Source organism: Granulicella pectinivorans (assembly GCF_900114625.1).
Classification (GTDB): Bacteria; Acidobacteriota; Terriglobia; order Terriglobales; family Acidobacteriaceae; genus Edaphobacter; species Edaphobacter pectinivorans.
In genome coordinates this window covers 285,823-516,508 of the sequence record NZ_FOZL01000002.1, presented here as the reverse complement: position 1 = coordinate 516,508, position 230,686 = coordinate 285,823, and the positions used below count along the sequence as shown (strand labels likewise).

Sequence of the window (230,686 nt, the reverse complement as noted above, 5' to 3'; positions counted from 1 at the left end):
GTTGACCTTGACGGTGTCGGCCTGGAAGGACGTGTCCTTGGCGACGTTGATGAGGAGGCCTCCGCCGATCTTGAAGTTGTTGGCGAAGTGACCCTCGACGCGGCTCAAGGCGTTGTCCTGCTCATCGACCCAGACCGTGCCGGAGAGCTCGTGGATCATGCCTTCGAGAGGGTTGTGGGTTTTGGCCTTGGGGTCGCCGATGTAGTCGACGGCGATGGTGGGACGGCCGCGGAGCATGACGCGTCGCTCGTTGGTGAAGGAGCCGAGTTCGAGAAAGCGGGCGTAGGAGACCTCTTCGCGCTTCCTGTCGGGCTCACCCTTTTCCTGTCTTTCGCGGGCTTTGGCGATGGCTTTGTCGATGCGCTCGTTCTCTTTCTTTGCTTCCTTCTCGTCGAGGGGCTTGCCGTCCTTTTTGAGGAGTCGCACGAGGCGGGTGCCGTTGATGTAGAAGACTTCGGACTCGGTGGTCTCTGTCTTTTTGGGATGGCCCTGGCCGTCCAACTCGGTTTGGGTGACGGTGGACGTATAGATGTAGTTCTTGATGAGGGCTTCCGAGGCCTTCTGGTGGGCCTCGACGGCCTGCATCATGGTGGCGATGTTGGGCAGGGGTTTGGGGGCGGGGTCTGGAGCCTGGCATGCCGCGAAAGCCGAATACCAGCACATAAGGCCGATTACCGAACGAATCTGAAATTTTCCCAAACGATGAAACCCCGCGTCCCGCTTGCACATACTGATAGAGTACGCGGCATTTGGCCTAATGTTCAGCGACTGTTGTGCGTGCGATCCACTATCATAGAAGGCACCTTAGTTGCCCCGCCGGTGTATGCGGGATGATTGGAACGAGAGCACATGGCCATCAAGGCAAAGAGCCCGAAACCCGCAGAAACCTCCAACGTAAACCCCGACCAGCGCGAGGCGATCTTCGACATCTTCCGTCGCTGGGGATTCCTTCAGACGACACTCGATCCTCTGGGACAGTTCCTTCCGGGTGAGCCGTTTCCGACGCCTGCGCCGGATGGCGAGATCTCGGCCGAGGCCCGCGGATACTACTGCGGAACGATCGCGGCGGAGTTCATGCACATTGCCAGTCCGGAGCGCCGCGCGTGGATTCAGGCGCGGATGGAGACGAAGCCGGAGAAGCCGGACCAGCGGCATGTGTTGACGCAGTTGATCAAGGCCGATGTGTTCGAGCAGGTGATCCAGTCGCGATACCTGGGGACGAAGCGGTTTTCTCTGGAAGGGCTGACGGCGCTGATTCCTTTTCTGGATGCAGTGTTTGCGGCGAGCTCGGAAGTTGGTGTGACGCACTCGATTCTGGCGATGAGCCATCGCGGGCGTTTGAACGTGATGACGAATACCGTGGGACGTGGGGCGGAGGAGATCTTCGCGAAGTTTGAGGATGTGGATCCGCGGTCGACGCTGGGTGGCGGCGACGTGAAGTATCACATGGGCGCGACGGGAACATATGTTTCGCCGACGGGCAAGGAGATCGACCTGCACCTGGTGTCGAACCCTTCGCACCTTGAGGCGGTGGATCCGGTGGCGATCGGCCGGGCTCGTGCTTACCAGACGCGACTTGGGCAGAGCGGTCGCGACCAGGTATTGCCGATTATCATGCATGGTGACGCGGCGTTTGCCGGACAGGGCATCTTTGCCGAGGCGCTGGTACTGGCGGCGTTGTCGGGCTTCAATGTGGGTGGATCGATCCATGTGATCGTGAACAACCTGCTTGGATTTACGGCTCTGCCGGAGGAGTCGAATGCGTCGCGGTTCTCGTCGGATATGGCGAAGCGGCTGCCGATTCCGATCTTCCATGTGAACGCGGAGGATGTGGATGCGGTGGTGCGGGTGGCGAAGCTGGCCGCGGAGTATCGGCATGAGTTCCATTCGGATGTGGTGATCGACCTGGTGGGGTATCGCCGGCATGGGCACTCGGAGGTGGATGATCCGACGGTGACGCAGCCGCGCCGCTATGCGGTGATCAAGGATCATCCGGTGCTGTCGCAGATCTATGCGAAGGCGGTCGGGATCGATCCGGCGGCTGAGATTGCGGCGGTGCAGAATGACTTTCTGGCGAAGCAAAAGGAAGCGACGACGTTTGAGCATAAGCCTGTGCTGGCTACGCTGCCAAAGTACTGGGATGCTTACCACGGCGGGTACTTTGCGGATGCGAAGGATGTGAAGACTGGTCTGCCCGCAGCGAAGATCGCTGAGCTGGTGAAGGCGACGACCAAGGCTCCGGAGGGCTTCAACATTCACCCGAAGGTGAAGAAGCTGTTCGAGCAGAGGATGAAGATGGCCGAGGGATCGCTGGCCTTCGACTATGGCATGGCCGAGCTGGTTGCGTATGCTTCGCTGCTGGAGACGGGCACGCCGGTGCGGTTGTCTGGACAGGACTCGCAGCGCGGAACGTTCAACCAGAGGCACTCGGCGCTGGTCGATACGGAGACCGAACAGCGGTATGTTCCGCTGGCGCATATGAGCGATGGGCAGGGTCGGTTCGAGGTGTATAACTCGATGCTGTCCGAGGCTGCGGTGCTGGGTTTTGAGTATGGGTTCTCGCGCGATTTCCCGGAGGCTCTGGTGCTCTGGGAGGCTCAGTTTGGCGACTTTGCCAATGGCGCGCAGATCATCATCGATCAGTTTATCGTGGCGAGTGAGGCGAAGTGGGGTCTGTTGTCGGGCCTGGTGATGTTGCTGCCGCATGGGTATGAGGGGCAGGGGCCGGAGCACTCGAGTGCGCGTCTGGAGCGGTTCCTGCAGTTGGCCGCGCATGACAATATCCAGATCTGCCAGCCTTCGACGGCGGCGCAGCACTTCCATATGCTGCGGCGTCAGGCGATGCGTTCGTTGCGGAAGCCGCTGATTGTGATGACGCCGAAGTCGATGCTGCGTCATCCGGATGCGAGCTCGCAGTTGAAGGACTTTGAAGCGGATCACTTCCTGACGGTGGTGCCGGATCACTCGGTGAAGGCACCGAAGCGGATTCTTCTGGCGAGCGGCAAGTTCGGGCACAATCTGCGCGTGGAGCGCGAAAAGCGCGCGATTACGGATGTGGCGATTGTATTTATCGACCAGCTTTATCCTTGGCCCAAGGATGAGTTGCAGGCCGCGCTCGATGAGCATCCGGAGGCGACCGAGATTGTGTGGGCGCAGGAAGAGCCGGGGAACATGGGTGCGCTGTTCTATGTCATGAATGAGCTCCGTGGAATGGTGAGGGATCGGGCGGTGCTTTCGATCAAGCGCTCTCCGAGTGCCAGCCCGGCCACCGGCTCGGCGAAGGCACATGATCTTGAGGAGAAGGTGCTTCTGGATCTGGCGTTTGGAAGCTTGAAGGCGTAAAGCAGTATCGAAGGGATGAAAGGCGGATCAGCGCGGGCGATGGCCTGGCTGATCCGCCTTTCATCTTTTTATCCCCTTTATTCTGTTTGGGCTCTGCATCGGAGAGGGTATGCAGAACATCGGAGATTAGATGGAAACGACGACGAAGCTGATTGCGATCGAAGAGCATTTTCTTACCGCGGATATCCGTGCTGCCTGGGCGGCGTCTTCGATTGGGCAGGAAGGCACCAGCGGGTTTGACCGGGGCGAGATGGAGACTCGGCTCGACGACCTGGGAGAACACCGGATCGCGCTGATGGACGAGAGTGGGGTGGATGTTCAGGTGCTGTCTGTGACCACACCGGGGCTGCACAATCTCGAACCAGAAGAGAGCGTGGATCTGGCGGTGCGGACCAACGATCTGCTGGCCGCAACCATTGCAAAGCATCCGACGCGGTTTCAGGGCTTTGCGGTGTTGCCAATGGCGTCGCCGGCCGATGCTGCGATGGAGCTGGAGCGCAGTGTGACTCGGCTTGGACTTTCCGGAACGATGCTCTGCGGACGCACGCGGGACAAGAACCTCGATCATCCGGATTTTCGACCGATGTTTGCAACTGCGGCGAGGCTTGGTGTGCCTGTTTTTATTCATCCGCAGATGCCGCAGCGCGCGGTGAGGGAGGCTCTCTACTCCGGCTTTGGCGACCTGGTGGATACAGCTTTTGCTACGTTTGGCCTGGGGTGGCACTACGAAGCGGGGATTCAGTTTGTGAGGCTTGTGCTATCCGGTATTTTCGATGAACATCCCGGGCTGCAGATCATTCTGGGTCACTGGGGCGAGGTTGTTCTGTTTTACCTGGAACGCCTGGTCGCGCTGTCGCGTGTCACGAAGCTGGGGAGGCCGCTCGCGGAGTATGTGCGGGAGAATCTCTACGTGACGCCGAGCGGGATGTGGAGCCAATCGTACCTGCAACGCACGCTTGAGAGTGTGGGGCACGATCGGATTCTGTTTTCTACGGACTACCCGTACCAGTATCGGCCGGGCGCGCCGGGACGGGCCTTCCTGGAAGGAGCCGCTCTCTCTCCGCAGCAGAGGGAGATGTTTGCGCATGGCAACTGGGAGAGGCTGACTGGAGCGGCGCTCACCGCATGAAAGTGGGATGTGTTGGGCTAGGTCATTTTGTAGCCGTGTTCTGTTAAGCTGCGGTGATGTCCGATTCGCACTCTCCCTCCCCTTTTAGCCTTCAGAATGCGGCCAATGCCGAGATGATCAAGAATGGCTTTCACCTTGGGTTTGCGCCGGAGGTGGAGGCGCAGGTTGCCACGTTGCGGGAGGGTGGGTTGCCCGATGAGACCGACCTGCGCGGGCTGCTGTGGTCTTCGATCGACAACGACACGTCGCGGGATCTGGACCAGATTGAGTGGGCGGAACGGACTGCAGATGGGATTCGGGTGCTGGTGGGGATTGCGGATGTGGCCTCTCGGGTGGAGAGGGGCACGCCAATCGATCTGCATGCGGCGGACCAGACTTTGACCGTGTATACGGCGGTGCATAACTTTCCCATGATTCCACTGGAGCTTTCCACCGACCTGACCAGCCTGAACGAGGGGCAGGAGCGGCTGGCGCATGTGCTGGAGTTTACGGTGACGCCGGATGGGCGTCGGGTGAAGTCGGGGATCTCGCTGGCACGGGTGGAGAACAAGGCGCAGCTTGCTTACAGCCGGGTGGGGCCGTGGCTGGAGGGCACGGCCGAGGCAGATGAGAAGGTCGCCGCGAGCGCCGCGTTGCAGGAGCAGTTGAAGCTGCAGGATGAGGCCGCGCGCGCGCTGCATGCGGCTCGGCTGGCGGCTGGCGCACTGGAGTTCAACCGGTCGGAGGCGGATCCGATTGTGATTGACGGGACGGTGCATGGGTTGCGGACGAGCACGCATAACCGGGCGATGGATCTGATTGAAGAGTTGATGATTGCAGCGAATGAGACGATGGCCACCACGCTGCGGGCGGCGGGGCGGTCGTGTATCCGGCGGGTGGTGCAGGTGCCGGCCCGGTGGGAGAGGATTGTGGAGGTCGTGCGGCGGGAGGGGACGGAGCTGCCTCCGGTGCCGGACTCGAAGGCGTTGAGTGAGTTTTTATGTGCAAAGAGGGAGGCAGATCCGGATCACTATCCGGATCTGGCGCTTTCGATTATCAAGCTGATGGGGCCAGGGCAGTATGTGCTGGCGAAGGGCGTGGTCGCGCCGGGGGATGCGGAGCAGGGGCATTTTGGGCTGGCGGCGCAGGACTACGCGCACTCGACGGCTCCGAACCGGCGGTTTCCGGATCTGGTGAACCAGAGGATTGTGAAGGCATGGCTGGAGGGTGCCGAGCCGCCGTATTCGGATGAGGAGCTCACGGCGATTGCGGGGCATTGCCTGGAGCGCGAGGGTGCGGCTCGCAAGGTGGAGCGGGCGATGATCAAACGGGTTGCGGCGGTGGCGTTAACCCCTTCGATTGGGAAGACGTTCCGCGGGGTGGTGACGGGGGCGAGTCCGAAGGGTACGTATGTGCGGGTCTTCGATCCTCCGGTGGAGGGACGCATTACGCAGGGGGATGCCGGTCTGGATGTGGGGGATACGGTTTCGGTGAAGTTGGTGCATACAGATCCAGCGCATGCGTTTATCGATTTTGCTCGGGCTTAGGGTATCCCCCACCCCCGCTTTTAGACCTAAAGTACGGCGGAATAAAGGGTTAAGCCTGGACTTGTTTCTTTGTCCTGTCGCAGATGCGCAGGAGGGAATTCAGAGCTTTGGGTGATGCTTCTATTATCGGCTTTTGGCGAGAACTCATCGCTCACGGCTATCCAGCTTTTTTTCAAGGGTTTAGGCGGTTTTTGGGCTTGATATCCAATTTTGCTGGTGTTTTTGAGCAGATTATTTTTGCAAGGGTGAGTGGGCCTATCTCCAGGCGGTGAGGAGGTGTGCGGCGGACCCTTTCAGGGTGAGGCCGTCGGTGCGTTCGGTGAAGAAGCGAGCGGCGATGGCTTTGGTGTCGAGGTCTTCGATGTAGGAGAAGACGGCTAGCTCGGCGCGGACCTCTCCGGGGGTGAAGAAGAGACGGAAGGGCTCTCCGGCCTGGGCGACGCGTGAGGCGAGGGAGTCGTGGGCGAGCTGCTCGAGGACCGGGAGGGCATGGCGGGGGAGGCTGTAGTCGAAGGTCACGCCGGAGCCCTCGGGCATGTTCGCGATGAGGCTGAGGGTGGTTCGGAAGGCTTCGAGGGTAAGGTAGGGGACGACGCCCAGCCAGGCGAAGAAGGCGGGCTGGGTGAAGTCGAAGCCGGCGTCGGCTAGCTGGGGGGGGAGGGACTGAGTCTCGAAGTCGACGGGGATGTGCCGGACGGAGAAGGGGATGGCGATTTGGGCGCGGGTGAGCATCTCGTGCTTCCAGGCCTGGGTACTGGGGTGGTCGACTTCGAAGACCTGGAGGCCCTCGTAACGGTTGCGGTAGGCGAAGGTGTCGAGGCCGGCTCCGAGGAGGCAGTACTGGCGGACTCCATGTGCGTAGGCCGTGGCGAGTTGCTCTTCGGCGTAGCGGCTGCGGGCTACGAGGAAGGCGCGGAGGGCGGCGGAGAAGGGGCGGCGCTCCTTGTCTGGGGTGCGGCGTAGCTCTTCGCGGTACTCGGGACCGAGGATGAGGACGGCGAGCGGGTCTTCGAAGATGAGGGGACGGTCGACGATCTGGTGGGCGGCTCTGCGGAGGGCCACACGGAGAGCTGTCCTGGAGGGTTGGGCTTCTTCCATGAGTTGAGTTTACGTGGCGGTGAGCAAAAAAAACCGAGACGGATTTCTCCGTCCCGGACGTTGAGGAACGTGGGTGGCTAGAAGAGGATCTTGGCTCCTAGCTGGATCTGGCGAGAGGTGGCTGCGGAGGTCACGACTCCGGCTGTGGGGCTGGCCACGGCGGCGGCGAGCTGGGCTGATGATGCGCCTTGCGTGGGGCCGGACGAGTAGATGACCGCGTTGGGTGTCAGCAGACTGGTGTGGTTGAGGATGTTGAAGAACTCGGCACGGAACTGGAGGCGGGTTCTCTCGGTGATCTGCGTGCTCTTCAACAAGGAGAGGTCCCAGTCGGCGAAACCGGGGCCGGTGAGGGTGTCGCGGCCAAGATTTCCGACGGTGCCGTAGGCAGGCGCCAGGAAGGCGGCGGGATTGAAGAACTGGGTGGCGCGCTGGGTGGTGGTGCCGCCCTTGATGATGGGGCCGGAGAAGTTAGGGTTGATGTCGGGGCGGACGGGATTACGGGTGTCTCCGGAGCCGGTGGGGTTGTAGCCAAGTTGCGGAGTGAAGGGAAAGCCGGTCTGGAGGTTGGCGATGGTGCTGAGGCTCCAGCCGGAGATGAGCTTTTCGGTGGGAGCGTTCAGGTTGGCGAGGAAGAGCTTGTTGTGGCCTACCGGGAGCTCATAGGAGCCGTTGAGGGTGAAGATGTGACGGACGTCGGTGGCGGCGGGGCCGTAGTCGAGCTCAGGGCGCTGCGGGACGGAGACGAAGGCGGGGGTGTTGGCGGAGACGCTGGTGTTCCATGCAGAGCCGTTGTCGAGATTCTTCGAGAAGGTGTAGTTGGTGCGGAGCTGGATGCCGTGAGAGAAGCTGCGGCGGAGGTCGAGCTCCAGGCCGTTGTAGTTCGAGATGCCGCCGGAGACCCAGGAGGTGGTGTTGGCCACGAGGGGGTTTGCCTTGACGATCGTCGGGTAGTAGATGGTTCCGTTGGAGAGGGTGGTGAAGGCTGGCTCGTTCTGGTCTTCGGAGAGGATCTGGTGGAAGCCGTGCGAGCCGATGAAGCCGACGGTGAGGGTGGTGTTGGGGGCGATCTGCTGCTCGACCTTGAGCGAGTAGGAGAGGACCGCAGGCGTGTCGATGTCGGGCTGGACGTTCGACGGAGAGATGAGGCCTGCAGCACCGCCGGTGGGGTTGGCGATGGCGACGTTGGCGTAGGAGAGCGTGGTGTTGAAGGGGGCGGCCTGGTCGAAGCGGTAGTCAAGGTTGTCGAGCAGCGAGCGGTGCAGGCCCACACCGGCCCGGATAGCCGTCTTGCCGGAGGCGAAGGGGCTATACGAGACGCCGACGCGGGGTTCGGGGAGGAACTTTGCGTGATTGTCGGTGAGGCCGGAGCTGCCGACGGTGGGGTTGGTGTTGATGATGCCGTTGGTGAAGCCATAGATGCCGGCGCGGCCCTGCGACTCGTTGAAGCCGTTGGTGGATTCAAAGCGGATGCCGGCGCGGACCTCGACCTTCTGGCCGAACTTGATGGTGTCTTCGAGGTAGGCGGCTCCCATGTAGGAGCGCCAGCCGAGTTCGGTGGGGTTGGGGACGATGGTGAAGGTTTTGACGGTGCCCTGCAGGAAGGTGGTGAGGGAGGCGAAGGAGGCCTGGCCGTACTGGTTCTGGGCGAGGTTGTCGTTGGACTGGAGGCGCTGGATCCAGCCACCGGCCTCGATCTGGTGGCGTCCGATGGTGTAGAAGATGTGGTCGTCGAAGGTGAAGAGGTTGCGGACGGTGCCGTTGTTGGAGCCGACGTTGCCGCCTGCTCCGGTGATCTGTGAGGAGCCGTTCGAGGCCGTGGAGCCTGCGATGACAATGGCTCCGACGGGCTTGCCGCTGACGAAGCCAGGAGTGACGACGGGCGTGCTGCCGAGGAAATAAAAATTGGCGCGGGAGAAGCCGACGCGGGCGGTGTTCAGGAGGCGCGGGGAGAAGACATGCTGCTCCTGAATGCTCAGGACTTGTTCCCGCAAGGTCTCGTCGATGAGCGAGAGGGGGTTCTGGGTGGGGGTATGGGCGACGGAGTCGTCGATGGTGTAAACGGCGAAGAGAAGATCGTTGGCGGTGAGATTGGCGTCGAAGCGGGTGGTGCCGAAGTCTTCGCGGATGTGCTGGGTGGGGCTGGAGAAGGCCTTGGCGATGCCGGTGTTGAAGCCGGTGGTTGGATCGGTGAGCTCGGGTCCGTTGGCGACCGGCCAAAGGTTCAACAGAGGCGCTACGCCAGGGGCGATGCCCACGTTCTGGAGGACACCGGTCTTGGCGTTGGGGAGGAAGCCCTGGCGGGCGGCGGCGTCGGGGACGAGGGTAACGTCGGTGATGCCGAGGTTCTGACGGTAGGACTCGTAGTTGGCGAAGAGGAAGAACTTGTTCTTCTTGATGGGGCCGCCGAGGGAGCCGCCGAAGTTGTTGCGCTGGAAGTTGGGGATGCGGGCCTGATCGAAGAAATTACGCGCGTCGAAGAAGGAGTTGCGAAGGAACTCATAGGCCGAGCCGTGGAGGGCATTGGTGCCGCCGGCGGTGACGATGGAGACTTGTGCGCCCTGGCGCTTGCCGTAAGAGGAGGAGTAGGTGTCGGAGACGACGTTGAATTCGCGGACGGCGTCGACGCCGAGGAGCTGGCCGCTGGTGCCGCCGGGGGTGACGTTGATGAGCGACGCTCCGGTGTACTCGATGCCGTTGAGGAGGTAGAGATTGTCCTGAGGACGGCGGCCAGAGATGGAAAACATATTGCCGACGGACGAGTTGGATGTGCCGATCGACCCGCTGCGCTGGGCGGTGTAGTTGACCGTGGCGGGGTTGAGGGTCATGAGCTGGTCGTAGCTGCGGCCGTTGAGGGGGAGCTCCTTGATCTGGCGCTCGTCAACGAGACCAGAGGTCTGCTCGGTGGAGGTGTTGACGACGGGGGCGGAGTCGGTGACGGTGATGGCGACGGAGGCTCCGGTGACGCCGAGGGAGAGGTCGATGGACTCGCTCTGGCCGACGGTGAGCTCGATGCCGGTGCGGTGCTGGGACTCAAAGCCTTTGGCGGTCGCGGTGACGGTGTAGACGCCGACGGGAATGGAGGGGGCGGCGTAGCGGCCGTCGGGGCCGGTGGTGAGGTGGCGCTCGTTCCCGGTCTCGTCGTTGTGGACGAGGACGGAGACGTTGGGGAGCGCGGCTCCGGTGCGGTCGGAGATGGTGCCGGAGATGGTGCCGCCGACGACCTGGGCGTGTCCGGCCAGGGTGAGGATGAGGGCGAAGAGCCCGGCGAGGATCCGGTAGACGATGGGCAGAGGCCGTCCGGGTCCGCGAAGATCGCGTGTGTGCAGGGTGGTGCGAGTTACGAGCGGGGTGGTGCGGGCGTACGTGGTCTCCACAGTCATCTCTCCAGGTGCAAAAAGGGCAGGGCCTCCCGGAGCGCTCATGGCGGCTCCCTGGGAAGGCGGCAAATCGGTCAATTTTTAGGGGGGGAGGTATTTTTAGCGACAACAGCGGTCATCCGGGGCGCCGGCAATGTTCTTGCGGCTACCTTCCCGGTTGGCGGAGGTGACGAGTTTCGTTCCGAAATAGGCGGCGTTTACAAGGTATGTAACGACAAGGGCTGAAAAATAGAGAGTCGTCATCGCGGCACTCCGTGGGAATAGCTCCAGTAGACAAGGCCGAGGGTGATCAGCGCGATAAAGATCTCGCCAAGGATGCCGACGACGAGAGGACGCCAGCCCTGCCCGACGAGGTCGCGGAGGTTGGTGCGCAGTCCAACTCCCGCAAAGGCTGGGAGGAAGGACCACTTGGAGAGGTTGGAAAGGCTGACGAGCTGGCCCTTGGAGAAGAAGCCTGCGGTCGCCAGAACGGAGATGGCGAGGAAACCCAGGATGAACTTTGGGAACTTCTGCCAGAGGAAGAGACCTTTGTGCTCGACGACCGCGGCCTGCCCGCGGCTGGACCAGTAAATGGCGTAGGCGAGCACAACGAAGCCGATGAAGGCGGAGCGTGCGGTCTTGGCGAGGACGGCGAAGCGGCCTGCTTCGTCGCCGTAGAGGGCTCCGGTGACGGTGGCTTCGGCGGTATTGTCGACTGCGAGGCCGGCCCACATGCCGTAGGCCTGCTGGCCCATGTGCAGCAGGTGGCCGATGGCAGGGAAGGTGAAGAGGGCGATCGCGCCGAGCGTCAAGATGGCCGCGATGGCGGTGGAGGTGTCCTCTTCCTCGGGATCGATGGCCCCTTGCGCGGCCATGATGGCGGTGACGCCGCAGATGCTGGAGCCGATGGCGAGCAGGCTCGTGAGCTTGGGGGGAAGCTTGAAGAGGCGTCCCAGCAGATGCATGACGGAGAGCGAGAGGGTCAGTTCGATCGCGACGAGATACAGGGAGAGCGAGCCGAGCTTCAGGACGTCCTGCATGAGGAACTTGGCGCCGACGAGGACGATGCCGAGCTTGAGCCAGAGCTCATAGGTGGCGACGCCGGGGCTGAAGAGCGGGCGGACGCCGATGGTGTTGGAGATAATGAGGCCGAGGACGATGGCCCAGAGGACGTACTCGATGTGGGGAACGGGCAGATGGTAGCGGGTGTGGAGGTAAGTCTGGAGGGATTCGAGCGCCTTGCCGAGTAAACCGATGCCGAAGAGCAACGCCATGCCGGGCAGTACGGCGAGGAGGCGCGGGCCTATCGGGGCTGGCGTCTCCTGCTGGCTGGTGTCGGCGATGGCGATGGTCGAGGTCATTAGAAGCCGATGTGCGGGATGATATTGAATCGGATGAGCGCGGCGAGCGTGAGGGCGATGGTGATGGCCAGCAGGTCGACGTTGAATTTGTTCTTGTGGCCGAGGTCCGAGTTCTGGCTTGCCATGGTGTTTCTCCGGGTGTTGGTCGGGGCAAAAGGAAAAGCCCACGTATCGCGCGGTTGGCGCTGATACGTGGGCTCCTGAAGGTCTTGGCTCTCTCTTGTTTAGATGGCCTGGATCAGGGATGTGGAACGGTGCGCCACGCAGCAGCAACTCTTGCCCATACAACAAGGGCAACAAGTACAAGCCGGCATGCGGTGCGATCCCATCTGTCAAGAGTAGAGGGAATATGGGGGTGGCGTCAAGGTTTGGTTGGGATTGCTCCCTGATCTGCACCCTTGGTAGGCCTTGGCCGCCGGGAGTCCTTGTCTCCGAGGAAGAGACGGGCTGGACGGGGAATGGGTGCTCCTCTCTTCTTACTGCGTTTTCGATGATGAAAGTCTGCGTTGATTGGTGAAATGAGGTTGTGTGCCAGTTTGTGGCTTTGAGCGGGTTATTTCAACGGGCGAAAAGAATTCGCAATATGCGAAAAGTTTCTTGACATTGCAGCCGGTCGCTTTATAGGATTCGCGCGTTCCGAAACAGGGTGCTCAGTCCGTCGCGACTTTCTTGATTGAAAAGCTTTTCATCCGACCTTTGTTCGAGCTGAATTCTGGAGGCTGTCCCGATGCAAACGATGAACTGTCAGAGCGTGCGTTTCGCTCTTCCGCAGTGGGCTGTTTTGCTTGTGCTGGCAGTTGCAGCCGCCCTGTTCTCCTGTTCTGCGGGTGCGCAGAGCTCTTCGTCCGCGGTGAACGGCGTCGTGAGCGATCCGAACCAGGCGGTGGTGGCGGGCGCGAAGGTGACGTTGAAGAACACGGAGACGAACGTCGAACGGGATACTGTCTCGAACGGGTCGGGCAACTACTTCTTCACGAACGTGCCTCCGGCGCGTTATACGGTTTCGTTTGTGATGCAGGGCTTTCAGACGCAGAGGATCGCAGCCTTCGATCTGGGCGTGGCGCAGGCGATCACGATCAACGCGTCGCTGAAGGTGGGCGCGGTGTCGGAGTCGGTCACCGTGGAGGCGACGGGCGCGCAGGTGGAGAGTTCGACCGCGCAGCTTGGTACGACGATCGGCCAGAGGCAGGTGAATGAACTGCCGCTGAACGGTCGCAACTTCACGCAGTTGCTGACGTTGACGCCGGGTGTGTCGTCGGTGAGTACGGGGCAGAACTCGAGTGCGAGCAACACGTCGAACGTGGCGGGTTCGACGGTAACGTTTCCTTCGATCAACGGCGCGGGTAACCGGTCGACGATCTTTCTGGTCGACGGCATGAACGACAATTCGGCCTGGTACAACACGTATGCGGTGCCCCCGATCATCGATACGATCGAAGAGTTCAAGATCAACTCGCACAACGATTCCCAGTATGGCGGCTCGCTTGGTGGTGTGGTGAACATGACCAGCAAGGCCGGCACAAACACGTACCACGGCAGTGCGTGGGAGTACATCCGCAACAACAGCTTCGACGCGCAGAGCTACTTCCCAAGCGTGCTGAAGCCGTCGTACCACTTCAATACCTATGGCGGGCAGGCGGGCGGCGCGGTGCGGATTCCCCACCTGTACGACGGACGGGACAAGACGTTCTTCGAGTTTGGCGCGGAGATTACGCACTACGCGAAGTCGGGCGCCACGAACATTCTGGAGCCGACGGCAGCGCAGCTTGGCGAGTCGACGTATGGCGGGCCGCAGACGCAACCGGCGCTGGACTTCAGCAGCTCGGCTTGCCCGGTGGGGAGCTACAGCACGGCGACGTGCCAGCTCTATGATCCGACCGCAGGCGGCAACGGGTATGCGGCCGGAAGCAATGGATATGGACCGTATCGTCCGGCGTATCTTGGCAACCAGATCCCGGTATCGCAGTTGAACAAGTACTCGATCGCTTATATCAATGCGATCTTCACGCAGGCTCCGATTGCGATTCCCGGAGTTGCAGCCACGGTGGCAAACCAGCAGATTACGGCGGCCACGCGGCAGAGGACATACAACTACACGGGCCGGATCGACCAGCACATAGGGAACAAGGATTTCATCTTCTTCCGTTATGGCGGGTTTCAGTCGTACAACCTTGCTCCGGCCGGTCTGCCGACGCTGTTTACGACGACCGAGCTGCCCTCGCAGCAGTGCGGCGTGAACTGGACGCACATCTTCAACGCGAGCACCACGATGCAGGTGCAGTACGCCAAGAGCCATGTGGAGAACTACGTGATTACGGCGTTCAACAATCCGAATATATGGCAGGTCTTCGGCTGCTCGGCGGATATGTGCAACTCCTATGTGCAGAAGGCGACCCTGATGTCGACGATCAGCATTACGGGCGGGGTCTCGGGCGGTGAGAACAATAGCCCGACGACGAACCTTTCGAGTATTCATGAGTGGTCGGGTAGTGTGACCAAGACAGTCGGCAGTCACCAGATTCAGGCCGGCGGTGGATGGGACCAGGTGAACTACACGGCTGTGTTACAGAATGCTTCGATCGGCTTTACCGGTGGCTCCACGTCCAACTTCAACAACAATACGCAGAACCCTACGCCGACGCTGGCTTCGCCGGGATGCCCGCAGGGCGTGCAGTGCTCGACAGTGAATTCGGTGGGCGCAACGTCGACGGCGACGAAGCAGGCGGGATCGGGGTTGGCGGACTTTCTGCTGGATTATCCGAACAACGAGAACAAGCGCAATGTGAACCTCACGGAGAGGCCGGGCGGTATCGCCAGCATCTACCTCCAGGATAGCTGGAAGATTGTGCAGAAGCTGACCTTCAACTATGGCCTGCGCTACGACCGTAGCGTAATTCCCGCGTTCGGCACGCAGGGGACGGTGGGGTTGAACGGAAGCATTGAGACGGGCGACTTCGACTTCAACACGGGCGACTATATTGTGCAGCAACTGCCTCCGCTATGCAGTGTGCGCGGTCATGCACCCTGCCTGCCGAGCGCGACGCTGCCGGCGCATGTGCGGGTCGCGAGTGGAGGCAAGATTCTGCATGGGACGAAGACGAACTTTGGGCCAAGGCTCGGGCTGGCGTATCGCGTGAACGATACGATGTCGATTCGTGCCGGTTTCGGGATGACGTACGACAACTGGGCTTCGATCATCCAGATGACGCAGAACTACCAGGGGTCGTGGCCGGATACAGGCACGCTGCAGATCAACAACACGAACACGCCCGGCACGATCTACACGTCGGCGCAGAACCCATTCGCGGCGAATGGCGGCAACCTTCCTTCGACAACTCCGTTCAGCTCTTCGAACGTGAACTACATGGTGGATCCGCAGTGGAAGAATCCCTACTCCGAGCAGTACAACCTTGGGATCGAACAGCAGTTCGGACGCAACACGGTGTTGTCGTTGAACTATGTTGGGTCTGAGTCGCATCGGCTGGATATTGGCGGGTATTACAACACGGGTACGCCGGCGGCGGGGTCCTCGTTCGCGACGAGGCAGACGCTGGGGACGACGGGGCAGCCGTTTCCCTACACGGTGCCTGAGAAGTCGTGGGACCACAGCGGCGCGAATGCCACGTACAACGCGTTGCAGGCTTCGCTGGCGCGACACTTCACGTCTGGGCTCGGCTTCATGGTGGCGTATACGTGGAGCAAGACGCTGAATGAAGGCGGCGATGGATTCTTTGGGGTGGAAGGCGGCGTGCCCGAGGACCCGTATAACGTGAAGACGAGCCGTGGTCCGGCGGGCTTCAACCTGCCTCACATTTTGACGGCCAATGTGGTGTATGAGCTTCCGTTCGGCACGGGCAAGATGGTCTCGACGGGGAACCGTACGGCGGACTATGTGATCGGACACTGGCAGGTGAACAGCATCTTCGTGGCACAGTCGGGACGCAACTTCAATGTGCTGTCGGCAGGCGATATCGCGAACACGGGCAACGCGTCGACATATGAGCGGGCGAACCTGGTGGGCAATCCGTATCAGGCGGGCCCGATCTCAGGGAATCCGACCTGCGTTCCTCCGGCGGGCAATACGCGCACGATCCAGCAGTGGTTCAATCCTTGCGCGTTTGCCACGCCCGCGAGCGGCACGCTTGGGAACTCACCGAGGAACTTCCTGCAGGCGGCGAACTACTTCAATGTCGATGCCTCTATCTTCCGCATCTTTCCGATCAAGGAGAGGCTGCAGGCGAAGCTGGATGTCGAGGCGTTCAACGTACTGAATCACCCGATTCTGGGTACACCGGGTTCGACGACCACGACGACCACGACCTACGGCATCATTACGGGAACGAATAACACGTCGCGTGTGCTGCAAGGGGCGGTGAGGATCCAGTTCTAGGACTGAAGAGAAAGATGTAATCAGGACTAAAAAGTAGAACAAACGACACTGCTCAGGCGGAATTCATGGTCTTGAGCAGTGTCGTTCTTATGCCGCAGCGATACTTTTGTTTTCGAGCGCACAAGGGATTGGCTCTGTTTCCTGGTGAGATTGCAGTCTGGCGTAGAGCTCGATGGTTTGGCGGCGGCAGTTGATGGCCAATGCAAAGCGGTCGTCACCGCGGACGCGGGTGGGGTCGAAGCGGATATTGACGCGGAGGCCGCGCAGGCCGAGGCAGCGGAAGAGGTGCGGAGCGAAGACCATGTCTCCCCAGAAGCAGACGTCGTTGGCTACGGTCGCGTCTGGGTTGGGGTCGTCGAGGACGTAGGAGAGCGCGGCGGCGTTCATGGGGACGTCATCGGCCAGAACGGAGTGGTAGAGGCCGCGACGGAAGGGCAGAACTTCAGAGCCGTCGGTCGTTGTGCCTTCGGGGAAGAAGAGAACGGGGAGGCCGCTGCGGTAGGCGTCGCGCATCGCTGCGTTGACCTGGGCGTGCGTCTGGGTTTGTCCGCCCTTCACGTCGGCTCGCTGGACATAGACGGTGCCGGCCTGTGCGGTGATCCAGCCGAGGAGAGGCCAGCCGCGGATCTCGGACTTGGCGACCATCACGCAAGGCGCTACAGCGGAATAGACGAGGATGTCGAGGTAGCTGAGGTGGTTGGAGACGACGGCCAATCCGTTTGGGGTGATGACGGGCAGAGGGCCTTCCACCGTGCAGGCGATGCCCATCGCGCGGACGATGCGCCTGCACCAGCGATGGACCCACACGGCTCCTGCCGGTCCCGGGCGCAGGCCGAAGAAGAGCTTTCTGACCTGGCCATCGATGCAGGTGGCCAGCAGCAAGGTGACGAAGAGCGTGCTTCGCAGAAGTGAGCGGACTAAAGTCATGTCTCGTTCAGGGCATGTCCAGGAAACGGGCGGCGACCCTTGGATGAAGTGTCTGAAGGTCCAGCAGGGTGAGGAAGTCGATGGTACGGAACTCACGATCGAGGGCGGGCTCGCTGCAGATCTTCGCGCCAATCGTGAGGTAAGCGCGCAGGAGTTTGGGTGGACGGATGTCCTCGGTGATGGTGTCGTCGTGCGGAAGCAGGAAGGATGTGGTCGGCACGGTCATGAGCGATGGCTCGACGGTGTAGTTGCGCAGACTGCGGTAGACGGCCTGTCCCTGGGCGGCATCGGTGGAGGAGAGGGAACAGCAGCCCATCATGTAGCGGCCTCCGTTGGCGAGGACGTAGCGGGCGATGGCGCGCCAGAGAAGATGAAGGACTTCGCTGGAGCGGTGGTCGCGGTGGATGCAGGCGCGGCCCAGTTCTACAATCTGCGAGCGCATCGATTCAAAGGGGGCGAAGTCGAATTCCTGCTCGCTGTAGTAACCGTGGTGCTGTTTGGCTATGTCGCCACGCTGGAGGCGATAGGTGCCAATGACAGCTCCGGTGGGACGATGGCAAACGATGAGGTGATCGCAGACGGCGTCGTAGCGATCGACGTCGAAGCCGTTGGCGTAGGCAGCGTCCAGGCCTTCGTTGAGCTCAAGGTTGAAGACGATGAAGCGGAGTCGGAAGGCGGCTTCGCGTTCTTGCTGGGTGGAGGCGAGTCTCACCCAATAGTCGCCGGCTGCTGCAGTCTGTTCTGTCTGGTGTGCGTGCGCTCCGGTTTCGAGCAGGACATCGACGGAGTGGGTGGCAGCGGGCATCGATTGACCTCGTGTTCGGATCGTTACGAGGTGAGTTTGGCGCGCGTCGTGTTACGTCAGTTTGCAGCGCGGTCAACATCGCGTTAAATCGTCCGGCTTTTCGTGTGGGAAGGTTTTGGGCGATGAATTGGAGGAAATTCAGGGGGTAGAAACGGTTCCAGACTGAGGCGGTCCTCTTGGTATAAAATTTTCGGGCGGACCAGACAGGCTCATCCGATGGCAGGAAGAGGCGGTTTTGTGCCCTGCAGATATGGTTCTGGCTCAATGAAAAGAGACGAATAATCGATATGAAGCTTTGGCTTGGAGTATGTCGTCTGGCTGTCGGTGCGTTGTTTGCGGTGGGGTCGCAGTCGTCCGTGTGGGCGCAGAACGTGGATAGCCAGACGCTGCTGCATCCACCGGTGGATAGCTGGCCTTCGTACCATGGCGACTACAGCGGCAAGCGTCATAGCGCGCTGACGCAGATTACGCCTGAGAACGTCGGCAACCTGAGCTTGGCCTGGGCGTTCCAGACAGGGCTCTCCCCGGCCATCAAGGCTTCGCCGATTTTAGCCGATGGCGTCATCTACATCACTGTGCCCGACAATCTTTGGGCGGTCGATGCGCTGACCGGACATACGCTGTGGCACTATACCTATCCGCCCAACACGGGCGATCATATCGGCCAGCGAGGCGTCGCGGTCTATAAGGGCAAGGTCTACTTCATGGGGCCGGATGCCCATATGGTCTGCCTGCGCGGCTCGGACGGCACGGTGTTGTGGAACATTCCCGTGGCGGATCATGCGCTAGGCTACTGGACGACCGAAGCGCCGCTGATCGTCGGCAACCATGTGCTGGCGGGCGTAGGCGGCGACATGGATAACCTGCCGATGTTTCTACAGGCGTTCGATCCTGAGACGGGTAAGTTGCAGTGGAAGTGGGATGTGAACCCGCCAAAGGGGTCGCCGGGGTACTCGACGGGCGGAACGACGTGGATGCCGGGTACCTACGATCCTGAACTGAACCTGATCTACTGGGGCACGGGCAATCCGACTCCTGTGCTGAACGGCAAGGCTCGTCCCGGCAACAATGAATGGACGGGCAGCATCGTGGCGTTGAACGCCGATACGGGCAAGCTGGTGTGGGGCTTCCAGCCTGCGCCGCACGACGATCATGACTGGGATGCGGTGGAGACGCCGGTGCTGGTCGATGGGCCGTTCAAAGGGCAGCAGCGCAAGATGTTGATGCAGTCCTCGCGCGATGGTTACTTCTTCGTGCTGGATCGCGTGACCGGCAAAAACCTGCTGACGGTTCCGTTTGGGCCGGTGAACTGGGCGAAGGGCCTGGATGAGAGGGGGCAGCCTCAGTTCGATCCGGATAAGGATCCGGCACGTGATGGACGCCTGATTGCTCCCGATGAAGCAGGCCTGACGAACTATCGTTCGCCAAGCTTCGATCCGAAGACGGGCTTGTTTATTGTGGATGCGCATCCGAGTTGGAGCCTCTACTTCCAGAAGCCGGCCGATGGTGACTATGGCTGGGCGGGCGCGGACTATGGTCTGTGGGGCAAGGGCGTGATCGAGGCGATCGACTACCAGACAGGCGAGATTCGCTGGAAGCACGAGCTTGGGCAGCCGTCGGGTGCGGGGGTGATGACGACCGAGTCCGGGTTGACATTTACGGGCGACGGGATGGGGAACTTCCTGGTGTTGCGGACCAAGGACGGCAAGACGCTGTGGCACGCAGGCATGGGCTCGGGCATGCAGAGCTCGCCGACGACGTACATGCTCAACGGCAGGCAGTATGTGTTGACGAGCGCCGGCGGCGTGCTGTTTGCGTGGGCCTTGCCGAACGCGGCGAAGTGAAACGGGCACTGTGGCTCGCGGCCCTGATGCTGGGTGCTGTGGGATGCAAGTCGCCGGGAAGCGACAGGCCGGTGGGTGCTGTGGTGGAGATCAAGGCTCCGCTCGGCCTGCCGGCTGTTCCGTATCCGGCTGACAATCCACCGACTGCGGAGACGATTGCCCTGGGCCGACAGCTCTTCTACGATCCGCGGCTTTCGAAGGACAATACGGTTGCGTGCTCGACATGTCATAACCCGAAGCTTGAGTTTACGGACGCGCGGCGTGTCTCACTGGGGGTAGGTGGTGTGACGGGTGTGAGGAATGCGCCGAGCTTGCTGAATGCGGCATACTCGCCGGTGCAGTTCTGGGATGGGCGGGCGCGCACGCTGGAGGAGCAGTCGGCCGATCCTCTGATCGGGCTCACCGAGATGAATCAGCCGCATGATGTCTCCGTCGCGAAGATCCGCAAGGATGCAGCGTATCGCGCGGCCTTCGTGAAAGCATTCGGTCCCGGCGATGTGACCATTACGAAGATTGAAAAGTCACTCGCGAGCTTCGAGAGAACCCTGCTGAGTGGGGACTCGGCGTTCGATCGCTATGAGTATGGAGGCGATAAAACGGCGCTTTCGCCTGCGGCAATTCATGGGCTTGCCCTGTTCACCGATCCAGCGAAGGGTAACTGCGTGATTTGTCACAGTATCGGTAACAAATATGCTTTGTTCACCGATGGCAAGTTCCATAACACCGGCGCGGGCGTGAATGGCGAGGGGCAGTTTACCGATGCGGGACGATTCAGCCAGACGAAGGAAGAGGCCGACACGGGGTCTTTCAAGACCCCGTCGCTGCGCAATGTTGCGTTGTCGGCTCCGTATATGCACGATGGCAGCTTGAAGACGCTGGAGGATGTGATCGACTTCTATGCGGGAGGCGGGAATTCAAGCCCGGAACTTGACTCTCTGATTCAGCCGCTGCATCTTTCGGCGCGGGATCGTGCGGATCTTGTTGAGTTCCTGAGGTCTTTGAATGGCAGCATGCCGGTGAATGCCGGACCTCCTGCGAAGGAGTAAAGTGGTAGCGATGCGAACACACACACTTCTCGCTCTTTCGCTCGTGTTGGTGATGGTGGGCGGCTGCACGCGCAAGGCACAGGAGCCTGCGAGTACCGCGAAGGTTGTGCCTGCTCCGAACTACTTCAAGGTGGATCCCGCGACTGCGGCGAGCGTGACGGGCACGATTCACTTCACGGGGAAGCGTCCCGCTGCCGGTGCTGCGATCGACATGAGCAACGAGCCGGCGTGTGTGGAGGCTTACCATGGCAAGGCGCATGATGAATCGCTGATGGTGGGGAGTAAGGGCCAGCTTGCCAACGCGTTTGTCTACGTCAAGAGCGGGCTTGAGGGGAAGGCGTTTGCGGTGCCATCCGCGCCGATCGTCATCGACCAGAGTGGATGCTGGTTTCATCCGCGTGTGATGGGCATCCAAGTCGGACAGGTGTTGCAGGTTGTGAACTCCGATCCGGTGACGCATAACATTCATCCGATGGCAGAGGTGAATCGCGAGTGGAACCATAGCCAGGGGGCGGGCGATCCTCCGCTGGCACGCAAGTTTGTGAAACCGGAGATCATGATTCCGGTGAAGTGCAACATCCATAGCTGGATGCATGCGTGGATTGGCGTGGTGGACAGTCCTTACTTTGCGGTATCGGACGAGGATGGATCGTTCACAATCAGCAACCTGCCGCCGGGTACCTATACGCTCGCGGTGTGGCAGGAGAAGCTTGGGACGCAGGAACAGACCGTCACCGTGGGAGCGCAGGCGAAGGCCACGGCCAACTTTACGTTCAAAGGGAGATAACGATGCGGAAGGTATTGCTTGGTGTTGGTCTGGCCGTGTTGGCCACTGGGTGCAAGCAGCCGAAGACGGAGACGGCGTCCGCACCTGTTGAGTCGAACGCGCCACGGATCTATGTGACGAACGAGGTTTCGGGAGATTTGACGGTGATCGACTCGGGAACCGACCAGGTGATTGCGACGGTGCCGCTGGGCAAGAGGCCAAGAGGGATTCATGCGAGTCCGGATGGCAAGACGATCTATGTGGCGTTGAGCGGATCGCCCATCGCCGGACCGGATGTCGATGAGAGCACGTTGCCTCCGCCGGACAAGAACGCCGATGGTATCGGCGTCTTCGACGTGGCGCAAAATAAGATGGTGCGCATCATCAAGGGTGGGTCGGACCCCGAGAACTTCGATGTGAGCAAGGATGGGACGCAACTCTACATCTCGAACGAAGATGCGGAGGAGGTGAGCGTCGTCGATACCGCAACGGGGGCCGTGGTGAACTCGGTGAAGGTGGGGGCGCAGCCGGAAGGCGTGAAGGTGATGCCGGACGGCAAGCTGGTGTGGGTGACGTCCGAGGAGACGGGCACGATTGCCGTGCTCGACCCGGTGGCCGGAAAGATTTTGAAGACCTTCAAGATTGGGCATCGGCCTCGTTCCGTGGCGTTCCTGCCGGATGGCTCAAAGGCGTATGTAAACGCGGAGAACGACGGTACGGTGGTCCTGGCGGATGCGAAAAAGAATACGGTGATCAAGCCGATTGAGATTGGTAAGCCGGGAGTGATTAAGCCTATGGCGGTGCTGTTGTCGCCCGACGCGACCAGGCTATATGTCAGCACGGGCCGTGGGCATAAGGTGTTCACGATCGATACTGCAACCAACACGGTTACAAATTCTGTCGAGGTAGGCGCACGTCCCTGGGGCATTGCGCTGTCGCCGGATGCGAGGACGCTTTACTCGGCGAACGGGCCTTCGAACGACATCTCGGTGGTTGACCTTGCGACGAATACGGTAACGAGAAAGATCAAGGCAGGATCGAGCCCATGGGGCGTTCTTGTCCTGCCGCGGTAAGCGATGCGAGAGATCATTCTTGAAGTATGTGTGGAAGGGGTTGCGGCGTGTCATGCTGCACGCGACGGTGGCGCGGCTCGGCTTGAGGTGTGTTCCGCGCTGGATGTTGGCGGGCTGACGCCTTCGGTGGATCTTGTGAACGAGGCGATCGCTCAGAGCGGTCTTCCGGTGCATGTGATGATACGGCCTCGGGCTGGGGGCTTTGTTTACTCCGAAACCGAGTTCACAACCATGCTGCACGAAGTGGATGAGGCAAAGCCGCTTGGGGTGGCAGGCGTGGTCTTCGGCGTGCTGCGGTCAGATCGTACGGTGGATGTGGAGCGCACGCGGAAGCTGGTGGATCGCGCGCGGCCCATGCAGGTGACCTTTCACCGCGCATTCGATGACGTGGTGAATCTGGACGAGGCCCTTGAAGATGTCATCGCGACAGGATGCGACCGGTTGCTGACCTCGGGGGGCGAGCCTGATGTGGTTGCCGGGGCTTCGGCTTTAGCGAGGCTTGTGGCGCGATCTGCGGGACGGATTGCGATTGCCGCTGGCGGAGGGCTTCGGTTGCGCGATGCGGCACATCTCGCGCGGGTAACCGGGGCTACGCACTTTCATGGGTCGATGACGGAAGGTCCGCAAGGGCGGGTCGATGCCGTGACTGTGCGGCGCATGTTGGAGCTGTTGCGCGGGGTCTAGGGCTGAGGCAGGAGCCAAACCTCGGCGACCTGGCGTCCACGACCGCTTCCTCCTGCGCCTGCGGGGCCCGTCCAGCGGAGGTGAAGGTGGCCGCCGGCGACTGCCGCGGAGGGGATTGGGAACTCGACGGTCTCGGGGTTCGAGGTCCGCTTCCGTGCCGGATGGATCTCGATGTCATTAGCCGTAAGACGCAGGGGCAAAGCATAGTCCTCGCCCGCATAGGTGATGCGGATACGGTAGGTGCGGTGCGGATCGAGGTCAGCATATTCGAGCTCGAGCGGCGTCTCATAGAGCGTCTCGGCGTAGTCGAGCCAGGACAGACGCCAGCCGTCGGCGAGGGTACGGTCCGCAATGCCGTCGATGGCTGTGCCATACATCGCTGGGTCATCCTGCCATGTGGTGCGATGGACGAGATGCGGCTCCGCAGTGGAGTCGCCGAGGTCGTCGTAGAGCGTGCCGGACGTGGGTGAGGTCCAGTGCGTGATTTCTTGCAAGGCAGCAAGCCGAGCGGGTTCATCGGGCTTGTGCAAGGCAGCGTCCATCGCGCGATGGAGCCAGACCGCCTCGGTCAGCGGAGTATCGACGCGGTCTAGGTTCGCACCGCGCTCCCAGTTGGAGGCACCGTAGAGCTTGACGCTGAGCTGCATACCCCAGTCATGAAAGAGTTCGCCGGCAAGCGTGAAGAGACGGTCGTGTTCAGACTGCTCCTGCGGATCCGGGGTACTTGCCAGAAGAAGGCGTTCGGCGTTGGCAACACGGTTGGCTGCGTCTCCCGTGTCACTGAGTGCGGCAAGAGCTCTGCGTTCGGTGCCACGTTCCCGAGCGAGCCTGCGTTGCAGATAGTCGTCATAGGTAGCGCGGTACAGCAGCGATTCCCACGGTCCGTTGTGCGTGGCTTGCAAGGGCGTTGCCTCGCGCTCAAGCTCGTCGAAGAGTGCGAAGGTCCTGTGAATCTGCCGGTTGCTCATGATCGGCCCGCGCCAGTTCTCTTCAAGCCCTTTGATCGCTTCGAGAGTGCGTTGTTCCTGTTCGCTTTCACGATGCAGGAACCATCGTGCGTACTCGCGGAGAATCCTGTCGATGGGCGTCTTGGGAGACCAGCCGAGCTGGTTCCAGAGCATCTTGTTCAGGTCGTCGTTCGCGCCTTCGGAATAGGTAACAAAACCTGTATCAAGTGAAGCGTAGTGCCGATAGATCGCAGCAAACGCAGAGGGACGCGGACAGATCGGCTCGCGTCCTTCCGTGAGCGCGAAGATTGGATCCCATTCCGGGATGGGGAACTGCGCGTGCATCGTATGGGCGATGTCGGGATAAAACTGCATAGGAAACTGCGCTGGAATTCTGCTGCGCTGCGTCTGGAAGGTATCGCGCGATTGCGGTCCGAAGAAGATGCCGGTGAGCCACGCAGGCTTCTGCGCCATGAGACGGTAGAAGGTCTCGTAGCGGCCTCGGTCGAAGCCTTGCGCGGAGAGCCACACGGTTGCGTTGGGATGATAGCGGCGCAGGATAGCGGCCTGCCTCTTCAGCATGGGGAAGAGAACTTCGGGTGGCGTGTGGCCCGGGTCTCCGCCGGGAACGTAGAGGGCATCAAGCCGTGGCATCGTACGGACGAGCGCCTCGAAGTCATGGAGTTCGGCCTCGACCTGGTCGGCCTTCGTGTAGTCGGTGCGCATCTCGGGATAGTAGAGATCGCAGTCGAGGCCGTATTTCTGAAGAATCCCGGAGATGCCGAGCACCGTATCCAAAGCGGGCGCCGGATAGAGGGGACTGGTGGGTGCATCGTCGGAGTTCGGTGCGATGACCTGGATGGTGTTGGCACCGAAGATGGCGAGATCGCGAATCCCCTGCTCGAACTGCGCTAGGGTCCATGCGTCATAGGTGTTGTTCTTGAAGCGGTAGCCGATCTGGTGTCCGCGCACGGCCTTGTCGGGAGCCTGAAAGGTGTTGAGTTTGGCGGGGATAATCGCGGTTCCGCTGGCGAAGCGCATCTGCCGCAAAACCCAGCCGGCACCGAACAGTTCGCCACGCGCATCGTTGCCGGCGACGATGGTGATCCGCGCTCCGCGATGGGGGAGACTGACGACGGAGAAGGCTTCGGGATGATCCGTTGGATGGAGTTCGCGCAGAGCATCCTGCCATGGCACGCGCAGATCGGGCGAGAGGATGCGCAGGACCTCTGTGCGTGGAGCGATGAGGAGGATATCGTCGTTGCCTTCGAGGGGAAGAGCGTTTTCGACCCTGGGCTTGCCGCCAGACGAGGTGCGCTTTGCCGACTCTTCCACCAGCATGGTGGTGAGAGCACGCTCCTGCACGGTCTGCGACGCGGGCACCACGATTTGAAAGGGACGCGCGAACGCGCTCGTGGATGCGAGAAAGAGCATGGAGCCGAATAGCATGCGCATTGACGTGGTTGCGGTGCTGGTCATCGTTAAGGCAGGATAGCGCGTCATCGCGTTCTTCGTGTGTTGCCTAGAGATGCAAGCGGAGTTTCATGCGGGTCAGCAGTGACGAAAGCGCAAGCATCACAAGCGTGAAGACGACCGACTTCCATACGCCCGGCATGCCCACGTTCCAATGCACGCTCAAATAGGCGATGCCGAAGAACCCGGTGAAGAACTCGAAGAAGTCCGGCAGCAGGTAGGTGAGGAGCGTGTTGGAGCCGGCGGACTTGACGAAGAACGCCCATCCGGTTTTGCCCTTAACGTCGCAGATCCAGTAGAGCAAGGTGAAGAGGAAGATGCCTGCGCCGACGCAGTAGAGGCTCCACGTAGGGGTGGCGCGGATCTTCGAGATCCCGAGCGGAATGAGGAGGTAGCCTGCGGTTAAGACGAGGGCGGCGAAGGAGAGTGCGGCTGTAACTTTGGCACCGAGGGCCGACCAGTGGTGCGGCTCAAGAAATAGATTCGAGGTGGCGACGCCTGCCATGGCAATGCAGGGCATGGCTCCGTTGCCGAAGGGATTGATGTAAAGCGGGAGATGATTGGTGAAGCCATACCAGTGCGCGATGGAGATGCAGTTCAGAACGAGCAATGCCACGAACCATGCGAAGGGGGCCCAGAGGATGCGGCGCGTCGGAACATAGAGGAGGCAGACGGCAAGGTACGTGAAGCCGATGAGGCCGAGGATCTCAGGGTAAGAAGGATCGATCCACTGGACCTGCCCATCCCTGCCGATGCGCCGGAAGATCGCATACATCGTGAGGAGTGCGGCCAAGCCCAGATAGCGAAGCGTATGGACCAGCACGGGATGCCGTGGAGTCCGGGGATAGACTGCCCAGAACAGCACCGCTCCGAAGAGCGCAAGGAGCGCCCACGCGCTCGGACGGATTGGCATCAGACTCGGTGCTGCCTTGTCTGCGTTGGCAAGCACGAGGCCGATCAGGATGAGAGCCGCGGAGCGCAGCACGATATGCAGCCAGAGTGCGGGGGCGGAGGCGTTCTTCTTCAGGCGTTGCTGGACGGCAAGAGGAAGCGACAGACCCATAATGAAGAGGAAGATGGGGAAGACCATGTCAACGTAGGTCATGGCGTTGACCTTGCCGGGCATGTGATACGTCCAGGCAGGGAGTCCTTTGACCTCGGCCAACTCGTTGACGAAGATCATTACCATCATCGTGAGTCCGCGAAAGATATCGATGGATGCGATGCGGGTGGTTGGCCGGGGTAGGGTAGTGCTCATCGTGAGCGGCTCCAGATCTTCGCGCGGGAATTGGATGAAGTGTAAACGGGACGAGGCAAAATGCAAACTCCATGCGCTCGGAGAGAATCGCTTGCATAAACGGAGCGGCTGGTAGATTCTTAACAAACGTTAGGAAGTGTTTGAACCAGAGCGTTTTGGACCGATCCACGAGGTGAAGGCTTGGCGAATTCGATCGACGTCGTAAAGCTGCCTGCCTCCAGGCTCTCTGTGGACCCTGGCTTTCTTTGGAAGGTCTCGTTGATCGCTGGTCTCGGCGGCATTCTCTATGGCTACGACATGGGCATTATCGCCGCTGCGATGATCTTTGTGCGAAACACCTTCGCGCTCAGCACCGGCATGGAAGAGGCCACGGTATCCGTCGTGCTGGTGGGAGCGATGGCCGGAGCAATTCTGGGTGGGGCCATCGCAGACCGCATTGGCCGGCGCGCGACGCTGGTGTGGGGCGGCATCATCTTCATCATTGGGTCGATCATGGCTCCTCTGGCCCCCGCAGTCTCGGTGCTGATTCTGGCGCGGGCGATCCTCGGCCTGGCGATTGGTTTTACCTCGGTGACGGCGCCGGTATACGTGTCGGAGCTCTCGCCGCCACACTCGCGCGGCATGATGATTGGACTCTATCAGTTGTGCCTGACCATCGGTATCGCGCTTGCGGACCTTACGGGCTATTGGCTTGCGGGGCAACAGGGGTGGAGAGCCATGTTCGCGCTTGGTCTTGTCCCCGCTGTCTTCTTCGTGGCGATGGTGTTCAGCGTTCCTGAGAGTCCGCGCTGGCTCTACGCGCAGGGGCGGCTGGACGACGCAAGGCGCGTGCTGCTGACCTATACAAACGAAGCGGGAGCGTCTGCGCTGCTCGAAGACATCCGCGTCAGTATGCTGGTGAAGATGGAGCGGCGATGGAGTGCCTTGTGGAGTCCCGCGGTGCGCAAGGCGCTCTTCATCGCTGTTGGCTTTACCGTGTTGCAGCAGGTCACGGGGATCAACACCATCATCTATTACGGGCCGAAGATCTTCGCGCTTGCGGGCTTCACGGCGAACAAGCATGCGATCTTCGCCACTCTGCTGGTTGCGATCATGAATGTCGTCGGCACCCTGATCGCGCTCGTACTCGTGGACCGTGTTGGACGGAAGCCTCTGCTCTATGTTGGCGTAGGTGGTATGACGGCATCGTTGGGGGTTCTTTCCTATGCGTTTCATCGTCAACCGGCAGCGCTGGGCTTGATCGCCACAGCATGCCTGATGGTTTACATCACCTTCTTCGCCTTCAGCATGGGACCCATCGCATGGATCCTGGTTGCTGAGGTATTCCCGTTACGGCTTCGCGGACGGGGTGTGGCTGCGGCTACGCTGGGTTCGGGATCGTCGAACTTCCTGGTCTCCATGACCTTCTTATCGCTCATCCACTTCGCGGGTAACGCCGTGACGTTTGGTATTTACGGCGTGTTCTGTGTGCTGACGCTCTTCTTCGTAGTCTTTGTAGTTCCGGAGACCAAAGGACGTGAGTTGGAAAGCATCAGCACGGAGCGCGGTCTTGTTACGGATTGAACGCATTGATTTTTTGCAAAGGTAACGACTTGATGCAGCAGCAACTCTCTCCTTCGTATGCAGTCGCGCAAAGTGGCTATGTGGTCGGTGTCGATCTTGGCGGAACGAACCTGCGTCTCGCTCTCGCGGACCGAGAGGGCCGCATCGTGGGCCAATGGTCTACTGGGACGGCTGGCATACGAGAACCTGCGGCAATCGTTACGTTGATCGTCGGCGGTGTCGAGGAGTTGCTCGCGCGGGGCGCGGTAGCGCGTAGCGAGTTGGTGGCGATCGCAGCGGGCGCTCCGGGCGTTACGGACGTTCACAACGGCATCGTCATCGTGACGTCCTATCTGATGGGGTGGCGCGATGTCCCTCTGCGAGCACTGCTCGAAGAGGCTCTTGGCGTACCCGCCGCGGTCGACAACGACGTGAATATCGCAGCGTTGGGGGAGAGCATTGACGGTTCGGCGAAGGGACATCCCGACTTCGTCTTCCTTGCGATCGGCAGCGGAGTCGGTGCGGGGATCGTGCTGCGTGGTAAGGTCTTTCATGGCATGGGCTGGTCTGCGGGTGAGATCGGATACATGCTGGTGCCGGGAACCTCGGAGGAGCCCGTGGGACACGGTAAGCCTGGCGCACTCGAATCGCTCGTCGGCGGTGAGGGCATCAAGGCAAGCTGGCAGGCAGCATGGTCGGCAGAGAAGACAGCATTGCCCCTGACGCTTACGGCGACGCAGGTCTTCGACCACGCCGTCGCAGGGGATGCACTCGCGAAGACGATTCTCGATCAGGCTGCACGCACGCTCGCATACGCGATCTACGACATGGCATTGATCCTCAACTGCGAGCTCTTCGTGTTGGGTGGTGGAGTGGGGATGAATCCCGTGTTGCTTGCAGCGACCGAGGCCGTGCTGGCGAAGCACGTAGCGCATGTGCGTCCCAAGGTCGCTTTGAGCGCTCTCGGAACGGATGCACAGGTGATCGGAGCAGTGCGGCTCGCGATCGAGACGGCAGTCAGAACGATCTGAAGGAAGGTTAGGAATGATGGAAGAACCACGCTGGATCAACGGAGTGAAGCCCTCCTCCGACGTACTTGCTTCGAATGGAACACAAATCCTCGAGATGGAATGCCGAGAGCAGCCCGGTCGCCTTCTTGCTCTGATTGACGCTTATGCGACCGATGAGGGCGTGCATCGCGAAATCGCTACACTCAGTCGGCTCGCCTCGAACGATGGTCCCGTGATGTTCGTCGGCATGGGCGGATCGTACTGCTCCGCCATCAGCGGTGCGGCTCTGCTGCAGGCGCACGGGAGGCCGTCGTTTGCGGTGGATGCGGGGGAGTGGCTGCATTACGGCAACAAGGTCTGGGAAGACGCGGCTCTCTCTCTTCTATTGACGACCTCGGGCGAGAGCGCTGAACTGGTGGAGCTTTTCAAACAGGGCACGGGCAACCCCATGGGACTGATTTGTAACAACGCCGTGAGCACATGCTGGAAGCTCGCGGAGCACAAGCTCCCCATCCTCGCCGGGCCTGAGTACGGCAATGCGACGAAGACGTATACGAATTCCACGGCAGCCGCCATCATCCTGGCCTCCGAGATGGTTGGCCATCGGTGGGAGGAGGACGCGAAACGCACGGCAGATCGTTTCGAGTCTGACCTTGAGCGTGTCTTCGCAATGCGTGGCGAGCTTGAGGCGTTTTGCCGCGGGGCCGCAAATACGGAGGTCATCGGACGTGGTGCGGCGTATGGCGGAGCGATCATGGGTGCGTTGACTCTTCGAGAGATGAGCGGCTTTCGCGCCGCGGCGCATACCGGAGCAGGATTCAAACATGGACCCAATCTCGATGTCGATGGAACGCATGTCGCCATCATCTTCGCGATGGGGCGCGTTGCGGAGCTTGGTGTGAAGCTTGCACAGGAGTGCAATCGCCGTGGAGGCAAGGTTGTACTCGTCTCGAACGAAGACCATGCCGCGACGAAAGCGCTTCTACCCATCAGGCTGCAGGCAGTGCCTGAGCCATGGGAGGGAATTACCTCTCTGCTCGTGCCGCAGGCGCTTACGCTTGCCATGATTGAGCGCAATGGCTGCCGGTTGCCCCCGCGTTTTGCCTATGGGGTCATGCAGCAGTAGCGCACTCAACCCTTGGCGGACGCTACAGCGCCCGCCAAGGGTTGTCGTGTCATGGTGCAGGTGAATCGAAGTGCGCTCCGATACCGCATGAGGTGAACTGTGGCTTTACGAATCGTTCCGTGGACGGCAAAATGCGTGGACCTGCATCGGAAGCACGAAGAATACTTCCTAAAGTTTCCTTAGTATCTGCCCAGGGGAAGCGTTAGGTCTCAAATCTTTCGCGCGACCTGTATTCCGCGCGGAGGAAATTCAAATTATGCTGGATCGAGATGAGAAACGAAGTCATTCCGGTTGGGCGTCCGTCGGTTCTGCGACATGCGAATGCGCTCAACATTCTGAAGTTGCTGCGTGAGGCCGAATCCTGTTCACGAGCGGACCTGGTGCGGGCTTCGGGGCTCAGCGCACCGACGGTAACGAATGTGGTGAAGGATTTGATCGCGGAAGACCTGATCGCGCCGTTGGGCGAAGGTGAATCGCGCGGCGGAAGACCACCGGACATGATGCGGTTCAAAGCCGAGCGCGGCTGCCTGCTGGCGGTCGATATTGCCGTCGGCAGTCTGCGTTTCCTGCTGACGGATCTGAACGGCAAGCTGCTCGAGATGCAGGAGGTATCGCTGCGCGGTGTGGAAACGACTCCCGATGCGATCTGCGAGCTGATTGGTGAGATCACGCGCCAGCTTCTCAAGCGGCGAAAGAAGACGCGCAAGCATCTGCTTGTGGTGGTGGCGGGGGTGCCTGCGATCACAAACGTCGCCGAAGGCGTGGTGCTCTCAATCAGTCCCTTTGACGGCTGGCGATCGGTGCCGCTCGGAGCGATGCTGGGGAAGGTCTTCGGATGCACGGTGGCGGTGCAGAACGACACGAACCTCGCGGCGCTCGGAGAGCGTTTCTGCGGAGGCGCGAAGGATACCGAGGACTTCGTCTTGATCAGCGTGGAGAAGGGTGTGGGAGCGGGCATCGTCATCAACGGCCGCATCCACTATGGATCGCAGTGGTCTGCCGGTGAGATTGGATACCTGCGTCTGCCCCATCTCTCGCGCCGCCGCACGACGCTGTACGAGTTCGGAGAACTGGAAGAGATGCTTTGCAGCGCAGGCATCGTAAAGAGCTGGCAGGAGGAAGGTGGGAAGCCCTCAACGGCGAAGTCGAAGAAGACGCTTACGGCGGCCGATGTGTTGGATATGGCGCTTGAAGGCGAGCCGCGCGCGATGAAGATCGTGCAGGATCGAGCGGGAATGCTGGCAGATGTGATTCTGAATCTTTCGCTGATCCTGAATCCGCGCCAGGTTCTGCTGAGCGGGACGGTTGGGTGCCATCCTGCGCTGTTGAGCGCAGTGAAGACACAGATGGAAGGAAGCGAGTTTGCGGTGCCCGAACTTGGCATCGGAACACTGGGTGAGACCGCGGTGCGATGGGGCGGAATCTCCGCGGCGCTCGATGTGTTGCCGTCCGTGCTCTTGCGGGCTCCGGGAAATAGTTAGAGCTACTGCGAGGCCCAGAGGATGGCGTTGTGGAAGATAGTGGTGAAGGCTGGATTGCTGAAGTGGTCGGACCTGTGGCCCATGAAGATGTAGAGATTGCGGGCTTTGACGTGCTCGTTGGTCCAGACGACGGGGTGGTCGCCGCCCATCTTGATGGGGGTGTCCGGGGTATAGGTTTTTTCGTCGACGGTGGCCAGGACGCGGACGTTGGGGCGGGGCGTGGTGTCGTAGGTGTACCACTCTTCGCGGTCGATCAGGAAGGTGGTTGGGACGCCTTTCATGACGGGGTGCGTTGGATCTTCCACGGTGACGGTGGCGGTGGCGAAGGTGGGGATGTAGCTCTTGAACCGGATGCTACCCATGAAACGATAGAACCACGGGTCCATTTCGTAGCCGTCGAACGTGCCGAGGAGGGTGGCGTGGTGGAAGCCGATCCAGCCTCCGCGGCCCTCCTCGATGTACCGATGGAAGGCGGCTGCGGCGGTGGGTGTCCACATGTAGGGCGGGTAGTTGAGCTGGAGGAAGAGCTTGTAGTGGGAGAGGTACTCGTCGTCGATGGGGGTGGTGTCTTCGATGTAGTCGATGGTGAAGTGATCGAGGACGGCCTCTTTGGCGAGCCACACGATGGCGGCGTCGACGAAGGGGCGGTGGATGCCTCCCTTTTCCGCGATGGCGAGGACGCGGAAGCTCCTGGGGGGAGCCTGCGCATGGAGCGTTGTGGGCGCGGTGAGGAGCAGGGCCGCCAGGAAGAACGTGAGAAGAGAACGCCGTGACGCCATGCCAGAACCTCGCCGCACCGGTTACCTTTGGGGATAGTAATGTTTCCTTATAAAGTAGCCCCATTGCCTGCGAAGCGCAATGGGGATGCCGATTATTCGGGGTGATGCGTGGGGGAGGGAAGCTTGCCGGTGACGCCCGGCTCGAGCTTTGTGTCGACACATCCGGCTGGGGCGTTGACGGGATTGCAGCGGGCTGGCACGCCGCCGGGCAGGCCGACGGTGTATCCGGTCCAGGGCGCGGGCTCGGAGACGGGGAAGTCGGTGGAGATCATCTGTGCGCCGCTCTGGAGAAGAGCGTCGCGGCGCGTGGTGTCGTTGGTGCGTCCGGCTACGGTGTTGAAGTCGGATCGGGTGCGGACGAGATAGCCCTTCCTGACGAGATCGTCGATGACCTCGGGCTTACCGTTGTCGCGCTCGACGAAGGCGGCTTCGGGCTGGCCGGGCTCTGCGTTGGTGAAGAGGAGGCGTCCATGCAGGCCTTCATGGCCTGCGAGATAGGGGGAAGCAGACTTCTTGTTGTAGAGCAGGAAGACGATCTTACCGCGCGATCTGGCGAGGGTGGGCCACTTGCCCGCGAGCACGGCGGCCTCGAGCGTGGGGTACTTGCCGCGCACGCTGTCTGGGGTGATGATCTCGTTCTTGTGGAAGACGGAGAGGATCTCGGCGTCGAGTGCGTTCCAGGTCTCGGCGGTCCACGGTTCGGCGGTGACGGCGGTGGGCATCTGGCTGATCTTGCCCTGCTTGTCTTCGACGAGGATGAAGAGCGGCACGTGCTTCGGATGGGCTTTCGACCAGGTGCGGATCTCGGTGAGGCAGGTGACGAAACGCGCGCAGCTACTGCGCTGATTGAGGTCGCCGAGGTGGATGACCTTGAATCCGGGCTTGTCGAACTCGTGGTTTGGATCGAAGTCGGGATCGGCGGGGAGCCCCTTTTCCTTCGTCAGTTCGACGATGGCGGGATGAGAGAAGCGGCCTCCCTTGGGGTCCTGCACAATGTCGAGTTCGAGTTGGCGGACGCCCGCGGAGAGCTGGTCGGGCAGCGATTGGTGATGGTAGTCGATACCGGAGAAGCCCTTTGGATACGTGGCTTTGAAGTAGATCTCTTCGCTGGGGGCGAAGCCGGTGTTGTAGCTGTTGTGCGTGCCGATGACCTGGATCTGGTTGAGATGCACGAGTTTGTCCTGATTCTGGGCGGCGCAGATGAGGGTGGGAAGGGCGAGCAGGGCTGCCGCAAATACCGATGTCCGGGTCATGGCTCAAGAGTATTGGTGGAATGCGGGGAGGGCGTAGGTCATATGCCTTGCGCGTGATTGGTTGGACCTCTTGCGTGTATTGGGACCTGGAATGCACCGTTTTTGGTGCGTTGGTGGATCTATGGACTTCCAAAGGGGTTATGGGAGCCAAGTGAAGAAAAGCCAATGTTTCACCACAAGCGTTTTGGTCGCTACAACGTGGGAAAATGTATGGATTTTGTGGCCACCTGGATGGTTTTTTGTGGGGTCTGGAATGAGGGGTGCTTCTGAGGCGTGGCAGAGGGAGGTGGCTTGGTGAGAGACAACGGCAAGGCAACAGCATATCCCCTTCGGGGATGACAACCAGAGGGGCAACGGCAATAACATACTTGACACAGGCGACGAATCGGCGTACATTTAGTTCATGGACGCGCCTAAGACACTTCAGCAAGCCATCGTTTACTTCTCGGATCGCGACCGCGCATTCCAGTTCGCCATTAACTTCCGTTGGCCTAATGGTGTAGTTTCGTGCCCCCGTTGCGGCTCCGAGCGTCACGCCTTCATCAAGACCCGGCGCATCTGGGAGTGCTACGGCTGCAAGAAGCAATTCAGCCTCAAGGTTGGTTCGATCTTTGAGGACTCGGCTATCACTCTGGACAAGTGGATGATGGTCGTGTGGATGCTCTGCAACTGCAAAAACGGTGTCAGCAGCTACGAGATTGCGCGGTCTATCGGCGTCACGCAGAAGTCGGCTTGGTTCATGCTTCACCGGGTTCGGAAGGCGATGGAAACCAACGCTTACGACGGACCTCTGGGCGGCGGTGGTGCGACGGTTGAAGTGGATGAGTCCTTTGTCGGCGGCGATCCGAAAAACTGGCACGAGAGCAAGCGGGCCAAGCATCACAAAGAAGTCCGCTCCGAGCGCGTACAGGAGTATCAGAACCGCTTCACGCATAAGACTTCCGTGATCGGAATGCTCGACCGTGACAGCCGCCAGGTCAGGGCGAAGGTTGTTCCCAACGTCAAGCGCGACACCCTGCAAAAGGAAATCCTCTCCACCATCACGCCGGGTTCCCGCGTCCACACCGATCAGGCGGTCGCCTATAACAGCCTGCAAAAGCAGTACATCCACGAAACCGTCAATCATGCAGTCGAGTATGTTCGCGGCAACGTTCACACCAACAGTCTCGAAAACTTCTGGTCGCTGATGAAGCGGAATCTGGCGGGAACCTACGTTGCTGTTGAGCCGTTCCATCTGGACCGTTACCTTTCTGAGCAAGTTTTCCGGTTCAATCACCGGATTGGTTGGAATGATCTGGGCCGCTTCCATCTCGCTATGAGCGGTGTTGCTGGCAAGCGGCTGACGTACAAGCAACTGACGGGCAAAGACGGTACTGGTAGTGCCACCTCACACTAAGAAGCGGCAAGGGCGAGGCAAGCGGAAACATTAGCCCTTGCTGGTTTTCTTCGGCTTACGCACTGGTTTGACTGGCTCTTTTTCGACCCCATCCTTCGGTACGCGAAAGAGCGCGGTCATCGTCTTTTCAAAGCGGTCTAGTGCTTCTGGACCCTCATGGTATTCAGGCTTCATAAACGGCATTACTCCCTACTTCACGATGTTCACCTGCAAAACGTGGACGGGCTCTTTCGATTTAGCGGTTATGACCAAATCCATCTGTGGCATGAATGCCGCAGGCATGTTGATCATGAATCCGTAACTATTAGGGACTAAAGCGCCGTTCATCCCTAGTGGACCACCCCAGCTTATTTGCTGCGCAGAACTGCCGACTAGTTTTGGATCATCTGGACCTCCTCCCTTTCCTAGGTCAATCGGACCTGAAAACGCGACTCCTACTATTGCACCAGGGACACTGATGTCAGTCCGGATATGTACCTTCATAACGTAAATTCCATCACTGTTTACGGTGGCCGGGTCCTCGGTGAATGTGAAGCGAGGAAGAGGCGGGCCAAATTGATTTTGCTGAACGCTCCCAAAGTTGGTCCCTTGAAAGCAATTGCTCCCGTAGCAAGTCTGACCTCCAGAGGGTGGTGGCGGAATCGCGATTGCAGGATTCTGTGTTGACGCAACTGCTACCTTGGCAGGCTCCGTAGGCGTCTCCGGTTTGAACCTACTTGCTAGAATGGCTCGCTTCGTCGGCGGCGGCGCGGGAGAAGAGATTTGAACTGGCACCTGAGACAGAGAAGGAATTGGGATCGCATTATGAGGCGTTACATCATGGCTAATATTTGCGGGCAGCGCGGGTGATTTTCGAAACTTATCAATCATCAGGGAGGTAATTCCGAACCCGATTGGTATAAGCACGAGAAACATCAGCACATACGAAACCGGATGCTCAAGAAATCTATGTTTGACCCAAGAAGTGGTTCGCTCTACCCTCCAAAACCAAATTATGAACAAGCACGCCGGAATCATCCATAACCCAACCACCACGTACCAAGGAAGCACGGAACTGTATTTATTTAGGGTCACGTCCACTGCAACCCCCGTGGACGTGGCAAGCGCAAGCCAAAGACGATCCCCGTTAGCCTGCATGACTTATTTGCTCCTGCTCTGTATAGGTAACTTCTTGACTCTAAAGGTATCCTCATGGGAGTACCTGCGTCAAGTAAGTTATTGCCGGGGCAACGGCAACCGCATCCGCAACAGGTCAGCACAGATGGCGTCGATGTTGCGATCAGTCGGCTGAGACTTCCTGGTGGAGGGGTTTGGTGACGGTGTTGAGGGCGGGTTCGGCCATGATGACCTGGTTGCGGCCGGCGTGCTTGGCGCGGTAGAGGGCCTGGTCGGCTACGCGGAGGAGGTACTCGCCATCGGTGCCGTCGGCGGGGTACATGGCTACGCCGATGGAGATGGTGATGTCGCCGGAGGAGGTGTCGGGACCCCAGTTGAGGTTGGCGATGGCGGCGCGGATCGTTTCGGCTCGCTCCAGCGCTCCGAGCGGGGTGACGTCGGGCAGGATGATGGAGAACTCTTCGCCGCCGTAACGGCAGGCGATGTCCTCGGCGCGGATGCTGGCCTGGAAGACAGCGGCGACCGCTTTGAGGACGGCGTCGCCGGCGGGGTGCCCGAAGCGGTCGTTGAAGCGCTTGAAGTGGTCGACGTCGAGCATCATGACGGCGAGCTGGTTCTGGCGGCGCTGGGCCAGGGCGAGTTCGCGTTCGAGGGCGATCTGCATGAAATGACGGTTGAAGAGGCCGGTGAGGGCGTCGCGGATGGACTGATTCTCAAGCTTGGTGCGGAGCTGGAGCGAGGCGATGGCCATGCCGGTGAGTTGGAGAAGCTGCCGGATGCCTTCGAGGCGCTGCTCGATGAGGACGACCGCGGCGGGCGTGGGGGCTTCGGTGTAGAGGAAGCCGATGGTCTCGCCCTGGGCGACCATGGGGATGCAGAGATAGACCTCGGGGGCGGCACCGGAGAAGTGGTCGCAGTGGATCTCGGAGAGGCCGGGGCGTCTCCAGCGGGGGCTGCCGGCGCGGAGTCCGCAGCAGGTCTGGGTGGCGAAGACCTCGGGGAGCCTGGCGGTGGCTACTTCCGTTCCCCAGGAGCCGACGGACTCGACGAGGTGGCGGGAGTTATTGATCATGCAGAGCGAGCCGGCGGTGCCGGGGATGAGATGGCCGAGGGAGGCGACGGCAGCGCGGTAGAGCTGGTCCACATCGACGCAGAGCTGGAGCTCGTTGCGGGCGTTGGTGAGGATGCGGGTCTCGTGGGCGCGGTCTTCGAGTGATTTGACGCTCTGGGCGAGCTCCAGGTTGACGGCTTCGGTCTGGCTGGTGACCTTGCGGCGGTCGAAGGCGTCGCGGAGGAGGAAGGTGAAGAGGATGATGAGGCCGACGAGGGAGAGGCCGACGAAGGCGACCTCCTCTGTGACGGATAGATAGGAGTTCTTTTCGGAGAGCTCGTTGCGCGTCTTGAGGAGACGGCGCTCCTGGTCCGACATGATGTTGACGGTCTGACGGCAGGAGAGCATCTGCTCGCGCGGAATGATGAGGTCCGTCTTGAGCTTATCGAGCTGGTGGGTGAGTTCGATGGAGCACTGTTCGAGCGCCTCGACGTTCGCGGTCTGATCCTTGTTATCGACGACGAGGGAACGGAGACGGACGACGGCTGTGGAGAGGGCGTTGGCGTTGGAACGCGCTGCGTTGAGCTGGTCGTCATCCTTGGTGAGGGTGAAGAGGCGGGAGGCGTTGCCGACGCGCTCGATCTGGATGTTCGCGCTTTGGAGCGCATTGAGCACGTCCTGCGTGTGCTGGACCCATGAGGAGGAGGTGATGAGGCTCTGGGTGGTGCGGTAGAGGAAGACGCCGGCCCCGGCGGTGAAGAGCAGAGAGGCAACGGCCGCGGCGATGATCAGCGCGATGGGTGAGCCGGGGCGGGTTGGTTTGCCTATCGTCATGGGAGAGAACACGCCGTCCTGCAGCCGGTAGGAACTCTGAGGCAAACGGGATAGCTCAGTCGGACGAAAGGGCTGGCAACCGATGTACATGCATCAGTTTGCTTCTCCCATCATGTCATGTAGACGCGATTTTTGTGCTAAGAGTTTTCGCCTTGGTTGGGGAATAACAGGTCAGGTGAGGGAGTGGAGGAACTCCTCGATGAGGTTGGCGGCCACCGCTGCGCGATATTTGGCGGTGCTGCGGATGTCGTCGATGGGGCGGGCCTCGGTGGCGAGGGCACGGCGGGCGGCGGCCATGGTGTCCGGTGTGATGGGCTGGCCCTTGAGGGCGGACTCGACGGCGGTGCAGCGGATGGGAGTTTCGCGGAGGCTGGCTGCGCCGATGCGGATGTCGGCGATGAGGCCGTCTTCGACCAAGGCGAGGGCGGCGAGCGCTACCTTCGAGATGGCCTGGGCGTTACGGGTGCCTACCTTGCGGATATAGGAACGGTAGGCGGACCAGCGGCGGGCGAGGGTGATGGAGTGGACGAGCTCGTCGGGGGCCAGGGCGGTCTTTTTATACGAGACGTGGAAGTCGGCGTAGGGCAGGGTGCGGGTGCCGCGCGCGCCGATGAGCGTGACGGTTGCGTCGTAGGCGAGGAGAGCGGGCGGGGAGTCTGCGGCGGGGCTGGCGTTGACGATGTTGCCGCCGAGGGTGCCGCGATTCTGGTTGGCGATGGAGCCAGTCCAACTGGCGGCCTGTGCGAGGAGAGGAAAGTCGGTGGCGATGGTGGCGTGGCGGCGAATGTCGGAGAAGGTGGTGCCGGAGCCGATGGTGATTGCGCTGTCCGCGGTTTCGATGAAACGGAGCTCGCGGAGGTGATTGATGGAGACGAGCTTTTTGGGGGCGAGACGGCCTGCTCCGAGGGCGACCATGAGCTCGGTGCCGCCGGCGATGGGGGTGTGGATGCCGGGCTCGTTCGCGAGGAGTGCAAGGACCGCGGCGACGGTGGGCGGTGCGATGACTTCGTAGTGAAGGACGTTGGAGCGCATTAGAGGGTGGCCGCCTTCTTGACGGATTCAAAGATGCGCATGTAGCCGGTGCAGCGGCAGAGGTTGCCGGCGAGGCCTTCCTGAATTTGTAACAAGGTCGGTTGCGGATACCTGGCGAGGAGGTGGTGGGTGGCGAGGATCATGCCGGGGGTGCAGATGCCGCACTGGGCTCCGCCCTCTTCGAGGAAGCACTGCTGTACGGGGGCGAGGCGGCCGTCGGTGGCTACGCCTTCGATGGTGCAGAGGGTGGCGCCTTCGGCCTGGATGGCGGGGACGAGGCAGGAGTTGACGAGCTCTCCGTTCATGAGGACGGAGCAGGAGCCACATTCGCCTTCGCCGCAGCCTTCCTTGGTGCCGGTGAGATGGAGGTCTTCGCGGAGGACGTCGAGGAGACGCTTGATGGGGGGCGTGTCGACGGTGGTGCGTTTGCCGTTGAGGGTGAAGGTGGTTTTCATGCGGGCACCTGCGCTGGCTCGACCCGGGTGTCGCGGTCGGTGAGGGGGGCGAAGTGTTCGGGGGCTCCGGTCATGGCGGTGAAGATGTCTTCGGGCAAGAGCGGGATGGTGCGGAAGGGGATTCCGGTGGCGGCTTCGATGGCGTTGAGGATGGCGGGGGCGGGGCCGTCCATGGGGAGCTCGCCGATGCCCTTGGCTCCGCCGGGGCCGTGGATGCTGGGCACCTCTTCGAAGTGGGCGTGGATGGGCGGGAGGTCGGCGCTGGTGGGCATGATGTAGTTGGTCATCTGATTGTTGGCCATGCGGCCGTTGACCCACTGGCACTTTTCGTAGAGGGCGTAGCCGATGCCCTGGGCGACACCGCCTTCGATCTGGCCGGCGGCGAGCTTGGGGTGGAGGACTTTGCCGACTTCCTGGAGGGCATGGAAGTCGGTACAGGTGGCGGAGTAGGTGCGGGTGTCCACGGCGACTTCGGCGACGTAGACGGCCCAGGCGTAGCCGGGATAGGCGTCGCCGGAGTAGGTCTCGTCGTCCCAGAAGATGTCTCCGGGGGCTTCGTAACGGACGCTGGCTTTACATGTGCCTAATTCGGTTACATATTTGGCGGCACCTTGTTGGAAGGCCTCGGGGGTGTAGTGCTCGGGGACGTAACCGGAGCCTACGAGCAGGCCGCAGAGCTGGATGGAGGCACGTTCGACGAGTTTGCCGACGATCATGGCGGTGCGGGAGGCGACCGTTGGGCCTGAGTTGGGGACCTTGTAGGTGTCGGGCTGGGCGATGAGGATGTCTTCGTAGGGGAGGTTGAGGGTCTCGGCGGCGACCTGGCAGAGGATGGTGTTGGTGCCCTGGCCGAACTCGGTGGAGGAGACGAGGATGTTGGGACGGCCTTCGGGGGTGATTTCGATCTCGACCTGCGAGTTGAGGCGGCGCTCGCCGGAGCCGGTGAAGCCGGTGCCGTGGAAGAACGTGGCGAAGCCCATGCCGCGCTTGATGGGGGAGGTGGGGTTGGTCTGGGCGAAGAGGGCGGTTTTGCGGTGGTAGTCGGACTCGCGGAGGGCGCGGGTGAGGAGCGCGTCCAGATCCATGGGGTCTTTGAGGAGCTGGCCGGTGGAGGTGCGGCCGCCGTGCTGGAGGAAGTTGCGTCGGCGGAGCTCTTCGGGGGTGAGGCCGACGGTTTTGGCGATCTTGTCCATGTGGCGCTCAACGCCGAAGATGCTTTGCGGCGCCCCGAAGCCGCGGAAGGCTCCGTGGGGAGCGATGTTGGTGGCCATGGCCTTGCCGCGGATGGTGAGGTGCGGCCAGTGGTATGGGCCTCCGGCATGGATGACGCCGCGGGAGAGTACGACGGGGGAGAGGGTAGCGTAAGCACCGCCGTCGATGGCAAAGTCGATCTCGCCGGCGAGGAGCTTGCCCTCTTTGGAGACGGCTACCTTGAGGCGGGTGCGGGAGGGGTGGCGCTTGGTGGTGGCGACCATGTCCTCGGCGCGGTCGTAGGTCATCTTGACGGGACAACCGGCCTTCATGGCGAGGAGGGCGGCGTGCGAACCGATGACGGAGGGAAAGTCCTCCTTGCCGCCGAAGGCTCCGCCGGTCTCGGTCTGGATGACCTGGCATTTGTCCTGCGGAAGGGCGAAGACATGCTCGAGGGCATGGACGAGGTAGAAGGGACACTGCATGGAGCCCTGGACCTTGACCTCGACGCAGGCTCCATCGACGACGACGGCTTCTCCGATGACGCCGTTGTTCTCGATGTAGAGCTGCTCCTGGGCACCGGTGTGGTATTCGCCTTCGACGATGTAGTCCGCGGTGGCCCAGACGTCATCGGGGATGGGGGTGCGGTTCTTCTGCATGAGGTAGGTCTTGAAGCAGTTGGGCGTGCCGCCGTGGCCGTGGCCCCGCCAGATGATGCGGGTGTCGTCGTTTGCTTCGACGGCGGCTTCGGACTCCTCGATGGTGTAGATGCCGGGGTACTGCTCGTATTCGATTTTGACGGCGGCTACGGCGGCGGGGAGGATCGTCTTATCCTTGTGGGCGATGAGGAGGATGGGCTCGTCGGGGTGGTTGACGAACTCGGTCGCGAGGCAGGGGTGGTCCTTGGTGAGGTGGATGATGGTGTTTTCGCCGGGGATGTCGGCGGCGGTGACGATGGTGAACTCGGACCAGTCGATGCTTGGGTCGAAGGCGATGGACAGGATGCGGCCGCGGGGGATGGTGGCGCGGACGGTTGCTCCGTAGATCATGCCCGGGAGGGTGATGTCGTCGACGTACTGGGCGAGGCCCAGGACCTTGGCCAGGCCCTCTTTGCGGAGGGGAGAGGTTCCGAGGATCGGTGAGTTTTTCGCCATTGGGTATGGACGAGGATAGAACAGTTTGGGCGGTGTGGGAAGGGAGATGTGAGGGTTGGTGGAACGTTTCATTTGGTGTCCGGAGAAGGGCTGGAACTGGAACAGGCAAAGATGATGGGGAAAAAGCGGAAAAGGCGGGAAAAAGAAGCCAAAGCCAAGGCGGGTTCCACTTGAGAATGAAGGATTCGATGGTTGCGTTTCGGGAGAGGGAACTTCTTGAGGATGGCTGCGTATTGTTGACTATCTACAATGCGTTGTGTAGATAGTCATGGTATGGGAAAGCCAAGTGATCTGGTACAGGGAACGCTCGACCTTTTGATTCTGAAGACGGTTTCGCTGGAGCCGAAGCATGGATGGGCGATTGCGAAACGGATTCAGCAGATCTCCGCCGAGGTACTGCAGGTGCAGCAGGGATCGCTGTATCCGGCGCTGCACCGGCTGGAGCAGCAGGCGTGGATCAAGGCGAAGTGGACGGAGACGGAGACGGGGCGGCAGGCGAAGTTCTATTCGTTGACGGCCGCGGGCAAGGCGCAGTTGGAGAAGGAACTCGCAAGCTGGGCACGGCTTTCGCATGCGATCAACCTGGTGGTGGAAGCGATGTAGCTGGAGGGGCGATGCGTCTTGTCGATCGGATGCGGATGGCGTGGAGGATGCTTTTTGGGCGTGTGTCCGAGGGCGGGCGTCTTGACGACGAGTTGCAGTTCCACCTGGAGCAGCAGGTTGCGGAGAATGTGGCGGCGGGGATGAGCGCGGAGGCGGCTCGTTATGCGGCATTGCGTTTGTTTGGAAATCCAGCGGTGATGCGGGATCAGACGAGATCGATGTGGAGGTGGAGTTCGATGGAAGCCATGGTGAGGGATGTTCGTTACTCGGTTCGCGCTCTGCTTCGTTCGCCCGGGTTTTCGCTGATTGCGATTGCGGTGATGGCTCTGGGGATTGGCGCGACGGTGTCGTTGTTCACGATTGTGAGCTCGGTGCTGTTGAAGCCGTTGCCGTTTCGCGATCCGGCCAAGCTGGTGATGGTGTATGAGCACTTTCTTCGCAGCCAGGGCGACGGGCGCAACTCCGTGGCACCGGCGGTGTATCGCGACTGGCATGCGCAGACGCATGGCTTTGAGGATATGGCTGCGATTCGAGACTATGGCTATAACCTGACGGGTGAGCACCAGGAGTTGCCGGAGGTGGTGGAGGCAGGGGCGGGGACGGCGAGCTTGTTTCCTTTGCTTGGAGTGAAGCCCGCGCTTGGCCGGACGTTTACCGAGGACGAGGACAACCCCACGGGCAATCACGTTGTGCTGCTGTCGTGGTCGCTTTATCAACGGCGCTTTGGTGGGGATCCTTCGATCGTAGGCAAGACGATTCGCCTGGATACGAATGCGTATACGGTGGTCGGCGTGCTGCCACAGGGGTTTGTCTTTCCGAATATGAAGGCGGAGCTCTGGACGCCGTGGGGCCAGACGTTCAAGCAGGACAGTTGGGCGCAGTATGACAATCATCAGAGCCTTGTGGTGGCGCGGATGAAGGATGGTGTGTCGCGCGAGGCTGCGATGCATGAGGTGGAGGCGCTGCAGCAGAGGATTCATGAGGCGCATGCGGGTCGTCCGGTGACCGAGGGCGCACTCTCCGTGCCCATGATCGAGGATGTGACGCGTGAGGTGAAGACGCCTCTGATGGTTTTGCTTGGCGCGGTGGGTTGTCTGTTGCTGATTGCGTGTTTGAATCTTTCGAATCTGCTGGTGGCGCGGAGTGCATCGCGACGGAAGGAGACGGCGATTCGTGGTGCTCTGGGTGGATCGAGGATGACGCTGATCCGGCAGCAGATGATGGAGTCGCTGATTCTGTGCGGGGTGGGCGGCGTGCTTGGGGTGGGTTTGTCGCTGGGTGCGACGAGGTGGCTGGCGGCGCACTGGAAGGCGCTGCCGCGAGCCGAAGCGGTGCATGTGGACGGAACGATTCTGGCGTTCGCGCTTGGGCTGGTGGTGGTGTCGGCGTTGCTGGCTGGTCTGGTGCCGGCGATCTCGTCGACGGGGAAGAGCGTGATGGCCGCCTTGCAGGACTCGTCCCGTTCGGTGGGCGGTGGAAACTCCCGGGCTACGCTGCGGAAGACGCTGCTGACGGCGGAGATCGCGTTGACGGTGGTGCTTTTGCTGGGTGCGGGCTTGTTGTTCAAGAGCTTTCTGCACCTGCGTGGGGCGGACCTTGGATGCACGACGGATCGCGTGTTGACGATGAAGTATGGCTTGCCGGAGAAGCAGTACGACACGCGGGAGAAGGTGGCCGGCTTTCATGAGGGGCTTCTGGAACGGGTGCAGCATCTGCCTGGGGTGAAGGCGGCTGCGCTGGTGAGCCGGGCTCCGGGCGATGGGTGGGAGGGTGACAACGTATTCACGATTGCGGAGAAGCCTGCCCCGACGTATAGCCTTCAGTACGACGCGCTGGTGCGAACGGTGGACCCGACGTACTTTTCGACGCTGCAGATTCCGTTGCTTAAGGGGCGGTTCTTTACGGCGCAGGAGAGGTTGACGCAGGACCACTTCGTGATCGTCAGCAAGCAGTTCGCGGAGGAGTACTTCAAGGGCGAGGATGCATTGGGCAAGCATCTGCGGGTGTCGCGCAGCAAGGAGATGGAGGACTTCGAGATTGTGGGGGTGGTGGGCGATACGCTGTGGTCGGTGGCGCAGCCGACGAAGGCCACGATGTATTTTCCGATGATGGGAGGCGGCTCCAACTCATCGAATGCGACGCTTGTGGTGAGGACGGATGGCGATCCGATGGGGGTGGCGCTGCCGATTCAGAAACAGATCGCGGCTCTCGATGCGGGGCTTCCGGTCTATGAGATTCTGACGCTGCAACAGATCGTCGAGAAGGGGACGGCGAGCCAGAGCTTCAGTGCTTCGCTGGTGCTTGCGTTTGCGGTGCTGTCGCTTGCGCTGGCGGCGATCGGCTTGTACGGTGTGCTGTCGTACCTGGTGACGCAGCGGGTTTCAGAGATTGGAATACGGATCGCGCTGGGTGCGCAGCGTGGATCGGTGCTGCGGCTGATCATGATGGACGGGCTTCGGCCTGTGCTGCTGGGGCTGCTGATTGGATTGGCGGGAGGGGCCGCGGCGGGTGCGTTGATCCGGTCGATGTTGGTGGGAACGAGTCCGTTCGATCCGGTGGTGTTCGGGGTGATGATCGTGGGTTTGCTGGGGGTGGCGCTGGTGGCTTCGGTGGCACCTGCGCTGAGGGCTTCGCGGATTGATCCGATGACGGCTTTGCGGATGGAGTGAGGCAGGGACCAGGGAACAGGGACCAAGGGCGAAGATCCTTGTTAGCGGCCCTGGGCGGCTAGCTTTTTCTCGATGAGGTCGGCGAGGTGGCCTACGGTGTGGAGGCCTTCGAGTTCGGCGGTCTGGAACTTGATCTTGAAGTGGGACTCCACGGCGACGATGAGGTTGATGTGGTTGAAGGAGTCCCACTCGGGAACGTCGTCGGCGGTGAGCGTCGGCGTGAGGACGATGGTGTCGTCGTCCAGGATGTCGTGGAAGAGGGGGGTCAACTTCTCGTAAATCTCGGTCTGCTGCATTTCTCCAGTATACGAATGGGCTAGAAGTGGCGGTAGGTGTCTGGGGTTGCGGGTCGGGCTACGGGCTCGATGGGGTCGCGATCAATGGTCTTTTCGATGGAGCGGCTGACGAGGTCGCGGGATCCGAGGCCGATGGCGAGGGAGAGCGTGAGGACGATGCCGCCGAAGAGAATGCCGAAGGCGAGCTCGATGACGGTGCCGCCGATCTGGAGGTGATCGAGGACCATGGCGGCGGTGAGGACCAGGACCAGCCACTTTACCCCCAAGGAGAGGAAGCGGGCGTACTGGAGTTTCTGGTTGACGGCTCCGATGAGGACGGAGCGGGCGAGGAAGCGGGCGATGAGGTTTCCGGCGACCAGCAGGAGGATGGCTCCGACGGAGCGGGTGAGGTAGGGGAGGAAGAAGTAGGGGGTTCCGGAGTCGGTGGTGATGAAGGCGGAGAGGGCGGAGACGCCGAGGATCATGCCGAGGAGGACGCATCCCCAGAAGACGGTGCGGGCGGCGAGCAGCGTTGGGGAGTGTCCGGGGGACCAGTCGGCGATGCCGGAGGACTGGTTGGCGGCGAGGCGATCGTCGAAGCGGGCCGAGATGAGGATCTTTTTGACGATGAAGCTAAGGATCCAGCCGATGACGGCCATGACGGCGATGGCGAGCAGGAGCGCGAGCAGCCCGGGGAGGACGCCGATCATGAGATTGATGACGCGCAGAAGCGAGTCGTGGAGGGCATCCGACATGTTGTCCCAGAGGGTGGGTGTCTGGACGGGATGGAAGATCTGCGGCTGCTGGGTGTATACGGGTTGGAGGGTGAGGTGCATGGGGGTCTCCTGAATCTTGTCGGTGCGGCTAAAAGGAAGAGCAGCGGCTTCTTGCGATGACGATTTCTATGGGTTGAATCGGTCGGGCCATCTCCAGCGGGAGACGAGGTAGGGTTTGTCGGCCTCGAAGGCGGCGGCTACGGTCTCGATGTGGCGCTCGGCGGCGGTGGCGTCGGTGGCCTGGAGGAGATGCGAGGCGACCCAGGCGAGATAGAGCGGGGTGAGGGCTCCGAGGAGGTGACCGCGGTTGAGGGTACGGAGGCGGTAGGCGAGGATGAAGTCGAAGATGGTGCGGGCCCAGAGGGCGTCGGGCATGCGGAAGGTGGAGGGCGACATGGCGGCGAGACGCTTGAGTCCGAGGAGCGAGTTGGGGGGGAGGACCAGAGACCAGATCTCGGCGAGGTTGGTGTAGCCGATGCGGAAGGTCTCGATCATGGAGGAGACGTCAGGGGCTTCGAGGGCCTCGTGGCCGGTGGAGATGGGAGCGAAGCGGGTCTGGGTGGTGCGGATGCGCTGCCAGAGGGCGGCCTTGGCGTCGACGTCGGCGAAGAGGGATCCGGCGACGCGGGCGAGGACGGAGTTGAGGTCGACGGCTCCGCTGGGCTGGGGGATGAGACGGTCGATGATGCCGGTTTCATGGATGGTGTAACCGGCGGAGGTGGCCTCGGCGACGGGCCAGAGGAGCGCCTCGGGCTGGTTGATGGCGGTGTAGCGCTGGGCGGCTGCGCCGAGCTTTTCAGCCATGCGAAGGGAGAGGCCGAGGTCGATGGCCATGGGGTAGCGGGGACGTGTGCCGAAGAGGGAGCGGGTGACCGGGTAGAGGATCGCGGAGTTGACGAGTCCTTCGCGAGGGCCGACGCGGTAGCTGGGCACGATGAGGTCTGACCCGGTGGCGATGGCTTCGGTGAGCTCGCGGAGGGTTGCGGGAGAGATCTTTCCGGAGTCGGCGCCGAGGAGCAGGACGGCGCCTGCGTTGTGCTCTTTGGCGATGCGGGCGGCGTTCTGGAAGTCGGAGGCGTTGAGGAGCCAGGTGTCGGTGGAGGGAAGCGTCGAGGGGACGAGACGGATGTTGGGGACTGCCGGGGAGGAGTCGGGCACGGCGTCGGGGGTGGCGACGAGGAGGGACTCTCCGGGGAGGGCTTCTGCGAGGTGCTGCAAGGTCTCTTGGAGGCCTTCGGGGTCGAGGGGCGAAAGGCTGACCAGCAGAGGGGCCTTCGTGGAGGTCTGCGTTGCGGCCGGAATGTCGGAGGTGGTCGGTAGTGTGGCCATCGGCACGGCTTTCTGTGGTGCGTTCTGAGATGCTGCGGCTCATTTGAAACCCACATCTCAGCATCGAGATGTGGGGCACCCGGAGTTGCGGCTACTTGGAGAGGGCGAGGATGCCGGCGAGCGGGATCCTGACCCAGGTGGGGCGGTTGTTCAGTTCGTAGAGGAGTTCATAGAGGGCCTTTTCGAGGAGGTAGGCCTCGAGCAGACGCTGGGCCTGGGCGGTGTCGGGGATGAGGGCCGGGTTCTGGGCGACGGTGGTGGACCAGGCCCGAAGGAAATCGATGGAGACTGCATTCTGCCACACGCGAGACCAGGGTTCGAGCGAACGGCCTCCGCGGCTGGCGTCGGTGTGACGCTGATTGTAGGCTTCGAGGCCGGTGGCGGCCGCGTAGGAGAAGGAGCGGAGCATGCCGGCGATGTCGCGGAGCGGGGACTGTTTTTTGCGGCGCTCGTCGAGCGAACGGGCGGGTTCGCCTTCGAAGTCGAGGATGACGACGTCGCCTTTGGACTTGAGGACCTGGCCGAGGTGGTAGTCGCCGTGGATGCGGGTGCGGAGACCGGCACGCTCCGGAGAGGCCTGCATGATGGCGTGTGCGCGGGCGAGGAGATCGATGCGGCGGCTGAGGACCAGGGCCGCGGAGTCTGCGGTGAGGTCGGCGAGCTGGGTGAAGCCGCGTTTGAGGGCTTCGAGGGAGTGGTTGATCTGCGTGCCGACGCGCTGGGCATCGGCCTCGAGGTCGCTGGCGGTGAAGGCTTCAGGCTGAAAGGCTGGGTTTTCGGTCTGGGTGGCGAGGGCGAGATGCATCTCGCCGGTGCGGCGACCCAACTGTGCGGCCATTTCGAGGGAGATGCCGACGTGATCGCGGAGTTCGCCGGAGAGGTCGATGGGGTTGGTGAGGGTGGGGACGAGACCTTCGCGGGGAACGGGAGTGCCGGCGACGGACTCGAAGAAGCGGCTAAGTTCGTCAAGGGTGATCTGCCAGCCGTCGCCTTCGTTTTCGACCAGTCCCTGGAGCATGGCGGTGGTGGTCGCCTGTTTGCCGTGGCGGAGGGATATCTCGCCGAGGAAGGGTGCGATGCGGGGGAAGTGGGCGACCTCGGTGAGGAAGCGGCCGATCTCGGTGTCGGGGTTCTCGCCGGTTTCGATGCGGCGGAAGAGCTTGAGGATGAGGGACTTGCCGTAGAGGATGGAGGTGTTGGACTGCTCGGCGGAGCCCACGCGGGAGACGTGAGTGTCGCCGGCGGGGTGGAAGGCGGAGCCGTGGGAGCCGGTGAGGCTTCCGGAGGCGTCGTCGCCGGGCTTGAGGGCTCCAAGGTCTTCGCTCTCGTTCGCCGCGATGAGGTGCAGAAGGGACTGACGGAAGTCCTCGCGGGCGGTCGCGTCGTGCAGGATGGCCTCGCCGGAGGGTGTGGGAAAGCCAACCAGGACGGAGGCCGGGGAGTGCATGCGGATCGCTTCGGCGTCGGCTCCAAAGCTGAGAGCGAGCGGGAGCTGATAGGTGTCGAAGCCGTCGGCGCGGGCCTTGTCCTCGCTGCCGTCGGTCTTATAGATGATCCGCAGGAAGAAGATGGCTGCACCGATGGGGTTGGCGGTGGTACTGAGAAGGCCTGGGTCTGCAGAGTTGCCGTGATGGCTGGGAATCTCGGTCCAGTCGATGATGTCGACGGTGTCGATGGTGCGGGTCTTTGCTCCGAACCAGCGCTGACGGGCTAGATAGGAGGGGAGATTCTTCTGGAGGAGGTCCATGCCCGAGCCGGCGATAAAGGCGGCCCAACCCTTGGTGAGGAGGTCGAAGCCGGCGGCTTCGCTTTGATCGTAGGCAAGGAGCGAAGGTGGAGGGATCGGTTCGGAGTCGACGATAGGGGCTGCCTGGATCTCGAGCCAGAGGAAGGAGTAGGGGGCCAGCGTGAGGGCGTAGGGGGTGGTGGTGATGACGGGGAAGGGAACGTAGCCGAGCATCTCGACGGGCTGCATGCCGGCGAAGCGGGCGAGGTCGAGGGAGACGGGCTGGGCGAAGCGCGAGAGATTGGCGCAGCAGAGGACGGTTTCGTTGTGGCCGTCTTCGTACTTGCAGTCGCGGATGTAGGCGAGGATCTTGCGGTTTTCGGGGTGGAGGAATTCGAGCGAGCCGCGGCCGAAGACCTGGAAGAGCTTGCGCAGGGCGATCATGTTGCGGGTCCAGTGCAGGAGCGAGGATTGATCGCTCTCCTGGGCCTCGACGTTGATGGCCTGGTAGCCCCAGATGGGGTCCATGATGACGGGGAAGTAAAGACGTGCGGGGACGGCGGTGGAGAATCCGGCGTTGCGGTCGGAGTTCCACTGCATGGGGGTGCGGACGCCGTTGCGGTCGCCGAGGTAGATGTTGTCGCCCATGCCGATCTCGTCGCCGTAGTACATGATGGGCGTTCCGGGGAAGCTGAGGAGGAGCGAGTTGAGGAGCTCGATACGGCGGCGGTTGTTGTCGACCAGAGGCGCGAGGCGGCGGCGGATGCCCACGTTGATGCGCATGCGGGCGTCGGCGGCGTAGGCGAGGTTCATGTAGTCGCGCTCGTCGTCGGTGACCATCTCGAGGGTGAGTTCGTCGTGATTGCGGAGGAAGAGGCCCCACTGGCAGTTGGCCGGGATGTCCGGGGTCTGGGCCATGATGTCGGTGATGGGGAGACGGTCCTCCTGGCGGAGTGCCATGTAGATGCGCGGCATCAGGGGGAAGTGGAAGGCCATCTGGCACTCGTCGCCATCGCCGAAGTAGGGGCGCACGTCGGCCGGCCACATGTTGGCTTCGGCGAGGATGAGGCGATTCTCGTACTCGGCGTCCATGACGGCGCGGATGGCCTTGATCATGACGTGCGTTTCGGGGACGTTCTCGCAGCTTGTGCCGTCGCGCTCGATGAGGTAGGGGATGGCATCGAGACGGAGGGCGTCGACGCCCATGTCGAGCCAGAAGCGCATGGCTTTGAGGACCTCTTCGAGGACGCGGGGGTTGTCGAAGTTGAGGTCGGGCTGGTGGGAGAAGAAGCGGTGCCAGTAGAACTGCTGGGCGACCTCGTCCCATGTCCAGTTGGACTTTTCGGTGTCGGTGAAGATGATGCGGACGCCCTGGTATTTTTCGACGGTGTCGGACCAGACGTACATGTTGCGCTCGGGCGATCCGGGGGGAGCGTGGCGGGCGGCCTGGAACCAGGGGTGCGTGTCGGAGGTGTGGTTGATGACGAGCTCGATCATTACCTGCATGTTGCGGGCGTGGGCGGCGTCGAGGAATCGCTGGAAGTCGGCGAGGGTGCCGTAGGACGGGTTGACGTCGACGTAGTTGGCGATGTCGTAGCCGTCATCGCGCAGAGGCGATGGAAAGAAGGGAAGGAGCCAGATGCAGGTGACGCCGAGGTCCTGCAGGTAGTCGAGTTTGGAGATCAGGCCTGGAAAGTCTCCGATGCCATCGCCGTTCGAGTCCATGAAGGCTCGCACGTGGATCTCGTAGATCACTGCGTCTTTGTACCAGAGTGGATCGGTCGTACTTCCGGCTTTCTTCAAACTGTCACCCCGAATGTGTTGGATGCAGCGAAGTGCGGTGGGGTCATCTGGGACTACGGGGTTTCGCCGCGGACGTAGAGAACCGGTTCGCCGGTATGGAGCAGGTGCGAGAGTTGTTGGGCGTCTTTGGCTGTGGGAGGGAGGACGGCGATGGGGGAGGCGAGGTAGAAGTCGATCTGGGACTCGGCTGGGATTGTGACGGCAGGGCTGGATGCGGCGGCGGCCAGGGTGCCGAGACCGGCTCCTATGGCAGCACCGGCTCCGGCGCTGGCCAGACGGCTGGCGGCTGTGGATGCTCCCTTGGCGGTCACGCCGACGACTTCGCCGGCGAGTGCGCCTACGACTGCTCCACCTTTGATTTTGGCTTCGGTCGGTTTGTTCTTGCTGGTGCCCGCCACCCTGAACTGGTAGCTGTAGACGGGGTAGTTGCGGTCGGCCAGATCGAGGGAGGTGAGCTTGAGTGTGAGGTCTGGCGTGCCGGTAAAGGTGCCGGCCTTCTTGTTCTGCACGATCATTCCGTGAAGGGTGGCACCGCGGGGAATGACGAGGACGTTGTCGACGACTACGTCTTTGCTGAGTGTAAAGAGGACGGCGGCACCTTCGCGGGCGGTGCTGGTGCTGAGGGGCGCGTTGGTGCGGACACGGAGCAGGGTGTCTTCGAGGACGGTGATTTCTACGCCGGGGCTGGCGCTGATGTGAGGGGCGATCGTGGGGAGGTCGATGTCCTCCGCGGAGGATGACGAAAATTGAGGCGGTGGCGGAGTTTCAACCTTGGCGGCTGCGATCGGGGTGGGGCTATCGGGGAGCTGGTCCTGCTGCTGGGCGATGGCTGGAGAGCAGGCGAAGACTGTGAACGCCACGGTGTGCAAGAGACGATTAGAATCCGACAGCCCCATAGTGCCTCCCACGTGAATACTTCTCTGCGATGTGTCCAAGGATAGGGTTGTTTCTCACAGAAGTATGCAGGAAGCGCTGGGAATATTGCACGACAGAATGTCTGAGTTCTTCAATACAAATGAGGCTGCAGATGCATCTGCAGCCTCATTCTTGAGGGCTATCCCAGGCGGGTGACCCTGAAGACGTGTGCGGGCAGGACCTCGGGGCGGAGGGCGACGTAGTTGCTGCGGTCGTGCCAGGTGTAGTGCGTGCCGGTGAGGAGATCCTCGACGTCGAAGTTCTGATTGTGGGGGATGTTCAGTTCACGGAGGTCGAGGTCGATCCAGCCGGACTGCTGCTGGGAGTAATCGAGATTGATTGCGACGAGGATGATGTTGTCGCCCGAGACCTTGCTGTAGCAGAGAATATTGGGGTTGTCCGCGTTGTGAAAGTGGAGGGAGTTGTTCGACTGGAGGGCTTTGTTTTCGCGGCGGATCTGGTTGACGCGGGTGATGAGCGGCGCGATGGAGTGAGGAGCGGTACGATCCCAGTGTTTCGCTTCGTACTTCTCGCTGTCGAGGTACTCCTCGCTGACGGGCTTGGCGGGCTTGTTTTCGCCGAGCTCGTAGGCGGGGCCGTAGATGCCGTAGTTCGCGCCCAGGGTCGCGGCCAGGATGAGGCGCTGCATGAAGGCGGGACGTCCGCCCTTCTGCAGGAACTCGTGGAGGATATCGGGCGTGTTCGGCCAGAGGTTCGGCTGGAAGAAGTCTGTGACAGGGGGCTTGGTGATCTCTTCGAAGTAGGCCTGGATCTCGGGCTTGGTGGTGCGCCAGGTGAAGTAAGTGTAGCTCTGGGTGAAGCCGCCCTTGGCGAGCGAGTACATGACGTGCGGGCGCGTGAAGGCCTCGGCGAGGAAGAGAACGTCGGGGTGGTCCTTGTGGACCTCGGCGATGCACCATTCCCAGAAGGGCAGGGCCTTGGTGTGGGGGTTATCGACGCGGAAGATCTTGACGTCGCGATCGACCCAGAACTTGAAGACGGCGTAGAGCTCCTGCCAGAGGCCGCGCCAATCGACGGATTCGAAGTCGAGGGGGTAGATGTCCTGGTATTTCTTGGGTGGATTTTCCGCGTACTGGATGGTGCCGTCGGGGCGGTGCTTGAACCAGGTGGGGTGCTCGGTGACCCAGGGGTGATCGGGCGAGGCCTGGAAGGCGATATCCATCGCGATTTCCATGCCGTGCTTGCGGGTCTCTTTGACGAGGTGATCGAAGGTCTTCAGGGTTCCGAGCTCGGGGTGAATGGACTTGTGTCCACCTTCGACGCCGGGAGCCTTGGCCGCGCCGATCGCCCAGGGGCTGCCGAGGTCGCCATCCTGTGCGACAACATTGTTGTTCGGGCCCTTGCGGTAGGCGGTGCCGATGGGGTGGACGGGCGGCATGTAGACGACGTCGAAGCCCATGGCGGCGATCTCGGGCAGGAGCTTTTCGACGTCTTCGAAGCGGCCTGTGCGGGTGGGGTCGGGCGAAGCGGAGCGGGGGAAGAGCTCGTACCAGGTGGAGTAGCGGGCGCGCTCGCGGTCTACCCAGAGGGGCAGGTCGCGCTCGAACTTGGTGGCGAGGGAGGTGTCGGGGTAGCGGGCGGCGAGTTCGAGGATCTCGGGGGTGATGGGGTTTTCGTAGAAGACGGCTCCCTGGTCGGCCATCCAGCGAAGGGAGGCGACGATCTCGGTGAGCTGGCGGTGATCGGGGCCCTTGGCGCGGGCGGCGATCTCTTCAAGAAGGAGGGCGCCGGTGCGCAGGGCGAGCGGGATGTCCTGAACGGTGCCGACGGTCTCGATGGAGTGTGGGTCAGGCTGGGCGGCGAGGCGCTTCTGGAGGTCGGAGGACCAGGTGTCGAAGTGGTCGATCCATCCCTGGACGGTGAACTGCCAGGAGCCGAGCTGGTCGACGAGGAAGTCGCCGGACCAGACGTCGTTGCCGCGGTCGACCATGGTCACGAAGCGCCAGCGGCGTTCGGATTCATGGCGATACATGAGGCGGGCGGCGACGTGATCATGGCCGTCGCCGAAGACGGCTGCGGTGACGGTGACGGTGTCGCCGAGGATGCGGCAGGCGGGGTAACGGCCGGAATCGACCTGGGGTGACAACTGCTCAACGACGACTCGCTTACGACCCTCAACAGGCTTCATATCTTCACTCAACGGCGCTGGTTCGCTTGATGTTTTGAAAATTCCCGGACAAGGATACGGCGTTGGCGGCATCCAAGGTAGACAGTGCAGAGAGCCCAACGGTACATGGCAATCCTAAAAGAGATGCGCAGTATCGGGTGGCGGTTGTCGGAAGATTCCTTCGGGGATGGGTTGTGCCGGCGGAATTTTACGGGTCTGCAAAGAAGGGTAGAGGGTGATGTGTGGCTGAGACGTTAGAAACAAAGGGCACGGCGCTGCATGGGGCGAAGATCGAAGAATACTCCATCCTGGCGGATGGCGAAACTGCGGCACTGGTATCCCGAGAGGGGTCGATCGACTGGCTATGCTGGCCGAACTTCGCGTCGGGGGCCTGTTTTGCGGCTTTGCTGGGCACGGTGGAGCATGGTTTCTGGAAGATTGCGCCGCGGGTTGAGGTGATCGCGAACACGCGGCAGTACAGGCCGGGGACGATGATTCTGGAGACGATCTTCGCGACTTCCGGAGGGAAGGCTGTGCTGACCGACTGTATGCCGCCTGGGGCCAGGAGCATTGTGCGGACGGTGAAGTGCTTGAGCGGCCGGATCGACATGAAGAGCGATCTGTCGATCCGTTTCGACTACGGAAGGACGATTCCTTGGGTGACGTGTGAGCGGGCCACCGAGGAGTGGGGCGAGGGGTCGACCGACACGCTGCATGCGGTCGCGGGTTCGGAGGCGATCGTGTTCCGGTCGGGGTCGAAGGACAAGGCGCTGCCGAACCACGGGGAAAATATGTCGACCGTCTCGGATTTTTCACTGAGCGAGGGACAGACGGCGTGGTTCACGCTGCAGCATGGGGTGGTGTTTGCGGATCGGCCGGCACCGCTGGATGTGGGGGCGGAGCTGGCCAGAACGGAAAGTTTCTGGAAGGACTGGATTGGAAAGAGCAGGTACAAGGGCAAGTATGCGGATGTGGTGGAGAGGTCTCTGCTGACCTTGAAGGCGTTGACGTATGTGGAGTCGGGGGGCATTGTGGCGGCGGCTACGGCTTCGCTGCCGGAGAAGATTGGCGGGAGCCGGAACTGGGATTACCGGTACTGCTGGCTGCGGGATGCGTCGTTTACGCTTCTGGTGCTGCTGCATGCAGGGTTCGAGCAGGAGGCGGTTGACTGGAGGATGTGGCTGCTGCGGGCGGTTGCGGGATCGCCGGAGCAGGTGCAGACGATCTACGGGATTCGCGGGGAGAGGCAACTGCTGGAGTGGAAGGCTGCGTGGCTTCCGGGGTATGAGCACTCGCAGCCGGTGAACATTGGCAATGCGGCGGTGGAGCAGTTTCAACTGGATGTGTTCGGGGAGTTGGCCTCGGCGCTGTACCGGATGCCGGACGCGGCGGACGATCTCCGGATTTCGGCTGCGGCGATGCAGGCGAATCTCGCGAACCATGTCTGCGACGTATGGCGGGAGCCGGATGACGGGATCTGGGAGACGAGGGGCGGACGGCAGCATTTTACGTACTCGAAGGTGTCGGCATGGCTGGCGCTGGAGAGGACGGTACGGCTGTCGGACGAGGGGCGGGATGGTTACTTTGCGCCGCAGGATGTGGCCCGCTGGAGGACGGTGCGGGACGCGATTCATGCCGATGTCTGTGAGCATGGCTTCAACAAGGAGATAAACGCCTTTACGCAGGCGTATGGATCGACGGACCTGGATGCGTCGTGTCTGCGGATCCCGATGGTCGGGTTTCTGCCGTTTGACGATCCGCGAATTGTCGGAACGGTGGAGGCGATCGAGAAGCAGTTGATGAGGGATGGTTTTGTGCTGCGGTACAAGACCGAGGGTGGCGGCGATGGGCTGCCTCCGGGGGAAGGGGCATTTCTGGCTTGCAGCTTCTGGCTGGTGGTGTGCTGGGCTCTGATGGGGCGCGCGGCGGAGGCTTCGGCTCTGTTCGAACGGTTGGTTGGACTGGCGAACGATGTGGGGCTCTTGAGTGAGGAGTGGGACCCGACGGCGAAGCGGATGCTGGGGAATTTTCCGCAGGCTTTGTCGCATATTGCGCTGTGTCATGCGGCGTTTACGCTCGCCGGGGAGTGGAAGCCGTCGGTTGGCAATCGCTAAAGACAAAGAGTGTGGGGAAAAGGCGGGAAAAAGAGACAAAGGCAACAGCAACCACACACTCCAGGGCATGGCATAACGATGCCATGGCAAAGAGACGGCCCGGGGGTTGCCCGGGCCGTCTCTTTGTTGGAGTGGGTTTGCTTTACCAGACGCGGCAGGCGTTGGCGGGCATCATGGGTTGGCCAACCTTGCAGCCGAATGCCTTGCCGAACTCCTCGAAGTTCTGCACGGTTCCCTTGACGCGCCACTCGCCGGAGGAGTGAGGGTCGGTCTTGGCGAGCATACGGGCGGACTGCTCGGTGGAGGCTCCGCACCAGATCTGGCCGAAGGAGATGAAGAAGCGCTGCTCGGGGGTGAAGCCGTCGCGCTTGCCGTCGGTGTAGCCGGCGAGTGCGGTCTGGGGCGACTTGGCGATCGTCTCCTGGAGGGCCTGGAAGGCGATGCGGATGCCGCCATTGTCGGCGGTGTTTTCACCCAGGGTGAGCTTGCCGTTGAGGTTCTGGCCTTCGGCGACCTTGAATCCGGAGTATTCCTTGACCTCGCAGTCGGTGCGCTCGTTGAAGTTCTTCTTGTCGGCGGGAGTCCACCAGTCCTTGACGTTGCCGGTGGGGCCGTACTTGGCACCCTGGTCGTCGAAGCCGTGGGTCATCTCGTGGCCGATGACGACGCCGATGCCGCCGAAGTTGACGGCAGGATCGATGGAGTTGTCATAGAAGGGCGGCTGGAGGATGCCGGCGGGGAAGTTGATGTCGTTCATGGAGGGCTGGTAGTAGGCGTTGACGGTGGGCGGGGTCATGCCCCACTCCTTTTCGTCGACGGGCTGGCCGAGCTTCTTGAGGTTGCGTTCACGCTCGAAGATGCCGTTGCGCTCGACGTTGCCGAGGAAGTCGTCGCGCTTGACGGTGAGTTTGGAATAGTCGCGCCAGTGCTCGGGGTAGCCGATCTTGTCCTTGAAGGCGTCGAGCTTCTTTTTGGCTTCGACCTTGGTTTCGTCGGACATCCAGCCGATGGTGCGAATGTCTTCGGCCATGGCGCGCTCGAGTGCTGCGACGAGCTTCTCCATGTTGTCCTTCGCAGAGGGCGGGAAGTACTGCTTGACCCAGTCCTGTCCGACGGCTTCGCCGAGGGCGGCGTCGGTGCGGCGGGAGCAGCGCTTCCAGCGGGGCGTCTGCTCCTTCTGGCCGGCGAGGGTGGCGGAGAAGAAGTTGAAGTCCTCATCGATGAAGTTCTGCGAGAGGGTTGCGGCGGCGTTGTGGAGGGCATGCCAGCGCATGTAGTGCTTGATGGCGGCGAGGTCTTCGGTTTCGAGGACGGTGTTGACGGTCTTGACGTAGCCGGGGGAGGAGACGTTCATGGTGGGCGCGGAGACGTGCATGCCCTTGAGGTACTCGCTCCACTTGTAGTCAGGCGAGAGAGCTTCGGTTTCGGCGATGGTCATGATGTGGTAGCGCTTGGCGGGATCGCGCAGGTCTACCCGGGCCATGGAGCCCTGGGCGAGGGCGGTCTCGATGCGGAGGACGTCGGCAGCTTCTCTGGCGGCGAGTTCCGGGGAGTCTCCGAGGAGGGTGAACATCTTGGTGACGTGGGCGACGTACTGGTCGCGGAGGGTCTTGGAGCGGGCGTCGTCGGTGAGGTAATAGTCGCGGTCGGGGAGGGTGAGGCCGCCCTGTCCGGTCATGAGGATCTGCTTGGTGGAGTCGACCTGATCCTGTCCGACTCCGATGCCGAAGAAGTAGGCGCTGTCGAACTTGTTCTCCGCGGTGACGTTGAAGGTGGCGAGGTCCTTCTTGTCCTTGAGGCTGTCGATGAAGGCGAGCTCAGGCTGCAGGGGTTTGGCACCGAGTTTGTCGGTGAGGTCGGTGTTCATGCAGGCGGCGAAGTAGTCGCCGTACTTCTTCTGGAGGGGTGTCTTTGGGGCCTCGGATGCGGCCTTGAACTCCTGGTAGAGGGTGTAGGCGTTGCTCTCGGCGAGCTGATTGAAGGTGCCCCAGCGGACCTGGTCGGCGGGGATGGGGTTGTTCTTCACCCATTTGCCGCATGCGTACTGGAAGAAGTCGGTGCAGGGATCGGCGGTCTTGTCGAGGGAGTTGAGGTCGAAGCTGATAGGACGGACGGGTACCTTGGTGGGTCCGTCGGGGAGACCGAAGGATTCGGACATCGAGGTCAGGGTTTGGGCGTAGCCCGCTCCGGCGGTGAGGACGAGTGAACAGGCAAGAAGGGGGAGGACTCGGAGTGTGGCGAGACGCATGGGGCTCCTGATGGGGATGTGAAAACTCGAAGACATTGAAATCCCGGTAGGGACACGATACAGCAAATGGCCTAGGCGGGCCACTGGTATATCAGGCGGCGGAGCCTTCGGCCCCGCGCAGGATGAGGTCGAGTCCCTCCTTGTAACGGCGGTCGAACTTGTCGAAGAGGATGGGGCCGGCCTGGCGGAGGATGGGGAACTCATGGGGGTCGAGGCGGGTGCTGCGGAGCTTGAGATCGTAGCGTGGAGAGCGCTCGTTCGGGCGTGGGTACACGGCTTGTTCTTCCATGACGAAGCTCAAGGTGTAGCTGTAGATGGTGCTGAGGAGGACGACGGCCTGGCGGACGGTGAAGCCATGATCCAGGAGCTTCGCGGCGATGGATTCGGCGGTCTTCATGTAGGCGGTGTCGGTGAGTTCGGTGCCGGCGACCATGCGGGCTCCGTCGCGGTAGGCGAGGAGCGTCTTGCGGAGGCCGTGGCCGAAGGTGGCGGCGCAGGTCTTCCAGCCGGTCGTGTTGCGAGCGGGAGTGAGGTTGGGCGCACCTTCGGCGAGGACCATGGTGGCCATGTCGTCGATGAGCTCCTGCTTGCTTTTGAAGTGCCAGTAGATGGTGGGTGCCTGGACGTCGAGCTGGGTGGCAAGACGGCGGAGCGTGAGCTGCTCGAGGCCTACCTCGTTGAGGAGTTTGAGCCCTGCCTGGACCACCATCTTTTTGTTCACTTTCATGCGTCGAGGATAGCAGAGGTGCATCTCGTTATCTAACGATGTTAGATTTATCTCACAACGTTCGATTTTATCGAGGAGGATGACATGAAGGCAGCGATCGTTTTGGGGATGGGGCAAGGGCCGGTCTATGGGGAGTTCCGTGAGCCGGTGGCGGGGGATGGGGAAGAGATCGTCACGGTGATGGCGGCGGCTTTGAGCCCGTTCAGCAAGGCGCGGTCGACCGGGTCGCACTACAGCTCGGAGGATGGGTTTCCGGTGGTGGCAGGCGCGGATGGAGTGGGGCGGACGGCAGATGGGCGGCGGGTTTATTTTGCGCTGCCGGAGGCTCCGTTTGGTGCGATGGCGGAGAGGACGGTGGTGGATGCGCGACGGTGCGTCGCGGTGCCAGATGGGCTGGACGATGTGACGGCGGCGGCGATCGCGAACCCGGGGATGTCGGCGTGGGCGGCTCTGATGGAGCGGGCGAAGATGCAGGCGGGCGAGACGGTTCTGGTGCATGGTGCGACAGGGACCGCGGGACGGTTGGCGGTGCAGTTGGCGAGGTACTTCGGGGCGGGGAAGGTGATTGCTACGGGGCGGAATGTTGCGGAACTGGAGACGGTTGGGGCGGATGTGGTGGTGCCGCTTGGTGCGGGGTTTGAGGATGCGCTTGTGGAGTTATTTGCGGGTGGGATCGATGTAGTGATCGACTACCTGTGGGGCGAGAGCGCGAAGGCAATCATGGTGGCGATTGTGAAGGCCGTGGAGGATGGGAGGCCGGTGCGGTTTGTCCATGTGGGCGCGGCTGCCGGAGAGATGGAGATCGCGCTGCCCGGGGCGGCGTTGCGGTCGTCGGCGATGGTGCTGATGGGGAGCGGGTTGAAGAGCGTGCCTATGCGGGTTTTGCTGGGGGCGATTGCGAAGGTGTTTGCTGCGGTGGAGCCGGCGGGGCTGACGATTGCCACGCGGAGGGTGCCGCTGGCGGAAGTGGAGGCTGTCTGGAGGGAGGCGGCGGGAAGGCCGCGGGTGGTGTTTACGGTTGGGTAGGTTCTATCGGGGGCTTTCTCTTGTGTTCTCCCGGTTGTTTCGATTAGTTTTCGTTGCGCAGCGCTGCCGGGTTTCCGCTGCTGCTCTCTCGAGAGGTTCTGGTATGCGATGGTTCCTGATGCTCGTTATGGCGTTGTGGTTTGCAGTGTCTGCACAGGCTAAACCGCATCGCGTGCTGATCTACACGCACAACGGCAAGGGATACGTGCACGAAAATATCCATGCGAGCGTCGAGGCGATGACGGCGATTGCGAAGCAGCATGGCTTCGAGGCCGATGTCTCGGACGACCCTGCGGTGTTTACGGCAAAGAACTTGACACGCTATGCGGCGTTGATTTTTTCGAATACCAACAACCAGGCGTTCACCACGCCGGAGCAGCGTGAGGCGTTTCAGCACTATATCGAAGCTGGCGGTGGTTTGATGGGCATTCACTCGGCGGCGGGGAGTGAGCGGGACTGGCCCTACTTCGCGCATGTGCTGGGTGGAAAGTTCGTCGAACATCCCATGCAGCAGACCTTGACGGTGTCGCTTGCCGAGCCGGAGTCGGAGATTACGGCTGGGTTGCCGCAGACGTTCGAGTGGGACGATGAGTGCTACTTCTATTCCGACCGCAGCCCGGATGCTCACGCTTTGCTGGTGGTGGACCGCTCCAGGCTGAGTGGGCTGGACAAGATGAAGCTGGTCCACCCGGACGAGTATCCGAAGATGCTTCCGGTGGCGTGGTATCAGAGTGTGGATGGCGGGAGGGAGTTTTACGTTGGCCTTGGGCATCGGCCGGACTCGTACCGCGATCCGAAGCTGGTGCAGCTTCTGGACCGCGGTTTCGAGTGGGTGGTTGCTTGGAAGCGGTAAGGCTTAGCGTTCTTCGCGCTCGAGCATCTGGAGGCAAAGGGGCTTTTCGAGCATGCAGTCCATCTTGCCCATGATGCGGACGGCCTTGTCCATGGTGGAGTTGAGGCAGGGCTCGGTGGTGACGACGAAGGGTAGGGCGTTTTTATCGTGGCCGGGGCGCTGGAGGAGGGAATCGATGTTGGCGCCTACCTTGGCCAGCGCTCCGGCGATGGCGGACACTATGCCGGGCTTGTCGTTGACGACGAAGCGGAGGTAGTGCGGGGAGAGGAAGTCTCCGGTGACGACGCGCTTCTTGATGGGCAGCTCGACGGAGCTGTGGCCGTGGACGACGGCGAGGAGGTCGGAGACGACGGCTACCGCGGTGGGTTCGCCGCCTGCTCCGTGGCCGGAGAAGACGACATCGCCGCCGAAGCGTCCGCTGGCGACGACCATGTTCTGCGTGCCGTGGGACCAGGCCATGGGCAGGGTGTTAGGGACGAGCATGGGTGCTACGCGGGCCTGGACGGTGGCGCCGACGAGCTCGGCTGCGGAGATCTGGCGGATGGTGCAGCCGAGCTCCTTGGCGTAGGCGAAGTCGATGGCCTGGACGGCGGAGATGGATTGCGTGGGGACCTGTTCGGGATCGAGTTCGGCGCGGAGGGCGATGCGGGAGAGGATACAGAGCTTGGCGCGGGCGTCGAAGCCGTCGACGTCGGCGGAGGGGTTGGCTTCGGCGTAACCGAGGGCTTGGGCTTCGGCGAGGACATCGGCGTATTCGGCTCCGGCTTCCATCTTGGAAAGGATGAAGTTGCAGGTGCCGTTGACGATGCCGCGGATGCGGGTGATCTGGTCGCCGGCCTGGCCCTGGAGGAGACCGGGGATGACGGGCACGCCGCCGGCTACGGCTGCTCCGTGGATGAGCTGCACGTTGTGCTTCTTCGCGAGGCGCAGGAGGCCCGCGCCGCGGTAGGCGATGAGTTGCTTGTTCGCGGTGACGACGGATTTGCCGGAGGTGATGGCCTTGCGGAGCCAGGACTCGATGGGGTCGAGGCCACCGATGAGCTCGATGACGATGTCTACATCGGAAGATAGTACGTCGTTGATGTTCTCGGTCCAGACGGTGGTCTTGGGGACGAACTTTGCGTTGGGCGTGGACTTCTTGCGCTCGACGTCGCGGTTGTAGATGTGGGTGAGTTCTACGCCCGCGAATTTGCCGGTTGCGAGGACTTTTGCGACGGAGCTTCCGACGGTGCCGAAGCCGAGAAGTGCTATTTTTTTCGTTGCCATTTTTTTCCGATCGTTTAGTAGCTGATGCGGGCTTCGAAGGTGCGCCACGCGTTGAAGCTGGCCAGGGCCTCGGGGCCGAGGAGCCGGCTGGTGGGGATGGTGCGCTGGGCGTGGGGCTTGGCGACCTCGTGGTAGAGGAAGGAGTCGTCGAAGCCGGCGTCGGCGGCGTCCTGCGCGGTGCAGCCGAAGTAGATGGCCTCGCAGCGCGACCAGTAGATGGCGGCGAGGCACATGGGGCAGGGCTCGCAGGAGGTGTAGATGCTGCAGCCGGTGAGCTGGAAGTCCTTGAGGAAGGTGCAGGCGGAACGGATGGCCTGGACTTCGGCGTGGGCGGTGGGGTCATTGTTGGCGGTGACGCGGTTGACTCCGGTGGCGATGACCTCGCCGTTGCGCACGATGAGTGCACCGAAGGGGCCGCCTGCGCCGGAGTTGACGTTCTCGACGGCGAGGTCGATGGCCATCTGCATAAAGGTTGGGTTTGCTGGCATTTGTTTCACTCGCCTCGGTGCTTCGCGGATAATGTCGATTATATGGCACATGCATATTTGTCCGAACGGATCGTGACCCCGGATGGGGTGGTGTCTGGCGCGCTGCTGGTGGATGGTGGGACGATTGTTTCGATCGGCCCGGTGGGTGCGCTGCCGGGGGATGTGGCACGGACGGACTTTGGCGGGATGGCGATTCTGCCGGGGCTGGTGGACGCTCATGTGCACATCAACGAACCGGGACGGACGGAGTGGGAGGGGTTTGCGACAGCGACGCGGGCCGCGGCGGCTGGTGGGTTTACGACGCTGGTGGATATGCCCCTGAATTGTCTGCCGGAGACTACGACGGTTGCGCATCTGGAGTTGAAGCGGGTGGCGGCCGCGGGGAAGTGTTTTGTGGACTGGGCGGCCTGGGGTGGTGCGGTCGCGGATAACCAGGAGCATATTCTGCCGCTGGCGCAGGCGGGGGTGCCGGGGTACAAGTGCTTCCTGATCTATCCGGGGTGCGATGGGTTTACGATGATCGACCGCGAACAGTTGGAGCGGGCGTTGCCGTTTATCGCGGAGAGTGGGCTTCCGCTGCTGGTGCATGCGGAGCTGGCTGGGCCGATTGAAGAGGCGGTGGATCTGCTGGCGGGGGCGGATTGGCGTTCTTATCGAACGTACTTGGCTTCGAGGCCGGACGAGGCGGAGCTCGAAGCGATCCGGATGCTGATCGAACTGTGTAGAACGTACAAATTTCGGTTACATATTGTGCATCTGTCGACTGCACTGGCTTTGCCGGAGTTGGCGGCGGCACGGGCGGAGGGTTTGCCGATTACGGTGGAGACGTGTCCGCACTATCTTTACTTCGCGGCGGAGAGGATTCCTGGGGGCAACACGCTGTATAAGTGTGCTCCGCCGATTCGTTCGGAGGAGAATCGCGAGGCGCTTTGGGGAGCGCTGCGGGATGGGGTGATCGATCTGATTGCGACGGATCATTCGCCTTGTCCGCCTGCGATGAAGGGGCTGGAGCATGGGCGGTTCGATAAGGCGTGGGGCGGGATTGCCAGTTTGTCAGTGGCGGTCTCGGTGGTTTGGACGGAGGCTGTGAAGCAGGGGTTTGGGTTGGAGGATTTGGTGCGCTGGATGGGGAGTGCGCCCGCTCGTCTGGCTGGGATGGAGGAGCGGATCGGGTCGCTGGAGGTTGGACGGGAGGCTTCGTTTGTGGTGTTCGATGTGGAGGCTTCGTGGGTGCCTGCGGCGGAAGATCTGCATTTCCGGCATAAGGTGTCGCCGTATGTGGGGGAGAAGTTGACGGGGCGCGTGGTGGGGACGTATCTGCGAGGGGTGACGGTCTTTGGAGAGGATGGGTTTGCTTCGGTGTGCGAGGGGCGGGAGCTTCGGTTGAGGTAGAGGGGGTTGGAAACCCACATCTCAAAACGAGACCCGTTCGACGGGCTCAGGGCAAGTTGTGGGGCACCCGGTTTTGAGGCGCCCCTTGAGCATGGGCAGGGCAACTACAGGGGTTCTTCCCCTTCGGCTTCGCTCAAGGCCAGAATGACAAAATTTGGCGGCGGTCAGGGTGACGTATGCTAGTCGAACCAATGAACACGAAGCTGGCGCGATGGAACGGATTGGATGAGGAGACGGCTGCGGCGGAGATTCTTCCCTGCTGTGGTTCGACGGCGTGGGCGCGTGGTGTTGCGGCGCTGCGTCCGTTGGAGACGATGGAGGCTTTGTCGGTGACGTCGGACACGGTATGGGCGGGGCTGGCTCGGGAAGACTGGATAGAGGCTTTTGCGAGTCATCCCCGGATTGGCCAGACGCATGCCAAGGCGACGGCGCAGTCGCTGGCCTGGTCGGCGCGGGAGCAGGGGACACCGGATGAGATCGCGAAGGCCAAGCTTGCAGTGGGGAATGCCCGGTATGAGGAGCGGTTCGGGCGGATCTTTATCGTTTGCGCTACGGGGAAGACGTCGATGGAGATGCTGGCGATTCTGGAAGGGCGTTTGAAGAACGACGATGAGACGGAGATGCTGGAGGCTGCGGAACAGCAGCGTTTGATTACGCAGATTCGGTTGCGGAAGTGGCTGGAACAGGAGAACGGATGAGTATTTCGACACATATTCTGGATACCGCGATCGGGCGGCCTGCGGCAGGGGTTCCGGTTACGCTGGCGCGGGCCGGCGAAGGGAACCGGTGGGCGATTCTGAACCGCATGCAGACCGATGCCGATGGGCGGTGCAGGCCTTTGCTGCCGGTGGATGAGGCGATGACGCCGGGCTTGTATGCGATTCGGTTCGATACCGAGGCGTACTACGGAAAGCAGGGGCTGCGGGGGCTGTATCCGTATGTCGAAATTGCGTTTCTGGTGGAGGCGGGTGAGGCGCATTACCATATTCCGCTGCTGCTGACGGCCAATGGATACACCACGTATAGAGGGAGCTGACGAATGATTGAGATGACGGCAAACCGATATGGCAAGTCGCGCGTGCGGCTGGTGAAGGTGACGCACAACGAGGGGTATCACGAGCTGTATGAGTGGATGGTGGAGGTGCTGCTGGAGGGCGACTACGAGACGGCGCATACGCTTGGGGACAACTCGAAGATTCTGCCTACGGACACGATGAAGAACACCGTGTACTTTCTGGCGCGGGAGTCGAAGGCGACTTCGATCGAGGTGTTCGCGCAGGAGATGGGTGCGTTCCTGATGGGGCGGAATCCTCAGGTGTCGGCGGTTCATGTGAAGATCGAAGCGGTGATGTGGAAGAGGCTGACGATCGATGGATCGCCGCATCCGGACTCGTTCATGAGGGGGTCGAACGAGAGGCAGATTACGTGGCTGCGGCAGGATCGGTCGGGGACTAAGCTACGGTCAGGGTTGGAAGATCTGGTGATCATGAAGACGGCGAAGTCGGGGTTTGAGGACTATATCGTCGATGAGTTGACGACATTGAAGCCGACCGCTGACCGGTTGTTCTGCACGGCTCTGACGGCGGACTGGGTGTACTCGGGGGCGATCGCGGGTGGCGGTGGCGTGGACTTCAACGCGTTGCGCGAGGAGATTCGCGAGACGATGCTCGAGAGCTTTGCGGGGCATGACAGTTTGTCCGTCCAGCACACGCTGTATGCGATGGGGGAGACGGCGCTGAACAAGGTGAAGGCGATTACGGAGGTGCATCTGCTGATGCCGAATAAACACTGCATCCCGGTGGACCTGAGCCGGTTTGGACAGGAGAATCCGAACGAGATCTTTGTGCCTACGGATGAGCCGCATGGCACGATCGAGGCTACGCTGCGACGGAAGTAACGGTTGCGATCTCAAGGATGTTGGGGATGGGTGCGTCTACGGTGAGCTCGGCGGGTGTGTCCCGCTTCTTGCGGTAGACGTAGTCGTTTAAGGGGATGAAGGAATTGCGGCCGCGGGGGCGTGGGTTGGTGAAGGAACCGGACGCGATGCGGCACAGGGTGGCGTGGGCCGCGTGGGTGGCGAGGAGTTGAGCGGTATCGACTTCGAGGAGGACGTTTGGGTATTCGGCGTAGACCTCGGCGAGACGGAGGGCCTTCTCTTTTTCGACGAAGAGGAAGATCTTGCTGTTGAGCAGGGTGAGCCACTCGGGGATGGTGATACCGACGAGACAGGACTTCATTTTCTTTTCGCTGGCGGCGTGCTGGTCGCGGAGGGAGATGCCGTGAAGGTTCTGGATGCAGCGGCGTCGCTGGATGAGGGTGGCTTCGCGTTCGGTATCGTCGAAGGCGTGGAGATCGGCGAGGGATGCGGCGCTGTGGAGGCCATGCGCACGGATGCCGGGGAGGTTCGCGGCGAAGGTGAGGTGGTAGAGCTTTGGGAAGAGGTCTAAAAAATTGCTATGTTCCATCGTTTGATTAGAGACGAAAGAACAAGCAACCGCAAAAGCGAAATACGGGTGTCTCTCCACTTCGCTGCGCTCCGGTCGCGATGACGCGACTTTTGGGTGGGGTCAAGTAGCAAAGCAAACGACGACAGAAGCAGATTCCCTTCGGGAATGACAACCAAAAGGGGCGAGCGAGTGTGGAGATGGAGCGGGTAAGATGGGGCATATATGGCTTCGAGCTTGGATGAGTCCGTTTTTGCGAGTAGTGCCGTTGATGTAATCTCGCGGTGCCGCACGCTGGCTGCGTATAGCGAGGTGGCGGGCGAGACGACGCGGCTGTTTCTTGCGCCTTCGGTGCGGAAGGTGCATGAGGCCGTGACGGCATGGATGGCGGCTGCGGGGATGGCTGTATCGGTGGATGCGGCGGGGAATATTCGTGGATTGTTTGGGGCGGAGGATGCGCCTCGGCTGGTGATTGCTTCGCATCTGGATACAGTGCCGAATGCTGGGGCGTTCGATGGGATTCTTGGGGTGATGATGGGGATCGCTGTGGTCGAACATGCGGCTCCAAGCGGTCTTGCGATTGAGGTGATTGGGTTCTCGGAGGAGGAGGGGGTGCGGTTTCGGAAGCCCTTTCTGGGGAGCATGGCGCTGGTGGGTGAACTGGAGGAGCATCTGGGGCTGGCGGATGCGTCAGGCGTGACGGTGCGCGAGGCTCTGATTGGATTTGGGCTGGATCCGGGGCGTCTGGCGGAGGCCCGGATGGCGGCGGGGACGATGGGGTATTTGGAGTTTCATATTGAGCAGGGGCCGGTACTGGAGAGCCTCGATCTGCCGATTGCTGTGGTGAGTGCGCTGGTGGGGCAGACCCGGATGGAGTTTCGGTTTACGGGGCATGCGAACCATGCGGGAACGACTCCGATGCATCTGCGGAGGGACGCCCTGGCGGCAGCGGCGGAGTGGGTGGTGGCGGTGGAGAGGACGGCTCGGGAGACCGAGGGGCTGGTGGCGACTGTGGGGAAGATTGCGGCGCTGCCGGGAGCGGTGAATGTGGTGCCGGGGGTGGTGACGGTTTCGCTCGATGTGCGGCACGCTTCAGATGCGGTGCGTGCGACGGCGGTGGTGGGGCTGGTGGCGGCGGCGGAGGCTGCGGGGGCTTCGCGCGGGGTTACGGTCGAGCATGCGGTGACGATGGAGCAAAAGGCAGTGGCCCTCGATGACCGGTTGACGGATCTGCTGCGGGTGGCGGCGGCGCGGCTTGGTGTAGAGACTGCGACGCTGACGAGCGGGGCGGGGCACGATGCGATGGTGGTGGCTCCGCATGTGGCGTCGGCGATGCTATTTCTGCGGAGTCCGGGAGGGATCAGTCATCATCCGGACGAGGATGTGAGAGTAGAAGACGTGGAGACGGGGCTCGCGGTGGGGGTGGAGTTTGTGCGGGGGCTCGCGGCGTCTTAGGAGGACGCCGGATCCGGCGGTGACGTGCCCCAACCGGTCTCCCGGGTGTGGATCGGTTTGCGCTACTCTTGTTCATTGTCATTTGAGGGTTCTATGCATCATCTTGGAGCTACACGGAGTGCGCACAGGCGCGATCATCTGCTGCATACACCGGATGCATTTATTCGCATCCCCCTGCCTGGGCTGACGCTGGGGTCGGCGATCGTGCATGCGGCACCGGCGATTGGGGCGGCGTTTACGCAGTACACGGTGGAGTTGCAGGTGGGTGGAAAGCTTGCGGATTCGGGGCTGCCTGGAGTGCAGCGGTTTGTGTTTGTGCAGTCGGGAACGGTGGACCTGGCTTCGGAGGCGGCGTTTCGTTCGCTGCCGGCGACGGGGTTTTGTTTCGTGCCGGCGGATGTGGCGCATACGTTGACGGCGACTGAAGCGGCGGTGCTGCAGGTGATCGACAAGCCGTTTACGGGGTTGGAGGGAGCGGCGGCTACGCGGATTGTGACGGGGGTGGAGTCGCAGATTCCAGGGATGCCGCTGGGGGACGATCCGGACCTGCTGGTGCGGGCGATGATGCCGGCCGGAGGGGAGTACGACTTTGCGGTGAACACGATGAGCTATGCGCCGGGGGCGTCGCTGGCGCAGGTGGAGGTGCATGTGATGGAGCATGGGCTGATGATGCTCGAAGGCGGGGGGATCTACCGGCTGAACGATGCGTGGTATCCGGTTGCGGCGGGGGACTTTATCTGGATGGGGCCGTATTGCCCGCAGTGGTTTGGGGCGATTGGGAAGACGCAGGCGAAGTATCTTATTTATAAAGATTTCAACCGCCATCCACTGGCCTGAAGGGACGACATGCAGGAGATTTCGATCGACGGGGAACGGCTGAATCGGGAGCTTACGGAGCTGGCTGGGTTTACGCAGGTGGAGCCTTCGCCGCTGGGGACGGCGGTGACGCGGGTGGTGTTTACGGCGGACGATCTGCGGGCTCGGGCGTGGCTGATGGGGCTGGCGGAGGAGGCGGGCTTCTCGGTTCGGGTGGATGCGGTGGGGAATACGTTTATCCGTTGGGAGGGGTCTGAGCCGGAGCTGGCGGCGGTGGCGACGGGGTCGCATGTCGACGCGATTCCGCATGCGGGGATGTATGACGGAACCGTTGGCGTGATGGGCGGCCTGGAAGCGATGCGGGCACTGAAGGCCGCGGGGTTTGTGCCAAGGCGGTCGATTGAGCTGGTGCTGCTGACGTCGGAGGAGCCGACGCGGTTCGGCATCGGGTGCCTGGGAAGCCGGCTGATCGCTGGGACTTTGGCTCCGGAGAAGGCGGATGGTCTGGTGGATCTGCTGCCTGGGGCGGAGGCTGGGAGTACGTTGGCAACGGTGCGGGAGGCGGCTGGGTTTCGTGGGTCGCTGGAGGGTGTGAGGCTGGCGGTTGGGCACTATGACGGATGGGTGGAACTGCATATCGAGCAGGGACCGCTGCTGGAGCGGGAGGGGCTGCCGATTGGCATTGTGACGGATATTGCTGCGCCTGCCGGGTATCGGTTTGTCATCGAGGGCGTGGGCGGTCATGCGGGGGCGTTGCTGATGCCGGATCGCAAGGATGCTCTGTGTGCGGCTTCCGAGGTGATTCTTTCGGTGGAGAAGCATGTGCTGGCGGCGAACCGGGCCTCGGGGACTTCGAACACGGTGGGTACGGTGGGGACGTGTGAGGTGCATCCGGGGGCTGTGAACAGCGTGCCCAGCAGGGTGACGCTGCAACTCGATATTCGGGATACGGACCCGGTGCGGCGCGAGGGCGTGATGCAGGCGGTGCGGACGGATGTTGCGGAGATTGCGGCGGCTCGTGGCGTGACGATTGCGGAGACGATGGTGAATGCCGATGCTCCGGCCACTTCGTCGGAGAAGATTGTGGCGGCGATTGAGGTGGCGTGCGGCGGGGCGCGGCTGCCGTTCAAGAAGATGGTGAGCCGGGCGTATCACGACTCGTCGTTCATGGCGCGGATATGCCCGATTGCGATGATTTTTATCCCATGCCGTGCGGGCGTGAGCCACAGGCCGGATGAATACGCTTCGCCATCTGCCATTATGGATGGGACCAGGATTCTGGCGTCCACTCTTGCTACACTCGCGTCAGACTGAGTTGCACTGGATTTGTTGCATCTGAACCACGCATGGCTATTGAGACCATCAATCCCGCCGACGGAACGCTCGTCAAGACCTTTCCCGCGCTGACGACCGAGGCCGTGCAGCAGAGGCTGGCGCTGGCGGCGGAGGCCTTTGCGAGCTTCCGGCGTGTGCCGTTGGCGCACCGGGCGCTGTGCATGCGGAAGCTGGCTTCGACGCTGGAGGAAGAGGTCGAAGACCTGGCGGCGCTGATTACGCTGGAGATGGGCAAGCCGATCCTGGCGGCGAAGGCGGAGATTGTGAAGTGCGCGGCGGTGTGCCGGTACTATGCCGAGCATGCGGCTCTGATTCTGGCTCCCGAGGTGGTGCAGACGGAGCGGAACCACAGCTACATCAAGTGGGAGCCGCTGGGTCCGATTCTCGCGGTGATGCCGTGGAACTTTCCGTTCTGGCAGGTGTTCCGGTTTCTGGCTCCGGCGCTGATGGCGGGGAATGTGGGCCTGCTGAAGCCGGCGCAGAATGTGCCGCAGTGCTCGCTGGCGATCGAGTCTTTAGTGCGAAGAGCGGGCTTTCCCAGGGGGACGTTCCAGACGCTGCTGATTGAAGTTCCGCAGGTGGAGGCGGTGCTGAACGACCGGCGCGTCGTGGCGGTGACCGTGACGGGAAGCGAGCAGGCCGGGCGGGCGATTGGCGCGCAGGCGGGTTGGCTGATCAAGAAGTCGGTGATGGAGCTGGGCGGGAGCGATCCGTTTATCGTGATGGCTTCGGCGGATCTGGAGCTTGCGGTGACGACGGCGGTAAAGGCTCGTACGGTCGCCAATGGGCAGTCCTGCATTGCGGCGAAGCGGTTTATTGTCGCGGCGGAGATCTACGACGAGTTCGAGCGGCGGTTTGTCGATGGGATGGAGATGCTGCGGGTGGGCGACCCGATGCGCGAGTCGACCGATGTGGGGCCGTTGGCCACGGTGAAGATTCTGGAGGGCGTCGAGGCGCAGGTAAAGGCGGCTGTCGCGGCGGGGGCCCGGGTGCTGACGGGGGGCGAGAGGCTGCATGGGAAGGGAAATTACTTCGAGCCGACGATTTTGACGAATGTGCCGAGGACGGCTCCGGTGTTCTACGAGGAGATCTTTGGGCCGGTGGCGATGCTGTTTCGCGTGCAGAATATCGATGAGGCGATCGCGCTGGCAAATGACACGCCGTTTGGGCTGGGAGCTTCGGCGTGGACGCGCGATCCGGCGGAGCAACAGAGGCTGATCGCGGAGATGGAGTGCGGCACGGTGTTTCTGAACGCGATGGTGGCGAGCGATCCTCAGCTTCCGTTTGGAGGGATCAAGCGTTCGGGGCATGGCCGTGAGCTTTCGGCGGCGGGGATGCGGGAGTTCTTGAACGCGAAGACGGTAGTGATCGCGGATCAGGGACCGGCCGAGCCGGAGCCGGACCGTAAGCCGATCGTGATTTACGAGCCGGCGGATCGGGACCCGGACGACCGGACCGATCCTTATGCGGCATATCGGAACCGCTGAGTCCCTGCTGGACAAGCCCGCTGCGTGCGGGGCGGTCACTGCGTGACGTGTATACCGTTTGAGACGCCAGGACATCATGCGGGCATCACTCTGCTCGGACATCAGACAAAGAGAAAGGCCACCTTCGCGGTGGCCTTTCTCTTTGTGCTGCGGGTTCTGGTTAGAAGTTGAAGGTTGCCTGGAGGGTGATGGTGCGAACCGCCGAACCGGAGCTGAACGGGCGTCCACCGATGTTGACCGGCTGGCCGAACTTCGGGCTGGTAAGGGTTCCGACCGGGGTTCCGAGCGGCACCTTGTTGAAGATGTTGGAGCCCTGCGCGCCGAAGGTGAGGTTGTACTTGCGGCCGGAGTTTCCTCCACCACCGAAGCCGCCGGGCCCGCCGCCACGTCCACCACCGCCGCCAGGTCCGCCGGGGCCGCCCATGCCCATGCGAGAGGGATCACGCTGACGTCCACCCTGCCCTGCCGGGGCGCCGGTGCGGGGGCCGAAGCCGAAGGTACGGGCCACGCGCATGTTCAGCGTGAAGTTCCCCGGTCCGGTGCAGTAGTTGATCGGGATGGGGGTGTAGCTGGAACCTGCTGTCGGGGTGACGAAGCTGGCCGAGTTGGTGCAGCTTGCGGCGATGTTGCTGAAGGCTGGGCGATCGTTGTAGAGCGAGTCGCGGTTGACGTCGGTTCCGGTCGTCACGTTATAGGGATTGCCGGACTGCGCGATGAGGAAGGGCGAGGCGGTGAACTTCCAGGGCAGGTTCGCCGATCCGTAGATGACGGAGAACTGCGTGTGGTTGAAGGCGGCGCGGCCGTAGTCGACGCTGGGGTTGTAGGCATTGGTGGTGAAGGAACTGGCACCGTTGGTGTTGGCGTTGGCGAAGCTCAATGCGTAGAAGCCGCCCATGGTGACGTAACGCGTGCGGACGTTGGCGTTGACGGTGAGTTGCCTCTGGTTATAGAGGCCGCGCGAGCCGTACTGGTAGTTGTAGCCGGTGAGCACATTGTTCACCATGTTGGGGAAGGATGCGGCGATGAACTGGTGGTCGCCACGCGTCATGAGGTAGTTGACGGAGACGGTACCGATCTTCGAGACCTGCTGATCGACGCCGACGGCACCCTGGAGGTTGTAGGAGCTGCGCAGGTTCGGCGCAAGGGTGTAGATGGTGTTGAGGCTGTTCGCCGTGCTTCCGCATGCGTTGGTGTTGGTGGGTGTGCAGGCGAGGCCGGGGTTGAGGTAGGTGGCGATCTGCTGCGCTGTGCCGTTGTTCTGGTACGTGGTCAGGATGTTGCCGAGGGCGAAGCGGTCATAGAAGATGCCAAAGCCGCCGCGCAGGACTGTGGTGGGGTTGCCATTCTTGCGTGGAATACCGTACGAGACGGAGGTACGGGGCGCGAAGTCATGGCTGCTGTGGATGACGGTCTGGGCTTCGTATCGTATGCCTATGCTGATGGAGAGGTTGGACTTGGGCTTCCAGTCGTCTTCCGCGTAGAGGCCAACGTCGGTGGTGCGGGCGTTGATCGTGGGCGTGTTGATGGTCGCTTTGACGAACTGGCTGGGCGTGCCGCACTGATAGGACGAGACGTAGTTGGCACCGACGGCGTTCGCGGCGTTGCAGAGTGTCGTGGTGTTGGCGCAGTTCGCGGCGGTGGAGCTTCCAGCGGCGATATTGGCGGGATAGCAGGGATCGAGCAGATGGCTATAGGTGAAGGTGCCGTTCAGGTTGGCGTTGGAGGTGAGGTCCTCGCTGTTGAATCGCATACGTCCGCCGAAGCGGATGAAGTTCTTGGCGAGCGCGATGGAGGTGTAGTTCTGGACCTCGATGTGGGTGCCGGTGTTGTTGAACGTGCCGGAGCTACTTCCGCCGCCGGTGAAGGCACCCTGGACGGTGAGTTGAGGGGCTGTGGAGGCGGGGTTCTGGTAGCCGGTGGTGTGCTGGTACTCAAAGCGCGTCTCGTTGACGATCTTTGAGCTGACGATCTGCGAGTCGCTGACCTGGAGGGTGGCTTCGGTGCTGCCATCGTTATAGGCGGAAGTGGGCAGCGACGAGGTTCCGAGGCCATCGTTCTGGGTGCTGTTGGACTCGTACTGGAAGCGGGTGGTGAGGGTGTTCTTCTCACCCAGCGCTACGTCGATACGCGGGCTGATGTCCCAGCGCGTCTGCGGCACGAAGACCGAACGCGCGCTGGCGGGGTACGCGTTGGCCGAGCAGGTAAAGTCGCGCGGGGCGCAGAGCACGGCGGAGGTGGGCGAGTTGGAGAAGAAAGCTGTCGGATTGATCAGCGAGTTGTTCTGGATGGTGCGGTGCGATCCACCAATGGTGAAGGACGACGATTTGGTTAGGGGGCCGGTGAGCTGGCCGAGGAAGAAGATGGTGTGGTACGGGATGACCGCGCCCTGGAAGGGGTTGGTGGAGTTGAAGCTGGAGTTGTTGCCCTGCAGCGAGGCGGATCCGTGGAACTTATCCGTACCGGGCTTGGTGAAGACCTCGACGCGTCCGAAGCCGACGCGGTCATACTGGGCTGAGAAGGGGTTCTGGTTCACGCGGATTTCGCGGATGGAGGACTTGGGCGGGAGCTGTCCACCGGTGAATCCGTCGACGTAGATCTGGCCGCCGTTGGGTCCGGCAGCGGGACCGGCGAGGGCGGTGAGTTCGGAGGAGAGTTCGTCGGGATCGTCGGAGAGCGCTTCGAGGTCCTTGCCTTTGATGACGGTGGAGCTGGCGTTGGAGTCGGCATCGACCGAGACCTGGGCGGATTGCGCGGTGACCTGGACGACCTGCGACTGTTCCTGCAGGGCCATCTTGATGTCCTGCGCGACGGCCGCGCCGGCGGCGACGCGCACGCCCAGCTTGACGAAGGTGCCGAAGCCGGTGGCGGTGGCGGTGAGCGAGTAGGTGCCTGCCGGAACGCCCTTGATGGTGTAGGTTCCGTCGCTCTGGGAGGTAGCGGTAAAGGCCTTGCCGCTCACCGGGGTGAGCGTGACGATGGCGCCGGGGATGAGGGCGTCATCGGGATCGACGACATTGCCGCGCACGGTGGCGCCGGTCTGGGCCTGGAGGGGGGTGGCCGCCACGAAGCCGCACAGGGCCGCCATGAGGCAAATCATCAGGGATACGCGCAATCGAAAAGACATCGAACTCCTCTGGAATTGGTTCATCAACCATCGTTGGACAACAGAACTCTGGAAACAGGAGACTACTGACCGCCGCCACCTTCGGGTGCTCCGCCGCCCACGCTCCACGGAGCGAGGGTCATGGCGGGAGCTCCGGTCTTGGTCAGCAACGGCTCGACGCCGGAGAGGACCGTGATGGCGGTGATGCCGGTGGAACCGGGTGTCTGGGTGCCGACGATCATGAGGGCGTCACCCGCCTTGAGCGCGGAGAGGGTGGTTGCCGGAAGGCGCGCGACCATGGACGAGAGGTCTCCGCCACCCATGCGGCCACCGGGACCGCCCGGTCCTCCCATGCCACCGCCGGGACGGCCTGCGCCGCCACCGTATCCACCGCCGCCATATCCGCCAGGAGCACCGGCGCCCTGCGGAGGACCGCCTGCGGGCGCTCCTGCGCCTGTGGGACGGGCTGCTCCGGCAGTTGCTCCGGGCGCTCCGGCTGCGCCTCCGGGGGCGTTCATCGCGGCGAGGCGTGCGGCCATCATCGCGGGAAGGGTCTTGATCTCGGAGTTCGGCGTTACCTTGACGACGACGGTCTTCTTCGTCGCTAGATCCTTGACGGTCACGGTGTTGGCCGCGGCGTCGATGGAGGAGATGGTCGCGGAGATGTTCGAGAAGGAGCCGCTGACGATCTCTTCGGCGACTTCGGTGGTGCCGTCTTCAGACTTGGTGCCGCGCATGCGCAACTGGTCGCCGGGCTGGATTTGGGAGAGCGTGCCGACCTGCGCGTCCTCGAACTTGACCGAGTCGGGCGCGTAGCGGCGGTAGATGGTGGTGGGGGTGGTGGTGAGGACGATTTTCTTGGCACCGCTCGATACGGTGATGGTTCCTGCGGCGGCATCGACGGCGGAGACGAGTCCACCGGAGCCACGGCGCTGCCAGTCAGCCTTCTGCGCTGCCTGACGGTCGGCGATATCGGCGGACTTCATCAGGATGACGCGGGCCGAGGTGTAGGCATCGGGTGCGTCACCGGCCTTGACGGCTGCGAGGATGCGGTCGCCGACGGCGATGTCGGTCACGGCGGCGGCGGTGCCGGTCTTCAGGTCCGTGCTGCCCGGGGCGAGCTGCGTGACTTTGGTGGCATCCGCGAGGGTGACGGTGATGGTCTTGCCGGAGTCGGCGGCCACGGTGAGGACGCTGCCGTTGATGGCCTTGACCGTGCCACGCTGTGGGGCATTGGGGTTCGGGGCGGTGGCGGCGGGAGCCTGTGCCATGACGGCGTGCGGAAGCGTGAACGGCAGAAACAATGCTGCGCCCAGGAAGAGTGTCGGGGTGAACAAGAACCGACGCACAGTGGGCGTGCAGGATTCGGGGACGGCAGTCGTTTGAGACACTTGGAACGGCATCTTCGGATCTTCCTCAGGGGCGCAGACTGAATCTGCGAAATGAATTGCAGGTTGGTAATAGGAGCGAGCCCCTGACCTTGATACGAACCAACCTTGTAAAAGTTTCCCTGCGGGAAGAAGATTCCATCGAATAACCCCAACCTTAAGCTGGACATAAGGTTTCTCAGGACATATGCCTTATTTTCATGGGGAGACGCGATTTGTAACGTTTTGTAACGACAGTAAGAAAGCACTCAGGTTTGGCCATCTCCCTCTCGCGCGGAGAGGGAGATGGCCAGGGTGGTGTCAGTATGGTTCTTCGGCGGAGAGGATGCAGAGGCTATCGGGTGGCAGGGTGACTTTGCCGTCGACGATCGCCAGGCTGGGAACGGTGGAGAGTTCGAGGCGCGAGTCTTCGGGAGCTTCGAACTGCGGGCTCGTTTCACCGAGGTTGCACAGGATCGTCACGAGACCGCGCTGCATGCAGAGCCACTTCTTTTCTTCGTCATAACGAATTTCGACGTGGTCCTTGTCGCCGTCGTTGAGAGACTGCGAGCAGCGGCGGAGGCGGATGAGGGAGCGGAACCAGATGTGCATCTCGGCGTGGATGCCCTCGTTGAGTTCGCTCCAGTGGAGCTTGGAGCGGAGGAAGGTTGCTTCGTTCTCGGGGTCGGCGATGTCGTCGCCGTCGAAGCCGAAGGCGGCGAACTCACGGCGGCGACCGGCGGAGACGAGACGCGCCATCTCTTCATCTTCGTGGTCGGCGAAGTAGAGGAAGGGTGTGGAGGCGGCGAACTCCTCGCCCTGGAAGATCATGGGGATGAAGGGCGCGGTAAAGAGAAGGGCCGCGGCGATCCTGGCGCGGTTCATGCCGACGAGGTGTTCGAGGCGCTCGCCCTTGGCGCGGTTGCCGATCTGGTCGTGGTTCTGGATGAAGCTGATGAAATGATGCGCGGAGAGGCCGTCGACGGGGCGACCGTGGGAGCGGTTGCGGTAGCGGGAGTAACCACCGTCGAAGACGAAGATATGGGTGAGGGCTTTGACGAGCTTTTCGAAGGAGCCGAAGTCGGAGTAGTAGCCGGCACCGTTGGGCTCCATGTGCATGAGGGTGAAGAGGGCGTGGTGGAAGTCATCGGACCACTGGGCGTCGATGCCGTAGCCGCCGGCTTCTCGGGGACGGACGATCTTGGGGTCGTTGAGGTCGCTTTCGGCGATGAGGATGAGCTTGCGCTGGAGGGTAGCTGAGAGGGTCTCGACCTCGGAGGAGAGCTGTTCGAGGAAGTGGACGGCCGAGCGATCCATGAACTCGTGGATCGCGTCGAGGCGGAGGCCGTCGATGTGGTAGTCGCGCATCCACATGAGGGCGTTGTCGCAGAAGAAGCGGCGGACCTCGTCGGAGCCGCCTTCGTCGAAGTTGACGGCGTCGCCCCAGGGGGTTTTGTGGCGGTCGGTCAGGTAGGGGCCGAATTTGCCGGTGTAGTTGCCGGTGGGGCCGAAGTGGTTATAGACGACGTCGAGGATGACGGCGAGCCCTCGGTGGTGGCAGGCATCGACGAATCGCTTGAGCGCGTCGGGGCCGCCGTAGCTTTGCTGCACGGCGTAGAGGGCGACTCCGTCGTACCCCCAGCCCTGAGCTCCGGGGAAGGCGTTGACGGGCATGATCTCGATGTGGGTGACGCCGAGGGCATGGAGATGATCGAGGCGGGCTATCGCGGAGTCAAAGGTTCCCTCTGCGGTAAAGGTGCCGATATGGAGTTCGTAGAGGATCGCGCCGGAGAATGGGGGGCCCTGCCAGGTGTCGTCGGTCCAATGGAAGCGGCGCTGGTCATAGACGCGGGAGCGCCCGTGTACGCCTTCCGGCTGCCAGAGGCTGCGCGGGTCGGGGTAGAGGGTGTTGTCGTCGTCGAGAAGGAAAGCGTAGTCGGTGCCGTCGTCGGCGGAGTCGATCGAAGCCTTCCACCATCCGGACTCCGAAGGGCCTTGCATGGCAGTCGCTTCGTTGCCGATCTTGATGGCGATTTTGTTGGCGCGGGGTGCCCAGACTTTGAATTCATGCATATGGATCAGGCCTCCAGGGCGAGCAGGGCTACGGGAAAGTGTTCGAAGAGGGTGGCGATGGAGACGGAGCCGCCGTTGAGGACCTCGCCGGTGAGCTGGTTGCGCCAGCGGCCCTCGGGGAGCTCGAGGGTTGTGTCTTCCCAGCCGGTCAGGTTGAGGGTGAGGCGGGGAACGACGGTGACGACGTTATTACCGCGGCGGTAGGCGAGGACGTTTTTCGCCTTGGCTCCCGTGGCGTGGAGGGCTGCGTACTCGGCGTTGGCACCGAACCAGAGAGGGTTGTGGCGGCGCAGGTGGAGGGCGGCGCGGATGAGGGCCATCTTGGGGAGGCCTTCCTCCATGCGTGCGGTGACCTGATCGATGGTGAGTCCGCTGCGCAGCTCCTTGAGGAGGTTGTAGCGGTGGGTATAGTCGACGGGGCGGCGATTGTCGGGATCGACGAGGGAGTGATCCCAAAGCTCGCCGCCCTGATAAAGGTCGGGCACGCCGGGGGCGGTGTGCTTCATCAGGGTCTGGGCGAGGGAGTTGACGCGGGCAGCGGGTTCGATGGAACGGACGAACTGGGCGAGTTCGCCGGTGAAGTGCTCGTCCGCGAGGGTGGAGTCGATAAAGGCGTTCAGGGCGTCTTCAAACTCCTGGTTGTTGGCGACCCAGGAGGTCTTCTGCTTGGCCTCGCGCATGGCCTTCTGCATATATTGTCTGGCGCGATCCGGGGAGAGGGGCCAGGCGCCGATCAACGTCTGGTAGTAGAAGTACTCGCTGTTGCGGTCGGGCAGGCTGTTGGTCTTGAAGCGGTCGTTTGCCGCGGACCAGCGTTCGATGGCTTCGGCGAACTGATCGGGGACCTCCGTGAGTACGGCCATGCGGGCGCGGACGTCGTCGGAGCGCTTGGTGTCGTGGGTGGAGAGGGTGATCATCGTATAAGGATGCGTCGCCTGCATCCTCTGGCAGTAGGCGTGGAACTCCTCCGGGGTATAGCCGTCGCGGGCGGGGTCGGCTCCGACCTCGTTCAGGGCGGTGAGGCGGTTGTAGCAATAGAAGGCGGTGTCTTCGACGCCCTTGGCCATGACCGGGCTGGTGAACTGCTGGAAGCGCAGGACAAACTCGCTTTCAAGTCTGCCGGTGACCCTGAGGGTGAGGACGTCGCCCATGAAGTCGAAGAGGTCGGCGCCGATCTCGGGCTTGTTTTCCCTCGCCTGGCGTATCGCCCTGGCGATGATGGCACGGTCTTCGGGGGTGATTTCGTCGCGGTCCGGGATGACATAGGTGCGGTAGACGGAGAAGCAGGCGGCGATCTCACGGATCGCGCGGCGTATCTCGACACGGGTGGAGTCGCGATGGTCGCGGTTCTGCTCGCAGATATCGACGAAGAGGCTGGTCAGCCGGTTGACGTCGGAGCCGAGGGCCTCCTGGGTGACGGCGAGCTTCTTGTCGTGCGCGATGGAGGGGAAGTGCGTGGGCTCCCCGGTGAACGCACTGTAGACGTCGGTGAGCCGGGCGAGGCCGGCGGGGTCGACGAGGACGCCGAGGGCGATATTGAGGAAGTCGTAGCCGCTGGTGCCCTCGATGGGCCAGGATTCACGGAGGAACTCGCCCGGTTCGAGGATCTTTTCGCCGATGATCCAGCCGTCGGGCGCGGCGGCGCGGAGGCGCTGAAAGTATTCGTAGGGGTCGCGGAGGCCGTCGGGATGGTCGACGCGGACGCCGTCGAGGACACCGCGCTTGATCCACTCGATGAGGCGGGAGTGGGTCTCCTCGAAGACGTAGTCGCGTTCGACGCGGAGGCCGATCAAGGTATTGACGTCGAAGAAGCGGCGGTAGCCGAGTTGCTGGTCGGCGGTCTTCCAGAAGGCGAGACGGTAGTTTTGCTGGTTGAGGAAGTCGTCGAGCGCATCGTGATTCTGGTTGAGCTCGTTGATGGCGCGGTCGATGGCCTGGCAGGCGGCATCTTCTTCCAGGCAGACGCGGTGCAACAGTGAGTTGAGGACGATCTTGTCGCGGTTGCGGTCGAGGATGCGGCGGCGATCGCCGAAGGACGGGATGGGGAGGCGCCCGAAGGAGGCAGAGATAAAGTTCAGAATGTCAGAGTGGGCGTAGTCGGCGGCGCGCCCGAGGATGGCGGGAAGCGAGTTGGGCGCGACGGGGAGCCGCTGTCCCGAGCACTCGACGAAGATGCAGTTGCCGCTACGGGTGACGCGGATGTCTCCACGGCTGAGGACGACGCCGTACTGGTCGGCGAGGATAGGGACGAGAACCTTGTCGCGGAGGCGTTCCTCCTGCGGCTGCCAGTCGATGTCGAAGAACGAGGCGTACCGGCTGGCGGAGCCGTTTTCGATGACATCCCACCAGAGATGGTTCTCCTGGCCGAGCGACATGTGGTTGGGGACGATGTCGAGGATCTGGCCGAGGCCGTTTTCGCCGAGTTTGATGGAGAAACGGTAGTGTGCGGCCTCGCCGCCGAGTTCTGCGTTTACATGCTGGTGGTCGACGACGTCGTAGCCGTGCATGCTGCCGGGCGCGGCCTGCAGGTAGGGCGAACTGTACACGTGCGAGATGCCGAGCGCGTAGAGATATTCGGCGATCGCGGCGGCGTCGTCGAAGGTGAAGTCCTTGTGCATCTGGAGGCGGTAGGTTGAGTTGGGGATTCGTTGCATGGTGCTCCGCCTCCTAGGGGTGGGTTCGACCGGAGATGCACGGTCGTGTGTGTCGGTGAGCATGATGGCCCGTGGACGATGCGTGTTTGCCCGCGTCGCTCAGCCCCTGAGAAGGCGGGAATACCGTTTTAGAGGCCCGGACGGGGCTGGCGGTTGTACCCGGAGGCAAGTCGCATGGACGGGTTGTAGCCGGGTTCGTGAAAAAAACCGTCAAAAAGCTGTGTAGTGGGAGCGCCTAAACGGTTCCTCGGGCGTCTATCGACCATCGGATATTGCAGGAGAGTTACCGGCAAGTCCGGAAGAGTTCATCGCCACGATTGATCCGTGCCCCGGCACCTGCACGCGCCGAGGCCAACCCACGAGCACTTTGGGACGAGAACGGTGCTTGGAAACTGGCACAAAGTCACGTCTCCTTCTACAATCGGTAGAAGGAATATCCCTAAAGAGTTGCTCGCAGCAAACGACGGGGCCTGTTCGCCGTCAGCGAGGATGAAGGAACCGCATGAAGTTGAGCAAGATCGGCCGCATTTCCATGGCCTTGGTAGCATCCGTAGCGATGGGTCTGGGTATGACGGCCTGTGGTGGTGGCACAATCGGTTATATGTGGGTGATCGGTACCCAGTACAACCAGATCGCCGGATTCAAGATCGATCAGTTGACGGGGAACCTCACCGCGATCCCGCACTCGCCCTTCTCGTCTGGCGGGACGAACCCGGCTTCGATTGCCGTGCGTCCGGGCGGACGCTACGTCTACGTCATCAACAAGGCCACGGGCACGAATGGCAACATCTCCGTGTTCTCGGTTGGCGGCGACGGCGTGCTGACGTTCCAGCAGACGTACAGCAGCCAGGGCAACACGCCGGTTTGGGTGCAGGTCGATTCGACCGGCAACTTTCTGTACGTGCTTGACCAGCAGGCTCCGGATATCGTAACGACCACCAACGGCGTGACGACCACCACAAAGCAGACGGTGGGCGACGTGACGGTGTTCGCGATCGACGGCAACACGGGCCGCCTGACGCTGGTGACGAACCAGCAGTCGCTGCAGAACGGCGGCGGCACGGTGCAGAAGACGTACTTCCCTGTAGGCCCCAACCCGACGATGCTGAAGGTTTCGGGCGGTGGATGCCTGTTCGCGCTTGACTCGGGCGACAATACGATCTTCCCGTACTCGGTGAACTCCGGCACGGGCCAACTGACGCTGACGACGAACACCTCGATCGTGACGGGCGCTACCAAGCTGACCTCGATCAACGTGAACGGAAGCAACGTGTACCTGACCGACGCGGGCCTGAACCAGATTCTGCCTTACACGGTGGGCACGAACTGCGCGCTGAACACGGCGAACGGTGGCGCGGTGGCGAATCTGTCGCTGACGGCGAACCCGGTGATGTCGCTGGTGGACTCGAAGGGTAAGTACTTCTACGTCATCAACCAATCGACGACGAACTCGCAGAACACGAACAGCACGATCTCGGCGTTCACGATCGATGCGACGACCGGCAAGCTGCAGCCGCTTGGCGATTCGGCGAATCCGTACTCGATCGGTTCAGGGCCTGGATGCATCGTGGAAGATCCTTCGAACCAGTACATCTACACGGCGAACTTCGACGGTACGGTGACGGGTAAGATTATCGATCAGAATACGGGTAAGCTCTCGAATCTGCAGCGCGGCTCCAACTTCCCCGCGACTGGACAGTCAGTCTGTCTGGTCGTCAGCGGAAACATCAGCTAGCCATTACGGCACGGGTTTGGCTGGAGGGCGAATCGCTCTCCAGCCAAAACCTTAGAGACCACAAGATCACGGCGGGCGGCATTGAGCGCCCGGGAATCAGGAAGCGCATGAAGTTGCATACGATAGGCCGGGTTGCAAAGGCCACAATTTGTTCCCTGGCAATTGGTCTCGGCGTCACGGCCTGCAGCCGCGACTTTACCCTGGCTTATGTCTACACGACCACGACGAAGGCCAGCCCTGGCCTGATCAACGCCTACGGCGTCGACTACCAGACCGGTGCGCTTCTGCAGCTTGCGGATTCGCCGATCCCTTCGGGTGGCCGTAATCCGGTGGGTCTCGTCCCGACTCCGAATGGCAAGTTCCTGTATGTCATCAACCGCGACGACTCGAATGTGGTTGAATTCGCGGTGGGCACGGACGGCAAGCTCTATGCACAAAACACCTATAACGTGCAGGGCAGCTTCCCGACCGCACTCGCGATCGATCCGACCGGCAACTATCTCTATGTGACTTCGCTGTACCAGCCGGGCTATACGACGGCGAACCCCGGCCCCGGTTTGATCACGATCTTCCCGATCAAGAGCGACAACTCGCTGGGTACACCGGTGGCGAATGGCTCGCTGAGCTACTTCCCGATCGGAAACAATCCTGTCGCCATCATCCAGAGCCCGGTTACGTCGAACGTCGCTGCGACGCGGTATCTGTACGTGATCGACCAGGAGGCCTCGCCCAACGCGACCGTTCTCGGCTTTGCAGTGCCAGTATCCAGCGCGGGCATCCCGACCGGAACGATTACGCCGAATGCAGCGACTTCGATCACGACCGTCGCCGGCGTGACTGTCGCGACAGGCACCAAGGTTGGCGTGACGCCCAGCGCGATTGTGGAAGATCCGACCGGCAAGTGGGTTTACGTCGCCGACAAGTCGCTGAACGAAGTCTTCGGTTTTGTGGTGCAGGGTACCGGCGGTCTTCTGACGCCGATGGTCTCGAGCCCGTTCACAACCGGCCTGCTGCCTGTGGGCATCACGATCGATCCGCGCGGCCTCTACCTGTACACCGCGAACTACAACGCGAACACGGTTTCGGCCTTTGTGATCAACACGGCGACCGGAAGCCTCTCGGGTTCCTCGGGTTCCGCATCCACTTCGGTGGGAACGGGTCCGACCTGCATCACCATCGAGCCGGCTCGCGGTATCTACCTCTTTACCTCCAACGCTTTGGACAACACCGTGACCGGCGAGCAGCTTGATCCGCACAACGGTGGTCTGAAGCAGGTTCAGAACACGCCGTTCGCTGCGAGCGGACTGCCGAGTTGCGCGGTTTCGGTCGCGAACGGCTCGCACCCGACGCAGGCGCTGGATAACTAAGGCAAGGCTCAGGGCTCAGGGCCCAGAGCCTCGAAAACAATGGCTCCGACTTCGGTCGGAGCCATCGCCGTTTCGGAGAGCTATCCCAAGAGAAAGGCCCCGCATGTGCGGGGCCTTTCTCTTGTTTCTGTATGCTGAGCGATGTTTTACGCGGTGACCAGAGAACCCAGCTTTTCACCGCTGATGACGCGGGCGATGTTGCCTTCTTCGCGCATGCTGAAGACCATCATCGGCATCTTGTTATCACGGCAGAGCGAGACGGCCGTGGTGTCCATGACCTTGAGATCCTGGCGCAGGATGTCGTTGTAGGTGATGGTCTCGTACCGGGTTGCGGTGGCGTCCTTCTTGGGGTCGGCGGAGTAGATGCCGTCGACGCTGGTCGCCTTGAGCAGGATGTCGGCCTTGATCTCCATGGCGCGCAGGCTGGCCGCGGTGTCGGTGGAGAAGAAGGGGTTTCCGGTGCCGGCGGCAAAGATGACGATGCGTCCCTTTTCAAGGTGGCGCATGGCGCGACGGCGGATGTACGGCTCGGCGACCTGGTGCATCTCGATCGCGGACATGACGCGGCAGAAGAGGCCGAGTTTTTCGATGGCGTCCTGGAGCGCGATGGCGTTGATAACCGTTGAGAGCATGCCCATATGGTCGGCGGCGACGCGATCCATGTCGATAGCCTGTTGGGCTACACCGCGGAAGAAGTTTCCTCCGCCGACGACGATACCGATCTGGCAGCCGAGCGCGTGAACGGTGGCGATCTCGGCGGCTACTTTGTGAATGAAGATGGCATCGATTCCGAAGCCGGCACCTGCGGCCAGTGCTTCGCCAGAGAGCTTGAGGAGGACTCTTTTATACATGTCAGGATCAAGTATCGCATGTGTGAGGCAGGGAACAGAGAATGGGGAGGAGGGAATAGAAAACGGCCGGGAAGATTGCTCCGGCCGTCCCACTTTCCAGATGCGCGCTCCGCTAGAAGATCTTCAGGTGGATGGTGAGGTACTTTTTGGGGTCGGAGCGGATCGTCGTCACGAGGCGGGTGCTCTCGGTCAGCAGGGAGTTCAGGTTGGTGTAGGCGGTGTCGTCGGTGGTGAGCTTACCGAGCGTTCCCTTGCCGGCGTTTACGTTTGCGACGACGGTGTTGAGCTGGGTCATCGTGTCGGTCAACTGCTCACGGAACTTCGGATCGTTGAGCAGAAGGGCGACGGAACCCTTGCCGTGCTGCGCGTCCACCATGAGGCTGTTGGCTTGCTCCAGGGTCTTGTTCAGGTTGTTGTAGAGCTTGTCGTCGGTAAGGAGCTTGCCAGCGGTGCCCTTGCCGGCCTGGAGGTTCGAGGCGAGATCGTTCAGCTTGCCGACGGCGCCGTTGAGGCGGTTGTACATCTCGTCGTCGTTCATCAGCTTCCCGACCGAGCCCTTGCCGGAGTTCAGGTTCGCGGTGAGCTTGTGCAACTCGTCGACGGTCGCACTGGCCTTGTTGTAGAGGTCGGGGTTATTGATGAGCTGACCGATGGACCCCTTGCCGGATTGCATGTTGTCGACGAGGGCGTTCATCTTGGCGAGGATGACGTTGAGGGTTTCAATGGTGCCCTGGCTGGCCTTGACGACGTCGGAGATGCTGGGCGTTTCGAGGGTGTGGAGTTCGTCTCCGTCCTGGAGCGGGCCTTGGGTCGCGAACTGGCTGTTGATGTCGACGACGGTATCACCGAGTACGCCAACGGTGGTGAGGGCGGCCTTCGAATCCTTCTTGAGCCCAGCCTGGTACTTGCTGTCGAGCTTCATGACGACCTGGACGGGGGTGGGGTTCTTGGAGGCGACGATGCGTACGCTCTTCACCGTACCGATGGTGACGCCCTGCAGATTGACGGCAGCGCCTTCCTTCAGGCCGGCAGCGTTCTCAAAGTAGGTGGTGACCTCAATTTTATGCGAGGTGAGGCCCATGCCCGATGAACTCGTCATCAGGAAGAGCAGCGTGGTCAGCACGATCACGGACACGAGCACGATCACGCCTACCTTCAGTTGCGACCAGCGAACCTCCTGCTGACTCGGCATTTCCTCTCCTTGCCACACTCTGGATCTCTTCGAGACGTTTGTGAAGACGAATCGATATCCAGCGTTTCGGTTTTTCGGCCTGTGTACGTCAAAGGATACCATCGGCCCAGAAGGGGTACACCAGGCAGACGGCATCTCGGATGCATTCTAAGAAGCCGTATATCTAGTGGATGCAGGAAATCGTCTTCGCGCTTCAAGAGGGAGCGAAGATCATGCTTCAGGGAGCTTCTCTACCCGTTTTTTCGGTCCCGCCTTCTTTTCAAAGACGAGCGAGGTCTTGTCGATCCGGTACCCGTCGCGGAGGTAGAAGCGGTGGGCCTGGATGCGGCTGCTGCGTGAGGTCACCCGGACTGTGTCGACACCGACCGACCACGCCCAGGTTTCGGCGCGCTCGCAGAGGCTGCGCCCGACTCCTTTGCCTCGGATGCCATCTTTCACCACGAGGCCACCGATGAGCGCGTACGGAGCAGACTGCAGGTGATGGACGACCGCGATCTCGATCCAGCCGACGACCACGCCCTCGAGCGTGGCGACGAAGGCGACCTGCTGCCTGGTATCGATGGCGGCGATCCATTGGAGAACCTGCTCCAAAGTTCTCTGGTATCCCAGTTGCGTGATGAGGAGCGATACTTCTTCGGCGTCGGTGGGTGCAATCTGCCTTATTTCAACCATGCAATTCTCCGTATACCTCCACCGTAAATTGAGCTTCTACCGATTTGGGACAGGTGCCTGCGATAATATGACCAAGCGTACCAACTTCCTTATTCCACTGCGTCAAACTCCTGCGTACCCATCCGGGGACAGCTATTCCGGATGCGACGAATGCGTTCTTCAGACTTGTTCCCATCCCTGCGCTCGTTGCTATCACCGATGGAGACCAAGTTCGCCGTGCGTGCACGACCCCCTGCCTTCAACTCGAGATATCGCTTCCTGCGCTGTCGACGCGCGAGTTTCTCTACGTTTCTGCTCGTCCTTGTGTTCACGCATCTTCTTGCCGCGCAACAGCCGCCGACCATTCCGCGCACAGACCCCGGCGCGATGGCGACGCTGACCGGAACGGTCAAGGATCCCGCCGGCTATCTCATTCCACATGCGCAGATCACGTTGACCGCGGTTCCGACTGCGACAAGCGGCTCCTCGGCAGCGATGGTAACGACCTCAGACGATGCCGGTGTCTTCCGGCTGGCCGGCCTGGCGGTTGGCTCCTACAGCCTGCTGGTGCAGGCAACGGGCTTTGCGCTGATCCAGCAGAACTTGGTGGTTACGGAGCCGCGGGGTGAGGGGCATGCGCAGCGGATCGACGTGACGCTACCCATTCCGACGGCGGAGATGCAGGTGAGCGTGGGGGACGAGGGAGACGATACGGCTCCGGAGCATAATGGGTCGGCGATCGTTCTGCGGCCTGCGGATCTCAATATTCTTTCGGACGACCCCGATACGATGAAGCAGCAGCTCGAGGCGATCGCGGGACCATCGACGGATGGGGCGCACTTTTACATCGATGGCTTCGAGGGCACGCGGCTGCCTCCCAAGTCAGATATTCGCGAGATACGGATCAACTCGAACCTCTACTCGGCGCAGTACGACACGCCGGGACAGGCGCGGATCGAGATCTTTACCAAGCCGGGGGCGGGTACGCTGCATGGCGGCCTGTGGGGCAACTATTCGAATTCGATCTTGAATGCGCAGGATCCGATTGCGACGCAGCCGGCCTACAGCCATTCGCAGTTGGGTGGTTATCTGAGTGGACCTCTGGGAAAGCACCTGGCCTCGAACGCAAACTTCTCTCGCAACATGTACTCCGACAGCAGCTTTGTGAAAGCCACGGTTCTCGATGGTTTGAATGTGGTTGCGCTGACGCAGGCGATTCCGAATAAGCGCACGCAGATCTACTTCGATCCGCGTATCGACTTCCAGGGACCATTCCACACGGCGATCAGTCTGCGCTATATCGTTTCGCATGAGGCGCAGGCTGTGGGCGGGGTAGGCGGGCTGGTGCTGGCGAGTGAAGCGTATCGGCTGGACAACACCAGCCAGACCATGCAGATGCTGGCGACGAAGAGCTTTGGCGCGAAGACGGTGAACGAGCTGCGGTTTCAGTACACGCGGACGCGGAACAACGAGTTCGCGGCATCGACGGCACCGACGATCAACGTGCAGGGTGCGTTCAATGGAGGCGGTGCGCCGGGCGGCACGACGCGGGATAATCAGGATACCTATGAGCTGCAGGACTACTTCTCGCATGTGTTCAAGAAGTCGTTCCTGCGCGCGGGAGGGCGGCTGCGTATTCTGCGGGATGCCAGCGATGCGACATCGGGCTTCAACGGGGCCTATACGTTTGCGACGATCGGCGCGTATCAGCTTACGTTGCAGGGGATCGCACAGGGGCTGACACCGGCCCAGATCCGCGCTTCAGGTGGGGGCGCGTCGCTCTTCTCATTGTCGGTGGGAACGCCCAAGGCGAAGGTGAGTCGCGTCGATGGGGCTGTCTATGTGGAAGACGACTGGAAGGTGACACCGAAGTTCACGGCGTCGATCGGGCTGCGGGTGGAGAGCCAGACGGTGATCTCGGACCACTTCGACGTGGCGCCGCGGATCTCGCTGGCGTATGCGGTGGGGCCGAAGGGTAAGCCGGCGCGGTTCACGCTGAGGGCTGGGTCGGGCATCTTCTACCAGCGCTTCTCGACGGGAAGCCAGTTGCGGATTGCGCGCGGCAACGGGGTGGTGCAGCAGCAGTACCAGGTGGAGAATCCGGATTTCTATCCCCTTATTCCCAGTCCGGCGGCGCTTGGTGCCAGCGTACCTCCGGCGATCACGCAGATGGATCCCAATCTTCGCGCTCCGTACAGCGTGTTTTCCGGCCTGGGCATCGACCATCCCTTCGGCAAGGTGGCCAACCTCTCGGTCAACTACACGAACACGCACCTGGTGCATGCGTTCGAGATGCGCAACATCAATGCGCCGATGCCGGGGAGCGGCGTGCGGCCATATGGGGGGACGAACGCGATCTATGAGTACGGATCGGAGGGCTTGTCGAACCAGCAGTCCCTGCGGATCAACAGCTCCTATCGCAAGGGGCCGATCAGTTTTTATACCTACTACTCGTTGTCGTTCAACGACTCCAACACCAACGGCGGGTTCCCGTCGAACTCGTACGACCAGCATGTGGACTATGGGCGAGCTGCGAACGATATCCGGCACCAGATGTATGCGTACCTGAATGCCGATCTTCCGTTCAAGATTCATACCAGCACCAACGCTGTGCTGCGCTCAGGCGCGCCGTTCAACATTACGGTTGGGCAGGATCTGAATGGAGACACGCAGTATAACGACAGGCCCACGTATGCGACGGATCTGACGCGCGCCTCGGTGGTCACGACGCGATGGGGCGTCTTCGATACCCAGCCGATCGCCGGGCAGAAGACGATTCCGATCAACCTGGGGACAGCACCTGCTTCGTTACAGGTGGACCAGAGGCTTAGCCGCAGCTTCAACTTTGGGCCGAAGCTGCCCGATGCTCCGAAGGCCGCTGGCGCGAAGACTCCCGCGAAGCCGGTGCCAGTGCGGCGGCGGTACTCCTTCGATGCGTATGTGTATGCGGTGAATGTGCTGAACCACGCCAACTATACCAACCCAAGCGGCGTGCTGATTCCGGTGCAGGCGGGGCAGCGTTCGACGTTCGGCATTCCCACCGCGGACCAGGGTGCCCGGGCCCTGTTGTTTGGTGGCTTCTTCAGTTTCTAGTCAGCCTAAGGCACCCTCGCGCCCGGTCCGTCTTCGGTCATCTTGACGGGTTCGATGCTTCCGTCCGGAGCGAAGGTCATGCGGTCGATGGCCATGACACGTTCATTGGCTCCGGTGGTGCCCAGCGGATGGCGATGGTAGACGATGTACCAGATGTCGGTGCCGGGGATTTGCAGGACCGAGTGGTGGCCGGGGCCGTTGGCGATGGCGGGGTCGGTCTGGAGGATTTTGCCTTCGCGGATGAAGGGGCCGGTGGGGCTGTTGCTGCGGGCGTAAGCTACGCCGTAGGTGGAGTTCTCCCAGCTCCCCTCGGACCACATGAAGTAGTAGACGCCCCTGCGCTTGATCATGAAGGGACCCTCGACGTAGTGATCCGGAGTGATCTCCTTGTAGAGCGAACCGTCTTGCATGGGAATGACCGACCTAAGGTCGGCGGAGAGGCGCGCTACGTTGCAGTGGCCTTGTCCGCCGTAATAGAAGTAGATGGTTCCATCGTCGTCGCGGTAGACGGCGGGGTCGATGGGCTGGGCACCGTTATGGAACTCCCCGATGAGTGGCTTGCCGAGGGCATCGATAAAGGGGCCTGCGGGCGAGTCGCTGACGGCGACGCCGATGCCTCCGGGAAAGGTGTCCTGCTTCTGGATGTCGTTGGCGGCGAAGAAGAGATAGTACTTGCCGTGCTGCTCGATGACGGTGGGAGCCCAGAAGGCATAGGCGGCCCAGGGAACGTTCTTCACGTCGAGGACTGCGGGATGGCGGGTCCAATGGACGAGGTCGGGGGAGGAGAAGGCGTCGAGCGAGGTGTGTAGGAGGTACACGGGGTGGATGACGTGTCCGGCGCGAAGCTTCTGCTGCAGGGGATTGAAGGCCTTTTGTTCCTGGCTCTCGGGGCTGGATGAGGTGGGGTAGATCCAGTACTGGCCGGCGAAGAAATGGACCTCGGGATCGGCGTAGAAGCCGAGTCTGGCGAGGTTCGCGGAGGACTGGGACCAGCCGGCGAGGGGGCACAGCAGGAGAGCAGAGAAGACAACAACCGTTCGAAAGACGCGCACGACACTTCCTCCTGTGGAGACCGCCAGACTCAAGTATGGATCGCGGTCCTGCAAAAAAGAAAACCGGCCGTAGATCGTGGTGATCTTCGGCCGGCCGGTTTGTGTGGAGGAGGGACTAGCTGCAGCCGCTGGTGCTGCCGCACTCGTTGCAGCGGTAGCAGGAACCGGACCGCGTCATGATGGCGCCGCAGGTCGCGCAGCTTGGGGAATCGCCCATGTCGTAGAGGTCCTTCATGGCGCTGGCCGTGTGGTAGATGCCGCGGTCTTCGAGGGTGCCGGCAGGAGCCGCTTCGAGACCGGAGCTTGCCGTCAGATCGGGAGCGATGCCGCCACGGGGCGCCGAACGGTCCGCATACTCCTGGACCGGATGAAGCGAGGCTTCGGCGTGCAGGCTGACCGTGTTGGCCGGGGCCGAGATGGTGCCCGTGACCGGAACGCTCGCCGGAGACGAGAGACCCGCGAAGAGGTCAAGCTGCGTGCCGGAGAGGAAGCGAATCTGGATCCACCGGAAGATGTAATCCATCACCGACTTGGCGTATCCGATCTCCGGGTTGCCGGTCCAGCCGCTGGGCTCGAAGCGGGTGTGTGCGAACTTCTCGCACAGAACTCGCAGGGGGACGCCATGCTGCAGGGCCAGCGAGATGGCGGTCGCGAACGAGTCCATCAGGCCGGAGACGGTGGAGCCCTCCTTGGCCATGCGGATGAAGATCTCACCCGGCGAGCCGTTCGGGTAGAGCCCGACGGTGATGTAGCCTTCGTGCCCGGAGAGAGCGAACTTGTGGGTCACCGAGGCGCGCTCGGCAGGGAGGCGATGGCGAACCGCCCGCGGAGGCTCCTTGGCGTCGACCGACTCGGAGTTTTGCGTAGCGGACATGGCGAGCGCCTTCATCTGCGCCTCCAGTTCCAGCACGCGAGCCTTGGTCAGGTCGAGATTGGCGAGAGCGGTCTTGAGCTCCTCGGTCGATCCCGGCGCTGCGGCTGCTTCTGCGCTGGTCAGCACCTTGGTGCCCTTCTTGTTGTCGTCGGTCTGCGCGGAGACATTGAGGGGCTGCGTGCCCTTCGATCCATCGCGGTAGATGGCGACAGCCTTGATGCCGCGCTTCCAGCTCTCGACGTATGCGTCGGCGATGTCCTGCACCGAGCAGTCGTTGGGCAGGTTGACCGTCTTCGAGATCGCGCCCGAGAGGAACGGCTGTGCCGCAGCCATCATCTTGATGTGGCCCATGTAATGGATGGAGCGCGTACCCTTGGCGGGCTTGAACGAGCAATCGAAGACGGCGAGGTGCTCCGGCTTGATGGCCGGCGCGCCTTCGATGGTGCCGGTTGCGTCGATGTAGCTGACGATCGCGTTCACATCCGCCTCGGAGTACCCGAGCTTGATGAGCGCCGAAGGCACGGTGGAGTTGACGATCTTGATCATGCCGCCGCCGACCAGCTTCTTGTACTTCACCAGAGCGAGATCGGGCTCGACGCCGGTGGTATCGCAATCCATCATGAAGCCGATGGTGCCGGTGGGTGCGAGGACGGTGACCTGCGAGTTGCGGTAGCCGTACTTTTCTCCGTGGGCGAGCGCGCCATCCCATGCATCCTTGGCCGCATCAATGAGCGAGTCGAGGTGCGGAACGACGAAGGGCTCGGTGGTCGTCGCACGCGAATTGCCGATGTGGTTCACTTCGGCACGGTGCATGCGGATGACATCGAGGAACGGCTCACGGTTGACGTAGAAGCCGGGGCAAGCGCCGCCGGTAATCTCGGTCTGCTTGGTGAGGTTCGTTGCGCCGGCGAGCGGTGGGCAGGTCTCGGCGATACGCGCCGACTGCCAGTACGCATCGCCGCAGAGGATCGCGGTGAGGGTGCCGGCGAAGTCGCGACCGGCATCGGAGTCGTAGGGTAGACCGAAGGCCATCAGCAGCGCGCCAAGGTTCGCATAGCCAAGGCCGAGCGGACGATAGTCGTGCGAGTTCTTGGCGATCATCTCGGTTGGGTAGCCAGCCGAGTCCACAATGATCTCCATCGCGGTAGTGACGACCGCGATCGCGTGACGATAGGAGGCGACGTCGAACTGGCCGCCCGGCGTGAGGAACTTGAGCAGATTGAAGCTGGCCAAGTTGCAGGCCGAATCATCGAGGAACATGTACTCCGAGCACGGATTCGATGCGTTGATGCGAGCCGTATTCTTCGAGGTGTGCCACTTGTTGATGGTGGTGTCATATTGCATGCCGGGGTCGCCGCACTGCCAGGTGGCCTCCGCGATCTTGTTCATCAGGTCGCGTGCCTTATACTCCTTCACCGGCTCGCGGCCCTTGACGGTCTTCGTGGAGAAGTTGCCGTCCTTCTCGTACGCCTGCATGAACTCGTCGGTGACGCGAACGGAGTTGTTGGCGTTCTGGAAGAAGATGGACGAGTAGGCCTCGGAGTCCGGACCGGACCCGTCGTAGCCAGCCTGCATGAGATGCCAGGCCTTCTCTTCTTCCTTCACCTTGCACTCGATGAAGTCTTCGATATCCGGGTGATCGATGTTGAGGACCACCATCTTGGCGGCGCGACGGGTCTTGCCACCGGACTTGATGACGCCGGCGAACGCGTCGAAGCCGCGCATGAAACTGAGCGGGCCGGATGCGGTGCCGCCACCCGAGAGAGTTTCCATCGAGCCACGGATGGCCGACAGGTTCGAACCGGCGCCCGAGCCCCACTTGAAGAGCATGCCTTCGGTCTTGGCCAGCGTCAGGATGGAGTCGAGCGAGTCCTGCACGGAGTTGATGAAGCAGGCCGAGCACTGCGGCTTGGAGTAGCCGGTGACGGAAAATTCAATCGCGCAGGAGTGCTTGTTCCAATGCCAGTTCTGCGCATCGGAGTTCGGCTCCAGACGATCGCAGCCGACGTTGAACCATACGGGCGAGTTGAAGGCCACCTTCTGGTTCAGCAGCAGGTGCGCGAGCTCGTCATAGAAGATCGCAGCGTCTTCGTCCGTCTTGAAGTAGCCATCGCGGATGCCCCAGTCGCGAATCGATTCAGCGACGCGGGTGATGAGAGCGCGGACACCCGACTCGCGCTCCTCGGTCCCGTTGAGGCCATGGAGATACTTCGAGGCGACGATGTTGGTCGCGGTCATGGACCAGTCGGCAGGGACTTCGACGCCCTTCTGCTCGAAGATCAGCTTGCCCTTCCAATCCTGAATGATGGCGTCGCGGAACTCCCAGGTGACCTGGTCGTAGGGGGAGACGCCTGCCGTGGAGAAGTGACGGACGAATTGAAGGCCGGCGCCACCGCGCTTGGTCTTGTTTTCAGTTCCGGTCTCGGGTGCTGTGGCTTGCTTGATGGGGGACATGCTGGTGGTTCTCCTGGATTTTCCTGGTGCGAAGTCGTTAGAACGGTGGTGCTCTGGGTGGTTCTGATCTCTCGAGTCTTTCGAATATCTCGAACGAAAAAGTTTGGTGTTACGCCGCGAAAGTCCCCCTGGGGAGTGCTCGGCTAAACCGGTCGCCGGAATACGTCTCGGCATGGGGAGGTACGCCGGACACGGGAGAGCGGCTTTCGAAGTGTTGTTCCTGATGAATGTCGGGTTACAGCTTGTACTTCCGTTATGTGAAACTAACGCCCTATATAGGGCCTGTCAATACGTTTAAGTCTACATCTAGTGTTGGCATTGAAGATACTGGTAGCAGGGTCAAAAAAAGCCGGGTAAAAGGGGCGAAAACCGGAAGTGAGGCCGGTACATGCCTGAGATATCAGGATCGGTGCGGTGCGCGTCACCCGTTCGTCCGCGCATCTATGAGGTTAGGCCTCCCCAACCCCTGGCGCAAGGGTCCGGAACGTGGAAATGTGGGTATCTCTACTCCACGCAAGAAATGCGGCGAACGTCTGGGACGCTCGCCGCATGGGGGAAATTTCCGCGGGATTCTGTGTTACCGGACCGGTTGCACCGGCATGGGCCTCTGTTGCGAGCGATGCCGCAGATAGGGGGCGAGTTCGAGGCCGGTCTGCTCCACCTGGATACTCGCTCCGCCGGCATCGTGCGTCGGGGTCAGCTTGACCGGCGCGCCTGCGCAGATGGCATGCATATGGGGCCCTTCAGGCGAGTCGCCAGCGGCATACAGCCTCCATGACTGGGCGACGACCGGATCGAAGGCGAACCATCCCTGCTGCAGGAGCATCGAGGACCTGGCAGGCCGCGGAGCGGTATTTTCGGCGCTGCCGTCGAGCGAACAGGGCACATCTTGCACCTGTGTTTCCACGAACGCCATGGGGGCCCGCATGGCGGAGCGGCAGACCGGGGCAGCGAAGCTGGGGTCGCCGACCAGAGAACAGACACCGCCCCCGGGAATGGCATGGTTGGAGTCGGACAGCTTGAAGTTGACAGGGGGATCGATCTGGAGGCGAGTCAGCGCGAGCGTGAGTTGCAGCTTGACGGTCTCCGTGCCGATGCGGTCGATGACCTTTTCGGGAATCATCACGTCGATCTGCGTGCTCTCCCCGCCGTGCAATGTGTCCGAAAAGCCCAGCCAGGAGGAGCTCCAATGGAAGCCGCTGGCGGAGGTCAGATCCACGTGCAGGGCGCGGCCGGAGAGCAACTCGTTGCCGGAACTGAGGTTGGCTGCAATCGGAACGCTCAATACGTAGTTGCCGACGACATTCAGCAGGCCGCCGGTGCTGGGCTGTTGCTTCATCGGGTCGAGGTCGACCTGGGCGGAGAGGCCGGTGCGTGTGGGGTACGCATGGGTGAAGAGGAACCCAGCGGGAAGGATGAAGTACACGGCAGCGAGCAGGATCGGGGTGGCAATGAGGATGAGCTGTGAAAGCCCCGTTCTGCGCTCGATGTACTGATGCATCAGTGTTCCGGCGAGCAGGATGGTGAGCAGCACGATGAATCCAGCTTCGGTATAGGGAGGGATACCGCGCACGCCGGAGAGATAGGTCGCTACGAGTCCGACGACGCCCAGGTACAGCACACCGCCGAGTACCAGAAGGATGAGCGGGCCGAAGCTCGACGTGACCGACGCCAGCACCAGGAACGGCAGCAGGAACAAGACGAAGATCGCCCCGATATTCAGCAGCAGGGCAGGAAGAGATGCGAAGACAGGAAGGCCGGCGTAGTGGACGAGGAAGATCTGCGCGGCAAACAACGGGAGGCAGATGGCGACAAGGACGAAGAGCAGCTTCGCCGCCAGCAGCGAGTACCAGGTATAGGGACGAGTGACCCAGAACTGCTTATCGCCGACGAGCGATTCGTCGTGGACGGAGCGTGAGATGAGCACGAGCCAACTGATGGGAATGAGCGCGTGGAGAAAGACGCCCATGATCTGCGGTGCACCGAACTGCGCACCGGGATAAGCCATCTTGCCGATGTAGCCGGGCCATGCCGCCGGGGCGATCCAGGCAAAGAGTGCGACGAGCGAGAGAGAGACGGAGATCTCCGGCGCGAGGTGTCGCAGGTCTTTGCGCAGGATGTGCAGGGTCTGTTTGAAGCTGGTCATGCGCGCCTCCGGGTCTTGTCTTTCGTGCGGACGTCTTTGTCGCCGATGTCGATGGGGGCGCGTCCCGAACGGGCGAGCGCGAGGAAGATGGTACGCAGGGTCATCGGTTCCATCGTCACTTCTCCGGAGCCGGGGAACACGGCGGCGATCTGTTCGGCGACGGGTTCGGTGTCGGCCTGGCTATGCACGAACTTCGCGACGGACGAACTGCGTTCAAGAAGAAGCCACGATGCGGGCGGAGGGACACCCTGTCCGCTGCCTTCCAGTGTCACCGTGATCTCACGGAAGCGGGCGTTCAGCGACGACATCTCTTCGGCGAAGACCAGCTTGCCGTGGTTGAGGTAGCCGATGTGGGTCGCGAAGGATTCGATCTCGGCGAGGTCGTGGGACGAGATAAGGATGGTGACGGGCGGGCGACCCTCTTCGCCGTTGACGACGTCGATGAGCGCCTCGATCAGCTCGTCACGTACGAGAGGATCGAGGCCGGAGAAGGGCTCGTCGAGGACGATGAGCTTTGGGTGGAAGGCGAGCACGCTGGCGAGTGCGGCCTTCATCAGCATGCCCCGCGAGAGATGCTTCAGCCGGCGGTCGAGCGGGATATCGAGCGCCTGGATCAGCGTCTCCGTCTCCCACTCCGGATAGAAGGGCTGCAGGTAGTCGAGGTACTCGCGCACCGTCATCCACTCGGGCAGCTCCTGGTTTTCGGAGACGTAGCCGATGTTTTGGAAGGCATCTCCGCTGAGCGAGTGCGAGGCGTGCCCGCAGACGGTGGCCGAACCCGCGCTGGGATGCAGAATGTTCATCAGCAGCTTGATGAGCGTGGTCTTGCCCGCGCCGTTATGTCCCACGAGCGCGAAGACTGCGCCCTCGGGCACATGGAGCGTGGTGGGCTGAAGCGCCTGGGTTCGTCCGTAGCCTTTGGCCAGTCCGTTGGTCTCGATGACATTCGTCATGATCGTCCCTTCCGTTCTTCGTTTGTGCTCAACCGCTCCCAGTGATCGGCGAGCGCTTCCTGCATGTCGTCGAGAGGAATCGACAGGCGCTTGGCCTCGACGACGAGCTGCTCGATCTCGTGGGTGAGAAGGTGGGAGCGTTGTTTGCGTGTGGAGTCTGGAAGGACCGCGACGATATTGCCGATGCCTGGCGTCGTTTCGAGGAGGCCTTCGCCGACGAGGTGAGAGACGATCTTGTGGGCGGTGTTGGGGTTGATCTTGAGTTCCTTCGAGAGGGCTCGCACGGAAGGGAAGGGGTCCCCGGGGCGAAGCTGTCCGGAGATCATCGCCTTGCGCGCAGCATACACGACCTGCTCAAAGAGAGGGACACCGGGCCGGAACTGTACGCGGAAGGGAATCACGTCTGTACTATCACACATAATACACCTATCGCGCAAGGCGACTCATACGCTCTTTTACCGTCGCGTTGCGCTCCCGATGGCCTAGAGCAAAATTCTCTGCCGACCATCGGGAGGCCCGCACGCGTCGATGGCGTCATGACCGGGATCCGCGTCACGAAGTGACCGCCGCCCGCGCGGGGCGATTTAGAAGTTTTCTTTCTTCTCCAGGTGCGCCTCGACCGCCCTGCGATTCAGCAACGCTTCGCGCATCGTCTTATTTTCGAGCAGAGGCAGTTGGTTGGTGTGGAACTTCGATCCAGGCTGTGACGAGTCGCCGTACGAGAGGCTCATCATCGCATGAGGAGGCGACGTGAACTCGATCGCGGCAACATAGCCGTCGCCGTGGACCGGCGTGCGAATGCCGTCCTTGAGCGGGCCGTACGTGACGACGCGGAACACGCCCATGTTGCCGTAGCCGCCGTTGCCGGGAAGGCTGACACCATCGATCGCCGGACCGCGCGGTGCTGTGACTACGCCGTTTGACTGCGAGTTAATCTCGAACTTCATCACCTTGCCCCACGCCACATCGAGCGCGCCGAAGTCATGCATCGTCTCGGTGGCTGCGGCGTCGAGCATGGCAGCAGCCTTGGCCGGATCCTTCAGGCCACCAGGTGTGTGCATGGGATCGGCGAGTGAGTAAGGCACGGCGAAGTTCGTCTGGATAGACATCGCCGGACCCATGAACTGGCGGGTCCACGCGTAAAAGAGTACGGCCCCCTTGCTATCGGCTTCGGTGAGGCGATCCCATCTGGCGAGTACCGCCGCGGCGTCCTTTGCCTGCGGTGTGCCGTATTGGGCTGCTGCCGCGAGGAGATCCGGCAGAATACGGTCGGCGAGTTCGGCGCGCGTGGAGAGCTTCTTCTGCAACATGCTCTCGAAGGAGATCTTTTTATCTTCGGAGAGCATATGCAGAGAGCGCTCGGTGCGGAAGCTGATGAAGGTCGGCGCCATGTAAGGAGGGTAGTTCTTGGGGTCGAGGTTGTTGGGCCACGCTGCATCCCAGGGTGGTTCATTGGTGTTCTGCACGTAGCCGTTGGGTGGGTCGATGACCTTGGGGAGTTCCGCGTAGGTGAGGTAATCATGCCAGAGTGTCGAGGACGTATCGCCGGGGACGATGCCGGCCCAATACGCGACGTCGCCCGAGGATCGCCTTGGAACATCGCCGCCAAAGAAGTACTCGATATGCCCGTCCTTATCGGCGTAGATGACGTTGTACATCGGCGCCTGCAGACGCTTGAGCGCGGTCTCGAACTCCGCAAAGTTATGCGCGGTGGACATCTGCCAGTACTGTTCCAGCATGAATGGCTTGTCGAGCCCACCAACGCGCAACGCAATGGGATCGCCCGCGTCTTCCTTGATCACCGCGCCATGGATCGTCCGGCGAATCTCCAGCGTCTTCTCAGCGAACGTCCCGTCGGCCTGGCGAAGCTTCAGCGTGTGGGTCTCATGCTCGAATGCCAGGGCCTTTCCGTCGAAGAGATAGCCCTCGCTGCCGTCGGGCAGCTTCGTGGTCTTGATGCGGAAGAGGTCCGCCGCATCGATGGTGTTGACGGTGTGGGTATAGCCGAGGTTGTCGTTGAAGGCGAAGCGGAGCACCGGCAGGCCGACCTGTGTGGCTCCGTAGATGTGGATGCCGGGTGCGGTGAACTCCGCTTCGAAGTAGCTCTGGTTGCCGGCCCACGCGAGGTGCGGGTTGCTCAGCAGCATGGCTTTGCCACTCGCGGAGTGCGATGGCGCGATGGCCCAGCCGTTCGATCCGGCATCGTCATCCGTCTTGAACTCTTCCAGTTTCGCCGTGACGCGGGTGGCGGCGGTGGCGGTTGTGATGGCCGGTTCGGCGAGGCGCTGCCCAGCGACGAAGGTGAAGTGAACGAAGTGCTGCGAGTGCTCGATGGGATCGAGTGCCGTGATGGGAAGCACGCGCTTCGCCTCTTCCGAAAGGGTTTCGGGGTGCTTTGCCGCGTAGGCGTTGATGCCTGCGGCGAATGCTTCGAGATAACCGCTGAACGCGGGCGTCTGCTGTTTCAGCCAATCGGCGGAGCGCGCAGGGACGCTATTGGTCCAGACCCACGTGTCGGCCTTGATGCTGGCAGGGGTGGCTTGGAAGTACTCGGAGGCGCGTCCGCGCGATTCGCCATAAGCGTGCAGCAGGAGGTTGCCATGAGCCTCGGCCTGCGCGTAGCCATAGAGGAAGAAGAGATCGGCGGTGGACTTCGCATAGAGATGCGGGATGCCGTAGGTGTCCCACAGAATCTCCGAGCCCTTCGTCGGCGTGTAGGGCTTCTGGGCCAGAGAGAGCGGAACGAGCGGCAGGGCGGCGAGAGCGAGAATCAGGGAACTGAGACGCACGGGCACTCCGGAGCGAAGAATTTGTGGTGGTTCGATGATGATAGCGTGAATTACCTGGCGCGGCGCAGACGCAGCCGCAGGCTCGCGGTCACTTCGCGGTGGCAGGGGAGGCAGAGCGTGCGGAGGTTATCGAGATCGCATTGGCCACCGCCTTCGGCCACGGGGAGGATATGGTCCGCATCCCAGAGTGAGCGGCGCGCGTCGATGCTGGCAAGGCCATAGAGCGAGAGGCCTGCGATCCGGTTGGCTCCACGAGCCCGCTTCAGCGCGTTGTAGATGGCGAGCGTATCTGCCTGGCAAAGCGCGCATACGCCCTTGTCGCGTGCGAAGACCTGGTCGCGCAGATACCCGGGGTCGGTGCGGAGGCGCCACTGGTGTACGCAGTACTCGGAGCAGAAGGTGCGGCGGCGCTTGGCGAGGATCTCGAGTTCGCACCAGCGGCAGAGCGGGAGGCCGTTGGGGCCGACGGGCAGAGACGCCCGGTGCGCGCGGCCGCCGGCCATCGTTCGTGTCGTCACCATCCTTTAACGATAATGGGGAACCACCCCGCTGTGGAGTGGCTCCCCTTATGCGCGCTGCGAAACTACTGCACGGTGAGCGTGATTGCCGTGGTCGCGGCAGTCCCGTCGGAAGGCGTTGCCGTCACCGTAACGGTATACGCGCCCTTGGTGGTGCCCACGGGACTGACCGTGGTCGATGTAGGGCTGCCACCCGATCCGCATCCTGCCAACGCCATCAGGCCTGTGCCGAGAAGAAGCAAAGGCACGATGGCAAACAGGCCCATCCTTCTGCGCCGCTTCGCCGGGATGACGAAGAGCAGAAGACCTGCGAGGCTAAGGCCGCCAGCCGGGAGGAACAGGTGGCTGTTGCGCGACTGCGTGCCACCCGGTTGCGCGTGGGGAAGAGTCGTCGCCAGCGTCAGGACACTGCTGCCGGAGGATGTTCCGGAGAAGGTGACCGAAGCGGGCGCGAAGGTGCAGGTGGGCAGGTAGATCGTGCCGGTACTGTTGGCGACTGAGCAACTCACGGTGACGGTGCCGTAGTAGCTTGCCGTGGTGGCCAGCGCGATGGTGCTGGTGTTCCCTGCGGTCGCACCTGCCGCGACTGAGAGCGTGCTGGGTGAAGCCGTCGCGGTAAGCCCCATGGGGATCGCCGCGGTCACCACGAAACTGAGTGAGGTGGAGGTGGAACCTGCGTTGTTGAGGTCGCCGGAGTAGGTGGCCGTGATGGCATAGGTGCCTGCCGCAGTGAACAGCGTCGCGGGCGTGGAGGCCTTGCCCCCGGCGACCGCTACGGCCGAGCCCAGCGCTGCGCCATTCTGGAAGAACTGCACGGTTCCGGTTGCGGTCGATGTGCTGATCGTGGCGGTGAAGACCGAGGAGCCGCCAGCGGCGACAGTCGTAGGGGCAGCGGTTACTGCGGTGGTGGTGGCAGGAAGCGCGGTGACGAGGAAGTTGAGCGGCATCGAGGTCGAGGTGGCGTTGTTGGCGTCACCGGAGTAGGTTGCCGTGATCGCGTAGGTTCCTGCCGTGGTGAAGGTCGTCGAGGGAGTGGAGGCTGTACCGCCGCTCGCCAATGCGACAGGTGCCCCGAGGGTCGTGCCATTCGAGTAGAACTGCACGGTACCCGTGGCCGCGGTGCTGCCGGTGATGGCGACGGACGCGGTAAAGACGGCTGACCGGCGGGCGAGGATGGTGGTGGGCGTCGCGTTCAAGCTCGTGGTGGTGGTGGGAGGCGTAACGACGAACGACAGCGTCGTTGACGTGGAACCGGAGTAGTTGGTGTCACCCGAGTAGATAGCGACGATCGAGTACGTTCCCCCCGTGGTGAAGGCTGTGGCCGGTGTGGAGGCCTTACCGCTGGTGAGGGTTACGGGAGCGCCCAGTGCGGTGCCGTTCGAGTAGAACTGCACCGTGCCCGTCGCCGCTGTGGATGCGGAACCAACGACCGTCGCGGTGAAGACGGCGGTCGCGCCTATGGCGATGGTGGTGGGCGCCGCGTTCAGGGTGGTGGTTGAGCCAAGCAGCACAGGGCCGGATGCGGCGATGACGAAGTTCGTCACGTCGAGCGAGCCGAGCCCCGTCGCCAGGTCGTAGCCCACCTGGAGCGGATAACCCGCCAGTCCGCCAGAGAGGCTCGATGGCCCCGGTACGGAGTTGTTGCACATGCTTGCGGTGCTCACCGTGCATGCACTCACGCCGCTGGAAGCTGGCGTCGCATCGTGGAAGGCGGTGGGGGATGAGACCGCCAGGGCATACAGCGTCGGGTTCAGATTGCCCTGCGCCTTGCCGGCCTTCTGGGTCAGGATCGCGGCCACGGACGCCATGTCCGGGGCTGCAGCCGACGTTCCCGAGAAGATGACGCCGCCGCCCTTGCTGCAGTCGTAGCCTGCGCCTTTGTAGGCCAGACAAGCGTAGTAGCCATCGTGATTCGCGGCGGTGAACGAGATGTCCGGGGTATCGCGGTAGCCGTCAGTGGGCACGCCGGTCCCGACCTGCCACGAGGGCTTTGTGATGTACAGGCTGACACCGCCACCAGTTCCACCGATCTCATACGTTGTGCCTGAGCTTGAGGTGACGGTAGGTTCGTTCCACGCGCCCTCCGGAATGTAGCCCAAAGCCGAGGTATAGGTGCTGGAGTTGGTCGTCGACCAGTAGAGTGCGGAAGAGGACGTGTCGTTGAACTCGGTTCCTCCCACGCAGGTGACGTACGAGCTGGAGCACAGGTAGTTGATGCCACGCGTCTCGGAGCCGGTAGGTGCCGTAAAGGAGGTGGAGCAGCCCGCCGCCCCCGAGTCTCCCGACGAGACGAAGGTGGCGATGCCTTCTGCAGCTCCTTGTTTGAAGAGTGCATCGAATGCGTTGACGGTCGCCTGTCCCGCTTTTGTCTCGCATGCGCCATAGCTGATGGTCATCACGGGATCCATCAGCGTCTGGACGTTGTACTGGATGCCGGCTGAGATGCCTCCGGTTGCGCTCGAAGCGATCACCAGGTCGGCCTGCGCGCCGGTGGAGACGGTCAGAACGCGTCCCACATCCAGGGTGGATTCATCTTCATCGCCGGCCACCAGACCCGGATCCGTGGTGCCGGGGACGACGATCACATTCTCTGTCTTCGCCGGAATCCCGGCGAGGCCCTGGAGCTGGGTGATATCGGAGTCTGTAATCCGCGACCTGCCGATGATGGCCACCTTGACACCGGCTCCCGTGAATCCCGCGCCCGTGATGGCACTGATGTCGTAGATCTTCGCGAAGTCGCCGGGGAAGATATAGTGCGTCGTGTTGCTCGAGTTCGAGTACATCGGGCGCAGGCTGTCGGCTGTGTTGCGCGGCTCTGCCTGTTTTACGTTGTTGAAGGGACGTAGCGGGATGTCCGTCAGTCCGTCGATGGAGTTGACGGCCACGGCGAGCGCGGCGGGGATGGAAGGCTCGGTCGTCGCGGAGAGACGTGGCGTGCCGTCGAGCATGAAGTGATGGAAGCTGGTCGAAAGCGCCGCCGCGACGATGCCCGTGGTGCTCGAGACCTGAACGAAGATCCGCGACGGGGCGACGGAGGTCACCTGCATGCCGTGTGCGGTCAGCCACTGCGTGACCGCGTGGACGTCGTCGGCGGAGGGGCCGAACTGTTCGCCGATCTGAGACGAAGTCAGCCACTGGTGGTAGCGCGGCGACGACGGATTTTGTTGATCGATCAAAAGCTGTTGGAACGCGAGCTCCCGTTCCGGGCTCCGGGAGAGAAGGAAAGTCAGATGCACAGGCGTCTCATCGGACACCGCACCCTCATCCGCCTGGGGCGTCACCCAGCGAGGAAGATGCCCGGTCAACCGCGTCATAGGTTCCAGATCTGCGGTGGCGGAGATGCGGTTCGCTGGCTCGAGCGAAGCACTTTGAGCGAGGCTGCTGACGGACGCCACGCTGAGAACGAGGAGGAGGGGAGCGCGGAGGAAGGCCGGGATGTTCATGGGGATGCGAAGACGATAGCGCCTTAAATGCAGGAGAGCAAGCGATTTACGCTGCGGCCCAGGTCGTCGGGATCCCGAAACGGGTTTTACTGCCCCATTCTTGGTAACCTCAAAACGATCGCCGTGTTGCATGCGGCGCGCTCAAGGAGAAATTGCACATGTCCAGGACAGAATCCACCATGGTTGAGCTGGGAACCCCCGCTCCCGCCTTCGAACTGCTCGATGTCGTCACCGGACGGGCGTTTGGCCGTGACGATATCGCGGCAATGGCATGGGATGACAGCGTGTCCGACCAGGCCAATCTCGCCTCCGCGGCGGAGTGCTCCCCGTCCGGCTGCCATGGGCTTCTCGTGATGTTTATCTGTGTGCACTGCCCGTACGTGAAGCATGTCGAGCAGGAGCTGGCCAATATCGGTCGTGACTACGCTGGCCGAATCGGGATCTGCGCCATCTCATCGAACGACATCGGCGCGTTCCCACAGGACGGGCCGGTCTTTATGAAGGAGCAGGCAGCGCGCCTCGGCTTCCGCTTCCCCTATCTCTTCGACGAGACGCAGGAGGTGGCTCGTTCCTACAACGCTGCCTGCACGCCTGACTTCTTTCTCTTCGACGCGGAGATGAAGCTCGTCTACCGCGGACAGCTCGATAGTTCCAGGCCGCGACGGGGCGATTCCGGCAACGACGTCCCGGTCACCGGCGCGGATCTGCGCAAGGCCATGGACGAGGTGATTGCAGGAGTGACCCCCAGCACGGAGCAGCGCACCAGCCTGGGATGCAATATCAAGTGGCGAGACTAATACATTCGCGAGTTTCAAGGCTTCGCGTGGTCTGGCACATCGCAGGCTCACGCGAAGCAGTCACCCATGTGACCGCCTCGCGCGCAGCGACTCTTGCCGGAAGATTTAGGCCTTGGTGCCGTCCGAGCCATGCAGCTTGACGAGCTTATTGTAGGTTCCGAGGATCAGGAAAGGTGCCACCCACTGGCCGACGAACAGCGCCAGGTGATCCTTCTTCGCAATCTTGAAACCGATCGAGCCTGCGATCGAGGCGACGGCTGCCGCCAGGTAGATCGACGACGGAATCTGAGAGGTCACCTTCTCGATGGCTGCGGTTACCTGGTCTTCCTGTGCTTCACCCTTCGCTACACGATAGTCGGTCATTCCAAATCTCCTTGTGCGGTCCAGCCGCCAAAGAAGAAGATGCGGAAATGCAGGCACGCACGAGAGCCAGGAATGAGCCGTTTTGCTATCGTCAACGAACGCCGCTGCTTTGTCGGCGCTGCCCAAGCCGGATGGCTAAACGGTCGCTGCGATCCCGCGTCCGGCAGCGATGCCGGTGATCTCGCCATCGCGCATGGTGAGGATGCGGTCGGCGACCTGCGCGGCCTCGGGGTTGTGGGTGATCATCAGAACCGTCTGGTGGAGCTCGCGGCTCGACGTACGGAGCATGTTCAGCACGGCGTCCGAGTTCTTCGTATCGAGATTGCCCGTCGGCTCGTCCGCAAGCACGATGGAGGGCCGTGTAATCAGCGCGCGGGCGATCGCCACGCGCTGCTGCTCGCCGCCCGAGAGCTCGTTCGGCCGGTGATCGAGGCGGCCCGAGATTCCAAGCAGGCCCGAGAGATGCTCCAGCAGCGGCTTGTCGAGTTCAATCTTCTTGTCTCGGCCAAGGTTGGCGATATCGTGCGCGATCTCGATGTTGCCCATCGCCGAAAGCGTCGGCAGAAGGTTGAAGCGCTGGAAGACGAAGCCGATCTTGGCTCGCCGCATCTTCGTCCGTTCTGCGTCGGAGAGCCGGGCGAAGTCCGTGCCGTCGATGAGGACCGAGCCCGACGTAGCCGCCGTCAGGCCACCCAGGATATAAAACAGCGTCGACTTCCCGGAGCCCGAGGGGCCAACTACCGCGACAAACTCACCCGGCTCGACGCTGAAGCTGACATTGCGTAACGCGGGGACCTGCAACTTACCGGACTTGTACGTCTTGCCAACACTCTGGGCGACAATAATAGGCATTGATTCGGAATCTCTCGCACGCGCCCCTGTTCCATCGGAGCGGCTAGGGTAAAGTCTACCCGAGTGAGGTCTTCTTCTGTTCGTTCTTGTCTTGTTGCCCGCCTTCCTTGCCGCCTGGACGCTCCTCGGAGCGCTCGGAACCTTCATCGCCCATCGCCAGGGCGACCCTCCCAGGGCTGGCCGCTACGGTCTGACCATCGCCGGCGTGTGGGTGATCTACATCGCCGCGCTGCTGCTGACGGCGCACCTCCAGCCGCAACGCATCATCCCAGTGGGGCAACCGGAGTGCTTCGAGCGCGTCTGTTACACCGTCGTGGCAGTCGAATCGGTGGGTGAGTTCAAAGGCATGGGTGGTGGCCAGTTGGTGCGGGTTTCAATCCATATAGTCAATCAAAGTGAAGAAGCGCGGAGCACTGCGGGGCTCGAACCGTATCTGATCGATGCCACGGGGCGCATCTGGCCGCAAACGACCGGGCTTGGAGGCGTTTCTCTAACGCTGCGTCTGCCTGCCGGGGGCGAAGCGACCAGTCAGCCGGTCTTCCGCGTGCAGGGCACGCCTCCGGGGATGTCCCTGGTGCTGTCGCGTCACCACAGCGGATGGCACTGGCTGGTCATCGGCGACTCCGACAGCCCGGGGCACAAGCCAACGCTGCACACCTTTTAGGCCACGCTCGTCCCGCTCATCAGCAGGGAGTGCAGCGTCACATCGTCCAGAAACGCAAGCTCCATCCGGATCGTCACCAGCCCGGCCCGGTCGAGCTCCATATGCTTGCGGCAGGTACACAAGTCCGCGAGCGCCTGGTGGCCGTCGCGGCCGAATTCGATCCCGGCGGAGAGTAAAGCCGCGTACAACTCCACGATCATTCGCAACTGAATCTCTATGCGAATCTCCACGGCGGTGGGCGAGAGCGTCTTCCTTTCGACGATCCACGCCCCGCACAGCGAGACCGCGGCCGTCAGCGCAGGCATCAAGCCGTGCCGTTCTTCATACGTATGTGCCTGCAGTTCAGTCGGTTGCATCCAGGTCCCCGTGGCGAAACCATCCGCCGTCAACGTATTCATCGGAGAAGGTTTACATGCCGACACGCCTTCAAGGCTCTCTCCGGCACCGTCGTCACAGTACTTCTGTGTGGTGGCGGTCCGGAGTGAAACAACCCGATGGCATGTGATACGTTTTGGCGATGATCCTCGGCATCGGTACCGACCTGATAGAAATAGCGCGTATCGCCCGCAGCGTGGAGCGCTACGGCGAGAGCTTCCTGCATCGCGTGTACACCGAAGAGGAGATCGCCTACTGCCAGCGCAAGAAGAAGAACGCAGCCGAGAGCTTCGCGGCTCGCTTTGCGGCTAAGGAGGCCGGCGCAAAAGCCCTCGGCACCGGCATCAGCCGCGGTGTTGCGTTGACCGAGTTCGCCGTCACCCGCGAACCCTCAGGACGGCCCGTGCTCCAGTTTCACGGGCGAGCCGCTGAGATCGCCAAGGCGATGGGGATTGCGCGCGTGTCGCTCTCGCTCACCCACACCAAAGAGATGGCGATGGCCGTCGTGATCGTCGAAGGGGAATGAGGCACGAGAAAGCGAACAACTTATTTTTGGCTATTTTCAGCCAAATTGGCACGCGCCGCTCTTACCTGCTAGCCTATAAGACAGCGGGCGCACATACGGTCTAGCAAGAAAGCAGTACAGCATGGCAATCGGCACAGTGAAGTGGTTTAACGACGCAAAAGGTTTCGGTTTCATTACCCCTGATGGAGGAGGCGAAGATCTCTTCGCTCACTTTTCCGCCATCTCGATGAGCGGTTTCAAGTCCCTCCAGGAGGGCCAGCGCGTGAGCTTCGACGTCACGACCGGTCCTAAGGGTAAGCAGGCTTCGAACATTCAGGGCGCATAACCCCTCCCCACCCACGCAAACCGGTCGCAGCCCAGGCTGCGGCCGGTTTGCCTTTAAGCCGGTCCCGCCAAGTTCCTTCTTCTCAGTCTGATGCCTCACGCCTCCAGGATCACTGAAAAAAACGCAGTTTTCCAGCGCAACCTTCCGCGCGAAAACGATGTCTATGCTTCCAGCAAGATAGGAGTACGACATGAAAAAGCTTCTGATTGCCGGCGTTTGCGGACTCTTCCTCACCGCCGGTATGGCACAGGCACAGATTGCGATTCGCATCGGACCACCTCCTCCCGTGCGCGAGCGCATCCCGCCACCTCCTCCTGAGCACCGCGACTGGGCTTGGCATAACGGCTACCATCGCTGGGACGGACAGCGTTATGTCTGGGTCCCCGGTGTTTACGAGGCTCCCCCCCATCCGCACGCCCGCTGGGTACCCGGCCACTGGCGCAACACACCCCGTGGCTATGTCTGGATCGAAGGTCACTGGCGCTAGGAACTTCCTGGCAGCATCACGAACGGGCCTCCCATCGTGGAGGCCCGTCACGCTATGATGTGTGCATGAACACTGAAGCCGCTGCCTTCGACGATGCCATCGTCCGCGCCCGCAAGATTCGGGTACTCATCTTCGACGTCGACGGCGTCCTTACCGATGGTCAGATCTTCGTCGCTCCCGGCCCCGATGGACATGGGATTGAGACGAAAGGCTTTGCCGCTCACGATGGTCTCGGTATCTCGCTCGCCCGCCTGGGTGGGCTCCGCGTGGGCATCATTACCAAGCGCAACTCGCAGACGGTCGCCATTCGCGCACGCGATCTCAAGCTTGAGTTCGTCTACCAGGGACAGGCCCACAAGATGCATGCTATCAACGAGATTCTCGCCAAGGCCGAGATCAATCTCGATCAGCTTGCCTACGTCGGCGACGACATCATCGATCTGCCTGTCATGAAGGTGTGCGGCCTCGCCATCGCGACGGCCAATGCGCGCCCCCAGATCAAAAACATCTCGCACTTCATCACGACCAACCCCGGAGGCTTCGGAGCGGGACGCGATGCTATCGACTTTATCCTCGAGGCGCAGGGCACGCTGGAGAGGACGATAAGCGACTATCTGGACGAAGAGAATGCCGCCGCAGCCGCGGCGGATGTCGGCCAGGGCGGTATGTAGCAGCGGCCTGCCCACACGACCGCTGTCGGTTTCACACCCATCTCCAACCATCCGGAAGGCGTTCGATCTCATGGAAACCCGCCTCTACCTGATGGCCGCCATGCTGATTGTGGGCTGTGGCTGTATCGGGTTTCTGATCGTTCGTATCAGCAATCCCTTCCTGAAGGGACTCGGGTGGCTTGCGGCAACCTTCGCCTGCGGCGTGCTGAGCACCGCCATCCTCAGCCTCGATGGACACATCCCTCGCTTCTTCCCCGAAATCCTCGGCAACTTCCTCTCCGACGTCGTAGCGTACATGTTTCTCAACGCGGCCATCCTGGAACTGACCGGCTCGAAGCGTCGCATTACATGGTTCAGCATCGCGCTCGCGGCGCTGTGGCTGCCCGGCATGATGGTGTTCACCTTCGCGCACAACAGCCACCAGCTCCGCGTGGAGTTCGGCAGCGTCGTCTTCGGTCTCCAGGTGCTGCAGTCCGCCATCATTCTGGTTCGTTCGCAGGAGAAGGGAGTCCGCGTTCCGTGTCTGTTTACGGCAACGGTGCTCTTTGCCTTCTCGGCTTTCAACTTTCTGCGCGCCGGTCTGACGGCAGTGCAGGGCCTGCCGCAGGATCTCTTTGCGCCCAGCCCGCTGCAAATCGTCAGCATCGTTGTCTATCTGACTGCGCCGCTGGGGTTTGCCTTCGGCCTCTTCTGGATGTCGACCGCCAAGCTGCGCCTCAGCTTTGAGCAACTCGCCTCCACCGATCCTCTCCTCGGCATCGCAAATCGCCGCTATTTCCGCTCCGCCTGCGAGAAGGAACTCGCGCGCTACCAGCGATCCGGCGAGGCGTTCTCGCTGCTGGTCGCCGATATCGATCACTTCAAGCGCATCAACGACCAGCACGGTCATATGGTTGGCGACGCCGTGCTCGTTGCCGTGGCGAAGAATCTCCAGACTCACCTCCGCCCGTTTGATTTGCTCGGCCGCTGGGGCGGGGAAGAGTTCGTCGTCCTGCTGCCCGCCTGCCCCCTCCCGGTAGCCCTGCAGGTAGCCAAACGCCTGCGAAGCAGCATTGAGGAGTGGTCTCAGCCCGAGATCACTCCTTCGGGTACCCCGATCCCGATCACAGTCAGTCTTGGCGTGGCGACGTATCTTGGCGTCGAGCCCACACTCGACGATCTGTTTCGCCGTGCGGACAAAGCGCTCTATCGAGCCAAATCCGCCGGTCGCAACCGCGTGTACACCTCCGACGGACCCGAGGGCGAACAAACCGCGAACAACGCGCTACAATCCCTGTATGGCTACCACGGCACCTGAGATCGACGCGGCCCTTGCCTGGGCGCACCCGGTCGTAAAGGAGTGGTTCGTCACAAAGTTCGGTACGGCAACCGAGCCGCAGCAGCATGGATGGCCATCCATCCTCGCCGGAAATCCCACCCTGATCTCCGCGCCCACCGGCTCCGGAAAGACGCTCTCCGCCTTTCTCGTCTGCATCGACCAGCTTCTGCGTCAGGCCATCTCCGGCAACCTCCTGCCCGAGACACAGGTCATCTACATCTCGCCGCTTAAGGCCCTCTCGAACGACGTGCAGAAGAACCTCGATGGTCCGCTGGCCGAGATCCAGCAACTCGCCAACCAGCGTGGCTACATGTGCCCCGAGATCCGCACCGGCGTCCGTACCGGGGACACGCTCACCCGCGAACGCCTGCAGATGCTGAAGCATCCACCGCACATCCTCGTCACGACGCCAGAGTCGCTCTACATCCTGCTCACGGCCGGTAAATCGCGGGAGAACCTGCGTCGCGTCCGCACCGTCATCGTCGACGAAATTCACGCCATCGCCGACGATAAGCGCGGCGCGCATCTGGCGCTGTCGCTCGAACGCCTCGACGCTCTCGTCTGCGGAGAGAACCGCCTGAGCCCCGGAGCCTTCCTCACCGGTCTCGCCGAGCCGCCCCTGCGCATCGGCCTCTCCGCCACGCAAAATCCCATCGAGCTGGTCGCCGCTTTCCTAACTGGCACAGACGCGGGTGCGCCACATCCCGAGTCTGGGATGTGGGTTTCCACAGAAGCCAGGCGAAGCCGCAGACCGGCCACCATCATTCAGGTAGGCCAGCGCCGCCACCTCGACCTCGCCATTGAAATCCCGTGCGAAGAACTCGGTTCCATCGCGACCACCACCATGTGGACCGAGATCTACGACAAGCTCGCCGCCTACACCGAGCAGCATCGCAGCACGCTCGTCTTCGTCAACACCCGCAAACTGGTCGAAAAGATCTCCTTCGAGCTCGCCGGACGCGTGGGCCTGGAAAACGTCGCGGCCCACCACGGATCGCTCTCGAGACTCCTCCGCCTCGACGCCGAACAGCGCCTCAAAAACGGCGAGATCAAGATCCTCATCGCCACCGCCAGCCTTGAGCTCGGCATCGACATCGGCGACATCGATCTCGTCTGTCAGATCTCCAGCACCCGCGCCGTCGCCACCGCCATGCAGCGCGTTGGCCGTGCCGGCCACTGGCGTGGAGCCATCCCCAAGGGACGCTTCTTCTCCACCACCCGCGACGACCTCATGGAGCAGGCCGCCCTCATCCGCAAGATGAAGGCCGGCGAACTCGACCGCCTCGAAATCCCCGCCGAGCCCACCGACGTCCTCATGCAGCAGATCGTCGCCATGGTCGGCGCCGAACCCTGGGAAGAAGACACCCTCTTCCACATTCTCCGCCGCGCCTATCCCTACCGCACCCTCACGCGCGAGCACTTCGACAAGCTCATCCACCTGCTCACCGAGGGCATCGAATCCAGCCGCGGCAGATACGGAGCCTATCTCCTGCGCGACGGTGTCCACGGCCAGCTCCACCCCCGCCGCGGTTCCCGCTCCATCGCCATCTCGAACGGCGGAGCCATCCCCGACGCCAGCCTCTTCGCCGTCATCCTCCAGCCCGAGGGCACCCAGATCGCCACGCTCGATGAGCACTTCGCCGTGGACTCCAGCCCCGGCGACGTCATCCTGCTCGGCAATGCAAGCTGGCGCATCCAGCGCGTCGAAGCCACCGGCAAGGTACTCGTAGAAGACGCCCACGGAGCCCCGCCAACCATCCCCTTTTGGGAAGGCGAAGCTCCTCAGCGCACCTCCGTTCTCTCCGACGGAGTAGCCGACCTCCGCCACGAAATCTCCGAGCGCACGCAAAACGTAACCCCCACCGACGTAACCCTGTTAGCAGGAAGAGCCACCAATCCGGGTGCCCCACATCTCGCTGCTGAGATGTGGGCTGCCGCCACGACCGCTCAAGTTGAACTCCACGATTGCCTCGCCTGGCTCCAGGAAAACTGCTGCATCCCCGAGTCCGCGGCCCAGCAACTCATCGCGTACATCGTCGCCGGCCGCGCCATCCTTGGTGCCGTTCCCACCAAGCGCACCATCATCGCGGAGCGCTTCTTCGACGACGGAGGAGGCATGCAACTCATCCTGCACGCCCCCTTCGGTGGCCGCATCAACAAGGCCTGGGGACTCGCCTTGCGCAAGCGCTTCTGCCGCGGCTTCAACTTCGAGCTCCAGGCCGCGGCAACCGACAACGGCATCAACATCGCCCTCGCTGAGCAGCACTCCTTCCCGCTGTCCGACGTCTTCCAGTTCCTCACGGAGCACACCGCGCAGGAGCTCCTCGAACAGGCCGCGATCGCCTCGCCCATCTTCAAGAACCGCTGGCGCTGGGCCGCCGCGCGTTCTCTGCAACTGCTGCGTTTCTCCAAAGGCAAACGCATCGCCCCGCAGATCCAGCGCACCCGCTCCGAAGACCTCCTCGCCAACGTCTTCCCCCAGGCCGCGGCCTGCTTCGAGACCATCGTTGGCGACATCGAGATTCCCGACCACCCCCTCTGCAATGAAGTCATGAAAGACGTCCTCACCGAGGCCATGGACATCGAAGGCCTCAAGCAGATCCTTCGCGATATCGCCTCCGGAGACATCCGCTGTTTGGCCGTCGACACGCCTGTACCCAGCCAGTTCGCCCACGAGCTGCTGAACGCCATGCCCTACGCCTTCCTCGATGAGGCCGACGCCAACGAACGCCGCGCCCGCGCCACCACGCTGCGCCGTGGCCTTCCGCCGACCGCCGCCGACGACGCAGGCCGCATCGACCCCGCTGCCATCGCCACCATCCGCCGCGAGATCACACCCGACCTCCGCGACGAGCACGAGCTCCACGACTTCCTCCACGCCGTAGTAGCTCTTCCAGTCGCCACAAAGCCGGGTGCCCCACATCTCGCGTCTGAGATGTGGGTTTCCAGGGAGTCCAATCACTGGCCTCAGTTCTACCAGCGCCTCGAAGCCAATGGCCGCGTCCGCACTCTGGAAGTGAACGGCATCCTCTGCTGGACCACCACCGAACGCCAGCCCCACATCGCCGCACTGCAAAATGAAACAACGTCCGTTACAAAAGAAGAAGCCATCCAGAAATTAGTACAAGGATGGTTACAAATTACGGGACCAGTCACGGCGACTGCGTTAGCCGCCCATTTAGCCCTTGATCCAGCCGACCTCTACCAGTCCTTCCTCCATATGGAGATGCAGGGCCTCCTCCTGCGCGGCGTCTTCGAAAATGCCGCAACAGACGACCCGCACGCCATCGAATGGTGCGAACGCCGCATCCTCCAGCGTATCCACCGCCTCACCCTCTCGACCCTCCGCAAGCAGGTCGAGGCCGTAGCCCCCGCCGTGTATATGCGCTGGCTTCTCGGCTGGCAGCACCTCGCGCCCCAAACCCAGCTCTCCGGCGAAGAAGGCGTCCTCGAAGCCCTCACCCAGCTCGAAGGCTTCGAAGCTCCCGCCGTCGAGTGGGAGCGCACCTTGCTCCCCGCCCGGGTAGCCAACTACGATCCCCGCTGGCTCGACGAACTCTGCCTCTCGGGCGCCGTTGGCTGGGGCCGCGTCTCCCCGCACCCCGCCTGGTCCGTGGGCGATGGTGCCGCACCCCGTCGCGTTGTCCCCACCAACGCCGCGCCCATCACCTTCTACATCCGCGAGACAGCCGACTGGCTGCCCCACGCCCTCGCCGAGCAGTGTGTCGACCAAGCCAATCTCGACCGCGCTCTCAGCCCCGAAGCTCTCACCATCCGCAACCTCCTTGCCACCCGCGGAGCCACCTTCACCAACGATCTCCAGCGCATCGCCACCCTCACCAAGCCACAGACCCAGCACGCCCTCTGGGAACTCGCCACCGCCGGCCTCGCCTCCGCCGATGGCTTTGACCAGCTCCGCGCCATGATGGATCCGCGCCGCAAGTCCCAGACTGCCGACACCACCAAACGCCCCACCCGCACCAGTGCAGGCCGTTGGAGCCTCCTCTGCGAAGTGGATCCACCCGCGCCGGATATCCGTCCCACCAAGGCCGAACTCCAGCAACAAGCCATCGCCAAAGCCCGCCAACTCGACGCAGCGCTCGAATCCGCCGCGCGCATGCTCCTCGCCCGCTACGGCATTCTCTTCCGCGATCTCCTCACCCGCGAATCCAACGCCCCCAAATGGCGCGACCTCCTCGGCATCCTGCGCCGCCTCGAAGCCCGTGGCGAGGTGCGTGGCGGACGCTTCGTCACGGGCTTCACCGGCGAGCAGTTCGCCCTGCCGCACGCCGTCGAGAGCCTTCGCACCGAACGCAACCAGGGCTCGGAGGTCGAAGTCACCGTCGCCGGAGCCGACCCCCTCAACCTCGCAGGTATCGTCGTTCCCGGTGAGCGCGTTCCTTCGATCCCCGGCAAGCAGGTCGTCTATCGCAACGGGGCAGCCATCCAGCCGGACGCCATCCTTCCCGCCTCCGCTCCCCGCAAACGCAGCCTGCCCACCTTCAACCCACCGCTTGCTCCCGTGGCGACTCCGGACCGCCTGACCCTGTTCTAGACCCCGCCTTGAGACGTGGGGATCACTGCTAGAATGCGTCTAGTAACCCGGTACAATTCCATCCAAAAGGACCAGGCGAGGTGAATTCCATTACCCACAACCGGTCGTTTCTCGTGCTCCTGGCTCTCGCGCTGGTCGTGTCTCTTGGCTCCGCCGTTTCCAACGGCCGCAGTATGGAAAGAGAACACGCCAAAAACCCGTCCCTGACGAGTCTGATGTACGGGGTCGGTCCCACCACTGCAAGCCTGCTCGCCGGTCATGGTCTCACCACCTGCAACGAAGACATGGGAACGATCGGCAATCCCATCTGTTTCCATTCCGGCCGCATGCCGGTCGCCACTCTGGTCGTCGCGAGCGGCATACGCCTGTTGGGCGATCACTACTTCCGCGTGGGAGTCTTCAAGACGCTTCTGCTTCTTATCCCCCTCGTCATGGCGATGTATCTGGTGTGTCTCCGTCTCCCGGAGAACAGCCCATGGCGCTACCTCGCGATCCTGGCTCTTCTGATCTATCCATTCTTTAACACGCAGTTTCTCAGCGACGTCGTCAATCTTCCCGTGGAAGAAGATTACCTCTATAGCTTTCTCGCGCTCGCCCTGGCGGTTGTCCTCTTTCCAGCTCCAAAGGGAAGCTGGCTTCGCAGTCATCCGATCGCCGAGGGCCTCCTGGCCGGCTTCGCGGTGGGTAGCCTCTATCTCTCTAAGAGCTCGATGATCCTTGCAGCGGCCGTCCTGCTCCTTGCCTATGTGCTTCGCACCCGCGAATCCGCCGCAAGAGTCATCGCGGTATGCCTCGCCCTGTGCTTTCCTCTTGGCTGGGCCGCATATCAGCACCACTCTAGCGGCCGCTACACGCTCGGCACCAGCTACGACGGCATCAACTTCCACAAGGGAAACAATCCCATCTTCGTCTCGATCTATCCGATTCCTCCAGATATCACGCTCGATAGCTACGACCCGCAACTGAATGTCGGCAAGTGGTTCCCGGACGAGTGGGCTTTTAACGACTACCACCAGCACGAGGCAATTGCCTTCATCAAGGCTCATCCCCGGCAGATCCTCCGCGTCGACGAGGACAAGCTTGCCATCATCTTCTTCTCTCTCAAAAAGCAAGGCGCGACGAGATCGCATGGCATGGCGTTACGGTTGGAGCAGGTCGGCATGCTGCTGTTCCGCCTCACCTTCTGGGCGAGCATCCTCCTCTCCGTGGTCGCTCTCTTTCTCCGTTGGCCCGCTCTGCGCTGGGATGGTCTATGTTTCCTGGCTCTGGTCGCTGCGGTCGCACTCCCATACGTAGTCGGCTTCCCGTTCACCCGGCACTTTGCTGTGCTGATCTACCCCTCGGTGCTGTTTTGCTGCCGCGCCATCGAGGTGTGGCCGAAGCGCGCTCTGGCTGAGGCCTAAGCTCGATCTGCCATGCCGCTTCCAGGCATAAAATGGTCCATACAATGTCCACCGAGCCACAGCCGACGCCGCAGCAGGATCCGGAACTCGACCCCGAAGACTTCTACTTCGATGGTCCGTACCTGGTCTTTACGGAGGCATATCACCTCAAGCGTGGTTACTGCTGCAACTCCGATTGCCGCCACTGCCCGTACAAGTAATCGGGAGATCCGCTAGTTCGTCTCGGCCGGTAGAGGCGCAAGCGCTGCCGTACTGGCCATCGAGGTCTTCTTCATCGCCTTGGCATTGCTGATGATCGTGACCACGCGCGAATCCTTGCTGTACTTCCCAAGAATCGGATCGTCGTAGATCGCATCCGAAAGGTTCATCCCTCCATCCGCCGCCAGCACGAGGGAGTGCAGCATCGCGTCGATCTTGCCCTTCGTCGCGAAGATCCGTGCCATCTCCAGGCAGAAACGGGCTCTATCCTCGGCGGAGAGCACATGGGCGGAGATGCCTCCATCGGAGGAGCGCGTCCCGAACTCCGGATCCAGCTCCAGCGCCGCCGCGAACTCTTTGCGCGCCCGGCTGAAGTCCTTCTCACCGATCAGCGCCGTTCCCAAATTCGAATGAAAGACTGAAGACGCCGGATTGAGCTTCAACGCCCTGCGATAGTCCGACACCGATGCCGGGTAGCGCCCGTCGACATACTCCGTCGCGCCCAGGTTATTCCACGCATCGGAGTTCTTCTTATCCTGCTTCAATGTCAGCCGAAAGTAGGCCCGCGCTCGGTCCGGATGATGCAGGATCAGCTCCGTCACGCCCAGCTTGTTCAGCACCTGCTCCTTGTTGGCTCCGTGACGATACGCGGCCAGGTAGAATTCGAGCGCCTCTTCCGGAAAGCGCCTCGCCCGCAACACATCGCCCGCGGTCTCCAGCTCTTTGCTGCTGCTCGTGTCGATATCCGGCAGGTACTTCGCCACGCGCATCCACTCTTCTTCCCGATGCAAAGCCTGCATCGCATCGGCCGCCGCCTGTTTGGCGCGCGCTGCCTGTAAAGGGCTCGCGACCGCATCCTGCGGCGTGTTCGTCGTTATATCCGCCATCGCGCGGCCGGGGGAGAAAAGAAGCGCACTGGTCAGTGCAAGTCCCGAGGCAGCGGCTGCTCCACGCAGCCAGAAGCATCCCGGACACTGCCCAAAACGGCTCCAACAGCGAATGAAAAATTGAAAGACCCGCATCCACAACGTCGTGTGTACCATGGGCCACCTCGAACAATTGGCCACAATAATCCTCCCAACACCTGCCAGTGTCAAGAGAAATGCGGTAGTCGCGAGGATATGCGAAAGACGCGCCCGCTAAAGCGCCGGAGCCGAAGCAACCGGAGCGGCAACAGCCGGCTTCGATGGCCCCTGTACCGCCAGAGCCATGCGCGGGAAGCTGAAGCTCATTCCGGCGTCGTCGATCACATTCACCTGGCACGTGTAGGTGCCGGGCTTCAACTGCGTCAAAGGCACATCGAACTGAAACGCCACGGCGCCCCGCTCCGGAATGTTGATCTCATCGGCCTCCACCAGCGGCGTCTCATACACCTTCACGCTTCCGCTCATGAACTGGATGCTGGTCAGCACCTTCACCGGCCCGCCCACGCGACGCCCGAGCCCTGGTGAAGCCGCGGGCTCTGCCGCCCCCTTCACCTTCGCCGGATCGTAGACCTCGTACAGGAAGTAAAGGTGCTGGTCCTGCCGGAAGACGTGCGGCACATTCGGAATCCACTCCACGCCATCGCGGATCAGTGGATTCACCACCTTCTTGGCGGTATTCGGAGTCCTCTGGCTCGACATCACCACCGAGCTCAGCTTTAGCGGAATCTTCTTCAGATCGGGCACGTTGATGTCCGTCTCGAAGCTGCCCATGTTGCCCGTCTGGTTCTCGCGCACGACGAACTTCAGGTGATACTTCCCCGGAGCCAGCGTGAATCCCGTCGAGTATTGAATATTCTTCTTCTGCACCTGCTCCGCCGCATCCAGCGCCAACTTCACCGTGTCGCGAATATTGCCCACCGCGATGCCTTGCGCGTTCTTCACCTGGCCGATGATGTCGATGGTGGCCTTATCCTTATCGCCGTTCTTGATCGAGTTGATCTGCGACCCCGGAATAATCAACTGCACCGGCACATAGAACTTGCCTTCCTCAAGACGGAAGTAAAGCGCCTGCAGATAGATCGCCACATCGGTCGCCGGCAGATCGCTGCGAATCGCCTCGGTCAGCGCAAGCTCGCGATCCTCCGTCTTCGCATGCTGGAAGTCGGCGGGCGCATAGTATCCAGGCCTGTATTCGACCTTGGCATCCGAGCGATTCAGCTTGATCGTCAGGTGCCGGAACGTGCCGTCCTTCGCCTGGTTCGTCGATTTGAACCCAAGGATGTAATATGCCTCGGTATCGTGCTGCACCTGCTGGAACGCCGGCGCGAAGTCGTTTGAATCGAAGAAGGCCTTGCCGCCCGTATCGGCGCTCAGCGTGCCCAGGGTCTCCTGCGAACTGAAGTTTGCACTGAACTGCGCCGTCACCGCCTTACCGCTATAGGCCGAGTTCCCGCGCAGGCTTCCCTTGCTCGCATCGCCCACCGGAGGCAGCGCCTGCAACCCGCGCGTGTCCACGCTGTAGATGGCCATGTTCGCCTTGGTTGCCTCGTTGGTCGCGGCCCGCAGGCTCGCCTGGTTCTCAATCCCGTTGCGCGTCAGTCCGCCCGAGAAGTAAAGCATCGACTTCTTCTGCTCCACCTTCTCCAGGCTTTTCGCAATCGTGCGAATCGCCAGCAGCTCCCGATCCGTATTCAGGCTGTTGTACTCCGTATCGTCGGCTGCGAATGCGGTCGTGTCGTCGCTCGTGCCATCGGTCGAACCTGTGCCGCCGTTCGCGAATCCCGTCGTGTCCGTGCCGTTGTACTTCGAAAGCCCACGCAGCAGGGCAGTCTTGTCGCCGGTAAAGTCCTGGTCCATCGTCAACCCGGTCGACATGCTCACCAAAGCCACCAGATCCGCGGGCTGCATCTGCTTGTTCACATAGTCGTTGGCCGCATCGACCGCGCGGTCGATGTCCTCATCCTGCATCGAGCTCAGGTCGAAGAACATCACGATCAGCCGGTGATCCCGCAACTGCTGCGGCTGCGCGGCGAAGTTGCGCTCCAGCATATCCGCGACGGAAGCCTTGCCCGAAACCGTCGAGTTCATCTCCGCCAGCTTGGCCGCATCGTCGACGTTCTGGTAGTCGAAGCTCGCCACCGTCTGCGGCTTGCCGTTCTCCAGAATCGTGAAGTCGCTCGCCTTCAACCCCTTCACCACGGCTCCCGTCTTCTTATCCCGCACCACGACGTTCGTCAGCACGATGTTTGCCGTCGCATGCAGCACAAAGGTCTGCCCGCCGCCCTGCTGCGGAGCTTGCTGCGCCACGCCAGGCCCCACCATCACGCCACACATCACCGCTGCCATCAAACGTCGCATCTTCTCTCCAACTTGCTTGGAACCTACAACTGACAACTGCCGTTAGAACCTGTACCGTGCCTGCACCTGCAACGCGCGCATCGAAGCCGCACTCGTCACCTGACCGTAGTTGGCCGAGTTCACCGTCGTGTTGATGCCGCTGTACTGCACCGTGTTGAATACGTTCGTTGCTGTGACGCGAGCCTCGAACGAACGCGTATCGCCAAGCGGCACGGTGCGCGAAAGGGAAGCGTTGGTCGAGATCGTGCCCGGTCCTTCAATGGAGTTGCGCGACGCCGTTCCAAAACCGTTTGCCGGCTTCACAAAGGCGGCGGTGTTGAAGAACGACTTCAATTGCCCAGCTCCTGCGATCCCCTGCGTAAATACCCGGTCCGGACGCAGCGTGTAATTTCCGCCAGCCAGCAACTGGGCCGCGCTGCTTGAGTACGACGGCGTAAAGTACGTGCCGCTTCCAAACGTAAACGTCCCGCTCAGGCTGAAGCCATCCAGCAGATGCGACATCGTCCCGCCCTTCGCAAGAAAAGCGCGATTCGGCCCGAACGGAAGCTCGTACACAAAGTTGCCCGTTAGGTTGTGCCTCTGGTCGAAGCTGGAGTTGCCCTCTTCCAGATCGAGCCGCTTGTCGTTCTGCACCGTCGTCCCCGCGCTTCCACCGATCGAAGAAGCATTGTCGATCGAGTGTCCGTACGTATACGTAGCGCCCAGCGCGATCCCCTTCTGCTGTCTCTTCTGCAGGCTCACCACCAGCGAGTTTGAGTGCGACCCCGCCAGCGAGTCCTCATACGTAAACGCCGCCGCGTTCGAGGTAACCGCCGTCGCCGTGTGGTTCGGCGCACGCACGATATCCAGGTTGCTGCCCTTCGCGCCGTTATACCCAATGTTCAGCACCGTGCCCATCGGCAGCGTCCTCTGGATGTTCACGTTGAACACCTGCACCATGCCCAGCCGGTAGTCCTTGTTTACCGAATAGTTGTTCTGGATCGTCGTCGCCGAGCAGCCAAAGCCGTTCGCCAGCGTCATATTCGCAGCCCCGGTTGTGCTCGTTGTCGTGCATCCCGTCGAGCTGATGGTTGTACTCGCCACATTCGTCTGGGTCGCCGCGAACGGTGGCTGGAACGACAGCGACTTCGCAAACGTTCCGAACTGCCCCGTGTTGTAGTTGATCCCATAGCCGAACCGAACCACCGTCTCCTTGGTGAACTTCGGCCTCCACGCTGCGCCAAAGCGCGGCGCGTACATCGTCCTGTCCGGGTTCACCAGGCCCCGCGGATACTTGCCGCCATACGTGCCCACACCGCCCGGCTGCACCGCATCCACGACAGTGAAGTCCGCGTTGTGGTCCAGGTTCACCAACCGGTTGTTCTTCTCCGTATACGGCGCGAAGTACTCATACCGCAGCCCATAGTTCAGCGTCCAGTTCGACGACACGCGGAAGTCGTCTGTCACGTACCAGTCGTAGACGTTATCCCGCAGGTAGATCTTGTTTAACCCCGCCTGCAGCTTGGTCTGCGTGGGCAGACCCAGCAGAAAGTCCGCGAAACCCGAACCCGAGGTGACCTGCCCGGAGCTGCTCGCCGTGGCGTCCCGGTCCTTCGGGCTCTCCGTACCGTAGCCCGAGAACGAGAACGACCCCAGCGGATTGCTCCCACCGATCGAGTCCGCATGCACCCGGCGAATGTCGAGCCCGAACCGGAAGTTATGCTTCTTGTGCCGCCAGCTCACGAAGTCCGAGAAACTGATCGTCTGGTTGATCGTCTCGCTCGGCGTCGCGTTCGAAAGACCCGCGAAGTTCGTAATCGAGATCGACGGCAGCCCGTTGTAGAACCTCGGATCGGAGATGCTTCCCGCACGGTTCGGAATGTTGATGTTCGCTATCGCCGAGGGATCGGTCGCCGTGTCCGTAAAGTAGTTTTTCGCCGCCGCGCTGCTACGGTTCCAGTTCACCGAAGCATTGTTCGAAAGCCTTCCATAGCTCACGGTATAGCCCACGTTCAGACTGTTGCCGTCGCTGAAGGAGCTTCCCCCCAGGGGCAGGAAGATATTCCGGTTGTCCTGCGCCGAGTGCGAGTAGTTGTAGGCCACGTTGAAGTTCTGCCGCAGCACCGGAGGTGCGTTGCGATTCTGCCCGCCGGCCCCTCGACCCCCGCCTCCACCGCCGCGTCCAAACCGGCTTCCCGGTGGAAGAGCCTGCCCCAACTGCCTCTGGTAGCGCGTGTTGATCGCGATGTTGTTCGACCCCGCGTTCGAGATCGTCTGGTAGTTGTACGCCGTCGGATCGGTCGTCTGGATATTCGGGGCAGGGTAGTAGTTCAACAGCGCCAGCGCCTGCGCGGAGATGGGCGTCGTGCCGTTCGAAAGCTTGTTGCCCGGTATCGCCAGTCCCGTCGCCGGATCGTACAGCGTCACCGGAACGAGCGCGCCATTGATCGACTGCGCCGACTGCGAAAAGTCTCCCGTCCGCTCCAGCAGGGTCGGCACGCGCACCGGATTCGGAAGAAACGCATTCAGGTTCTTCTGTCCGGTCAGGTTGATGAACATGAACTGCCGCGTGTCCGGCTTCGTCAGGTGCGGGATATACGGCGAACCCGCCAGGCTCACACCAAAGCGATTCGAGTACGCCGAAGGATTCGTCTGCGGCAGAAGTGTCGGCGACCACGGCGCCGAGTTCAGCGCCGAGTTGCCCCCCTGATAGAAGACGCTGCCATGCGGCTGCGACGGGTTGAAGTTGCGGAACGCCCCTCCACCCCCGCCCCCACGTCCGCCACCGCCGCCACCTCGTCCACCGCCACCGCCAAACCCGCCCGGACCGCCTGGCCCACCCCCCGGTCCCCCAAACCCGCCGCCGCCGGCAATCATCTGCCCCAGCATTCCCACCAGACCCTGCGTCGGGTCCTGTCCCTGCGCTCTCGCCTGCGCCAGCGCATCGGTCACCCTCTGCCGAATGTCGTCCTCGCTAAAGCTTGCCAGTCCGTTCGTCGTCCCCTGCTGTCCGCTCACCGCAACCGCGTCGCCGCCATCCCCGCTCAGCCCGTTCAGCGACGGTAACTGCGCACCCCCCGTGGGAGCCGCCGCACTCGCATCCGCCAGCGAGGCATCGCCGCCCGTCACATCGAGCGACTGCACACCGCGCCCCTGCAGATTCGCCGCGCCTGCCCTGCGTCCTCCGCCGGTTGCACCCGCTGTACTGGCGGTCTGCGTAGCCTCCGCCGCCGCCACCCGCGACGCCAACTGCATCCCGAAGTCCGCCACCTGTACCGGCAGCCCGCCGTTCTCGCTCGCCGCATTCACGACCACTTCCTTCGTGTCGCTGGCGAACGCGGCGAGCTCCGCCTTCACCACGTAGCGCCCGTTCTTCGGAATCGTCATCGCGTACGAACCGTTCTCGTCGGTCGTCGTCGCGAACTTCTTACCGGTCAACGTATTGGTCGCCGTAATCCCCACGCCCGGCAGAGGCACGGCGCCAGCCTTCGCAGATCCACGAATCGTCCCGCCGGTAGCAACCGCTGGAGCCGCCGCTTGAGCAGCTGGCGCAACCGCCGGAGCGTTCTGCCCAAAGCTCAAACCGCCCGCAGCAAAAACAGCCGCGAAAACCGTACCTGGAATCCATCGCATCATCTGCCGCACACATCTCCTTCAATACCCTTGAACCGTCCAACAAACTGTCATCCTGAGCGGAGCCCAGCCGAGTCGAAGGACCCCGAAGCACCCGAACCGGCCATCGAACGCAAAATCCCTCCGCCGCGACTGCCGAGCACCCACATCGAGCGTCGGAGAGGTGGCCGGCAAACTACTGCGGCGCAGCCGGAGCACCCGCAGCCGCCCCATCCTGATTCCGCCGCCGTCCTCCCCCAGCTCCCGGAGCGCGCGGAGCCATCACGCTCAGCTCCTTCGGCACGAACACGCCGTTCTTCACCGCACCCTGTCCGCCCACCGAGTCACCCACCTTGATGTCCATCAGGGTAATGCTCTCCGCCGGAGGCCCCTGCCGCACCGCGCCCGCGTCCACCGGACCACTGCCCGCCATGAAAGCCCGCATCCCGGCCCCGCCGCGCTTGAACGACGTGGTCTCATCCACCTCGATCTTCTGCGTCACCCCATCCTGCCGCAGAATCGTCAGCGTCGTCTCATCGATCGCCGTCACCTTCCCCACGATGAAGACCTTGCCCATCCCCTCGCGCATCTTCTTCACCTGCTCCGCGTCCACGACGGTCAAAAACATCGCATGCACCGTCTTCGTCGGAGCGTCCAGCAGCCCCATCGCCCCAATGCTCGAGCCCACCGTGATCGCGGCGATCTTGACCGGTTGCCTATCCTTCATCACCCGCGTGTTGGTCGTCGTCACCACCTGGTAGGTCTCCCCGCCATCGGTCTTCACGGTCAGCGTGCCATCCGTGGCAGCGGTCACGGTGCCCCGCACCATCTGCCCGCCACCGGCGAAACCGCCGCCCGGAGACCCATCCTGAGCCTGCGCCGCGACCACCCCCGAAAGTAGCAGAGCCAGCGCGATCCGCCGTCCGAACGAAGCTATTCCCAAACCACGCATACACAACCTCTCACTCACCGGCATCCCGGCGAGTATTTGTCTCTTTGGAGATAAAGACGCGATCCCCCCGCGAAAGACGCTGTCAGCCGACATATATTTCCACCCGTCCACAGACGGTGTGCCCTCCTCCGCTACACTACCGCCATGCATGACATCGCGCGCGACCCTCATCATGAGCACCACTTCACCTCGACCGAAACCGTGCGCGACATCGTCATCGGCCTCTCCGACGGACTCACCGTACCCTTCGCCCTCGCCGCCGGCCTCTCCGGAGCCATCGCGTCCACGCATATCGTCGTCCTCGCCGGCCTCGCCGAGATCGCGGCTGGCTCCATCGCCATGGGCCTTGGTGGCTACCTCGCCGCCCGTGGCGACGCCGAGCACTACGCCTCCGAGCTGGCCCGCGAGCAGGACGAGGTCGTCACCCGTCCCGACGACGAGGCCGAGGAGATTTACGAGATCTTCGCCCAGTACAAAGTCCCCCGCGAAGCCGCGAAACCGGTCCTCGAAGCCCTCCAGCAGAACCATCCCGCCTACGTCGACTTCATGATGCGCTTCGAGCTTGGCCTCGAAGCCCCTGCTCCCAACCGGGCCCACCGCTCCGCCCTCACCATCGCCGCGGCCTACATCGCCGGCGGCTTCATCCCGCTGCTTCCCTACATGCTCCTCCAGCACGTCATCCCCACCCCCGGCGCCCTGCCGCCGGTCACCCTCGCACTCCGGCTTTCGGTCGTCATCACTCTCCTTGCCCTCGCCATCTTCGGAGCCCTCAAAGGCCGTCTCCTCGGCACCGGAACCCTGCGCTCCGCATTCCAAACCGCGAGCATCGGAGGCGCCGCCGCCGCCGTCGCCTACACCCTGGCCCATCTCCTCAACGGCCACGCCTAACGGGTGATCACAATCTCCAGATACTCACTCGGCACGACCATCGTCCCATCCTCAGCCCGGTTCAGAGATCCCACCAACTCCATCAAGTCCTTCGTCAACCCGGCCCGCCCAGCCTCATCGAGCGCCAGAAACGTCTTGTGCATCGGCCCATAGTACGTCTTGAACCCCTCCAGCCAGGCCGCCGGACTCGCCGACCGAAACACAAACTGCCGCGCGACTGTCTCGATCTTCGCCACGCCAGAAAACAGCTCCGTCAGCCGAGCCTCCGTCCCCCACACCGAGGGTGGCTTCAGCCCAGCCGGCGGCGGCAGATACTTCCCAATACACCTGAAGATCTGCCCCACAAATCCCCCCGGCGTCCAGTTCGCCATCCCAATCGTCCCACCCGCCTTGCACACCCGCATCATCTCCATCGCGCACCGTTCCTGGTTGGGCGCGAACATCACTCCCACCGTCGAGATCACCGCGTCGAACGACCCATCCTCAAACGGCAGATTCTCCGCATCCGCCTCCTGGAACGCGATCCGAAACCCTTCCGCCTCCGCCCGCGCCTCGCCCTGTTCCAGCAGAGCAGGCACATAATCCGTCGAGGTCACCCAGCACCCCCTGCGCGCGGCCGCCAACGACGCATTCCCGCTACCCGCCGCCACATCCAGCACCCGCCACCCGCTGCGCACGTCCATCGCCTCGCACAGCAACTCAGCCATCAGCACGATCGTATTGCCGACCACGGCATAGTCACCGCTCGCCCAGGCCGCCTGCTGCTTCACCTTGATCGCCACCAGGTCCATCGCATCCGCCATCCCATCCTCCGTCGTTCGGCCATTTATACATCCCCACCATGCGGTCGCGCCCAAAAAATCCACCGACCGATCCCTGCCGGATGCATCCAATCTTGAATTACGCTCGAAACGCCACAATCGGCCCGCGCCGATCCCATAAGATAGTCACCACACCCCGGGAGACCCCATGCCGACCACCACCTCTGCCTCCGCTCTGGCCGAATCCCTCCTCACCCGCTTCCGACTCGTCCGTTCCGCGACCATGGCCCTCGTCGGCCCCCTCACCCCCGAAGACCTGATGGTCCAGTCCACCCCCGAGGCCAGCCCGGTCAAGTGGCACCTCGCCCACACCACCTGGTTCTTCGAGACCTTCATCCTTCGCGACTTCCTCCCCCACTACAAGCCCTTCCACCCCGACTTCCTCTGGCTCTTCAACTCCTACTACAACTCCCTCGGCGACATGCCCGAGAAGAAGCTCCGCGCCAGTTTCTCCCGGCCCCCCCTCGACCAGATCCTCGCCTACCGCATCCACGTCGACGCCGCCGTCGAGCAGCTTCTCGCAACGACCGTCGACGACGAGCCCATCCGCCGCATGGCCCTCGGCTTCGAACACGAGCAGCAGCACCAGGAGCTCATCGCCACCGACATCAAGCACGCCCTCTTCACGAACCCCCTCCACCCCGCGTACAAAGAAGCTCCAGAACAAAAGGGAATCGCCCCCGCCCTCACCTTCACCACCTACGCTCCAGAAAACGGCCTCGTCCAGATCGGCGTCACCCCCGACCCCAACTCCCCCGAGGCCTTCGCCTTCGACAACGAGACCCCCCAGCACACCGTCTTCCTTCGCCCCTTCGCCCTGGCCGACCGTCTCGTCACCTGCGCCGAATACCTGGCCTTCATGAACGACAACGCCTACACCCGTCCCGAACTCTGGCTCTCCGAGGGATGGACCACCCTCCGCAACGAGGGCTGGCAGGCCCCGCTCTACTGGACCCGCGACCAGGCCTCTCCAACGGGCTGGAAGATCTACACCCTCCACGGCTTCGAACCCCTGCCCGAGCAGGACGGCCTCGCCGAAACCCCCGTCTGTCACCTCAGCTTCTTCGAGGCCGATGCCTTCGCCCGTTGGAAGGGGTGTCGTCTCCCCACGGAATTCGAGTGGGAATACGCCGCCACCCAATCCCCGATCCCTGCCGCCTCCAACTTCATCGAGACCGAAGCCCTCCACCCCACCCCCGCCACCACCACCCAGCTCTTCGGCGACACCTGGGAGTGGACCGCCAGCCCTTACACCGGATACCCCGGCTACAAACCCCTCCCCGGAGCCCTCGGCGAGTACAACGGTAAGTTCATGTCCTCGCAGATCATCCTCCGCGGAGGCTCCTGCGTCACCCCCGCCACCCACATCCGGTCCACCTACCGCAACTTCTTCCCTCCCTCCACCCGCTGGCAGTTCTCCGGACTCCGTCTCGCAAAGGAGGTTTAGCCGTGTCAGGCATTGTCAGCAGACTTTGCACTCCTGTCCATCAAATGTTCTCCGGGCCGCACCCCATGGGCTATACATCGCATCGAACCCAGACATACACTCGCTCAGTGTTGAAGAGGGAACCGGTTTGCCCACAGCAGAAGCAGTCTCCACCACCCAGGCCGTAGCCCTCGCCGCCAGCGCGGGCCTCACCGTAACCCCGCGCACCCTTCCGCCGTGGCTCTTCTACGACGAGTCCGGCTCGCATCTCTTCGAGCAGATCACCGCCCTCCCCGAGTACTACCTCACCCGCACCGAGCGCGCCATCTTCCAAGCAAACGCCCGCGAAATCATCTCCTCCGTCCTTGCTGAGAACGCCGAACATCTCACCATCGCCGAACTGGGCGCAGGCACCGCGACCAAGACCGGCATCCTCCTCCGCGCCGCCATCGCCCGCCAGCCCGAGCTCCTCTATCAACCCATCGATGTCAGCCAGACCTGCCTCGACGAGGCCACCGAGCTGCTGGAGCGCGCCATCCCCGGCCTCCTCGTTCGCCCCCAGCTCGCCAACTACACCACCGAACCCATCTCCCTCGAGCGCCCCGAAGGCGCCAGGATCCTCGCCCTCTACATCGGCTCCAGTATCGGCAACTTCTCGCCCGAAGAGGCCCAGGCCATCCTCGCGAACCTCCGCGCCCAGCTTCAGCCCGGCGACGTCATCCTCCTCGGCACCGATCTGGCACCCAGCCCCGCAAAGTCCATCGCCACTCTACTAGCCGCCTACGACGACGCGGCAGGAGTCACCGCCGCCTTCAACCGCAACATCCTCACCCGCCTTAACCGCGACCTCGACGCCGACTTCCGCCCGGAGTGTTTCCGCCACGTAGCCCGCTGGAGCGCGATCGAATCCCGCATCGAGATGCACCTGGAATCGCAGCACCGCCAGACGGTCCATCTCCGCGCCTGTGATCTGACCATCACCTTCGAACAGGGCGAGACCATCCACACCGAGAACAGTTACAAATTCACCCAACCCGCCCTTGCGGAGCTCTTCAAGACCACCGGCTACACCCCGACTAAGACCTACCACGACGAAAAGAACCTCTTCGCCGTAACTCTAGCCACCGCAGTCTAGCGAGCCACAAACCCGGGTGCCCCACATCCGCTTCTGAGATGTGGATGTGCCTGTCAGCGATCAAGCCCCTTGGTCGCCCCGTCGAACGCAGCCGGCACCCGAAACGGTTCCACGGCAATCCGCTCGTACCGCACCTCCAACACAGTCAGCGTCTCCGTGCCGCCCGGCGCACGCAGAACCACCTCGTCGTACTCTCCCGCTTTCATCAAGGCGCGCCCCAGCGGCGACTCCCAACTGACATGGCCGCGGTCGAGATCGACTTCATCGGTCCCGACGATGCTCACCACCCGCTCTTCCCCCGCGGCATTTGCATACCGCACGGTCGCCCCAAAGAACGCCCTCGTCGCCCGCAGCCCCGTCCTCGGAGCCTCCGGGTCGACCACCTCCGCGGCTTCGATCCGCTTGGTCAGGAAGCGAACCCGTCCATCGATCTGCCGCAGCCGCCGCTTGCTGTACTGGTAGTCGGCATTTTCGCTGCGATCGCCATTGCTCGCAGCCCACGCCACCACCTGCACCACGGCTGGACGATCCTTGGTGATCAGGAAATGGCGCTCCTCTTTCAGGCGTTCGATCCCGGCTGGAGTGATGTAGTTCTTGCCGTGGTTCGCCGGCGCGGGTTCCTCGGCCTTCGGTCTTCTCGTAAACCCCTTTTGCAAATCGCAACCCCTCAGAGCGCCGTTCGATCGAAACTAAGGCAGGACCTTCGTCACACCCGTCTTCACATCAATCGTCCAGGGCTTAGGCTCCGGCAGCTTCAAAACCCCATCCCCAATCTCCACCGGCATCCAAAGATACCGCGAGTCCCAAAGCGTCTTCGCCTTCCACACATCCCCCATAAAGATCACCGAAGTCGTCTTCGTCCCCACAATCTTCAGCAGCAACGTAGACTGCGACCCATACGTCTTCGTCTCCGGCGGAGCGATATCCTTGAACTCCGACCAAGGCCCTTCCAGGCTCGTAGCCGTAGCGTACTTGTTCGGATTCGCATTCCACCCCGTCAGCGCCGACCCGACCGCATAGTAAAGACCCTTGTAATGCACCAGAGCCCCACCCTCCATGTGCATCGGGATTAACGTCATCTGCTTCTCAATCCCCATGAAGTCGTCGGTCAGCTTCTCGATCCGGAACCCAAACGGCCTGTCCTCGGTAATCAGATACGCCGTCCCATCGTCATCCACAAACTGCCCGATATCCCGGCTCTCATGCCCCAGCGGCCGAAAGCTCTTCACATACGTGTAATCCCCATCCACCTTGTCGCTCACCGCGATCCCCACCCGAGCCAGCCCATACCCCGGCCCTCCGGGCCTCTCCGGCCCGTCAATATGCATATACATCACAAACTTCTTCGTCTTCGCATTGAAGTAGACCTTCGGCCTCTCCAGAATCCAGTGCGCCCCAAAGTTCTCCGGATCGGCAAACGCAATCAGCTTTCGAAACTTCCAGTGCACAAGATCCTTCGACGAGTAGCAACCGACGTATTTCTTCGAAGTATCCCGCCCCTGCTCCCGCTCTTCGCCAAACCAGTAAAACGTCTTTCCCTGTTTGAGAATCCCGCCCCCATGCGCCTGAATCTGCCGCCCCTGGTCATCCTTCCAGACCTCACCGGGCCGGATCACCCCCTGCGCCGAAGCCCCAACGGTAAGCGCAAGCAGCAGAAAGAGCCACAAACGAGGGTGCCCCACATCTCGCCTCTGAGATGTGGGTGTCTCCGTGCCTGGAATCCTAAACTTCGCTTCGAACATAATCCCCACTCTTCCCCCCACTCTTCCTCAACAGCACAACCTCACGAATCCGAATCCCTTTATCCAGCGCCTTGGTCATGTCATACACCGTCAGCGCCGCGACCGAGGCCGCCACCATGGCCTCCATCTCCACACCCGTGCCAGCCGTAGTCGCCGCGGTCGCCTCGATCTTCACCCCACCCGCCACCACCGTAGCCGCAACATCCACAAAGCTCAGCGCCAGCGGATGACACATCGGAATCAACGAAGACGTTTGCTTCGCCGCCATAATCCCCGCAAACCGCGCCACCTCCAGCGGATTCCCCTTCGGGTTCTGCGGCAGCGCCGCCAGCACCGCCTCGGAGAGCTCCACAAACGCCCCCGCCGTCGCCTCCCGCCGCGTAGCCGTCTTCCCGCTCACATCCACCATGTGAGCCTCCCCTGCCTCATCGTAATGCGACAACTTGCTCATCGATCTCCCGTCCGTATATTCCAGACCACCTTGCCCATCGAGAGCAACGAAACGGCCACCTGCAGCCAGATCGAGACTCCCCCGATTCCACCCAGCCGCCATGGCTGCCAGCCAATCTCGAACACACCCAACCCAAACATCACCATTCAGCCGCAAAGTTCGAGATAGAGGCTGCGTTTCGTCCGGGCAGTTGGTCGCGTCTGGCTCATCCCCGCATCCTACCGCAGCAGCACCGAAATCACCTCACCCGCCGCAAACTCCCCCTCCCGCTGCGGCAGCACCGCATAGCAGTTCGCCCGCGCATTCGCCGCCATATCCCCCGACCCCTGCCACCCAACAAGCGTCACCGAAGGCCCAACCCGATCCCGCCCCAACCGAGCCGGCAGAAACCGCATCCGCCCCGTACTCCCCGGCACCGCCTCACGCAAAGCAGCTTGCACAAACAACGGCCCCTCCACCACCCCACCCGCCATCGCCTTCAAAAAAGGCTCCACAAAGCAATGAAACGTAACCTGCGTCGAAACCGGATTCCCCGGCAACCCAAAGAAGTAGCACGCCTTCGCCCCGTCCCGCTCCGGCAGCCGCCCGAACACCACCGGCTTGCCGGGCTGCATCTTCACCCCGGTAAAAAAGAACTCCGCCCCCAGCCCGGCGAGCACCTCCTCCACCAGGTCGTACTCTCCCATCGACACCCCACCCGACAAGATCATCAGATCCCACGCCCGCCCCTGCAAAACCCTCTCCGTGACGTCCTCGAGCGTATCCCGCGCAATCGCCAGCTTCCCCCCAAACCCACCCGACCCATGCACCAGCGCCCGCAGCGCATGCCCATTCGAGTTCCAGATCTCTTCCTCCTCCAGCGCCCTCCCCGAACCGACCTCCACCAGCTCATCCCCCGTGGCGATCACCGCCACCATCGGCCTCCTGTACACCGTCAGCTCCGCCCGCCCGCATGTCGCCGCCAGGCCAATCTCCGCCGCGCCCACCACCGTCCCCGCCGCCATCACCACATACCCCGCCCGCGCCTCGCTCCCGCGCAACACCACGTTCTCGAACCGGGCCAAACCACGGCCCGCCACCGTCCGTATTCCCTCTCCCACCACCTCCACAAACTCCACCATCGCCACCGCATCCGCCCCCGTCGGCAGGGGAGCCCCGGTCATGATCTTCACCGCCTCCCCCTCGCCCACCCGGCCACCGCTCCACCGCTCCCCGGCCCGCACCTCACCCATCACCCGAAGCGTCGCGCCAGAGGCAAACGAACCCGACCGCACCGCAAACCCATCCCGCGTCGACCGGTCGAACGGCGGCTGATCCCGGTCCGCCCGCACCGGCTCCGCGATCACCCTTCCCACCGCATCCTTCAGCGCCACCACCTCGATCAGCGGCGGAGCCCCCAACCCACGCGCATGCTCCAGCACCACAGCCAACGCCTCATCGAACCCGAGAACACTCACACGACCCCCCAAAAAAAGGAAAAGCCCCAGGCCAAGGCCCAGGGCTCTCCAGCACTGCGAACAGCCTACTTCTTGCCAGCCTTACCAGCCTTGTAGCTGGAGCTTACGGTTGCGCCGATACCCGTCAGAATATCCGCCACATCCTTCGCATGCGGACCATCCGGAGCGATCTCCAGGTACTTCTGGTACGCCTCGACGCAGCCCGGAGGAGCCACGATCTTCTGTGTCTTCGGGTCGACCGTCACCTTCGAGATCAGCGCCTGTCCCTTGATGTAGTAAGCATCCGCGCGCTTCGGATCGGCGGCAATCGCCTTATCCGCCGCAAGCGCAGCATCGTCGTTCAGGCCCGCGTTCAACAGCGTCGCCGCCTCGTTGAACATGTACATGCCCGACTGTGCCGGCTGTGCCTTCGCCGCGCCGTCATACGCCGCCGAAGCAGCCTTCGGATCGCCGCTCTTGGCCAGTGCCTGTCCAAGCTGGTTGTACGCCGCGCCAGCCGTCTCCGGGCTCGGCTTCTTCGCAACCGCGTTCAGATCGATGCCCTTCTGGTAAGACGCCGCCGCATCCTTGTACTTCTGCACAGCGGTCGCATCGCCCTTGGCCTTCGCCGCATCGGCTGCGCCAAGCTGCGCATCGCCCAGCACCACCCACAGAATGGACTCATCCGGCTTCGCCGCCGTCGCCTGCGTCATCGTCGTTACGGCGTTGTCGAAGTTCTTCGCCTTGATGTCCGCACGCGCCGAACCCAGCATCGCATTCAGGTTCGCGACCTTTGCATTCGCAGCCGAAACATCCGCGTTCTTCTTCTTGAACTCCTCGACCGCCTTGCGCTCTTCCGGAGTCATCTTGTCCATGTACTCCTTGCGCGTCATGTCGAAGCTCACGACCTTGTCCGTGCCGGACTTAATCTCGATGTTGTCGAGAAAATCGATGCTCTTGCCATCCGAGAAGACCACCGCCAGGTACGTGCCAGGAGCGAGCCCTTCACCCTTGTAGTCGCCATTGGCATCCAGCGGAAACGAAAACGGGTACTTGCGGGACTTCTCTTCCGAAGTGCGGTCGGTCGTAAACTTAACCTCACCCTTCGCAATCGGCAGACCCGCCGCGTTGTTCACATGTCCATGCACCGTGCCAGGAGCCGTCTGCGCCGCCGACTGCGCCGGTGTCACCGAACCCAAGATTGCCAGCAGCGCCACTGCAATCGCGCCGCCCATCGTCTTCCATCCAAAACGCTTCATCGCTTTACCCTCTGGTTTCAATTCCTTGTATCTTGAAAACACTCAATCCTGGATATCCACGCGCATCTCGCACCGCGCGGGAAGAAACCTCAAAACTCTGCTCTTCAACGACGGCTATAAACGATCGGATCGACCGCCCCAGCCTCCTCGAACGCCTTCAGCCGCAACGCGCAGCTCTCGCACACGCCGCAAGCCTCCGTGCCGCTGGCATAGCATGACCAACTTACATGGAACGGAGCGCCTAGTTCAACTCCCAACGCCACGATCTCCCTCTTCCGCATCGCAATCAGGGGCGTCTCCACCCGAATCGTCCCGTCCTTGGTCCCCATCTTGATCAGCTCATTGAACGCCGCATAGTACGACGGACGGCAATCGGGATACCCCGAGCTATCCTGCTCCACCGCGCCAATCAAAATCGTCTCCGCCCCCAGAACCTCCGCCCAGCTCACCGCCGCCGAAAGAAAGTGTGCATTCCGAAACGGCACATACGTCACCGGAACCTCATCGCCCACCCGGTCCGACCCGTCCACATGCTCCACCGCATCCGGTACCGCAATCGCCTCATCCGTCAGCGCCGACCCCCCAATCTTCCGGAACAGGTCGATCGTCAGATGCATCAGCTCCTTGGCGTTCGTCAGCCGCACAATCTCCCGCGCCGACTGTAGCTCCCTCAGCTCCGTCCGCTGCCCATAGCTGAAGTGCAGCGCATAGACCTCGTAGTCCCGCGCCGCCAGCGCCGCACACACGCAGGAGTCCATCCCCCCCGAAAGACACAACACAGCCTTTGGCTTACTCATCGCCAACATCTCCCTCAACCAGATCTGCCGAGCCGGCCAGCACCTCGCGCGCCGCCTCCGCATCCGCTTCGCCCACCTTCAGCCGCGCCCGAAACGCAAACGCATTCAGCAGATTCGCCTGTTCTCCCTGCAAAAAGCACTCGATGCCCGCCGACTCCAGCGCGCCCTTCGCAATCTGCGCATCGAACGGCTCCAGAAACTTCGCCACCGTCACCAATTTCCCCGAAACTCCCGCCATCGCATCCTCATTTCCAGCCAGCCACAAAATCCAAAGGACGGAGAAGGACGGAAGGGCACGCTGCAGCCGTACCCAAAAAACTCGCCCTTACGAGCCATGTACTGATTCCCAAAGGCAATCGTCTCGGCTCCAACAACCGCGAAGATTCCTACTTCGCCTCAACCGACTGCAGATGAAACGTAATCGTCCCCCAGAACAGCTTCGCCCGAATCTGCACCGGCATATGCCGCGCGTCGTCCGTGTACCAGATCCAGATCTGCCCGCGGCTCTTCACCACGCCCTCATCCGCCGTCGGCTGCACCCGCAGCGTGGTAAACGTGCCCGCCGGAGTCTTGATCTCCTCCCGAGCCTCCACCTTCATCGCCACCGTCACCGTCCGCATCGCATCCGCCAGCGGAAAATTCACCTGCTGCCCGATCGTCAGGTGTTGGCTCGCCACATAAAAGATCGCCGAAAGCGAATCCGCCACGCACGCCGGAATCGAAGCGCTCAGGCTCTTCGACGTCCCCTTCACCATGTTCTTTTCAACAAGGCTTTGCTTGCCCGTCTGGTAGTCGAACGTCAGATCGGAGTTCACCTTGCGGCGTCCCTCCTGCAACTGCTTCGAAAATCCCGTCGAGCAGCCCGTCTTCGTGTCGAACCCGGCCTGGAACTTGTCCACCACAGGAAACAGCATATTCACCGCGCCCACCGAGTCGCCGGTCGCCGTCACCTTCTCGGTCGTCCCCTGCTGCTCAATCTGGAAGACCGCGGTCCCAGCGGTAAATACGCGCCAGTCCACCGTGAACGTCAGCGTCTGCTTGGCAGGGAACACATACTCCGGAGTCGGCGGCTGCAGCGTCGGAATCACCACCGGAACAACCGGCTTCTTCGGCCCCAGCAACTGGCCACGAGCCCCTGTCACTCCCACGCAACCGAGCACAGAGAAAAGCAAAATACCTTGAAAACGTGTCAAATCGAACCCCTCGAGGGCGAATCTTTTGGAATATCGTCCAGAGTGATCCCCAGGGGTCGGCCACAACACGCCCGGAATCAAACCGTGAGTCTCAAAACAGCTCCACGCCTTCGCCCCCGGTATCCTCCGGGATGTCAGCGGCGCAGCAGCAAACGGATCACAAGCGCCAGGTAAATCGCACCGGCACCCATCAAAGCATTGTACTCGCGGTGATGCAAGTAAAGCTGCTTCGAAAAGGCCCCACGATCCTCCGGAGCATCCCCCGCCGAGGCCGAAGTCAGCCGTGGCAGCAACCGCGGAACCCGCGCCGCGTAGTCGTCAAAACCCGGAAACACACCCCGCAAAAACTTCTCTTCCGACAGGATCGTAGGCAGGTAAATCGCTAAAAACAAAGCCGCCAGCGTAATCCCGATCCACACCTGTCCCCCGGCGACCGCGAACCCGAACGCGATCATCATCGACCCCAGGTACAGTGGATTCCGCGTATAGCCATAGGGCCCCGTCGTCGTTAGCTCCGCGTTCTTCCTCACATAGCCCGCCGCATACCCCCGCAGCCAAAGCCCCGGCAGCACCAGCAGCAGGCTGCATGCCAGCGTCACCGCCGAGGGCCGCGCCAGCCAAAGAAAGAACCCCGCAAAACAAAATCCCATCGGAACCCGGATCCGCCGTGCAATCCGTTGCCATCCCGTCCGTTCACTCATCCGTTCTCCATCTCGCCACAAATTCGGGTGCCCCACATCTCGCTTCTGAGATGTGGGCATGCCGCCACGCTGTTCTCAAGGGAGCTTCGGCAACAACTCCCGGGCCGCCCGAAACACCTCATCCACCCCAATCCTACTCAAACCCGCCTCCGTCTCCCGTATCCGCGCGTGATTCGTCACACTGAAGGTATCCCGCAAGACTCTTGCCCGCCCACTCTTCATCCCAAAATAAGGCCCATTCCGCGCCGGATCCGTAGGCCCAAACAGCCCCACACAAGCCACCCCCAGCGCATCCGCCAGATGCAGCGGCCCCGTATCCCCCCCAATAAACAGCGACGACCGCCGCAGCACCGCCGTCAACTGCGCAATCGAGCAGTCCAGCACCAGGGCCCGTCCTTCGCTCCCCTCGACCACCTCCGGCTTGCTCTTCGGATTGGTCAGGTTCACCAGCACCGTCCACCCCGCATTGCAAAGCCGCCCAGCCAACTCACCAAACCGCTCCGCCGGCCACTCCTTCGCCCCCCAACCAGCCGTAGGAGCCAGCACCACATACCCCCGCTCCGCCGGAATATCCGCCAGAAAGGCATCGCACCACTGCTCCGCCGCCTCATCCTCCGGGAAGGGAACTGGCCCCGCACCAGCCTCGAGCGCCACCCCAACCGCCGCCCCCAGAATCTCGCACGCCTGATCCACCACATGCACCGAAGCCGTCCGGACCCGCCGCTTGTACAACCACCGCGCCGGACTCTCCCGTGGTGTCTCCGACCCTGCCAGTCTCGTCCCAGCCATCCATCCAATCACCGCCGACCGTACCGACCCCTGCAGATCCACGCACCGATCGAACCGCGCCGCCCGCATCCATCGCCGCAACGCCAGCACATCCTTCAACGTGGCCACCGAAAGACCATGCGCCTTCCAGTACCCCACCCGCACCGGAACCACCGCGTCCACCACCGGACCCTCGTCCTCCAGCACGGAAACCAGCAGATCCGACCACCGTCCCTCGGCCGCCCAGTCGATCAGCCACTCCGCCCGCGCCCGCCGCAGCGCCGCCACCGCCGGCAGCGCATGGACGATATCCCCCATCGCCCCCACACGCACAATCAAAACCCGATTTGGCGTCCCCTCGATCAAGCCCCCATCGTCTCATATCTGTGGGGCGGGTTCGTCTTGGGTTGTTGGTACTCCAAGGCTATGAGCCTTGGGTCTCACGTCCGGGCTGCTGCTTCTGGGAGATGGTTTCCCATCACAGCCTCAAAGCAGATCCCCAACCGACCCCTCCACCAGCTCCACCCGAAGCTCCGCCACAATCACCGGCCCAACCTCCTCCAGCCTCTTCCGCATCGACGCCGTCAGCTTCACCGCATCCTTCTCCGTCGTTACAAACGCCTCCGCCCCCGCCGCCCGCGCCGTCCGGATCAAGCGCGTCACATCCCTCACCCCAAACGCATGATGATCCGGAAAGAAGACTCCCTCACCCTGCATAGCCCCAGCCTCCGCCAGCATCGAAACAAACCCATCCGGCCGGGCGATCCCACAGAAAATAATCACCTTCTCCGGCAAAGCCCGCTCCAGCCGCAAAACCCGCCGCACCACCCAAACCGCCTTCCCCGCCGGAACCAGCGAGCGCAGCGCACCCGCCTCCTCCTCCCGCAGAACCACCACATCCGCCCGCCCCAGCGCCGAAAGCGGCTCCCGCAGATCCCCTGCCGGAATCAGCCGATCCTGCACATCCTGCGCGGTCAGCAGCACCACGTCCAGATCCCGCGCCAGCTTCCGGTGCTGAAACCCATCATCCAGCACATGCACATCCGCCTCATCCGCCGCCAAGCCCGCCGAGTAACGATCCGACCCCACCCAGACCGGCACGCCCAATCGCCGCGCCATCAGCATCGGCTCATCGCCAAACCGGCTCGCCGAACCCGCCACCTCCACCCGCTCCACACCCTTGCCCGACCGTCCGTACCCTCGCGAAAGCACATCTACGACAAGTCCCTGCGCCCGCAGCATCTCCACCACAAGCATCACCACCGGAGTCTTCCCAGCCCCCCCAGCCGAAACACTCCCCACACTCACCACCCGAGCCGGAAGCCGCTTCGGGGCTTTCGCCACCCGCTCCTTTAACCACAAAGCCGCCCGATAGGCCGGCACCAGCGGAAGCAGCCATGGTCTCTTCAAGCGATCAACCCTTTCAGCGCCGCCAGCGTCCGTTCCGTAGCCCCTGACTGACTCGCAAACACCGCCCGTCCCCGCTCTCCCATCCCGCCATCGTCCCCCAGCAGCAAAACAAACGCACCCACCAACTCCTCCGGCGTCACAATCTTGATCGCCTCCGCCTTCACCATCTCCTCCCCCACGATCTCCCGGAAGTTCTCCCACGACGGTCCCATCACCACCGGCACCCCAAACTGCGCCGGCTCCAGCGGATTGTGTCCACCCTTCTTCACCAGGCTCCCCCCCACAAACGCCACCGTCGCTAACGAGTACATCGAAGCCAGATCCCCAATCGTATCCAGCAGCAGCACCACATTCCCCGACAGCGCCCCCGCCCCAAACTCCGGCAACTCCGAGCACCGCACCGCCACATACCCCTTCTTCCCAATCAACGCATACACCTCGTCGAAACGAGGTGTATGCCGCGGCGCAATCACCAGCATCGTCATCTTCGGCGAAGCCCCCTTCTGCACCGAAAGCCACGCATCGAGCAGCATCTCCTCCTCCCCCGGCAGCGTACTTCCCGCAACGACGATCTCCACCCCAAGGCCGTCCCGCCATCCCCGCACCCGCCGCGTCATCGCTGTCTCCAACCCGGCCCGCACGTCGTACTTCAAATTCCCACTCATCGCCACCCGCTCGGCCGCCACTCCCATCGCCCGCAGCCGCTCCGCCGTAGCCTCACTCTGCGCCAGAAATAGTGAAACCTCCCGCAAAAGCGGTCCCCAAACCCGCCGCAACGCCATATAGCGAGGAAAGGACCGGTCCGAAATCCGGGCATTCACCACCGCCAGCGGAATCCCGGCCGTTTTGCACTGGTGAATCAGATTCGGCCAAAGCTCACTCTCCATCGTCACCACCAACTGTGGCGTCAAGGCCCGCAGATACCGACGAATCACCCACGCAAAATCAAGCGGCATATAAAACACCGCACATCCCACAAACCGCTTCCGCGCCAGCTCCTGCCCAGCCTGCGTCGTCGTAGAAACCGCTACGGTATAACCGCTAGCCCTAAGCTCCCCCACCAGATGCGAAGCCGCCAGCACCTCCCCCACCGAAACCGCATGCACCCAGACAACCCTGTTCCCGGATCCCTGTTCCCGGATCCCTGCCGGAACGGCCCCCAGACGCCCCGCCAGCCCCGCCCGATACCGTCCACTCGTCATCATCCGCGCCAGCCACCACGGAGCGCCCAACACCAGCCCCATCATCAGCAGAGCGCTATAAATCGTCAGAACCAACCGCACTCCCCCGTCGTTCAAGCTTCGTCGTCCAAATCGCTATGTACGTCGTCAAACGCAGCATGCGCTTTCTTTTCGACCCCAGCGAAGATCATAATCAACCCAGCATGAACCCGCCTCGCGCCCTCGTACTCGCCGCCCTTCTCGCCCTGCCCCTCGCGGCCCCAGCCGCCGACAAGAAGATGCCCCCCGCCAAGCCCGCCAGCGAGTACACCCTCTTCGAGGCCCACCCCAACGAGAAGGTCACCGTGGCCGCCGAGCCCTGCGACAAGCCCGAAAACTGCGCCTTCTTCCGCAACGCCTATATCCAGCACGGCTTCCTCCCAGTCCGCGTCTTCATCACCAACGACGGCGACAAGCCCCTCACCCTCGACGACGTCCGCATCCAGTTCATCTCCGAAAACAAGGACATCCTCCCCGCCGCCCTCCCCGAGGACCTCCAGCGACGCCTCTACAACCGAAAATCCGCCCAGGGCCGCCGCATGCCCCTCCCGTTCCCCGGAGCCAGCATCCCCATCACCTCCGGCGAGCAGGTCGACAAGAAAATCACCCAGGACGACCAGGACTTCTCCTTCCCGTCCACCACGGTAGCCCCTCACACCACCGCCTCCGGCTATCTCTTCTACGACATCCGCGACCTCGACGACCCCGCCATGCGTCACGCCACCCTCTTCCTCAAGGAGATCCGCTGGCAGGGTGAAAAGAAGCAGCTCTTCGACTTCAACCTGCCCTTCGACAAGTGGCTCGCCGCCCAGCCCAAGCCCGTCAAGAAAACCCCGCCACCCCCGAAAGACGAAGACACCACAAAAGACACCAAGGACGCCGACAAACAGTAAACTAGACTGATGTCCAACTTCACCCTCCGGCCCACCACCGCCGAAGACGTTCCCCAGATTCTGGCCTTCATCCGCGCCCTCGCCGACTACGAACGCGAGCCCGACCAGGTCGTTCTCACCGAGGCCGAGCTCCTCCGCGACGGTTTCGGCGAAAAGCCACTCTACCGCTGCCTCTTCGCCGAGATTGACGGCAAGCCCGTAGCCTTCGCCCTCTTCTTCTTCATCTACTCCACCTGGCGAGGCCCCTCCATCCATCTCGAAGACCTCTTCGTCTACCCCGAGGCCCGCGGCAAGGGAATCGGCAAAGCCCTCCTCACGAAGGTAGCCTCCATCGCCGTCTCCGAGGGCTGCCGCCGCCTCCAGTGGGACGTCCTCGAGTGGAACACCACCGCCATCGGCTTCTACGAATCCCTCGGCGCCGTCCGCATGATGGACTGGCGCGTCATGCGCGTCCTCGGCGAAAACCTCCCCAAACTAGCCGCCATGTCCAAGCTGTAGCGTTTCGAGTTGTCACCCCCGAAGGGGATCTGCTTCTGCGTTGTCGTTGTTTGTCCGAGAAAGATCAAAACCATGAAAACCATCAAAATCATAGGCGGCGGATTAGCCGGCCCCGAAGCCGCCCTCCAAGCCGCACATGCAGGCTGCAAAGTCGCCCTCTACGAGATGCGCCCGCACCGCTCGACAGAAGCCCACCAAACAGCCGACTTCGCCGAACTCGTCTGCTCCAACTCCCTCAAGTCCGAGTCCGAAAACACCGCCCCCTGGCTTCTCAAGCAGGAGATGCGCCGCGCTGGGTCGTTATTGCTTCGCGAAGCCGACGCCACCGCCGTTCCCGCCGGCCACGCCCTCGCCGTCGACCGCGTCGAGTTCTCCAAACGCGTCGCCACCCTCCTTGAATCCAACCCGAACATCACCATCCATCGCGAAGAGGTCACAAACCTCGACGAGCACGACCCCAACACCATCACCATCCTCGCCAGCGGCCCCCTCACCTCACCCGCCCTCGCCGCCGAGCTCCAGCGCCTCACCGGTGCTGACCACCTCGCCTTCTACGACTCCATCTCCCCCATCGTCGACGCCAGCACCATCGACATGGACAAGGTCTACTTCGCCGCCCGCTACGACAAGGGCTCCGCCGACTACATCAACTGCCCCTTCACCAAAGACGAGTACGAGACCTTCATCGACGCCCTCGCCACCGCCGAGGCCATCGAGCAAAAGTCCTGGGAGAAGCTCCCCGAAGACGGTAACCCCGTCGCCGCGCCGGAAAAGTTGCAGTACTTCGAAGGCTGCCTCCCCATCGAAGAGACCGCCCGCCGCGGCCGCGACACCCTCCGCTTCGGCCCCATGAAGCCCGTAGGCCTCACCGACCCCAAAACCGGCCGCTGGCCCTATGCCGCCGTGCAGCTCCGTCAGGAGAACCTCCGCGCCGACTCCTACAACCTCGTAGGCTTCCAGAACCACTTAAAATTCGGCGAACAAAAACGCGTCCTCTCCCTCATCCCCGGCCTCGAAAACGCGACCTTCCTCCGCTACGGCCAGATCCACCGCAACACCTACATCCATGCCCCCAGCCTGCTCACCGAAACCCTCCAGCTCAAGGCCCACCCCAGCATCATGATCGCCGGCCAGCTCTCGGGCGTCGAAGGCTACACCGAGTCCATCGCCTCGGGCCTCCTCGCCGGCCGCTACGCCGCAGCCTTGGCAGCAGGGAATGAACCTACCCCCGCCCCCCGCCTCTCCGCCAACGGCTCCCTCACCCACTACATCACCCACGCGGAATCCAAACGCTTCCAACCCGCGAACATCACCTTCGACCTGCTTGTCCCACTCGAAGAGGAGCTCCGCAAGCAGATCCGCGACAAGAAGGTCCGTCACGCCATGCAATGCGAGCGCGCCCTCGCCGCATGGGACGCCTGGCTCAACGCCTAGCGAAGCATCAGCCGAATCACGTTCGCCGGTCCTCGCCGTGTCCTTTCTTGTTGTCATCCCCCAAAGAAGGAACCTGCTTCTGCCGTTGCAGTTGCCTTTCGTGGCCATATCAGGACCGTTCACCACGTCGATGAGATACTCGGCGATTTGTCCCTTTTGGTAGGCTCGTCATCATGATGATCCCCCGGTTTGCGCAGCGTTGGGTCGCAAAGGTACTTTTGGTTTTAGTAACGCTGTTCGCAGGTCGTGCTGCAGCTACGGCTCAGCAGCCCCAGCCTCCCTCAGCTCATCCTGACAGCGACTATCAGATTTGGGACAAGGTTCTGATTCCCATGCGAGACGGTGGTGTTGTCTCGGCGGTCGTGGTGAAAAAAAAGGGGACTGCCGAAAGGCTACCTGCGGTGCTGACGGTCGATATATATACGGATCCGCCTGCACAACTTGCTAAAGCGAAAGATGCAGCGGACCACGGCTACGTGGGCGTCATAGCCGATACGCGTGGCAAACGCCTCAGCCCGGACCCTATCGTGCCCTACGAGCACGAGGCCTCGGATGGGTATGACGTCATTGACTGGATTGCGAAGCAGCCCTGGAGCGACGGTCAGGTCGGGATGCGAGGAGGAAGCTACCAGGGGTACACGGCCTGGGCGGCAGCAAAGAAGCTTCACCCCGCGTTGAAAACCATTGCCGTTTCGGCGGCAGCCATTCCCGGAGATGGTCTTCCGATGGCCAACAACATCTTTCTGAATGCCAACTACAGTTGGGCGTTCTACGTTACGGCCAACAAGCTGCTGGACGATAAGGCCAACAACGACTCCGCCCGCTGGCAGCGGATGCAGGAGAAGTGGTTCGCGAGCGGCGAACCGTATCGCAAGATCGACCAGATTGACGGGCAGCCAAATCCCTTGCTGCAGCGCTGGCTTCAGCATCCTGCGTACGACAAATTCTGGCAGGACATGGTGCCCTACAAACAGGATTTCGCGCAGATCAACATTCCGGTTCTTACCATCACCGGCTATTACGACGATGCACAACAGTCGGCGCTGGACTTTGTACGAGAGCACGCTCAATACAATGCGCGGGCGGAAGATTATGTCGTCATCGGTCCCTATGACCATATCGGGAGTCACCGCATTGAAAAGGCCAAGGTTTTGCGCGGGTACACCATCGATCCCGCAGCGCAGTTCAGTACACCTGAACTTGAATATCAATGGATGGATTACGTCATGCGTGGAGGCCCAAAGCCTAAGTTGCTGAAAGACAAAATCAACTTTGAGGTCATGGGAGCGAATGAGTGGCATCACGCTTCATCGCTGGCCCAAATGACACAACAGCAAACTCCGTTCTACTTCAGCAGCGTAAAGGACGAGGGACACTACTCACTCCTTCCACAAAACGGTGATAAGAGCGCGGCAGTCACCGAGACGGTGGACCTCGCTGATCGCTCCACGTTGAATGGCATGCACTATTACCCTCGTCCCATCATCGAAGCAAAGCTTGAAGACGATGGGCCGGTCACGGAGATGGTCTACGCCAGCAAGCCGTTCGCAAAGCCTCAAACCATGAGCGGAGCCTTTACAGGAGAGCTTGATGTAACGCTCAACAAGAAAGATGCCGACCTCGTAGTGGCAGTGTTTGAACAGATGGCAGATGGACGGCTATTCCACCTTGGCTATTGGCTGGGGCGTGCAAGCTACGCTGGACACCCGGAGAAGCGCGTTCTCCTGACGCCTGGAAAATCGGTCAGGATACCGTTCGCGACGAATGTGGTGAGCCGCGTGATGGCTCCGGGCAGCAAGCTGGTAGTGCTGTTGGACGTCAATAAGAATCCCTATGCCCAGATCAACTATGGAACCGGAAACGACGTGAGCGACGAGTCCATCAAGGATGCTGGCGTTCCGCTTGTAGTTCGCTGGCATAGCGATAGCTTGATCAAGATGCCACTTTCAGTTGGCGACCACTGACCATCGGTAGACCATGGCCCGTATCGCACTTGGAGCATCAATCCTCATAAACGCCCATAGCATCAGCAGTTCGAATGCGCCACTCCAGAACGCCCGTCCGCAAAAGAATCCCCGCCGCCCAGGCGAGGCCGCGACGATCAGTCCGCCCCATCCAGCCTTTCTTTTCTCCGCGATACAACGAAGACACCGCAAACGCTCTCCAACAAAGGGAACCGATAAAAGGAGTCCCATGCGTAACCTCATTGCCTCAGCGCTCGTAGCCGTCAGCATCCTCGCCGCGCCCGCTGCTCAGGCGCAAGCCCCGGAGAAGCTCGTCCACCGCATCGAAGCGGCCCACAGCATCCTCCACGAACTCATGGACACCCCCGACAAGGGCATCCCGCTCGACATCGCTGCCTCCGCCCAGTGCGTCATCGTCGTCCCCGCCTTCAAAAAGGGAGCCTTCATCTTCGGCGGCGAGTACGGTCAGGGAGTCGCAACCTGCCGCACCCCCCGCGGCTGGAGCGCACCCGTCTTCGTCCAGATGGCGGGCGCCAGCTTCGGCTTCCAGATCGGCGGCCAGTCCACCGACCTCGTCCTCATCGGTCGCAGCCACAAGGCCGCCCAGCACCTCCTCCACGAGAAGGTCAAGCTCGGCGGAGACGCCTCCGTTGCAGCCGGTCCCGTCGGACGTAGCGCCCAGGCCTCAACGACCGAACTGGCCAACGCCGAATTCCTCACCTACTCCCGCAACAAGGGACTCTTCGCCGGCATCGATCTGCAGGGCGACGAAGTCAATCAGAACGTGAAGGACACCGCCGCACTGTATGGCGACGACGTCCCCTACCAGAAGGTCCTCAGCGGTGCCGTCCCGACCCCTCGGGTAGCAGCCCACTTCATCCGGACCGTCAACGAGCTCTTCCGCAAGGGCCGCGCACAGAAGGCCAACTAACCCGCAGCATCGATCCAAACGAACGCCCGCCGCGAAACAAATCGCGGCGGGTTTCTTGTTGCCCTGCTCCCGATGGGGCTGATAAAAGCACAGCTGTGCGGTAAGCGACGCGCGACCATACCACTTTGACCGCGACGTGCTTTTCTGGTCCGTTGGCCATATTTTCCATGCATTTCTCCACGTTTTACCGTCCCAAAGTGTTCTGGTGAAACATGGGGATTTTCGCATGGCGCACCCGTAACCCCTTTAGAACGCCAGGATACGGGCAAAAAGAAAAGTGCACCGAAATCGGTGCACTTTCATACCACTTTTCAGGCAGGAGGTCGGACCTATTTGTCTTCCTTCTTCTTGTTACGGGCCTTGATCTTGAACCAGATCGGCGACCCGATAAACCCGAAGTGCTCTCGAATCTGGTTCGCCAGGAACCGCTCGAACGAGAAGTGCATCTTCACATCCTTATCCGTGAACAGCACAAACGTAGGCGGAGCCACAGCGGCCTGGGTCATGTAATAAATGCGAACGCGTTTATTCATCGGCACCGAAGCCTTCTGGAAGTCGACCTTGTCCAGGAACTTGTTCATCTGGCCCGTCGTGACGCGCTTGCGGCGCTCACGCGACACCAGCTCGACCTTCTTGAACATGGCATCCACGCCTTTGCCGTCCAGCGCCGAAACGAAAAGCAAAGGTGCGTATTCCAGGTACTTCAGCGCGTCCCGAACGTCCTGCTCGTAGATCTTCTGGTCGGCCGGCGGCTTGCCATCCCACAGGCGCATCCCGTCCTTGCCCACCTTCGTCATCAGGTCCCACTTGTTCACGACGATGATCACGGACCGGCCACTTTCATGCGCATACCCGCCAATATTGGCGTCCAGCCCCGTCACACCCTCGGTTGCATCGATCACCAGCAGCGAAACGTCCGCCGCCTCAAGATGCTTCCGGGCCATAATGACCGACAGCTTCTCCGCCATGAGCTTGGTCTTGCCCTTGCGCCGAATTCCGGCCGTATCGACAAACCGGAAACTATGCCCGCCTCGTTCGACCACTTCATCGACCGCATCGCGCGTGGTCCCGGCAATCGGCGAAACGATCGCCCGCTCGGTGCCGGTCAGAGCATTCAGCATCGTGCTCTTCCCAACATTGGGCCGACCAATAATCGCGACCTTCGTCTCTTTCAAGACATGCTCACCATGCGACCGCAGCATCCGCGGACGCTCGGTCGGTGCCGTCGGCTGGTCCTCGAGATATACCTGTGCCGCAAGGCGATCCGCATCCCGCTCAGCCTCAAGCCGGTCGCGTACCTCGTCCTCCGTCAGCGCCTCGGGAGCCGTCCACGCACCGTCGGAGTCTTCGGTCTCCTCGTCGATCTCCGTCATCATCACTTCCGTCGGAGTCTCGTCGAAGTCTTCTTCCGTCTTCGGTTCAGGCAGGGAAGCGAAGACCTCATCCAGCAGGTCGCCGATGCCGCCGTTGTGCTCCGCCGAGATTGGCACCACGTTGCGGAAGCCAAGCTGACGGAAGTTTTCCGCCTGCCAGTACATCGATTCGGAGTCCATCTTGTTCACGGCGAGGAACAATGGCTTGCCCCCGCGCAGCAGAAGCCGCGCCAGTTCCATATCCGGCGATGCCAGCTCCGAACGTCCATCGACCACCATGACGATCGAGTCGGCCTCTTCGAGCGCCACCTGCGCCTGCCGGAAGATCTCCGAAGGAATCAGCGCCTCGTCATCGGGCACTACACCGCCCGTATCGACCAGCCGCGCCTCACGCCCAAACCACTCCATCTGCCCGTAGATCCGGTCCCGCGTAATGCCCGGCTCGTCGCCCACAATCGAGCGCCGCGACCCGGTCAGACGGTTGAACAGTGTGCTCTTACCCACGTTGGGTCGTCCGCAGATTGCGACCAGAGGCAGATCCTTCGCATCTGGTTTCTCGGTCTCGATCGTGAGTTGCGCGGCAAGAAACTCCACATCGCGCCAGTCGTCCCGGTCCCCCATGTTCATGGAGTTCGGCTTCTGCCGGCCGACGATCCCGTCCGCCGGTCGCGTGTCCTTCTTCTTCGCCGGACCAGGTTCCGGGGCGATCGTCTTCTTCGTCTCACGCTCAGGAGAACGCTTCGGCACATGCGCCAGCTTGTTGGCCTCGGCCTTCTTGGTCGAGAGCACCTTCCGTTTGCGTGGATCGACTGCTCCGGTCGTCGGCGTCGACTTCGGCGCGCGACCCTTCTTCGGCCGCGTCGCCGCCTGCCTGTGTTTCTTGCCTAACCTTTTGCTACCGTCTTTATTCGCCATCCGACATGCCTTCTCTCGACGCCACGCGTCCACCCACCATTATAGGTGGGCAGGCACGCTCAATGGGTCATGGAAGGCGGTGCATCTGCGGGCAAACTACCCCAATTCACGTTTGGTTTCGGTCCCATGACGAGTTTCAGGGTCCCACCCTGCGCAATATCCGCGTGCGAGAACCAGGGTTTGCTCCATGGAGCGCCGTTCAATATGGCCGACTGGATGTACTTGTTCTGCGCGGAGGCGCCCTCCGCAACAACGGCAAACACCTTGCCATTGCCCAGCGTAATCGCCGACCGCGTAAAGATAGGGCTGCCGATCTCATAGACCGGACTTCCCGGGCACTCCGGATAAAAGCCCATTGCGGAGAGGACGTACCACGAGGAAAGCTCGCCGCCATCATCGTCGCCCGAGATCCCCAACGGCCCATCGGTGTACCAGACATCCATCAATTGACGAAGTCTCTTTTGCGCCTTCCACGGCTGGCCGGAGAAGTCATACATGTAGGGAATGTGCAGGCTCGGCTCATTGCCCTGCGCATACAGCCCAACCAATCCGGTTGCATCCGGAAACTGGCCCAGGAAGTGAAACTTGCTGGTGTCGTACTGCTCGACGAACAACTGATCGAGACGTTTGTTGAAGGCATCGCGTCCACCCATCAGACGGATCAGCCCTTCGGGATCATGCTGCACGCTAAAGGTGTAGAGCCATGAATCCACCTCGGTCGTGTACTCGCGACCGCCCTGTCCGCCACCGTTCTTCGGGTCGAACTTCTCCACCCACTTCCCATCCGCGCTCTTCGGAGCCATAAAGCCCGTCTCCGCGTTGAAGAGATTCACATAGTTATGTGCACGCCGCGCGAAGAGCGCAGCATCCTCACTTTTGCCCAGAGCCTTCGCTACCTCGCTCACAGTCCAGTCGTCATACGCCACTTCGAGCGTTACAGATACCGGCTGCCGTTTCTCATGCGTCACCTCAGGCACGGTCTCCGCTTCGCCCAGCGCAAGCGAGGGGAAGAATCCCTTCTCCAGGTACACCTTGTCCAGGGAAGTAAGCCCGCCGCGCTTCCACGGGAGCATCGTCGCTTCCGTAGCGTTCTTCTTCATCGCTTCGTAAGCAAGCGACAGATCGAAGTCGCGAAAGCCTTTCGCATACGTGTCCAGGATCAACTGGTCTGCGTGGTGCCCGATCATCACCGCCTGCTCTCCTGCGATCGACGGAAACGAAGGGAGCCAACCGCCCTGCTGATACATCCGCAGGTAGGACCGCACCATGTCCTCCTGGCGGTGTCCATCCAGCAGAAGCTGTAGCGGATGCATCGACCGGAATGTATCCCAGAGGCCGTCTTCGTTATAGAAATCGTGGCCTTCCGCATCGTGTACTTCGTGGTCGAAGCCTGAGTAATACTTGCCGTCCTCGGTAATATTCGTCATCCGCCCAAGCGAGCGCCACAGCGCGGTGTAGAAGATCGTCTTCTGGCTCTCGGTTCCGCCGTCGACCTTTACCTGCCCCAGAGCCTTCTCCCAAGCCGAGCGATTCGCGGACTTCAGCGCTTCAAAGCTCTTCCCTTTCGTCTCGCGGTCCAGGTTCCTGTGCGCCTGTTCTTCGCTGATGTAGGAAACGCCAATCCGCACCTCGACCAACCCGCTCACCCTAGCTGCCAACCCAATCCGCGACCCATGCACCTCCGTGGCTGTGCCTCTCGCGCCTCCCACCCAGGTCGAGACACTGGCAAGAGGCTGGGAAAACTCAGCATAGATATACTGCCGCGCCATTGAACTCACTTCGCTCAGCGGCCCCGTTGATCCATGAATCCGCATGCCCCCCGCCACCGCACGCGTGCCCACTGTCTTCAGGAAGGCGTCCTCGCCCTGCATCAGCACGATATGCCCCTGGTCGGCCTCCGGAATCGTGAAGCGGTAGATCGCCGCCTCCGCGGTCGCCGTGTACGCGGCAGCGGCCCCCGACGTCGCCAGTTCCACCTTGTAGAAGTAAGGCGTTGCGGTCTCGAAGTCGTGATCGAACTCCGAGGCGTTCTCTGCTGGAATCGTGCTCGGCATGCCGGTCGTGACCATAATGGTCCCCGCGCCTGCGGGAAAGCCATAGATCTTGTCCGCGAGATAGCGATCCTTGATCTCCGGCGTTGTTACCGGTGCCAGCCGGACCATCCCATGCGGAAGTTGCACCAGAGGAGAGGTCGCCGTCAGCAATTGCCCGATGCCGCCAATGTTGGGGGAAACATAGTCGACGGGCGTCTTCGCCGTATGCACTGCCGCTCCCGCGCTTGCCGCAAGAGCCATCCAAACCGAGAACTGCGCAACCTTCATGTTGAACTCCAGGGTTCCACACGCCACACCAAAACGGGACGTTCGGGATTCGCAGCAGTATATTCGCTTTTCTTCCGCCGCACCTCCGCCCCATGTCCCACGCGCAAGCGGATATCATCGAAGCAGCCGCCTCCGATGCCGCCCACTTCCATCCCGACTCCAGCGGCCAATCAGGCAGCCGAGAAGCTCCCGACGCTCCGCGCCTTCTTCTCCCCCGGCGGCACGCTGGCGAAGTCGTCGCTCGCCTTCGAGCACCGTCCCGGCCAGTACGAGATGGCGCAGGCGATCGAAAAGGCCATCGCCGACAAGCGGCACCTCATCGTCGAGGCTGGCACCGGCACCGGCAAGACGCTTGCCTACCTGCTGCCCGCCCTGCGCTTTGCCCGCGAGCGCCGTCAGCGCGTCATCATCTCCACGGGTACCAAGAACCTGCAGGAGCAGCTCTACTTCAAGGACGTCCCGTTCCTCGAGTCTCTCCTCGGACCTCTGAAGGTCTGTTACATGAAGGGCCGCCAGAACTATCTCTGCCGCCAGAAGCTCTATGCCCTGCGCGACACACCCATGCTCACGGGCCTTGAGGAGATCGAGCAGTTCCACCACATCTCCAACTGGGAGAAGACGACCGAGACCGGCGATCGCGCCGAGGTCGACGGCCTGCCCGAGACCTCGATCCTGTGGCCTAAGCTCGACGCGCGCACCGAGGCTTGCCTTGGTCAGACCTGTCCCGCCTTCGAGTCCTGCTTCGTCACCAGTATGCGTCGCAAGGCCCTCGAATCCGACATCGTCATCGTCAATCACCATCTGTTCTTTGCGGACCTCGCGATCAAGCAGCAGGCACCCGGAGTGCCCGATGCCGGCATCCTGCCCGAGGCGTCGATGGTCATCTTCGATGAGGCGCATGAGCTCGAAGAAATTGCCTCGAACTACCTGGGCATCGGCCTCTCGAACGCCCGCTTCGACGAACTCGCCCGCGACACGGAGATCTTTCTTCGCGCGAAGAACGCGTCTTCCAGCGCCATCGAGAGCTCCTGTGCGACGTTGAAGGATCGTGCTCGCATCTTCTTCTCCGCGCTCCCCAACGAGAATCAGGGGCCAGGCCGCATGCCGTTTGAGCATCGCGAGGAGTTCCTCGAAGAGGCCGGCGATACGTACGTCTCGGTCACCAACGCGCTGATCCGCCTCGAAGGCGATCTCGACCGCATCAAGGGCGCGGATGAGACCAAGGGTCTCGCGCGCCGTTCTGCCGATATCCGCAACCATCTCAAGTTCCTCCTCGAGACCAACGATCCCAACACCGTCTTCTGGATCGAGCGCCGTGCCATGGGAGGCGTGCGCAATCTGGCTCGTACGAACGCCGGAGCCGTGGCCGCGTACAACACGCATATCCAGGCCACGCCGATCGATGTCTCGGCCCTGCTGACGGCGTCGCTCTTCGACATCTATCAGTCGGTCATCCTGACCTCCGCGACGCTCACGGTCGCCAGCCCCACAGGCGAGAGCCCATTCGCGCATGTCTCCAAGCGGCTCGGGCTCAACTTCGCCCGCGAACTCGTCGTGCCCAGCCACTTCGACTATCAGAAGCAGGCCCTGCTGTATCTCCCTCCGAACATGCCCGATCCACGCGAAGACGACTTCTTCATGCAGGCCGCCGAGCGCACCCGTCGCGTCCTGGAGATTACGGAGGGCCGCGCCTTCTGCCTCTTCACCAGTTATCGTCAGATGCGCCAGATGCACGACCGCATGGCCGCGGAGCTGCCCTATCCTCTGCTCCTGCACGGCACCGCACCGCGCCATGTTCTGCTGAAGCAGTTCCGCGAAACACCCAATGCCATCCTGTTCGGTACGAGCTCTTTCTGGCAGGGCGTTGATGTGCAAGGCGAGCAACTCTCCTGCGTCATCATCGACCGCCTCCCCTTCGCCGTGCCTACCGACCCCATCGTCCGGGCGCGCATGGAGGCCATTGAGCTTGCGGGTGGCAAACCCTTCTTCGACTACCAGATTCCGTCGGCGGTCATCACATTGAAGCAGGGCTTCGGCCGCCTTATCCGTTCGCTGGATGATCGCGGCGTGCTCATGCTGCTCGATCCGCGCATCCAGAGGCAACGCTACGGCAAAATCTTTCTGGAATCGCTGCCACCCTATCGATTGACCCAATCGATCGAAGACGTGGAAGCGTTTTTTGCGGCTGTAAAGACCCCGTAATCAGCGGCGTGTAGGCTCATTTGCCCGCTTTGCCGTTAGCGGTGACTTGCGCCCCGACCCTGCCAGCGATTAGCCTCCAAATAACACAACCAAAACGGCCCAACTTCGAGGCCTGAAATACAGACACTCCCACCGGACTGTCGGCGTCCATCAGTATCTTGAGTCTTCGCCGCAGACGGTACAGCTCTACACCTACGTTGATCCCCTTCATACCGTTGAGGAAACACCCTACAGGAGAGCCACACTCATGAGTCTTTTTTCAAGGCACGTCCGTTTAGCGTTACTCGTTCCTGCGCTTGCCATCGTTCAGATGGCTTCTGCGCAGACCTTCCGCGGAGGCATCGCTGGTACCGTGCAGGACAGCACCGGTTCCCTCATCGCTAACGTGAAGATCACCCTCGTCGGCACCGATACCGGGTCCTCGCGTCAGATCACCTCTTCCAGCTCGGGTGACTACTCGCTCCAGGATCTTCCCCTTGGTCTTTACAGCGTGACCGTCGAAGCTCCTGGCTTCCAGAGCACCAAGATCGACGGCATCGCCGTCCGTCCCGGCCAGATCTACTCGCTGAACATCAAGCTCGCCGTCTCTTCGCGCTCTGAAGTCGTCGATGTTAGCGCCGCGGCCGTCACGCTCGATACCGTCTCTTCGACTAACAACTCCGTCGTCAACGACAAGGCCGTCGCGAACATTCCGCTCAACGGACGCGACTTCACGCAGCTCGTCAAGATCGTCCCCGGCTACAACGGAGCTGGCTCCCTCAACGGAACCCGTACGAATCAGAACAACTATCAGATCGACGGCGCGGACAACAACGACATCTGGCAGAACGGCGCGGCCGCGAACCAGGGTGGTGTCGGTTCCATCGCCGGCGTCACGCTCCCCATCGACGCGATCGACCAGTTCACCGTGCAGTCGCAGGGCAATGCCGAGGTCGGCCGCAATGGTGGCGGTCTCATCTCGCTGGCCATCAAGTCCGGCACCAACCACCTCCACGGTTCGGCATACTACTTCAACCGCAACGAGTTCTTCGCTGCCCGCAGCCCCTTCCTGCTCTCGACCACCCGCAAGACGAAGCTGCGTAACCAGCAGTTCGGTGGCTCCATCGGCGGACCGATCATCAAGGACAAGCTCTTCTTCTTCACCAACTACGAGCGCCAGAAGTACCTGATCCAGAACACCGGCTCGGCCACGGAGCCCACCACCGCTTACGTGAACGCCGCCACGGCTCTGCTGACCGCCAACTCGGTTGCGGTGAATCCGCTCTCGCTCAGCGTTCTCTCCCTCTGGCCCCAGGGCAACAAGCCCAGCGGCCCTGCAACCGCCGGCAACTACTTCGATCCGCGTCCGCAGAGCGGCTACAGCGATAACGCCATCGGCAAGATCGACTGGACGATCTCGCCCAAGCAGAGCCTCTCGGCTCGCGCCTTCATCGGCACCGGACGCCAGTTTGCCGCCGTTGGCACCAACATCTTCGACTACTACCAGGTCGCTCCGGACATCACCCAGAACTTCACCGCGACGCATAACTGGGCCATCACCGACCACTTCTCCAACCAGCTTCTCGCCGGCGTAGGCGTCTTCAACCAGACGTTCAACGACGAGAACCACTCGCAGAACATCCCCGCGCTCGGCCTCAACACCGGCGTCACGTCCCCCTCGCTCTTCGGTGCCCCGACCATCAACATCTCTGGTCTCGACACCGTTGGCCAGACGCAGCCTCTTGGCCGTAAGGACTACACCGGTCACCTGACCGATACCGCGACCTACGCCTTCGGCAAGCACGTCGTCCGTTTCGGTGGCGAGTTCCGTCGCAACTACATGGACCTGCAGTATCAGCGCAACGTGCGTGGAACCTTCAACTTCACCGGCACCGCCGGCCCCTGGGCCAGCACGACTGGCGTTGGCACCGATGTCAAGGCGCTCGCCGACTACCTCGCCGGATACGTCGCATCCTCCAGCTTTACGCAAGGCACCCTGCGCCGCGGCATCTACAACAAGGCCTTCGATCTCTTCGGTCAGGATCAGTACCAGGTCTTCCCAACCCTGACCCTGAACTACGGCGTGCGCTACACCTATAACGGTCCCTTCACCTCCGACGGTGTCGTCTCCGACTTCCGTCCGGGTGCTGCCGGAGCCGATGCCTACGGCCTCGTCTCGGGTTCGTCGCTCTCGTCCATCTACCCGCAAAACAAGACCAACGTCGCTCCCCGCTTCGGCTTCTCGTATCAGGCAGCCAGCAAGCTCGTCGTACGCGGCACCTACGGCATCTACTTCGACGTGCCGAACTTCAACGGCTTCTTTGACAATCGTCCAGGCAACGGCGGCGCGGCCGGCGTTCAGGCCAACCCCACCGGAGCGACCCCGGTACTCAACCTCTCCCGTGCTTCCTACCAATGGCTGACCGGCGTCAACCCCTTCGTGGGCGCGTCCATCCCGGCCGCGCTCGGTCTCTCGACCATCAGCCCGAACTTCCGCACGGCCTATGTGCAGAACTTCAACCTGAACACGCAATACCAGCTCAGCCGCAACACCATCGTGCAGCTCAGCTACGTCGGCTCGCTGGGCCGCCGCTTGTTCCGCCTGGTCGATATCAATCAGGCTCGTCCCGGCGCCGGGACTACGACCGCAGCCCTTCAGCCGCGTCGCCCCTACTACACCGCCACGAACATCACCAATGCCAAGACCATCGCCGCGATCAACCAGATCGAGAGCGAGGGTACTTCGAACTATCACTCCTTCCAGGCAATGGTTCGGACCAGCAACTTCCACGGTCTCACCGCGCAGGGCTCCTACACGCTGGGTCACGCGCTTGACGTCGTCTCCGGTACCCGTGGCTTCGCGCCCCAGGACTCCGCCAACCCGAACGCCGAGTACGGCAACGCCGACTTCGATGTGCGCCACACCTTCAACGGCTACATCGTGTATGAGGCCCCACAGATCGGCCACAGCTTGCCTGTGCTGACCAAGGGCTGGCAGGGCAATGCCTTCGTCACCGCCTTCACCGGCACGCCCTTCTCGGTCAAGCTTGGCAGCGTGGACAACAGCGGTACGGGCGAGTTCCAGGATCGCGCCAACCAGATCGGCGATCCCAAGGCTGGCCTTACGCGTCAACTCGTCACTCCCTCCAACGGCGGTACGCCTTACGTGCAGTGGCTCACTGGGTCGTCCTTCTCGGCTGCAACCCAGGGGACCTTCGGCACGTCGCGCCGCAATGCGTATCGCGGACCGGCCTTCGCCACCGTCGACGCCTCTCTGGTCAAGAACACGCAGCTCCGCGCGGGAGTCAACTTCCAGCTCCGCGCCGAGATGTTCAACCTCTTCAACCGCATCAACCTCGCCAATCCGGGAACCGGCACGCTGTCGTCTTCCACCTTCGGACGCAGCACCAACACCCGCAACAACGGCGGCGCACCGGGCATCGGGCCGGGCGAGCCGTTCAACGTCCAGTTCGCAGGAAAGATCATCTTCTAAAACGAACACAGCCAAAACAGGAAAGGCCGAAGCATTCGCTTCGGCCTTTCCTGTTCCAATCGGCAATTTTCTCTGTCGCCGTAAGGGCTACGCGGGGCTTGGCAGTTGGAATAGACATTCAAACCGAACATCCCGAATACTGAAGGATGCCCGGCCATAGCAAAGCCCTGGACTACGGCGTAGGCGGCGGCACGCCATGCGTCAGGTGCTTCAGCATGAACTCCTGGAACAGCGTGCCGATCGCCCCGGTTGAAGTCCCAATCAGCGTATTCACCACCGTGATCTGCACACTATGCTGCTCGCTATGCGGATAGTAGGTCGTGGAGAGAAGCCCTGCCGCCAGATTTCCCCCAACATTCGAGTAATTCGGCTGCCATTTGCCGTTGTCGCCCTTGCAGATCACCACCGTCGAGATCGCGTAGAGCGCTCTCTTCGTCACACTGCCATGACCCTTGTAAAAGTAACGAGGGTCTTGATGCAGCAGCGAAGGCAGAAGCGCCGCGCCAAAGAAGGTAGAACTCACCCGGTCCGTATACGAGGCACCATAACGCTTCGCGTACCCCGAAAACTCCTGACCATAGCCTGAAAAATCGCCCTGCCACTGCTCGATCCCGGCGGCCACACCCGTCGTGAAAAATGTCACCGGATCGACAGTCACGTGCGCCGCCAGCTTGAACTTCTGTTTTCTCGTCAAAGGTTGCGCATCGGAAACATAGCTCACGTAGAAGTTCGGGAGTACCCCCAGAATCCTCTGCTTCATCTCCACGCTGATCTGCTTCTCCGCCAGATCTTCGCGAAAGATCGCGTTCACCGTCGTGTCCAGTGCTTCCACGCCAAGCGAAATCTTCGGCAGCGCCGTCTCGTTGCCCGCGGTCACGTCGACATCCTCGATCTTCCACTCCGCGAAACCTTTTGCTCGAATCGTGATCCGGTAACGTCCCGGTGCGACATCGGCAAAGAGGAAGGAGCCTTCATTGTCCGAAACTGCGACCCGCTCGGCCTTGTTGATCTTCGGCGTCTCCGTCTTCGGGATAGATTCTTCGAGTGTGATCTGTCCACCCGCGACGACGGCTTCGTCCGTATCCGTGATGATTCCTCGCACGCTGCCCGTCGTGCCTGGGGCGACGGGCAAGTCCTGCGCCTGAACTTGCCAACCCGTCAGAATCGCAGCCAATACCCATGCTCCAAACCAGCCCGCACGCATCATAGACCCTGCTTTCTGCTCGAAGACCTGCAAGTAATTCAAGACTAACCCGAACGGCAAACACTGAGCTTCGTGGAAGACATCAGTATTTATTTCCCCGGAACTTCGGGCACTGAAGTGTTCCGGTTCTTCAACCATTCCAGCGTCACCGTCTTCATCTCCTTGGCTGCGGCCTTGTCGTCGACGTCCGGCATGAAGATCTCAAGCCCTGCCTGGGGGGTGATGCGGGAGTAGCCGTTTACGAGTTGCGACTGGTAATTCACCAGGTCGAGGTCGAACCACTCGTCCTTGGAGGCGTCGATCATGGTGAGGTCCGTGTGCCGCATCGTCAGCTTTCCGAAGTCGACTGTGCCGCCACGCAGCCGCAGAAAGTTGTGCCACTGCGAGAGCTGCGACTCGTCGTTTGGCGCGTTTCCGAAGATCACCTCGATGTCGGGAGACATCACCTTTACCGAGGTCATCTCGCCGCGGAGATGCGGCGGAGGAAGAAGCCTCTGCGTGTCGAAGTAGATGTCGTTGTCGACCACCTGCACGCCGACTACGTGGGTTTTCTTCACCAGATCCGAAAGTTCGACGTGCAGGCCGCCCAATAGCTTTTTCATGGGGATCTTCAGTACGTTGATCTTGACGACGTGGAAACGGACCCGCCCGTCGGTCTCCGGAATCAGTTGTCCCGTGATCTCCACCGGCAGCGGGATCAGCTTGTGGACGGTCCCATGCACCTTCAGCAGATCGCCGTCTGCCTCCATCGAGATCTTTTTCAGCGGCGCGTCGCCCTCTGCGCCGGAGTTCAGGAAGTCGACGATATCCTGCATCTTCACGCGGACCACGCCTTTGTCGATCTCCAGCACGAACGACTCCGGATCGTCGAATGAGGCGTTTCTTTTCGGGTTGCTGCGCACCATTTTGCCGCGAATCCAGCGGATATACGCCCGGAAGACCTGCCCCTGACGCAGCCGCAGGTTATGCGCGTACAGCAGCGTGACGTTGTCGTTGTCCTGGGCGGGAGGCCCCATCTCCTGGTCGGCGGCGGCCGCAGCGGCCGGGGCGGCCACCGGAGCGCTGGGTTTTGTTCCCCGCTTCAACAGCAGGACGACTCCCAGCACGCAAAGTATCGAAGCGACGGCAACCAGTACCTTCAGTCTTGGGGTCACACGCCCATTGTAGGCTTGTGGCTCATCCATCCCCTATGCCCCCCCTCGCCCTATCCATCACTCGCCCGATCGAGTGTCAATCTCAGGTAGGATGCAAATCTTCGCCCATGGATGTTCGCTACGGCAATGCGAACGTCCCTTCTTTTCACGCGTCCCGGTAGAATAGAGACAGAATCGTATGGGCCGCAATCTTTACATCCTCGCCGCCACCCTTGGCCTGTTCGCGCTGGTCTCCTGCGGACTCGCGTACACCAACGTGGCGCAGCAGCCCGGCTCGCCCGGCGACGCCTCGCTGTGGCGCACCACGGGGCTTTGTCTTTTCGTCCTGGCCCTGCTCATCGCGCTCGCCGGTATCCTCTCCAGCCTTTTTGAGCAGGCTGAACGCCGAGCCGAAGATGCTCGCCGCCGCGGCCGCCAACGCCCAAATTAGATTCACACAAGAAGGGAAGCACTCGATGTTCGAAGTCACCGTAGAAGCCGGTTTCTCCTCCGGCCACTACCTCCGCAACTACCGTGGGAAATGCGAAAACCCCCACGGCCATAACTACAAGGTTTACGTCACCCTCATCGGCGAAAAGCTCGACGACACGGGCCTCCTGCTCGATTTCAAGCTGTTGAAGCAGGTAATGCGCCCGACGGTCGAATACCTCGATCACCGCATGATCAACGAGTTGGAGCCTTTCGTCACTGAATTGAACCCCAGCGCCGAGAACCTCGCCAAGTACTTTTTCGACCAGACCAGCACGCAGCTCCACGAGATGACGAACGGCCGCGTGCGCGTGAAGGACTGCACCATCTACGAGACCGACACCAGCTTCGCCCGTTACTACGCCTAATGCATCTCATCGAACTGTACAAATCCGTTCAGGGCGAGAGCTCTTTCGCCGGTCTTCCGTGCATCTTCGTCCGGCTTGCCGGCTGCAATCTGCGCTGCGCGTGGTGCGACTCCGAGTACACCTTTACGGGCGGCAAGCCTTTTACGGCCGACGAGATCGTCGCGCAGATTGAGGCGCTTGCGCCGTGCCGGCTCGTCGAGTTCACCGGCGGCGAGCCGATGCTCCAGGCGCGCGAGCTGCTGCCCTTGATGCGCCGCCTGATCGACTCCGGCTACACGCTGATGATGGAGACCTCGGGCGAGAGACCTCTCGAGGACGTTCCGGTGGAGGTTCATAAGATCGTCGACGTAAAATGCCCGGGTGCGGGAGCTGCCTCGAACTCCTTTCGAATGAGTAATCTGGATGTGTTGACGAAGCGGGATGAGGTGAAGTTTGTCCTCACCAACCGCGCGGACTACGACTTTGCCAGGGCGTTTATCGCGGAGCATTCGCTCCGTTCGCGGGTGGCCGGTATCCTGCTTTCTCCAGCGTTTTCGAAGGATCCAAGCCCTCTGCGGACGACCGAAAATGCCACGCTGGACCCACGCACGCTGGTGGAGTGGATGATGGCCGATGGGGTCGACGCGCGGCTTTCACTGCAGATCCATAAGTTCATCTGGGAGCCCATGAAAAAGGGCGTTTAGGCCTCGATTGGTCGGACCTCCAACCTTAAAAAGTGGTATGAAGTGCACTGTTTTCGGTGCACTTTTTCATTTGCCCGTATCCTGCTGTTCTAAAGGACTTACGGGGTGGGACCGTGAAATTTCCCATGTTTCACCAGAGACTTTTTGGATGGTAAAACGTGGTCTTTTGCATGGATTTTTTGGCCAAACGGATGGAAAACGACGATCACGCAAAAGTGGTCTGTTTTGGCGTCGATTATCGCACGGCGAATGGGTGAGCGACCGCACTCGTAAGGATCAGATACGGCACTGCGAGGGCTAGCCGACCAGTTTCGCCTCGTTCTTGACCCGGGTCCGAAGTTCGCCGGAGGGCACAGGACGACCGAAGAGCCAGCCCTGAACCTGCAGGCCGCTGCTTCGCTCTTCCAGATAGTCGGCCTGGGCCTGTTCTTCGACGCCTTCCACGACGACTTTCAGCATCAGGGCCTTGGCCATCTCCAGAATCTGCGGCACGATCGCGGCGGTGACGGAGTCCGTGCCAATCGTCTTGGTGAAGGCCTGATCGATCTTCAGCACATCCACCGACAGCTCGCTGAGGTAGGCCAGGCTGGAGTAGCCGGTACCGAAGTCGTCGATGTAGACCACATGACCGCGGTCCTTCAGCTCTCGAATGACCTTCACGGTCCTGTCCCGGTCGGCTGTCGATCTCTCCGTCAGCTCGAGTCCCACGCTTGCGGCCGCAACGCCCTTCGCCTTGAGGATTCCGTCCAGCATGGGGATGAAGTTTTCGTCGGCCAGATCCATCGCGGACAGGTTGACCGAGACCCGGAACCACGGATTGGCGCGCAGCAGGTCGCCGATCTCCGAGGCGACCCTTTCGACGACGAACCGGGTGATCTCGCCGACAAACCCAAGCTCTTCGGCGATGCCGACGAAGATATCCGGCCTGACGGGGGTGTCGTTTTCGTCGTTCCACCGGACCAGCGCCTCGCACCCCACCAGGCTGCCGGAGTCGAGATCCACCACGGGCTGGTAGAGCACCCAGAGGGCTTTCTTCCGGAGGGCGCGCCGCAACTGGTTCCCCAAGCTTCTGCGTCTGCGGTTCATTACCATGATCACACCGCTGAGCATGATGCCCAGGAGCGAGCCGCCGGCAAATGCTCCCGCCATGGAGCTGTAGTGCGGCGACCAGATCTTATCCATGGGCATGGCAACCAGCACGCAGTCCGGCTGGGTCTTCGAGCACTGCGGATAGTACAGTACGCCATCCTTGCGCATGATCTTATCCGCGAGCAGGTAGTGCAATGGCATCTCGACGCTGGAGTTGGTGTACATCTGCTGAATCTGCCGGGTGTTCCTGTCGAGGATTGCCCCGGTGTAGGCCATGGGAGGTCGGTTGAAGTCGGAGAAGACCGACGGACTCACGACCGCATCCGTCGTTCCCTGTGACACGATCTCAGCCGTGTGTCCCTTGGCGACACGCAGGTGCGCGCCGAAGTACACGAGCTTGCCGTCGACCTTGATGAGTTTTTCGGAGATGAACGGCGTGGGGGTCGTGAGCTTCCCGGCGACGGCCGAGCAGAAGAAGAGCCCATCCCGGACCCTTCCCACATCCTTCAGATAGGGTGATTTGAACAGGAGTTCCCGCATGAACTCCATGTCGGGTTCCGAGCAGAAAGGGTGGGGCGAGTGATTGCCTGCGTCGAGGGTCTCCGCGATGTCGCGGGCTACCTTATCGTCCTGTTGCAGAAACTCCGACGCGAAGCTGGTCAGCTCGTTTTGCGCCGATGCGAGGATCGAGTAGAGCGAGGCGAAGAGCGCAAGGCCACCGCCGATGGCTCCCGCGGCCACCAGGAGACAGACCCGCTTGTAGACGTCGCGCCTCGCTCGCTCCAAACAGCCTCCGGGAAAGCAATTGAATCGAGAATCTGCGCGTGCCCCGGGGGAGGAAGGAGACGGGAAGGGAACAGTTCTCTCAGGTCGGAACTCAGGTCTCAGAGAACTCTTCCACATCCCGGAAACGCTGTCAATCCGGACTCTTTCGATACATTTTCAGCATCTGAAACTTGTTCCTGTCCCCTTACTTTCCCCAGTAGGAATCGAGAAAGAGGTAGCGCGCCCGCAGATCGTCGGGCTGCGCGACGACGATGGCGTTGAGATGCAGGACCGTCCAGTCCTCCGGTCCGTAGACGGGCCACCTGGGCAGTCCGGGGCCGTTTGGGTCGCCGGTCTTCGCGAAGTTGGTCCAGTACTCGCCCATCTTCTCCGACAGCACGAAATGCTCCGGTCCCCAGACGGCTTCGGGCCTGTGCTCCAGCGTTCCGAAGACGTAGTTGATCTCGTCGGAGTGGAAGGCCCCGGAATCGGCCTTGTGGTATTTGTCTCCGGGAGCGGGGAGTTCGAAGTGATAACGGTAGACAGGCTGCCCGCCGGTCTTGACCTGCGCCTCCAGCCAGCGCCAGGTGGAGTAGGCGATGAACTTATCGCCGGCATAGTCGTTCGCCGCACGCCGCGAAAGGACCTCGCGTCCCGAGGGATAGAGCAACACGAACTGGTCGGCCTTGTCCGGGAACTCCTTCTCGGCCTTGGCCCTGAACTCGAAGGGCATATCCCTGGCCTTGGTGCCGCCCTCATCGGCGTTCCAGCCTGCGATGAGGGGTACGTGCGCCTGCTTGCCGGCCTTGTAGATGCTGGCGACGGAGTCCGGCAGGAAGTAGCCGTCGACATCCGGCCCGAAACGGCCTGGCGTCTCCTTGCTCATGATGGCTGTCTTCAACTGCTCGCTGGTGAGTTTGCGCAGCTCGGAGATCTTCGTGGTGCCAAAGGCCTTCAGCATGTATGCGCTGTCGATCGCCTCACGCTCCTTGCGGGTCTTTGCCTGTGGCCCGCTTGCATAGAGCGCGCCGCCGCTTTCGCCGATCGCCTTGTGGAAGAGCCCCTTGGAGAGCGGCGAGGCCATCTGGGTGCTGACCGAGAACGATCCGGCCGACTCGCCAAAGAGCGTGACGTTGCCGGGGTCGCCGCCGAAGGCTTCGATGTTCTGCTTGACCCAGGCGAGGGCCGCGGACTGGTCCATGAGCCCGTAGTTGCCGGAGGCGCGATGGGGAGACTCCGCCGTGAGTTCCGGATGCACGAGGAAGCCCCAGATGCCGAGCCGGTAGTTCATAGAAACGACGATGACGCCGCGATGGGCCAGCGCCTCGCCGTCCTGGCGGCCTTCGGATGCCGAGCCGCCCTGATAGCCGCCGCCGTAGATCCAGACCATGACCGGAAGCTTGTTTGCCTTGACCGGCGCCCAGACGTTGAGGGTGAGGCAGTCTTCGCTCTCTCCGGGATCGCGAAAGAGCATGTCGCTGAAGGCCGACGCCTGCATGCAGTGGTTGCCGAAGTCCCTGGCGGGCTTGACGCCTTCCCAGGCGACGACGGGCTGCGGTGCCTTCCAGCGCAGGTCTCCGACGGGCGGCGCGGCGTAGGGGATGCCCAGGAACTTCTCGACCCTGCCATCCTCGGTCAGCGCTCCGGCTACTTGTCCGCCGGTGACCTTGACGGTCAGATCATCCGCTGCCCGAAGAGGCGCGGAGGCGAGAGCGAAGAGGGAGAGGACGGTGGCCGAAAGGCGGAGCAGGGAACGGGACGTAGACATGGTTGACCTCGATGCCAAGCTACCATGCTCCGGCAGGCACGATCCAGCGGCTATGCGTCACCCTGATAGCATCAAGGCATCACCTATCCAGACACAGGCGAAGGTCCCGCATGATCAAGCACGTTACCGCCCTCCTGCTGGCGTTTGCAGCCGCCAGCGCGTTTGCCCAGAAGCCCATCGAGATTAAGGTGGTCGTCGTCTCCATGTTCGAGGTGGGGAACGACACGGGGGATATGCCGGGCGAGTATCAGTACTGGGTGGAGAGGCAGCATCTGGATAAGGTGTATGCCTTTCCGCAGGGGTATCACGACCTGCGTTTGAACCCGCAGACGGGTGTGCTGGGCCTGTTGACCGGCATGGGGACGGCGAAGGCGACGGCGTCAGTGATGGCGCTTGGGCTGGATCCGCGCTTCGACCTGAGCCATGCGTACTGGCTGGTCGCGGGGATTGCGGGGATCGATCCGCATGTGGGTTCGCTTGGTTCGGCGGTGTGGGCGGACTATCTTGTGGATGGCGACCTGGGGCATGAGATCGATGCGCGGGAGATTCCGCCGAACTGGCCGACGGGGCATGTTCCTCTGCGCAAGTCGACTCCGTATGAGGAGCCGCGGACGGACGACAATGGAGCGGCCTTTCCTCTGAACTCCACGCTGACGAACTGGGCATTCAACCTGACGAAGGACACGAAGCTGCCCGATACGGCGGAGATCGCCGAGCGCCGCAAGGCGTATCTGCCGGAGGATGCCGATGCCCCGGCGCATCGGCCACCGTTCGTGCTGCGCGGCGATGTGCTCTCGGGGCAGAACTTCTGGCATGGCAAGCTGATGAGCCAGTGGGCGCATGACTGGGTGGCCTACCAGACGGATGGAAAGGGCCACTATGCGGCCTGCGGGATGGAAGATACGGGGACAATGCAGTCGCTGACCTGGCTGGCGCGCGCCGGGAAGGTGGATCTCAACCGCGTGATGGTGCTGCGGACGGCTTCGAACTACGACCAGCAGAGGGCGGGAATTACGGCGGCTGAGTCGTTGGCGGAGACGAAGATCACGAAGTATGGGGCGTTTATGCCGTCGCTGGACTCGGCATACCGGGTGGGGCATGTCGTGGTGGATGCGCTGGTGGTGAACTGGGCGCAGACACGGGAGCATATCCCGCAGTAAGGAGACGAGTCGCTGGGTCTACTCGCCTGCGTAGGCGCGCGTCTTCCAACTCACGCTGCCGCCCATGAGCTTTCGCGCCAGGGCGTACCACTGCACGGCGAGGAGAAGGAAGATGCCCAGCGGATGCAGCAGGGCTCCGCGCCAATCCTGCTTGAAGCGCTGCACGCCGAGTACACGGGGAAGCCATGCCGCGGCGATGCCGGGGAGGGCCCAGGGTGTCCAGAAGACCAGCAGGAAGGGGAGCACCTGGCCGAGGAACAGGATGGCGCTGATGGGAGCGATCCGCCATGGGTCGGCGATGCCTTCGGTGGCGTTCTTGGCCAGGCCGTTCCAGACCTGCGGCGCGGTGGTGTACATGCGGCAGGTGGCGAGTGGGGTGAGATCGGCGAGGTCGGTCCGATAGCCGGCGGCGCGGAAGAGGCGTGGCAGACGAAGGCCGTCGTGCATCGTCTCGCGGATCTCGGCGTGGCCGCCGCTCTTGAAGTAGGCCTCGCGGCGCGCCATGAGGAACTGTCCGCAGCCAGCGGCGAAGGCGGGATCGGTGCCGGCGCGCATCCTGTCCAGCGGGAGGAAGCCGAGCAGCACGAAGTGGATGAGCGGCAGAAGCATCCACTCCATCCATGTACCGGTGACCTGCCGGGGAAAGCCACTGACGAGGCCGTTGTCTGCGAGGAAGCCGGCCATGCGCGCCAGGGCTTCGGGTTGCAAGCGGACGTCGGCGTCGACGAAGCACAGCACGTCGTACCGGGCGGCATGCGCGAGAGCCCAGCAGGCATGCTGCTTGCCGTTCCATCCAGCGGGGAGCAGAGGGGCGCGCTCCAGGCGCACACGGCCGTCCTGTGCCGCCATGCGTTCGACGATCGCGCCGGTTCCATCGGTCGAGGCGTCGTCCATGACGATGACCTCAAGCTCGACGCCGGTCGAGGCCAGCACGGACTCCACTGCCGCGGCGATTCCGGCGGCCTCGTCCCGGGCGGGAATCAAGACCGAGATCCGCCCCGGCTCGCCGGCGGCCAGGGGCTCGCGGTAACGTCCAAGATTTGCGCAGAAGAGGGCGGCGGGGATCGCTCCACACACCAGCCCCGCACCGATCAGTATGCCGATCACTCACCCACCGCCGTATGTTCCGCTCTGTACTTTCGCCGCTGGAGGAACGCCTTGACGCGCAACCCCAGGGCATAAAAACCAGCCGTGCCGACAGCTCCGTTGCTCAACGTCTGGAAGCCCCGGGCACTTCTTGCCATGGAGGCTTCCTTCAACTCTTCCATCGCCGCCAGCAAGGCCGACTCCAACACGCCGTCGAGGGCTTCTCCCTTCCGGACGTGGACGGCTTCGCCAAACTGGAGCAGGCATTCCGGGGTTCGTTCATCCCAGAAAGTGTACTCAATGGCGAGCGGCAGCACGGTGCATCCGGTGCGGGATGCCAGCGCGGCCAGGCCTGCCTTGAACTCCAGGGGGCGCATCCGTGCATCGACAAACCTGCCCTGCGGGGTGACCCAGAGCACTCCGCCCGCTGCGAGGACAGCCTCGCCGGTTCGCAGGAACTGCACGGCTCCGCGGGCCGACTCCATGGCGACGCCGAAGATGCCGAGCCAGCCGAGGATCTTGTAGCGCTCCAACGCTTCGGAGTCCATGGGTGCGTAGTGCCTGCGCTGCGGCATCAAGGTATCCGCGAGATGGAAGGCCACCATGGGATCCCACCACGAGCCGTGGTTGGCGTACACGATGAGCGGGCCGGTTGCGCCGGAGAACCGGTTGGCCCCGCGCACCCGGACCGCGTGGAAGTTCCGGCGGAAATAGCCCCGCACGATCCGCCGGAAGAACAGGAGCAGAGGCGCAGAGATGCGTGGAACGGCGGTGGCCATAGAAGCCTAGCTTACGCCCCGCGCGTCCTTATCCAACGAATCTGCTGCAATCCAGCCCGACATCATCACCATGGGCATGCCGGGACCGGGATGCGCCGCGCCGCCCGCGAGGTACATCCCGTCCAGTTCGCGGGAGCGGTTGGCGGGCTTGAACGCGCCGTGGAAGACGCCGTGGCTGGAGATGCCGTAGATTGCGCCGTTCAAGACCCGGTAGCGGTCGTGGATGTCCTGTGGGGTGAGCGCGTCCTCGAAGACGATCCGCTCTTCGATGTCTTCCAGCCCGGCGGTCCGCTTCAGCTTGTCCAGAATCACCTGCCGGTAGGCGGGGAACATCTTCTTCCAGTCGTGGTGCGGGCGCAGGTAGGGGGTGTGGACCAGAACATAGAGGGCCTCGCCACCTGCGGGTGCGGAGGTGGGATCGGTTGCCGCGGTGGCTGCGAGGTAGCAGGTCGGATCGGGAGCCGGCTCGCCCTCCTCGTAGATGGCGCGGAACTCTTCGTGCGGGTCACGGGAGAAGACGAAGTCGTGGTGCGCGAGGTGGTCGTAGCGCTTGTTCAGGCCGAGGTACAGCACGACGCCCGAGCAGGCCGGCTCGTACTCGCGCTTGTCGTCGAAGGCTCGTCCGGCTGCTCCGCCGATCAGTTCGCGATGCGTGCGGACGGCGTCGGAGTTCGAAACGACGGCGTCGAAGAGGAACTTTTCGCCCTTCGTGGTCTCCACGCCGTAGACCTGCGACGCGGCCCTGGCCCCGCTGGTGGGGGCATCGGTCAGGATGCGGGCGATGTCGGTGTCGGTGTGGAAGGTGACGTCGAGTTCGCGGGCGAGCTTGACCAGCGCCTCCGGTACCGCGCGCGTGCCGCCCATCGGATACCAGATCCCCTCTTCCATCTGCATGTGGCCGATCGCGCAGAGGATCGCGGGTGAGGCGTCGGGGGAGGATCCGACGTACTGCACGAAGTGGTCGAGCATCTGTGCGACGTTGGCGTCAGGAATATGCTCGCGAATCATGCCGGCGACGGTCTTGCCGAGGCGCATGCGCATGACGTCGCGCAGGACCTTCAGGTCGAACGCGCCCTTGACCTCCATGGTGTCCATCATCGATCCGATGGAGCGCCAGAAGAAGAAGCGGTCGGAGATGCCGTGCAACTGCTCGGACTGCTCCAGGAATTTCAGGTAGCCGGCGCCCATCTTCGGCCAGAGCGCCTCAAGCTGCGCTGCCATGGCGTCGGCGTTGTCCATCAGGTCGAGCCGGGTGCCATCCTCGAAGAAGCAGCGCCACTGCGGGTCGAGACGCACCATGGTGATGTAGTCTTCGAGCTTCTTGCCGGCCTCGGCGAAGACCCTCCGCAGCACGGAGGGCTGGATCAGGATGGTCGGCCCCATGTCGAAGCGGAAGCCCTTCTCGCTCAACTGCGCGGCCTTGCCGCCGAGCCATGGGTTCTTCTCGAACACCGTGACTTTGTGCCCACGTGCCGCCAGCGTACACGCCGCAGCCAGCCCAGCCAGACCGGAACCGATCACGGCAACGTTATTGCCCTGCCCACTATTCGTCAACATTTTGCTCCCGCATTTCGTTCGCTTCTTCTTCTGTCGTTGCCGGTTCCGCCGACAACACCTCGGGGTCCATTCTTCGAGCCGCGCCAAGCAGAACCCGCACTCCGCGCAGCCTTTCCTTCCACGTCGCCGAGTGCCCCGCGAGGATCAGGCCCTCGAAGAACCAGACGTGCCTCTCGGTGGTGGCCTCGAACTGGCGGCGCGTCCGGCCCCTGCGCACCAGTACTGTCTTCACGGCGGTCATCTCGAGCAGACCCTCGGCGCCCCGCGTGACGCCGAAGCCTGCACCGCGCCGCCCGCCAAAGGGAATTCTCGGATCGGCCGTTGGCACGATGACGTCGTTCACAATTGCCGTGCCGATCGTCATTCTGCCGGCCATGCGCCGCGCCGTCTGCTCGTCGCCGAAGATGGAGACCGAGAGCGCGAGCGGAGAGGCTCTTTGCGCTGCCGCCACGCCCGCTGCGTCTTCCACGTCGATGACGCTCAGCACCGGCGCGAAGATATCGGCCTGGGCAATCCGCATCTCTGGCCGGGCCAGCACGATCAGGATCGGCCCCTGGGCTTCGCCTATCGAAGCCAGTTCGCCGACCAGCAACGCGCCGGCGTCGAGGGCCTCTTCGACCAGCGTGCGCAGCTTTTCCTGCACGTTCGGATCGAGCAGCACCGGATGCACATCTTCGAGGGCCTCGCGCAGACGGTTGACCAGAGCCTCCCGCCGCGAGGTCGTCCTGCCGACGACAAGAAGGCGTCGCGGAGCCATGCACGTGGCCGAGCCATTCAGCCGCAGTCCAAACACCACTGCCGCCGTCACGCGGCCCAAATCCGAGCCGGGGAGCACTACCACGGCCGAACATCCCGAGAGCTCCATGACGGAGGGCGTTCCGGTCTCGGCGAGAGAGCGCAGGACGGCGCGGCCGGTCTCGGACGATCCGGTGAAGAAGACCTTGTCGGCCCCCGCGGCGACTGCCGCCGTTCCCGCTTCGTCCGACTCTTCGGTAAGCCGCAGCAACTCGCGCGGCAACCCTGCGGCCGTCAGCTCTTCGGCCACGAGCTTGGCGACGGCGCGCCCGCCCCTGCCGGGCTTCCACGTTACGGCGTTGCCCGCTGCGAGAGCCTGCAGCACCTGGACGCCGGGGAGAAAGAGGGGATAGTTGGAGGGGCCGATCACGAGCACGCGGCCCAGCGGCACGCGCTGGATCTCGCTGGAGACGCCCCATAGCCAGATGGGCCTCGTCCATGCCGAAAGAAGACGGCTTCCGAGGATCTTCTTCGCGTTCTTTTCCAGGAACTCACACGCGCCGAGCAGAGGCAGAATCTCCGACGCCCTTACATCCGCCGGCGTCCGGGCTGTTCCTGCGTCGATCGCCCGGCAGAGGTCGTCGGTGCGGTGCGACATCCTGAAGCGAAAGCGACGCAATACCTTCAAACGTTCGGCCACGGGCTCTTCTGCCCATGCTCTTTGTACCTTTGCATCCCAACCGGGCCCGGTTGGGACCTTGCGCAACCCGCTTTCGCTCATCCCTTGAGCGATTTCGCTTCGCCGGGAGGGAACTGTCACGATGTGGCCCCGATCAACTCATCCTGGGAGACCATCGGCTTGGTCCCGGCGGAGGTCGACCACTGCGGCTCCATTTTCAGGTCCTCGAGCAGGAGCCGCGATGTGATGCGGGCCGACTCGAAGATAACCGGAAGACCACTTCCCGGATGGGTTCCACCGCCGACCAGATACATGCCGCGGACATCCTCAAAGCGGTTGTGCGGGCGGAGATGCAGCATCTGGTCGAGCGAGTGCGCCATGGAGAAGGTGGCGCCCTTGTAGAGATCGAACTCCGAGGCCCAACCCTCCGGGGTCATGATCTTCTCGGTGCGAATTCTGCGTTCGACGTCCGTGATGCCGATCTTCTCCATCTGCTGGAGCGCGAGCTTGCGGTATTTCGGGCCCTCGATGGACCAGTCGATCATGCCGGCGTCATGCGTCACGGGCAGCAGGACGTAGAGTGTGCTCTTGCCTTCGGGCGCCAGGGTGGGGTCGGTGACGCAGGCGTTCTGCACGTAGAACGAGGGATCTTCGGAAAGACGGTGCAGGGACTCGATATCCCGCAGATTCTGCCTGTAGTTTTTGGCCAGGAAGATGGTGTGATGCGATACATCGTCGTACCGGCCATCGATGCCGAGGTACATCATGAAGGTGGAGCAGGAGAAGCGCTTCTTCGCGACGCGTTCATCGGTCCATTTGCGCCGGTCGCTGTTGGGAACGAGTTTCTTCATCGCTTCGGCGAAGTCCGCGTTCACGACTACGGCATCGGCCTGCAGGGTGCGCGATGCGGTCTTGATGCCGACCGCGGTGCCGCGCTCGATCAGCACCTTTTCCACGGGCTCATCGAGCAAAATCTCCACGCCCAGCTCGGTGGCGATGCGGGCCATCGCCTGGGTGACCGCGCCGCAGCCGCCGGTCGGGTGGAAGACGCCGTGCTCGTACTCCAGGAAGGAGAGGATGGAGAAGAGACTCGGACATCGAAACGGGCTCATGCCGAGGTATTTTGACTGGAAGCTGAAGCCGAGGCGGATGCGCTCGTCCTTGAAGTGCATCTGGAGATCGGAATCGAGGGACCGCCATGGAGCGAGCAGAGGCACTAGCTTCAACATGTCCGGCTTCATGAGGTCGCGCCAGCTCTCGAACGGAGCCTGGAGAAAGGGCATGAACTTCTCCAGCTTGCCGCGATTGTGGGTCATGAACTCGTGAAAGCGGCGTGCATCCTCAGGCGAGATCGCCGCGATCGCCTTGACCATCTGCTCCAGGTTGGGCGTTGCCAGCAGCTCGCCGCCGTCTCCGAAGACGAGTCGGTACTGCGGATCGAGCCGCGTCATGGGGACCTCGCGCTCCAGGTCGTACCCGGCGGCGGCGAAGATCTCCTTCAGGACACGCGGGTAGAGGAAGAACGTCGGCCCGACATCGAAGCGAAATCCGTCCTGCCTGATGGTTGACGTTCGTCCCCCGACGTCTCCGCGCTTCTCCACCACCGTCACCTGAACACCTGATTTGGCCAGCAGAATTGCCGCCGCCAGCCCACCCGGTCCAGCCCCCACGATCACCGTACGACGCGTCTGCTTCGTCACTCTGCAAGGCTCCTGTTGCGAAGACACCCATGAAAGGATTGCCTTCGCTCGATCCCAACCGTTTGTGGTCTCAACCGACTGGGGTAGACCGATTATAGGCAGGGAAGTGGTTCCAAAACGGGACTCCCCAAGTGACTTATGAACCACGTCAAGATTCCCGCTCCGGACGTTTACGTCACTGCAACCGACCCCATCCGGCGCAACTGTGTAACCTTGAGCGTGGAGACAAACACTCGTGCCCGCACCGCAGCCCCGCCTCAACCTTCTCGTTCTCTCCCCGCACCGCGATGATGCCGCCTTCTCGCTCGCGCTCTCGCTTGCCGCGTGGCGCCGCGCCGGACACGCCGTGACTCTGATCAATGCCTTTACCCGCTCCATTGAAGCGCCGTTTTCCGATGCGGACTCGCTGCACGAAAACGACCGTCTTTCCTACGTTTCCGCGATGCGCAAGCGGGAGGACGAGGCGTTTGTGCGTCTCATTCCGGGGATGACGCTGGTCGACGCCAACATCAAGGACGCGCCGCTTCGCCGTCACTGTGAGCCTGAGGTGGTGTACGAGATGCCGCTCGATCCTGCGGACGGAGCTTTAGTCAAGATCCGTAAGGTGCTGACGCGTTACCTCAGTCTGCCGAACCCGGTCTTCGTCCTGCCCCTGGCGCTTGGCAACCACATCGACCATCGCGTCGCCCGCGAGGCGGCGGTGTCTCTGGTCGCGGATCTTCCCTGCGCCTTCTACGAGGATCTGCCCGATGCGTTTCGCGATGCGGCGATTGCGGACCAGCCGCACCTGACGCCGATTCTGACCGCAAACCCCAACCCCCTGGCCTGGAAGCGCAAGGCCGTTCTGCTCTACAGCTCTCAGATTGAGACGGACACCGCCGACCGCATCCTCGACCATGCCCGCGCGCACCACGATACGGAACGGCTTTGGGCCAACGACGCCTTCACCCGCCTCTTTGTCTCTTAGGCGCGTTATCCACCGTTTCGTGAAAGCCTGTGGATTCCCGTGCTGGATTTGATCCTGCGCAACCGTGCAAACGGCTCTCCCCGCAGCCCGCTTGCGCTGCTACGATAATCCGAAGCGAACCAGGCGCAGCGGACACCAATCGATTCAGCCCGCAAGAGCGCCCGCACGAGGGACCGCAACCGTGATCCACCGCTTTTCGGACAGTGAATCCGAAGCATACGCAGAGAGGCAGCCTCGTGGCATCCTCGGTATGCTCTTCCGCCACCGCGTCCCCATCCTGGTTGGGCTGGGTGTTCTGCTCGTGGCGGCGATCGCGCTTGTGGTCATCCTGCCCCGGCAGTTCCAGTCCAGCCTCGATATCCTGGTTCGCAATAAGCTGCCGCTCTCGGCGCGGCTGACCGCGAGCAGCGAGGAGACCGTCGATGAGCAGCGCATGCAGTCGGAGCTCGCTCTTCTGCACTCGCCGGAGCTGGCTGCCAAGGTCGTCGACCCCGACTACCCGGCGCAGCCCGACGCGACCCACACCGCCGCCGACATCGGACGTCACCAGGCTGCGGTCGCGCTTTTCTCGCAGCAACTGATCACCACGGTCGCGCCGAACTCCAACATCATTCACGTCGTCGTCACGGCGGGAGACCCGCATCGCGCGGCCGAGCTGGCCAGCCGTCTCCTCGACGTGTTCTTTGCCTCGCAGTCGGAGGTCGATCACCCGACGCCTGCGACCGCCTTCTTCATCGCCGAGTCGAATCGCGCGCGGGATGCGTGGCAGCAGACGCAACTGGCGCTCGACACCTTCCGTCTCGCCCACCCGCCCACGCCTGTCGGCTCAGCGGCCGAGGCGTCGCTCCAGATTGCTGCGCTGACGCACCAGATCCAGCGCAACGACGAGCAGATCGACGCGTCCATTGGCCGCATCCTGACCGGGGAACGCAAGCTGATCACCATTCCCGCGCGTCCGCTGGACCGGACCAACAAGAGCCGCAACCAAAGCGCGGCCATGCCTCTGCTCTCCACCGCGCAGTTGAATGCCATGCTGGCGATCTATACGGACGAGCAGGCCATTCTGCTGACTCGTCCGCCGACGGACGAGGAGGCCGTGCGGGCTTCGCTGTCGCTGGCCAGCCAGATTGCCGATACCAACGCCTCGCTGCAGCTTGCGCGGCAGTCCACCCCGCCGGAGCGCGACCCCGCGGCAAACAGCCTGTGGCAGTCCACGACGGAGGAGATCACGCAGGCGAGTGCCGAGCTTAAGACCCTGTATGCCACGCGCACCAGCCTGGCCACCCAGCTCGCCGGCTTCCAGGCCACGCTCGATTCCATCCAGCATCCGCCGCCGACTCTTGCCGGTCTGCAGAGCAAGGCCGCCGCCCTGCAGTCTGCCTACCGCCTCGCCGAGCAGCGCGCCAACGAGGCCCGTATCGCCGACGCGATGGACCAGCAGTTGCGGCTGAACGTCGCGGTGGCCAGCCGTCCCAGCTTCTCCAATACCGCGACGAGCCCCAGTCCGTGGCTGTATGCCGCTACCATCGGTCTCGCGGTGATCTTCCTCGGCGCTTGCCTGACTCTCTTCGCTGGGATGGACGCCAGCGAGTACGAGGCGCAGGAGCGGACGGAGGATGACGATGAGTACGAGTTTGAGGACTCGTCCGAGACGGATGCCGCGCATGACTACGGGAACGACTCCGCACAGGATCAGGAGGATCCGCAGCAGGAGCTCCAGTTTCCCTCGCGTATTCGCTCCTCGCATTCGGGAGCGTTCCTGTACGCAGCGCCCGGTTCCTCTGTTTCTCACACCCATAGCGATCCGGACGCGGACGACTCCCTCTTCCCCGATCCACTCGGGGATCCTCTGGAACAGGCCCCGAAGCTTTCGGATATCCTCTCTCCCGGCCCGCGAAGCGCTCACGACGAGACCTTTCACCCGCCGTTCGAAGCGGCAGTCGAACCGGATGAGGAGGGTGAACCGGAGCCCCATCCCTCGCCGGCGGCGGAGATCTTTCACCCCAATCAGTACCAGGCAGTCTCCCCCTCGGAGTCGCCGTCCGGGGAAGGGGATGAGGCCGCAGACTTCGACGCGCCGCCTTCGTTCGCGCGGGCGTCTTCCGGAACGACCCATGCGGCTGTCCCTTCTTTCTTCGCAAGCCCCCGCAGCGGGGCGGTGATGCAGGAAGAGCACGAGGCAAAGCCCGGCTACGCGTTCTATGGCGAGAAGGCTGCCGGCGAGCAGCCCGCTGTGCCAGCCGCTGCCACGCCGGTTGTTGCCGCGCCCTTCGGTGGAGCTCCCCTGGTGGAAACAGCCCCTCCCGTCCCGGAGCCGGGCGCGGAGCCCATTCTCTCGGCCGTCCCCACCCCCGAGCCGGAGCCGATCGTTACGTTGCCGGATCCGACACCGCCCTGGTCGCAGCCTGTTCCCGAGCCAAGGCCGTCTCCGCTGCCGCCTCTCTCGTACTGGTCGTCGCTCCAGGATGCCGCGCCCGCTGCAGTTGCCCAGGAGTCTTCGGAGCCAACGTCTGTTGAGCCTGTTCCGTCCGTATCGGTTCCCACGGAGCCGATTCCCGTGGAGCCGGTCCAGCCCAAACCCGCCTATACCGAGCCTGCCTATGTTCCTCCGCCGGTACCGACCACCAGCGAGGTGTATGCCGCTCCGGTGCAGGCGGCGCCCGCAGCTGTAGAGCCGAAGGCCGTCTCGCAGACCTTCACGTCGACCCTTCGTCCCGATCCCTTCCTGACGAGCGTCAGTTCGACCCTCTCCGCACCCGCCTTCCGCTTCTCCTCGCCTCCGGTGCGGACGCCGGCGCCCGTCGCTGCGCCGCCCGTCGCGCCGCGTACCCCGGTGGTCTCGGCCGCGCCAGCAGCCCTGAGGCCGGATCCCGAGCTGGTTGTCTCCTACGCCTCCGATCCCATTGAGCTCGTGCCCGACCCCGTTCTGCCGCCAGTGAAGCCGCCCTACCAGGTCCCACGACGCGAAACCCCGCAGGCCTTCGCGCCCGAGCCGGTGCTTCCGCCGGCTTCTTCCGCCGCCAGCGAAGCTGCATCGAGCCCCGACGACCTCTCGGATTTCCCGCTCTATCGCGCTCCCAAGGCCGGAAGGCCTCCTGCTGCTGCCGCCCCGGTTTCAGCGCAAGCTCCACCTGTACCGAGGATGGACACGCCTCCTGTGCCCGCAGCGGCGTCCGTCCGCGCTCCCAACCGTCCACAGACCTACGAAGAGATGGTTCGCGCCCTCGTCTTTCCCGAGGAGTTCGCCCCGTACGTGCCTCCGGCTCGTCCTACGGCGGCTCCGCCTCGCGCGCCGGCTGCCGGATTCGTCTCGGAGGTGGAGTCGCGCCCCGTCGTTCCTGTGGTTCCTCAGCCGGTCTGGCCACCGGTTTCGCCGTCGCCCGCGCCTCCGGTTGCTTCGACGACCGATGACGATGCACCGCCGTTCCATTACGCCCGCAAATCCGTGTCTCCACAGCCGCCCGCCCCTGCGCCGGTCTATGCCACGCCCCCTCGTCGGGAAGACCCCGAGACGATTCAGAACTTCATCCGCCGCCCGTCGGTTCCGCTGCAGCCCTCTCCGGGGCTGCGTCCAGCGGTAGAGCGCGACGACCGAACCATCTATCGGCCCGCCGAGCCGCCACCGCGCGACGACCGCACGACGTATCGTCCGGCGGCGTCTTCGCCTCCGCAGCGCCCCGCACCCCCGCTTCGTGACTCTCAGGTCCGTGATTCCCAGTCCCGTGATTCCTGGATCGATATCGCTCCGCCTCCGCCGCCGCGGGGTGAAGCCCTCGACCCGCAGAAACGCGCTCCGGATCGCATCTCCGCCATCCGGGATAGCGGCTCGCGCGTGTACCCCGCCACGGACCGCAGCGGAGTCCGGCTGACGCCGTCGCAGCGGATGAAGCTTGGCCGTCCGACCACGAACCTGGACAAGGACGGCAATGTCACCTACACCGACTACCTGAACGACAAGGACAAGAATCGCCGCTAACGCAGAACGGGGATGCGCCCTGGCGCATCCCCGTTCCGGCTAAAGCTGCCTGCGTTCTAAAGCATCTTCCTCACGACACTCCGTACAATCTCGGTCACCACCCCGTACACGATATGCGACGTCATCTCGCTGGTCTGTTCGCGCTGGCTCTGCTTCTGCGGAGTCGTCACCAGACCGATCGCCGGAAGCACGCCTTCGTGGGTGACCGTGGCGAGCACGAGACCGAAGCTCGCGCCCTCCTTGGACGTGGCCTGTGGGTAGTACTCGGCGACGCCACCGTACACCGCGCCTGCCGAAGCTCCGAAGAGCCAGTGAACGGATTCGCCCGCGGCCTGCTTCTCGCCGGTGGTCAACGTTCCGCCCGCGACGCGTTGCGCCAGCACCTCAGGAGGAACGGGCTCGCCCTTGACCCGGGGCGGATAGATCTTTTCGGCCACATGCTTCGCCGCGGCGCCCGCAATACCGCCGATCAAACCGGCGATCAGCCCCTTCACCAACGACCTGGTCGCCGTCTTCTTCTCGATTGCCACGTTGCTCATGCCAAAACCTCTTCCTTCGAAGGATCACTCTGCCCTTCGATGCAGAGCCAGCCGACCGGGGTGCCCTTAGCCAATGTAAGCGGTCGCATCGGTCGTATCGGTTCCTCGTCCCACACCCACTAACCGTAGCGCGAGTGTCAATACGGTCGCCACCGCCAGGTTCAGCAGAAGCGCGGGCACCGCCGCATACATGGCATAGACGCCGCCAAACGCATGCACCGGGTACACCGAGCCCTTCATGCCCATCGCCCACACCATGCCGGTGCCGGTGCCCATGCCGACCACCCAACCCACCAGCAGGGCCCAGGGGTTGAACCAGCGGGTAAACAGGCCGATGACCACGCTGGGGAACATCTGCCCAATCCAGATTCCGCCCAGCAACTGCATCTCGATCGCATAGGTTGCGGGCAGCTTGAGCACAAACACCAGAGCGCCGAACTTGACCAGCAGCGACACTATCTTCGCCATCTCGCTCTCGCCTTTGGGCGACAGAGGCGTCGTGGCGAATGCGCCGTACAGGTTGCGTGTAAACAGGTTCGAAGCGGCAATGGACATGATGGCCGCGGGGACCAGCGCGCCGACCGCGATCGCCGCCAGGCAGAACCCGCCGAACCACTCCGGAAACGCGGAGAGAAACAGCAGAGGCACGGACTCATTGGGATTCTTCGCGACTACGCCCGACGCCAGTGCGACATAGCCCAGCAGCGCGATCAACCCCAGGAGGAAGCTGTACGCAGGAAGCATCGCCGCATTGCGCCGCACGACCTTCGCGCTGCCCGCGCTCAGGACCGCCGTGGCCGTATGCGGATAGAGCATCAGCGCAATCGCCGAGCCGATGGCCAGCGTCGAATAGGCCAGAAACTGCCCGGGCGCGAGCATCGTCGAAGCGCCGTGCTTCGCGAGGGAGGTCTGCGCCAGCTCAAACACACGCGCATACCCACCCAGCTTCACCGGCAGAATCACCAGCGCGGTGATCACCATGAGGTACAGCATCACGTCCTTGACGATGGCGATGACCGCCGGCGCTCGCAGGCCGCTCGAGTATGTGTAGGCCGCCAGGACTACGAAGGCCGCGCCGAGAGGCCACTCACCCTTGATGCCCAGCGCCTCGATCACCACACGGATCCCGACCAGTTGCAGGGCGATGTAGGGCATCAGGGCAAGGACACCGGTTAGCGCAATCGCGACCGTCAGCCACCTGTTCCCAAAGCGCCCACCGACAAAATCGGCGAATGTGACATACCCGTGCCGGTGGCAGACATTCCAGAGGCGCGGCAGCACGATCATCATGTACGGATATGCGATGACTGCGTAGGGCAGAGCGAAGAAACCCATCGCCCCGGCTCCATAGAGAGCCGCCGGAACCGCGATGACGGTATAGGCGGTATAGAGATCGCCCCCGATGAGAAACCACGTAATCCAGGTGCCGAAGCTGCGTCCGGCAAGCCCCCACTCTTCGAGCGATGCCATGCCTGCCTCTGGCCGTCTCCACCTGGCCGCCCAGAAGCCTGCCAGCGTAACCAGTGCAAAGATACCGCAGAACACCACCAAAGCCGTCGTGTGCAGAACAACCCCCAGAGTTATATCGATGTAATGAAAATATAACCGAGAGAAGCTTGTCCTGGCCGTTGGCTCGTACGGCCTTGCCGCGCGATGTCAGGCCATGGCACGCTCAGAGAGGGCCATGATCGTTGGAAGCGTCACGACGTGACAGAGGCTCGTGGAGGGCGTATGTGGCCTTCTTTAGCGCAGCCCTGCTCCACCCTCGGTCCACTCGTAGACGACCACGCCAAGGTCGTTCAGCACTGCCATTGCGGACTCCATATTGCGCCGGACCTCCGGTCTGGCCTTGACCGGAATGTTTCCGGCCTCTTCCACGGCTACAACGCGGCCATAGGGCCACGAGCTCTGCGGAATCGCGTTCAGTGCCGCGGGGAGATCGCTTACCCTGACATTCAGATCCTGCCGGCGTGCGCCCACCGGACGCAGCAGCGTGCCCTCGCCGATACCGCTGGTGTTCGCATCCGCCAGCAGCACATGCAGCGTGACCATGTTGCCCTGTACGGTCACGTAGGGATTCTCCCAGCTTGCCAGGGTGTGGATCGCCATATAGCGCGTCTTCGACGGGGGAGGGATCAACTCCATCTGTTGCCGTGCAGCTTCGGTTGCCACAACCTCGTGCGCGGAGACCGTGCCGCTTGCCGAGGGTGCCGTCGCCGAATGGCAGCCGGCGAGACCGGCAAGACTCATCAAAAGGGCCGCGGATGCGGCGCGCTGCAGAGAGGGGAGGGGAAGAGGAAAGGTACGCACCGTACCAGCATAGCAAGCTGTCCACTGCTTCTTCAGGAAAAATCGCGTATCCGCACCACACCGAAAACATCGGCATCCCATGCGATGCCGTCACAGCCCACGCCAGCTTCGAAAGCGGTAACTAAACTGGCATATTACCGGCGTAATGTAGAAAATTCAATCACTTACCGGATTTTTTCGACCGCACATCTGGCATAGAATTCTCTCGTACCGCAAAGTTCAAAAAAATACGCAGTCTACCCCCAAACGACAAGGTGGATACCTTGAATCTCGCGAGTCGCTCAGCACGACCCATTTTCAGAAAAGTGGAACGAAGGAAAGCCAGGAGAGGTCCTCTTCAGAATCTCTACACCCGGTGGAAGCTGTTCCTGCACCCCGATTACTTCGTTCAGTGCCCGTGCCCGGACTGTGGCGGCATGGTCAGCATTCGCGAATGCATGGTGCAGGGGGAGACTTTCTGGTTCTGTTCCGAGGCCAGCCGCCAGAAGTTCGAGTGCGCAGGTTAGGCGCTCCGATTACCTCCCGGACCAGACCGGCTTCCGTTTGTCTAAGAAGGCGCTGGTGCCTTCCTTCCTATCCTCCGACCCGCAGAGCCTCCCGAAAATCTCCGCTTCCACCACGGTGCCATCCTCGATGCCGAGCGAAGCGCCGCGACGCACGGCCTCCAGTGCTGCTTTAACCGCCAGCGGGGCCGCGGCGGCGATCGTGCCGGCCAACTCCTGCCCGCGCGCCAACAGTCCCTCGGGTGGGACCACCTCATCGACCAGGCCGAGCCGCAGAGCCTCCGCGGCGCCGGCCATCTCGCCGGTCAGCATCATCTTCAAGGCGGTGGCCGTGCCCACAAGGCGCGGGAGTCGCTGCGTGCCACCGTACCCGGGGATCAGCCCCAGCTTGACCTCGGGGAGGCCCAGTCTCGCGGTTTCGCTGGCGATTCTCATGGTGCAGGCCATGGCCAGCTCGCAGCCTCCGCCGAGGGCGAAGCCGTTGATGAGGGCGATGACGGGTTTGCCGCATGTTTCGATCTGGCGGAAGACGCCCTGTCCGCGGCGGGAGAGAAGCTCGCCCAGGGAGGCGTCGGCTACGGCGAGTTCCTTGATGTCGGCACCTGCGGCGAAGGCCTTATCTCCATGGCCAGTCACGAGTACGACGCGCACCGCCGCGTCGGCGGCGAGCCCGGTGAAGGCTTGTTCGAGTTCGTCGAAGACCTGCGCATTCAGGGCGTTCAGCACCTGGGGACGATTGAGCGTGAGGGTGGCGATGCCGTTTTCGGACGTCAGGAGCAGGGTTTCGAATGCCATGATTCCTCCACCCAACACTGTACGCCCTGGTTCGAAACGTTCGCTTCTCCGTGGGCCAATGTATGGAAAGCGTGGACGGCGCGTGGTGCTGCGGAACGATACAATCAACCTATGATCAAAGGAATTACGCTCGTCCGCGCCGTGCCCTCTTCCGACGTGTTCGACCAGCTCTCCAGTCTTCTCAGCGCCCTTGGCTTCGAACCCGGAAAGGGCTGGGACGACAGCACCGGCCGCGGCTCAGCGTTTCTCGCTCCCATGGGCAATCTTGAACTCGTCACCGGCCGTGCGCCTGCCGTCCCCGAGACCCTGATCGAAGTGACGCAGCTCGACCATGTCCACGCCGCTGTGCAGAGGTGGATGGCCGCGCACCTTCGTTCGGAGGATGCCGCGGCTCGCCTTTCGCCGGTTGCCGAGACGCATTGGAATTCGCGGCTGTTCACCGTGCAGCTCAGCGCGGATGCCAAGGACACCATCGGCTTCTGGCAGTCGGAGAACCCGCTGCATGGACAGCATCCGGCGGTGGAGGGCGATCTTTCGGCGGTTGGGATGAAGTTTGCCATCGTCACCACGCGCTGGAACACCGTCATCACCGACCGTCTGCTGCAGGGCTCGATCGATTGCCTGACGCGCAGCGGGGCGAAGATGGCCGACATCCAGATTGTGCGGGTGCCCGGAGCCTGGGAGGTTCCGAACGCGGCGCGCACGCTGGCGGAGTCGAAGAAGTTCGACGCGATCGTCACGCTCGGTTGCCTGCTGCGTGGAGAGACGGCGCACTATGAGGCGATCTACAACGAGGTCGCGCGCGGCATCGGGCAGTCGCAGCAGGATACGGGTGTACCGCACGCGTTTGGCGTGCTGACCTGCGAGACGCTGGAGCAGGCTTTGGATCGCGCCGGGTTGAAGGCAGGGAACAAGGGATTCGAAGCGGCCAGCGCCGCGATTGAAATGGTATCGATACAGAGAAAGTTGAAGGTGGCCGAATAATGGGAACCCGCCGCAAGTCGCGCGAACTCACCATGCAGATGCTCTTCCAGGGCGACCTGGGCAAACAGACTCCGGAGCAGGTGAATAAGCTTTTCTGGACCTCGCGGGACGATGTGGACGAGGAGACTCGTTCGTTCGCCGAGGATCTCTATCGCATCGCCACGGTCCGGGAGGACGAGATCGACGACCTGATCCAGGCGCATGCGCAGAACTGGCGCATCGAGCGTATGCCTGTCGTCGACCGGAACCTCCTGCGTGCCGCCACGGCGGAGATGCTGGGATTCCCCAATACGCCTGGGCCGATCATCATCAACGAGACGCTGGAAGTCGCTCGGCGCTATGCGGCGCCGGAGTCGATCCACTTCCTGAATGGCGTGCTGGATGCCATTGGCAAGGCGGTTTTGAAGGCTCGTCTGGCGTAGGGCAAGACAAGGAAAGCTGGAGACGAAGGATCAAAGGCGGATAAGGACAGGGAAACCTGGCTTATCCGCCTTTTCTTGTTTGCCTCTGTACTGATTGCTGTTGTTGCTTGATCTTTGTTTGCAAGCCGCACGCAAAAAGCCCTCTCTTGCGAGAGGGCTTTTTATGTGTGTCTGGGTTCTGGTTAGGAAGTGGTCTTCCGGGGCCTCTGGACCATCAGGTTCGGAGCCACGGGAGTGGTGCCGTTTAGGATGGGCAGGTTCGGCGCGATCGTCTTGGTGTCGGTCATCGTCGTGCGGTTGATGATGTGGACCAGATTGTCGCCCGAGGTGCCCACGTAGAAGGTGGTGTTATCCGAGCTGAAGACACCGGCTACCGGTGCGATCGCCGTACCCGAGAGCTTCACCGAACCGACCGTCCCGGGGCCCGGGGCTGCCGGAATGTAGCTGGGCAGGACGCCGCCCGTTCCGGTGTAGGTGATAAACGCCACGCTCGAGTCCGTCGATGGAACCACACCTGTGATGGCCGTCGCGGTGACGCCGGTCAGGAAGGCCTGGTTGGTCGCGGTCGTGGTGAAGTTGAGACCGGTGGAAGGGCAGGAGCCGAAGGGGATGCCGACGACGAAGTCGGTCAACTGGGGCGTTCCCGTCGTCGCGGTGACGCCGAGGATGTGGTTGCCGTCGTTGGTGGCGGCGATGCGATCGGTGATGGGGCCCACGACGCCGGCGTCCGGATAGAAGATGTTGGTGGTCGACGTGGTGCCGTTGGCCGTGGTGATGGGGCAGTAGCCGCGAGCCGTGGTGGTCGCTCCGGCAAAGTAAGCGCCGACTGAGGGAGTCGTAGTCGCGACGTCCAGCACAGGGGTGGTTGGCGCGATGGCGTGCCAGCCGGACTGCGTGGAGTAGACGAGAAGCTGAGAGCCCGCGGTGATGTAAACAGTCTGGCTGTCAGGCGTCCAGGCGGCATGCGTGCTCGATGCGCCGTAGGTGGTGATAACGGCGCCTGCGCTCGTTTCAAGCGTGGTCACCTTGCGGACGGGGTCCGTGATGACGACCGTGTTGCCGTCGGGGGAGACGGCGAGCACCAGACCCGGCGAGGAGGTGTCTTCGCGGGTGACGGCGTTGGAGACGGCGTTGTAGACCATCAGCTCGGTGGTGCTGCCGAGGTAGATCGTCGAGCCGTCAACCGAGATGACCATGGAGGTGGGCACGTAAGGCAGGCGCACCGGGGTGCCGAGCGTCGTCGTCGTGAAGTCCACCGGAACGATGTACTGCGACTGGGTGCTGGCGATATAGAGGATGGTGCCGATGGTTCCGGGCGAGGTGACCTGCACCTTGTTCGAGCTGACCGGAAGTCCGTTGCCGAAGAGGCCGATCTGGTTGAACGGCGACGGGTTGCAGGTTCCGGGCATGCAGTAGGCCGTAATGGAGGCCGCGCCGGGGTAGGTGGGGGTGATGCTCGATCCGCCCGGGATGGTTGCCGGCGTGGTCGAGACGTACTCGAGGTTCAGACCGGTCAGGGTGGTGTTGTTGGTGTCCTTGGCGACGATCGTCAGGGGCTGCGTGTTGTTCTGGCCGATGGAGGTTGCACCGGGATTGGTCAGGGCGATGGAGACCGGCGGGCAGGTGGAGAAGAAGCCGGCCGAGCTGGGCGTCGAGGAGACGCTTGCCGAGATGATGGTCGAGCCGGGAGCGACCGCGGTGGCCACACCGTTCTGATCGATGGTCACGATAGTCGTGTCCTGCGGCGTGTAGGTCAGGTGACCGACCGAGCAACTGATGTTATCCGCGGGCAGGTTGGTGCCGTTCTGGTAGACACGGGCTGAGAGCTGGCCTGTGACGCCCTGCGAGAGGCAGCTATTGCCGGTGTAGGGATTCGCCGAGGTCGACGCATTCTGCGCGACGGCGCAGCAGTTGGTCGAGGGGTCGGGATCGGTTGCGCAACTGGCCGTTGGCGTGGGCGATCCGAGCACGATGCTGGTGACGATGGGGTGGACGAACACCGGCAGGGGATTGCTGGTGGTGCTGTCGGCCGCGGCGGTCACGTAGGCGATACCCGTCTTGTTGGTCGGGTTGCAGGTCGTGTAGTCGGCGATGCCGCCGCCCACGTTGCGGTTCCAGGTGCCGGCGCAGAGCTGACCGGTCGCCGGGTTGACGTCGGCGATGGTCATGTCCGTGGTGCCGTAGGTGTACTTGGTCGGCGAGGTGGAGTTCCCCTTGCAGTCCGTCGCGGCCGGCGTGGAGATCTGGCCCTTCTGTGCGTACGCCAGGGAGATTCCATAGACCTTGGGCTGGAGCGTGATATTCGTCGTCTGTCCAACGACCACGCCCGAGTCGCCGCCACCGCAGAAGGTGACGACCGCTGCCTTATGACAACCCGAGATGGAGAGTCCAAAAGGAACCGTAAACAACAACAAAACGACTAAAGTAACAAACCGACGCATTGATCCTCCCCGTCCAGCCGCTTTGCAAGCCAGACGGTCTCACCGCACATGCTGAATATCGCAAGCCCCAGTGTAGAAGGCTGGTAGTTGAGAAGCAAATCAACCGATGGGGATTAGACGGGCGAGGTTGCTGTTGGCAACCCGGGAAAAGGCAAGAATGTGTCCTGGCGGATGGGCCCGCTCCGCGCGGGACGGGCACTTCGTGAGGTGTGGCTGCTTCGCTGGGCCCTCCCATGAGCGCGGAACGCAGCTCCGGGAGGGCCCAGCGACGTGTTATTGGGCGGGCATTTCGGTTTGGAACCAGGTCATTTCGCGCTCGGTGCGATCGCGAATATTGTCCGGGTTGCGGAAGCCGTGGCCCTCGTTGGGGTAGACGACCAGTTGCGTCTTCGTTCCCTGCGCGCGCAGGGCATGCCAGAACTCGAACGACTGCGGGGCGGGGCATTCGCCGTCACGATCGCCTACGATCACCAGCGTGGGGGTGGTGACGTTCTTGATGTAGGTGATCGCCGAGCTTTTGGCGTAGACGGCTGGGTCGTCGTAGACGCTGGCGCCGAAGAACGGCGTCATCCACTGGTCGATGGAGTTTTCGCCGTAGTAGCTGAGCCAGTCGGAGATGCCGGCTCCGGCGACGGCGGCGCGGAAGCGGTGGGTCTGGGTGACGGCGAACATGGTCATGAAGCCGCCGTAGCTCCAGCCGGTGAGGCCTTCGCGTTTGGGATCAACTGAGACCTTCTTCTCGACGGCGTCCATGCCGGTGAGGATGTCGCGGAGATCGCCGTAGCCGAAGTCTTTCTTGTTGGCGGCGGCGAAGGCTTCGCCCTGGCCGAAGCTGCCACGCGGGTTGGGCTGGAAGACGAAGTATCCGGCCAGCGAGTAGGTGGACATGGTGCCCCAGCGAGGACCGATCGAGGAGGACGGTCCGCCGTGGACGCTGACGATCAATGGGTACTTTTTGGCGGGATCGTAGTTGACGGGGTAGGTGAGCCAGCCCTGGACGTGGAATCCTTCGTTGGTCCACTCGACCGACTCGGTCTTTCCGGCGGGCGGCTTGGCTCCGTCGTTCAGGTGGGTGATCTGCTTCATGGCATCGGCGGGGCCGGCCCATACCTCGGCGGGGAGGGTGAAGCCGCTCTTGACGAAGGCGAAGATGCCATTGCGCGAGATGGAGACGGCGTCCTTGATGGCGCCGCCGGAGAGGGAGACCTGACCGAGATCGAGGGCGGAACCGGGGACCTCGGCGCGCTTGGTGACGTCGTAGTCGGGCAGCCGGATGGATCCGCGGCGATCCTCGACGAAGCCGATCTTGTTGTCGTCGACCCACGCCTCGTAGCAGGGTGTGCCGTCGATGTTGGGGGTGATGTCGACGGGTGCGCCGCCCTTGGCGGAGACGACCCAGATGTCTCCGCCGGTGGAGCCCTGGTCGGACATGAGGCCGCCGATGAAGGCGATGCGCTTGCCGTCGGGGGAGAAGCGGGGTACGGCCATCTGCAGACCGTGGAGGTCGCCGGTGACCTTGGCGGTATCGACGATGGTTTTGGGAGCAGCGCCCAAGGCCTGGGTGTAGAGGTCCGCGACCCACCAGTTGTTCTCGCCCGGCGGCGCGGCGGCGATGTAGGCGAGTTCCTTGCTGTTGGGCGACCAGTCGAACTCGAAGACGTGCAGGGTGGCGGGGGTGACCTGCTTCAGCGTGCCGGTGGCGAGGTCGACGGTGGCCACTCGCTGGATCTCGATGCCATCTTCGCCGATGACGCCGGACCAGGGCTTCATCGCGGCGAGCGCTCCAGCGGAGCGGGTGGCGTTTTCGACGAAGAGGAAGGCGACCTGTTTGCCATCGGGGGAGAAGGCGACCTGCTGGAAGAGGCCGTTGAGGTGGGTGAGTTGTTTGGACGTGCCGGTGGTTTTAGACCAGAGGAAGATCTGCGTCTGGCCGGGCTTTTCCGTGGCGGAGGTGCAGCTTGAGGTGTAGGCGAGCCACGCTCCGTCGGGCGACCAGACGGGCGCACCGTTCGCGCAGGAGGTTTCGCTGCCCGGGGTGATGATCTTGTCTTTCGCGGGGTCGGGGTTGGCGAGTTCCAGGAGATGCAGCCCGCCGCCGGAGCGTCCGCCGACCGTGTAGGCCAGCCACTTGCCGTCGGGAGAGACGGCGACCTGTCCGGGCATGCTTACGCGACCGATGGAGGCCTTCATGGCGGCCAACACGACAGGGTCGTGGGTCTTCATCGGCTCGACGGGCGCGGGGTTGCCGCTCTGCGCGATCGCGGACGCAGCCATGGCCGCGAACAGGAGGGGAAGGGTGCTGCGTTTTCTCATGGAGAAAGCGTAGCACCGTTTCCGCGTGGTATATCAGGCGCGTTTAGCGCCGCCAGCCGCCAGGCCGGCCGATGCCTCCGCCGCCACGCCAGCCTCCCCACCCGCCACGATAGCCCCAGCCTCCTCCGTAGAAGAAGCCTCCGGCGTAATAGGGGTATCCGTAGAAGCCGTAGCCGTAAGGGGCATAGAGGCCATATCCGTAGTAGGGATAGCCGTATCCGCCCCAGTATCCGCTGGAATAACCGGGGTAGTAGCCGGAGTCGCCGGCGTAGTTCGCGGTCAGGAGGCCGGAGCGGCGGTCGCCCCACAGGTAGAGCGCGTCTTCGGACTTGTCTTTGTCGAAGCTGCGCGGCTTGAATGGCGCGGCGGACAGGGCAAGCTCGTGACCACCCTTGATCTCGATGGCTTTGATGTCCGAGGTGAGGTCGGCGCCGGGATAGGACTCGGCCTTGCCCTCGAAGACCCGGACCGTGGAGGCAGCGTCGTTGAAGCTGTACAGGCCGCGTTCAAGCAGGTGCGTCTGGCCGTTCTTCATGTCGATCAGGATGTTGTTCCCTTCGGGGAGTCCGACGGCTTCGACATCAGCGCGGCCCTGCTCGAGACGGACTTCGGTGTGGGTGGCGTCGGCGGCGACCATTTGGACGGTGCTGTCGTCTCCGACTCGGAGGAAGACGCCGGGAGCGAGCACGATCTCGACCTTACCGTTGCCGGTGGCGACGTACTGTCCGGGTTGCAGGGAGGCGGAGCCGGCGACGTGGGAGAGCGGATGACCTTCGAGCGAGGCCTGTCCTTCGACATACGAGACGACGGCGGGACCGGTGGGGAGGGGACTCTGACTGAGGGCGGAGCCGCACAGGGCCGCCAGGGAGAGGAGAATAGCATTCAGCCTTGGCATAACAAAACCTCTGCACTGTTAGATGGGCGCTGGAGCAAAACGTTTCATGTGCGGGGTGGACGGTACACTGTCCCCACATCTTCCAAAGGTCGCGCCCCATGAGCCGTTTGATGGACTCTCCGTTTCTCGTGTTTCTTCTCGCCTTTGCCTTGTTGTTCGCCGCGACATGGGTCGGGATCCTCTTCCGCCGTCGCCGGGATGAGGTGCATCCGGAGGAGCGGGAGGACCTGGGGGTAGTGCTGGGGGCTACCTTGACGCTGCTGGGCCTCATTATCGGGTTCAGCTTTTCGATGGCGATCTCGCGGTATGACCAGAGGAAGACGCTCGAAGAGGGCGAGGCCAATGCGATCGGCACGGAGTACCTGCGGGCGGATCTGCTGCCTGCGGCGGATGCCGCGCGGCTGAAGGGATTGCTGGTCCGTTATACCGACTTGAGGATTGAGTACTACGTCACGCCCCGTTTCACGGAGCGGCGGCGGGAGATCGATCGGGAGACGGACCGGTTGCAGGCGTTGCTCTGGGATGGGGTGAAGGCACCGGGGCCGGATCAATCGACCGCGGTGACCACGCTGGTGGTTGGCGGCATGAACGACGTGTTGAACGCCCAGGGGTACATGCAGGCGGCGATGTGGAACCGGATTCCGGCGGCGGCGTGGTTTTTGCTTTTTGCGGTGGGAATTGGGGCGAACGGGATGCAGGGGTACAACGTACGGAGGCCACGGTTCTGGCTGGGGACGCTGCTTCCTCTGCTGGCGGCGGTTTCGTTCTTCCTGATCGCCGACATTGACAGCCCGCGTGGCGGGATTATCAAGGTCACGCCGGAGAATCTGGTGGCGTTGTCGGGCAGTTTGAAGCGGTAGGGCATGTGGAGCAGAGGGTCAATTGACTGTCCTGATTCCTTGACGCAAATCGCAGAACTCGGTACTATGAGAAGGTTCCGCGAGTATCCGGAGCTTCCCGTTGTGTGGCTGCGGCGGGGTGGATCGGCGAAGTTCTTCCCGGTTCAAAATCACTGGATACAAGAGATTCAACGTAGAGAAACCTTCTGCGACCCATCGCAATCGTGCCTGCGAATACCCTTTCTGAGAGGGCTATGCGGGCCGGGACAGCGAAACTGAGCCACTGCCAGGCAGGTCTGCGAAGACGGCCAGCACGTAAGGTCACAGTCGACTGTTATCACCTCAGACGTGAAGCAGGGAACACAACGCACGGTTAGCTGTACGGCCGCGCGCAGGATTCAGAACTTCGCCCGGAGTGCGTTCGCGTGCTCCGCCCTTTGCGTGTGTGGTGTACGTGCAGAGGGGTGCCATTGAGCGAAGGTGCTGCCCTGCGCCGAGCCCGAATAAAAGAATTCGGGTAATACCGATAAGGAGTAACACCGAAGTGCCTACATTCCATCAGCTCGTGAAGCAGGGCCGCACGCCGACCCGTTACAAGACCGCATCGCCCGCTCTGCAGGGTTCGCCCCAGCGCCGTGGCGTTTGCACCCGCGTTTACACTCAGACCCCCAAGAAGCCGAACTCGGCTCTCCGCAAGGTGGCTCGTGTACGCCTCACCAACGGCATTGAAGTTACCACCTACATCCCAGGCATCGGCCATAACCTGCAGGAGCACTCGATTGTGCTCATCCGCGGTGGCCGTGTGAAGGATCTGCCGGGTGTGCGTTACCACGTTGTTCGCGGAACCCTGGATTCGGTTGGCGTTGCCAAGCGCATGCAGAGCCGCTCCAAGTACGGCGCGAAGCGTCCGAAGGCCGGCGCGGCAACCCCGGGCAAGAAGTAGTCAAGTTTTGGGACCGGGGGCGACCCCGGTCCTGTTCGTTCATTTTGCTTCAATGCAACTAGGTCCAGCTCTTGAGAAGTCCAGCGCTGGAGGAAGACGAGAAAGAGAACAGCATGCCCCGTAAAGGTTATATCGCCAAGCGTGAAGTTTCCCCCGACCCGGTTTACAACTCGACCCTGGTCACCAAGTTCGTGAACTCGATGATGTGGGGCGGCAAGAAGTCGACAGCCCAGGGCATCTTCTACACCGCCATGACCAACCTCGAGCAGAAGGGTGGCGATGAAGCCCTCAAGCTGTTCAAGAAGGCGATCGAGAACTGCAAGCCGCTTCTGGAAGTGAAGAGCCGCCGCGTCGGCGGTGCGAACTACCAGGTGCCGATCGAAGTGCTGCCGGAGCGCCGCACGTCGCTGGCGATCCGCTGGCTGGTGACCTATGGTCGCGCCCGTGGCGAAAAGGGCATGGTCGACAAGTTGACCGCAGAGCTGCTCGATGCCGCCAACGGCCGTGGTGCCGCAATGAAGAAGAAGGAAGATGTCCACCGTATGGCCGAAGCCAACAAGGCGTTCGCTCACTACCGCTGGTAATGACGGAGCCCCTTAAGCAAGGGCTTCTCTTCCTGAGGGTTTAGATTCAACCGCATCACAACCGCTGGCCAGGCGCCAGCAGACAAGAGACTTGACCGTGGCACGCACTATCACTCTCGACAAATGCCGCAACATTGGCATCATGGCTCACATCGACGCCGGCAAGACGACGACGACCGAGCGCATCCTCTTCTATACGGGCGTCAACCACCGTATCGGCGAGGTGCACGAGGGCACCGCGACCATGGACTGGATGGAGCAGGAGCAGGAGCGTGGTATCACCATCACCTCCGCTGCGACCACCTGTCAGTGGAACGGCATCCGCATCAACATCATCGATACTCCGGGTCACGTGGACTTCACCGCTGAGGTGGAGCGTTCGCTCCGCGTGCTTGACGGGGCGGTCGCCTGCTTCGACGCGGTTGCCGGTGTGCAGCCCCAGTCGGAGACGGTCTGGCGCCAGGCCGACAAGTACAAGGTTCCCCGTATCTGCTTCATCAACAAGATGGACAAGGCCGGTGCGGATGCCGTCTATGCGACCTCGACGATCGTCGACCGCCTGGGCGCGCGTGCGATTCCGATCAACATCCAGATTGGTGCCGAGGCCAAGTTCCTCGGAGTCGTCGATCTCGTCACGATGAAGGCCATCTACTGGCACGATGAGACCATGGGCGCCGAGTACTCGGTGGAAGAGATTCCCGCCGACCTGCTCGACAAGGCCAAGGAAGCCCGTCAGGTGCTGATCGAGGCTGTTGCCGACTCCGACGACGAGATCATGAACCTGTACCTGGAGGGCGAGGAGCCCACCGAGGCTCAGCTCAAGGCCGGTATCCGCAAGGCCACCATCGCGATGAACATCTTCCCGGTGCTGTGCGGTTCGTCGTTCAAGAACAAGGGCGTGCAGACGCTGCTCGACGCGGTTGTGGCGTACCTGCCCAGCCCGCTCGACATCCCTCCCATGGTCGGACACGATCCTGAGAACATGGAAGTGGAGATCATCCGCAAGCCCGAAGACTCCGAGCCGCTTTCGGCTCTGGGCTTCAAGATCATGACTGACCCGTTCGTCGGCCAGCTGATCTTCATCCGCGTCTACTCGGGTACGTTGAAGACCGGGGACTCGGTGCTGAATCCGCGTACCCGCAAGACGGAGCGTATCGGCCGTTTGCTGAAGATGCACGCCAACAAGCGTGAAGAGATCACGGAGATCCTCGCGGGCGATATCTGCGCCGCGGTTGGATTGAAGAACCTCATCACGGGCGACACGATCTGCTCGGACAAGAATCCCGTCGTGCTTGAGTCCATCGACTTTCCGAAGCCCGTTATCGAGGTTGCGGTGGAGCCGAAGACCAAGGCCGATCAGGAGAAGATGGGTATGGCCCTCGCGAAGCTCGCGCAGGAAGATCCCACCTTCAACGTCCGCACAGACATCGATTCGGGCCAGACGATCATTGCGGGTATGGGCGAACTGCACCTTGAGATCATCGTCGACCGCATGATGCGCGAGTACAAGGTCGAGGCCAACGTCGGCAAGCCGCAGGTGAACTACCGCGAGACGATCCGCTCGAACGCCGAGGCGGAAGGCAAGTACATTCGTCAGACCGGTGGTTCGGGTAACTACGGCCACGCCAAGATTCGCATCTCCCCCAATGAGCCGGGGAAGGGATACGAGTTCACCAACGATACCAAGGGCGGAACGGTTCCGAAGGAATACATTAAGCCGATCGACCAGGGTATTCAGGAAGCCATGCAGGGCGGAATCCTTGCCGGTTACGAGATGGTGGACATCAAGGTGTCGCTGTATGACGGAAGCTACCACGACGTCGACTCGAACGAAATGGCATTCAAGATCGCCGGTTCGATGGCGTTCAAGGAAGCCGCACGCAAGGCCAAGCCTGTGCTGCTCGAGCCGGTGATGTCGGTCGAAGTGACCGTGCCCGAAGACTATATGGGTACGATCATCGGCGATCTGAACAGCCGCCGCGGCCGTATCGAAGGCATGGAGATGGTTGGCAACACGCAGGCCATCCGTGCGACGGTGCCGCTGTCCACGATGTTCGGTTACGCCACGCACATGCGCGGCGCGACGCAGGGACGTGCGAACTACTCGATGCAGTTCAAGCAGTACGAAGAGGCTCCGCGTTCGGTTTCGGAAGAGATCATCGCCAAGGTTCAGGGTAAGGAACCGAAGTAAAGAACGATAGCCAAAGATCTGGCCTTCGTCTTCACCAGGGCCTCAACGAAATTGAAGGAACAGAAGCTTTTTGTTAGAAGGAGTTTTTTATGGGTAAGGAAAAGTTTGACCGGTCGAAACCGCACGTCAACATTGGCACCGTTGGTCACATCGATCACGGCAAAACGACGCTGACGGCAGCGATCACGAAGGTTCTTTCGAAGCACAACCCGAACAACACCTTCCGTTCGTTCGACACGATCGACAACGCTCCGGAAGAGCGTGAGCGCGGTATCACGATCGCGACCTCGCACGTGGAGTACGAGACGCCGAACCGTCACTATGCGCACGTCGACTGCCCGGGCCACGCCGATTACATCAAGAACATGATCACCGGTGCGGCACAGATGGACGGCGCGATCCTGGTGGTTGCCGCGACCGACGGTCCGATGCCTCAGACGAAGGAGCACGTTCTGCTCGCTCGCCAGGTTGGCGTTCCGTACATCGTGGTGTTCCTGAACAAGTGCGACGCCGTCGAAGACGAAGAGCTGATTGAGCTGGTCGAGATGGAAGTCCGCGAGCTTCTGGACAAGTATGAGTATCCTGGCGACGACACCCCGATCATCCGTGGTTCGGCTCTGGGCGCGCTGAACGGCGAGCCCCAGTGGGAAGCGAAGATCGACGAGCTGATGGCTGCGGTCGACAAGTACATCCCGCAGCCGGAGCGCGCGGTGGACCTGGCGTTCCTGATGCCGATCGAAGACATCTTCTCGATCTCGGGTCGTGGAACCGTGGTGACGGGCCGTATCGAGCGCGGCAAGATCAAGGTGGGCGAGGCCTGCCAGATCGTTGGATTCCGCGACACGCAGAACACGGTTTGCACCGGCGTCGAGATGTTCAAGAAGCAGCTTGACGAGGGTCTTGCCGGTGATAACGCGGGTCTGTTGCTCCGCGGTATCGCGAAGGAAGACGTGGAGCGCGGCATGGTTCTGGCCAAGCCGAACTCGATCACGCCGCACACCGAGTTCAAGGGTGAGATCTATGTGCTGTCGAAGGAAGAGGGTGGACGTCACACTCCGTTCTTCAACGGCTACCGTCCTCAGTTCTACTTCCGTACCACCGACGTGACGGGTTCGGCGAAGCTGCCGGCCGGTATCGAGATGGTGATGCCGGGCGATAACGTGCAGCTCGAGATTACGCTGCACACGCCGGTTGCGATGGAGAAGGGTCTGCGCTTTGCGATCCGCGAAGGCGGACGCACGGTCGGAGCCGGTACGATCTCCGAGATCATCAAGTAAGTGCAGGGATAAGCGAACAGGGATCAAACTCTGGTCGAGTGCATGAGCGGCCCGGATGTTTCCGGGCCGCTTCGGGGCAGAAAAAAATGATGTTTTTTGCACTTTTTTGGGCAACCAAGCCCAAGAATTACTGTAAAGTTAAAAGGTTGTGCTTTTTCTAGATAACCGAGGGCTGCCGGATGGTGTAGATGTTCATCGCCGACAGGTCACTCCAACTGATCTTTGTACGAAGAAAAGAGAATTACCATGGCTGGACAGAGAATTCGTATCCGTTTGAAGGCGTACGACTACCGCGTACTCGACACGAGCACCGGTGAGATCGTCGAGACGGCCAAGCGCACCGGAGCCCAGGTTGCCGGCCCGATTCCCCTTCCCACGATGAAGAACAAGTATTGCGTTCTGCGTTCGCCCCACGTCGACAAGAAGTCGCGCGAGGCCTTCGAGATCCGCACGCACAAGCGCCTGATCGACATCCTGGAGCCCACGCAGCAGACGGTGGATGCCCTGATGAAGCTCGATCTGCCCGCCGGTGTCGACGTCGAGATCAAAACGGTTCAGAAGTAAGCAACCAGCTACTAGCCGCTTGTTCCCCGCAGGGAGCCAGCGGCCAAGGCTCATAACCCGGCAGTGCTCTCCAGGAGCATGATGAGGAAAGGAAACAGCAATGTCCGTAGCAGGAATCCTCGGTAAGAAAATTGGCATGACCCAGATCTTCGACGAGCGCGGCGATGTTCATCCCGTGACCGTTCTGAAGGCTGGCCCGTGCGTCATCACGCAGCTCAAGACCATCGCGAAGGATGGCTACGATGCCGCCCAGATCGGCTATGTCGATTTCGTGAAGGCATCGAAGGTTAACAAGGCGATGACCGGTCACTTCGCAAAGTCGAACGTGCCGCCCGTCAAGATGATCAAGGAAGTCGCCGTCGATTCGACCGGAGAGGCTAAGGCCGGCGATCGCATCCTCGTTGATATCTTCAACGATGAGCGCTTCGTCGATGTCATCGGCACCTCGAAGGGCCGCGGCTTTGCCGGCGTCATTCGCCGCCACGGCTTCGGCGGCGGACCCAAGTCGCACGGTCACATGTTCCAGGTGCAGGGCTCGATCGGCGCTTCGTCGTTCCCCTCGCGCGTCTTCCCTGGTCAGCGTATGCCTGGTCACATGGGCGCCGCGCAGATCACGGTTCGCAACCTCCGCATCCGCGGCATCGACCTCGAGGACAACCTGATCCTCGTCGAAGGCGCGGTACCGGGACCGCGTGATGGTTTCGTGCTGATTTCGAAGGCGAAGGCTCCGCCGCGTGAGCGTCGTGGATTCGCCGGTGCCGCCACGAAGGATGCTCTCAAGGCTTCCAAAAAGGCTGCTCCGTCCAAGAAGAAGTAAAGAAAAAGCTTTTCAACAAAGCGCCTTGAGGCTTACCCCTCAAGGCGCTCAAACAACGTCAAGGCCCCGGCATCGATCGTGGGCAAGAAGAGAGAAGATTCATGGCAAACATCAATGTAGTCAATCTCAGCGGGGAGAAGGTCGCGGATTTCGAACTCCACGACATCTTCAGCGGAGAAGTGAACGACGGCCTGCTCTGGGAGGCGGTCAAGCACTACCGTGCTGCCCTCCGTCAGGGTACTGCCGCAACCAAGACCCGCAACCGCGTCTCCGGTGCCGGCAAGAAGCTTTGGAAGCAGAAGGGCACGGGCCGCGCCCGCGTCGGGTCCATCCGCACGCCGCTCTGGCGTGGTGGTGGTACGGTTCACGGACCTCAGCCCCGCAGCTATGACTACCAGTTTCCCAAGAAGAAGCTCTTCGGCGCCCTGCGTTCCGCGATCGCCGCGAAGATCTCCGAGGGCAAGCTGACCATCGTCGACACGCTGGTCGCCTCTGAGGGCAAGACCAAGCTCTACTCGACAGCGCTGACCAAGCTGAAGACCGGCAAAACCACCCTGCTGGTTGAATCCAGCCAGAAGCTCGACGAGAAGCTGTACCTCGGTTCGCGCAACCTGGCCGGTGTGGAGCTGGTGCTGAGCTCGGAAGTGCACCCCTACGATCTGCTCCGCTATGAGAGCGCCGTGTTCTCCAAGGATGCCTTCGAGGCGATCCAGGACACGCTCGCCAAGAACACTTCGAAGCGCAAGCTCGAGAAGGAGGTTGCATAAATGCCAACCCTCTATACCGTCATTCGTCGTCCCCTCATCACCGAGAAGGGCATGACCGTCAAGGAAGTCCAGAACACGCTTGTCTTCGAAGTTGCCCTTAAGGCTACCAAGACCGAAGTCAAGCAGGCCGTCGAGACCCTGTTCAAGGTCAAGGTTCACGGTGTGCGCACCGCGACCGTCGAAGGCAAGGAGCGTCGCCGTGGCAAGTTTGCCGGCTACCGCCCCGACTGGAAGAAAGCCTATGTTCGCCTGAAGGAAGGCGAAAAGATGCCCGAGTACCTCAACAGCCTGTAAGGGGTTGAGGCTGCCGGCCTCACTGACCGATTTCGTTTCACGTACCGCGTTGAGCTCGAGACCATTATTCGAGCCCCAAGGCAAGGATCAAGACAATGCCGATTAAATCATTCCGACCCACTACGCCGACCCAGCGCTTCGCTACGAAGCTGGTGAACGACGACATCACGACCGACAAGCCGCATAAGCCGCTTCTCGGCGTCAAGCCCCGCACCGGCGGACGTAACTCCACCGGCGCCATGACCATGCGCCACCACGGCGGCGGTCACAAGCAGAAGCTTCGCTTGATCGACTTCAAGCGTGACAAGTACGGTATCCCCGCGACTGTCGCGACCATCGAGTACGATCCGAACCGCAGCTCGCGCATCGCGCTGGTGCACTATGCGGACGGTGAGAAGCGCTACATCATCCAGCCGATCGGCCTCAAGGTCGGACAGAAGATCATGAGCGGTCCCGAAGCCGATATTCTCGTCGGCAACGCACTTCCCCTCAAGTTCATCCCGACCGGTACGATCGTACACAACATCGAGCTTCGTCCCGGCAAGGGCGCGCAGATGGCCCGCTCGGCCGGTGCGCAGGTCAACCTCATCGCGAAGGAAGGCGACTACGCCCTCCTGAAGCTGCCCTCCGGCGAGACCCGCAAGGTGCTTGTGGACTGCATGGCGACGATCGGCCAGGTCGGCAATACCGACCATGAGAACGTCACCATCGGTAAGGCAGGACGCAACCGCTGGAAGGGCATCCGTCCTTCGAACCGTGGTGTGTCGATGAACCCCGTCGATCACCCGCACGGTGGTGGTGAAGGTAAGACCTCGGGCGGTCGTCACCCGGTTACCCCCTGGGGCCAGCCGACGCGTGGATACAAGACCCGCAACAACAAGCGGACCGATGTGTTCATCGTCAAGCGTCGCACCAGCGGTAAGTAAGTTGGCATTTGCCCGGTGGGCCTTCGGGCTCATCGGGCGGATGTGTTTCATAGTTACGCCGAGCTAGCCCAAGTCTCTGCATGTTGAGAGATTCGTCGTATCGAGCACAAGCACCATAACCAGCACTCGGAGCAAAAGATATGTCACGTTCTGCAAAGAAGGGCCCGTTCATCGACGGTCATCTCATGAAGAAGATCGACACGATGAATGCGACGAACGACAAGAAGGTGCTGCGCACCTGGTCGCGTCGTTCGACCATCCACCCCGACTTCGTCGGTCACACCATCGCCGTCCACAACGGACGCAAGTTCATCCCGGTGTATGTCACCGAGAACATGGTGGGCCACAAGCTCGGCGAGTTCTCCGCTACCCGCACCTTCAAGGGCCACTCGGGTAAGGCGACTGAGTCCTCCGCGAAGCCCAAGTAAGTATCCGCGGAACGACGCGTAACGAGAGAATCGCCGGCCTTTCATCACGAAGGCTCGGCCAGGAAAGTTCGAAGGATAAAGATCATGGCAAAAGCAGTAGCAGCACAGCCCAGAGAGTTTCGCGCGGAAGCCAAGTTCCAGCGCACCAGTCCGCAGAAGGCGCGTCTTGTCCTTGATCTGATCAAGGGCCTGCGCGTCGAGGCAGCGATCAACGCTATTCACTTCTCCACCAAGCGCATGGCGCCGGTGATTGAGAAGGTTCTTCGTTCGGCCATCCAGAACGCCAGCTACGTCTCCGACGAGCAGGGTCTCGATGTCGACGTCGACAACCTGTACGTTCGCACCGCAATCGCGAACGAAGGCCCGCGCATGAAGCGTATCCGCCCTGCCCCGATGGGCCGCGCGTTCCGCTACCAGCGCCGTCTTTGTCACATCATCATCACGGTGGCTGAGAAGGGTGCTGTTGCCGAGCCCAAGGTAGTGACCCCCGAGCCGGTGAAGGCCGTCAAGGGATCTCCTGCCAAGAAGACCGCCAAGAAGGTCGCCGCCAAGAAGTCGGCAGCGAAGAAGGCGGCTCCGAAGAAGAAGGCAGCGGCAGCAAAGGCTTAGTATTTTCGCTCGCGGGCAACTTTTTTACCCAGTAACTCCGCGGGTTCAGGTAAACTTAGAAATTGTGCATGGGTGTCGGACCGGCTCAACCGGATCGCGGCAACGATAAAGGGAAGTTATGGGACAGAAGGTCCATCCGTATGGGTTTCGCCTCGGCATCAACAAGCCGTGGAAGTCACGTTGGTTCGTCGAGCGCGGCTATGACAAGCTGCTGGTCGAGGACGTCAAGCTGAAGGCTGAGCTTCGCGAGAAGCTGAAGGCCGCCGGTGTCTCGTCGGTCGAAGTCGAGCGTCCGGGCAACAAGCTGCGTCTGATCATCCGCACCGCGCGTCCGGGCATCATCATCGGCCGCAAGGGCGCCGAGATCGACAAGCTCAAGGCCGATATTCAGAAGCGCACCTCGCGCGAGGTCTTCATCGACATCCTCGAGGTCAACAAGCCCGAGCTCGATGCGCAGCTCGTGGCCGAGAACATCGCGCTGCAGCTCGAGAAGCGCGTCAGCTTCCGCCGCGCGATGCGCAAGTCGGTGGATTCGGCGCTGCGTTTCGGTTGCAAGGGGATCAAGGTCCGCGTATCGGGCCGTCTGAACGGGAATGAGATCGCTCGCTCCGAGTGGTATCTCCAGGGTCGTCTGCCGCTGCACACGCTGCGTGCGGACATCGACTACGGTTTTGCCGAGGCACACACCACCTACGGCATCATCGGCGTCAAGACCTGGGTCTACCGCGGCGATATCTACGAGCAGAAGAAGCGGCGCGAGCCGGTTACGACCACCGGCGCGTTCTAAGAAAAGTCTCTCCCGCTCCGATTCAAGATCATCAGAATCCGCGGACTTCAGAGGATGAAGTCCGCGGGTCGAAATAGAGAAGTATGCCAGGACTTCAGTCCAGCAAAAAGAGGGTTTTGCCATGTTGATGCCAAAGAAGGTCAAGTATCGCAAGCAGCAGCGCGGCCGCATGTGCGGCAAGGCGTGGCGCGGCAGCGATCTCTCGTTCGGCGACTACGGCCTTAAGGTCATGGAGTGCGGTTACATCACCGACCGCCAGATCGAAGCCTGCCGTATTGCCATGACGCGTTTCATCAAGCGTAGCGGTAAGGTCTGGCTCCGCCTTTTCCCGGACAAGCCGATCACGAAGAAGCCGGCCGAAACCCGTATGGGTAAGGGTAAGGGAGCTCCGGATCACTGGGTTGCCGTCGTCCGCCCCGGCAAGATCATGTTCGAGATGGAAGGTGTGTCTCCTGAGCTTGCTCGTGAAGCGATGCGCCTCGCCGCTCACAAGCTTCCGCTCAAGACCAGCTTCATCATGCGCCACGACGCGGAAGTCAAGTACGCCGCGGCCAACAAGGTCAAGTAAAGCGCTTCAGCCAAACGATTTAGACGTATAGGAAAACGATCATGGAACTCTCCAAGCTTCGCACTCAGACGGACGAAGAACTCAAGGGCACGCAAAACACCGCGGCTGAGCAGCTCTTCCGCATCCGTTTCCAGAAGAGCCTCGGCAACCTCGAAGGCATCAAGCAGATTAAGCCTTTGAAGCTCGACATCGCGCGCGCCAAGACCATCGCCCGTGAGCGCACGCTCGCCGCCGAGAAGGCCGCCAAACCTGCGGTGGTTCGCACCGCTCCCCCCGCAAGCACACGCACCGCCCGCAAGAAAGCGAAGGTCTAACCCATGGCAGATACCCAGGTAGCCACCACTCCCGCCACCCCCGAAGCAGCGGCATCGCGCCGCAACGAGAAGGTCGGCATCGTTGTTTCGACCAAGATGCAGAAGACCATCGCGGTTGAGATCGAGATGCGCAAGGCGCACCCCAAGTACAAGCGCGTCATGAAGTCGAACAAGAAGTTCTACGCGCATGACGAGCAGAACTCGGCACGCGTGGGCGACGTCGTCCGCATCCGCGAGACCAGGCCATTGTCGAAGCTGAAGCGCTGGACGCTCGAAGAGATCGTTCGCCGCTCCTCGCTCTCGCAGCTCTCCGACGCGAAGCCGGTCGTTGCCGCTCCTGCTAAGTAAGCTTTCTCACGATTTCTTGTTGTTCGTTTTTTAGGAGACTCACATGTCAGTACAAATGAGGACCATCCTCGACGTAGCCGATAACTCCGGCGCCCGCAAGCTGCAGGTCATCCTGCCGCTTGGCGGCGGCCTGGGCAAGAAGGCTGGTCTTGGCGATGTCGTCACCGCCGCGGTCAAGGAAGCTTCCCCCGATGGCACCGTCAAGAAGGGCAAGGTCGTCAAAGCCGTGCTCGTTCGCACCCGCAAGGAATACCGCCGCCGCGATGGCACGTACATCCGCTTCGACCAGAACGCTGCCGTCGTGATCAACGATGCCAACGAGCCGGTCGGAACCCGCGTCTTCGGACCCGTGGCCCGCGAACTCCGCGAGAAGAAGTTCCTCAAGATCGTCTCGCTCGCTCCCGAAGTTATTTAGTTCTAAGTTGTAAGTTCCCAGTTGTCAGGAACAACTCAGAACTTACGACTCGCAACTTACAACCGCTTTCACGGAATCCGGCTCCGTATCGCCGAGGAAAGGTATCACCATGGCAACCAAGTTCAAGCCCGTCGTCACCTCGAAGATCAAGATCAAGCGCAACGACCGTGTGGAAGTCATCGCCGGTAAGGACAAGGGCAAGAAGGGCCGCGTCCTGCGCGTCATCGCCGACAAGAACCGCGTTCTGGTCGAGGGTGTGATGATGATGAAGAAGCACGTGAAGCCCAACCCCCAGCAGAACATCAAGGGCGGCATCGCGGAGAAGGAAGCCACGATCCACATCTCGAACGTCATGCTCATCGACGCGGAGGGCAACAAGACCCGCATCGGGATCAAGACGGAAGGCGACAAGAAGGTCCGCGTGGCGAAGACCACCGGAGCGACCATCGCCGACAAGAAGAAGTAAGCAAAACGTTCTAAGTTGTAAGTTCTAAGCTGGAAGTGAAAGCTTAGAACTTACAACTGTCAACTTCCAACTGTTTCAACGGTTCACCCCACGCATCGGTACACGGAGAACATCCCCACCCCGGCACCCGTGGAGAAAGCGAAGTCCATCATGGCAGCACGTTTGAAAGAGAAGTATCACGCGGAGATCCGCGACGCCGTTGCGAAGGAACTGAACATCACGAATGCGATGGCGATTCCGAAGCTCGAGAAGATTGTGATCAACATGGGTCTCGGCGAAGCCACCCAGAACGTGAAGATCATGGATCCCCTGGTTGCCGACCTCGGCGCGATCACCGGCCAGAAGCCCGTGACCACCAAGGCCAAGAAGTCCATCGCCGCCTTCAAGGTGCGCGAGGGCATGCCCATCGGCGCCATGGTCACCCTGCGCGGCGACAAGATGTACGAGTTCCTCGACCGCCTGATTTCGGTCGCCCTGCCCCGCGTCCGCGACTTCCGCGGCGTCTCGTCGAAGTCCTTCGACGGTCGTGGCAACTACACCCTCGGCCTGCGCGACCAGCTCATCTTCGCCGAGATCGACTATGCGAAGGTGGACAAGCTCAAGGGCATGAACGTCACCATCGTGACCACCGCCAAGGACGATAACGGCGCCCGCACCCTGCTCAAGGCCTTCGGCGTGCCCTTCCGCACCGGTAACTAAAAGGCTCTCCGAGCCTTAACCCGATTTTGCAGGTAGAATAGAGAGCAGATATTATGGCAACGACCGCAAAGCGCGTCAAAGACGCAAAGAAGCCCAAGTTCAAGTCCCGCCAGCACAACCGCTGCCAGATCTGCGGTCGTCCGCGCGCGTTCCTCCGGAAGTTCGGCATCTGCCGTCTCTGCTTCCGCGGCCTCGCGCTCAAGGGCGAGATTCCGGGCGTCGTCAAGTCGTCCTGGTAAGGAATTTCAGCCGTTAGCTCTCAGCGAAAGCCGTGAGCTAACGGCTCAAAGCTTCACCATCCATCACTGAGTTGCTGCCCCAGCGGGCGCGCTCCACAACCACCCTCGCAGGTTCTCCATGTCGCTCGGCACGGAGCGAACGGGGGGTGAAGGAGAAGAATGAACCTCACCGATCCAGTAGCCGATTTCCTTACGCGTATCCGCAACTCCATCCGCGCCCGTCACCAGAAGCTTGACGTTCCCGCCTCGAAGCTCAAGGCCGAGATCGCCCGCATCCTCAAAGAGGAGGGCTACATTGCCAACTTCAAGCCGACCGAAGAGAACGGCATGAAGGTCATTCGCGTGTACCTCAAGTATGGCCCCAACAACGAGCCTGTCATCCGCGACCTCAAGCGCATCTCGCGCCCCGGCTGCCGCGTGTACCTCGGCCGCGATGAGATCCGTCGCGTGCAGGGTGGCCTCGGCATTGCGATCATGACCACCCCCAAGGGCGTCATGACCGGCCGCCAAGCTCGCCGCGAAGGCGTTGGCGGAGAGATCCTCGCCGAAGTCTGGTAATCGCCTGCCGCGGATGGGCGTCGATGTTCGTCCGCGGCGGTATTCCTCAAGATCAAAGATGTACCCGGGAGCCCAAGCCTCCCAGGCTGCAGTGGAACGGGGCATACCCCCGGGACTCGCAAGCCCATAAGGATTCGAAATGTCTCGTATTGGCAAGAAGCCCATCGCTCTGCCCGCCGGCGTGAAGTACACCGTTGCGGATGGCGTCGCCACCGTGGAAGGCCCCAAGGGCAAAGTGACCGCGCTGATCCCGGCCGGCATCACCCTCGTCACCAAGGATGGACAGCTCCTCGTGGAGCGTGAGAACGACAAGCAGGCAGCCTTCCATGGCCTCGCCCGCTCGCTCGTCTTCAACGCCGTCACCGGCGTCACCACCGGCTGGACCAAAGACATCGATATCGTCGGTATCGGATACCGCGCCGAACTCAAGGGCAAGGAGATGGTCGTGTTCACGCTCGGCTACTCGCACCCCATTGAGTTCCCGCTGCCCACCGGCATCGATGTCACCGTCGACGCCAAGCAGACGCACCTCGTCGTCTCGGGCATCGATCGCCAGAAGGTTGGCCAGGTTGCCGCCGACATGCGCTCGCTCCGTAAGCCGGATCCCTACAAGAACAAGGGCGTCCGCTACACCGGAGAGAAGCTGAAGAAGAAGGTCGGCAAGACGGGCGCTAAGTAAATTTTAGGGCGGTCGCATAGAGGTCCTGCTGACCTTTATGCGACTTCATCCCAGCACTATCAACCGAACGTCCCCAGCACTCTGGGTACGCCACTAGGAAGGAAAGCGAATCATGATCAATCCACGCGAACGTAATGTCATCCGCAAGCGCGTCCACACCCGCATCCGCGAGAAGATGTCCGGCACTGCCGCGCGTCCCCGCCTCAACGTCTACCGCTCGCTCAACCACATCTACACCCAGCTCATCGACGATCTCAACGGCGTAACGCTCGCCGCAGCTTCGTCCATGGGTGTCAAGGGTGAGGACAAGGTGTACGGCGGTAACGTCGAAGCCGCTAAGCTCGTCGGCAAGCTCATTGCAGAGCGCGCCATCGAGAAGGGCATCAAGAAGGTGGTCTTCGATCGCGGTGGTTATCTCTACCACGGTCGCGTCAAGGCCCTCGCCGAAGCCGCCCGCGAAGCCGGGCTCGATTTCTAAGTATTCTCCACACGAAGTGGTCAAAGGATTCCATATATGGCAATGAAACCAAAGCTCGATGCGAACCGCCTCAACCTCAAGGATGAGGTCGTCTCCATCAATCGCGTCACCAAGGTCGTCAAGGGTGGTAAGAACATGTCGTTCGCCGCGCTTGTCGTGGTGGGAGATCCCGGCGAAGGTATCGTCGGCTACGGCTCCGGCAAGGCGAAGGAAGTTCCCCAGGCTATCCGCAAGGGAATCGAAGCCGCCAAGAAGAACCTGCACAAGGTCAACCTCACCGAGACCACCATTCCTCACCAGGTGCTGGGCCACTTCGGCGCAGGTTCGGTGATGTTGAAGCCGGCTCCTGAAGGAACCGGAATCATCGCCGGCAAGACGGTTCGCGCCGTCATGACCTCGGCCGGTGTGCAGAACGTGCTCACCAAGAGCCTCGGTTCCGCCAACCCGCACAACGTCATCAAGGCTACGTTCGACGCTCTCATCCAGCTTCGCAACAAGGCCGAAGTCGCCGCTCTGCGCGGTAAATCAGTAGACGAACTCTAAGCCGCTGGGTTTAGGAATTCAAAGGAGTCTTACCATGGCAGATATCGCCAAGATCAAGCTGCAGTACTTCCGCTCCATGATCTGCACGCCCGTCAAGCACAAGCTCGTCATCAAGGGCCTGGGCTTCACGCGCCTGAACCAGATCGTTCTGCGCGAAGATTCCCCCTCGATCCGTGGGATGGTGGCAAAGGTGCCCCATCTCGTCCGCGTCGTCGATTAGTTCTAAGTTGTAAGTTTTCAATTCAAAGTAAAGGCCTTGCCTCACCACTTAGAACTGACGACTTACAACTTCTCACATGCGAGTCGGCTTGCAACAGCCGGCGTTATAGCGAGGAATACAATGGCAAATCGTAATCTCTCCAATCTGCGCGCTCCCAAGAAGGCGAATGAAAACAAGAAGCGCATCGGCCGCGGTATGGGCTCAGGCATGGGTAAGACCTCGACCCGCGGTCACAAGGGTCAGGGCTCCCGCTCGGGTTCGTCCCTCATGCGTGGCTTCGAAGGCGGTCAGATGCCCCTTCACCGCCGTCTTCCCAAGCGCGGATTCACCAACATCTTCCGCGTGGAGTACCAGGTGCTCGGTCTCGACCGCATCGCCGAGGTAATCGCCGAGACCGGCGACGCGTCCGAACTCACGCTCGCCCGCATCATCTCGCTGGGCCTCCTCCGCAAGAAGGGCGCGCTCATCAAGGTTCTGGCCAACGGTGAGCTCACCACCGCGGTCACCGTTCACGCCCACAAGTTCTCGGCGACTGCCAAGGCAGCCATTGAGAAGGCCGGCGGACAGGCCATCGTCATCGCGTAGTTCTCTGGAACGAGTTAGACTAGGCTCATCCAGTTCTGAGACACAAGGCAAAGCGGGGGCTCCTTTCGGCCATACGGCAAAAAGATGGCCCTCGCCCCGCCGCTTAACCACAACAGCAAACCATTCGTACTCCGAGGTCTCCTTCTCCGATGTTTGAGAAATTCGCCAACATCTTCCGCATCCCAGACCTCCGCAACCGCGTGCTCTTCACGCTTGGCCTGCTTGCCGTCTATCGCCTCGGCGCACACATTCCCACCCCTGGCATCAACGCCGACCTGCTCGCCCAGTTCTTCAATCAGAACTCCGGCTCCGCGCTCGGCCTGGTCGACCTCTTCTCGGGCGGAAACCTCCGCAAGCTGACTGTCTTCGCGCTCGGCATCATGCCCTACATCACCGCCTCCATCATCTTCCAGCTGCTCACCGTCATCTATGAGCCGCTTGCGAAGTTGCAGAAGGAAGGTGAGATGGGCCGCCGCAAGATCACGCAGTGGACCCGCTACGTCACGGTCCTGCTCGCGATCGTGCAGTCGTTTGCCATCGCCTTGACCCTGACCAACACCTCGACCGGTCAGTCCATGGTCACCATCGGCAAGTTCGCCTTCATTCCGATGTGCGTGATCACCCTGACGACCGGCACCGCCTTCATCATGTGGCTGGGTGAGCAGATCACCGAGCGTGGTATCGGCAACGGTATGTCGCTTCTGATCTTCACCGGTATCGTCGTGGGCCTGCCCCGTGGCGTGCAGGAGCTCTACACCAAGGCCACCACGCAGGCCTGGGGCCCGCTGACCCCGCTCATCATCATCCTGCTCGTTGCAGCGATGATCGCGGTGGTAGCCTTCATCATCTTCGTCGAGCGCTCGGAGCGCCGCATTCCGGTGCAGTACGCCAAGCGCGTCGTCGGCCGCAAGATGATGGGCGGACAGACCATCCATCTCCCGCTGAAGGTCAACTCCGGCGGCGTCATGCCGGTCATCTTCGCCAGCTCCATCCTCTCGGCGCCCCTGCTGTTCTCCGGCATGAGCTTCTTCGGCTCCGGTCCTCTGCGCGATACCAAGATCGTCGGACCCATCCTCGCCGCACTCGCACCGGGAGAGCCCTGGTACGTCCTGCTGCAGATGGTCGCGATCGTCTTCTTCGCGTACTTCTACATCTCCATCGTCTTCCGTCCCGATGACATCGCCGACAACATGCGCAAGAACGGTGGCTTTATCCCGGGCATTCGCCCCGGAAAGCGCACCTCGGACTTCATCAACGATGTCCTCACGCGCATCACACTCGTCGGCGCGATCTACCTGATCATCATCACGACGATCCCGACGCTGCTGATCAGCGGTATCCACTTCAACCACTTATTCCTCATCGGGCCGATCTTCGACCATCTCCCGGCCGCCTTTACCCAGGGCCTCGGTGTCAACTTCTACTTCGGCGGCACCTCGCTGCTCATCGTAGTCGGTGTCGCCATGGACACGGTCAACCAGATCGAATCGCAGCTCATCATGCGCCACTACGACGGCTTCTCGCCCAAAAGCGGTCGCATCAAGGGCCGTCGCAGCTGGTAGTCGTTTCGTCTCTGTCTTTCTAAAGGGGCACGGCGATAAGCCGTGCCACTTTAGCGTTTAGCGTTTCTTTTTCGGCATTGTTTCGAGGTATGCACGCTTTGACTCTCGCTTCTTCCGATTTCGTCCCCGGCCCCCTGCTCCTTCTTGGAGCACCAGGCGTCGGCAAGGGAACCCAGGCCCAGATCCTGGTCGCCGAATACGGCATCCCGCAGATCTCCACCGGTGAGATCCTCCGCCGCAACATCGCTGAGGGCACCGAACTCGGCCTCAAGGCGAAAGACCTGATGGCCGCCGGCCAGTTTGTGGACGACGACACCGTCAACGGCATGGTGCGCTCGCGCCTCGCTGAACCCGATGTCCTCCGTGGGTACATCCTCGACGGATACCCCCGCACTCTCGCTCAGGCCAACTGGCTCGACGCTCATCTCGCCGCCGCGCACGCCACCTCGGAGCTTCCCCTGGTGGCCGTCAGCATCCAGGTCGACGAGACCGATCTCCTTCATCGCATCACGGGCCGCCGCATCTGCCCCACCTGCAAGTGCAGCTATAACATCTACTCCCAGCCCCCCCTCGTCCCCGGCATCTGCGACCACGATGGCGCCGCGCTCATCCAACGTCCTGACGACACCGAAGAAGCCTTCGAGCAGCGTATGAAGGAATACGCCGCCAAGACCGTCCACGTGATCGACCACTACCGTGGTCACGGCCGTTTCGAAGAGGTCGACGGCTCCCAGCCCATCGAGGCGGTCACCGCTGCCATCCACACCGCGCTCAAAAAGCTCCGCGGCCAGAAAGAAGAGTAATCATGGCCATCATGATCAAGTCCCCCTCCGAGATTGAGAAGATGCGGCACTCCGGCAAGCTTCTCCGCGAGGTCCACAACACCATCGCCCCCTACGTCGTCGAGGGCGCCACGACCATGGACCTCGAGAAGATCGCGCAGGCCAAGATCGACCAGCTCGGCGCCATCGCGGCTTTCAAGGGCTACCACGGCTTTCCCGCCGCGCTTTGCACCTCGCTCAACCAGGAAGTCGTGCACGGCATGCCCAGCGACAAGACTGTCCTGAAGCAGGGTGACATCCTCTCCATCGATTGCGGTCTCATCGTCGGCGGCTTCTATTCGGACGCCGCCGTCACCTACGCCATCGGCACCCCCACCCCCAAGATCGCCAAGCTCCTCGAAGTCACGCAAGCCTCCCTCGAAGCCGCCATCGAAGCCGCCCAGGTCGGCGGACGCCTCTTCGATATCTCATGGGCTGTCCAGGAGATGTGCGAGAAGGCCGGCTTCGGCGTGGTCAAGGAGTTCGTAGGCCACGGCATCGGCAAGCAGATGCACGAAGACCCGCAGGTCCCCAACTACGGTTCCAAAGGCAAGGGTCCCCGCCTGAAAGCCGGCATGGTCCTCGCCATCGAGCCGATGATCAACGCCGGCAAGCCCGAAGTAAAAGTCCTCGAAGACGGCTGGACCGCAGTCACGGTAGACGGCAGCTACAGCGCTCACTTCGAACACACCGTTGCCATCACCAACAACGGCCCCCAGGTCCTGACTCGTTAGCGGCATATTATTAGTGCATGGACGATAAGTCATGCTCGATATTTATCAGTCACGCTGCGGTAGATGAGGCTTTAGCCGTCTCTCTAAAGGGGTCGATCGAGAAGGCCTTGCCTGGACACAAGGTATTCGTGTCCAGCGACCCAACTGACCTTAAGCTCGGCGACGAGTGGATTCCCAAGATTCTCCGATCCTTGGAGACTGCACAATTCGTTCTTGTGCTCGCAACAGAAAGAGGCCTCAGTCGTAAGTGGGTTTGGTTCGAGGCGGGTCGTACATGGTTCACCGGGGTTACAATGTTGCCGTGTTGCGTTGGTCGGCTCCGAAAGAGTCAATTGCCCGCTCCATTCTCAAGCCGTATGGGCGCAAACATCGATGATCCCGCCGATCTAAAAAGTGTTTTCGAATCTCTGCGCCTCCATTTTGGAGAGTTGGCTGAACTTCCCGATTATGAGGATCTCGCTAAGACAATGATTCGCCTTGATGTCCGGGCGGAAGAGCGCAATAAAATACTCGATGATCCCTTTATGGTGGAACGGCTTAGAGACCTCAATGACACCATGAGCAGGCTGTCGCCCGCGGAGCGCGAGACTATCAGACAGTTTGTGATTCATCGGGAGCTCAGTACGGCAGGTGTGAAAATGAAGGTCAAGAATTCTGGTATTGATATGGCGAGATGGTCAGTTCCCGACCATCTCGTACAGATCACTGGATGGATTAGCCCTAAATCTGGAAATAAGCCCTATGACGACATGCAACTAAATGTCTATTCAATCAACCCTGAGATGCTGCCCTTGCTGACTACCTATTTTCTCGCGAAAGATTAGTCCTACAAGTTCTTGGAACGATTTGACAATTCTAGAATCCCCATGACGATGCACAATCCGGCCAGCCCAGGCGAGCTCCTCCGTGAGTTCCTCGGCGACAAAACTGCCACCGAACTCGCGGCCCACATCGGCGTAGCCCGCGCCACCATATCCCGCGTCCTCAATGACCGCACTGCCGTGACGGTCGACCTCAGCATCCGACTCGGCGAAGCCCTCAAGCTCTCCCCGGACTTTTTTTCCAAGGCCCAGCTCCAGCGCGACCTCTGGCTCGAATCCCAGAAGGATCGCCCCAGAATCAAACCACTCGCTGCGTGACGAAACTCGAATTCCGCGATACTATAGAAGATGCTGTGCAGAGTTGCGTCAACTCTCTGCCAACCATGAGGCCGATCCCACCCCCGAGGGGCGGGGAGGTGGCCTCAAAAAGGAGATCGTTTGTCGAAGGAAGATGCAATTGAAGTCATGGCGGTAGTCGTTGAGACTCTGCCGAACGCGCTGTTCAAGGTCGAGCTTGAAAACAAGCATCAGGCCCTCGCACACGTCTCCGGACGCATGCGCAAGAACTTCATTCGTATCCTCCCCGGCGACCGTGTCGCGATTGAGCTCAGCCCATACGATCTCAACCGTGGCCGCATTGTTTACCGCTACAAGTAAACAAACGTCCCTCCCGTTCTATCCAGATAGCCAGTGAAGACAGGCTTTCAGGCAAGCCAGGGCTCACGCCTTGGCATGCATCACGTTTGTAGGCACCACCGTAGCTTCAAAAAGAAACGAAGGAACAGACAATGAAGGTTCGCGCCTCCGTCAAGAAGATTTGTGACAAGTGCAAGGTCATTCACCGCCACGGCGTTGTGCGTGTCATTTGCGAGATCAGCAAGCACAAGCAGCGCCAGGGCTAATCGCCCTCGCTGCAAACTGCACGACCCGGCCCCGAGAGGCTAGTTAGCCGAAGTCAAGGCTTGCGTTGAACCCCTCGGACTCACCCGCAAACCCTCCACCCCGCTTCCCGGCCAAGCCCAGAAGCCCAACCTAAAGGAAACCCCATGGCACGTATTGCTGGAGTCGATGTCCCTAACAACAAACAGGCGCGCATCGGTCTCACCTACATCTTCGGCATCGGCGATTCCCGCGCCGCCAAGATTCTCGCAGAAGCCGATATCGATCCCATCGCGAAGATCGGTACGCTCGACGAGGATCAACTCAATCGCATCCGTCAGGTGATCGAAGCCCAGGGCCAGATCGAGGGCGATCTCCGCAAGGAAATCTCGCTCAACATCAAGCGCCTGATTGAGATCCAGTCCTACCGCGGTCTCCGTCACCGCCGTTCGCTTCCCGTCCGCGGACAGCGCACCCACACCAACGCCCGCACTCGTAAGGGCCCGCGCAAGGGTACCGTTGCCGGCAAGAAGAAAGCGACGAAATAAATGGCGAAGACACAGAATCAGCAGAAGTCCGGCAAGGCTGCAGCAGGCAAGGGCAAGAAGTTCAAGAAGCGCGAACGGAAGAACGTTCCATTCGGCCTTGTCTTCATCCAGGCGACCTTCAACAACACCATCGTCACCATCACCGACCAGGTTGGCAACACGCTCTCCTGGAAGAGCTCCGGCTCGCTCGGCTTCCGCGGCTCCCGCAAGGGAACCCCGTTCGCCGCGCAGCAGGCAGCCCAGAACGCCGCCAACGCGGCTCGCGATCACGGTCTGCGTGCGGTCGACGTGCGCGTCTCGGGTCCCGGCTCCGGCCGTGAGTCCGCGATCCGCGCCCTCGCTACCGCCGGTATCGACGTTCGCTCGATCCGCGACGTTACGCCGATGCCGCACAACGGCTGCCGTCCGCCCAAGCGCCGTCGCGTCTGACAAGCAGTTCTACGTTGTAAGTTGTCAGTTCTAAGTTGGGTAACCTCCGCTTTGAACTGGCAACTTGCAACGGTCAACTTCTACCTTTCACTGGATCGCGACGAAGGGTTTGCCGCCCGTAAAACGATCGACATAGCAACATCAGGAGATTCAAATGGCTCGTTACACAGGACCCGTCTGCCGCATGTGCCGTCGCGACGGAACGAAGTTGTTCCTCAAGGGAGCAAAGTGCTTTACCGAGAAGTGCCCGATCGAGAAGCGCAACTTCCCCCCTGGCCAGCATGGCCAGTCCCGCAAGGTGAAGAAGGTTGTCGGCTACGGTCTGCAGCTCCGTGAGAAGCAGAAGGCCAAGCGCATCTACTTCACGCTCGAGACCCAGTTCCGTGCCTACTACGAGAAGGCTTCGAACCGCACCGGTGTCACCGGCGAACTCCTGCTCCAGCAGCTTGAGACGCGCCTCGACAACGTGTGCTATCGCCTCGGTCTTGCTACCTCGCGCCGTCAGGCCCGCCAGGTCTGCCGCCACGGTCACGTCCTCGTCAACGGCAAGAAGGTGAACATTCCTTCCTACCAGTGCAAGGTGGGCGACGAGATCTCGGTCAAGGAAGGTTCGCACAAGCTCGCCATCCTCGAGGAGTCCAAGAACTTCGCTTCTGGCCAGCGTTCGGTGCCATGGATCGACATCAACCGCGACAACTTCTCGGGCAAGATCATCAGCCTGCCGAAGCGCGAGGATGTCAACCTGCCCGTCAACGAGCAGCTCATCGTCGAACTGTACTCGAAGTAAAGAAAAAGCTCCTCAATAAAAGGCTTTGCTTTCGTTCGAAGTCCGACGGTAAGTTCATTCTTTCGAAGACTTTACCTGTTTCACCCGGGAGGGGAGTGCACGCTGCACTCCCCTCCACCACAATCTGAACCGCAACCGAACCACCCGCCGGATTCGCAGAATGCTTCGCGACCAGGACGGAAGAAAGGTACACCCATGCTTTGGAGAGGTTTTCAAAAGCCCAAGCGCCTCGCAGTCGATAACGAAACCCTGACCGACAAGTTCGGCAAGTTCTCCGCCCAGCCCTTTGAGCGCGGCTTCGGTACGACGATCGGCAACGCCCTTCGCCGCACCCTGCTCTCGTCCATCGAAGGCGCGGCCGTCACCGCCGTCCGCATCGAGGGCGTCCTGCACGAGTTCCAGTCGATCACCGGCGTCGTCGAAGACGCGACCGACATCATCCTGAACCTCAAGCAGATCCCCTTCAAACTCAACGGCGAAGGCCCCAAGGCTCTCTACCTCCGCGCGGATACCGCCGGCGTGGTGACCTCGGGCTCCATCGAGGCCGATGGCGACGTCGAGATTCTCGACAAGGATGTCTACATCTGCACCATCTCCGAGGGCGGCAAGATCGACATGGAGATGCGCCTCAAGCGCGGCCGTGGCTACATCTCGGCGGACAAGAACTTCGACGCCGACCTTGGCCTCGGATTCATCCCCGTGGATTCGGTCCACTCGCCCGTCCGCAAGGTCAACTACGTGGTCGAAGCGGCCCGTCTCGGCCAGATCACCGACTATGACAAGCTCACCGTCGAGATCTCGACGAACGGAACGATCCTTCCCGCCGACGCTCTTGGCCTCTCCGCGAAGCTGCTGAAGGATCACATGACGATCTTCATCAACTTCGAAGAGGAGATGGAGGCTGGTCACGACGGTCTGCACGACGGCCCCATGATCCGCAACGAAAACCTCAACCGCTCGGTCGAAGAGCTTGAGCTTTCTGTGCGCAGCTACAACTGCCTGAAGAACGCCAACATCGCGACCATCGGCGAGCTCATCCAGAAGACCGAAGCCGAGATGCTGAAGACCAAGAACTTCGGCCGCAAGAGCCTGAATGAGATCAAGGAGATCCTCGCGCAGATGGGCCTGTCCCTCGGCATGAAGATCGACGAGAGCGGCAACCCGGTCCCGGGCCCGACCTCGGTCCTTCCGGCGGCCACCCTGGCAGCCAGCTTTGGCAGCTTCGATGATGAAGATGACGACGAGGACGACGATCTCGACCTCGGCGGCAGCGAGCCCGAAAACTTCTAACTAAGACAGGCGGCGTGGCCTTCTACGGACACGCTGCCTTTTCTACGTAAGAAAAACAGCAGCACCCCAGCACCCCAGCAGTCCCGGTCCAGGCCAGAAGGCCGTACCGAAGGAGATTTCACCATGCGTCACCGCAATGCAGGATTCAAGTTAGGCCGCAATACCAGCCACCGTCGCGCCATGCTGCGCAACCTCGTTACCTCGATCATCCTTCTGGATCGTGTCGAGACGACTATCACCAAGTGCAAGGCGAGCCGCCCCATCGTCGAGAAGATGATCACCCTCGGCAAGAAGGGAACCGTCCACACCCGTCGTCAGGCTGCAGCCTACCTCATGACGCCTGAAGCGGTCGACCGCCTCTTCAACACCGTAGCTCCCCGTTACGCGACCCGTCCCGGCGGCTACCTGCGCATCACGCGCATCGGCGCCCGTCAGGGCGACGCGGCCGAGATGGCCGTCCTCGAGCTCCTCGGAGCCGAAGCCGAGCTCAACGAGAAGGCCGAGAAGCGCGCCGCAGCCCGCACCAAGAAGCGTGAAGAGCTCGCCAAGCAGCTCGAAGAGCGCAACCCCGGCGAGCAGCCCGACCCTAACGCCGAAGTCTAGTACTTGGCCGTACGAAACATAAAGGCGCATCCCTCACCGGATGCGCCTTTGTATTGGATGGAGTGGGTAACGCGTCCGCTTTTGCTTCTGAGCTTAGCTAAGCCGATAGCACTGGGGGAACCGTCCTGTCCTCGCCAGTTTCAGCGTTTGATCAGCCACATTACCCAGCTTGCCACGATCGTCGAACCGACCATCATCGCAAAGCAATAGGCCCCGAACCGGATCATCCTCTTCGGATCCGAACGCATCGTGATCCCGAAAACCGTTGAAACGAAAAGGGCAAAAAGAAGGACTGCATTGAAGTGGGTCACGAAGCCTTCCTCCCGGTCGACAGCGAGTGCGCATCCACGGCGGCGATGATATTCAGCAGCCCTGCGACCACCAGGAACTTCGTCCCATAGTCTGCGACCGCAATCTGTACCGAGTCATGTCCCCAGCCAAGCATGCGCGAAAGCATATAAAGGACGCCCGATCCGAACTGGCCCACAAACCCAAGAATATCCAGCAGATCGCCTGTATTCGGCGTGTAGATCTTGCCCTCGAGGGCGATGCCGGTTACGAACATTCCGACCACGGAGACCAGAATCAGGCCACCGCGGATCGGCTTCTTCAGTAGAAAATGTCCCGCGCCCGGAACCAGCCAGCCAGCCGCCAGCACAAGATACGGCGACACACCTGTCCCGCTATTCGCCTTCGCCGCAACCTGCACCTGAGTCGTCATCTTTTCTATCCTACCCTAACTCCCCTAGATCCGGACCAGCTCTGTCTGGGCGCGCCCTGTGACTATCGCAGACCCCTTCGTGGCAATCATGTCGATCTCGTTGCGCACCCCGAACTCCCCGGGGAAATAGACGCCGGGCTCGACGGAAAAGCACGTATTGGGGAGAATCCGTCGTATGTCGTGCGTCTCCAGGTTATCCAGATGAGCCCCGCTGCCATGCAACACCGGCCCGATATTATGGCCAGTCCGATGCGTAAAATAGTCGCCCATGCCTGCGCTGCGAATCACTGCACGCGCCGCGTCGTCGGCCTCCCAGCCCTCCACCGGAGTGCCCGTCGCGAACCGCGCCGAAACCAGTGCAATCGCCGCATCGCGCGCATCGCGGACCGTGTTGAAGACCGTCAACTCCCGCTCTGTAGGCTCGCGGTCGACGACACCTGTCCAGGTAATGTCGTAGAAGCAAGAGTCCGGCCGATCCACCTTCCCCCAGATGTCGATGAGCACAAAATCTCCGCGTCGAATGGATTTTGAGCTCTCTCGCGTAGGTTCATAGTGAGAGTCCGCAGAGTTTGCGCCAACGCTCACGTTCGGCCCGTGCTCCCAGATGAGCCCCTCGCGCCGCATGCCCTCGGCCAGCCACTCCACCATGGTGAACTCATCGGTGCCGCCGCCGCGCACACGACGGCCCATTTCCCTCCAGCCCTCGGCAAGGATGGCGTCGATCTTCTGCTGCGCCACATAGTGCGTCGCGATCTGCTCGTCCGTCAGCACCGCCTCAAACTGGCTGACCAGATCGGCTGAGCTGACGATCTCCTTGCCCATCCCGCGCAGAACTTCGACCGTGCCGGCATCCACCATGGAGACATACATGATGGCGTTGCGTGGTGAGTATTGCATGGCGATCTTCGTCACGCCCTCCAACAGCGTTGCCAGCCCCGCTTCCAGCTCCTGCCACGAGGAGTATTCCGCCTTCGCGCCTGGCAGCATGTCGAGTCGCCCTGACTCGATGCGGTGGACGAGCTTCTTCGGCTCTCCATACGCAGGGATGAGATAGAACCAGCGGCGAGTGACATGCCCGCACTGAAATCCAAGGATCGTATAGGCCAGCGGATCTCGTCCGTGGTGGTCGTAGAAGAGCCATGCATCGAGGCCTTGTTCGCGTAAGGCGGCCTGAATCAGATCAACGTTCATGGATGCGATTTTACCCCGCGCGGTGAATGCGCTGCTGTCCGGAGATGGACGACGGCGGTTAGCGCTGGACCCGTTTGCGGAGGATAACAGGTGAGAATGTCGCCAGGAAGGCCACGATCAGCATGACCGTCAGCGCTGCGGGCGTATGTGCGACGGAGAAGATCGCCCACGAGCAAAGAACCCAGAAGGCCATGTTCGCGGAGGCCGCGACATAGACCCAGTCGGAGAACTTATGCTGGTCGCGGATGAAGTCCATCTCACCCAGCGTCCGGTACACCGTGTCGGGGTGCAGCCGCAGCCGGAGGATCAACACAGGCAGAAGATTGAGAGCGAGGACCAGGGCCAGCCACGCGACGGGAGCGTAGGGTTGTGGGGCGTGGGGGATGATCAGCCAGGTAAGGGTGATGGTCATGAGGACGTTGAAGGTGGCGCCGGCGTTGACCGCAGCCGGAAAATGACCCATATCGGCGAGTCTGTTCATCTCGTTCAACTTCTTCTCGGTTGCGTGTAGCCTCATGAGTATCTCCGTTTTCACGGAGTCTACTCTGGGAGCAGAGGCGTTGGTGTTTCCGTCTCGTGGAGGCTTCCGTATGACGAACAAGGATGGGGTGGAATCGGTATGGGACTATCCGAGGCCGCCGAGGATGGAGCCTACGGTGCGTCATCTGCGGGTTCTCCATCAGGGAGTCGTGTTGGCAGAGACGACATCGGCGCTGCGGATTCTGGAGACGAGTCATCCGCCGGTCTATTACATCCCGCAGGGCGACATCGCGATGGAGCACATGCGCGCTTCTTCGCGGCGCTCCAGCTTCTGCGAGTTCAAGGGATTGGCGACGTACTGGACGATCGACGTTGGCGGGCAGATCTCGGCAGACGCTGCGTGGAGCTATGCAGCCCCGTCTGCTGCGTATGCCGGTCTGAAAGATCGCCTGGCATTCTATGCGAGCCGGGTGGACGAGTGCTGGGTGGATGGCGAGCGCGTGGAGGCCCAGCCGGGCAACTTCTATGGCGGATGGATTACGAGAGACCTGCGAGGACCGTTCAAGGGAGCGCCGGGTACGATGGGCTGGTAGCGGGCGGATAGGCGGTTCGTCAAAGACGATCCGTCAGATCGTTGGGGCGGATTCCGGCAGCGCGGCCTCGAAGGGCAGGAAGAGCGAAAAGACGGTTCCGCTATGCCCGGCCTTCTGGCTGCTCCTGAGCTTCAGACGCCCCTGGTGCTTCTCGACGATCTCCTTGCTGATCCACAGACCCAGGCCTGTGCCGTTCAGGCCCTTGGTGGTGAAAAACGGCTCGAAGATCCTCCTCTGTGCCGTGGGTGAGATGCCGCTGCCGGTATCGGCAAAGGTGAGGGTGAGTCCCCTGCGGCCTGTCCGCCAGTCGGTCGCGGTCCGGCTGCGCACAATGAGCCTTCCGCCATGGGGCATGGCATCCAGTGCGTTGCCAACCAGATTGTTGAGCACCTGACGGATCTCGCCTTCCAGGCACTCCACTGGCTGCGAGATCCAGCGGTCAGCCTCGACGCGTACCCCGGAGTTGACCAGACGACCCTGATAGAGGCCGAGAACGCTCTCCACCAGCGACTGGCATTGAATCGCCTGGGGGCGGGTCGATTGCCTGTAAAAGCGGAGGGTCTGGCTTGCAATCAGGGAGATCCGTCTGAGCTCACGGTCCGCGGTCTCCAGGTAGTGATGAATATCGTCGACGTCGTTGGAGGTCCTGGCAATGTAAAGCAGGTTCGTAATCGACTCCAGCGGATTGTTGATCTCGTGCGCGATGGAGCTGGCGAGCCGTCCCACGGCCGCGATCTTTTCGCTTTGGATCAGGGCCTGCTCGGCTCTCTTTTGAGCCGTGATCTCAAGCGACGCCGCTGTGATGGCCTGGACCGAGCCATCCTCGGCGAAGACAGGGAAATAGTTGACCGTCCAGTAACGGTGCGCCCCTGGCTGGGAGGGCAGCTCCCCTTCCAGCAAGGCGTTTTCAAGCGGCACGCCACGCGCGACACCATCGAACATCTCGCGGAGACCTTCAATGGGCGCGATCTCGGTTAGCGTCTTGCCCAGGATCTCCGCGGCGGGTTTGCCGACGATGGAGGCCTGTTGGTCGTTAAGACGAAGGTAGCGGTAGTCGACAGCGTCGAAGAGTGCCAGTCCGATTGGAGCGGTCTTGTAGACGCTCTCAATCTCGGAGGCCTGGCGCCGGAGGAGCTCTTCGCGCTTTTCGATCTCTATCCGTGCTCGCACCGGTTCGGTGATCTCCACCGCAAGGGTCAGGATACCGTCAACCTTGCCGTTGCTGTCCACCGTGGGTTGGTAGACGAAGTTGAAGTAGGCCTCTTCCACCTCGCCGGTCCGAACGTTCTCCAGATGGCCCACCATCTCGCGGCCCACGTAAGCCTTCCCGGTCTGGTAGACCTGATCCAGGAGTTCGAAGAAGCGTTGGCCTTCCAACTCGGGAAGGGCCTGGCGGATCGTCTTTCCTACCAACTCACTGGCGGAAGACCGTCGTATGATCCGCACGTATTCGGCGTTGACGAGCGTGATCGTGTGCTCCGGACCATGCGATACCATAATGGGCGCCGGAGCCTGGAGAAAGAACTGGCGGAGCTTCTGCTGCTCGGCTCTCAGCTCAGCGCTGGACCTCTCCATGGAGCGGAACAGAAAGGCATTTGTCAGCGAAGCTCCCACGCGATGGGCCAGCTCCTCGGCGACGTGGCAGTCGTCCTCGTTGAAGGTCGCGGGGTTGACGGTGCGGCAAAAGGTGAACGTGCCGAAGTGGCGGTCACCATCCTGCACGGGTACCGTCAGGAGGCAGTGGGCCTTGAGCTCTCGTATGCAGCGGAGATGAACGTCATTGATTGCTATGGACTGCAGCCATGCGTCCTCAACATGGGTGATGAGCGTGGAGGTGCCCGTATCGAGAGACCGGTTGACGGGGTGATTGGCAGTTCGTTCCAGAGTCATACTCGAGGCAAGGTCGAGAATGGGCTGCATGTCCGGATCGCGATGCAGCCGGACTGCGCGGTCGATGCTGCCGTCCTCCGCGATCAGGTCGAAGTAACAGAAGTCCGAGAAGGTGCGGATAGAGAGCTCGGCGATTCGCTTCAGGGTCTGGCTGAGATCGCGTGAGTTGGAGAGGACGCGTCCCGAGTCGGAGAGCAACTCGAGATTGCGCTCGGCGCGGCGCTTGTCAGTGATGTCGCGGAAGACCAACACAACTCCGGTAAGCAGACCTTCCTTATCGTGGATCGGGGCGCCACTGTCGTCGATGGAGACTTCGCTGCCATCGCGGCGGATGAGGAGGGTGTGGTTCGCCAGGCCGACGATAGTCCCAAGCCGACGTACTTTGTCGACCGGGCTTTCGACGGTGAGGCGGGTCTCTTCGTGGATGATGCGGAAGACGTCGGAGAGACGTTCTTCGAAGGCCTCCTCCTGTGTCCAGCCGGTTAGCTCCTCGGCAACCCCGTTCATGAACAAGATGTAGCCGTTGGCATCGCATGCGATAACGGCATCGCCGACGCTCCTGAGCACAGTGGACAACCATAGATTGGTTTGCGAAGGAATAACCGCCCCGTCTCCTCCCCGATCCATACTCCGGGGAAGTCAACTGATAGTAAATCTTTTTGCTTCGATGCAAAAAGCAATGGCCAGGATATGATCCCGGCCATTGCTTTTTATGTTGTCTGCTTGGGCTATGCGGTGGCAGGTGCCGCGGCTGCGGCTGCTGCCGCCTCGCGATCCTTCTCGGCCTTTTCGGCCTTGCGTTGAACGAGGGTATTGGCTCCCAGTTCATCGGCCATCTTCTCGGTCGTGTAGGTCTCGATGATGTCGCCAACGCGGATGTCCTTCTGTCCGGCCAGATCGATACCGCACTCGACGCCCTCGCGAACCTCGGAGGCATCGTCCTTGAAGCGCTTGAGTGAGCTGATCTTGCCCTTCCAGACCTCGACACCGTCGCGCAGAAGGCGAGCCTGCGCCGACCGCTTGATGATGCCGTCGGTGACGCGGCAACCCGCGATCTGACCGACCTTGGTGATCTTGAAGACATTGAGCACTTCGGCGCGACCCGAGTAGTTCTCCTTGAAGACTGGATCGAGCAGGCCGTACATCGCCTTCTCCATCTCGTCGCGGAGCTCGTAGATGATCGAGTGCATGCGGATCTCGACGTTCTCACGGTCGGCCAGTTCCTGCGCCTTGCGCTCGGGACGAACGTTGAAGCCGATAACCACCGCGTTCGAAGCCGATGCCAGCAGGATGTCCGACTCGGTGATGGCGCCGACGCCCGAGTGCAGTACGCGAATGCGAACCTTCTCGGTCGACATGTGCTCCAGATCCTCGGCGATGACCTCGACGGAACCCTGCACATCGCCCTTGACGATAATGTTGAGATCCTTGACGCCAGCCTGCTTGATCTGTTCGGCAAGTCCTTCGAGCGAGACACGAGAGCTCTTGGCAAGCTGCGCCTCGCGTTCCTTCATCTTGCGGTACTGCGCAATGCCCTTAGCCTTGTCGCGGTCTGCCATGACGAGGAACGTATCGCCCGCATCCGGCATGCCTTCGAGGCCGAGGATCTCGACCGGGGTCGAGGGTCCTGCCTCGGTGATGGCGCGTCCGCGATCGTCGAACATGGCGCGAATCTTACCGAAGGTATTGCCGACGATGTAGCTGTCGCCCGTGCGCAGGGTACCGTTCTGGACCAGGATCGAGGCAACCGCACCGCGGCCGCGATCGAGCTTGGCTTCGATGACCGTACCCACAGCGGGACGCTCCGGAACGGCCTTCGGCGAAGCGATATCGGCAACGAGGCAGATCATCTCTTCGAGTAGATCGAGGTTGAGCTTCTTCTTCGCCGAAACCTCGACGAATTCAACCTCTCCGCCCCAGCCCACAAGCTGCAGGCCACGCTCGGCAAGCTGCTGCTTGACCTTGTTGGAGTCCGCACCTGGCTTGTCGATCTTGTTAATCGCCACGATGATCGGCACATTCGCCGCCTTCGCGTGATCGATCGCTTCGAGGGTCTGCGGCATGACGCCGTCATCAGCTGCGACGACGACCACGACGATGTCGGTAACCTTCGCACCGCGTGCACGCATGCGGGTGAAGGCCTCGTGACCAGGCGTATCGAGGAAGACGATCTCGCGACCGAAGGCCGGGGAATCCGGCTTGGTGACGTGAACCTTGTACGCGCCGATATGCTGCGTGATGCCGCCTGCTTCGCCAGCCGCCACGTCCGTCGAACGGATCGCGTCGAGCAGCGAGGTCTTACCGTGATCGACGTGACCCATGATGGTGACGACGGGAGCGCGCACGATCTCGACCATGCCGGTCGTATCTTCCAGGAAGCCTTCGATGGCCTCGTTCTCAAGCTGCTCTTCGACCGAGATGACGGTTGCATCCGCGCCGAACTGGCGGGCTACATCCTTCACCAGCTCGCCTTCGAGCGACTGGTTCACCGTGACGAATACGCCGCGCATGAGCAGGGAAGCGATCAGATCCTTGCCGCGGACATCGAGCTTCTCGGCCAGATCCTTCACTGAGATGCCTTCGGTCACGGAGATGGTCTTCGTGATCGGCAGCGGCTCGCGCGACATGGGCATACCGCCGTAACGCGGTGGCGGTTGGAAGCCCTTCATCGGGCCTTCCTTCACCTTTTCGTAACGCTGGCCACCACGGCGCTGGCCGGGACGCGCAGCGGGGCGCATGCCCTCGCCGGGACCGGGAGCGACAGCAGGCGCCCCGGGAGCTCCACCAGGACGGGCGAAGCCGGGACGTGGCGGGAATCCGGGACGTGCGCCGGGCGTAAAGCCAGGACGCGCACCGGGTGCTCCGCCAGGGCCCGTGGGCATTCCGGCCCGGGTGGGGTGCATGGGACGGCGTGCGCCGGGAGCCATCGGAGGACGGGAGCCCGGGGCGCCCATGGGAGCTCCAGGACCGCCGGGACGCGGACGATCAAAGATGGGACGGCCACGCTGCGGAGCACCCGGAACCACCGCGGGCGCTGCGTAGATGGGACGCGGGCCGGTCTGCGGCATGATGACGCGGCGAACTGGCGGAGCGGCAGGTGCGGGAGCTGGTTCAGGAGCCTCAACGACCTCTGGAGCAGCCTCGACAACCGGAACTTCAGGTTCAGGCGGTGGCGGAGGTGCGTTCGCGGCCAGAGCGGCAGCGGCAAAGGCAGCCGCTGCCTCAGGCGTAGCGACCGTGGGCTTGGTGCCCGCGACGCGTGCGCCCGGCTGTGCCGGAGCGGTAGAGGCAGGCTTGGCTGCAACGACGACTGCACCTGGTACGACCACTGGAGGACGACCGACCGAGACTCCCAAAGGAGGGCGGCTGGCGATTGCCGGAGCCGGAGCCACGATGCGAGCACCCTGGTTGGGCAAAGGAACGATTCTGCGCGGACCCGCGACCACCGGTCCGGAAGGAGCCGAGGCAACTACGGGCGGAGCGACAGGAGCCGGAGCCGCAACGGGGGCGGCAGGTGCGGCCGCAACCGGTGTGGGGGCGGGAGCAGAGGGAGCAGCAGCTGCTGAGGCCGCAACCGTAGGCATTGTCCCGGCAGGACGTGCGCCGGCAGGCGGAGCGACAGCAGGGACGGCGGGTCGCGCCACCACAACCGGGGGGGCGGACGCGGCGGGACGAACAAACGCGGGGGCCGGAGCGGCAGCCACCGGACGGGCCGGCGGTGCGACCACAGCCTGCGGACGCACCGGAGGAGCGTTCTTTGCGGCAGCTTCGGCCTGCTTGCGCTCCAGAATCGCCTTCAAAGCGTCTCCCGGCTTCGAAACATGCGACAGATTAAAGCTGGGCTTGGCCTCAACCGCGGGCTTCGCCGTGCTGGTGCGCAGGGAACCGTTAAAGTATCCGCGCACCTTCTCTGCCTGATCCTCCTCGATGGAGCTGGAGTGGGTCTTGCCCATCACGCCCAGAGCCTCCAACGCGTCGAGAATCGGCCTGCTTTTTACTTCTAGTTCTCTTGCAAGATCGTTAATGCGAACTTTGCTCATCCGTCCCTTTTCATTTCCCCTGCGGCGCTAGCTGTTCATATCAGCCTCATCGAAGTAGGAATGCATTCCGTAACAGCTATTATCAACGAAATCGCAGCATTTGCGACCCCAATCCAGTCTCGTGTGGAGGCGCGCTGCCCTAGCCACGGTCGTTCCCGTCCTCGATCCCCTCATCGGAGACCTCCTGGGCTTCATTCACCAGCTCGTCGATCGAATCGTTGTCCGCTTCAATCTCGGACTCACGATTGTCGTTGTCGCTGAAACCGTCGGCATCCGCTCGCGATTCCTCCAGAGCAGCCAGATCCTCGGCGGAGAGCGCGTCGTCTTCCTCAACGCTGCCCGCATCGGCTCCCTGTGCTGCCAAAATCTCTTCCGGTGTCTTTTCCATGGACGTCTCCTCTGCAGCCGGAGTCTCATCCGCGGCTGCCGTTACCGGACGAACCTCATCCGCGTCGTAGTGACCGAAGTAGTGGCGCACGGCGACCGAAATCTTCTCGACCGTCTTTTCGCCGATTCCCGGAACTTCTTCGAGCTGCTCCGGAGTCATATCCGCAAGTTCTTCCACGGTTGTGATGCCGGCAGCGATCAACTTTTCGAGAATTGCTTCGCCGAGCTCGGATACCTGCTCGATCGGCGTGGTCGGACCACCGCTCATCGCCTGCATCTGCTGTTCGACTTCCTGGCGCTTCTCTTCCTCGCTCTTGATGTCGATCTTCCACTGCAACAGCTTGGCCGCGAGACGAACGTTCTGTCCCTTTTTACCAATGGCAAGTGAAAGCTGTGTGTCATCGACGATCACTTCGATCTGCTTTTCGGCCAGGTCGACGATCGAGACACGCGAAACCTTCGCGGGCTGCAAGGCCTTCTCGGCGAAGGTGGTGATCTCCTCCGAGTACTCGATGATGTCGATCTTCTCACCGCGCAGCTCGCGGATGATCGACTGAACGCGCATGCCCTTCATGCCGACGCAGGCGCCGACCGGGTCGACGTCCTTGTCGCGGCTCATGACGGCGATCTTGGTGCGCTCACCGGCCTCGCGGGCGATGGCGCGGATCGAGACGGTGCCGTCGTAGATCTCGGGGACTTCCGACTGGAACAGATTCTGTACCAGTGCGGGAGCGGCGCGGCTGACGATGACCTGCGGACCCTTGGCGGCGCGGTCGACACGGAGAAGGACGACGCGAACACGCTCGCCGACGGCGAACTGCTCCAGGCGCGACTGCTCACGCTTGGGCATGCGGGCTTCGGCCTTGCCGAGATCGAAGATGACGTCCATGGGCTCGAGGCGCTTGACGGTCGCGTTCAGGACCTCGCCGGCGCGGTGGTTGTACTCGAGGTACACGGTGTCGCGCTCGGCCTCGCGGACCTTCTGGAAGATGACCTGCTTGGCCATCTGTGCGGCGATACGGCCCAGCGGGGTGGTGTCCTTATAGAAACGGAGTTCGCCGCCGACTTCAACTTCGGGCGCAAGCTCTCGCGCCTTCTCGAGCGAGATCTGGTTCATCTCGTCTTCGACCTCTTCCTGGGTCTCGACTACGGTCTTGTACACGTAGGCGCGAATCTCGCCGGTTTCCTTGTCCATCTCGGCGCGCATCGTCTCCTGCGTCTTGTAGTACTTGCGGGTCGCCAGCGCGATCGCGTCTTCTACAGCGCCAACGACAACGGCGGGGTCAATCCCCTTATCCCTGCTCAACATCTCGATCGACTGGTACAGAACACTTGCCATCGGTCACACATCCTTCTTGTTGAAAACTGTTGCCTTGCCTGTTGTTGCTTTTCTGAGCCCAGATCCCTGGCCCTGATTCCTAAATCTCTGCGACGAGATTCGCCTTCTCGACGTTCGCGAGCGCGATCTCAACCTGCGTTGCGGACGATGCCTTCTTGGCCTTGCCCTTCTGCTTGACTGCCGCCAGGTCCAGCGTCAGAACGCCCTCGGCAAACTTTGAGAGCCGCCCTTGCCACTGACGGTTGCCCTTGCTTTCGCCTGCTTTTCCGGCATCCAGAACGACAGGCGTAAAGGTCTGGAGCTTGACCAGACTGCCGATAAAACGCTGGTAGTCTTCGGCCTTGTAGAGCTTGCGTTCGAGCCCGGGCGAGGAGACCTCCAAGGTGTACTCGGCACCGGGGATGACGTCTTCCACGTCGAGCAACGTGCCGAAGTCCTGCGCGAAAGCGGCGCAGTCCTCGTGCGTCGTACCCGAGAGCATTTCGACCGGAACGCCCCTGGGCAGATCAAGTTCGGCGTCGGCCTCGGCCATCGCCTTCAGCTTGGCCCGTTCTTCGGCGTCTTTTTCCAGGAATACGCGCAGCGCGCGAAACTTACCGCCTCCGGAGAACTCAACATCCACCACCTCCAGGTGATGAGATGCCGCTACTCTCACGGCCAGTGCCCGAATTGCGTCCATCTGAATCGCCATAAATCTAAAAAACCAATCCGCAGACGGTTGTTTATTGCAAAAAGCGGATGCTTTTTGGAGCAATAAAAAAGTGGGCATCAGCCCACCCTACCCTTCCGTCCCCAAGCGGTGCGATCACGCAAGGCATACCGACGGAACAGCGAATTCGTCTGCAATCCATATAGTACTGCACCGAAGTAGCGAATTCAAGGTGTTACCCTGCCGGACCGTGCCCGCATTGGGCATCGGTCCGGCAGGATTCGTTCCATTACGCATCGTTTGGCTTCAGAATCACCTTCGTCCAGCCCTTGTCGCGGTTGTCAAAGTGCTTGTATGCCTCGGGAGCCTTTTCGAGGGGCAGTTCGTGCGAGATGATCATCGAGGGATTGGCCTTGTCATGATGGATCAACTCGGCCAGGCGACGGTTATAGGCCTTCACGTTGCATTGGCCAGTACCCATCTTCTGTCCTTTGAACCAGAACTTGCCCAGATCGAAGGCGATCTGACCGACCTTGGCGAGTTTGTCGTCCGAACCTGGATCCTTGGGGACGAAGACGCCGATGATGCCAAGCGATCCGGTCGCCTTGACCGAGTCAACCAGCGAGTTCATGACGAGATTCGGCACTTCCTTGCCGGCGGAGTTGCTGCACTGGTACCCAATGCACTCCGCACCGCAGTCCGCACCTAGCCCGTGGGTGAGTTCGCGGATTTGGTCGCCGATGTCGCCGTCCTTGGTGTGGATGGGCGTCGCGCCGATCTCACTGGCGAGAGCGAGGCGGTCAGCCTGGCCATCGACCACGAAGATCTGGCTCGCGCCCTGGATGCGGGCCGACATGGCAGCCATCAGGCCAACGGGGCCGGCGCCGTAGATGATGATCGACTCACCCGGCTGCAGATTTGCAAGCCGTGTCGCATGCCATCCGGTCGGGAAGATGTCCGAGAGCATGACGTAGTCGTTCTCCTTCTTGTCGGCGTCTTCCGGCAACTGGAGGCAGTTGTAGTCGGCGTATGGAACCCGCAGATACTGGGCCTGTCCGCCGGAGTAGGGGCCCATCCCGGCGAATCCGTAGGCCGCGCCGGCCATGCCCGGCATCACCTTTGGGTCGGCGCAGGTGAGGCAGTAGCCGGAGAGACCCTTTTCGCAGTTGGCGCAGAATCCGCAGCCAATGTTGAAGGGAAGGACGACCTTGTCCCCCTTTTTCACCGTATCGACGGCCTTACCCACCTCGACCACCTCGCCGAGATTCTCGTGACCCAGAATCTTGCCCTTCTCGACGTCGGTGCGGCCTTCGTACATGTGAAGGTCGGAGCCGCAGATGTTGGTGGTGGTCAGCTTGATGACGACATCCGTCATCTTCTCAATCTTTGCGTCGGGTACGGTGTCGACCGAGACCCTCTTGGGTCCGTGATAAACAAGTGCTTTCATGGGACAGAACCTCATAGACGCAGCCCATACGGGTGCGCTGGTGGAATAAAAGGGGAGTGAGATGTGTCGGTCAGGGTTCGTTCGTTCGGAAACCATCGCGGCCGTAAGGTCAGGCGCTTGCGAACCGGTGACTCGCGGCGGAGTCACGTTCAACCGGCTACTTTTGGTCAGATGCCCATACCGAAGGTGGAGTCGCCTCGTCTCGGATGTCTGAAAATTGCTTGCAAATAGCAAGTGAGGCTGAGTATGCTCTTGCCGTGCCCGCAAAACCACGCCAGAAGCGCCGTTCCGGCTGTCCCGTCAATCTCTCGCTGGAGATCTTCGGCGACCGCTGGAGTCTGCTGATCGTCCGCGACCTGATGGTGCGGGGGTACAAGACGTTCAAGGAGTTCCAGAACTCGGGCGAAAAGATCGCGACGAACATTCTCTCCGAGCGCCTGGTCTCGCTGGAGGCCGACGGCATTCTCACCCGCACCCCCGATCCCGCCGATGGACGCAAGTTGATCTACCGGCTGACAGAGAAGGGAATCGCGCTGGCTCCGATTGTGCTTGAGCTGCTTGTCTGGGGAGCACGCCACAACCACACAGGAGCTCCTATTCCGGTGATCGACCATATGGCGACGAACCGCGATTGGGTGCTCAAAGAGGTCTATCGCCGCTGGGCCGAGCACGACCCAACGCCCTTTCTACCGCCATTCGCGAGTACGAAGAAGGAGAACGCATGAGCCACGTACGAGTTCTTGTGGGCACCCGCAAAGGTGCCTTTATCCTCAGCTCCGACGCATCACGCCAAGACTGGAAGATCTCCGGGCCGCACTTCGCGGGGTGGGAGATCTATCACCTGAAGGCTTCGCCGGTGAATCCGGACAGAATCTACGCTTCACAGTCGAGCGCGTGGTTCGGCCAATTGATCCAGAGGTCGGACGATGGCGGGGAGACGTGGACGCCGGTTGGCAACCACTTTACGTACGACGGCATTCCGGGGACGCACCAGTGGTACGACGGCACAGCGCACCCGTGGGAGTTCAAGCGGGTATGGCATCTGGAGCCTTCGCTGACGTGCCCGGACACGGTGCTGGCTGGCGTGGAGGATGCGGCTCTGTTTCGTTCGACGGATGCCGGGCAGACGTGGGAGGAGCTCTCCGGTCTGCGTGAACATGGCACCGGCCCGGCTTGGCAGCCCGGCGCGGGAGGGATGTGTCTCCATACGATTCTGCTGTCGAAGCAGCATCCCGAGCGGATTACGATTGCGATTTCGTCGGCTGGGGCTTTTCGCTCGGACGATGCGGGCGCGAGCTGGAAGGCGATCAATCATGGGCTGCGGTCGGCCCACATCCCGGATCCGGACGCCGAGGTGGGGCACTGCGTCCACCATATTGCCGCTCATCCGCAGCATCCCGACACGCTTTTTATGCAGAAACACTGGGATGTGATGCGTTCGGACGACGCGGGCGGGAACTGGCAGGAGGTCTCGGGGGACCTGCCGACGGACTTCGGATTTGCGATCGATGTGCATGCGCATGAGCCGGAGACGATCTACGTGATTCCCATCTCGAGCGACTCGCTGCACTACGTCCACGAGGGGAAGCTGCGGGTGTTTCGCAGCCGTACGGGCGGGAATCGTTGGGAGGCGCTGACGGAGGGGCTTCCGCAGGAGAACTGCTACGTGAATGTGCTGCGCGACGCCATGGCCGTGGACGCGATGCCTTCGTGCGGAGTTTACTTCGGCACGAGCGGAGGACAGGTGTACGCTTCGGCGGACTCGGGCGATACCTGGAACGCGATTGTGCGGGATCTGCCGCCTGTGCTCTCCGTCGAGGTACAGACGCTGCCATGATCCGCGTGGAACTGCCCGCTCACTTGCGAACACTCGCCCAGGCGCAGGGTGAGGTGCATCTGGAGGTCGAGGCGCCGGTCACGATCGGGCGTGTCCTCGATGCGTTGGAACAGCGCTATCCGGCGCTGCGCGGGACCGTGCGGGACCAGACGACGAAGCAGCGGAGGCCGTTTCTGCGGTTCTTTGCGTGCGAGCAAGATCTCTCGCACATCGCGCAGGACGCGACCTTGCCCGCCGCTGTGGCACATGCATCCGAACCGCTGATTATCCTTGGAGCCGTGGCCGGCGGCTAGGCTCCGAAGACGTTGGTGTTGAGGAAGTCGTTGCGGAACTTGCCCTTCGGATCATACCGTGCGGCCATCGCCTTGAAGTCTGCAAGCTGTTTGTACTGTCCCTGAATTTTGGCAGGGTCGAGGGTGAAGAGCTTTCCCCAGTGGGGGCGTGGCCCGAAAGGGGCAAGTTTCGCTTCGATCAAGGGGAGGATCGGCTTCACGGCCTCCCACTCGGGCTTCCAGGTGAAGTGGATGGCCATGGACTCGCGGCCGTGGGCCATGCTCATCCAGAGATCGTCGGCGGCGATGGTGCGGAGTTCGGTGATGAAGAGATGCGGGGTGATCGTGTCGCGGAGCTCTTCGACCGCGCGGATGGCCTCGTAGCCCTGCTCGAATGGTACGAAGTACTCGGTCTGCAACTCCTGGCCCTTGCTGGGGGTGAAGTTCATCTTGAAGTGCGGCATGCGCTCGTACCAGGGGCCGGGGACGCCGAGCTGGTCGGTGCAGTTGATAGGGTCGGTACCGGCGATGGGGTGGAGCTTCTCAGTCTGGAGGGTGGCTCCGTGGAAGGTGGGGGCGGGTTTCGGGCTGGAACCGTCGACCCTGCTCTTGATCCAGACCTCGGACGCGCTGTGGTTTTGCCAGTCGGTGAAGAGGCTGACACTGTAGCCGCTGGCGAAGATCTCGCGGAGGTTATTCTTCAGGACGGCGAAGTCGAGGTGCTGATACACCACCTGCGTCATGTCGAAGCGTGGCTGGACGGCGAGGGTGATGCGGGTGATGACGCCCAGGGCTCCGAGGCCGACGACGGCTCCGGCGAACTGATCGCCGAGTGTGGCCTTCGAAAGGGTGACGAGCTTGCCGTCGGCGGTCATCATCTCGACGGCGCGGACCGCCGTGGAGAGGTTGCCGTTCTTCAGTCCCGATCCGTGGGTTCCGGTCGCGCAGGCTCCGACGACCGAGATGTGCGGCAGGGAGGCGAGGTTATGCACGGCGAAACCTTTGGCGTCGATGTAGGGCGCGAGGGCTCCGTAGGTGACCCCAGCTCCGACGGTGACCGTGTGGGCCTTTTCGTCGAGCTCCATGGAGGTGAAGTGCTTGAGCTGGATCTGTTCTTCGCGGCTGTCGGCGATGCTGTTGAAGGAGTGACGGGCACCCAGCGCCTTCACGTGGGTTGACCCTGCGATCGCGGTGCGCACCTCTTCGACCGTTCCGGGCTGCTCCAGCCGGTCGGTGCTGTAGGTGTAATTTCCCGCCCAGTTCTTCTGGGTTCCCTCCGGACGTCCCTGCGACAGTGCGATCTTCGGCATCATGCTCCCCACAACCGCTACTCCAGATTTCTTCAAAAACTCCCGCTTGTCCATGGTGTGATCGTCCTATTCCCAAAGTTCCGTGCGCGCACCAGCCTACGCTTGCGGTGCAACCCCAGTAAACCTTTTCCTGAAAACCGTCCCATCTTCCCCTCCAGGGGACTTCTGCATCGATTCCGTCCCGGATTCATCAAAATTCGATACGCAAAGTTGCCCGAAAGCGCCGTCGTCCCTACAATCGAACAAATCCAAAGTGGCCACCCACGTTAAAAACAGCCCAGGCCCGGCAGAAATCAGCACACCTTATGATCCTTGCGACGATCCCCGAAGCCCTTACTTTCGACGATGTTCTTCTCGTCCCGGCGTACTCCGACGTTATCCCCACGCAGGTCTCGACTCAGACCCAGCTCACGAAGAAAATTACACTCCACACGCCGCTGATGTCGGCCGCCATGGACACCGTGACCGAATCGCGTCTTGCGATCGCCATGGCCCAGCAGGGCGGCCTCGGCATTGTGCATCGCAACCTGACGATCGAGCAGCAGGCGGGCGAGATCGACAAGGTGAAGCGGTCTGAATCCGGGATGATTGTCGACCCGGTGACCATCTCGCCGGACCGCCCCATCGCCGACGCGCTGGATGTGATGCGCCGCTACAAGATCTCCGGCGTGCCGGTGACGCGGAACCGGAAGCTGGTCGGCATTCTGACGAACCGCGATCTGCGCTTTGTGTCGGATACGACGATGCTGATCGACGACGTGATGACGAAGAAGAACCTGATCACGGTTCCCGTCGGCACGACGCTCGAAGAGGCGGAGCACATTCTGCACCAGCACCGCGTGGAAAAACTGCTGGTCGTCAACGACCAGTTCGAGCTGAAAGGCCTGATTACGGTCAAGGACATCCAGAAGAAGTTGAAGTACCCGAACGCCAGCAAGGACGAGCAGGGACGCCTGCGGGTTGGCGGAGCCATCGGAGCGACCGGCGACTTCCTCGAGCGCGCCGCTGCCCTGATCGCGATGCGTGTGGACTGCCTGGCGATCGATTCGGCGCACGGACACTCCAGCCGCGTGCTGGAAGCGGTGCGCGAGTGCAAGAATGCGTTCCCGGATGTCGATCTGCTGGCTGGAAACATTGCGACCTATGAGGGTGCGATCGCGCTGATGGAAGCGGGTGCGGATGCCGTTAAGGTCGGCATCGGGCCCGGTTCGATCTGCACCACGCGCATGGTTACCGGCGCCGGTATGCCTCAGATCACGGCGATTTCGGAGGCCTTCCGAGCCTCCCAGGAGCGCGGAATCCCGATTATCGCGGATGGCGGCATCAAGTATT

Annotated in this window: 191 protein-coding genes (2 of these 191 running past the window's edge); 101 read left to right on the top strand and 90 right to left on the bottom strand. The window is 61.9% G+C overall.

From position 1 onward, the window contains the following. Positions 1-663, bottom strand: partial view of a hypothetical protein gene (locus BM400_RS19980; protein WP_089843210.1) — the 5' portion only. 192 nt of this gene lie to the left of the window's left edge; 663 of the gene's 855 nt are visible here — the first part of the coding sequence; it begins with the start codon at positions 661-663; the stop codon falls past the left edge of the window. Between the two features lie 186 nt (positions 664-849). Here BM400_RS19980 and BM400_RS19975 point away from each other — a divergent pair, with 186 nt between their 5' ends. From BM400_RS19975 to BM400_RS19965, 3 genes are all read left to right on the top strand, one after another. Beyond that, positions 850-3,342, top strand: coding sequence for a 2-oxoglutarate dehydrogenase E1 component (locus tag BM400_RS19975; RefSeq protein ID WP_089843208.1), 2,493 nt, complete (start codon positions 850-852; stop codon positions 3,340-3,342). Between the two features lie 130 nt (positions 3,343-3,472). Further along, positions 3,473-4,471, top strand: coding sequence for an amidohydrolase family protein (locus tag BM400_RS19970; RefSeq protein WP_089843206.1), 999 nt, complete (start codon positions 3,473-3,475; stop codon positions 4,469-4,471). A gap of 56 nt (positions 4,472-4,527) precedes the next feature. After that, positions 4,528-5,997 (top strand): RNB domain-containing ribonuclease, encoded by a 1,470-nt coding sequence (locus BM400_RS19965; RefSeq protein ID WP_089843204.1) that lies wholly within the window; start codon positions 4,528-4,530, stop codon positions 5,995-5,997. Between the two features lie 255 nt (positions 5,998-6,252). Here the strand turns inward: BM400_RS19965 and BM400_RS19960 are convergent, their stop codons facing one another. The 4 genes from BM400_RS19960 to BM400_RS22885 all read right to left on the bottom strand — a co-directional run bounded on the left by BM400_RS19960 (position 6,253) and on the right by BM400_RS22885 (position 11,937). After that, positions 6,253-7,095 (bottom strand): class I SAM-dependent methyltransferase, encoded by an 843-nt coding sequence (locus BM400_RS19960; protein ID WP_089843202.1) that lies wholly within the window; start codon positions 7,093-7,095, stop codon positions 6,253-6,255. A 77-nt stretch (positions 7,096-7,172) separates the two neighbouring features. Further along, on the bottom strand, positions 7,173-10,475 hold the full coding sequence (locus BM400_RS19955) for a TonB-dependent receptor (RefSeq protein WP_089843200.1): 3,303 nt from the start codon (positions 10,473-10,475) through the stop codon (positions 7,173-7,175). 236 nt (positions 10,476-10,711) lie between these two features. Beyond that, complete coding sequence (locus BM400_RS19950) at positions 10,712-11,812, bottom strand: YeiH family protein (RefSeq protein ID WP_089843198.1); 1,101 nt, start codon at positions 11,810-11,812, stop codon at positions 10,712-10,714. Next, positions 11,812-11,937 (bottom strand): hypothetical protein, encoded by a 126-nt coding sequence (locus tag BM400_RS22885; protein WP_281245528.1) that lies wholly within the window; start codon positions 11,935-11,937, stop codon positions 11,812-11,814. Before BM400_RS22885 ends, BM400_RS19950 begins: the two co-directional genes overlap by 1 nt. A gap of 602 nt (positions 11,938-12,539) precedes the next feature. Here BM400_RS22885 and BM400_RS19945 point away from each other — a divergent pair. Next, positions 12,540-16,202 (top strand): TonB-dependent receptor, encoded by a 3,663-nt coding sequence (locus BM400_RS19945; RefSeq protein WP_089843196.1) that lies wholly within the window; start codon positions 12,540-12,542, stop codon positions 16,200-16,202. A gap of 87 nt (positions 16,203-16,289) precedes the next feature. On the opposite strand, the gene BM400_RS19940 is transcribed toward BM400_RS19945, so the two are convergent. Both BM400_RS19940 and BM400_RS19935 read right to left on the bottom strand, forming a co-directional pair. Then, positions 16,290-17,129, bottom strand: coding sequence for a lysophospholipid acyltransferase family protein (locus tag BM400_RS19940; RefSeq protein WP_089843194.1), 840 nt, complete (start codon positions 17,127-17,129; stop codon positions 16,290-16,292). 7 nt (positions 17,130-17,136) lie between these two features. Continuing rightward, complete coding sequence (locus tag BM400_RS19935; protein WP_089843192.1) at positions 17,137-17,934, bottom strand: GNAT family N-acetyltransferase; 798 nt, start codon at positions 17,932-17,934, stop codon at positions 17,137-17,139. Between the two features lie 287 nt (positions 17,935-18,221). Here BM400_RS19935 and BM400_RS19930 point away from each other — a divergent pair, with 287 nt between their 5' ends. Genes BM400_RS19930 through BM400_RS19910 form a run of 5 tightly spaced genes read left to right on the top strand, consistent with a single transcriptional unit; the run spans position 18,222 to position 23,347 of the window. Next, positions 18,222-19,778: an acido-empty-quinoprotein group A gene (locus tag BM400_RS19930; RefSeq protein WP_089843190.1), complete on the top strand. Its 1,557-nt coding sequence runs from the start codon at positions 18,222-18,224 to the stop codon at positions 19,776-19,778. Next, entirely contained in the window at positions 19,775-20,824 is a 1,050-nt protein-coding gene (locus BM400_RS19925; RefSeq protein WP_089843971.1) for a cytochrome-c peroxidase, read from the top strand. Before BM400_RS19930 ends, BM400_RS19925 begins: the two co-directional genes overlap by 4 nt. A 10-nt stretch (positions 20,825-20,834) precedes the next feature. Further along, a complete protein-coding gene (locus BM400_RS19920) occupies positions 20,835-21,611 on the top strand; it encodes a carboxypeptidase regulatory-like domain-containing protein (RefSeq protein ID WP_089843968.1) in 777 nt (258 codons plus the stop codon). A gap of 2 nt (positions 21,612-21,613) precedes the next feature. Continuing rightward, complete coding sequence (locus tag BM400_RS19915; RefSeq protein ID WP_089843188.1) at positions 21,614-22,663, top strand: YVTN family beta-propeller repeat protein; 1,050 nt, start codon at positions 21,614-21,616, stop codon at positions 22,661-22,663. A 3-nt stretch (positions 22,664-22,666) separates the two neighbouring features. Further along, the gene (locus tag BM400_RS19910; protein WP_089843187.1) at positions 22,667-23,347 is read left to right on the top strand and encodes a copper homeostasis protein CutC; all 681 of its coding nucleotides are present in this window, start codon (positions 22,667-22,669) and stop codon (positions 23,345-23,347) included. Here the strand turns inward: BM400_RS19910 and BM400_RS19905 are convergent. Then, a complete protein-coding gene (locus BM400_RS19905; RefSeq protein WP_175529163.1) occupies positions 23,344-25,773 on the bottom strand; it encodes a hypothetical protein in 2,430 nt (809 codons plus the stop codon). The two genes, BM400_RS19910 and BM400_RS19905, sit on opposite strands and share 4 nt — an antisense overlap. A gap of 43 nt (positions 25,774-25,816) precedes the next feature. Continuing rightward, positions 25,817-27,025, bottom strand: coding sequence for a DUF5009 domain-containing protein (locus tag BM400_RS19900; protein WP_089843183.1), 1,209 nt, complete (start codon positions 27,023-27,025; stop codon positions 25,817-25,819). Positions 27,026-27,205: 180 nt separating this feature from the next. Here BM400_RS19900 and BM400_RS19895 point away from each other — a divergent pair, with 180 nt between their 5' ends. The 4 genes from BM400_RS19895 to BM400_RS19880 all read left to right on the top strand — a co-directional run bounded on the left by BM400_RS19895 (position 27,206) and on the right by BM400_RS19880 (position 32,184). After that, positions 27,206-28,588 carry a sugar porter family MFS transporter gene (locus BM400_RS19895; RefSeq protein WP_245782046.1) on the top strand — a complete coding sequence of 461 codons (1,383 nt, stop codon included), beginning with the start codon at positions 27,206-27,208 and terminating at the stop codon, positions 28,586-28,588. Between the two features lie 32 nt (positions 28,589-28,620). Next, the gene (locus tag BM400_RS19890) at positions 28,621-29,598 is read left to right on the top strand and encodes an ROK family protein (RefSeq protein ID WP_089843181.1); all 978 of its coding nucleotides are present in this window, start codon (positions 28,621-28,623) and stop codon (positions 29,596-29,598) included. Between the two features lie 13 nt (positions 29,599-29,611). Beyond that, the gene (locus BM400_RS19885; protein WP_089843178.1) at positions 29,612-30,703 is read left to right on the top strand and encodes an SIS domain-containing protein; all 1,092 of its coding nucleotides are present in this window, start codon (positions 29,612-29,614) and stop codon (positions 30,701-30,703) included. Between the two features lie 269 nt (positions 30,704-30,972). After that, positions 30,973-32,184: an ROK family transcriptional regulator gene (locus tag BM400_RS19880; RefSeq protein WP_089843176.1), complete on the top strand. Its 1,212-nt coding sequence runs from the start codon at positions 30,973-30,975 to the stop codon at positions 32,182-32,184. A gap of 2 nt (positions 32,185-32,186) precedes the next feature. On the opposite strand, the gene BM400_RS19875 is transcribed toward BM400_RS19880, so the two are convergent. Both BM400_RS19875 and BM400_RS19870 read right to left on the bottom strand, forming a co-directional pair. Beyond that, positions 32,187-32,963 (bottom strand): ThuA domain-containing protein, encoded by a 777-nt coding sequence (locus BM400_RS19875; RefSeq protein ID WP_089843174.1) that lies wholly within the window; start codon positions 32,961-32,963, stop codon positions 32,187-32,189. A 92-nt stretch (positions 32,964-33,055) separates the two neighbouring features. Beyond that, positions 33,056-34,216, bottom strand: a complete 1,161-nt coding sequence (locus BM400_RS19870) for a phosphatidylinositol-specific phospholipase C1-like protein (protein ID WP_089843171.1) — start codon at positions 34,214-34,216, stop codon at positions 33,056-33,058. Positions 34,217-34,619: 403 nt separating this feature from the next. On the opposite strand from BM400_RS19870, the gene BM400_RS19865 reads away from it, so the two are divergent. Then, complete coding sequence (locus tag BM400_RS19865) at positions 34,620-35,612, top strand: IS1595 family transposase (protein ID WP_089843168.1); 993 nt, start codon at positions 34,620-34,622, stop codon at positions 35,610-35,612. Between the two features lie 30 nt (positions 35,613-35,642). On the opposite strand, the gene BM400_RS22200 is transcribed toward BM400_RS19865, so the two are convergent. From BM400_RS22200 to BM400_RS19845, 5 genes are all read right to left on the bottom strand, one after another. Beyond that, entirely contained in the window at positions 35,643-35,786 is a 144-nt protein-coding gene (locus BM400_RS22200) for a hypothetical protein (RefSeq protein ID WP_175529162.1), read from the bottom strand. Between the two features lie 1,105 nt (positions 35,787-36,891). Next, entirely contained in the window at positions 36,892-38,613 is a 1,722-nt protein-coding gene (locus BM400_RS19860) for a sensor domain-containing diguanylate cyclase (protein ID WP_175529161.1), read from the bottom strand. A gap of 171 nt (positions 38,614-38,784) precedes the next feature. Then, the gene (locus tag BM400_RS19855) at positions 38,785-39,645 is read right to left on the bottom strand and encodes an FAD binding domain-containing protein (RefSeq protein WP_089843162.1); all 861 of its coding nucleotides are present in this window, start codon (positions 39,643-39,645) and stop codon (positions 38,785-38,787) included. Beyond that, positions 39,645-40,100 (bottom strand): (2Fe-2S)-binding protein, encoded by a 456-nt coding sequence (locus BM400_RS19850; RefSeq protein ID WP_089843159.1) that lies wholly within the window; start codon positions 40,098-40,100, stop codon positions 39,645-39,647. Before BM400_RS19850 ends, BM400_RS19855 begins: the two co-directional genes overlap by 1 nt. Further along, positions 40,097-42,445: a xanthine dehydrogenase family protein molybdopterin-binding subunit gene (locus BM400_RS19845; RefSeq protein WP_089843157.1), complete on the bottom strand. Its 2,349-nt coding sequence runs from the start codon at positions 42,443-42,445 to the stop codon at positions 40,097-40,099. Before BM400_RS19845 ends, BM400_RS19850 begins: the two co-directional genes overlap by 4 nt. A gap of 273 nt (positions 42,446-42,718) precedes the next feature. On the opposite strand from BM400_RS19845, the gene BM400_RS19840 reads away from it, so the two are divergent. Next, positions 42,719-43,048 carry a PadR family transcriptional regulator gene (locus BM400_RS19840; RefSeq protein WP_089843155.1) on the top strand — a complete coding sequence of 110 codons (330 nt, stop codon included), beginning with the start codon at positions 42,719-42,721 and terminating at the stop codon, positions 43,046-43,048. Between the two features lie 11 nt (positions 43,049-43,059). Further along, a complete protein-coding gene (locus BM400_RS19835; RefSeq protein ID WP_089843153.1) occupies positions 43,060-45,717 on the top strand; it encodes an ABC transporter permease in 2,658 nt (885 codons plus the stop codon). A gap of 41 nt (positions 45,718-45,758) precedes the next feature. On the opposite strand, the gene BM400_RS19830 is transcribed toward BM400_RS19835, so the two are convergent. From BM400_RS19830 to BM400_RS19805, 6 genes are all read right to left on the bottom strand, one after another. Continuing rightward, positions 45,759-46,013 carry an acyl carrier protein gene (locus BM400_RS19830; RefSeq protein ID WP_089843150.1) on the bottom strand — a complete coding sequence of 85 codons (255 nt, stop codon included), beginning with the start codon at positions 46,011-46,013 and terminating at the stop codon, positions 45,759-45,761. 20 nt (positions 46,014-46,033) lie between these two features. Continuing rightward, entirely contained in the window at positions 46,034-46,828 is a 795-nt protein-coding gene (locus BM400_RS19825) for a hypothetical protein (protein ID WP_245782045.1), read from the bottom strand. A 66-nt stretch (positions 46,829-46,894) separates the two neighbouring features. Further along, entirely contained in the window at positions 46,895-48,097 is a 1,203-nt protein-coding gene (locus BM400_RS22880; protein WP_089843147.1) for a hypothetical protein, read from the bottom strand. Between the two features lie 91 nt (positions 48,098-48,188). Further along, positions 48,189-51,626 (bottom strand): maltose alpha-D-glucosyltransferase, encoded by a 3,438-nt coding sequence (gene treS, locus BM400_RS19815; protein ID WP_089843144.1) that lies wholly within the window; start codon positions 51,624-51,626, stop codon positions 48,189-48,191. Between the two features lie 53 nt (positions 51,627-51,679). Continuing rightward, on the bottom strand, positions 51,680-52,495 hold the full coding sequence (locus BM400_RS19810) for a hypothetical protein (RefSeq protein WP_089843141.1): 816 nt from the start codon (positions 52,493-52,495) through the stop codon (positions 51,680-51,682). A gap of 185 nt (positions 52,496-52,680) precedes the next feature. After that, entirely contained in the window at positions 52,681-54,690 is a 2,010-nt protein-coding gene (locus BM400_RS19805) for an alpha-1,4-glucan--maltose-1-phosphate maltosyltransferase (RefSeq protein ID WP_089843139.1), read from the bottom strand. Positions 54,691-54,911: 221 nt separating this feature from the next. Here BM400_RS19805 and BM400_RS19800 point away from each other — a divergent pair, with 221 nt between their 5' ends. Then, positions 54,912-56,783, top strand: coding sequence for a glycoside hydrolase family 15 protein (locus BM400_RS19800; protein ID WP_089843136.1), 1,872 nt, complete (start codon positions 54,912-54,914; stop codon positions 56,781-56,783). Between the two features lie 142 nt (positions 56,784-56,925). Here BM400_RS19800 and BM400_RS19795 read toward each other — a convergent pair whose 3' ends face one another. Continuing rightward, the gene (locus BM400_RS19795) at positions 56,926-59,031 is read right to left on the bottom strand and encodes a M13 family metallopeptidase (RefSeq protein WP_089843134.1); all 2,106 of its coding nucleotides are present in this window, start codon (positions 59,029-59,031) and stop codon (positions 56,926-56,928) included. Between the two features lie 91 nt (positions 59,032-59,122). Further along, entirely contained in the window at positions 59,123-59,758 is a 636-nt protein-coding gene (locus BM400_RS19790) for a TetR/AcrR family transcriptional regulator C-terminal domain-containing protein (RefSeq protein WP_175529160.1), read from the bottom strand. Between the two features lie 84 nt (positions 59,759-59,842). Between BM400_RS19790 and BM400_RS19785 the strand changes: the two genes are divergently transcribed. Beyond that, positions 59,843-60,784 (top strand): quinone oxidoreductase family protein, encoded by a 942-nt coding sequence (locus tag BM400_RS19785; protein WP_089843128.1) that lies wholly within the window; start codon positions 59,843-59,845, stop codon positions 60,782-60,784. A gap of 103 nt (positions 60,785-60,887) precedes the next feature. Further along, positions 60,888-61,637: a ThuA domain-containing protein gene (locus BM400_RS19780; RefSeq protein WP_089843125.1), complete on the top strand. Its 750-nt coding sequence runs from the start codon at positions 60,888-60,890 to the stop codon at positions 61,635-61,637. Positions 61,638-61,640: 3 nt separating this feature from the next. Here the strand turns inward: BM400_RS19780 and BM400_RS19775 are convergent, their stop codons facing one another. Together BM400_RS19775 and BM400_RS19770 are read right to left on the bottom strand one after the other, a co-directional pair. After that, a complete protein-coding gene (locus BM400_RS19775; protein ID WP_089843121.1) occupies positions 61,641-62,903 on the bottom strand; it encodes a homoserine dehydrogenase in 1,263 nt (420 codons plus the stop codon). Between the two features lie 14 nt (positions 62,904-62,917). Next, positions 62,918-63,391 (bottom strand): nucleoside deaminase, encoded by a 474-nt coding sequence (locus BM400_RS19770; RefSeq protein ID WP_089843118.1) that lies wholly within the window; start codon positions 63,389-63,391, stop codon positions 62,918-62,920. A gap of 42 nt (positions 63,392-63,433) precedes the next feature. Here BM400_RS19770 and allB point away from each other — a divergent pair, with 42 nt between their 5' ends. From allB to pucL, 4 genes are all read left to right on the top strand, one after another. Beyond that, positions 63,434-64,783, top strand: coding sequence for an allantoinase AllB (gene allB, locus BM400_RS19765; protein ID WP_089843115.1), 1,350 nt, complete (start codon positions 63,434-63,436; stop codon positions 64,781-64,783). Between the two features lie 191 nt (positions 64,784-64,974). Next, positions 64,975-65,481, top strand: a complete 507-nt coding sequence (gene uraD / locus BM400_RS19760) for a 2-oxo-4-hydroxy-4-carboxy-5-ureidoimidazoline decarboxylase (protein ID WP_089843959.1) — start codon at positions 64,975-64,977, stop codon at positions 65,479-65,481. Further along, positions 65,478-65,819: a hydroxyisourate hydrolase gene (uraH, locus tag BM400_RS19755; RefSeq protein WP_089843112.1), complete on the top strand. Its 342-nt coding sequence runs from the start codon at positions 65,478-65,480 to the stop codon at positions 65,817-65,819. The genes uraD and uraH overlap by 4 nt, the downstream gene beginning before the upstream one ends. 3 nt (positions 65,820-65,822) lie before the next feature. Continuing rightward, complete coding sequence (gene pucL, locus BM400_RS19750) at positions 65,823-66,680, top strand: factor-independent urate hydroxylase (RefSeq protein ID WP_089843109.1); 858 nt, start codon at positions 65,823-65,825, stop codon at positions 66,678-66,680. On the opposite strand, the gene BM400_RS19745 is transcribed toward pucL, so the two are convergent. Further along, positions 66,661-67,248, bottom strand: coding sequence for a DUF7002 family protein (locus BM400_RS19745; RefSeq protein WP_089843105.1), 588 nt, complete (start codon positions 67,246-67,248; stop codon positions 66,661-66,663). The two genes, pucL and BM400_RS19745, sit on opposite strands and share 20 nt — an antisense overlap. A 204-nt stretch (positions 67,249-67,452) precedes the next feature. Between BM400_RS19745 and BM400_RS19740 the strand changes: the two genes are divergently transcribed. The 4 genes from BM400_RS19740 (at position 67,453) to BM400_RS19725 (ending at position 72,320) form a co-directional block, all read left to right on the top strand. Then, positions 67,453-68,682, top strand: a complete 1,230-nt coding sequence (locus BM400_RS19740; protein WP_089843101.1) for an allantoate amidohydrolase — start codon at positions 67,453-67,455, stop codon at positions 68,680-68,682. A gap of 93 nt (positions 68,683-68,775) precedes the next feature. Further along, positions 68,776-69,519, top strand: coding sequence for a (S)-ureidoglycine aminohydrolase (gene allE / locus BM400_RS19735; protein ID WP_089843098.1), 744 nt, complete (start codon positions 68,776-68,778; stop codon positions 69,517-69,519). Between the two features lie 9 nt (positions 69,520-69,528). Continuing rightward, positions 69,529-70,812 carry a M20 family metallo-hydrolase gene (locus BM400_RS19730; RefSeq protein ID WP_089843096.1) on the top strand — a complete coding sequence of 428 codons (1,284 nt, stop codon included), beginning with the start codon at positions 69,529-69,531 and terminating at the stop codon, positions 70,810-70,812. Continuing rightward, positions 70,737-72,320: an NAD-dependent succinate-semialdehyde dehydrogenase gene (locus BM400_RS19725; RefSeq protein ID WP_342714615.1), complete on the top strand. Its 1,584-nt coding sequence runs from the start codon at positions 70,737-70,739 to the stop codon at positions 72,318-72,320. The genes BM400_RS19730 and BM400_RS19725 overlap by 76 nt, the downstream gene beginning before the upstream one ends. Positions 72,321-72,480: 160 nt before the next feature. Here BM400_RS19725 and BM400_RS19720 read toward each other — a convergent pair whose 3' ends face one another. From BM400_RS19720 to treY, 4 genes are all read right to left on the bottom strand, one after another. Further along, positions 72,481-75,444 carry a TonB-dependent receptor gene (locus tag BM400_RS19720; protein ID WP_089843090.1) on the bottom strand — a complete coding sequence of 988 codons (2,964 nt, stop codon included), beginning with the start codon at positions 75,442-75,444 and terminating at the stop codon, positions 72,481-72,483. A gap of 62 nt (positions 75,445-75,506) precedes the next feature. Beyond that, positions 75,507-76,826: a DUF5666 domain-containing protein gene (locus BM400_RS22195; protein ID WP_245782044.1), complete on the bottom strand. Its 1,320-nt coding sequence runs from the start codon at positions 76,824-76,826 to the stop codon at positions 75,507-75,509. Between the two features lie 285 nt (positions 76,827-77,111). After that, on the bottom strand, positions 77,112-78,863 hold the full coding sequence (gene treZ / locus BM400_RS19700; protein ID WP_089843077.1) for a malto-oligosyltrehalose trehalohydrolase: 1,752 nt from the start codon (positions 78,861-78,863) through the stop codon (positions 77,112-77,114). A 5-nt stretch (positions 78,864-78,868) separates the two neighbouring features. Then, entirely contained in the window at positions 78,869-81,517 is a 2,649-nt protein-coding gene (treY, locus tag BM400_RS19695; RefSeq protein WP_089843074.1) for a malto-oligosyltrehalose synthase, read from the bottom strand. 502 nt (positions 81,518-82,019) lie between these two features. Between treY and BM400_RS19690 the strand changes: the two genes are divergently transcribed. Together BM400_RS19690 and BM400_RS19685 are read left to right on the top strand one after the other, a co-directional pair. After that, a complete protein-coding gene (locus BM400_RS19690; protein WP_089843071.1) occupies positions 82,020-83,252 on the top strand; it encodes a lactonase family protein in 1,233 nt (410 codons plus the stop codon). A 107-nt stretch (positions 83,253-83,359) separates the two neighbouring features. After that, positions 83,360-84,619, top strand: coding sequence for a lactonase family protein (locus BM400_RS19685; RefSeq protein ID WP_089843068.1), 1,260 nt, complete (start codon positions 83,360-83,362; stop codon positions 84,617-84,619). 146 nt (positions 84,620-84,765) lie between these two features. Here BM400_RS19685 and pyrH read toward each other — a convergent pair whose 3' ends face one another. The 3 genes from pyrH to BM400_RS19670 form a co-directional block, all read right to left on the bottom strand. Beyond that, positions 84,766-85,470, bottom strand: a complete 705-nt coding sequence (pyrH, locus tag BM400_RS19680) for a UMP kinase (protein WP_089843065.1) — start codon at positions 85,468-85,470, stop codon at positions 84,766-84,768. Between the two features lie 112 nt (positions 85,471-85,582). Continuing rightward, complete coding sequence (locus tag BM400_RS19675; protein WP_089843062.1) at positions 85,583-86,662, bottom strand: MlaD family protein; 1,080 nt, start codon at positions 86,660-86,662, stop codon at positions 85,583-85,585. Positions 86,663-86,872: 210 nt separating this feature from the next. After that, the gene (locus tag BM400_RS19670; RefSeq protein ID WP_089843060.1) at positions 86,873-87,334 is read right to left on the bottom strand and encodes a GNAT family N-acetyltransferase; all 462 of its coding nucleotides are present in this window, start codon (positions 87,332-87,334) and stop codon (positions 86,873-86,875) included. A 303-nt stretch (positions 87,335-87,637) separates the two neighbouring features. On the opposite strand from BM400_RS19670, the gene BM400_RS19665 reads away from it, so the two are divergent. Beyond that, positions 87,638-90,406, top strand: a complete 2,769-nt coding sequence (locus tag BM400_RS19665; protein WP_175529159.1) for a TonB-dependent receptor — start codon at positions 87,638-87,640, stop codon at positions 90,404-90,406. 5 nt (positions 90,407-90,411) lie between these two features. Here the strand turns inward: BM400_RS19665 and BM400_RS19660 are convergent, their stop codons facing one another. The 8 genes from BM400_RS19660 to BM400_RS19625 all read right to left on the bottom strand — a co-directional run bounded on the left by BM400_RS19660 (position 90,412) and on the right by BM400_RS19625 (position 104,635). Continuing rightward, positions 90,412-91,458 (bottom strand): glycoside hydrolase family 43 protein, encoded by a 1,047-nt coding sequence (locus BM400_RS19660; RefSeq protein WP_089843956.1) that lies wholly within the window; start codon positions 91,456-91,458, stop codon positions 90,412-90,414. Positions 91,459-91,573: 115 nt separating this feature from the next. After that, on the bottom strand, positions 91,574-94,786 hold the full coding sequence (locus BM400_RS19655) for a vitamin B12-dependent ribonucleotide reductase (RefSeq protein ID WP_089843056.1): 3,213 nt from the start codon (positions 94,784-94,786) through the stop codon (positions 91,574-91,576). 577 nt (positions 94,787-95,363) lie between these two features. Then, on the bottom strand, positions 95,364-96,932 hold the full coding sequence (locus BM400_RS19650; RefSeq protein ID WP_089843053.1) for a hypothetical protein: 1,569 nt from the start codon (positions 96,930-96,932) through the stop codon (positions 95,364-95,366). Continuing rightward, positions 96,929-97,885: an ABC transporter ATP-binding protein gene (locus BM400_RS19645; RefSeq protein ID WP_089843049.1), complete on the bottom strand. Its 957-nt coding sequence runs from the start codon at positions 97,883-97,885 to the stop codon at positions 96,929-96,931. The genes BM400_RS19650 and BM400_RS19645 overlap by 4 nt, the downstream gene beginning before the upstream one ends. After that, complete coding sequence (locus BM400_RS19640) at positions 97,882-98,304, bottom strand: GntR family transcriptional regulator (RefSeq protein ID WP_175529158.1); 423 nt, start codon at positions 98,302-98,304, stop codon at positions 97,882-97,884. The genes BM400_RS19645 and BM400_RS19640 overlap by 4 nt, the downstream gene beginning before the upstream one ends. 165 nt (positions 98,305-98,469) lie before the next feature. Next, positions 98,470-100,674, bottom strand: coding sequence for a penicillin acylase family protein (locus BM400_RS19635; protein ID WP_245782043.1), 2,205 nt, complete (start codon positions 100,672-100,674; stop codon positions 98,470-98,472). Between the two features lie 50 nt (positions 100,675-100,724). Then, complete coding sequence (locus tag BM400_RS19630) at positions 100,725-101,195, bottom strand: HNH endonuclease (RefSeq protein WP_217644137.1); 471 nt, start codon at positions 101,193-101,195, stop codon at positions 100,725-100,727. Positions 101,196-101,257: 62 nt separating this feature from the next. After that, positions 101,258-104,635 (bottom strand): Ig-like domain repeat protein, encoded by a 3,378-nt coding sequence (locus BM400_RS19625; RefSeq protein ID WP_175529157.1) that lies wholly within the window; start codon positions 104,633-104,635, stop codon positions 101,258-101,260. A gap of 158 nt (positions 104,636-104,793) precedes the next feature. Between BM400_RS19625 and BM400_RS19620 the strand changes: the two genes are divergently transcribed. Beyond that, the gene (locus BM400_RS19620; RefSeq protein ID WP_089843036.1) at positions 104,794-105,432 is read left to right on the top strand and encodes a thioredoxin family protein; all 639 of its coding nucleotides are present in this window, start codon (positions 104,794-104,796) and stop codon (positions 105,430-105,432) included. 105 nt (positions 105,433-105,537) lie between these two features. Here the strand turns inward: BM400_RS19620 and BM400_RS19615 are convergent, their stop codons facing one another. Together BM400_RS19615 and BM400_RS19610 are read right to left on the bottom strand one after the other, a co-directional pair. Further along, positions 105,538-105,795 carry a hypothetical protein gene (locus BM400_RS19615; RefSeq protein WP_089843034.1) on the bottom strand — a complete coding sequence of 86 codons (258 nt, stop codon included), beginning with the start codon at positions 105,793-105,795 and terminating at the stop codon, positions 105,538-105,540. A gap of 135 nt (positions 105,796-105,930) precedes the next feature. Continuing rightward, positions 105,931-106,647, bottom strand: a complete 717-nt coding sequence (locus BM400_RS19610; RefSeq protein WP_089843031.1) for an ABC transporter ATP-binding protein — start codon at positions 106,645-106,647, stop codon at positions 105,931-105,933. A gap of 94 nt (positions 106,648-106,741) precedes the next feature. On the opposite strand from BM400_RS19610, the gene BM400_RS19605 reads away from it, so the two are divergent. Then, positions 106,742-107,311, top strand: coding sequence for a hypothetical protein (locus tag BM400_RS19605; RefSeq protein ID WP_089843028.1), 570 nt, complete (start codon positions 106,742-106,744; stop codon positions 107,309-107,311). On the opposite strand, the gene BM400_RS19600 is transcribed toward BM400_RS19605, so the two are convergent. Continuing rightward, on the bottom strand, positions 107,308-107,709 hold the full coding sequence (locus BM400_RS19600; RefSeq protein ID WP_245782042.1) for a hypothetical protein: 402 nt from the start codon (positions 107,707-107,709) through the stop codon (positions 107,308-107,310). The genes BM400_RS19605 and BM400_RS19600 overlap by 4 nt on opposite strands. 119 nt (positions 107,710-107,828) lie before the next feature. Between BM400_RS19600 and acpS the strand changes: the two genes are divergently transcribed. The 8 genes from acpS to BM400_RS22190 all read left to right on the top strand — a co-directional run bounded on the left by acpS (position 107,829) and on the right by BM400_RS22190 (position 117,171). Beyond that, positions 107,829-108,212: a holo-ACP synthase gene (gene acpS / locus BM400_RS19595; RefSeq protein ID WP_089843026.1), complete on the top strand. Its 384-nt coding sequence runs from the start codon at positions 107,829-107,831 to the stop codon at positions 108,210-108,212. Between the two features lie 121 nt (positions 108,213-108,333). After that, positions 108,334-108,537, top strand: a complete 204-nt coding sequence (locus tag BM400_RS19590; RefSeq protein ID WP_089843024.1) for a cold-shock protein — start codon at positions 108,334-108,336, stop codon at positions 108,535-108,537. Positions 108,538-108,727: 190 nt separating this feature from the next. Then, positions 108,728-109,024 carry a YXWGXW repeat-containing protein gene (locus BM400_RS19585; RefSeq protein WP_089843021.1) on the top strand — a complete coding sequence of 99 codons (297 nt, stop codon included), beginning with the start codon at positions 108,728-108,730 and terminating at the stop codon, positions 109,022-109,024. Between the two features lie 65 nt (positions 109,025-109,089). Continuing rightward, positions 109,090-109,695, top strand: a complete 606-nt coding sequence (locus tag BM400_RS19580) for a KdsC family phosphatase (protein ID WP_089843018.1) — start codon at positions 109,090-109,092, stop codon at positions 109,693-109,695. A 70-nt stretch (positions 109,696-109,765) separates the two neighbouring features. After that, positions 109,766-110,992 (top strand): GGDEF domain-containing protein, encoded by a 1,227-nt coding sequence (locus tag BM400_RS19575; RefSeq protein ID WP_175529156.1) that lies wholly within the window; start codon positions 109,766-109,768, stop codon positions 110,990-110,992. Further along, a complete protein-coding gene (locus BM400_RS19570) occupies positions 110,973-115,568 on the top strand; it encodes a DEAD/DEAH box helicase (RefSeq protein WP_089843012.1) in 4,596 nt (1,531 codons plus the stop codon). The genes BM400_RS19575 and BM400_RS19570 overlap by 20 nt, the downstream gene beginning before the upstream one ends. A 173-nt stretch (positions 115,569-115,741) precedes the next feature. Beyond that, on the top strand, positions 115,742-116,971 hold the full coding sequence (locus tag BM400_RS19565; RefSeq protein WP_175529155.1) for a hypothetical protein: 1,230 nt from the start codon (positions 115,742-115,744) through the stop codon (positions 116,969-116,971). 44 nt (positions 116,972-117,015) lie between these two features. Then, positions 117,016-117,171 carry a DUF5522 domain-containing protein gene (locus BM400_RS22190; RefSeq protein WP_175529154.1) on the top strand — a complete coding sequence of 52 codons (156 nt, stop codon included), beginning with the start codon at positions 117,016-117,018 and terminating at the stop codon, positions 117,169-117,171. Positions 117,172-117,183: 12 nt separating this feature from the next. Here BM400_RS22190 and BM400_RS19560 read toward each other — a convergent pair whose 3' ends face one another. From BM400_RS19560 to BM400_RS19545, 4 genes are all read right to left on the bottom strand, one after another. Continuing rightward, positions 117,184-118,056 (bottom strand): tetratricopeptide repeat protein, encoded by an 873-nt coding sequence (locus BM400_RS19560; RefSeq protein ID WP_175529153.1) that lies wholly within the window; start codon positions 118,054-118,056, stop codon positions 117,184-117,186. 252 nt (positions 118,057-118,308) lie between these two features. After that, a complete protein-coding gene (locus BM400_RS19555) occupies positions 118,309-120,453 on the bottom strand; it encodes a VWA domain-containing protein (protein ID WP_089843003.1) in 2,145 nt (714 codons plus the stop codon). Positions 120,454-120,495: 42 nt separating this feature from the next. Further along, positions 120,496-124,068, bottom strand: coding sequence for a TonB-dependent receptor (locus BM400_RS19550; RefSeq protein WP_089843001.1), 3,573 nt, complete (start codon positions 124,066-124,068; stop codon positions 120,496-120,498). A 172-nt stretch (positions 124,069-124,240) separates the two neighbouring features. Then, positions 124,241-124,996 carry a DUF5666 domain-containing protein gene (locus BM400_RS19545; protein WP_089842999.1) on the bottom strand — a complete coding sequence of 252 codons (756 nt, stop codon included), beginning with the start codon at positions 124,994-124,996 and terminating at the stop codon, positions 124,241-124,243. Positions 124,997-125,140: 144 nt separating this feature from the next. Between BM400_RS19545 and BM400_RS19540 the strand changes: the two genes are divergently transcribed. Then, positions 125,141-125,884 (top strand): VIT1/CCC1 transporter family protein, encoded by a 744-nt coding sequence (locus BM400_RS19540; RefSeq protein ID WP_089842996.1) that lies wholly within the window; start codon positions 125,141-125,143, stop codon positions 125,882-125,884. Here BM400_RS19540 and BM400_RS19535 read toward each other — a convergent pair. Continuing rightward, positions 125,881-126,687 carry a class I SAM-dependent methyltransferase gene (locus BM400_RS19535; protein ID WP_089842993.1) on the bottom strand — a complete coding sequence of 269 codons (807 nt, stop codon included), beginning with the start codon at positions 126,685-126,687 and terminating at the stop codon, positions 125,881-125,883. The genes BM400_RS19540 and BM400_RS19535 overlap by 4 nt on opposite strands. 166 nt (positions 126,688-126,853) lie before the next feature. On the opposite strand from BM400_RS19535, the gene egtB reads away from it, so the two are divergent. Further along, entirely contained in the window at positions 126,854-128,152 is a 1,299-nt protein-coding gene (gene egtB / locus BM400_RS19530) for an ergothioneine biosynthesis protein EgtB (protein ID WP_089842990.1), read from the top strand. Positions 128,153-128,279: 127 nt separating this feature from the next. Beyond that, positions 128,280-129,266: an L-histidine N(alpha)-methyltransferase gene (egtD, locus tag BM400_RS19525; protein ID WP_089842988.1), complete on the top strand. Its 987-nt coding sequence runs from the start codon at positions 128,280-128,282 to the stop codon at positions 129,264-129,266. Between the two features lie 53 nt (positions 129,267-129,319). Here egtD and greB read toward each other — a convergent pair whose 3' ends face one another. From greB to BM400_RS19465, 12 genes are all read right to left on the bottom strand, one after another. Then, positions 129,320-129,922: a transcription elongation factor GreB gene (gene greB, locus BM400_RS19520; RefSeq protein WP_089842985.1), complete on the bottom strand. Its 603-nt coding sequence runs from the start codon at positions 129,920-129,922 to the stop codon at positions 129,320-129,322. A 33-nt stretch (positions 129,923-129,955) separates the two neighbouring features. Further along, positions 129,956-130,948, bottom strand: a complete 993-nt coding sequence (locus BM400_RS19515) for a family 43 glycosylhydrolase (RefSeq protein ID WP_217644135.1) — start codon at positions 130,946-130,948, stop codon at positions 129,956-129,958. A gap of 40 nt (positions 130,949-130,988) precedes the next feature. Further along, entirely contained in the window at positions 130,989-131,459 is a 471-nt protein-coding gene (gene moaC, locus BM400_RS19510; RefSeq protein WP_089842978.1) for a cyclic pyranopterin monophosphate synthase MoaC, read from the bottom strand. A 218-nt stretch (positions 131,460-131,677) separates the two neighbouring features. Continuing rightward, complete coding sequence (locus BM400_RS22875; protein ID WP_089843950.1) at positions 131,678-132,916, bottom strand: molybdopterin molybdotransferase MoeA; 1,239 nt, start codon at positions 132,914-132,916, stop codon at positions 131,678-131,680. A gap of 65 nt (positions 132,917-132,981) precedes the next feature. Then, complete coding sequence (locus BM400_RS19500) at positions 132,982-134,154, bottom strand: carboxypeptidase-like regulatory domain-containing protein (RefSeq protein ID WP_089842976.1); 1,173 nt, start codon at positions 134,152-134,154, stop codon at positions 132,982-132,984. Between the two features lie 104 nt (positions 134,155-134,258). Further along, complete coding sequence (gene queC / locus BM400_RS19495) at positions 134,259-134,951, bottom strand: 7-cyano-7-deazaguanine synthase QueC (RefSeq protein WP_089842973.1); 693 nt, start codon at positions 134,949-134,951, stop codon at positions 134,259-134,261. Then, a complete protein-coding gene (locus BM400_RS19490) occupies positions 134,944-135,189 on the bottom strand; it encodes a putative signal transducing protein (protein WP_089842970.1) in 246 nt (81 codons plus the stop codon). Before BM400_RS19490 ends, queC begins: the two co-directional genes overlap by 8 nt. 148 nt (positions 135,190-135,337) lie before the next feature. Then, a complete protein-coding gene (locus BM400_RS19485) occupies positions 135,338-136,093 on the bottom strand; it encodes a DUF3108 domain-containing protein (protein ID WP_245782087.1) in 756 nt (251 codons plus the stop codon). A 185-nt stretch (positions 136,094-136,278) separates the two neighbouring features. After that, entirely contained in the window at positions 136,279-136,845 is a 567-nt protein-coding gene (locus BM400_RS19480) for a methyltransferase family protein (protein WP_089842967.1), read from the bottom strand. A 75-nt stretch (positions 136,846-136,920) separates the two neighbouring features. Then, complete coding sequence (locus tag BM400_RS19475) at positions 136,921-137,979, bottom strand: glycosyltransferase family 9 protein (RefSeq protein ID WP_245782041.1); 1,059 nt, start codon at positions 137,977-137,979, stop codon at positions 136,921-136,923. Between the two features lie 120 nt (positions 137,980-138,099). Continuing rightward, positions 138,100-139,023 carry a tetraacyldisaccharide 4'-kinase gene (gene lpxK, locus BM400_RS19470; RefSeq protein WP_089842964.1) on the bottom strand — a complete coding sequence of 308 codons (924 nt, stop codon included), beginning with the start codon at positions 139,021-139,023 and terminating at the stop codon, positions 138,100-138,102. Then, the gene (locus BM400_RS19465; protein WP_281245527.1) at positions 139,020-140,300 is read right to left on the bottom strand and encodes a 3-deoxy-D-manno-octulosonic acid transferase; all 1,281 of its coding nucleotides are present in this window, start codon (positions 140,298-140,300) and stop codon (positions 139,020-139,022) included. Before BM400_RS19465 ends, lpxK begins: the two co-directional genes overlap by 4 nt. 107 nt (positions 140,301-140,407) lie before the next feature. Between BM400_RS19465 and BM400_RS19460 the strand changes: the two genes are divergently transcribed. The 5 genes from BM400_RS19460 to BM400_RS19440 all read left to right on the top strand — a co-directional run bounded on the left by BM400_RS19460 (position 140,408) and on the right by BM400_RS19440 (position 145,963). Further along, positions 140,408-141,136: a hypothetical protein gene (locus BM400_RS19460; RefSeq protein ID WP_175529152.1), complete on the top strand. Its 729-nt coding sequence runs from the start codon at positions 140,408-140,410 to the stop codon at positions 141,134-141,136. A 9-nt stretch (positions 141,137-141,145) separates the two neighbouring features. Beyond that, the gene (locus BM400_RS19455; protein WP_089842961.1) at positions 141,146-141,634 is read left to right on the top strand and encodes a GNAT family N-acetyltransferase; all 489 of its coding nucleotides are present in this window, start codon (positions 141,146-141,148) and stop codon (positions 141,632-141,634) included. 72 nt (positions 141,635-141,706) lie between these two features. Continuing rightward, positions 141,707-143,068 carry a methylenetetrahydrofolate--tRNA-(uracil(54)-C(5))-methyltransferase (FADH(2)-oxidizing) TrmFO gene (trmFO, locus tag BM400_RS19450; protein ID WP_089842959.1) on the top strand — a complete coding sequence of 454 codons (1,362 nt, stop codon included), beginning with the start codon at positions 141,707-141,709 and terminating at the stop codon, positions 143,066-143,068. Between the two features lie 173 nt (positions 143,069-143,241). Further along, positions 143,242-145,032, top strand: a complete 1,791-nt coding sequence (locus tag BM400_RS19445; protein WP_089842956.1) for a CocE/NonD family hydrolase — start codon at positions 143,242-143,244, stop codon at positions 145,030-145,032. Positions 145,033-145,261: 229 nt separating this feature from the next. Then, positions 145,262-145,963: a lipid-binding SYLF domain-containing protein gene (locus BM400_RS19440; RefSeq protein ID WP_089842954.1), complete on the top strand. Its 702-nt coding sequence runs from the start codon at positions 145,262-145,264 to the stop codon at positions 145,961-145,963. Between the two features lie 329 nt (positions 145,964-146,292). Here BM400_RS19440 and der read toward each other — a convergent pair whose 3' ends face one another. Both der and BM400_RS19430 read right to left on the bottom strand, forming a co-directional pair. Beyond that, on the bottom strand, positions 146,293-148,251 hold the full coding sequence (gene der, locus BM400_RS19435; RefSeq protein WP_089842951.1) for a ribosome biogenesis GTPase Der: 1,959 nt from the start codon (positions 148,249-148,251) through the stop codon (positions 146,293-146,295). Positions 148,252-148,310: 59 nt separating this feature from the next. Continuing rightward, positions 148,311-150,572 (bottom strand): GH92 family glycosyl hydrolase, encoded by a 2,262-nt coding sequence (locus tag BM400_RS19430; protein ID WP_089842948.1) that lies wholly within the window; start codon positions 150,570-150,572, stop codon positions 148,311-148,313. A gap of 135 nt (positions 150,573-150,707) precedes the next feature. Here BM400_RS19430 and yoaA point away from each other — a divergent pair, with 135 nt between their 5' ends. Together yoaA and BM400_RS19415 are read left to right on the top strand one after the other, a co-directional pair. Further along, complete coding sequence (yoaA, locus tag BM400_RS19425) at positions 150,708-152,774, top strand: DNA repair helicase YoaA (RefSeq protein WP_089842945.1); 2,067 nt, start codon at positions 150,708-150,710, stop codon at positions 152,772-152,774. 247 nt (positions 152,775-153,021) lie between these two features. Then, complete coding sequence (locus BM400_RS19415) at positions 153,022-156,246, top strand: TonB-dependent receptor (protein WP_089842940.1); 3,225 nt, start codon at positions 153,022-153,024, stop codon at positions 156,244-156,246. 172 nt (positions 156,247-156,418) lie between these two features. Here BM400_RS19415 and BM400_RS19410 read toward each other — a convergent pair whose 3' ends face one another. Further along, positions 156,419-157,420, bottom strand: a complete 1,002-nt coding sequence (locus tag BM400_RS19410; protein WP_245782040.1) for a carboxypeptidase-like regulatory domain-containing protein — start codon at positions 157,418-157,420, stop codon at positions 156,419-156,421. A 119-nt stretch (positions 157,421-157,539) separates the two neighbouring features. Then, positions 157,540-158,604, bottom strand: coding sequence for a hypothetical protein (locus BM400_RS19405; RefSeq protein ID WP_245782039.1), 1,065 nt, complete (start codon positions 158,602-158,604; stop codon positions 157,540-157,542). 178 nt (positions 158,605-158,782) lie between these two features. Between BM400_RS19405 and BM400_RS19400 the strand changes: the two genes are divergently transcribed. From BM400_RS19400 to BM400_RS19390, 3 genes are read left to right on the top strand one after another with little or no spacing between them, the layout of a single operon-like run. Beyond that, positions 158,783-159,034: a hypothetical protein gene (locus BM400_RS19400; protein ID WP_089842934.1), complete on the top strand. Its 252-nt coding sequence runs from the start codon at positions 158,783-158,785 to the stop codon at positions 159,032-159,034. 25 nt (positions 159,035-159,059) lie between these two features. After that, positions 159,060-159,440, top strand: coding sequence for a 6-carboxytetrahydropterin synthase QueD (gene queD / locus BM400_RS19395; RefSeq protein ID WP_089842931.1), 381 nt, complete (start codon positions 159,060-159,062; stop codon positions 159,438-159,440). Beyond that, positions 159,440-160,123 (top strand): 7-carboxy-7-deazaguanine synthase QueE, encoded by a 684-nt coding sequence (locus tag BM400_RS19390; RefSeq protein ID WP_089842928.1) that lies wholly within the window; start codon positions 159,440-159,442, stop codon positions 160,121-160,123. The genes queD and BM400_RS19390 overlap by 1 nt, the downstream gene beginning before the upstream one ends. Positions 160,124-160,420: 297 nt before the next feature. Here the strand turns inward: BM400_RS19390 and BM400_RS19385 are convergent, their stop codons facing one another. Both BM400_RS19385 and BM400_RS19380 read right to left on the bottom strand, forming a co-directional pair. After that, positions 160,421-161,998, bottom strand: coding sequence for an EAL domain-containing protein (locus tag BM400_RS19385; RefSeq protein WP_175529151.1), 1,578 nt, complete (start codon positions 161,996-161,998; stop codon positions 160,421-160,423). Positions 161,999-162,182: 184 nt separating this feature from the next. Continuing rightward, positions 162,183-163,745, bottom strand: coding sequence for a carboxylesterase/lipase family protein (locus BM400_RS19380; protein ID WP_089842923.1), 1,563 nt, complete (start codon positions 163,743-163,745; stop codon positions 162,183-162,185). 110 nt (positions 163,746-163,855) lie between these two features. On the opposite strand from BM400_RS19380, the gene BM400_RS19375 reads away from it, so the two are divergent. Next, entirely contained in the window at positions 163,856-164,905 is a 1,050-nt protein-coding gene (locus tag BM400_RS19375) for a purine nucleoside permease (RefSeq protein WP_089842920.1), read from the top strand. Between the two features lie 18 nt (positions 164,906-164,923). On the opposite strand, the gene BM400_RS19370 is transcribed toward BM400_RS19375, so the two are convergent. The 5 genes from BM400_RS19370 to crtI are packed head-to-tail and all read right to left on the bottom strand — an operon-like array spanning position 164,924 to position 171,441. Further along, complete coding sequence (locus tag BM400_RS19370; RefSeq protein WP_089842917.1) at positions 164,924-166,012, bottom strand: glycosyltransferase family 2 protein; 1,089 nt, start codon at positions 166,010-166,012, stop codon at positions 164,924-164,926. Beyond that, positions 166,009-166,770: a lysophospholipid acyltransferase family protein gene (locus tag BM400_RS19365; RefSeq protein WP_089842910.1), complete on the bottom strand. Its 762-nt coding sequence runs from the start codon at positions 166,768-166,770 to the stop codon at positions 166,009-166,011. The genes BM400_RS19370 and BM400_RS19365 overlap by 4 nt, the downstream gene beginning before the upstream one ends. Positions 166,771-166,776: 6 nt before the next feature. Beyond that, entirely contained in the window at positions 166,777-168,327 is a 1,551-nt protein-coding gene (locus BM400_RS19360; RefSeq protein ID WP_089842908.1) for a phytoene desaturase family protein, read from the bottom strand. Then, positions 168,314-169,843: an aldehyde dehydrogenase family protein gene (locus BM400_RS19355; protein WP_089843935.1), complete on the bottom strand. Its 1,530-nt coding sequence runs from the start codon at positions 169,841-169,843 to the stop codon at positions 168,314-168,316. The genes BM400_RS19360 and BM400_RS19355 overlap by 14 nt, the downstream gene beginning before the upstream one ends. Before the next feature lie 35 nt (positions 169,844-169,878). Then, complete coding sequence (gene crtI / locus BM400_RS19350) at positions 169,879-171,441, bottom strand: phytoene desaturase family protein (RefSeq protein WP_089842906.1); 1,563 nt, start codon at positions 171,439-171,441, stop codon at positions 169,879-169,881. Positions 171,442-171,676: 235 nt separating this feature from the next. On the opposite strand from crtI, the gene BM400_RS19345 reads away from it, so the two are divergent. Together BM400_RS19345 and BM400_RS19340 are read left to right on the top strand one after the other, a co-directional pair. Next, positions 171,677-172,408: a PIG-L deacetylase family protein gene (locus BM400_RS19345; RefSeq protein WP_089842903.1), complete on the top strand. Its 732-nt coding sequence runs from the start codon at positions 171,677-171,679 to the stop codon at positions 172,406-172,408. Between the two features lie 250 nt (positions 172,409-172,658). Next, positions 172,659-176,384: a GumC family protein gene (locus BM400_RS19340; protein ID WP_089842900.1), complete on the top strand. Its 3,726-nt coding sequence runs from the start codon at positions 172,659-172,661 to the stop codon at positions 176,382-176,384. Between the two features lie 56 nt (positions 176,385-176,440). Here the strand turns inward: BM400_RS19340 and BM400_RS19335 are convergent, their stop codons facing one another. The 4 genes from BM400_RS19335 to BM400_RS19320 all read right to left on the bottom strand — a co-directional run bounded on the left by BM400_RS19335 (position 176,441) and on the right by BM400_RS19320 (position 180,531). After that, entirely contained in the window at positions 176,441-176,923 is a 483-nt protein-coding gene (locus tag BM400_RS19335; protein WP_089842896.1) for a DUF1440 domain-containing protein, read from the bottom strand. Positions 176,924-176,989: 66 nt separating this feature from the next. After that, entirely contained in the window at positions 176,990-178,468 is a 1,479-nt protein-coding gene (gene mctP, locus BM400_RS19330) for a monocarboxylate uptake permease MctP (RefSeq protein ID WP_425432408.1), read from the bottom strand. Between the two features lie 198 nt (positions 178,469-178,666). Continuing rightward, the gene (locus tag BM400_RS19325) at positions 178,667-179,233 is read right to left on the bottom strand and encodes a hypothetical protein (RefSeq protein WP_245782038.1); all 567 of its coding nucleotides are present in this window, start codon (positions 179,231-179,233) and stop codon (positions 178,667-178,669) included. A gap of 515 nt (positions 179,234-179,748) precedes the next feature. Beyond that, the gene (locus BM400_RS19320) at positions 179,749-180,531 is read right to left on the bottom strand and encodes an enoyl-CoA hydratase/isomerase family protein (RefSeq protein ID WP_089842891.1); all 783 of its coding nucleotides are present in this window, start codon (positions 180,529-180,531) and stop codon (positions 179,749-179,751) included. A gap of 111 nt (positions 180,532-180,642) precedes the next feature. On the opposite strand from BM400_RS19320, the gene ribH reads away from it, so the two are divergent. Together ribH and nusB are read left to right on the top strand one after the other, a co-directional pair. Then, positions 180,643-181,515: a 6,7-dimethyl-8-ribityllumazine synthase gene (gene ribH / locus BM400_RS22665; RefSeq protein WP_089842889.1), complete on the top strand. Its 873-nt coding sequence runs from the start codon at positions 180,643-180,645 to the stop codon at positions 181,513-181,515. Beyond that, the gene (nusB, locus tag BM400_RS19310; protein ID WP_089842887.1) at positions 181,515-181,937 is read left to right on the top strand and encodes a transcription antitermination factor NusB; all 423 of its coding nucleotides are present in this window, start codon (positions 181,515-181,517) and stop codon (positions 181,935-181,937) included. The genes ribH and nusB overlap by 1 nt, the downstream gene beginning before the upstream one ends. A gap of 182 nt (positions 181,938-182,119) precedes the next feature. Here nusB and BM400_RS19305 read toward each other — a convergent pair whose 3' ends face one another. The 3 genes from BM400_RS19305 to BM400_RS19295 all read right to left on the bottom strand — a co-directional run bounded on the left by BM400_RS19305 (position 182,120) and on the right by BM400_RS19295 (position 187,586). After that, positions 182,120-184,378 carry a YncE family protein gene (locus BM400_RS19305; protein WP_141224015.1) on the bottom strand — a complete coding sequence of 753 codons (2,259 nt, stop codon included), beginning with the start codon at positions 184,376-184,378 and terminating at the stop codon, positions 182,120-182,122. A 273-nt stretch (positions 184,379-184,651) separates the two neighbouring features. Then, positions 184,652-186,691, bottom strand: a complete 2,040-nt coding sequence (locus BM400_RS19300; RefSeq protein WP_089842881.1) for a S9 family peptidase — start codon at positions 186,689-186,691, stop codon at positions 184,652-184,654. A gap of 43 nt (positions 186,692-186,734) precedes the next feature. Next, positions 186,735-187,586, bottom strand: coding sequence for a FecR domain-containing protein (locus tag BM400_RS19295; protein WP_089842878.1), 852 nt, complete (start codon positions 187,584-187,586; stop codon positions 186,735-186,737). Positions 187,587-187,684: 98 nt separating this feature from the next. Between BM400_RS19295 and BM400_RS19290 the strand changes: the two genes are divergently transcribed. The 38 genes from BM400_RS19290 (at position 187,685) to rplQ (ending at position 213,198) form a co-directional block, all read left to right on the top strand. Then, positions 187,685-188,446, top strand: a complete 762-nt coding sequence (locus tag BM400_RS19290) for a bestrophin-like domain (RefSeq protein WP_089842876.1) — start codon at positions 187,685-187,687, stop codon at positions 188,444-188,446. 523 nt (positions 188,447-188,969) lie between these two features. Then, positions 188,970-189,368, top strand: a complete 399-nt coding sequence (rpsL, locus tag BM400_RS19285) for a 30S ribosomal protein S12 (RefSeq protein WP_089842873.1) — start codon at positions 188,970-188,972, stop codon at positions 189,366-189,368. 113 nt (positions 189,369-189,481) lie between these two features. Next, positions 189,482-189,952, top strand: coding sequence for a 30S ribosomal protein S7 (gene rpsG / locus BM400_RS19280; protein ID WP_089842869.1), 471 nt, complete (start codon positions 189,482-189,484; stop codon positions 189,950-189,952). 97 nt (positions 189,953-190,049) lie between these two features. Next, on the top strand, positions 190,050-192,143 hold the full coding sequence (gene fusA, locus BM400_RS19275) for an elongation factor G (protein ID WP_089843930.1): 2,094 nt from the start codon (positions 190,050-190,052) through the stop codon (positions 192,141-192,143). Between the two features lie 89 nt (positions 192,144-192,232). Next, a complete protein-coding gene (gene tuf / locus BM400_RS19270; protein WP_089842866.1) occupies positions 192,233-193,420 on the top strand; it encodes an elongation factor Tu in 1,188 nt (395 codons plus the stop codon). Between the two features lie 246 nt (positions 193,421-193,666). Then, positions 193,667-193,984, top strand: coding sequence for a 30S ribosomal protein S10 (gene rpsJ / locus BM400_RS19265; RefSeq protein ID WP_013581294.1), 318 nt, complete (start codon positions 193,667-193,669; stop codon positions 193,982-193,984). A gap of 100 nt (positions 193,985-194,084) precedes the next feature. Further along, positions 194,085-194,801 carry a 50S ribosomal protein L3 gene (gene rplC / locus BM400_RS19260; protein ID WP_089842863.1) on the top strand — a complete coding sequence of 239 codons (717 nt, stop codon included), beginning with the start codon at positions 194,085-194,087 and terminating at the stop codon, positions 194,799-194,801. Positions 194,802-194,902: 101 nt separating this feature from the next. Further along, positions 194,903-195,568 (top strand): 50S ribosomal protein L4, encoded by a 666-nt coding sequence (rplD, locus tag BM400_RS19255; protein ID WP_089842861.1) that lies wholly within the window; start codon positions 194,903-194,905, stop codon positions 195,566-195,568. After that, entirely contained in the window at positions 195,569-195,862 is a 294-nt protein-coding gene (locus BM400_RS19250) for a 50S ribosomal protein L23 (protein WP_089842857.1), read from the top strand. It abuts the gene before it with no gap. Between the two features lie 95 nt (positions 195,863-195,957). Further along, a complete protein-coding gene (gene rplB / locus BM400_RS19245) occupies positions 195,958-196,788 on the top strand; it encodes a 50S ribosomal protein L2 (RefSeq protein WP_089842853.1) in 831 nt (276 codons plus the stop codon). A gap of 140 nt (positions 196,789-196,928) precedes the next feature. Continuing rightward, positions 196,929-197,216, top strand: a complete 288-nt coding sequence (gene rpsS, locus BM400_RS19240; protein ID WP_089842850.1) for a 30S ribosomal protein S19 — start codon at positions 196,929-196,931, stop codon at positions 197,214-197,216. An 84-nt stretch (positions 197,217-197,300) separates the two neighbouring features. Continuing rightward, a complete protein-coding gene (gene rplV, locus BM400_RS19235; protein WP_089842846.1) occupies positions 197,301-197,825 on the top strand; it encodes a 50S ribosomal protein L22 in 525 nt (174 codons plus the stop codon). Between the two features lie 118 nt (positions 197,826-197,943). Continuing rightward, positions 197,944-198,612, top strand: a complete 669-nt coding sequence (gene rpsC / locus BM400_RS19230) for a 30S ribosomal protein S3 (RefSeq protein WP_089842842.1) — start codon at positions 197,944-197,946, stop codon at positions 198,610-198,612. 121 nt (positions 198,613-198,733) lie between these two features. Then, positions 198,734-199,180 carry a 50S ribosomal protein L16 gene (rplP, locus tag BM400_RS19225; RefSeq protein WP_089842839.1) on the top strand — a complete coding sequence of 149 codons (447 nt, stop codon included), beginning with the start codon at positions 198,734-198,736 and terminating at the stop codon, positions 199,178-199,180. A gap of 41 nt (positions 199,181-199,221) precedes the next feature. Then, positions 199,222-199,494, top strand: coding sequence for a 50S ribosomal protein L29 (gene rpmC, locus BM400_RS19220; protein ID WP_089842835.1), 273 nt, complete (start codon positions 199,222-199,224; stop codon positions 199,492-199,494). 3 nt (positions 199,495-199,497) lie between these two features. Further along, positions 199,498-199,842, top strand: a complete 345-nt coding sequence (gene rpsQ / locus BM400_RS19215; protein ID WP_089842832.1) for a 30S ribosomal protein S17 — start codon at positions 199,498-199,500, stop codon at positions 199,840-199,842. A 43-nt stretch (positions 199,843-199,885) separates the two neighbouring features. Then, a complete protein-coding gene (rplN, locus tag BM400_RS19210; RefSeq protein WP_089842829.1) occupies positions 199,886-200,257 on the top strand; it encodes a 50S ribosomal protein L14 in 372 nt (123 codons plus the stop codon). A gap of 109 nt (positions 200,258-200,366) precedes the next feature. Then, a complete protein-coding gene (rplX, locus tag BM400_RS19205; protein WP_089842826.1) occupies positions 200,367-200,723 on the top strand; it encodes a 50S ribosomal protein L24 in 357 nt (118 codons plus the stop codon). A 150-nt stretch (positions 200,724-200,873) separates the two neighbouring features. Next, positions 200,874-201,422, top strand: a complete 549-nt coding sequence (rplE, locus tag BM400_RS19200) for a 50S ribosomal protein L5 (RefSeq protein WP_089843927.1) — start codon at positions 200,874-200,876, stop codon at positions 201,420-201,422. Positions 201,423-201,475: 53 nt separating this feature from the next. After that, a complete protein-coding gene (locus BM400_RS19195; RefSeq protein ID WP_089842823.1) occupies positions 201,476-201,661 on the top strand; it encodes a type Z 30S ribosomal protein S14 in 186 nt (61 codons plus the stop codon). Between the two features lie 159 nt (positions 201,662-201,820). Next, positions 201,821-202,219 (top strand): 30S ribosomal protein S8, encoded by a 399-nt coding sequence (gene rpsH, locus BM400_RS19190; protein ID WP_089842821.1) that lies wholly within the window; start codon positions 201,821-201,823, stop codon positions 202,217-202,219. A 139-nt stretch (positions 202,220-202,358) separates the two neighbouring features. Continuing rightward, complete coding sequence (gene rplF / locus BM400_RS19185) at positions 202,359-202,898, top strand: 50S ribosomal protein L6 (protein ID WP_089842818.1); 540 nt, start codon at positions 202,359-202,361, stop codon at positions 202,896-202,898. 112 nt (positions 202,899-203,010) lie between these two features. Further along, positions 203,011-203,376 (top strand): 50S ribosomal protein L18, encoded by a 366-nt coding sequence (gene rplR / locus BM400_RS19180; protein ID WP_089842815.1) that lies wholly within the window; start codon positions 203,011-203,013, stop codon positions 203,374-203,376. Positions 203,377-203,412: 36 nt separating this feature from the next. Next, a complete protein-coding gene (rpsE, locus tag BM400_RS19175; RefSeq protein WP_089842812.1) occupies positions 203,413-203,919 on the top strand; it encodes a 30S ribosomal protein S5 in 507 nt (168 codons plus the stop codon). 34 nt (positions 203,920-203,953) lie between these two features. After that, positions 203,954-204,139: a 50S ribosomal protein L30 gene (rpmD, locus tag BM400_RS19170; protein ID WP_089842809.1), complete on the top strand. Its 186-nt coding sequence runs from the start codon at positions 203,954-203,956 to the stop codon at positions 204,137-204,139. 120 nt (positions 204,140-204,259) lie between these two features. After that, on the top strand, positions 204,260-204,724 hold the full coding sequence (gene rplO, locus BM400_RS19165; RefSeq protein ID WP_089842807.1) for a 50S ribosomal protein L15: 465 nt from the start codon (positions 204,260-204,262) through the stop codon (positions 204,722-204,724). Positions 204,725-204,873: 149 nt separating this feature from the next. After that, positions 204,874-206,286 carry a preprotein translocase subunit SecY gene (gene secY / locus BM400_RS19160; protein WP_089842804.1) on the top strand — a complete coding sequence of 471 codons (1,413 nt, stop codon included), beginning with the start codon at positions 204,874-204,876 and terminating at the stop codon, positions 206,284-206,286. An 89-nt stretch (positions 206,287-206,375) separates the two neighbouring features. Next, positions 206,376-207,089 (top strand): adenylate kinase, encoded by a 714-nt coding sequence (locus tag BM400_RS19155; RefSeq protein WP_089842801.1) that lies wholly within the window; start codon positions 206,376-206,378, stop codon positions 207,087-207,089. A 2-nt stretch (positions 207,090-207,091) separates the two neighbouring features. Continuing rightward, positions 207,092-207,841, top strand: coding sequence for a type I methionyl aminopeptidase (gene map / locus BM400_RS19150; protein ID WP_089842800.1), 750 nt, complete (start codon positions 207,092-207,094; stop codon positions 207,839-207,841). Between the two features lie 17 nt (positions 207,842-207,858). Beyond that, positions 207,859-208,665 (top strand): toll/interleukin-1 receptor domain-containing protein, encoded by an 807-nt coding sequence (locus tag BM400_RS19145; protein WP_089842798.1) that lies wholly within the window; start codon positions 207,859-207,861, stop codon positions 208,663-208,665. Between the two features lie 42 nt (positions 208,666-208,707). After that, complete coding sequence (locus tag BM400_RS19140; RefSeq protein ID WP_089842796.1) at positions 208,708-208,980, top strand: HigA family addiction module antitoxin; 273 nt, start codon at positions 208,708-208,710, stop codon at positions 208,978-208,980. 120 nt (positions 208,981-209,100) lie between these two features. Next, the gene (gene infA, locus BM400_RS19135) at positions 209,101-209,319 is read left to right on the top strand and encodes a translation initiation factor IF-1 (RefSeq protein WP_089842793.1); all 219 of its coding nucleotides are present in this window, start codon (positions 209,101-209,103) and stop codon (positions 209,317-209,319) included. Between the two features lie 131 nt (positions 209,320-209,450). Further along, positions 209,451-209,564: a 50S ribosomal protein L36 gene (gene rpmJ / locus BM400_RS19130; RefSeq protein ID WP_089842790.1), complete on the top strand. Its 114-nt coding sequence runs from the start codon at positions 209,451-209,453 to the stop codon at positions 209,562-209,564. Positions 209,565-209,708: 144 nt separating this feature from the next. Continuing rightward, a complete protein-coding gene (gene rpsM / locus BM400_RS19125; protein ID WP_089842786.1) occupies positions 209,709-210,089 on the top strand; it encodes a 30S ribosomal protein S13 in 381 nt (126 codons plus the stop codon). Beyond that, entirely contained in the window at positions 210,090-210,518 is a 429-nt protein-coding gene (rpsK, locus tag BM400_RS19120; protein WP_089842783.1) for a 30S ribosomal protein S11, read from the top strand. A gap of 154 nt (positions 210,519-210,672) precedes the next feature. Further along, positions 210,673-211,305: a 30S ribosomal protein S4 gene (gene rpsD, locus BM400_RS19115; protein ID WP_089842781.1), complete on the top strand. Its 633-nt coding sequence runs from the start codon at positions 210,673-210,675 to the stop codon at positions 211,303-211,305. Between the two features lie 195 nt (positions 211,306-211,500). Next, the gene (locus BM400_RS19110) at positions 211,501-212,595 is read left to right on the top strand and encodes a DNA-directed RNA polymerase subunit alpha (protein ID WP_089842778.1); all 1,095 of its coding nucleotides are present in this window, start codon (positions 211,501-211,503) and stop codon (positions 212,593-212,595) included. A 123-nt stretch (positions 212,596-212,718) separates the two neighbouring features. Next, positions 212,719-213,198, top strand: a complete 480-nt coding sequence (gene rplQ, locus BM400_RS19105) for a 50S ribosomal protein L17 (protein WP_089842777.1) — start codon at positions 212,719-212,721, stop codon at positions 213,196-213,198. 140 nt (positions 213,199-213,338) lie between these two features. Here rplQ and BM400_RS22185 read toward each other — a convergent pair whose 3' ends face one another. The 4 genes from BM400_RS22185 to BM400_RS19090 are packed head-to-tail and all read right to left on the bottom strand — an operon-like array spanning position 213,339 to position 215,627. Continuing rightward, the gene (locus tag BM400_RS22185; protein WP_175529149.1) at positions 213,339-213,509 is read right to left on the bottom strand and encodes a hypothetical protein; all 171 of its coding nucleotides are present in this window, start codon (positions 213,507-213,509) and stop codon (positions 213,339-213,341) included. Further along, positions 213,506-213,919: a DUF6677 family protein gene (locus BM400_RS19100; RefSeq protein ID WP_089842774.1), complete on the bottom strand. Its 414-nt coding sequence runs from the start codon at positions 213,917-213,919 to the stop codon at positions 213,506-213,508. The genes BM400_RS22185 and BM400_RS19100 overlap by 4 nt, the downstream gene beginning before the upstream one ends. 24 nt (positions 213,920-213,943) lie before the next feature. Next, entirely contained in the window at positions 213,944-215,110 is a 1,167-nt protein-coding gene (locus BM400_RS19095) for a M24 family metallopeptidase (protein ID WP_089842772.1), read from the bottom strand. A gap of 58 nt (positions 215,111-215,168) precedes the next feature. After that, the gene (locus tag BM400_RS19090) at positions 215,169-215,627 is read right to left on the bottom strand and encodes a hypothetical protein (protein ID WP_089842770.1); all 459 of its coding nucleotides are present in this window, start codon (positions 215,625-215,627) and stop codon (positions 215,169-215,171) included. A 73-nt stretch (positions 215,628-215,700) separates the two neighbouring features. Between BM400_RS19090 and BM400_RS19085 the strand changes: the two genes are divergently transcribed. Then, entirely contained in the window at positions 215,701-216,183 is a 483-nt protein-coding gene (locus tag BM400_RS19085; RefSeq protein ID WP_089842767.1) for a DUF427 domain-containing protein, read from the top strand. A 33-nt stretch (positions 216,184-216,216) separates the two neighbouring features. Here the strand turns inward: BM400_RS19085 and BM400_RS19080 are convergent, their stop codons facing one another. The 5 genes from BM400_RS19080 to BM400_RS19060 all read right to left on the bottom strand — a co-directional run bounded on the left by BM400_RS19080 (position 216,217) and on the right by BM400_RS19060 (position 225,935). Continuing rightward, complete coding sequence (locus BM400_RS19080) at positions 216,217-218,640, bottom strand: PAS domain-containing protein (RefSeq protein WP_245782084.1); 2,424 nt, start codon at positions 218,638-218,640, stop codon at positions 216,217-216,219. A 161-nt stretch (positions 218,641-218,801) separates the two neighbouring features. Then, entirely contained in the window at positions 218,802-222,113 is a 3,312-nt protein-coding gene (gene infB, locus BM400_RS19075; RefSeq protein ID WP_089842762.1) for a translation initiation factor IF-2, read from the bottom strand. A gap of 139 nt (positions 222,114-222,252) precedes the next feature. Continuing rightward, positions 222,253-223,839, bottom strand: a complete 1,587-nt coding sequence (nusA, locus tag BM400_RS19070) for a transcription termination factor NusA (protein ID WP_089842759.1) — start codon at positions 223,837-223,839, stop codon at positions 222,253-222,255. Positions 223,840-223,918: 79 nt separating this feature from the next. Further along, a complete protein-coding gene (locus tag BM400_RS19065; protein WP_089842757.1) occupies positions 223,919-224,530 on the bottom strand; it encodes a ribosome maturation factor RimP in 612 nt (203 codons plus the stop codon). A 247-nt stretch (positions 224,531-224,777) separates the two neighbouring features. Further along, positions 224,778-225,935 carry a glutathione-independent formaldehyde dehydrogenase gene (locus BM400_RS19060; RefSeq protein ID WP_089842754.1) on the bottom strand — a complete coding sequence of 386 codons (1,158 nt, stop codon included), beginning with the start codon at positions 225,933-225,935 and terminating at the stop codon, positions 224,778-224,780. Positions 225,936-226,192: 257 nt separating this feature from the next. Here BM400_RS19060 and BM400_RS19055 point away from each other — a divergent pair, with 257 nt between their 5' ends. Genes BM400_RS19055 through BM400_RS19045 form a run of 3 tightly spaced genes read left to right on the top strand, consistent with a single transcriptional unit; the run spans position 226,193 to position 228,065 of the window. Beyond that, complete coding sequence (locus tag BM400_RS19055) at positions 226,193-226,660, top strand: winged helix-turn-helix transcriptional regulator (protein WP_245782036.1); 468 nt, start codon at positions 226,193-226,195, stop codon at positions 226,658-226,660. Further along, entirely contained in the window at positions 226,657-227,772 is a 1,116-nt protein-coding gene (locus tag BM400_RS19050; RefSeq protein WP_089842750.1) for a WD40/YVTN/BNR-like repeat-containing protein, read from the top strand. The genes BM400_RS19055 and BM400_RS19050 overlap by 4 nt, the downstream gene beginning before the upstream one ends. After that, positions 227,769-228,065: a MoaD/ThiS family protein gene (locus tag BM400_RS19045; protein ID WP_089842747.1), complete on the top strand. Its 297-nt coding sequence runs from the start codon at positions 227,769-227,771 to the stop codon at positions 228,063-228,065. The genes BM400_RS19050 and BM400_RS19045 overlap by 4 nt, the downstream gene beginning before the upstream one ends. On the opposite strand, the gene BM400_RS19040 is transcribed toward BM400_RS19045, so the two are convergent. After that, positions 228,062-229,408: a D-arabinono-1,4-lactone oxidase gene (locus BM400_RS19040; RefSeq protein WP_089842742.1), complete on the bottom strand. Its 1,347-nt coding sequence runs from the start codon at positions 229,406-229,408 to the stop codon at positions 228,062-228,064. The two genes, BM400_RS19045 and BM400_RS19040, sit on opposite strands and share 4 nt — an antisense overlap. 251 nt (positions 229,409-229,659) lie before the next feature. Between BM400_RS19040 and guaB the strand changes: the two genes are divergently transcribed. Beyond that, positions 229,660-230,686 carry the 5' portion of an IMP dehydrogenase gene (gene guaB, locus BM400_RS19035; protein WP_089842739.1) on the top strand. Its footprint extends 500 nt past the window's final position, so 1,027 of the gene's 1,527 nt are visible here — the first part of the coding sequence; it begins with the start codon at positions 229,660-229,662; its stop codon lies off the right edge, out of view.

Bases quoted from the DNA above. Each gene is read 5' to 3' on its own strand.
- BM400_RS19975 (WP_089843208.1), top strand. From the start codon at position 850: ATGGCCATCAAGGCAAAGAGCCCGAAACCCGCAGAAACCTCCAACGTA.
- BM400_RS19970 (WP_089843206.1), top strand. From the start codon at position 3,473: ATGGAAACGACGACGAAGCTGATTGCGATCGAAGAGCATTTTCTTACC.
- BM400_RS19965 (WP_089843204.1), top strand. From the start codon at position 4,528: ATGTCCGATTCGCACTCTCCCTCCCCTTTTAGCCTTCAGAATGCGGCC.
- BM400_RS19960 (WP_089843202.1), bottom strand. From the start codon at position 7,095: ATGGAAGAAGCCCAACCCTCCAGGACAGCTCTCCGTGTGGCCCTCCGC.
- BM400_RS19955 (WP_089843200.1), bottom strand. From the start codon at position 10,475: ATGACTGTGGAGACCACGTACGCCCGCACCACCCCGCTCGTAACTCGC.
- BM400_RS19950 (WP_089843198.1), bottom strand. From the start codon at position 11,812: ATGACCTCGACCATCGCCATCGCCGACACCAGCCAGCAGGAGACGCCA.
- BM400_RS22885 (WP_281245528.1), bottom strand. From the start codon at position 11,937: ATGGCAAGCCAGAACTCGGACCTCGGCCACAAGAACAAATTCAACGTC.
- BM400_RS19945 (WP_089843196.1), top strand. From the start codon at position 12,540: ATGCAAACGATGAACTGTCAGAGCGTGCGTTTCGCTCTTCCGCAGTGG.
- BM400_RS19940 (WP_089843194.1), bottom strand. From the start codon at position 17,129: ATGACTTTAGTCCGCTCACTTCTGCGAAGCACGCTCTTCGTCACCTTG.
- BM400_RS19935 (WP_089843192.1), bottom strand. From the start codon at position 17,934: ATGCCCGCTGCCACCCACTCCGTCGATGTCCTGCTCGAAACCGGAGCG.
- BM400_RS19930 (WP_089843190.1), top strand. From the start codon at position 18,222: ATGAAGCTTTGGCTTGGAGTATGTCGTCTGGCTGTCGGTGCGTTGTTT.
- BM400_RS19920 (WP_089843968.1), top strand. From the start codon at position 20,835: ATGCGAACACACACACTTCTCGCTCTTTCGCTCGTGTTGGTGATGGTG.
- BM400_RS19915 (WP_089843188.1), top strand. From the start codon at position 21,614: ATGCGGAAGGTATTGCTTGGTGTTGGTCTGGCCGTGTTGGCCACTGGG.
- BM400_RS19910 (WP_089843187.1), top strand. From the start codon at position 22,667: ATGCGAGAGATCATTCTTGAAGTATGTGTGGAAGGGGTTGCGGCGTGT.
- BM400_RS19905 (WP_175529163.1), bottom strand. From the start codon at position 25,773: ATGACCAGCACCGCAACCACGTCAATGCGCATGCTATTCGGCTCCATG.
- BM400_RS19900 (WP_089843183.1), bottom strand. From the start codon at position 27,025: ATGAGCACTACCCTACCCCGGCCAACCACCCGCATCGCATCCATCGAT.
- BM400_RS19890 (WP_089843181.1), top strand. From the start codon at position 28,621: ATGCAGCAGCAACTCTCTCCTTCGTATGCAGTCGCGCAAAGTGGCTAT.
- BM400_RS19885 (WP_089843178.1), top strand. From the start codon at position 29,612: ATGATGGAAGAACCACGCTGGATCAACGGAGTGAAGCCCTCCTCCGAC.
- BM400_RS19880 (WP_089843176.1), top strand. From the start codon at position 30,973: ATGAGAAACGAAGTCATTCCGGTTGGGCGTCCGTCGGTTCTGCGACAT.
- BM400_RS19875 (WP_089843174.1), bottom strand. From the start codon at position 32,963: ATGGCGTCACGGCGTTCTCTTCTCACGTTCTTCCTGGCGGCCCTGCTC.
- BM400_RS19870 (WP_089843171.1), bottom strand. From the start codon at position 34,216: ATGACCCGGACATCGGTATTTGCGGCAGCCCTGCTCGCCCTTCCCACC.
- BM400_RS19865 (WP_089843168.1), top strand. From the start codon at position 34,620: ATGGACGCGCCTAAGACACTTCAGCAAGCCATCGTTTACTTCTCGGAT.
- BM400_RS22200 (WP_175529162.1), bottom strand. From the start codon at position 35,786: ATGAAGCCTGAATACCATGAGGGTCCAGAAGCACTAGACCGCTTTGAA.
- BM400_RS19860 (WP_175529161.1), bottom strand. From the start codon at position 38,613: ATGACGATAGGCAAACCAACCCGCCCCGGCTCACCCATCGCGCTGATC.
- BM400_RS19855 (WP_089843162.1), bottom strand. From the start codon at position 39,645: ATGCGCTCCAACGTCCTTCACTACGAAGTCATCGCACCGCCCACCGTC.
- BM400_RS19850 (WP_089843159.1), bottom strand. From the start codon at position 40,100: ATGAAAACCACCTTCACCCTCAACGGCAAACGCACCACCGTCGACACG.
- BM400_RS19845 (WP_089843157.1), bottom strand. From the start codon at position 42,445: ATGGCGAAAAACTCACCGATCCTCGGAACCTCTCCCCTCCGCAAAGAG.
- BM400_RS19840 (WP_089843155.1), top strand. From the start codon at position 42,719: ATGGGAAAGCCAAGTGATCTGGTACAGGGAACGCTCGACCTTTTGATT.
- BM400_RS19835 (WP_089843153.1), top strand. From the start codon at position 43,060: ATGCGTCTTGTCGATCGGATGCGGATGGCGTGGAGGATGCTTTTTGGG.
- BM400_RS19830 (WP_089843150.1), bottom strand. From the start codon at position 46,013: ATGCAGCAGACCGAGATTTACGAGAAGTTGACCCCCCTCTTCCACGAC.
- BM400_RS19825 (WP_245782045.1), bottom strand. From the start codon at position 46,828: ATGCACCTCACCCTCCAACCCGTATACACCCAGCAGCCGCAGATCTTC.
- BM400_RS22880 (WP_089843147.1), bottom strand. From the start codon at position 48,097: ATGGCCACACTACCGACCACCTCCGACATTCCGGCCGCAACGCAGACC.
- BM400_RS19805 (WP_089843139.1), bottom strand. From the start codon at position 54,690: ATGAAGCCTGTTGAGGGTCGTAAGCGAGTCGTCGTTGAGCAGTTGTCA.
- BM400_RS19795 (WP_089843134.1), bottom strand. From the start codon at position 59,031: ATGCGTCTCGCCACACTCCGAGTCCTCCCCCTTCTTGCCTGTTCACTC.
- BM400_RS19790 (WP_175529160.1), bottom strand. From the start codon at position 59,758: ATGAAAGTGAACAAAAAGATGGTGGTCCAGGCAGGGCTCAAACTCCTC.
- BM400_RS19785 (WP_089843128.1), top strand. From the start codon at position 59,843: ATGAAGGCAGCGATCGTTTTGGGGATGGGGCAAGGGCCGGTCTATGGG.
- BM400_RS19780 (WP_089843125.1), top strand. From the start codon at position 60,888: ATGCGATGGTTCCTGATGCTCGTTATGGCGTTGTGGTTTGCAGTGTCT.
- BM400_RS19775 (WP_089843121.1), bottom strand. From the start codon at position 62,903: ATGGCAACGAAAAAAATAGCACTTCTCGGCTTCGGCACCGTCGGAAGC.
- BM400_RS19770 (WP_089843118.1), bottom strand. From the start codon at position 63,391: ATGCCAGCAAACCCAACCTTTATGCAGATGGCCATCGACCTCGCCGTC.
- allB (WP_089843115.1), top strand. From the start codon at position 63,434: ATGGCACATGCATATTTGTCCGAACGGATCGTGACCCCGGATGGGGTG.
- uraD (WP_089843959.1), top strand. From the start codon at position 64,975: ATGAACACGAAGCTGGCGCGATGGAACGGATTGGATGAGGAGACGGCT.
- uraH (WP_089843112.1), top strand. From the start codon at position 65,478: ATGAGTATTTCGACACATATTCTGGATACCGCGATCGGGCGGCCTGCG.
- pucL (WP_089843109.1), top strand. From the start codon at position 65,823: ATGATTGAGATGACGGCAAACCGATATGGCAAGTCGCGCGTGCGGCTG.
- BM400_RS19745 (WP_089843105.1), bottom strand. From the start codon at position 67,248: ATGGAACATAGCAATTTTTTAGACCTCTTCCCAAAGCTCTACCACCTC.
- BM400_RS19740 (WP_089843101.1), top strand. From the start codon at position 67,453: ATGGCTTCGAGCTTGGATGAGTCCGTTTTTGCGAGTAGTGCCGTTGAT.
- allE (WP_089843098.1), top strand. From the start codon at position 68,776: ATGCATCATCTTGGAGCTACACGGAGTGCGCACAGGCGCGATCATCTG.
- BM400_RS19730 (WP_089843096.1), top strand. From the start codon at position 69,529: ATGCAGGAGATTTCGATCGACGGGGAACGGCTGAATCGGGAGCTTACG.
- BM400_RS19720 (WP_089843090.1), bottom strand. From the start codon at position 75,444: ATGTCTTTTCGATTGCGCGTATCCCTGATGATTTGCCTCATGGCGGCC.
- BM400_RS22195 (WP_245782044.1), bottom strand. From the start codon at position 76,826: ATGCCGTTCCAAGTGTCTCAAACGACTGCCGTCCCCGAATCCTGCACG.
- treZ (WP_089843077.1), bottom strand. From the start codon at position 78,863: ATGCATGAATTCAAAGTCTGGGCACCCCGCGCCAACAAAATCGCCATC.
- treY (WP_089843074.1), bottom strand. From the start codon at position 81,517: ATGCAACGAATCCCCAACTCAACCTACCGCCTCCAGATGCACAAGGAC.
- BM400_RS19690 (WP_089843071.1), top strand. From the start codon at position 82,020: ATGAAGTTGAGCAAGATCGGCCGCATTTCCATGGCCTTGGTAGCATCC.
- BM400_RS19685 (WP_089843068.1), top strand. From the start codon at position 83,360: ATGAAGTTGCATACGATAGGCCGGGTTGCAAAGGCCACAATTTGTTCC.
- pyrH (WP_089843065.1), bottom strand. From the start codon at position 85,470: ATGTATAAAAGAGTCCTCCTCAAGCTCTCTGGCGAAGCACTGGCCGCA.
- BM400_RS19675 (WP_089843062.1), bottom strand. From the start codon at position 86,662: ATGCCGAGTCAGCAGGAGGTTCGCTGGTCGCAACTGAAGGTAGGCGTG.
- BM400_RS19670 (WP_089843060.1), bottom strand. From the start codon at position 87,334: ATGGTTGAAATAAGGCAGATTGCACCCACCGACGCCGAAGAAGTATCG.
- BM400_RS19655 (WP_089843056.1), bottom strand. From the start codon at position 94,786: ATGTCCCCCATCAAGCAAGCCACAGCACCCGAGACCGGAACTGAAAAC.
- BM400_RS19650 (WP_089843053.1), bottom strand. From the start codon at position 96,932: ATGACCAGCTTCAAACAGACCCTGCACATCCTGCGCAAAGACCTGCGA.
- BM400_RS19645 (WP_089843049.1), bottom strand. From the start codon at position 97,885: ATGACGAATGTCATCGAGACCAACGGACTGGCCAAAGGCTACGGACGA.
- BM400_RS19640 (WP_175529158.1), bottom strand. From the start codon at position 98,304: ATGTGTGATAGTACAGACGTGATTCCCTTCCGCGTACAGTTCCGGCCC.
- BM400_RS19630 (WP_217644137.1), bottom strand. From the start codon at position 101,195: ATGGTGACGACACGAACGATGGCCGGCGGCCGCGCGCACCGGGCGTCT.
- BM400_RS19625 (WP_175529157.1), bottom strand. From the start codon at position 104,635: ATGAACATCCCGGCCTTCCTCCGCGCTCCCCTCCTCCTCGTTCTCAGC.
- BM400_RS19620 (WP_089843036.1), top strand. From the start codon at position 104,794: ATGTCCAGGACAGAATCCACCATGGTTGAGCTGGGAACCCCCGCTCCC.
- BM400_RS19615 (WP_089843034.1), bottom strand. From the start codon at position 105,795: ATGACCGACTATCGTGTAGCGAAGGGTGAAGCACAGGAAGACCAGGTA.
- BM400_RS19610 (WP_089843031.1), bottom strand. From the start codon at position 106,647: ATGCCTATTATTGTCGCCCAGAGTGTTGGCAAGACGTACAAGTCCGGT.
- BM400_RS19600 (WP_245782042.1), bottom strand. From the start codon at position 107,709: ATGAATACGTTGACGGCGGATGGTTTCGCCACGGGGACCTGGATGCAA.
- acpS (WP_089843026.1), top strand. From the start codon at position 107,829: ATGATCCTCGGCATCGGTACCGACCTGATAGAAATAGCGCGTATCGCC.
- BM400_RS19590 (WP_089843024.1), top strand. From the start codon at position 108,334: ATGGCAATCGGCACAGTGAAGTGGTTTAACGACGCAAAAGGTTTCGGT.
- BM400_RS19585 (WP_089843021.1), top strand. From the start codon at position 108,728: ATGAAAAAGCTTCTGATTGCCGGCGTTTGCGGACTCTTCCTCACCGCC.
- BM400_RS19580 (WP_089843018.1), top strand. From the start codon at position 109,090: ATGAACACTGAAGCCGCTGCCTTCGACGATGCCATCGTCCGCGCCCGC.
- BM400_RS19575 (WP_175529156.1), top strand. From the start codon at position 109,766: ATGGAAACCCGCCTCTACCTGATGGCCGCCATGCTGATTGTGGGCTGT.
- BM400_RS19570 (WP_089843012.1), top strand. From the start codon at position 110,973: ATGGCTACCACGGCACCTGAGATCGACGCGGCCCTTGCCTGGGCGCAC.
- BM400_RS19565 (WP_175529155.1), top strand. From the start codon at position 115,742: ATGGAAAGAGAACACGCCAAAAACCCGTCCCTGACGAGTCTGATGTAC.
- BM400_RS22190 (WP_175529154.1), top strand. From the start codon at position 117,016: ATGTCCACCGAGCCACAGCCGACGCCGCAGCAGGATCCGGAACTCGAC.
- BM400_RS19560 (WP_175529153.1), bottom strand. From the start codon at position 118,056: ATGGCGGATATAACGACGAACACGCCGCAGGATGCGGTCGCGAGCCCT.
- BM400_RS19555 (WP_089843003.1), bottom strand. From the start codon at position 120,453: ATGCGACGTTTGATGGCAGCGGTGATGTGTGGCGTGATGGTGGGGCCT.
- BM400_RS19550 (WP_089843001.1), bottom strand. From the start codon at position 124,068: ATGATGCGATGGATTCCAGGTACGGTTTTCGCGGCTGTTTTTGCTGCG.
- BM400_RS19545 (WP_089842999.1), bottom strand. From the start codon at position 124,996: ATGCGTGGTTTGGGAATAGCTTCGTTCGGACGGCGGATCGCGCTGGCT.
- BM400_RS19540 (WP_089842996.1), top strand. From the start codon at position 125,141: ATGCATGACATCGCGCGCGACCCTCATCATGAGCACCACTTCACCTCG.
- BM400_RS19535 (WP_089842993.1), bottom strand. From the start codon at position 126,687: ATGGCGGATGCGATGGACCTGGTGGCGATCAAGGTGAAGCAGCAGGCG.
- egtB (WP_089842990.1), top strand. From the start codon at position 126,854: ATGCCGACCACCACCTCTGCCTCCGCTCTGGCCGAATCCCTCCTCACC.
- moaC (WP_089842978.1), bottom strand. From the start codon at position 131,459: ATGAGCAAGTTGTCGCATTACGATGAGGCAGGGGAGGCTCACATGGTG.
- BM400_RS19500 (WP_089842976.1), bottom strand. From the start codon at position 134,154: ATGAAGCGTTTTGGATGGAAGACGATGGGCGGCGCGATTGCAGTGGCG.
- queC (WP_089842973.1), bottom strand. From the start codon at position 134,951: ATGAGTAAGCCAAAGGCTGTGTTGTGTCTTTCGGGGGGGATGGACTCC.
- BM400_RS19490 (WP_089842970.1), bottom strand. From the start codon at position 135,189: ATGGCGGGAGTTTCGGGGAAATTGGTGACGGTGGCGAAGTTTCTGGAG.
- BM400_RS19480 (WP_089842967.1), bottom strand. From the start codon at position 136,845: ATGAGTGAACGGACGGGATGGCAACGGATTGCACGGCGGATCCGGGTT.
- BM400_RS19460 (WP_175529152.1), top strand. From the start codon at position 140,408: ATGAACCCGCCTCGCGCCCTCGTACTCGCCGCCCTTCTCGCCCTGCCC.
- BM400_RS19455 (WP_089842961.1), top strand. From the start codon at position 141,146: ATGTCCAACTTCACCCTCCGGCCCACCACCGCCGAAGACGTTCCCCAG.
- trmFO (WP_089842959.1), top strand. From the start codon at position 141,707: ATGAAAACCATCAAAATCATAGGCGGCGGATTAGCCGGCCCCGAAGCC.
- BM400_RS19445 (WP_089842956.1), top strand. From the start codon at position 143,242: ATGATGATCCCCCGGTTTGCGCAGCGTTGGGTCGCAAAGGTACTTTTG.
- BM400_RS19440 (WP_089842954.1), top strand. From the start codon at position 145,262: ATGCGTAACCTCATTGCCTCAGCGCTCGTAGCCGTCAGCATCCTCGCC.
- der (WP_089842951.1), bottom strand. From the start codon at position 148,251: ATGGCGAATAAAGACGGTAGCAAAAGGTTAGGCAAGAAACACAGGCAG.
- BM400_RS19430 (WP_089842948.1), bottom strand. From the start codon at position 150,572: ATGAAGGTTGCGCAGTTCTCGGTTTGGATGGCTCTTGCGGCAAGCGCG.
- yoaA (WP_089842945.1), top strand. From the start codon at position 150,708: ATGCCGCCCACTTCCATCCCGACTCCAGCGGCCAATCAGGCAGCCGAG.
- BM400_RS19415 (WP_089842940.1), top strand. From the start codon at position 153,022: ATGAGTCTTTTTTCAAGGCACGTCCGTTTAGCGTTACTCGTTCCTGCG.
- BM400_RS19400 (WP_089842934.1), top strand. From the start codon at position 158,783: ATGGGCCGCAATCTTTACATCCTCGCCGCCACCCTTGGCCTGTTCGCG.
- queD (WP_089842931.1), top strand. From the start codon at position 159,060: ATGTTCGAAGTCACCGTAGAAGCCGGTTTCTCCTCCGGCCACTACCTC.
- BM400_RS19390 (WP_089842928.1), top strand. From the start codon at position 159,440: ATGCATCTCATCGAACTGTACAAATCCGTTCAGGGCGAGAGCTCTTTC.
- BM400_RS19380 (WP_089842923.1), bottom strand. From the start codon at position 163,745: ATGTCTACGTCCCGTTCCCTGCTCCGCCTTTCGGCCACCGTCCTCTCC.
- BM400_RS19375 (WP_089842920.1), top strand. From the start codon at position 163,856: ATGATCAAGCACGTTACCGCCCTCCTGCTGGCGTTTGCAGCCGCCAGC.
- BM400_RS19365 (WP_089842910.1), bottom strand. From the start codon at position 166,770: ATGGCCACCGCCGTTCCACGCATCTCTGCGCCTCTGCTCCTGTTCTTC.
- BM400_RS19360 (WP_089842908.1), bottom strand. From the start codon at position 168,327: ATGTTGACGAATAGTGGGCAGGGCAATAACGTTGCCGTGATCGGTTCC.
- BM400_RS19355 (WP_089843935.1), bottom strand. From the start codon at position 169,843: ATGAGCGAAAGCGGGTTGCGCAAGGTCCCAACCGGGCCCGGTTGGGAT.
- BM400_RS19340 (WP_089842900.1), top strand. From the start codon at position 172,659: ATGCTCTTCCGCCACCGCGTCCCCATCCTGGTTGGGCTGGGTGTTCTG.
- BM400_RS19335 (WP_089842896.1), bottom strand. From the start codon at position 176,923: ATGAGCAACGTGGCAATCGAGAAGAAGACGGCGACCAGGTCGTTGGTG.
- BM400_RS19320 (WP_089842891.1), bottom strand. From the start codon at position 180,531: ATGGCATTCGAAACCCTGCTCCTGACGTCCGAAAACGGCATCGCCACC.
- ribH (WP_089842889.1), top strand. From the start codon at position 180,643: ATGATCAAAGGAATTACGCTCGTCCGCGCCGTGCCCTCTTCCGACGTG.
- nusB (WP_089842887.1), top strand. From the start codon at position 181,515: ATGGGAACCCGCCGCAAGTCGCGCGAACTCACCATGCAGATGCTCTTC.
- BM400_RS19305 (WP_141224015.1), bottom strand. From the start codon at position 184,378: ATGCGTCGGTTTGTTACTTTAGTCGTTTTGTTGTTGTTTACGGTTCCT.
- BM400_RS19300 (WP_089842881.1), bottom strand. From the start codon at position 186,691: ATGAGAAAACGCAGCACCCTTCCCCTCCTGTTCGCGGCCATGGCTGCG.
- BM400_RS19295 (WP_089842878.1), bottom strand. From the start codon at position 187,586: ATGCCAAGGCTGAATGCTATTCTCCTCTCCCTGGCGGCCCTGTGCGGC.
- BM400_RS19290 (WP_089842876.1), top strand. From the start codon at position 187,685: ATGAGCCGTTTGATGGACTCTCCGTTTCTCGTGTTTCTTCTCGCCTTT.
- rpsG (WP_089842869.1), top strand. From the start codon at position 189,482: ATGCCCCGTAAAGGTTATATCGCCAAGCGTGAAGTTTCCCCCGACCCG.
- tuf (WP_089842866.1), top strand. From the start codon at position 192,233: ATGGGTAAGGAAAAGTTTGACCGGTCGAAACCGCACGTCAACATTGGC.
- rpsJ (WP_013581294.1), top strand. From the start codon at position 193,667: ATGGCTGGACAGAGAATTCGTATCCGTTTGAAGGCGTACGACTACCGC.
- rplC (WP_089842863.1), top strand. From the start codon at position 194,085: ATGTCCGTAGCAGGAATCCTCGGTAAGAAAATTGGCATGACCCAGATC.
- rplD (WP_089842861.1), top strand. From the start codon at position 194,903: ATGGCAAACATCAATGTAGTCAATCTCAGCGGGGAGAAGGTCGCGGAT.
- BM400_RS19250 (WP_089842857.1), top strand. From the start codon at position 195,569: ATGCCAACCCTCTATACCGTCATTCGTCGTCCCCTCATCACCGAGAAG.
- rplB (WP_089842853.1), top strand. From the start codon at position 195,958: ATGCCGATTAAATCATTCCGACCCACTACGCCGACCCAGCGCTTCGCT.
- rpsS (WP_089842850.1), top strand. From the start codon at position 196,929: ATGTCACGTTCTGCAAAGAAGGGCCCGTTCATCGACGGTCATCTCATG.
- rplV (WP_089842846.1), top strand. From the start codon at position 197,301: ATGGCAAAAGCAGTAGCAGCACAGCCCAGAGAGTTTCGCGCGGAAGCC.
- rpsC (WP_089842842.1), top strand. From the start codon at position 197,944: ATGGGACAGAAGGTCCATCCGTATGGGTTTCGCCTCGGCATCAACAAG.
- rplP (WP_089842839.1), top strand. From the start codon at position 198,734: ATGTTGATGCCAAAGAAGGTCAAGTATCGCAAGCAGCAGCGCGGCCGC.
- rpmC (WP_089842835.1), top strand. From the start codon at position 199,222: ATGGAACTCTCCAAGCTTCGCACTCAGACGGACGAAGAACTCAAGGGC.
- rpsQ (WP_089842832.1), top strand. From the start codon at position 199,498: ATGGCAGATACCCAGGTAGCCACCACTCCCGCCACCCCCGAAGCAGCG.
- rplN (WP_089842829.1), top strand. From the start codon at position 199,886: ATGTCAGTACAAATGAGGACCATCCTCGACGTAGCCGATAACTCCGGC.
- rplX (WP_089842826.1), top strand. From the start codon at position 200,367: ATGGCAACCAAGTTCAAGCCCGTCGTCACCTCGAAGATCAAGATCAAG.
- rplE (WP_089843927.1), top strand. From the start codon at position 200,874: ATGGCAGCACGTTTGAAAGAGAAGTATCACGCGGAGATCCGCGACGCC.
- BM400_RS19195 (WP_089842823.1), top strand. From the start codon at position 201,476: ATGGCAACGACCGCAAAGCGCGTCAAAGACGCAAAGAAGCCCAAGTTC.
- rpsH (WP_089842821.1), top strand. From the start codon at position 201,821: ATGAACCTCACCGATCCAGTAGCCGATTTCCTTACGCGTATCCGCAAC.
- rplF (WP_089842818.1), top strand. From the start codon at position 202,359: ATGTCTCGTATTGGCAAGAAGCCCATCGCTCTGCCCGCCGGCGTGAAG.
- rplR (WP_089842815.1), top strand. From the start codon at position 203,011: ATGATCAATCCACGCGAACGTAATGTCATCCGCAAGCGCGTCCACACC.
- rpsE (WP_089842812.1), top strand. From the start codon at position 203,413: ATGGCAATGAAACCAAAGCTCGATGCGAACCGCCTCAACCTCAAGGAT.
- rpmD (WP_089842809.1), top strand. From the start codon at position 203,954: ATGGCAGATATCGCCAAGATCAAGCTGCAGTACTTCCGCTCCATGATC.
- rplO (WP_089842807.1), top strand. From the start codon at position 204,260: ATGGCAAATCGTAATCTCTCCAATCTGCGCGCTCCCAAGAAGGCGAAT.
- secY (WP_089842804.1), top strand. From the start codon at position 204,874: ATGTTTGAGAAATTCGCCAACATCTTCCGCATCCCAGACCTCCGCAAC.
- BM400_RS19155 (WP_089842801.1), top strand. From the start codon at position 206,376: ATGCACGCTTTGACTCTCGCTTCTTCCGATTTCGTCCCCGGCCCCCTG.
- map (WP_089842800.1), top strand. From the start codon at position 207,092: ATGGCCATCATGATCAAGTCCCCCTCCGAGATTGAGAAGATGCGGCAC.
- BM400_RS19145 (WP_089842798.1), top strand. From the start codon at position 207,859: ATGGACGATAAGTCATGCTCGATATTTATCAGTCACGCTGCGGTAGAT.
- BM400_RS19140 (WP_089842796.1), top strand. From the start codon at position 208,708: ATGACGATGCACAATCCGGCCAGCCCAGGCGAGCTCCTCCGTGAGTTC.
- rpmJ (WP_089842790.1), top strand. From the start codon at position 209,451: ATGAAGGTTCGCGCCTCCGTCAAGAAGATTTGTGACAAGTGCAAGGTC.
- rpsM (WP_089842786.1), top strand. From the start codon at position 209,709: ATGGCACGTATTGCTGGAGTCGATGTCCCTAACAACAAACAGGCGCGC.
- rpsK (WP_089842783.1), top strand. From the start codon at position 210,090: ATGGCGAAGACACAGAATCAGCAGAAGTCCGGCAAGGCTGCAGCAGGC.
- rpsD (WP_089842781.1), top strand. From the start codon at position 210,673: ATGGCTCGTTACACAGGACCCGTCTGCCGCATGTGCCGTCGCGACGGA.
- BM400_RS19110 (WP_089842778.1), top strand. From the start codon at position 211,501: ATGCTTTGGAGAGGTTTTCAAAAGCCCAAGCGCCTCGCAGTCGATAAC.
- rplQ (WP_089842777.1), top strand. From the start codon at position 212,719: ATGCGTCACCGCAATGCAGGATTCAAGTTAGGCCGCAATACCAGCCAC.
- BM400_RS19100 (WP_089842774.1), bottom strand. From the start codon at position 213,919: ATGACGACTCAGGTGCAGGTTGCGGCGAAGGCGAATAGCGGGACAGGT.
- BM400_RS19095 (WP_089842772.1), bottom strand. From the start codon at position 215,110: ATGAACGTTGATCTGATTCAGGCCGCCTTACGCGAACAAGGCCTCGAT.
- BM400_RS19090 (WP_089842770.1), bottom strand. From the start codon at position 215,627: ATGAGGCTACACGCAACCGAGAAGAAGTTGAACGAGATGAACAGACTC.
- BM400_RS19085 (WP_089842767.1), top strand. From the start codon at position 215,701: ATGACGAACAAGGATGGGGTGGAATCGGTATGGGACTATCCGAGGCCG.
- infB (WP_089842762.1), bottom strand. From the start codon at position 222,113: ATGAGCAAAGTTCGCATTAACGATCTTGCAAGAGAACTAGAAGTAAAA.
- nusA (WP_089842759.1), bottom strand. From the start codon at position 223,839: ATGGCAAGTGTTCTGTACCAGTCGATCGAGATGTTGAGCAGGGATAAG.
- BM400_RS19065 (WP_089842757.1), bottom strand. From the start codon at position 224,530: ATGGCGATTCAGATGGACGCAATTCGGGCACTGGCCGTGAGAGTAGCG.
- BM400_RS19060 (WP_089842754.1), bottom strand. From the start codon at position 225,935: ATGAAAGCACTTGTTTATCACGGACCCAAGAGGGTCTCGGTCGACACC.
- BM400_RS19050 (WP_089842750.1), top strand. From the start codon at position 226,657: ATGAGCCACGTACGAGTTCTTGTGGGCACCCGCAAAGGTGCCTTTATC.
- BM400_RS19045 (WP_089842747.1), top strand. From the start codon at position 227,769: ATGATCCGCGTGGAACTGCCCGCTCACTTGCGAACACTCGCCCAGGCG.
- BM400_RS19040 (WP_089842742.1), bottom strand. From the start codon at position 229,408: ATGGACAAGCGGGAGTTTTTGAAGAAATCTGGAGTAGCGGTTGTGGGG.